This is a genomic window from Evansella clarkii (genome assembly GCF_002019695.1).
Classification (GTDB): Bacteria; Bacillota; Bacilli; order Bacillales; family Salisediminibacteriaceae; genus Evansella; species Evansella clarkii.
Map to the genome: position 1 here is coordinate 5,028,774 of NZ_KV917376.1, position 195,629 is coordinate 5,224,402.

The window sequence follows — 195,629 nt, forward strand, 5'->3', positions numbered from 1 at the left end:
TCCCATGAGACCGATCTAATTGAGATCCCATATTTCCTTATAACTTCATTTTGTGAAAATCTGCCGGAGAGATAGTCACGAACGGCTGCCTGCTTTAGTTCGGCTGAATAAGATGTATGACTCCTTATTGGTTCCAGGCTCTCAGCGCCGGACTCTTCATACAGAGCCCTCCAATTCCTAATGGTTCTTGCATTAAGACTATATTTTCTGGCTACCTCTTCACCAGGGAGGTCCCCTTCGTTATATTCAGCGATAATCCTAAGTTTTTCTGATGCCGTAAAGTCTTTTCTAGACACAAAAACTCCCCCAAAGGTAAACAGATTTTGTTTATTTCATCTGTCTACCTTTGGGGGAGCATATCAGCAGCCGGTGCTTTTCTTTTAATTTAATTTCCTTTATTACTTTGCTTAACTCCCCTTTTTTGTGTCCCGGTATAATTAAATTGCTTATAATTTAAAAAGCTCAGTATACAAAAACAGCACCCAAAATAACTAACAGTATGAAAATAATTATTACAAGCATAAACGCTGAACCGTGTTCAACTACTGAATCTTTACTATGAGACATGAAACAAGCCTCCTTTTGTAGGTTCAGTTATATACTATGCTAATGACTATTTTTCGTTTGGGCACTATACACATTCACCCTCTGAAAAGCGTGAGTATAACTATAAGGAACGCAAATAAAGAACATAGTGTCACCAGATAAGCATAAGGATAACGTTCTTTTCCCCTGGTCCATTCAAAAACAGCCCACGCGCCAAAACCTAACCCGAGAAGAAACACATGTCTGGGAAAATCCCATGTTCTTTCTGTATCAGTAAAAAAGGAGATAACAATTGCCGCCGACACTACAAGAAAAATGCCTGTCATCATTCCGTACCACATTTTTTCTGAAGACATATCCTGAACTGCCTCCTTTCCCACTCCATAAAGTATCTTATATATCCTTTCCCTTCAGGTACTGCATATAAAATCATTTAAGCAGAAAAATAAGTTTTACATAAATTATAGGGTGATTCTTCATGTAATTTTGTTTATAATGAGGAATTGGAGCATTTAACTTAACGAGGAAGGACCATGTATATGTCTAATGAAACACCACGCCGGACATTTGCGATTATATCCCACCCTGACGCAGGGAAAACAACTTTAACAGAGAAACTCCTGTTCCTCGGTGGAGGAATTCGCAGCGCCGGAACAGTAAAAGGTAAAAAATCAGGCAAATTCGCTACTTCAGACTGGATGGAGATTGAAAAGCAAAGAGGTATTTCTGTTACTTCCAGTGTAATGCAGCTTATCTATAATGACGTACAAATTAACATTCTTGATACACCTGGCCACCAGGATTTCAGTGAAGATACGTACCGTACTTTAACTGCCGTCGATACAGCGGTAATGGTAATTGACAGTGTAAAAGGAATCGAAGCTCAAACTCTGAAACTTTTTAAAGTTTGCCGCATGCGCGGTATCCCTATTCTCACCTTTATTAACAAACTGGACCGTGAAGGAAAAGAACCGCTTGATCTTCTGGCAGAGATTGAAGAAGTTCTTGAGATGGAAACCTATCCAATGAACTGGCCGATCGGAATGGGAAAAACATTAAAAGGAATCTACAGCATCCCGGATGAAAAAATTGAAGTTTTTAACGAGTCCCATGAACGTGAAATTGTCTCCTACTCCGAGCAGCATGTTCTTGCAGATTATGAAAAAGAAAAACTGGAAGAAGATATTATGCTTCTTGCAGAAGCAGGAAACGAATTCACAATGGAAAAGGTACAGAAAGGGCAGCTCACTCCTGTATTTTTCGGTAGTGCCCTCTCAAGTTTTGGTGTTCAGTCTTTCTTAGATCAGTTTGTGAAACTGGCAGCTGAGCCACAGCCAAGAAAGGCCTCCGGAGAGCTGCTTGAACCGGAAAGCAATAAATTCTCAGCGTTTGTTTTTAAAATTCAGGCGAATATGAACCCAAACCACCGGGATCGGATTGCCTTTCTCCGTGTCTGTTCAGGCAAATTTGAGCGTGGAATGGAAGTACTCCTTTCCCGTACAGGCAAAAAGATGAAACTCAACCAGTCACATTCTTTTTTCGCTTCTGATCGTGCATCCGTTGATATTGCTATGCCAGGCGATATTATTGGTATTTACGACTCAGGCAACTTCCAGGTTGGTGACACGATTGTTACTGGAAATGAACGTCTTGTTTATGAAGAAATGCCGCAGTTCCCTCCTGAGAAATTCGCAAAGGTCTATGCTAAGAATGCATTGAAACATAAGCAGTACCATAAAGGGATGGAACAGCTCGTTCAGGAAGGTACTATTCAGCTCTATAAAACTCCGTACTTTGAAGACTTTATCATCGGAGCTGTCGGTGAACTGCAGTTTCAGGTATTTGAGTACAGAATGAAAAATGAATATAACGTAGATATTGAATTCCATCATATGACCCACGAGCTTGCCCGCTGGGTAACCGGCGGCGAAGTTACTGACAAAATGACCGACAGCCGTAAAATGCTTGTTAATGACAGCCAGGGACGTCCGGTTATATTGTTCGAAAATGAGTTTGCCCTCAGATATTTCCAGGATAAACATCCGGACCTGAAGTTATCAACAGGCTGGGAGCTGCTGGAATAGAAAACTGGAGAGACCATGCTGGTCTCTCCAGTTTTTTGTATTTCTGTGTATTCAAACCTCAGGCAGCTTTACATTGTTTTCTCTTCCTTTTTGTAAACTTTTCGACCATGGCCATGACAAAAGCGGCAGGAAACTTTTTTCGAAACAAACCAAAGCCTTCTCTCAACCGAACCAGTACCATTACAATTCTTGCAAATGAAAACGATGGCCATGTTTATTCCCCGCTTTCCATAGTTTTGTTATTATTATTATAACCGTTTTAATGGAATTTGATACTAAAATGTTTAAAGATTCTGATAATTTAACAGTGATTTTAACTCTTGCTAATCATAGAACAGCAAAGAGAAAAGTTCCAGTCCAGAACAAAAAGCACAGGTGCTCCTGTGCTTTTTGTATTCTGTATTGTTTATTAACTATTTTCATTGTTATACTTCTCATTAACCATTCTGTTTAAGACATGGTTAATTCCAATGGTACGCTCAACGTCTAATACAAAAGCTATCCCTCTTCCTGGCTTATTTAATTCTGCATTTACCATAATGGATTCTAATACACCATCCGTCTTTTCCTTATCTATTAGAGTCAGAATCAGCTCTTTTTCTGGCTCTATAGCTATATTAAAGAGTTTTGCCTGTTCATGAATGCCTGTACCTCTTCCATACAGAATAGTACCACCTTCAGCTCCTGCTTCCTTTGAAGCTTCTACTACTGTTTCTGCATAACCTTTATTAACCACTGTGACAATTAAATCGTAAGATATAACTTTATCTTCCATTGTTACCTCCTGTTTCACTGCTTTGCAGGTTAAGTAAATGCGCTATCCCGGCAACTCGCTTTACATCAACTACAAAACCTATTCCATACCCAGGTTTATCTAAGTTGGCAGCCTTTTCTACTGCCCTAATTACGATATCCAGCTTCTCCATTGGAATTAAAGTCAGTACTGCTTCTTTTTCAGGCTCAATACTAATACCAAGGAACTTCCTGTTTTCATGGATGCCAGTTCCTTTACCATAAATAACTGTTCCGCCCTCCGCCCCAGCTTCTTTAGACGCTTTAAGAATTTTTTTGGCATTCCCTTTTTTTACAATTGTGACGAGCAATTTATGATGATTTCTCAAATGTTCGTTCATTTTCTTTCTCCTTCCGACCATAAAGTAACCCTAAAGTTAAAACAGATAAGATGGGGGCAAGTGCAACTAATGCAATCATTCCAAACCCATCAAGTAAAGGGTCACGCCCTTCCATAACTGTAGCAATCCCTACAGACATTGCAACAATAAAAGTTACTGTCATCGGTCCTGTAGCTACTCCCCCTGAATCAAAAGCAACAGAGGTAAATGTTCGTGTAGAAAACTTAATGAGAACGAGCGCTAAAATGTACCCTGGTATTATAAAGTACCATAATGGAATTCCGGCAATTATTCTCACCATTGATAATGCTATAGATATACCAACACCAATTGACAGGGTGTACAGCATCACTTTCCCAGGTATATATCCTCCCGAGACCTTTTCAACTTCATGATTTAATATGCGGACTGCAGGCTCAGCAAATGTTGCAACGAAACCTAAAATAAACCCTACGGGAATTAATACCCACAAGTATTCCATTTGTCCCAGTATTGTGCCCATCATTTCTCCTGCAGGTAAAAACCCAACATGAACTCCTTGCAGGAAAAAGGCAAGTCCCCAAAAAGTAAGAAACATCCCCTTTAGTATGTCAGCTAGTTTTTTAACTGGTAATTTTAAAATAAAGAACTGAAAAAACAAGAAGAATATTAACAGCGGGATAAGAGCAAATGCAACCTCATATAACACATGTCCAAACCCTTCAAAAATTTTAATGTTCATCCATAAATCACCCCTAACACTAAAACAGCCAGTATCGGTCCTATGGAAGCTAAAGCTACCAAACCAAAGCCATCTGTAGATGCTGATTTCCCTCTCAATACGGAAGCAACCCCTACCCCCAGAGCTAAAATGAATGGTACAGTCATCGGCCCGGTAGTTACACCACCAGCATCAAAGGAAATTGGAATAAAATGTTGAGGAGTGAAAGCTGCTAATAAAAACACTATCCCATAACCCCCAACTAACAGATATGTGATAGGAATATTCAACAGTATTCTTAGCATAGCCAGACCTACAAAGATAGCAACACCCAGAGCTACTGTGTATATTAGCAGGTTTCTTGAAACAACACCATCGGAAACCAGATCCACTTGCATGGCTAAAACCCGTACATCTGGTTCTGCTATTGTCGCAACAAACCCTAATAAAAAGCCAAAAAATATGACTAACCAGGCTTTACCCATTTTTGGCAATGCAGATCCTATCATTTCACCAACCGGCAACAGCCCGATATGAACTCCTAACAAAAATAAGATTAAACCAATCGAAACCAAAACAACACCAATAATAAATTGCAAAAACATTTCCATTGGCATTCCAATGAGCGTAAATTGCAAAAATACGACAACTAACGATATTGGCATGACTGCGTACACTACTTCTTTCACAGTATCCTTAATGTTTTGCATTACATCCCCCTCATACTGTTTGATTTATTTTATCTTAGATGCCTTAATCGCAGACTGTATGGAAAAACATTCGGAGTGAGACTTTGAAACCTTTTGTATTTTCAAATATCCTCATTTTCTGAAATCTCCCTATAATAAGTATACCTTAGCTTCTTTTTACTGAGTATAGCTGATTACCTTATTTTCTTTCGTCCTCCTGAATACCCGGAGTTATGTTATAGTTTTTCTGGGGGTGATATTTTTGAGTCTGCATCCTTATTTAATCCTGACAATGGCGATGTTATTTTTCTCTGGAAACTTTATCGTGGGAAAAGCCTTCGAAGGAGTGATTCCGCCTTTTACACTGGCTCTGTTCCGCGCTGCATCAGCTTCACTAGTTCTTTTGCCACTTTGTTATAAAACTATTAAGCTTAACCATCCATTATGGAAAAAAGAATGGAAACCTTTGCTGGGACTGTCTCTGTCAGGTATCGTTCTGTTTAATGGTTGTCTGTACCTGGCAGTTAATTATACAACAACAATAAATGCTGCTATCGTTGATGCCATGACACCTGCAGTTGCAGCAATAATGGGGTATATACTGTTAAAAGACCGGCTGACAAAACTGCAGACTTTCGGAATCTTCATTTCCTTTTTTGGAGTTTTGTGGATTATAACGGGAGGATCATTTAGTACATTAATGACTTTAACATTCAATACAGGGGATATTATTATGCTCGCAGGAATCATTTTCTGGGCTGTTTATTCTGTTATCATTAAAAAGCACAGTCATAAATTCCCCAGTGTGGCAGGTCTTGTAATGACGATGATTATCGGAAGTGTATTCCTGATTCCAATCGCGGCTGTTGAGTGGGTTGTCATTGGTTTCCCTTCTGTATTTAACTGGGAAATCCTGCTTGGAATTGCCTATATTGGTATCTTTCCATCAGCCCTTGCTCTCCTTGCCTGGTACAGAGGTGTAGCTGAGATAGGGCCGTCTAAAGCGTCTGTCTTTTTTAATCTTGTACCTGTTTTTACAACTATAATGGCAGTTCTGTTTCTCGGAGAAGTCTTTACTTATCATCAGCTCTTTGGCGGTATTGTAGTTTTAACAGGTGTTTATCTGTCCAGCAAGCAAGCAGCCAGAAGCAGAGTCTCCTATCCTTCCCGGACTGCAGCAAAAAAAGCACCTTAAAGGGTGCTTTTATCTGGATCTATTAATGACAAGTGTGCGTTTTATATAAAATAAATTGATTGTAGATAAAAGTGCGATACGCCTTCGGGAAAAGCAATCGGCGAAGATCCCGGAGGAAGTGCTTTTTTCCCTTCCGAGGAAGCTGAGGCAATGCCCGAGGCAAGCGAGTGTCTTTTAACGAAAATCAACAAATTTAACAAAGCCTTTAATTAGGTTATATTTAATTCACGTAGCCAAGAGTTCCTTCATAGTCAGCGCTGTTTTCACTGCAGCTTGCAGATATGCGTCGGTATATATTCAGCAGATGATCTAACTCCTGGCTGTATCGAACAGTTTCATCAGAAGTAAAACCATTTTTATATGCTGACTGGACCATTTGTTTTCTCTTTACTTCCATTTGCCTTTTCAGGTAATAATGGGACCCCATCGTCATGCCTCATTTCTATAGTGATACATGCCCTGCGTTTTGAATAAATGATGTAATCTCTTATATTTTACTCTAAAACACCAATACTTAAAAGCTTTTCCCTTAATTTATTTGAGTATTTTTATGTTTCTTTTGAGCAATGAAAAATGTTTAACTTGAGCCAGGAAGTTAAACTGCAGAACATAATTTAAAGTATTTGCAGGAGAAATTCAGGTAACGAGAAAGTTTAGCTTGTCTTTTTCGTCATATTGAATTATTTTTAATATAAGTAAGAGAAAGGGGCTGATCCATGAATGAAGCCTAATTTCATAAAACTCCGCACCGAACCGCTTGAAGTAACTCTTCTTAAACTTCTCCGTTCCCGCTTCGTACTCTCTGAAGAAACCAACAACTATTATTTAAGCAAAGTAAAAGGTTATGAAGGCGAGTGCTGCCTGGACTCCCAGCTGGCAACTTTAACAAGCAACTCTCTCATCCTCGGCGACCTCCTCTTTGAGCAAAGCAACACTACTTTTCAGATCGACACCTTGCTTCTCTCTCAAAAGACCATCTATCTTTTTGAAGTGAAAAACTTCGAAGGCGATTATTACATTAAGAATGGTGACTGGTTCAGAAAATCGACAGGCAAGGCAATAACTAACCCAGTCCACCAGTTAAAACGCTGCGAAACTCTTCTTCGCTCGCTCCTTCATTCACGGAATATCAGGATGGAAATCGAACCTTACCTTGTTTTCACAAACCCTCTTTTCACCCTATATCAAGCCCCGCTTGATCTGCCTGCCTTTTTCCCGGGACAGTTAGATTCAATGTTAAAAAAACTGAATCGATCCCCTTCTGAATTGAATGGCAGCCATCAACAACTGGCGCAATTCCTTTTAAGCAAACATGTAATTGACAATCCATACAGCCGTCTTCCGGAATACCGGTATGATGATCTCAAAAAAGGGGTTACGTGCAGGAAGTGCATGTCACTGAATGTGGCGGTGACCAGATATACTACAAAATGTAGCGCATGCGGCCATGCGGAGCAAAACACATCAAGCATCCTGCAGACGGCAAAAGACTTGAAACTACTGTTTCCAGATAGGTTGCTAACTCCAAACGCCATAGATCACTGGTCCAATCACATGTACAATAGAAGAGTAATTCAAAATGTCCTGAGAGCCAACTATCAATTAATTAATAAAGGGAAAAACTCGTATTATTTATGAAGAACGTGCATCATGCTCTCTGTTTTAATGCAGGTAAATCATCCAGTGTACAATACCATACCTTCATTTAAAGCAATTCCTGCGGTCAAGGGATGAATCGGACTCTTTCTGGAATTCAGAGGGGACTGTTACCGATCTCAACGTATGAATCGGTCTCTTTCTGGTATTCAGACGTGGCTGTTACCTTTCTCAACGCATGAATCAGCCTCTTTCTGGAATTCAGACGTGGCTGTTACCTTTCTCAACGCATGAATCGGACTCTTTCTGGAACTCAGAGGGGACTGTTATCATTCTCAACGTATGAATCGGTCTCTTTCTGGAATTCAGACGTGGCTGTTACCGATCTCAACGCATGAATCACACTCTTTCTGGAATTCAGAGAGGACTGTTACCGATCTCAACGTATGAATCAGTCTCTTTCTGGAATTCAGAGGGGATTGTTACCGATCTCAACGTATGAATCGGACTCTTTCTGGTATTCAGGTAGTACAGTTGCTAATAAAACCGGCAGTTAATTAACCTAAACTATTTTCGACCTCCGAAGCCAAACGTCCAATCCAAAACGGCTCTTCATTCATCGTTATTCCGCGACTCTTATGCTGAAGAGAAAGTGAACAAGTGTCACATTAAAACACTTCCTTCTTATGCTTCCCACTCCAGTAAAAACCTGCCTGGCTCTTTTTTAACTTTTCCCAGACCCAAAACAAGCAAAAATGCTACTCACTGGAGCAACCATACCTTTGCTCGCCCCGTCGCAAAAACAATACTAAGGACAGCTCCATTAAATAGAGCTGCCCTCTGTCTGCTTCATGAACTGTCCTGCTCTATTGACTGACATTTTCTTTTAGATTGAATAAACTGCTGTCTACATCTTCTTCTGGTTTTTCAGCATATGCTATTTCTCTGTTAAGCTCAAGAAGGTGTTTTTCCTTTTCTCCATCCGTCCAGTTAAATCTTCCCGCCATATAGTCTGTCACTTCGTCTTTCCATTGTTTTACCCAGTTAATGTTGAAGAAAAGAGCGCCTGTACGTCTGTTAAAGAAATCAAGAGGTGTTGCTGCCATTTCCTCTTCAATTCCATAAACTACTGAAGCAAATACTCCGGCAGGCAGTTTATAATTTTTCGCTTCCTCACCGGCTGTCTCAATTATTTCAAATATTCTCGAGACATTTGAACCATACAGGTTTGCCAGATGTTCTGCTTCGGATTTTTCTAGGCCAAGATCCTGTCCACGTTTTGCCTGTTCTTGAATAAACGCCTTCATGTTTTCAGAACCGCCTATATCGCCGCCAGAAAGTTTAATGTTTTCTGTGATGCATTTTGATTGTACTCCCAGGTCATTACACACAAGGTTGACAATTTTCTCAGCCATTTTCCTGTAGCCTGTCAATTTTCCTCCAGCGATGGAAATGAGTCCTGATGATGAAGTGAACACTTCATCTTTTCTGGAAATTTCAGATGCACTTTTTCCTTCTTCGTGGATAAGCGGACGAAGGCCAGCCCAGCTTGATTCCACATCTTCTTCTGTCAGGCGGGAAGAAGGGAACATATAATTTGCTGCCTCGATCAAATAAGTTAAATCTTCACGAGTCATTCTTGGTTTAGCTATATCGCCTTTATAAACTGTGTCGGTTGTCCCTATATAAGCTTTTCCGCCCCTTGGGATGGCAAAGATCATTCTTCCATCGTCCTTCGTGTCAAAATAGACAGCCTGTTTAAGAGGAAAACGAGACTGGTCCACAACAATATGAATACCTTTAGTAAGGTGAAGGTACTTCCCTTGTTTTGAACGGTCGGACTCACGAAGAGTATCCACCCATGGACCGGCTGCATTGACAACTTTCTTAGCCCTTACCTCATACTCTTTTCCTTTGAGAAGGTCTTTTGCTATAATCCCAACAACCTTCCCGTCTTCGTATAGGAATCTTTCTGCTTTCGTATAATTCACCCCATCTGCCCCTCTGGATATCGCTTCCTTAATTACTTCCAGTGTCAGGCGGGCATCGTCAGTTTTATATTCTACATAAACCCCGCTTCCCTTCAGCCCCTCTGTTTTTAACAGTGGTTCTTTTATGAGAGTCTCATTTTTGCTGAGCATTTTACGTGATTCATGGCGCTTAACTTTTGCTAAAAAATCATAAACTTTTAATCCGAGGGAGGTAGAAAACTTTCCAAAAGTCCCCCCCTTCATAATTGGCAACAGCATCCATTCAGGATTAGTCACATGAGGAGCATTTTCGTAAACGATAGCTCTTTCTTTTCCAACCTCGGCAACGATTTTAACCTCAAGCTGCTTAAGATACCGGAGGCCGCCGTGAACGAGTTTCGTAGAACGGCTGGAGGTGCCTGCAGCAAAATCCTGCATTTCCACAAGACCGGTAGATAACCCTCTTGAAACAGCATCAAGAGCTATTCCTGCTCCTGTTATCCCTCCGCCAATAATTAATATATCAAGCTCTTTGCTGCTCATTTTTTCAAGTGTAGTGTTTCTCTGAATAGCTGAAAATGGTTTTACCATTATTCTCATCCTTTCCGATCTCATATAGAAGGCCAAAAGAAAAGAGACCACAACATCCCCGGCAGTATGGTTATTAACCTGATACCCGCCAGAGTGTTGTGGTCTCTCCTTTTCTCCAGACCGTTCTTTATTAACTTGATTTAATTATAACATAGATCATACTTCTGTGTCAGCATTTTGACTGTATCGAAAGCTTTTCCCCTGGAAAAAGAAACACTTTATATACCGGATCAGCGTTTAAATTTTACAGCTGCCTCAACCGCCAGCTTCCAGCCATCGTACAGCTCATTTCGTTTTTCTTCATCCATATCAGGTTCGAAGGTGTTGTCTATCTTCCATTGAGCAGCGATTTCATCGCGGTCTTTCCAGAACCCAACAGCAAGCCCGGCAAGATATGCCGCTCCGAGTGCTGTCGTTTCCTGAATTACCGGCCTCTCGACAGGTACACCAAGAAGTCCGCTCTGGAACTGCATCAGCAAATTATTTGCCACAGCTCCCCCATCTACTCTCAATGTCTTTAACTTGATTCCTGAATCAGCTTCCATCGCTTTCAGGACATCCTTTGTCTGGTAAGCAAGTGATTCAAGAGTCGCCCTAATGAGATGTTCTTTTTCAGTTCCCCTTGTGAGTCCGAATATTGCTCCCCTTACATCACTGTCCCAATATGGAGTTCCCAGTCCTACGAAAGCCGGAACTACGTATACACCATCAGTTGATTCTACTTTTTCCGCATAGCTTTCACTGTCGGATGCAGATTTTATCATTCTCAGCCCGTCTCTCAGCCATTGTATAGCTGAACCGGCAACAAAAATACTTCCTTCCAGCGCATATTCTACTTTTCCGTCGACACCCCATGCAATGGTTGTAAGGAGACCGTGCTCAGATTTTACAGCTTCTTCGCCTGTGTTCATGAGCATAAAACATCCTGTACCGTATGTGTTTTTAGCCATGCCCTTATCGTAGCAGGCCTGGCCGAACAGGGCTGCCTGCTGGTCCCCCGCAGCTCCGGCAATCGGTACTTGTTCTCCAAAGAAATGGTAGTCTATCGTTTTCCCGTAAACTTCAGAAGAAGGGCGGACTTCCGGAAGCATGCTTTCAGGAACATTTAAAATTTCCAGCAGCTCTTTATCCCACTTTAATTCGTGAATGTTAAACATTAAAGTACGGGAAGCATTAGTGTAGTCTGTCACATGTGCTGTTCCTCCTGAGAGCTTCCAGATCAGCCAAGTATCTATTGTGCCGAAGAGAAGTTTACCTTGCTCCGCTTTTTCTCTTGCGCCATCTACGTGGTCCAGTATCCATTTTACTTTCGTTCCGGAAAAATAAGCATCAATCAGAAGACCGGTTTTATCTCTGAAAAGATCATTATATCCCTTTTCCTTTAACTCCTCACAAATTCCATCCGTCTGGCGGGACTGCCAGACAACCGCGTTGTATACCGGATGGCCGGTATCCTTTTCCCATACAACCGTTGTTTCCCGCTGGTTCGTTATACCGATGGATGCAATGTCTTTAGCTGATACTTCATTTTTATTCAGGACTTCCGCAATAACAGCCAGGATAGAAGACCATATCTCGTTTGCATTATGTTCCACCCAGCCTGGTTTAGGAAAAATCTGAGTGAATTCGTGTTGCGCTACATCTACTATTTCGCCTTGTTTATTAAAAAGTATTGCTCTTGAGCTAGTAGTGCCCTGGTCGAGAGCCAGAATATATTTCTTTTCCATATTAATTTTCCCCCTTAAGCTTTTTGTTCCGTTGGATTATGGTAGACGTCTTTGTTTGGTAATTTCTTCAGTTCCTTTTTATGAATCTGAAGTGAAACTAATAATAGTGTGAAAAAGATTGCAATAAATATCCAGAGAGAGTTATATATAATTCCTTCAAATACAGCAGCATAAAATAATGCTCCAAGCCCTCCGCCTGTTATTGGCCCTGCTATTGGAATCCAGGCATATTGCCAGTTAGATTTTCCCTTTCCATGAATTGGAAGGATCGCATGAGCAATCCGGGGACCTAAATCCCGTGCAGGGTTAATAGCGTACCCAGTAGTTCCCCCTAAAGATAAACCAATTGCCACAATTAGTAAACCAACTATAACTGGGTTTAAACCTTCGGTGAATTCATTTGCTCCAATAAACAGCAGACCAAGCACAAGAATAAAGGTACCGAGGACCTCGCTGAAAAAGTTAGACGGTGTATGTTTGATCGCCGGGTCAGTTGCAAACACACCTAATTTAGGTCCAGCTTCCTTTGTGTTTTTCCAATGGGGGTAGTAATGAAGCCATATTAACGTGGCTCCAATAAAAGCCCCTGTAACTTGTGCAATGATATAACCTGGTACACTTGACCACGGGAATTCGCCTATAAGAGCAAAACCTACGGTTACTGCTGGGTTAAGATGAGCATCGCTGATATTCCCCACTGCGTAAACCCCTAAGGCTACGGCAAGGCCCCATGCAACCGAAATGACCATCCATCCGCTGTTTTCTGATTTTGTTCCTTTTAATACAACTCCTGCAACAACACCGGCACCAAATATAATTAATATCATAGTACCGATTAATTCTCCTAAAAATGGCGACACATTATGACATCCCTTCCTTGATGAAGACTGACAACAAAAAAAGACCAGCAGAAAATCCTTACCTGGTTCTATTGCAAAAGCCAGATAAGTATCCCCGATGGTCTCCTGATCTCAATCGAAATTATTAACTTGTTTTCTATTAAATCATACGCTGTAAGCGGTGTCAATATTTTCCCATAAGAGTGATACCTTGGAACTTATTTTACTTTAAATCCCACAATTCCGATTTTGACGTGGTTACCGCAGCAGCCCCTGCATTAATAGCAGCTATCGCTTCTTCTTTCGTCCGGATAAGCCCTCCGGCAATAACCGGCTTGTTGGAGTTTTCATGAATCTCCTGAATAATATGAGGGATAACCCCAGGTAAGACTTCAATGCAATCAGGCTGAATTGCTTCCATCATATTATAACTTGATTCCAGAGCAATGGAATCAAGGAGAAAAACCCTCTGAACAGTGATCAGTTTATTTTTTTTAGCTGTAAGAAGGACGCTTTTCCTTGTGGACACCAGTCCGTCAGGTCTTATATATCTGCATAAAAACTGAGCTCCGTATTCATCACTTTTAAGTCCCTGGACTAAATCTGCATGAAGGAGGACTTTTTTATTATTTTCGTGAAGCATTTTTATAATGCTTTTTAGCTGGCCTATATGGGAATTAAGCAGTACGACAAACTCATGGTCATACTTTATTACCTTGTCTAAATCCTTTAAGTCTCTTACAGCTGGCAGTATATTTGAGTTATTAAACAACAACCTCAGTCCCCTCCTGACTTTCTGTTGACAGCTCTGCCGCCTTTAACTTCCTCTCTTCTCCTGCAGATCATGGCAGCTCAAAACAGCTGCTGATTTTTATTTACATCCTGTTTAGCTCTTTTGACTACAGAACGCTGATTTTCAGCGGAAAGGTTCGATGCTCCTTGTTCAGGTATATGAACGCCTCACCAGTCCAGTCCCCGTGAGAAGAAAAAATAGCCCTCGATTCATAAAGACCATCTTCCACATGATAAAAATCCAGGCTCAATTCTTTGTCCTGGTATCTGAGGCTGGCATTAACCTCTGCGTTATCTATCCAGTTACCCCGGCTGTCTAAAATGATAATATGAAGCACAGCTGGCACTTCATTTAAAACAGGGTATTGTTTCGGTGCAAAATGAAAAGAGATATCATCCGTGCCAGGAATTTCTGGCTGGGTGTCATGCCTCTCAGCAGTTAAATTAATTAGCAAATAGCCTGTAAATAATATTTTAAAGAACATTCCCAGCATTAGTAAATGGAAAACCTTTTCTTTACTGACTACCTTTTTCTCAGTCAATATTATCCACCCCTTCATTAACAGGGTAGACATTATGATTTTGCCATAAACAGAAATTAAAAAAAATTGTGCGGGGTCTGGCCCCGCACTTTTAGCAGTCGTAGTTGATTTTATAAAGATCTTTTCTCCTGTCCCTCCACTGGGTAACATTCCCGTTTTTACGATGCCTTCGGAGAATTTCCAGGTCTACATCCCCGATTACTACCGTCTCGATATTAGGAGCGCATTCTCCTTCGATTCCGTCCCTTGGAAAAGTGAAATCTGAAGGGGTAAAAATCCCCGACTGTGCATACTGGATGTCCATGTTTTCTACATGAGTAAGGTTCCCAACCGTCCCTGTAATCATTGTATAAACCTGATTTTCCACTGCGCGGGCCTGGGAACAGTATCTGACACGCAAATATCCCTGACGGTCATCCGTACAGAACGGGGTAAAAATAATGTTAGCCCCTTTTTCCGTTGCGATTCTCCCAAGCTCCGGGAACTCAATGTCGTAACATATCTGGATGGCGATCTTTCCGCAGTCAGTATCAAATACTTCTACTTTATCGCCCCCGTGGATCCCCCAGAACTTTCTTTCATTAGGGGTGATATGAATTTTATACTGTTTTTCTATCGTACCGTCTCTGCGGAATAAATAAGCGATATTAAATATCTTTCCTTCTTCTTCCACAAAGTGAGACCCGCCGATAATATTAACATTGTATTTAATTGCCAGCTCCGTGAAGAGATTAATATAATCCTCTGTAAATTCAGTCAGCTTTCTGATCGCCTGGCTCGGGCTCTTCTCCTCAATAAAGGATAATAGCTGGGTAGTGAAAATTTCCGGAAACACTACAAAATCAGACTGGTAGCTCGCCCCTACGTCTGCGTAATATTCACATTGCTGAGCAAATTCCTCAAAGGAATCAATCTTCTTCATCATATACTGTATGGCACAGATACGAACCGGAAAGGAAGTTTTAAAGACACGCTTCGACCTTGGCTGGAAATCAACATTATTCCATTCCATCAATGTGGCATACTTCATAGATGCTTTATCATCATCCAGATAATTTTTATTAACCCGCTTCAGGGTAAAGCCATTCATGATCTGAAAGGTAAGAACCGGGTCGAATATATTATGGAGAGTAACTTCCTCAACATATTCTCTCGGTGTGAGCTTATCGGCATGCTTATTATAATTAGGTATCCTTCCACCGATTATAATGCTTTTAAGGTTAAGTCTGCGGGCAAGATCTTTTCTTGCTTCATACAGGCGTCGCCCGATTTTCATTCTCCTGTATTCAGGGTGTACTGCTACCTCAATACCATACAGATTATATCCTTCAGGATCATGGTTTGTTATATATCCTTCATCTGTTATCTCATCCCACGTATGCTGGTCGTCATACTCTTCAAAGTTAATAATCAGGCTGGAGCACGAACCGATAATTTCACCCTCTACTTCTACACAAAACTGCCCCTCCGGAAAAACTTCAATATGGCTCATCAGCTGGCTTCTTTTCCAGGGATCCATCTTAGGAAAACTTAATTTAGACAATTCAATAATTTTATCTATATCATCTTCACGTATATTACGAATGATGACCTTTTTTTCAAACTTTGACATATCTAAAGGAGACAATACGGATCACCCTTTCACTCGTTCATATCTCGTTATTTTCGTACAAGTTTTAATTTAATATGCCGGAGACGGAAATGCAACATGAATTACTTATGGTCCAGGGAATTCCCCTTTATCTAGTTTAAATTCATAATGTTTCCTCTTTATCTGGACAAATCTTAGAGTTTTTACATTGATTTGTCCAGCAACTTCTTTTTTCTGGACAAATGTTATTCCGCCCAGACAAATTAGTCCAGCCAACCTTTGTGGCGGGGCAAATCATTCTCGATCGTCTGAGATTTGTCCAGATAGCAGCGGTAAAGAACAAGTTAATAATATAGTAAAGCACTCCCGCTGCTGCAGGAGTGCTCATGAAATTTTATTTACCGGCTGCCTTTTTCGTACGGTTTACCGATTGCTTTTGGTCCTTCCGCTTTTCCAACAAAGCCTGCAAGCGCCAGGATTGTAAGAACATAAGGAAGTATTAACATATATACCTGAGGTATTTGTGCTAATGCCGGAATCTGCTGGGCGGATATACTTAATGCCTGTGCCAGACCAAAGAACAACGCAGCTCCCATAACACCGAATGGATGCCATTTACCAAAGATCAACGCAGCGAGTGCCATGAACCCTTGTCCGACAATTGTGTTTCCGGCAAAGTTTCCGGCAGTAGTAATTGCGAAGACAGCTCCCCCAATACCACCGAAAGCTCCACTCAGCATTACAGCGATATACCGCATTCTGTTTACTTTAATTCCCATTGTATCAGCCGCCATAGGGTGTTCACCAACAGAACGGAGGCGAAGGCCGAACGGCGTTTTAAATACTACATACCAGACAATAACCGCAAGAATAAAAGCGATGTATGTTGTCACGTATATTCTGCTGAAAAACATAGGTCCCAGGACAGGTATGTCACTTAAGAAAGGAACGTTTATTCTGAATATACGGGCAGAGATGTAGTCTGTCTGGCCCCGCTCGAAAATCTCCCTTACGAGGAATACAGATAACCCGACTGCTAAAAAGTTCAAAGCAACACCACTTACAATCTGGTCAGCACGTAATGTTATTGATGCAACAGCATGGAATAAAGAGAACACAGCACCTACTACCATAGCAACAAGTAAAGCCAGCCATGGAGAGGCAGCCCCCATTCCAAGCGTCTCAAACCATAACGTAGCAAGGATCCCGCTGAACGCTCCTATTACCATTAAACCTTCCAGGCCAATGTTTACTATTCCGGCCCGTTCACTGAAAAGACCTCCTAAAGCAGTAAACAGAAGGGGAGTAGCTGCAATCAATGCGGCTGGAACAATGGTATATAAAATCGATAATATGTCCATTTATTTCCCCTCCTTATTGTTCTGCAGTCTCGTCATTATCCAGCGGATCAAATAACTTGAAGCTACAAAGAAGATAATTAAGGCGATAATAATCTCAACCAGTTCCGGAGCTACTCCGGCTGCCGCCTGCATGTTACTGGCACCCTCTTTTAACCCGCCAAACAGGAAGGCAGAGAGTATAATCCCGATAGAAGTGCTTGCACCGAGCAGTGCAACGGCTATTCCATCGAAACCAAGATTAGTAAAGGACGGAAGGATGTTTGCATACTGGTAAGTGCCAAGACCGACCATAGCCCCGCCGATTCCTGCGAAAGCTCCTGATATAACCATCGATAAAACAATATTAGTATTAACATTCATTCCGGCATAGGAAGATGCATGCTTATTATATCCTACTGCCCGAAGTTCAAATCCCTTAGAGGTTTTCCAGAGATAGAACCACATGAAAATTGCTGCTGCAATAGCGATAAAAAATCCCCAATGCAGCCTTGAAAAATCCGTTAATGAAGATAAAAAATCAGACTCAAGAGAAGCACTGCTGTTAATAAAATCAGTCCGCTGCCCTGAAGCAAGAAGATAGGTACGGATGATGCTGTTGCTTACATGCAGTGCAACATAGTTCATCATTATAGTTACAATTACTTCGTGCACCTGGAACCTTGCTTTCAAAATACCTGGAACAAAGCCCCAGAGTCCTCCGGCAATTGCACCTGCCAGGATTGCGAGAGGGAGGTGAACAATCATAGGAGCGTCCATGGCCACCCCCACATAAACTGCAGCAAGCCAGCCTACAATCAGCTGTCCCTCTACCCCTATATTTAATAGTCCGGTCCGAAAAGCGAAAGCTACTGCAAGACCGGAAAAGATGAGAGGAGTCATTCTCTGCAATGTCTCACCAAAATAATACCTGTCACCAATAACTCCCTGAATCAGAGCTGTGTAACCTGTAATTGGATTATTACCGCTTAGCAGCATGATGACAGCACCTGCCAGAAAGCCAAATGCAATAGCAATCAAAGGGATTGCCAGACCAGTGAGAACCTGTTTTGTCTTTTTCTGATTATCACTCATGCTTTTCACCTGCTTCCCTCGTACCGCCAGCCATTAATAAACCAAGCTCTTGCTCATTCGTTTCTTTGGCATTAACAATGGCCACAATTTCTCCTTCATAGATAACTGCGATACGGTCACTGACGTTTAAAACTTCATCTAATTCAAGGGAGACGAGTAGAACACCACGTCCTTTATCCCTCTCTTCTATAAGCTTTCTGTGAATAAACTCAATAGCTCCCACATCCAGCCCCCGCGTCGGCTGAGCAGCTACAAGAAAATCCGGAGAACGGTCTACTTCACGGGCTATAATAGCTTTTTGCTGGTTTCCTCCTGACAGCGCTCTTGCCGGAGTTCTTTCGTTTGGCGTACGGACATCATACTCTTCTATTAACTGCCGTGCTTTATCGTACATCTTCTGGTAGTTTAAAACACCGGACCGGGAATATGGATCCTGGTAATACGTCTGAAGCAGTATATTTTCACCGATCGTAAAATCAAGCACAAGCCCGTGTTTATGACGGTCCTGAGGAATATGCCCGATACCTGACTCAGTTACTTTTCTCGGTTTGAATTTCGTAATGTCTGTACCGCTCAGGGTAATTGTGCCTCCGGATGAATCACGAAGCCCCGTTATTGCTTCAATCAGTTCTGTCTGGCCATTTCCTTCAACCCCGGCTACACCAACCACTTCACCGGCTTTGACATCAAGGTTCAGCTTATTCAGAGCTTTAACCCCTCTGGTGTCCTGAACTTCAAGATCTTTAATTGAAAGGACAATTTCCCCTGGATCAGCTTCCGTTTTTTCTACTTCAAAGCTTACTTCCCGTCCGACCATCATAGCTGCAAGCTTGCTTTCATTTGTATCAGCAACATTTACAGTGCCGATACCTTTTCCTCTGCGGATTACTGTACAGCGGTCACATACAGCCATAATTTCTTTCAATTTATGTGTAATTAAAATAATCGACTTACCTTCTTTTATAAGACTTTTCATAATATTAATAAGTTCTTTGATTTCCTGAGGGGTAAGGGCTGCTGTGGGTTCATCAAAAATTAAAATTTCTGCTCCACGGTATAAAGTTTTCAGTATCTCTACACGCTGCTGCATCCCCACGGATATATCTTCAATTTTCGCTTTAGGATCTACCCGCAATCCGTACCGGTCAGAAATTTCCTGAACTTCTTTTTCTGCTTTACGTATGTCAATAGATGTTCCTTTTAATGGTTCACTGCCAAGTATAATATTTTCAGTTACTGTAAATTTCTCAATCAGCATAAAGTGCTGATGCACCATGCCGATACCAAGATCATTAGCTACATTAGGGTCTGTGATCTCAACCTTTTCTCCTTTAACCTTGATCTCACCTTTTTCGGGTTGGTACAAACCGAACAAGACGTTCATTAATGTTGATTTCCCAGCTCCATTTTCTCCTAGTAAGGCATGAATTTCGCCTTGTTTGACTTGTAACGTAATATTGTCATTGGCAACGATACCGGGAAACTCTTTACGAATATTATTCATCTCGATTACGTATTCCAATGTGAACACTCCTAACAAACTCACCAACAAAGGCTAGTGAATCACTAGCCTTTGCGGATGTCATATTTAAAGGAACCATCTTGTTTCAATTAAAGTGATGCTTCGAACTCCTCAAACTCTTCGTCTGTCTGTGGAACGTCGATATCACCATCTAAAATTTGCTGTTTATAATCTTCTACAGCGTCGAGGCTTTCCTGCTCTACATTGTCAGTAGTTTCCGCGATGCCGACACCTTGATCTTCAAGTCCGAATTCAAGGATCTCTCCGCCCGGGAAGTTGCCTTCTAATGTCATTTCAGACACCTGGTATACAGCCTGGTCCACACGCTTCACCATAGAAGTGAGTGTTACGTTGCCGTCATCCCACTGCCCTTGTGCATGCTGATCCTGGTCCACACCAATTACCCACACATTTTCGCCGTTACGTGCACGGTCAATTGCTTCTGTGAAAACTCCGTTACCAGTTCCTCCAGCTGCATGGTAGATTACATCCGCGCCGTTACCATACATTGTGTCAGCAATTTGCTGGCCGCGGGAAGCATCGTTGAAATCCTGAGCATACTGGATACTGATTTCAGCATCAGGGTTTACAGAAAGAACTCCTGCTTTAAAACCATTTTCGAACTTTTTAATAAGCGGGCTTTCTACTCCCCCGATAAATGCAACATGGTCGCTTTCAGTCTGAAGGCCTGCAACAACCCCTACAAGGAATGAACCTTCATGTTCAGCGAATGTAATGTTTGCCAGGTTAGAAAGTGTGTTTCCATCGTCGTCAGTTACTACTGTATCAACAATTGCAAAGTTCATATCTTCATGGCGCTGAGCTACATCACGAATATCATCTTCCATTAGGAAACCGATTGCAAAAGAGATTGAAGTGTTGTCACGTGCTAAACGATTTAAGTTAGGTGCATAGTCAGAGGCATCTGAAGACTGAATATAGTCAACTTCTACATCGAAGTCCGCTCCAAACTCCTGAAGCCCGTCCCACGCTGATTCGTTAAAAGATCTGTCATCCACGCCGCCAACGTCCGTAACCATTCTTGCAGAGAAGTCCCCGGTTTCTTCCTGAGTTACTTCTTCCCCGTTATTATTATTGTCGTTGTTATTGTTGCCGCCGACAGGTGTTGTGTCGCCTTCGTTGTTGTCACCCTCACCACACGCAGCCAGCAGCGTTCCTGCTGCCAATACACTGGTCAGAAGCGTCATAAATCTTTTCTTCATAATACAAATCCCCCTTGTTATATAGTATCTTTTTGCCTCTGCACATTCCGTCCTGAAATTTTAACCAGACGCAACAAACAGCTGGCAGTACTGCCATTATTATGACACATTAGGACATAATAATTCATCTAAAACGTTTACAAAATAACAGCTGAACTCGTACGATGTCTGACAACTAATTGAGCATGCTATTAATCTGACCACAATTCTAGAATCGAATATAATATATCATTAAATGTGTTAGGAAGAAACTATTTTTTAATCAAAATTATGATATTTTTAATAACATATTTACCTTTCTCAGTATTACAGTAATAAAAAGCTGAAATACAGTCATGGAACCTGGGATGCATCATACTATTTTCTTAAGGTGGACCCTTCCCATTAATGCCAGAATGTTACTGTCATCTTTGAAACAGTTTCGTAATGATTCAGAAAGGGTATGGAAATATTAAGTTAACCACAAGCCGTATGGAGGAGGTCAAAGATGGTCAAAAATCCTAAGCTGTGGCTCCGTTATCATAATTTTATGTATAACTGGCACCATATAAAATTATATTATTACGGAACCTCACGGCACGAAAAGAAAATGGAGAAACATAAGAGTAAAGCTGAAAAAATAAAGCTTGAAATTACTTCATCATCGGCCGCCCAGAATATTAATGAGCAGGATCCAGCTGCATCCGCCAGGGAAAATTCTTCATGGCTTAATAAAAATAACCGTCTCCAGAAACGGAAGCCTGTGGAAGAGTAATGATATATCCTTTTCTCTCACTGAGAATAAACCAGATAAACCGAGAAGATATTAAAAATTGACAAAAACTCCGATTTTACGGAGTTTTTTTCTATTCTGATTTCTCTTTTGTGGTACTATGGAAACATAGGTAAATTTCAGGAGGAAACATTATGGACGAACGTATACAGGCCGGGGAAATGATCAGGCTGCTTCGGAAGACTGACGGAATTTCACAGGCAGATTTGGCTGAGGGCATATGTACTCAGGCAGAAATAAGCCGGATTGAACGTAATATTACAGTGCCGAGCGCAGACACTCTGTTTCGTATATCCGAAAGGCTTGGGGTCGATTTAAACTTCTTTTATGAAGTCAGGAAAACATCCAGGCTTAATTATATCGAAGATACATTTTCTCTCCTCAGAAAATTTATTGAAGATAAAAATTACAACGAAGCGGCCATTATTCTCGATGCAGAAAGACAGAACCCTTTGATAAGAAAACCGCTCTACCGGCAATTTTTTCAGTGGCATGAGGGCTTAGTTGAGTTCTATGTAAACAACAACTTCCATAAAGCCGTAAGCATCCTCGAGAATGCGCTGAAAATATATGAGCCTGATATTCATCCTACGGAAACCCAGCTTCAAATATTCATATCACTCGGGAATATATACGGGGAAAGAGGCATGTTTGATGAGGCCTTCTCCTGTTATGAAAAGTGCCGCTCAGGCTACCAGAAACTTACCCGGATCAATAATTATCAAATACAGATCAGGCTTCTGTATAACATGGCACTTACCCTTAACAACGCAGATAAAATCCAGGAAGCCGCAGAGGTATGCCAGGAAGGAATCTCTCTGTGCAAAGAATCCAGGTCATTTTATTTACTTGGGGAGTTTTATTACCAGTACTCATACTCCTCCCGCCTCCTTGGAAGGTCTCATATGTCAATTGAATACTTAAGAAAATCGATTACTATTTTTGAGATAACAGGTAATGAAACGTCGAAAGCTCTTGCTGAAAAAGAAATGGAACAGTTAATAACAGAAACTGAAAATGTATAATATTTCCTTCAGAAAAAAGTTATGAGCCTCCCTCCGGGAGGCTCATAACTTTTTTACACTTTAAGAAAGCATAAAATTTTTGCGATGAAGTTGATTCGACGCAGTGAAAATTTTTAAGGCTAAAGTATAAGTGCAACTACGCATCTGGCATCGCCAATCAGCTAGTTTTCTTTAGCTTACTGCCTGCATAGAAAGCAGCTGCTCCGGCGGCTGCCACCCCTGCAATGATCTTTCCCGCAATCATTGGTATAAGCATTTCCGCTTCCACCGACGCTGTAAAACCAAGATGCCCCCCAAGAACAAAAGCTCCGCTCACTGCAAAAGCTATATTAACCAGCTTTCCCTTTTCATCCATCGTATGAAGCATTTTAAACATTGGTATACTGTGAGCAAGAGATGAGACGAGACCAATAAGAGCATTCTCATTCATATTTAATCTGTTTCCCAGTGGAGTCAACACACTTGACAGCACCTTCTTTAAGAAATGCACTAATGGAAAAGCCCCTGCGAGAGTAATAGCGATTATCCCTACTATATAGACACCTTCCGTTAAAGGAAGCATTCCAGGAATTACTGAGAATCCTGTCAATGTTTCAATAATACTGAATGCCAGAGAAATCGTAATTAACACTACAATTCCTTTTCCAAACAGAACAAACCCTTTAATCATTAATCCCGGGGTCGTTACTAGACCCCCGATTATAAACGCAGAAAATAAAACTACAGGAATCAGCTGAAACATCAGGAAGGAGGCTGGGAAACCTGCAATAAGACCACCTGCAAAAGCCCCGAGAGGCACCGTAGTTAAACCGATCAGAATACCTCTGGCAAAAATTGCTTCGTCCTTTTTTTGTATTAAACTAAGCGCTACCGGAATAGTAAAAACGAACACCGGGCCAATTAATGTGGAAATTATAATTCCTGCGAAAAGTCCTGCCATTTCTGTTTCGCCAAGCTCCATCGCAAGGGGATACCCTCCCATATCAATTGCAAGAAGTATACCTGCAAACATAGCCGGATCTGACCCAATAGCCGTAAAAAGAGGTGTCACTGCCGGTCTGAGAAATTCTGCAAGAACAGGCGAAATAGTAATGATCCCTATCATTGACAGAGCCAGAGGTCCCATTGCCATAAATCCATCTTCAAAAGCTTTTCCATACCCTCGTTTATTTCCTGTTATTTTATCAATCGCCCCAATAAACATAAAAATTACTAGAATCCATACAACTGCTTCATTCATCCACATTAGTATCACCTGGTACGTCTCAAGTTTTATTTTTTCTGAAAGTGCTGATTATTTCATTGTACGGATTACTTATTTAATTAACAAGAAGAATACAAGAACAAGAGAAATTATATTTTTGATGAAAGGATAAGTCGCATTGCGATTTCCCGGAAATTTTCATGGGATATTCCAGGGGCAAATGCTTCAGGTATTTCATCCAGATCCGGTACCGGCTCCCCTTCTGGTGTTCCCTGAATAACTTCCAGCTCGCTGCCGTCCCGCGGGTGCCCCCCTTTCCAGATCTTCGCCAGTTCCGTATAATTCTGTGAACTGTAAGTATAAAGCTTCCTGTGTTCATCCTCAGCTTCATATTTTACAGCTGCAGTAAACTTATTAGTATCAAGTTCCGGAACAGGCAATACTTTACTTAATTCCGCTCCCGTCATTATTTCAAGGGCTTTGCTGAATGCCAGTATATGGACTTCAGATCGAACGAGGAGATAGCCGATCATTTCCCGTGCAGTAGGATGATCGGTCATTTCATAGATTCGCATTTTGTGGATCCTCGCTCCCCATTCATGATAAAAGTTATGAAGGAAATCAAGAACAAGGTTACCGCTGCTGGAAACATTATCCCCATTCCAGGCTTTCCCCATGGAGTCAACTGGCATCGCTGTCTGTCCAGCTGCAATAAAGTGCCGGGTGTTCCGTTTATCCTTTCCCTCCTTCATCGGAGTCACATCAGGATCTCCCGGGAAGGTAGAACCTGCAAGCATAAGATTAATCGCATTAGATACCAGCTCTGCATGGCCAAGTTCCTCAGCTGCCATACTCGCGACTAAATCATAAAAAGGCCTGAACTTCTGTTTATTGCGAAAATTGAATGACTGGAATAGGTAGTTGTGTAAGAGGGACATCTCGCCATATTGACCGCCGAGCAGCTCCTGAATTACTGAGGCTCCGTCAGGATCAGGTATTTTTGGGGCAGGAAGACTAACAGGAAGTCTGTTTATTCGCATGAACAATACAATCACCCTCCAGCATTAAGCTTGTAAAATATATTGCTTATATATATGGAGGGAAAAGTCTGTCTTAATACAGCATGGGATTTTCTTATTCGGTACTTTCTGAAGTAACCTTATGAATGGAAACGATCATGGCAGTGCTCAAAATTAAAAATATCCCGATCCACTCCCGCAGCACAGGAACTTCGAAAAAAATGACGGAAGCCGCCGCAATACCATAAACTGGTTCCAGGGATGCAATAATGCTCGCGGTTCTTACATTTAATTTCGTCAGCCCCTGGATAAAAACAACATGGGCGATCCCTGTAAATAAAACGCCTAACAGCAGGAGCATAGAGAGATTATATAGAGAAATCTGCTGCATTAACAAGGGCAGGAATGGCACGAGACAAAAGAAGGCAAAAAAGTTCTGGTAAAAGCCGATCACAAGGCTGGAATGGTTTTTCACAAAAGCCCGGTTTAATATGGATAAAACAGCAAAGGTTACAGCTGAAACAAGCCCCCAGACTGCCCCTTGTGTATATTCGTTTGTAAGATCAAAATCAGGAACAATAAACAGAACACCTGTAAAAGTGATCGCAGCAAAAACTACACTTTTCCCAATAAATTTTTCTTTAAGAAAAATCGGTTCAAGAAAACTGGCGAAAACAGGAAAGGTAGCGAATGTTACAAGGCCTACAGCAACAGAGGAAAGCTGAATAGCATGAAAAAAACTGCCCCAGTGGACAGCAAGCACCGCCCCTAATAACAGAAAAGGAACATACCCCTTTAATGACGGCAGCAGAATTTTTTTCTTCAGAAGAAGGAGGATAAGATACAGAAAAAACGCAGCAAAAAAGACCCTCCCTAATACTATTGCAGGAGCTGGAAGTGGAATCCAGTTTGCAAACAAACCTGATAACCCGAATAACAGAACAGCTATATGTACATAAATTAATTCTCTTTGCATTGGAAGCCCAGCCTTTTATGTATCTATGCAGCCACCTTGCCCCTGATGGATCTGGCCATAGGAAAGTTATTAACTATTTCTGTTAAAACAAGGCCTTTTCCTTTATTAATATCAATTTCGGTTAAAATCACTGATCGGATTTTGAACTGACAGGTATTTCTTCAACAATTTCCATACCTCGAAGAGTAACTTCACTTCGCAGCCCCAAAAGATGTACACCCGCTTTGTCAGCTTCTGAAAGTGCTGCGGCAAACTCAGGATCTATATGCTCAGCTGGTGATACAGAAGCAATATCGCTTCTTTGTGTAACAAAAATGAGGGCACTCTCCCAGTTATCTTCCAAGGTTATTTCAGCAAGTTCCCGTACATGCTTTGCCCCCCGCTTGGTAACAGCATCAGGGAATAAGCCTTTCCCTTCTTCCGCCAGGCTGACCCCTTTTACCTCCACCGCCATTTGCCGCCCGTCGTTTGAAGAAAGGAGCATATCCCATCGTGACTTTCCTTTGGTGAATTCGGAGCGTATATAGTTCCAGTCTTTAAGACTGTCAAGTACACGATTCTTTACTGCCAGTTCCGCAAGTTTATTAGGCATGATTGTGTTTACCGAAACAAATCCAGCCCCATCCTCCCGTTCAATAATAACAGCCGAATATTTCGTTTTTCTTTTTGGGTCATCCGATTTGCTAAGATAAATAACCGTATCAGGAACCAGAAGCTCAAGTAACCTTCCAGGGTCTGGAAGATGTGCTTCAGCGAGTTCATTTGATTCCTCAATATGGCATTTGACTATGAAACGGTTCGGTCTCTCAATAAACTTTGCTCTAATCAGATTTTCTGGAAACGATGTGAACGTTCTCATTCCTTACCCCTTTCCAACCACTTATTCCACCTGTATCATAATACTAGTATAATAATGATGCCGCTGTCTTTCTTCGTCAGCAGTATAAAATTCAGTGTTAAGCTCTATTTCATATTCTCCGCTGGGGAATCCGTCATGAGAATAAAATTCTGTTAAAAATTCGTTTTCCTCAAAATTGTTTGCCATGCTTTTACTGTATGTTTCTCTATGCCATGTTTCCCGAATAAGAGTTGTTTCTCCGGAATCATTTTCTGCACCGGCAGGGATATCGATTCCCCTGGTAACTTCGCGAATTTCAAATATAAATGGGGAGTCAGCATGAGTTATATGTATTTCTTCCTCATCCCCGGTATACTTTATTTGTGCCCCAATTCTTATTTGTTCGTCCTGTTTATAGTAGCCACGCTCAGAAACGAGCCTTACCGTAAAATCCCCCGCCTCTGTTTCAGATATTACCGGAGACCGTTCAGCATTTGCTTCATTCAGGTCATTTTCAGGAGTGCATGCCGATAATAATACTAATAAGGCAAATATACTAAGATAAATGTTCAGCTGTTTCACATTTCATACCCCCTGTCCGGATGTTTACCTGTCTGGTAACTTCCGTCTTCCTTTCCTGCCATAGCGTTCCTCATGTATTATTTCCCTTAATTTTAATGTCAGAAACAAACTTGCAAAAGCCGCCACCGATCTAAAAACTAAAGCCTGACGTAAAAATATACTCAACATATATAACCATAAAGGAGAACTGTTAGTCAATCACTCTTAACAGAGTGTACATAAAAGGCCCAGAGGAACACTAAATTAGCCGTAAGTTAAAAACTCGCCGGACAGTGAGGCTTATTAACCAGGAACTTCTGCAAAGGTTCCTTGAAATCTCATATACTTGCAGATCTTTCTGGAGATCTGCAGGGGCTTGCTTAATGAGAATCTCGTTGTTTTTCTTTAGAACCATGTTCACTGATATAACACAAAAAACATGCGATTCCTGAGTTGAAATCGCATGTTTTTGCTTACGAGTGGTTTTGTTTGTCCTCTGAGTAATCCGTTACTCTGAAAATACTGCGTCATTTTACAGTACTTAGCTGCCCCTCTGTTTACTTTTCATAAACTGGAGCACATACGGATCCATCTTGTCATCCTCACGCCACCGCTCTTCAAAATTTTCCTGCATATAGTATGTCTTCACGCTTTCTTTCACTGTATTATTATAGCTGTCATGTTTTTTCTCAAGGAGCCCTTCATTTATAAGACAATCCTGTACATCCCGGAGAACTTCTCCTTCCATCTCAAGTAATTCACTTTCCTGAGCCCTGCTGAAATACAGCTGATGGAGGTGGTATAGTCTTTTCAGTTCTTTAATCGGCTCCAGGTGGTCATCTACCCGGAGATCGTACTTCCTGTCATTATACCCCCCGTATCCACCTTCTTCCTGCACGATAAACAGAGCAGCTGACTGTTTCCCTCTTGAATCTCCTCCTGCCTGCTGTCCCTGGTCAAGTGCCTCGAGGAGACGTTCAGCTAATGATCCTTCTGTATTCTCAAATGCTGAAACCATAGACTGAACGGTTTCTTCGCTAACAAGAATATTCCCCTGCGCGGAACAATATGTACCTTGAGTGTGACCTGCCCAGTCATAGCAAGCATCCCCAGTAAAGGCAGCAGTCATTCCATCGGCATCCATTACAGCAAACTGGCGGAGGTCCTTATCCTCATCATTTTCAACGAGAAGTTCAATAACTTCCTCAGGTGGCTTGCCTTCCTTAAGGTAAGTCAGACCTCTTGGCCCGAAGCTTGTATTCGCGAATGACTGGGTTGCCACTGCTCCAACTCCTGCTTCAGCCCAGGGCACAACCGCCCCAACACTTAAAAATTTTGACTGGACTGCTATTCCTGTTTCTTTTGTTACAGGGTCGTATCCTATAATTGAAAACGTGGCAACTAATGGCAGGTTTTCCTTCAAACGAATCACTCCTCTGTATTAATATTAAATCCCTGGCAGAGCTCATCAGCACACTTTATTTAAAGTAATATTGATAATTCTGAGCAATAGGGATACTCATATAATATAATAATAGTTCCTAAAAATATTAGTGGTCAATCAGGAACTCAGAATATATGAAATAACCAGAATGTTTCGTTCTGAACGATGTAATTGCAAGGGCATGTGCTACAGCTTATAATTAATAACAGGAACGTTTATTCAGGACAGGAGGAATTAATAAATGTTCAAATTGAAGAACCTTAGCAGAGAACAGAAAATTGAGTATGTAATTGTGTTTTCCATATTTGTTGTTTCTATTATTGTTGGTATCCTCGTAGGAAGAAATGAAGAATGGTTCAGACCCGCATTCTTTTCAGCAGGATATATGTCCGGATCCTTAATTACATGTTTATTATTATTCTCCGTTTACAGGTCTGTAAGCTACATTCTCGGACTTTTCAACAGAAAAACCGCGGAAAAATAGGATACAAAAACAGTTAAGAAAGTGCAATGCTCCGTTCAGTATCTTTTCTTTTGCACAAAAAAGGTTCCAATCAATTTATGATTGGAACCTTTTTTTAATGAGATTTTTTATCTCACGCCTCTTTTTTACTGCTTGTTACTGGTTTGCGTATTTTTTCTTCTTAAGAAGTCTTTCCCGTTCATTTTTATCAAGAATCTTCTTACGGAGACGGATAGACTCAGGAGTCACTTCGCAATACTCATCTTCATTCAGATATTCCAGAGCTTCTTCCAAAGTCATTATCCTCGGTTTTTTCATCGTTACTGTCTGTTCTTTCGTAGCAGAACGCATATTAGTCATCTGCTTAAGCTTAGTAATATTGACAGTAATATCATTTTCCCGGGTATGCTCCCCTACGATCATTCCGGAGTATATTTCTGTTCCTGGTTCTACAAAAATTGTTCCACGGTCTTCAACCTGCATGATACCGTATTGTGTTGCTTTTCCATTTTCCATAGATACCATTACACCTTGTCTTCTGCCGCCAACCTGGCCTTCTGCCATTGGCTGATAGCTGTCAAAGGAATGGTTAATGATGCCGTACCCTCTCGTTTGAGTCAGGAATTCAGTTGAATAACCAATCAGCCCGCGTGCAGGCACCATAAATTCAAGGCGAACCTGGCCTGTCCCATGGTTAGTCATATTGAGCATTTCACCTTTTCTCGCACCAAGAGATTCCATGACAGCACCAGTATATTCCTCCGGCACATCAATCTGAACACGTTCCACAGGTTCACATCTCACGCCGTCAATTTCACGAACGATAACTTCCGGTTTGGAAACCTGCAGCTCGTATCCTTCTCGTCTCATATTTTCAATAAGGATAGAAAGATGGAGCTCTCCTCTTCCTGATACAGTCCAAACATCAGGAGATGAAGTGTTTTCTACTTTTAAACTAACATCCGTTTCCAGTTCTGTGCGAAGACGTTCCTCGATTTTTCTGCTCGTAATATATTTCCCTTCTCTTCCGGCAAACGGGCTGTTGTTAACAAGGAAAGTCATTTGCAGAGTAGGCTCGTCAATTCTTAAAATCGGAAGAGGATCCTGATTGTCTGTTGGGCAGACTGTTTCCCCTACGTTAATTTCTTCCATACCGGAAACAGCAATAATGTCCCCTGCTTTTGCCTCATCGATTTCAATTCTTTTCAGGCCAAGGAATCCAAACAGCTTCGTAACTCTGAACTGCTTTACGGAACCGTCGAGCTTCATCAACGCTACTTGCTGGCCTACTTTGATAGTGCCGCGGAATACCCGGCCGACACCAATTCTTCCAAGGTAGTCATTATAGTCCAGAAGGGTGATCTGGAACTGAAGCGGCTCTTCACTGTTATCTGCAGGTGCCGGAATGTTCTCAATGATAGATTCGAAAAGTGCCGACATATCTTCGTCCTGCTTTTCAGGATCTACACTGGCAGTTCCGTTGATTGCAGATGCATATACTACAGGGAAATCCAGCTGATCTTCTTCTGCGCCAAGGTCGATGAATAAGTCGATGACTTCGTCGACTACTTCTTCCGGTCTTGCAAAATCCCGGTCAATTTTATTTACAACTACAATCGGCGTAAGCTTTTGCTCAAGTGCTTTTTTCAGTACGAATCTTGTCTGAGGCATTGTGCCTTCATAAGCGTCGACAACGAGAAGTACACCATCAACCATTTTCATGATACGCTCAACTTCTCCGCCAAAATCGGCGTGTCCAGGAGTATCCATGATGTTAATGCGCTTTTCTCCATAATTAATCGCAGTATTCTTCGCAAGGATTGTAATTCCACGCTCTTTTTCAAGGTCGTTGGAATCCATCGCCCGTTCTGCTACCTGCTCATTTGTGCGAAATGTTCCTGACTGATGCAGCAATTTATCTACTAAAGTAGTCTTACCATGGTCTACGTGTGCAATGATCGCAATATTTCTTATATCTTCACGAATTTTCATTCTGTAAATCTCTCCTTAAGAGTCGGATGAACAACTGTATTATTATACCACAATTTCAGGAATAATAAAGGATTATATTTGAAATAGTTGTGAAAAGAGAGATTATTCTGCTAAAAAGAGGGGGTTTGCCCGATGATGCGTGCAAGCATAGTAAGTGTTTTCGGGCCGGCAATTCCGTCGATATTAAGCCCATGTTTTCTCTGAAAGCTTCTCACTGCCGATTCTGTTTCCTGTCCGTAAATACCGTCAGCCCCGTATTCAGGAAGCCTCTCTCCTGCAAGGACGAGTAAGTTTTGGAGATCCCTTATTTTTGCCCCCTTCATCCCTCTTCGAAAAATACCATTCATTTCTTTCAGGAGAATGGAAGCTTGTTCATTTTTTCTGTTTGCAGTTAATTTGCTGTTCCGCTGATAAAGGCCCGTTCTCACAGCAGCCATATTCATGCCGGGGCAGCTTGTGTGCTGCCCTGGATGTTCGTTGTGGCCAAGTACATTTCTTACTGGTATTTTAAATTGGCCGGTTAACAGAATGAGGAGCCTGTCCAAGGATACAATCTGGCTAAGAGTAAAACTTCCCACTCCTGTGAGGCATACCCCTATGTTTCCGCTGTTTTGTCCGCCAGTATGATAACTGACTGTCTCCAGGCTGTTTGTCCATTGTAGAGTCCCGTTTCTTGTAATAACAAAGTGATAACCGATTCCCGGCCAGCCATGATGCCGGACATGATAATCCGCAAAAGAGAAAGCATCTCCGGAAGATGTACCGCTATGATGCAGTGTTATATACTGAATTCTGCTGAGGTCCTGTTTTCCGTACTTTTTGTGAGGGTGTTTTCTTACTTGTTGTCTTACATCCTTTAGTCCTTGCATCTTTTCGAAACTCATCCGTACTTCCTCCTCATGCGCAGCAACAGCTGCTCTTTCTGTATATGTACAAAAAAACAGGAGGAAAGTATGGCTGTGGTTCAAATTAAAAAAAGTACGGGGCCAGACCCCGCACAATTTATCTAAACCATTGTTTTTTAAAAAAATTATAGTAACAGGAGCTGCAGTAATACGATATAACCCGCCGCTCCGGAGACAAAGGCGCCAAGACTGCTTTCCCTTTCGTCAGGCAGCTCTTCTTTTAATACGTTGAGAATGATGGCCCCTGACAAGAACGCAAATACTAAAGCAAAAATTTCCTCCGGGATAATTGCAAAGCTTCCTGCAGCGGCTCCAATAATAATAGCTACAGCGAGAACCCAGCGTCCGTATTTGTCATAAGTCTCTTCATGATGAAATCTCAGGCCAAAGTCAGTCACGAGAAAATGCAGAGCCATCACAATGACAAATAACAACATACCTATCCATCCATCTTCAGACTGGTAAACAAGTAAGTAGCCAATCAAGGCGTTATAGAAGAAAAACAATGCAACATGGTTCCAGAAAGCCTCTATGTGCGGAGAACTTTCGCCGGAAGCCTTTTTATTTGCTTTATGGGATTTTTTCACATATTTTTCTATGCTATAAAAAATGATTAATCCTAGTAATGCTGTAACGTATACATGATGGGCTAGGTAGTTGAAGATCCCTGCAGTTAACTCTTGTGCCACAGTTTCCTGATGTTCTTCCAGCTCAGGAAGAATGTGCAGGAAAACATACGCTACTGAAATACCGCCTGCAATAGATAAAAATCGGCTTCTTGGAATATGTTCAATGAAATGAAGCCTTCCTACGGTGAGATGAACTACTGCCAGAAGCACTGAAGCACCAATTACAAGCCAGTTCACCAGGAATCACCTCCTTCACTGAGAGGTTACCCAAGTTGCCGGATTTTGTAACATTTCCTCATATTGCGCCGCTCACCACCAACCTTAAAAGCTTATTGAACATGCCCCTCCCTTCGAGAGTTTCTTTCCACCACACAAGAAAATTGTGCGGGGCCAGACCCCGCACAATTTCGTGAACATGTTAATGAATGAGAGTTTCTTCTTCTTTTCGAAAGAACCATTTTAAGGAACGGTATACATCAGCTTTTTCCCGAAGGATATAGTGTCTGAAGCGCTCATCTTTAATGTTTTTATACGCACTCATTAAGGTGGAAGGACGGTTATACTGATTTACTTCCCCGTAACCGAACATGCTGGATAAATCCATAAGCTCTCTAACCAGCGCAAGACACCGCTGATTATCCGAAGTTAAATTATCCCCATCAGAAAAATGGAATGGATATACATTATATCTCGAAGGCGGGTATTTACTGTCAATGAGTTCGAGGGCTTTCCTGTATGCGGAAGAGCAGATTGTACCTCCACTCTCTCCCTTCATAAAGAAATCTTCCTCTGAAACAACTTTAGCTTCTGTATGGTGAGCGATAAATTCAATTTCCACTGTTTCGTACTTTGTCCTCAGGAAACGTGTCATCCAGAAAAAATAGCTTCTCGCCATAAATTTTTCCCACCGGCCCATAGAGCCGGAAGTATCCATCATCGCGAGCACAACAGCCTTAGATTCAGGCTTTGTTTTTTCCTCCCATGTCTTAAATCTGAGATCATCGTTGTAAATCGGCGCCACTCCCGGTTTTCCGCTCAGTGCATTACGCTTAATTGCCTCTAAAATAGTCCGCCTTTTATCAATATTTCCCATCAGGCCTTTTTTACGGATATCATTAAATTCAATGCTTTCAATTACAATATTATCTTCTTCTTTTTCCTTAAGATTTGGCAGTTCCAGCTCCTGGAACAAGATGTTTTCCAGTTCTGCCAGTGACACCTCAGCTTCATAATAATCCTCGCCAGGCTGATTGCCTGCTCCTTCACCTTTACCGGCCCCTTTTTCAGGAGTCCCATCCCGCGCAACTACATCACCTATCTCACTGTCCCCAGAGCCCTGGCCAACATGTTTGTTTTTTTCATAGTTATAACGTATTTTGTATTCATCGAGAGAGCGAATTGGAATTTTTATAACGTCACGACCATTGGACATAATAATATTTTCTTCACTGACAAGGTCTGGGAGGTTCTTGTTAATAGCTTCCTGAACCTTTTCCTGGTGACGCTGCTGATCTTGGTATCCTTTTCGGTGGAGGGACCAGTTCTCCTGAGAGACAACGAAATTCTTACCTGCAATGCCTTTCATTTTTTCCCCTCCTTAAAATTTTGTTCACATTTCTACAAAAGAAGCATATACTATTTTCGATGAGACGCTGTACGTCTGGATAATAGTAAATTGTAAATAGAAGCTTACTCTATCCTATGCGAAAGATTCTTTAAGTTGACTAAAAAATCTGATAATTAAACAGGCATATTCTCTATAATAGACAGGACAAGCTTTCAGGATCTCGCTCATATGATAAAAAACTTTCCCCATCGGGCAGGCTGTATTATTAATTCCCTTCCCTTCACAGCAAAAAAAGCACCGCTATGCATAACGCGGTACTTTCTCAACTGGACTGCCTGTAAACCTATTGAAAAACACGGAAATTATCTGGCGGCCAATACGATAAATTAGCTTTTCCAACAAGGGTTTCCTTATCTATAAAACCAATTTGGCGGCTGTCCAGGCTGTTCCTTCTATTATCGCCCAGTACAAAGACTTGTCCTTCAGGAACGACCTCTTCCTTTGTCAGTTCCTCAAGTGTAAAATCTTCTGTAAACGGTACTTTTCCGTATTCCTCTTTATAACCGTCAAGGAAAGGTTCTTCATATGGCTCACCATTTACATACAATACATCATCTTCGTATGCAATATGGTCTCCTGGCAGCCCGATAATCCGTTTTATATAATCTGTCTCCTCATCTGCATGGAAGATTACGAGGTCGAACCGCTCAGGACCGCCGTTTATGTCGTATCCGATCTTGTTAACGATTATCCGTTCTCCGTCCTGGATCGTAGGCATCATTGACTGCCCGTAAACTATATAATTTGTAAATAAGTACGATCTTACAAATAGTACAATCAAAACGACAACAGCTATTGTTTTTACCCAGCTCCACAGCTCCCGCTTCCAGACTGATTTTTGTGCGTGCTCCTTATTTTCACTGGCTTCTATAATTTTCATGTTGTCTCCTCCATTATTAGCTTCCAATTAAGCTTACGAATGAAAAACTATTCATTAATTGTATTGCCACACACACACTATTTTAAACCATTATAATTTGATAATAAGGTTTGTAAAGCTGCTGTAATCTAAAACCATTAATATTACAATATTCTTCTATAAAAAAATAAAAAACAGGTTTAAAATATTATTAATTACACTTTCTAATTGAGAAAATAAAAAACACCCTGGCTGGCATCTCTCCCAGCAGGGTGTTTTACAAATAATCCATTAGGACATTCTGAACAGAATAACTACCGGTTCAGCAGACTTCCTACGTACCGAAGCAGATCATTTGCAGAAACAGAATTATACCCATGTTCATTAATTAGTCTTTCTATAACGTTATTAATCTTCTTCAGCTGATTCTCATCCGGTATTTTTGTAGATGTAGTAATCTTTACCACATCTTTTAAATCAGCAAACAGCTTTTTCTGGATTGCCTCCCTAAGGCGCTCATGTGAATTATAATCAAATTTCTTTCCTTTTCTGGCGTAAGCTGAGATACGTATCAGAATTTCTTCCCGGAAGGCTTTTTTCGCATTCTCGGAAATACCTATCTGTTCCTCAATGGAACGCATAAGTTTTTCATCCGGATTCATCTCTTCTCCAGTAAGAGGGTCTCTCAGTTTATTTTTATTGCAGTACGCTTCCACATTATCAAGATAGTTATCCATAAGTGTTTTTGCCGACTCTTCATAAGAATATACAAATGCCTTCTGCACTTCTTTTTTCGCGATTTCATCATACTCTTTCCTTGCGGTGGAAATGAAGTTAAGATAACGTTCTTTATCATCCTTGGAAATGGATGCATGCTGGCCAAGCCCGTCCTTAATTGACCTGAGAACATCAAGAGCATTTATTGCAGAAAGGTCTTTTCTTATGATCGCTGATGAGATTCTGTTAATTACATATCTCGGATCAATACCCTCCATCCCTTCATCTGAAAACTCTTTTTTCAGTTCTTCTACATCCTGGGCATTAAAGCCTTCCACACTCTGCCCATCGTAAAGCTTTAATTTTTTCAGTGCGTCCACACCATTTTTCTTCGATTCCTTCAGCCTCGTAAGGACGGTAAAAATAGCAGCAATTTTCAGGGCATGAGGGGCAATATGGACATCGCCAATATCACTTTCCTTAATCATTTTTTCATAGATACGTTCCTCTTCACTTACTTTTAAATTATAAGGAATTGGCATTACGATAATACGGGAATGGAGGGCTTCATTTTTCTTATTGGCAATAAATGATTTATATTCCGCTTCGTTAGTATGAGCCACGATCATTTCGTCAGCTGAAATTAAGGCGAACCTTCCAGCTTTAAAATTCCCTTCCTGAGTCAGGGAAAGGAGGTGCCATAGAAACTTCTCATCACATTTAAGCATTTCCTGGAATTCCATCAGACCTCTGTTTGCTTTGTTAAGCTCTCCGTCAAACCGGTACGCCCTCGGGTCTGATTCCGATCCGTACTCAGCTATAGTAGAAAAATCGATGCTTCCGGTAAGATCAGCAATATCCTGTGATTTCGGGTCAGACGGACTGAAAGTACCAACCCCTACACGTCTGTCTTCTGATAATACAATTCTTTCCACAAGCACATCTTCAATTCTGCCGCCGTATTCCTGTTCAAGCCGCATCATATTAAGAGGCGATAAATTCCCTTCCACCCTTACACCATATTCCTGATAAAAATCATGCCGTAAATGCTGGGGAATAAGATGAAGGGGATCTTCATGCATCGGGCAGCCTTTAATCGCATAGACCGCCCCCTGATCTGTCCGGGAGTACTTCTCCAGCCCACGCTTAAGCATAGTAACAATCGTGGACTTACCACCGCTCACCGGCCCCATTAACAGCAAGATCCTCTTCTTGACGTCCAGCCGTCTTGCAGCAGAATGAAAATATTCTTCTACAAGCCTTTCCAGTGCATCTTCCAGACCAAAAATCTGGTCTTCAAAAAAGCGATACCGTTTCTTCCCGTCCTTTTCTTCTACACCTGCATCTTTAATCATGTTATAAATCCTTGCATGCGCAGTCTGGGCAACTTCCGGCCGCTCACGCAAAATTTCCAGATAGTCAGCGAATGTCCCTTCCCATTTCAGGCCTTCCTCTTCTTCCCGGTGTCGTTGAATTTTATTTAATATATCCATAGTCTCCTCCTCTCAACACCAAGCAATGCCAATAGACATCCATGGTTCATCTTATGCATTCACCCAGAGGATGATTCTGGCTGTTTGTTCAAAGAAATTGAAAACTCTTTCCAATCTCTGCTGTTTTTAAGTAAAATAATAGATAATTCGACATACATATATTGAAAGTTGGGACATCCATGCGTGCAGTGACCGGAAACCTGGTAATACTTGCTTTTATCGTTATTTTTTCTATTTTAGTGTTTGGAGCAACAAAAGAGTTTTCTGAAGCGCGCCCTCTTGGCGATGTACTGGAGGAAAACATAGATTTAAAGACTGTACAGCTTGAGCAGAACAGTTATATCCTGGATAGACACGGTGAGATAGTTTCGGAAATTTACGGACCCGTCAACAGAATCAACCTTACGTATGACGAGATACCGGAAAATGTAAAAGGAGCGTTCCTTTCTGCTGAAGACCAGTCATTCTATGAACATAAAGGTTTCGACCTTGCCGGGATTGCCAGGGCGTTTATCGTCAATTATCAGAACGAAAGTACCTCACAGGGAGGTAGTACGATAACCCAGCAGCTAGTCCGAAATGTGTATTTATCCGGAGAAAAAACGTATGAAAGAAAATTAACCGAGCTGTTATACGCCTATCAGCTTGAACAGAAATTATCAAAGGAAAAAATTATTGAATTGTATGTAAACGCAGTTTATTTCCATAACGGTATTTATGGGATTGAGGCTGCAAGTAACTACTATTTCAGTAAATCGGCAGAAGAGCTTTCTTTAGCGGAAACTGCCTTTCTCAGCTCTGTACCTAACAGCCCTGAACGATACAACCCTTTAAAATACAGTGAAAGGACTCACGAGAGAAAAGAATGGATATTGCAAAAGATGCTTGAAACAGACTGGATCACCAGGGAGGAATTCGATAATGCCCTGGATGAAGAAATAGTTCTTTCACTTCAGGAAAAGACAGACAGTTATCCAGATTATGTAACATATATTCATCATGAACTGGAGCAGCTTATCAGTGAAAAGGAAGGCTATTCAGCACAACTGAGAAATGCCGGATCGAGTGAGGAAAGGCAGGAGACAGAGCAAAGGCTTAAAGAGCGAACAAAAACAATTTTAAATCAGGGAGTAATTATTGAAACAGCTCTCAATCCTGAGCTGCAGGAGCAAGCTGCAAAAATCGTGAGACTAAATACGGGCGGCTCTCTTCAGGCAGCAGCAGTTATCATTGATCATACAGAAAATGAAACAGCAGCTATAACCGGAGGGACAGATTATCAGAAATTTAATTTTCACAGGGGATTTCAGGCTTACAGACAGCCAGGGTCTTCACTAAAGCCACTTCTTGTGTTTGCACCTTTTATTGAAGAAACAGGACTGAAGTCGAAAGACATTATTGATGCCTCCCCGTTCAGTAAAAACGGGTACAATCCGAAAAATTCCGGGGGCGGTGTATACGGGAGAGTCGCTATGGAAACAGCGTTTATGAATTCATATAATACAGCGGCTGTACGAATGATGGATACAATTAGTCCTGAAACAGCCTTTTCATACATGAGAGGCTTTGACTTCACCCATCTGAACAATCATGAACCTGTCCTTCCTGCAGCGCTTGGCGGGCTGGGGAATGGCGTCTCAGTACTGGAAATGACACAGGCTTATACCGCATTTGCCAATGATGGAAAGTACAAGGCCCCGCGGGGTATCCGGAAAGTAACAGATCTTCATGGAAATACACTCTATGAATGGAGTTCTCGCAATAAAGAGGTCTGGAGCCCGGAGACAGCAGGGGAAATTAATAAAATGATGAATAAAACAATTACTTCAGGGACCGGGAGGCAGGCAGCATTTTCAGCACAGGGGTTTATTGGAGGAAAAACAGGGACAACGAATGATTATTATGACCTCTGGTTTATCGGTTCCTCGAATAAGTATACTTCAGGGGTCTGGGTTGGCTACGACACACCTGCGCCAGTTCCTGCCGGCAGCCGGCAGTCACATCTTCACATATGGAAACAAATTATGATGGAAGCACAGAAGATTAAACAATAAATAGAAGGGGGTGTCCTAAAAGATCGCATATTGCATGATTTAAAGGACAACCTCTTTTTTCGTATTTTGTTTTTGGTTTATTAAGAGCTGAATCCATTATCCTGCCTCCGACGTGAACGATTCGAGCGGACTTATTAAATCAACTCCAATTAATTATAGAGAATGGGGTGTCACCAAAACCACGGCTTTTGGTGACACCCCCTTTTTTATTCATATAGGAAGACTGGCGACAATACTGTTATATACTTTTAAGAGTGCATAAATCACAGCCAGCCCGAAGGAAAACCAGAAAAATATATGAAAAAACACCAGACCGACAAGCCCGGGGGTTGTCAGTGATTTACTTACTTTATAAACAAAAAACACAAAATAAGCAAAACAGGACAAAATAAATACCGCGACAAATAAGATAGGGTTAAATACAGCAAAAACGGACAGGATTCCCCCGGACAGAAAAATCCAGCTTCCCCCACGAAGACTTTTAAGGTCTGTCCCTTCTGCATCCTGGGAAAAGAATAAAAGGGATAGCTCATTAACTGTATCAGCAATTAATTTTAATGCGGAAAACACCATAAAAAAGAACAACCAGAGTAAAAAAAGCAATGTGAGATGGATTCCCTGCTCAGAAAAAAACTCGATCATGCCACTGTACAGACCAATGTCAGTCAAATATCCGACTAACAGCCTTTCCGTATATACAGCCAGTGAGAGGCTGAACAAAATAAGTGAAATGAGCGGAAAATGGCTCGTTAAATATGTATTTTTCATATTAAGCTCCTGTGTAAAATAATCTGTAACTGATACAGAAAGAAAATAAGCAGCGAACAGGTTTAGTTTCGCTGCCCCGGTATCTGCATAATTTTACAGATGATGAACGGCTTCATATGTATAAAGCTGGTTACCTGAAGCTGTATCCTCTTTACTCTCAGCACGGCGTTTTTTGTGAGCCGCTTTGAACTGGTCGCTGTTTACCCATGCCTCATAAGCTGCTTTTGACTCCCATTTCGTGTAAACGAGCTGGTAGTTACTTTCGTCTTCCGGATTCAAAAACATAAAATCAAGGCAGCCTGGAGTGTTTTTCATCTTTTCAGCGCTTTCTCCAAAACGTCCTGCTACGGCTTCCCTGTTTTCTTTCGGAACATGCAATTCATTAATTACTACGTACATTACAAATCACTCTCCTTATTTGCATTATACGACAAGAAAGGAATGTTTTAAATTAGAATGAGGAATATATGTATATATTTCTTACAGAAAGCTTCCACCTTAAAGGTGAGCCTTTTCTTCTAAAATAAAACATGGTATATTTGACTATAGAGAACATCAAAGGAGGAATTTTTGATGGCATTACTATTAATTCTCGGGGTTTGTGTTGCCTTTATGGCGGCTATCCTTACTGCAGGATACAACGATAACCCGCATAAAAATTAATTGGGAAAGCTGCTTTGCCGTAATACGGACGGGCAGCTTTTTTAATTTTCTTCCTATCCCTCCGCCTGCCTCCTTTCTGATTTCCCCTCCGCACAAACAGTACTTAAAAAAAAACAGTCCTATTTTTTGCCTGTCCGAATAAGTGTATAAGGACAATAGAACAAGGTGGGATATATATGAGATGCTTCCTTTACCCGGATATCGGCCTGATCGATGAGCAGCTGAGCCTTCATACTGAGGGTTTTTTCCCCGATGAACCAGTAAATATAAAGGTTACTATGAGTCATGCAAAAAATAGTGTATGGTCTGCATCTATGCGTACTTTTGCTGACAGCAGCGGAAAAGTTATTTTTGGAGAACAAAAAGGTGATGTAAACGAATTGACCAGACTGCTCTGGAAACTTAGACCTGAAGCTAATACAGTTAATTCTTCTGCACAGACTTTCCGTTCAAAAACAACGCAGCTTTATTTTACAATAATCGGTGAATCCAGTGGTACTTCATTTACCAGGGAAGTTATAAGGCTTGCGAAAGAGGATAATCTGTTACATGAAAAATATGAAGGTGTTGGAGCTAATGGAGAGTTTTTTTGCCCGGAAGGAGAAACAAACCTCCCTTGCCTGATCGTCCTTGGCCAGTCTGGTGAATCACTGCCTCCACAATTAATCGCTGCCATGCTGGCTTCTCACGGCTGGGGGACACTGGGGCTCACCTTGCAAGTGGAAAATGAGAATAGGCAAGGCTCAGCTATTGAGATCGAAACCCTGCACAGAGCTGTCGACTGGCTCGAAAAACACCGTTATTCCGACGCCAGCCGTATCTTTATTTATGGTGCTTCACATAGCGGAACTCTAGCTCTTTATACCGCTGCAAAAAATCCCAAGGTTAAAGGGGTCATTGCTGTAAACGCATCCAGTCATATTTTTCAGAAGCCGGAACAAGCATTGAGTAATAACTCTCCAGTTATGGAACAGGGAGAGGCAGTACCCTTTGCAGGATTCTCTTTTGCCGATAAATGCAAAAAATACTTCAGACTGATTACAGGCGGTGAATCAGATTATGAACAGTTTTATTTTCGTGCTCTTGAAAAAAACAAAAAATCCGGCAGAACAGACACAGCTGTTCCTGCAGAAAATATAAATGGTCCCCTGTTGCTGATCAGCAGCAAAAGTGACAAGTACTGGCCATCTTTTCGAATGAGCCAGGAAATAATCGGCCGTCTTACGCAGCATTCATTTAAATTTCCATCAAAAAATATAATCCTGGAAACCTCCGGCCATCAGCTTGTCCTGCCGTTTCTTCCTTATAAATATTTTATGGAATCTTCAGGAGATGCAAATGGGTCCGGAGAAATGGAAATCTGCTCTGAAGGTGAAAAAGCATGGAGGGCAATCCTGCACTTTCTGAATAAATATTGTCCACCCGCGCCACTCCAGCAAACAGCCCCGTTTTCCCGCGAAAAAGAACATGCCAGGTAATACAAAAAGCGAGCGCGTTGTGCGCTCGCTTTTTTCAACAGGATTAAGTTAAATCCCCGAACTGCTGCTGCCTTAATGCTTCATATACAATAATTGCAGCTGTATTCGATAAATTTAACGACCTGATTTTATCGGTCTGTGGTATACGAAAGCATCTGTCCTTGTTCGCCTCAGTCAGCTCAGCAGGAAGTCCCTTCGTTTCCTTCCCAAACACAAAAAAATAATCTTTATCAGGTATACTGTAATCAAATTCGTGGTAATATTTTTCCCCTATCGTCTCGATGAAAAAGAATTCACCATGGGGAAACTTATTAAATAGTTCATTAATATTGTCATAATGGCTGATATTAACATTAGGCCAGTAATCGCATCCGGCTCGTTTCAGCATACGATCATCAGTTGAAAAACCTAGAGGATGGATTAAATGGAGAGACGTATTAGTTCCTGCGCAAGTTCTTGCTATATTCCCTGTATTAGCAGGTATTTCAGGTTCATGTAGTACAATATGCAATCCCACTGTCAATTTCACCTCAAAATTTAATTAAACTGTATCATTACTCAACTATACTTTATTATGCCCGGAAAAAGAAAAAGAAGGCTTCCCGGCAATTATTGTGGAACAGCCTCCAGCCTTTCAGTAATTTTCCTGATATCCCCCAGTGTAGCTTCTTTTCCAATCACCTGATACACCGGTATATTTTCCAGAGAACCAAAAAGGTTTTTCTTATTTACAAAAGTATACTGTATCGTTGGCACTGGTTCATCAAAGGAAATGAGTTCACCAATAAAATCAGAAAATTCCTGAATGGTTATACCACTTTCAATCAGGTCCTGGCTTGTGTTCCCGGAAATAATATAATTCCTTAGTGTATACAGTTCCAGTCCCTGGATGTTCTGGTCCTGCACTAATTCAATTCTGCCCCCGTCCCCTGTATCATAGCTGACTACAAGAAGTTCTTCATCATATACTGTTTCTGAAATCTCCCAGCCTTCCGGAAGCTCATCAGGGAGCAAAACCGGAAATGGAAGTTCCCTGACTGCCTGATTAAAAGTCATATCGGAACTTGAGCATGCAGTTAATAAAAGAAAAATAACTGCAGCTGATATTTTTAACACAATATTACAGGGTATCATTTTCGGCATCCATTCTTTCTAATAATAAAGTTAGCATATTAAGGATACTATAGTTTTCGCTGCTAGTGAAGCCCTGGAGTAAAACAGAGTAAACTAAGTATTGCTGTTTCTAACCGGGGATTTTTTATCTGTTAAAAATCCCGGTCAATTATATGGAAGAATTTATACTTAATTTCAGGGGTCCATGCAGTGGAATCTTCATAGGCCCAGTACCTCATTCTGCTGTTAGTCGTCTGGGCATTTACAAGAGGCATATTTTCTTCATCTTTTGCAGTGACGATTGTCGTATGCTGCCAGCGGCCATCACCGTTGAAATCATAACAAATGATGTCTCCATTAAGCAGATCCTCCGGACGTTCAACCTCTACAGCCTGAAGGCCTTCTTTTGCTCCGCTCAGATACCACCTGAGTGCATGAGCAACAGACCAACTGAAACTCCAGCTATTATTACGATACCACCAGCCTTTTGTTCTTTGAGGAATTCCCCACATTGGAGCTCCCCCAGCCATCAAGCATTGCGACACATAATTCGTACAATTGTTTTCAAAAACTTTATAAGCAGGATTATAATCATTCCACCACCGCTCTGCATAGCGGACAACAGCCATCCGGTCATAACTGTAGGCAGGTGAAGATCTCCTGCTTCCTTCAAACGGTAAAAGTGAGCTGCCGTTTCGATCCCCCTCTTCACTTGCTCCTTCCCTGTATAAAACATAATCATCTATTATTTCTCCACCTTCAGTAACTGCACGCCTGACCTGAACTTGTTCTTCAATATACAGCCGCTTCCCCCTGCGGATAACATTTTGCATTTTAATCCCGTAATCAATAATCGTTTTTCCTTCTATCGACCTTTCTGTAATAATGCGTCCGTCTACAATGTTTTTCACTATTTCAGCCTTGCTGCTTTTTAATCTCTCCTGTTTTCTTCTTAACGCTTCTTTTTCGTCCTCTCTGATAAATACAGATTCGTTTACTGTACTCACATAGCATTTATGAAGATCTTCAACATGCCTTTTTAACTGGTTAATCACTTTATCATTCCCCCCGCCTGTTTATACACTTTATTCGTTCACAAGGAGAATTAATGAGTAAATTCTTTTAAGTTTCCGGCTGAATAAAAAAACTGCCTTCTGTCGTTAATAACTTAATTAACAACAGAAGACAGTTTAAATGTCATTTATATTTATGATATTTTTTCAATTGCCCCTTCCAGCGTAAGAAGCTGCACTTTCTTATCCAGCCCTCCACCGTAGCCTACCATAGAACCATTGCTTCCAATAACACGATGGCACGGAATAATCAGAGGGACAGGATTCTGATTATTAGCTCCTCCGATGGCACGGACGGCTTTCGGAGCCCCTATCTCCATGGCAATGTGCTTATAAGATCTGGTCTCCCCATATGGTATAGTTTTCACCTGGTTCCATACTAAATTCTGAAACTGCGTTCCTCTCAGGTCAAGGGGGAGATCAAAATCTCTTCGCTCACCCGAGAAATACTCGTTAATTTGCATTGCTGCCTCATGCAGCTGTTCAGTATCTTCAACGAGTTTTACATTCATCAGCTTTGACTGGAGCCATTTTTCAATCAGTGGCTTTGTCTCTTCACTGCTTCCAAATTCAACAAAGCAAATTCCTTTTTCTGATTTCCCTACAGTTAACTTTCCAATTGGACTGTCCATTTCAGCATAATAGATGAATGGTTTTTTTAACATTCCTAACCCCGCTTTCAGTCAAGCCTTTGCTACTATACTACTTTACCTCTCCCGCTGTTTCCATCCTCATATGAGGTTATTTTCAAGCATTTCCAGTCCTTTTTCTATTTCTATCTGGACATTTTTATCTTTTTCTCTTTCTTTCGCCTTCATCAGCATGCTGTATGACTCTTTAGTGCCAATTTTCCCGATAGCCCATGCGGCAGTTCCCCGGATGACCGGCCTCGGATCAGTCTCTAACAAATCATTAAGTTCAGGGACAGCATCTTCTTCTTTAAAGTGAGCAAGAGCGATTATCGCATTCCTTTGTATCGGCTTTTTCCCTCTCCATGATCCTGAAATCGGACCAAATTTTTCTTTGAATTCCCGGTTGCTGATTTTAAGGAGCGGAATCAGTTTAGGTTTTACCACCTCATGGTCCGGCTCCATTTCCGGATGGTGATGTGTGTCCTTCCCCTTATTCACAGGACATACTACCTGGCACGTATCACAACCATATAATCTGTTCCCCAGTTTCTGTCTGTATTGTTCTGGGAGAAAATCTTTTGTTTGTGTTAAAAATGCAATGCATTTATTTGAATCAAGCTGTCCACCTTGCACTAAAGCTCCGGTAGGACAGGCTTCAACACATTTATTACATGTTCCGCACTGATCTTCAAGTGGAATATCAGGCGGAATATCCAAGGTTGTAATCATCTCACCCAGATAAACATAAGAGCCGAATTCAGGAGTAATAATGGCACAGTTTTTCCCACTCCAGCCTATCCCTGCCCTTTCAGCCACTGCCCGGTCAGAAAGCTCCCCTGTATCAACCATAGAAACGCATTTTTCACCAGGAACTTTTTCTGCTATAAATTCTTCAAGCATCTTCAGTTTTCTCCTGAGAATATTATGATAGTCCTCTCCCCAGGAGGCACGGCAGAACAAGCCTCTTCGCTCCCCTTTTTTAGAACGGGGAGCGTTTTTTAATTTAGATGGGTAGGCAAGCGCGATGGAAATAATGGACTTTGCCTCAGGAAGAGTCTGCTGGGGCTCTGTACGCTCCTGGATCGTACCTTTTTCAAAACCCGACTGATAGCCTAATTCCTGCTGTGTCTCAAGCCTGGATTTCAATGATACGAAGGGATCCGCGGAGGCAAAGCCAATCTTATCAATCCCTATAAGCTTACTATATGCAATAATATCTTCTTTCAATTGGGCATTTGCCACTGGAATCACCTTCTTTCTTTTTTAACTGTTCTGCAATAAAATACATTTTTATAAGGTCTCGCATGAGGACCACGCAGCAGCCTGCTTGATCGCATGTTTAAACATTAAAAAAGCAGCGACTCCCTGCAGGACCACTACTTTTATTCTCTGTATCATATTTAAATTAAGATGATGGAGCGGGTGATGGGAATCGAACCCACGACATCAGCTTGGAAGGCTGAGGTTTTACCACTAAACTACACCCGCATGATTTTCTGGGGAGACTTCGGCTGCTTTCCACGGCCGGACATGTCTCTTCCTCTTCAAGCTTATGCTCCGTAGCGTATACGTCGAGACAACACGCTGCTGTTGCATAGATGCTTTGCTCGTGGCTGAGGTTTTACCACTAAACTACACCCGCATGATTTTCTGGGGAGACTTCGGCTGCTTTCCACGGCCGGACATGTCTCTTCCTCTTCAAGCTTATGCTCCGTAGCGTATACGTCGAGACAACTCGCTGCTGTTGCATAGATGCTTTGCTCGTGGCTGAGGTTTTACCACTAAACTACACCCGCATGATTTTCAGCTGATTTATGGTATTTATTTTACAAGGTGAAAGCTGGATTGTCAAATGAAGCTGGAAGGAAGACCTTTAGATTTCTTCCGGTACTTCAACAGAACACATTACCTTGTGCAGGGACTGCAAGATCCCGACGAAGTGTGGCAAGGCAAGAATATTATAAACTTATCTTTTAATTTACTAAAGGGTCTGGTTATTCCCATCTCCAGACCCTTCAGCCCTTAGCTGCTGCCCATTTACCTTCTGCCTCTCGTCACTCTTCTCATCAGCCCTCTGAACAGCCTGTACATAACATATTTCTTAAATAAACGAACCAACATCTTTTCACCGCCATTCTTTTGGTAGACAAATTCATACATTTCTTATTTTGTTTATTTCCCGGGAATTATATATAAAAAACAATTATTAATGCCTGGAAGAAAAAATGACCGTTCTGAACTGAACGGTCATCTTGTATTTAATTATTTATAAACATGCTCATCCACAATTTCGTGCAAGTGATTATAGATGACTAAGCGGCTTGGCTTATTTTCTTCCGCCAGCTTCTTTCCTTCCGCGATGGCATCGTCCAGATTATCAAATGAAGAAGTTGGTGCAGTATTTTCTATCTTAACATACCAATGCTCCACACTCTCGCCAGTTTTTTCTGCTCTCACTGTATATTCTCTCATGAATGCTCACCTCTTTTTTAACTGTTTAGTGAGGCTCTACCCGTTCAAAAAAATCTTTAAACGCAATCACGTTTCTGGTTTAAGTCCTCTTAAGATAGGTTATTCAAAACTAAATAAGGCAATATAAACTATGAGATTCATTAAGGAGGATGAGACAATATGGAATACGATAAAATTAAGAACAGACAGAAAGATGGACAGCCTGCTCAGGAACAGGACCGACAGCCTGGTTTTGAAAATGAAATGAATCCGGAACCTATATACGACGATCCTGATTATAAAGGAAGCGGGAAGCTGAAAGGAAAAGTAGTCCTTCTTACCGGCGGAGACAGTGGTATTGGGCGCGCAGCCGCTATAGCTTTTGCGAAGGAAGGGGCAAAGCTGGCCATAGTATATAAGGACGAGCATGAAGATGCTGAGAAAACAAAGTCCGAGGTTGAAAAGTATGACAGCGAATGCCTGCTCCTTTCAGGTGATGTTGGTGAGGAAGACTTTTGTCAGGATGCAGTTCAAAAAACGATCGATCAGTACGGGAAATTAGATACGTTAGTTAATAATGCTGCAGAACAGCATTATCAGGAAAAAATTGAGGATATTTCTACAGAGCAGATGGAAAGGACTTTTAAAACAAATATTTTCTCTGCATTCCATTTTATTAAAGCTGCCATGCCTCATCTAAAAGAAGGAAGCACTATTATAAATACTGTTTCGGTTGTTCATTACAAAGGGATGCCAGTTTTAATGGATTATGCTGCTACAAAAGGAGCACTCGTAGCACTAACTCGTTCCCTTTCCCAGAACATCGTCTCTAAAGGGATCAGGGTAAATGCGGTAGCGCCTGGGCCAATCTGGACTCCGTTAATACCTTCTTCCTTCCCTTCTGAAAACGTTGAAGAATTTGGACTAAACAGCCCAATGGGACGTCCAGGGCAACCGGCAGAACTTGCTCCTGCGTATGTATATCTCGCTTCAGGCGACTCTTCTTATGTATCAGGACAGGTGATTCATATCAATGGCGGCGATATAGTTAATGGTTAATAAATTATTAAAAAGGTTCCCTAATTGGGAGCCTTTTTTTGAGCAGTCTGTATGTAATGCCTATCCTTTAATTCACGTATGAAAAAAAGCCTTTTGGAGAAATTATCATTAGGGAGGTGAAAATCATGAGCAGACAAAATGAACGCAATAACCGTAATAACCGCAACAACAGAGCAGACAACAACAACGCAGCAGCTGGCAACAGCCAGGAACTAAACCTGGATAATGTAAGCACTGAATTTGCAAGTGAAAATGCTGCAAACAACAACAGTAACAACAGAAATAACAGAAACAACAGAAATAACAACAATTAATTTGTTTACTTAACCTAATTGAGGACCACCGATTACCGATGGTCCTCTTCCAAAGTCTTTATAATCCTCTTAATATATTGTATGGAGAACCCTGGTCTTGGGTTTTAATCAAAGTCATCAGGGTTTTTCTCAGAAGTATGTTCCCCAGGTGTAGAGCCCTTTTCCCCTCTTTGAGAAGAAATATCTTCGGAGTGCTCTTTCTTTTTCTTTTGTTCAATTGAGTCCTCTTGTTTTTTTTCTGTTTCTCTGGTATTTTCATTGCTCATATTAAGGCACCTCCTGTAGTCCTCTATCACACCGCTTAAGTTCTCCTGTTTTGTCGTCCGGAAAGACCATCCGGAAAACTGCCTTTTGTGCTTTTCCGCATTTTTTACAGTAGAGAAAGAATCAGACTAATTACTACAATTGCACCTACGATCATTAGAATAGTTCTTAACATAACTATACGTCCTCCCTATTGTTAATTTGGTTCTGTTGATTTAATTGCTGACTTGCTGGCAGCCGTTGATTGACCATTACATTACTTGGCTTTTAAGCGGCGCCAGGTTGTCAGCCTAATTACATAAAAATAAATTAATTTTATTCAAAACCAGTCTTTCATTGGTTTAATTATCGTTTCCCATATGTAGAGATAGCTAAACCCCTGCTTAATTATTTTAGGAATAGAGCCAGGGTCCTTAACAGCCAGTATGCTGTCACTCAGGTAAATCTGTGGTAAATGTCGGATTTATGCCATTTTTACCCTTCTCATTATATTGAATATTCCATCAATTATTATATAATGAACTTAAAGGTTCTTTCTAACGAACGGCCAATTATTGAATTCTCCTTATTTTTTCAGACAATAACATACAAACAAATCAATGACCCTTGTGCAACCCGGCTTCAATATTTTTCGTTATATAAACAAAAATAGAAATGGGGAGTTAAGTATGAAAAAATTGTGGGCATTGTCTTTCATTGGTTTGTTGCTGTTTCTCTGGTATGCTCCGGCAGTTGCTGCAGCTTCAGGTGATCAGCTTATTATTATTAACAAAGCTAATAATGAACTGGCATTCTATGAAAATAATAAGCTGGCAAAAACCTTCAGTGTTGCAACCGGGAAAACTTCCAAATTAACGCCGGAGGGGAAATTTAAAGTAGTTAATAAGGTAAAGAACAGACCATTTTATAAACAGAACATCCCTGGCGGTGATCCGCGTAATCCCCTTGGAGCACGCTGGATTGGTTTCAACGCGAAAGGCACTAACGGAAACACTTATGCTATACACGGAAACAACAATCCCTCGTCTATTGGAACCTATGCCAGTAATGGCTGTGTAAGGATGCATAATGAGGAAGTAATATGGCTGTATGACAAAGTAAAAATGAATACAGCAGTTGTTATTGTCTCTACAAAAGATTCTTTTGATACAGTTGCCAAAAAACATGGTTATAAAGTGACCGAGCCTTCTTCTAAAGAACAAACCAAATCTGCCACTTTAAAGGTCGGCAGCAAGGGCGAAGCTGTAAAAAAACTGCAGAAAGATTTGACCTCACTTGGTTACAGCACAAAAGGAACAGATGGAACTTTCGGTCCGAATACAAAGGCGGCAGTCCAGAAATTCCAGCGGGACAATAAATTGAAAGCCGACGGTGTTGCCGGATCAAAAACACTTAGTTTAATAGAAAGTAAGACTGCCAAAAAGCCAGCTTCTGAATCTGCCACAAAATACGGTACTTTAAAAGCAGGTAGTAACGGGCAGCAAGTTAAAGACTTGCAGCAAAAACTTACTTCCCTGGGTTATAACACTAAAGGGGTTGACGGTAAATTCGGGCCGGCTACCAAATCGGCAGTCCGGAAATTTCAAAAAGACAATAAATTAAAAGCTGATGGCATTGCAGGACCTGCCACACAGAAAAAACTGTACAGCAAATAAACCACCATAAAGGTGGCCTTTTTTTTTTTGCAATAAACCATTACTCTTCCACTTCCTGCCCTTTGTCTGCTGTTCATTGCCCTTCTTTTGATCACTGTAAAAAATGTGCGAACTCTTTTGTTTCAAATTAGAAATTAGCCAAGCTGTCTCACATATATATGGAGGGTGATTAAAAAAGGAAAGAAGGAATGGCATTGAAAAAAATTTTGTCCTGTTTTTTAGTTGTTTTCCTGGTCTTATCTTGGTCTCTTCCCTCCGTATCAGCAGCCAGTGATCAATTAATTATCATCAACAAATCAAACAACCAGCTCGCTTTTTATGAAAACGGAAAATTTGTCCGTTCATTCCAGGTAGCAACCGGCCGGAGCCAGAACTTGACTCCTGAAGGTAAGTTCAAGATTGTCAACAGAATTGTAAACCGGCCTTATTACAAAGAGAATATTCCCGGGGGCGACCCCAGGAACCCATTGGGAAACAGGTGGCTTGGAATTAATGCAAGGGGAACGAACGGAAATACTTATGCTATTCATGGGAACAACAATCCAGCTTCAATTGGTACCTATGCAAGCGCTGGATGTGTGAGGATGCATAACGAAGAAGTACGATGGCTTTTTGATAAAGTAAAGGTCAACACTCCAGTAGTTATTACATCATCTTCAAGCTCATTTGAATCTATCGCAAAATCTAATGGGTTTAAAGTGAGCGGCGGCCCCTCAGCCAGCCAGAGCGGAGGAACTCTGAAACAAGGAAGCAGAGGAGAAAGTGTAAAAGAGCTGCAAAAAAATCTCAATACACTTGGTTATAATCCTAACGGAATAGACGGTGTGTTTGGGCCTGGTACTGCGTCAGCAGTAAAGAAATTTCAGAAAGACAATAAATTAACGGTGGACGGCGTTGCAGGTACCAAGACAAAGAACTTAATAGAGGAAAAACTAAAAGGTAAAAAGAAGCCCGCAAGTACTACAACTGGGCAATTGAAAACTACGACTCTCAAATCAGGCAGCAGCGGTTCAGCTGTTAAAGATCTTCAGACCAAGCTCACAGGCTTAGGGTATAGTACGAAGGGAGTAGATGGTAAATATGGACCGAACACCACAGCTGCAGTTAAAAAGTTTCAGCGTGACAATAAATTGACTCCTGATGGAATTGCAGGTCCTAAGACCCTGGAAAAACTAAATAACAAGTAATTTACGAACAAAAAAACAACCACCTGTTCCTTTTTTAACAGGTGGTCGTTTTTTATACATTATTAAATCAAACACGCGAATTAATTAACTGTTATCATGAGTCACCAGACCTTATAGCTTAATCGGCCAGTCTTCTTTATTTTCCGCCATATCCCAGAACATATATTCAAATAAACTAGTTTTTACTACTATCTCTTCCAGTTCCGCTAATTCCCTTTCTGGTTTTCCCTTCGCTATTTCATTCATCAGGTTCTTACAGTCTTCCGCCAGCTCAGTAAACTCATCAGAAGAATACATTTTCACCCAGTGTCCGTAAAATTCATGATCCATTGCTCCGGGCCATTTAGCAAGCTCTTTACCTATAAAATTATAGCTCCATGCACACGTAAGGACAGATGCTATCACATTCTCAACCCCGCCGCGCTGCGATACGTTAAGCATATAGCTCGTATATGCTGTAGTAGTTGACCCAGCTTCTGTTGCCTCAAGCTCCTCATTAGAAATATCGAATTGAGCAGCATACTGGCGGTGAAGATCCATTTCTATATCCAGAGTGCCATGGAGAAGCTTTGCAAATACTGTCATTGTTTCAAGATCCTGCGCTTTTGCACTTCCTATGGCAAAGAGCCTGCAGTATTCAATTAAGTAAACATAATCCTGTTTCATCCAATGTCTGAATTTATCCTTTTCCAGCCACCCCTCGCCAAGGCCTTTTACAAAAGGATGTTCCAGAAAGGTATTCCAAATAGGTTCCACCCGATGCCATAATCGATCTGTAAATAAAGTACTCATTTTATTTCCCCTTTCTAAATTAACATGGTGAAATGTAAGCATTAAGAAGCTTCAGAACTACATCACCTCTTTGTCAGGGGAGAAAAAATACAAAACCCATTTACCTGCAAAAAGGAAATGGGTGCCGCACTGACCATAAAAAGCCATAAACATGCGATTCCACTTCCCTACGCTGGTGTTACCCAGATCAGGTTCAAAGGGTCGATATTCCATCTCTCAGCATTTCCATGCTCCCCTAGCCGAATTGTTATTAAATTAGTTTCCAGTTATAAGTATAATCCTCTGAAACCCCATAAATCAAATTATTTGAAAATTTCGCGAGAGGTTTTCGACATATCCTTTCTTACCATAAAAGAACCTCCTGTCTCCTGACAGGAGGTTTATGAATATTTACTATGCCACGTCAATTACCGTTTTTTCTTTATCCTTATTCTTCCGCTTAAAAAGCTTCCTTAAACCGTTCCCTATATCTTCAAACAGCATATAAACAGAAGGGATTAGCAAAAGCGTTATTAAAGTGGCAAATAACAACCCGCCAATTATAATTGTTGCGAGAGGCGCCTGATAGGCACTGCCGCTGCCAGAAGCTAAAGCAAGGGGGAGCATTCCACCAACAGTTGTTAATGTAGTCATAAATATTGGGCGGAGTCGGTTCTTACCCGCTTCTTTAACTGCTTCATCCGCAGTCAGTCCTTCCTTTCTAAGCTGTTTAGCCCTGTCAATTAACAGGATAGCATTATTCAGCACTATACCAATCAGCATCAGCACCCCTAGAGCAGATATCACACTTAGTTCCCGCTGAGTAATAAGCAAAGCGAGAATTGCCCCTATAAGAGTCATTGGAATTATTGACATTACAATAATTGGATGAGACAGGCTGTTAAACTGAACGGCCATAACTAAATACACGAGGAATATAGATATCCCCACAACAACAAGCAAATCCATAATCATCTCTTGCTGGGCTTCCAAATCTCCCGCCATCGCTATTGTATATCCGGAGGGAACATCAAAGTTTCTTAATACACTTTGCACATCCTTTGAAACAGAACCCAGGTCCCTGCCCTCTACTTCGCCTGAAACTGTTACATACCTTTCCCCATTATCACGGTCAATTTTAACCGGCATACTTATCCTTTCAAGACTCATATAATCGGATAATGGATTTAGGCCAGCACTGCTTAAAACTTCAAAGTCTGCAAGCGCGTCCTCACTGTCAATAACTTTGTTTGTTTTTGCCTTAATCGGAATTATTTCATCACTTACAGCGGCTTCCCCGATTGGTATTGGTGAAAAGGACCCCTGCAGCTGTCCAAAAATATCTATGGTTGTCAGGCCATTTTCATCAAGCGCTTTCTCGTTAAAAACAAATTGCAGCTCTTCAGTAGTATTTTCCACCGAAGTGCCAACATTAACCAGTCCTTCAATCTCTTCGAGTTCGGTAGTCAATTTTCCGCTTATTTCTTCAATTTCAGCCAGGCTGTCTCCTTTAATCATCAGCTGTACCGGTGCTCCCCCCATTGGGCCCATAATCATGCCTGCTCCTGCTACGGGATATTCATCTTCCAGTTCCCGGAGAGCTTCATTTATCGCCGTATTAACTTCTTCCTGCGGAGTAGTTATGTTATCTCCCTTTGTCATATTAACCAGGGTCAATAAATATTGGGGGTCATCAATAAAGATAGTTGTTTCTACATCCGGGACAGAAGCCAGCTTTTCATGTGCTGCTTTTACTATTTCCTCCCGCTCTGCTGGTGTCAGACCATCTTCAAAAGCAACACCGGTTTCAAAGTATCTGTCATACACATCGGGCATTAAAGTAATCGGTACTTTCGTCGTTAACGCAACCGATGCGCCAAAAACAAGGAAGAACATTAAAATCAGACTGTATCGTCGGCGTTTTTTTCCACATAGCCAGCTGATCAAACTTCCGTAAAGCTCGGTAATACTGCCAGTTTTTTTCAGCTTTCTGTCTTTCTTTCTCAGTCTGAGAAAGTTCTCGGAAAGCGCTGGAATGAGTGTAAACGATACTACAACTGAACTTACTAACGCGATAACTACTACGACGCTTAAAATCAGAATAAAGACTCCGAAATCGCCGCCAAACAGCCCCACAGGCACAAAGACCACCACTGTGGTAAGCATGGATGCAATTACAGCTCCAGCTACTTCTTTAACACCTTTAGTTACTGCTTCTGTACCTGTATAACCTTGTTCTTTTTTTCGGTAGATTGATTCGAGTATAACAATCGATGCATCAACCATCATTCCTATTCCTAGGCCCAGACCAATTAAAGTTAACATATTCAGGCTGTATCCAAACATCCACATGACAGCAAACGTCAGCAATATGGATACAGGAATAGCAAGCCCGATAATTGAGGTAGCCCGTAAATTCCTTAAAAATACTACTAATGTAAGCAGGGCAAGTACGCTTCCAATAAGAATGTTTTGTGAGACCCCATCAAGGGAAGAACTGACATAATCTGCCTGATTTACGATTTCATTAAATGAAAAATTAAGGCCGGATTCTTTAATATCCCCTACTTCCATACGGATCTCATCAGCCATTTCAAGCTGTGTATAACCATCTGCTCTTCCTATTTCTACAAATATAAAATCACGGCTTCCGTCCTTCCAGGCCGCTGAGGAATTCTGGTTAGTCTCTACACTTATTTTTGCAACGTCTTTCAGGTTAACCGGGCCTGCTCCTGAAGGGATTTTAGTCTCTTCGATTTGTTCTGTCGATGAAAATGCAGTATCCCATCTGACTGACGTATTATTTTCTTCTGCACTTAATTCACCCAGGGTTGTATCAAGATTTGATTGCTGGAGCAGTCCGGCTGTCTGAGTGATATCCAGCCCGTGGTCATTTAATTTTTCCAAATCGAATTCAATAATATATTCTTTTTCTTCGAGTCCGCTCAACTGTACATCCCGGACAGAAGAGAGGCTCTCAATTCTTGGTTCCACTACAGTTCGTGCAAACTCACTCATCTCTTCCATGGACCCGCCTGAAATTTCCATAAAAAACTCATAGCCCTGGTCAGTACTCATTGGGGTAACGTGAATAAAATTCACCCCATTAATCTGGCTTTCCAGGCTGCTTGAGCCAGCTTCAATTAAACCCCTTACATCATTCAGACGGCCTTCTTCAATCTCAACAAAAACCGAACTGCTCCCAACCATAGAGGATGATTGGAACGACTTTACTCCATCTGTCTGGTTCAGCATATTCTCCAGCGGCCCGGTTACTCTTTCCTCTACTTCAGATACAGGCATATTTCCAGCATTAACACTGATCATCACCATGTCAAAATCAATGGATGGAAGTAATTCCTTATCGAGTTTATTAATTGAAAATACTCCCACTATTAAAACTAGTACAACCATAAGACCTACAGCAATCTTCCGTTCTAGCAGCAATTTGAACAATTTAAATACAACTCCCTCCAAATACCTCTCATTTAACCACCATTGATACTTACGCTTTGAAAGCAAAATGGTTTCTTACTTTTTAGAATTTTTCTAATGCTTTTTAAGCATACTTAATCGAATAGGCAGCAGCTTCCGTCGGGAGACTATTATTTTCTAAGACTTTAGGCGTATTTCTGTAGAAATCTTTTAATAAGAGGAAAAACAGACCTATGACTGTAGCAGCGGAATTATTTCAAACGCAAAAAAACTCCTCATTTATTGAGGAGCTTTAATATATGTATGTTGGTACCGAAGGCCGGACTTGAACCGGCACGCCCGTGAAGGCAGTAGATTTTGAGTCTACCGTGTCTGCCATTCCACCACTTCGGCAAGCTTAATTTAAAGTTTAATTAAAATAAAAATGGTGCCGAGGGCCGGACTTGAACCGGCACGGTAGTCACCTACCGCAGGATTTTAAGTCCTGTGTGTCTGCCAATTCCACCACCCCGGCAGGACTTGTAAATATTAAATTGGAGGCGGCAACCGGATTCGAACCGGTGCATAAGGGTTTTGCAGACCCGTGCCTTACCACTTGGCTATGCCGCCGAACAAAAAAATGGAGCGGAAGACGGGATTCGAACCCGCGACCCCCACCTTGGCAAGGTGGTGTTCTACCACTGAACTACTCCCGCTCGGTAAATGGCTGGGCTAGCAGGATTCGAACCTGCGAGTCACGGAATCAAAATCCGGTGCCTTACCGCTTGGCTATAGCCCATCGTTATTTATCTGGGGCGGCTGATGGGAATCGAACCCACGAATGCCGGAACCACAATCCGGTGCGTTAACCACTTCGCCACAACCGCCATACTGAAAAGTATACTGGCAGGGGCAGTAGGAATCGAACCCACACTGGAGGTTTTGGAGACCTCTGTTCTACCGTTAAACTATGCCCCTGTATGAAAAAAACGGCAGATTCAAAGAAAATGGTGGAGGGGGACGGATTCGAACCGCCGAACCCTGAGGGAGCGGATTTACAGTCCGCCGCGTTTAGCCACTTCGCTACCCCTCCAAGAGAGACAATTATTATGTTACAAAATAAAATTAAATTAGTCAAGGAATTTATTAAGAATGGTGCTGGCCAGAGGACTTGAACCCCCAACCTACTGATTACAAGTCAGTTGCTCTACCAATTGAGCTAGGCCAGCAAGAGGTTAAAGTGGTGGCTCGGGACGGAATCGAACCGCCGACACACGGATTTTCAGTCCGTTGCTCTACCGACTGAGCTACCGAGCCTTAAATTGTTTGATGAATTTAAAATGGCGGTCCCGACGGGAATCGAACCCGCGATCTCCTGCGTGACAGGCAGGCATGTTAACCGCTACACCACGGGACCTTGGTTGCGGGGGACGGATTTGAACCATCGACCTTCGGGTTATGAGCCCGACGAGCTACCAGACTGCTCCACCCCGCGACGATATTATTAGTACTCTAATGGTGGAGGATGACGGGCTCGAACCGCCGACCCCCTGCTTGTAAGGCAGGTGCTCTCCCAACTGAGCTAATCCTCCATATATGTGGTGACCCGTACGGGATTCGAACCCGTGTTACCGCCGTGAAAGGGCGGTGTCTTAACCACTTGACCAACGGGCCAGATTAATAAGTAATATGGCGGAGAGCGAGGGATTTGAACCCTCGAGACGGCTTCATAACCGCCTACACGATTTCCAATCGTGCTCCTTCGGCCACTCGGACAGCTCTCCATATGGCTCCACAGGTAGGACTCGAACCTACGACCGATCGGTTAACAGCCGATTGCTCTACCACTGAGCTACTGTGGAATAAAAAGGCCCAGCGACGTCCTACTCTCACAGGGGGAGAGCCCCCAACTACCATCGGCGCTGAAGAGCTTAACTTCCGTGTTCGGCATGGGAACGGGTGTGGCCTCTTCGCTGTCGTCACTGGACTATAAAATTGAAAGGTTGCCCTCTCAAAACTGGATAACTTTTCTGATTGATAATCTTGCTTAGTAAGACTTATTGGTTAAGTCCTCGATCGATTAGTATCTCTCAGCTTCACATGTCGCCATGCGTCCACACGAGACCTATCTACCTCATCTTCTCTGAGGGATCTTACTCACATAAAGTGATGGGAAATCTCATCTTGAGGGGGGCTTCATGCTTAGATGCTTTCAGCACTTATCCCTTCCACACGTAGCTACCCAGCGATGCTCCTGGCGGAACAACTGGTACACCAGCGGTGTGTCCATCCCGGTCCTCTCGTACTAAGGACAGCTCCTCTCAAATTTCCTGCGCCCGCGACGGATAGGGACCGAACTGTCTCACGACGTTCTGAACCCAGCTCGCGTACCGCTTTAATGGGCGAACAGCCCAACCCTTGGGACCTACTTCAGCCCCAGGATGCGATGAGCCGACATCGAGGTGCCAAACCTCCCCGTCGATGTGGACTCTTGGGGGAGATTAGCCTGTTATCCCCAGGGTAGCTTTTATCCGTTGAGCGACGGCCCTTCCATACGGTGCCGCCGGATCACTAAGCCCGACTTTCGTCCCTGCTCGACCTGTATGTCTCGCAGTCAAGCTCCCTTATGCCTTTGCACTCTGCGAATGATTTCCAACCATTCTGAGGGAACCTTTGGGCGCCTCCGTTACCTTTTAGGAGGCGACCGCCCCAGTCAAACTGCCCGCCTGACACTGTCCCTGAACCGGATCACGGTCCGAGGTTAGAATTTCAGTACAGCCAGGGTAGTATCCCACCAATGCCTCCACCGAAGCTGGCGCTCCGGTTTCCAAGGCTCCTACCTATCCTGTACAAGCTGTACCAAAATCCAATATCAAGCTGCAGTAAAGCTCCATGGGGTCTTTCCGTCCTGTCGCGGGTAACCTGCATCTTCACAGGTAATATAATTTCACCGGGTCTCTCGTTGAGACAGTGCCCAAATCGTTGCACCTTTCGTGCGGGTCGGAACTTACCCGACAAGGAATTTCGCTACCTTAGGACCGTTATAGTTACGGCCGCCGTTTACTGGGGCTTCAATTCAGAGCTTCTCCCTTACGGGATAACCCCTCCTCTTAACCTTCCAGCACCGGGCAGGTGTCAGCCCCTATACGTCGCCTTGCGGCTTGGCAGAGACCTGTGTTTTTGATAAACAGTCGTTTGGGCCTATTCACTGCGGCTCTCTCGGGCTTGCACCCTATCAGAGCACCCCTTCTCCCGAAGTTACGGGGTCATTTTGCCGAGTTCCTTAACGAGAGTTCTCCCGCGCGTCTTAGAATTCTCTTCCCGCCTACCTGTGTCGGTTTGCGGTACGGGCACCAGTCACCTCGCTAGAGGCTTTTCTAGGCAGTGTAGGTACAGGAACTTCGGTACTTAAATTTCCCTCGCCATCACAGCTCAGCCTTATGGCAAACGGATTTGCCTGTTTGCCAGCCTAACTGCTTGGACGCGCATATCCATCAGCGCGATTCCCTGCCTTCCTGCGTCCCCCCATTGCTCAAATGGTGACGTGGTGGTACAGGAATTTCCACCTGTTTTCCATCGCCTACGCCTTTCGGCCTCGGCTTAGGTCCCGACTAACCCTGAGCGGACGAGCCTTCCTCAGGAAACCTTAGGCTTTCGACGGAGGGGATTCTCACCCCTCTTTTCGCTACTCATACCGGCATTCTCACTTCCAAACGCTCCACATGTCCTTCCGGTCATGCTTCACAGCCCTTGGAACGCTCCCCTACCACTGTCCGTAAGGACAATCCATAGCTTCGGTGATACGTTTAGCCCCGGTACATTTTCGGCGCAGAGTCACTCGACCAGTGAGCTATTACGCACTCTTTCAATGGTGGCTGCTTCTAAGCCAACATCCTGGTTGTCTAAGCAACTCCACATCCTTCTCCACTTAACGTATACTTGGGGACCTTAGCTGATGGTCTGGGCTGTTTCCCTCTTGACTACGGATCTTAGCACTCGCAGTCTGACTCCCGAGGATAAGTGATTGGCATTCGGAGTTTGACTGAATTCGGTAATCCTGTGGGGACCCCTAGTCCAATCAGTGCTCTACCTCCAACACTCTTCCCTCGAGGCTAGCCCTAAAGCTATTTCGGGGAGAACCAGCTATCTCCGTGTTCGATTGGCATTTCACCCCTACCCACACCTCATCCCCGCACTTTTCAACGTGCGTGGGTTCGGGCCTCCATCCAGTGTTACCTGGACTTCACCCTGGACATGGGTAGATCACACGGTTTCGGGTCTACAACAACGTACTATAGCGCCCTGTTCAGACTCGCTTTCGCTGCGGCTCCGTCTCTTCAACTTAACCTCGCACGTTATCGTAACTCGCCGGTTCATTCTACAAAAGGCACGCTGTCACCCATGAACGGGCTCCAACTACTTGTAGGCACACGGTTTCAGGATCTCTTTCACTCCCCTCCCGGGGTGCTTTTCACCTTTCCCTCACGGTACTGGTTCACTATCGGTCACTAGGGAGTATTTAGCCTTGGGAGATGGTCCTCCCGGATTCCGACGGGGTTTCACGTGTCCCGCCGTACTCAGGATACACTCCGGAGGAAACAACGTTTCGGCTACAGGGCTGTTACCTTGTCCCGCGGACCTTTCCAGGTCGCTTCACCTACGCTGTTTCTTTGTAACTCCGTATGGAGTGTCCTACAACCCCAGAAGGCAAGCCTTCTGGTTTGGGCTGATTCCGTTTCGCTCGCCGCTACTCAGGAAATCGCATTTGCTTTCTCTTCCTCTGGGTACTAAGATGTTTCAGTTCCCCAGGTCTGCCTTCTCATACCCTATGTATTCAGGTATGGATACTGCCTCATTACAGGCAGTGGGTTCCCCCATTCGGAAATCTCCGGATCAAAGCTTACTTACAGCTCCCCGAAGCATATCGGTGTTCGTCCCGTCCTTCGTCGGCTCCTAGTGCCAAGGCATTCACCGTGCGCCCTTTCTAACTTAACCGTTTTTGCGGCAGATAACCGTCGGATATCTTCGTCAACTGCGCCTTCTCGTTCCTGTCGCGTATTGGTATACGCTCAGTCACTCGAAAGCTTGTTTCCTCGATCTCCTTGGTTCTCCTTGCAAAAACCTTAATAAAAGGTTTTTTACGCAATTATGGCGTCTACATTCAGCCTTATCTAAGACACTCGGTTGCACTCATTAAAAGTTTGCACTTTTAATTATAACAACCGGTGATCATCAATCAGTTAATCGTTATCCAGTTTTCAAAGGGCAAAAGAATAACCTTCCTCTGGAAAGAGGAAAATCATTTTTGAGAGTATGACCTCTCAAAACTAAACAAAAAGTACCAAGCGAAGCTTTAAAAAGGTATGAGCCTTTTAAGCTCCTTAGAAAGGAGGTGATCCATCCCCACCTTCCGGTAGGGATACCTTGTTACGACTTCACCCCAATCACCTGTCCCACCTTCGGCGGCTGGCTCCAAAAGGTTACCTCACCGACTTCGGGTGTTACAAGCTCTCGTGGTGTGACGGGCGGTGTGTACAAGGCCCGGGAACGTATTCACCGCGGCATGCTGATCCGCGATTACTAGCAATTCCGGCTTCATGCAGGCGAGTTGCAGCCTGCAATCCGAACTGAGAGTGGCTTTATGGGATTCGCTCGGCCTCGCGGCTTTGCTGCCCTTTGTACCACCCATTGTAGCACGTGTGTAGCCCAGGTCATAAGGGGCATGATGATTTGACGTCATCCCCACCTTCCTCCGGTTTGTCACCGGCAGTCACCTTAGAGTGCCCAACTGAATGCTGGCAACTAAGGTCAAGGGTTGCGCTCGTTGCGGGACTTAACCCAACATCTCACGACACGAGCTGACGACAACCATGCACCACCTGTCACTCTGTCCCCCGAAGGGGAACGCTCTGTCTCCAGAGTTGTCAGAGGATGTCAAGACCTGGTAAGGTTCTTCGCGTTGCTTCGAATTAAACCACATGCTCCACTGCTTGTGCGGGCCCCCGTCAATTCCTTTGAGTTTCAGCCTTGCGGCCGTACTCCCCAGGCGGAGTGCTTAATGTGTTAACTGCGGCACTAAGGGTATCGAAACCCCTAACACCTAGCACTCATCGTTTACGGCGTGGACTACCAGGGTATCTAATCCTGTTTGCTCCCCACGCTTTCGCGCCTCAGCGTCAGTTATAGGCCAGAAAGTCGCCTTCGCCACTGGTGTTCCTCCACATATCTACGCATTTCACCGCTACACGTGGAATTCCACTTTCCTCTCCTACACTCAAGTCCCCCAGTTTCCAATGACCCTCCACGGTTGAGCCGTGGGCTTTCACATCAGACTTAAGAGACCGCCTGCGCGCGCTTTACGCCCAATAATTCCGGACAACGCTTGCCCCCTACGTATTACCGCGGCTGCTGGCACGTAGTTAGCCGGGGCTTTCTGGTCAGGTACCGTCAAGGTGCCGCCCTGTTCGAACGGCACGTGTTCTTCCCTGACAACAGAACTTTACAATCCGAAGACCTTCATCGTTCACGCGGCGTTGCACCGTCAGGCTTTCGCCCATTGCGGATGATTCCCTACTGCTGCCTCCCGTAGGAGTCTGGACCGTGTCTCAGTTCCAGTGTGGCCGATCACCCTCTCAGGTCGGCTACGCATCGTCGCCTTGGTGAGCCGTTACCTCACCAACTAGCTAATGCGCCGCGGGCCCATCTTACAGTGTTAGGAACAAGTCCCAACTTTTACAGCAGAACCATGCGGTTCTTCTGGTCATCCGGTATTAGCCCCGGTTTCCCGGAGTTATCCCAGTCTGTAAGGCAGGTTGCCCACGTGTTACTCACCCGTCCGCCGCTCATTCCACAGGCATCACCCCGAAGGGATCAGCCTGTTTCCTGCGCTCGACTTGCATGTATTAGGCACGCCGCCAGCGTTCGTCCTGAGCCAGGATCAAACTCTCCAATAAATTGAAACGAGTTTGATGTCTCTGACATCATTTAATTTGAAAGATTACTCTTTCGATTGACGGGATATTTAAAATATCCCACTTCGCTTGGCTTTTTGTTTAGTTTTCAAAGGTCAAAATGTTCAGCTGTCGTTTTTGGCGACTTTATTATCTTATCACTTACAAAAACAAAAGTCAACATCTTTATTCGATTTATTTTACGCTCGCTCTGTCGCTTTGTTACGGCGACATTTAATAATTTAACATTATTCATAACAAAAAGCAACCCCTGGTTTATAAAAAATAAATTAAACATGCAGGCATAGTACTATGCCTGCTAAAGCCGAAAAAACGTTACCTGCCTGAATCGCAGATTAAAATGTAAACAGGCAGTCATCTTCTTTTTCTATTTTTCTTCCTTATTATAATCATGCTGATTCAGCATATATTTCCGGTGAAAGATTTCCTTTCCTTTAGTTTCTTCTTTGATTACGTCCACATACCCTTTTTCCACAAGATATTCCAACATAATCGTTAGATCCAGGGAATAGTCATTAATGCTCAATTGCTGTTTAATTTCTTCTATAGACCACGGGGCTTCCTTTGTTTTCAATAAATCAAAAAGATGTGCGCTGCCGAGTTTAGTTTTTGTCATAAGCCCAAATTCATTAGCAATGAGTAACAGTTCCAGTTTTTTCTCAATAGACTCGTTCCCTTTTACCAATTCAGCATAAAGTTTATATATTTCGGGTTCAATATTCTTTACTTGCTCCCACACGGTTACTTCAGGATAAAAACCATGCTCAATAACTGAGAGCCTGGCAAGATGATGCAGCGCATGGACAATCTGATTATATGCATCAAGCATATGGCCTTGATGGAACAAAGCTTTACCGTCTGTAAAACGGCGTATTAATTTTGCAAACTCCACACCAGTTCTTATCCTTCGCTCTTCTGCCGGGAATTCAAGCAGCTGCTTTCTGAAATTAACTGTATACTCGTTTCTGTCAAAAATTACTCTGCCATTCATCAGCCAGTCAACAACTTTTCTGTTCGAGCTGGTTAACAGCCAGTTGTACAATTGATTTGTACTGACAATATGCATAGCTATTTTCTGCTCATTATATGTATAATGTTTTACCTCCCAAGGTGGTGTTGAATCTTCTACAATTATAAGAAGAACTACATCAAAATAATCAGTAGTTGAATCAAGTTTATTTCTGCTGTTTACAGCGATAATGCCAAGTGTATATTCTGCGCTGGTCCGATCCTGGTAGAGCTGACGCAACAAATCATCCATATAGTGACTCCTCCTGCAGTTATGTTATTGTTGGTGCCTGCTTTATTTTTACTGTCTATTTTACATGTTCGACGAAGCTAAAAAAAAACCTCCTAATTAGTTAAACAAAAGATGATGGTGATACGAAAAATTTATGCTATACTTTCAAGTTAGGAGGTTGTTTACTATGGGAATAAAATATTCAAACAAAATTAATAAAATCAGAACCTTTGCTCTGGTGCTGATTTTCGCCGGAATAGCAATTATGTATATTGGATTGTTCTTTCAGCAAAATCCGTTTCTTGTGACTGCTTTTATGCTTCTTGGTTTTCTGGCTATTATTGCAAGTACGGTTATTTACTTCTGGATTGGAATGCTTTCTTCAAAGACCGTTCAAGTTCAGTGTCCAAACTGTGGTAAACAGACAAAAATGCTTGGAAGAGTCGATGCATGTATGTACTGCGACGAACCATTAACTTTGGATAAGTCACTGGAAGGAAAAGAATTTGACGAAAATTATAACAAAAAAAGCAAATAAATAACCAAAAAATCTAACCAGCCGTTCTGGTTAGATTTTTTTAATTACTTAAGCAGAACAAAAGCGCAAGCGCCTTGGTCACGAGCGACACTCTTTACCTGCGACGAGTAACCGCAGACCCAAGCACTGGAAGGACTTTGACAGAAGCCGCTCTTTGGCTTCAGAAAAGGCCTGAAGTGACCTCGAGCTCGCAGGCGCTGGAGCTAGACAATACACATGGTAAGTTTCACTTATCCACATGGCGGAAATCTATAATTTTCTAAACAACAAAAAAAAGAAGCTGGTATGCCCCTGCTTCTCTTAATGTTGATGTTGTTTCTGGCATGACGGACACAGGCCGTATATTTCCATACGGTGATCACGGACTTTAAAATTAGTCACATGTTCCGCAAGTGTTTCCACTTCGTCTAATCCCGGATAATGGAAATCTACAATCTTTCCGCAGTCATCACAGATTACATGATAATGATCAGAAGTATTACTGTCGAATCTGCTGGAAGAGTCGCCATATGTCAATTCTCTAACCAGACCGACTTCTTTAAAGACACGAAGATTATTATATACAGTCGCCACACTCATATTAGGGAATTTCCCTTCAAGTGCTTTGTATATTTCATCAGCAGTAGGATGAACCTCCACACTGAATAAATATTCCAATATTGCATGGCGCTGAGGCGTCATTCGAACTTTGGTGCTTTTTAAAGAATGTAATGCTTCTTGAAGTCGATGGTTTTCCATTTGCTTCACCTCTTCCGAAAAACATTCTTACATTATAATATTTATAATTAGTATACAAAAAGCTTACGTTTTTTGTCAACATAAACACTATCTCTAAATAAGTATATTGTTTAATTGACAGCAAAATTCATCTTGTTTACTTGTAGTTTTTTCCATCCTTTATTTCCTTAATTATTCTTCATTATTAATAATCATTACAGAAGAATGGACCGTTGCTGCCAGTTTCCCGTTTTGTTTAACTTCTGCTATTAAATACGCTACTTTTCGCCCCTTCTTTTCAACCTTTGCTTCAACCACAGCTTCACCAACAGCTACTGGTTTATGGAAAGTTGTCTGCAGGTTAATCGAAAAAAAAGATTCGCTGCTTTCTAATAAAGAGGAGATGGCATAAGCCATAGTTATGTCAGCAGCTGAAGCAACATAGCCGCCCATTGCCACTCCTACCCCATTTATAAAGTTTTCATCAACCTGCCATACTGCTTCTGCTGAACCGTTCTCTGCCTTAACAGGCCGGATATTAAGCGTAATATCGCAGTTAGGGGGGGTTCTGTTTTCCGTCACTACTGTCACTAATTCGTTAGCTTTAAATGTTTGATTCATTATTTGACCTCCTTATATTAACGTATTCCTAACTTTGAGGACAGACCCTTTGCTGCCTCTTCGGCTTCAGCCATCATTCTCCTGATGAGCTCTGAAACAGGAGGAAGATCATCGACTATACCTGCTATCTGTCCGCTGTTTAAGTGGCCATCTGCTAAATTCCCCTGGATGGCACCGGAAATATGCCGGTCTTCATTCGTTAATTCGCCAAACTCTTCTGCTGTAACTCCACTTTCCTCTTTTTCAGCCAGTTTTTTCGCATACTCTGTATTGAGAAGTCTTCGAATCCTTCCGACGGTCCGGCCGACCACCACTGTGTCCGTATCGCTTGCTTCTACAATAAGTCGTTTATAGTCTTTATGTACAAGAGCCTCTTCCGTGGCAATAAAACGGGTACCCATCTGGACTCCATAAACTCCAAGAGAAAGCATCGCTGCCAATCCTCTACCGTCTCCTATCCCTCCCGCTGCAGCTACTGGAACAGAGACAGCCTTCACAAGCTGGGGTATTAGTGTCAGAGTTGTTGTTTCGAAATTCGAATTAATACCAGCAGCTTCATAGCCTTCCCCAACGATAACATCAGCTCCTGCCTGTTCCGCTTTTTGGGCCTGTCTCACTGAAGCAACGACACAAATTACTTTTACCCCCTGGTCTTTAAAATGCTTCGCCAGCTTCGCCGGGTTTCCTGCTGACAAAGATACAACAGGGATACAGTGCTTTTCCACAAGCTGCACAACTTCTTTTAAATAGGGCTGAACAGTGATAGGAATGTTAATGCAAAAAGGCCTGTCAGTTAATTTCTTTACGTCGAGTATTAGACTTTCTAATTCATCCGGGGCCATTGTGCCGGCTCCGATAGTGCCAAGGGCACCTGCCTGTGAGATAGCCCCGGTTAAAGGAGCATTGCTCACATTCCCCATTCCTCCCTGAATAATTGGATATGTAATGGATAATTTCTCACAAAGTATATTCAAAATATCACCTGCCGCAGAAAAAATGTTATACTTATTTTAACCTAATTAAATGAGGAGGTCCAGCAATGCTTTACCCTTACGGCGAAAAATATCCGAATGTTCCGAATAATGTTTTCACCGCTCCAGGCGTACATATAATCGGTGATGTGACAATTGGAGAAGAATCGAGTATATGGTTTAACACGGTGATCAGAGGAGATGAAGCACCTATCAGTATTGGTGACCGCTGCAACGTACAGGACAACTCTACCCTTCATAACTATGAAGAGTTTCCTCTGGTCCTGGAAGATGAAGTATCAATAGGACATAATGTTATCCTTCATGGCTGTACTGTGAGAAAGGGAGCTTTAATAGGCATGGGAGCGACCGTCCTCGACGGTGCGGAGATAGGTGAATATGCATTTATCGGGGCCAATACACTTATCCCTCCAGGCAAAAAAATTCCGCCCCGGACAATGGTTATGGGATCCCCAGGTAAAGTCATCCGGGAATTAAATGATGATGATATAAAACTTATCGAACTGACAATCAGCAGTTATCATGAAAAAGGGCAGAAATATTTGAAAGAGCTTGGCGGTAAATAAAAGCAAAATTGTTTTTCACCTCCTTCAGTACCTGGCTGAGAAAGGACCGATTCTTCAACTCATAAAGAAGACTCGCCGATTGGCGAGCCTTAAGGCGAAGACAGAGGCGTAGTTGCACTTACACTTTAGCCCTGAAAATTTTCTCTGCGCCGAATCAACTTCCCTGCTAAAATTTTATACTTTCTTAAAGTGAAATAAAAGCTGTCTTCGGCCGAAGACAGCTTTTTACTGGTTATTTGCGATAAAAGGGTGGTCCAGAATGTCATAATCTTTACTGATATTCGCCATTTCATTTCCTTCTTTAAAGATGCCTTCAAAAAAGCTGTTCGCAGGCTCAGCGAGTGTAACATAATAATCGGAAAATAAACTTGCCGCGGAGTCCCCCAGCCATTTTTCCGGGAGAAGTTCACCTGGAAGACCTGGATCGATGAACAAAAATTTGCGGTACTCGTGCACCAGGATAGTTCTTTCCACAAAACACTGTCCGTCCGTCATTTCTCCCTTATCAATTTTATTTTTCGCAATGACATATTTCTGGCTGTAATCCCTGATAAAGTGTTCGTACTTTTCATTAATCTCATCGATATTCCAGCAGTTCTGAACGAGGCCTTCAGGTTCACCAGGCCCTTTATAATCGGATACGAAGAAATTAACAAAGTCATGTATTTTATATTTGTCTATAAGCGTGTATACTTGCTTTTCCAGTTTGTTTGGCGAGATCCAGGTACTGTTGGAAAGGGAACCGAAACCGCTCCATATCAGCTCCTGCCTCAGTTCATCCCGGATGCTGCGTTTTGTTTCAGGAATTGTATACATTAAAATCCGCCATTTCCCATCCCAGGAATGTGGTTTGATTTTATAGATTCTTTCTGCTGCTTCTTCTATCCGTTCCTTGCCCATTTCAGTAAGAGAGTAATAGCTTTTGTTCCCTCTCTTTTCTGAGGCAATCCAGCCTTGCTTGTTCATCCTGGAGATTGCGGCTCTGACTGATTGTTCATTATGCCCGAACTCCTGCAAAACTCTTATTAAACTTCCTATCCATATTTCATTTCCATAATGGCGGATATAATCCCCAAAAAGTGTGAATATCATTGACCGGGTATTCAGCGTATTTTCCATCCTTCTGCACACAACCTTCTGTATCCGTGATTTTCTAAATTAAGGGTATATAATGAGAAAATTACAGGGCTGTCTTTCGCCCTGTATTCTCCGTATTTCTTATTCCTATGCCTTATTATACCAAATTAACACTGATTGACAAATCAGGGAAATGTCTATTCTCCTTTAAATTCCGGAGGCCTCTTTTCTGAAAAAGCCTTTAAAGCCTCAAGTCTGTCTTTTGTTGGAATGATTACTTCGTAGGCCTTCGCTTCCAGAGCCAGTCCTGTATGCAAATCTACATTGGTTCCCTGCAGCACGGCATATTTAGCCTGCTGTACTGCAAGAGGACCATTTCTTGTAATCCTGGCAGCAAGCTTTTCACACTCTGCCAGAAGTTCGTCTTTTTCTGTCAGAGAATTTAATATCCCAAGCTCCAGAGCCTTCTGGGCGGTTATTTTTTCTCCGGTCAGTATCAGCTCCATTGCTTTAGAAAGCCCTATCAGTCTTGGAAGACGCTGGGTGCCCCCGGCTCCGGGGATGATTGCCCAGCTAACCTCTGTCAGTCCCATTTTAGCTTCATCTGCTGCTATGCGGAAATCGCAGGCAAGTGCAAGTTCGAAACCACCGCCAAAAGCATACCCGTTTATTGCCGCGATCGTCGGCTGGGGCAGATTTTCAACAGCTGTGAAGACATCCCTGATCGCCTTTACATTTCTTCTTACTTCAGATTCATTTAATTTTTTTCTTTCTTTCAGGTCCGCCCCTGCACTGAAGGCTTTTTCTCCTGCCCCGGTAAATATAACTGCCCGGACTTCTTTATCTAAGTGGACTTTTTCCACAATGCTCCCAAGTGTTTCTAGAGTTTCATAATCAAAGCAGTTAAGCTGCTCTTCGCGGTTTAAAGTTATATAAGCAAGATGGCCCTCTTTACTGTATAAGACTTTTTTCATAAAAATCACTTCCAGTATATTATTCGGCGTTCTTTACGACAGCTGCAATTCCCTGGCCCACGCCTATACACATTGTAGCCAGGCCATATTCAACGTCTCTCTTCTTCATCTCGTATATAAGGGTTGTTAAGATCCTTGCTCCGCTTGCTCCCAGAGGGTGGCCGAACGCGATTGATCCTCCGTTAACATTCACTATGTCTTCACTAAGTTCCAGTTGTTTCATACATTCCAGGGACTGGGAAGCAAAAGCTTCATTCAATTCCACTAGCCCGATGTCTTTCGTTGTAAGATTCGCCCGCTGCAAAGCTTTTCTTGTGGCAAAAATCGGGCCAATGCCCATAATCCGCGGTTCAAGACCTGCCACAGCTGCAGTAACAAATTTGGCAAGAGGTCTAAGTCCAAGCTCCTTAGCCTTTTCGGCACTCATAAGTAATAATGCGGAAGCACCATCATTCACCCCTGAAGCGTTCCCTGCTGTCACTGTACCTCCTTCGAACAGCGGACGGAGTTTACCCAGTTTTTCCAGGCTTGTTTCAGGCCGTGGATGTTCATCCGCCTCCACAAATGTGACATTGCCTTTTCTGTCTTTTACCGGAACCGGAACAAGCTCTTCCTTAAAACGCCCTGCTTCCATTGCCTGTTTTGCCCGCTGCTGACTCTGATATGCGAAACGATCCTGTTCCTCTCTTGAAATACTGAACTGTTCAGCAACGTTTTCCGCTGTCTGAGGCATGGAATCAGTACCATACATTTCTTCTATTAAAGGATTTACAAATCTCCATCCGATAGTTGTATCGTATAAACGCATGTCTCCCCGGGGGTACTCAGATTCAGGTTTTCCCGTGACAAGTGGAGCTCTCGTCATGCTTTCTGTTCCTCCGGCAATATAAATATCTCCATGCCCGACAGCAATAGCACGTGCAGCATATGTAACTGCATCCAGCCCGGATCCGCATAAGCGGTTAATTGTTGTACCTCCCGCTTCTACAGGCAGGCCTGCCAGCAGTGCAGACATTCTTGCAACATTTCGGTTGTCTTCCCCTGCTCCATTGGCATTCCCAAGAACTACGTCTTCAATTTCAGATGGATCCAGTGCCGGATTTCTTTCAAGCAAGGCTTTAATAACAATACTTCCTAAATCATCCGGGCGGACCGTTTTTAATCCACCTTTATATCTCCCGATAGGGGTTCTTACTGCATCTACAATTACAGTTTCTTTAAGCATTTGCCTTCCCTCTCCTCCGGTTACACCGTTTCTTTCGTATAGTCGTATACACCTCTGCCGGTTTTACGTCCCAGCCGGCCGGCTTTTACATATTTCTCAAGAAGCGGGCAAGGGCGGAACTTTTCACCAAGCGTTTTATGAAGATACTTTAAGTTATTGAGCCTCGCGTCGAGTCCTACTAAATCGCCTAGTTCGAATGGTCCCATAGGATAATTAAGGCCTAGCCTTATCGCTTTATCTATTTCTTCAGGAGTCCCTACACCCTCCTGGAGCATATAAAAAGCTTCGTTTCCGACCATTGCACTAATTCGGCTCGTTACAAACCCAGGGAACTCATTAACAACTACCGTTTCTTTTCCCATTCTCTCAGATACCTCTTTTATCACCTGGACTGTTTCATCAGAAGTTTCAAGACCCCGGACTATTTCTATAAGAGGCATTTTATGCACTGGATTAAAGAAATGCATGGCGATTACCTTTTCCGGTTTGGTTGTGTAAGACCCAATTTCTGTTGGGCTCATTGTTGAAGTATTTGTGGCAAAATAGCAGTTTTCAGGAGCATATTTATCCATTGTTTCAAAGACACTTTGTTTAATTTTCTGTTTTTCAGGGACTGCTTCAATTACAAGATCTGCATTTACCACAGCTTCTTCAAGGCTGGTGGTAAAAGTTAAAGAAGCCTGAGCTGACTCGGCTTTCTCTTTGGAAATTTTGTTCCGTTCGATCCCTTTGACGAAAATCGAGTCAATTTCATTTTGCGCGCTCTCAAGAATATTTTCATTAATATCTGCAAGGACTGTACGATAGCCGCCTGCAGCTGCCACATATGCAATCCCCCGCCCCATTACGCCTGCGCCTATTACAGTAATCTGATTAATCATTCTTATCACCCCGGTCTGTTACTTGGTTTACTTTGGTAGAATTCTCACTGCTTAGTTCAAAGGCATGCAAAGCCCTGGCACGATGCCAGGGCTTGCCCTCGGTTTTGCCGGAGTTTAAACCCCGAACGGGTTGAGCGGCCGGCTGCCATGATAAGAAAGAACGCTCTTCTCTTCTGTATATAAATCAAGTGTTTCAATACTTAATTCACGGCCGAAACCGGACTGCTTATAGCCCCCAAAAGGCGTTCCCGGGAATGCGGAGAACGGGCAGTTAACCATTACAATACCTGCTCTTATTTGATCAGCTACACGCTTTGCTCTGCCGTGGTCAGTAGTCCATACAGCCGAGCCCAGGCCGTATTCTGTGTCGTTGGCCTGTTTAACAGCTTCTTTTTCATCGCTGAATTTCTGCACTACAACAACCGGACCAAAAATTTCTTCTCTTACAGCCTTCATATCAGGTGTAACATCGGTAATAATTGTTGGTGCATACCAGTGGCCGTTTTCAAATCCTTCAATATCAAGTCTTTTACCACCTTCCAGTATGGTGGCACCTTCTTCTTTAGCTGACTGGACGTAAGAATCAATTATCTCCAGCTGGTCATTGCTTATAATTGCTCCAAGATGTGTTTCCTTGTTTAATGGATCGCCAAGCTTCAAAGCTTTTGTTTTTTCAACGAATTTTTCCATAAACTCATCATAGATGCCTTCCTGCACATACAAACGGGAACGGGCTTCACATGACTGGCCTGTATTGTAAAAAATCCCGAATAAAGAACCTGCTACAGCAGCATCAATGTCTGCGTCGTCAAATACAAGGTTTGGCGATTTTCCTCCAAGCTCCAGGGTAATACGTTTCAAAGTTTTTGAAGCCTTCCCCATGATGTCTTTTCCGACAGGTGTAGAACCAGTAAATGCCACTTTGTCTACTTCCGGATGTTCCACAAGGTAATCGCCTACAACTGCTCCTGAGCCAGGAACGATATTCACTACTCCTTCAGGAACTCCGGCTTCATGGCAGATTTCTGTCAGTACAATTGCAGTAAGTGGAGTAAGGCTTGCAGGCTTAAGTACAACCGAACAGCCAGTTGCAATAGCAGGAGCAACTTTCCACGCTGCCATCATCATCGGGTAGTTCCATGGAATAATCTGTGCGCAGACACCAACCGGCTCGTTCTGTGAATAGTTAAAGAATCCGCCTGGGACGTTATTTACTTTCCCGCGATGTCCTACGATTGCACCAGCGTAAAATTCAAAATCCTCAATTGACTGCATAACCTGTCCCTGAGCCGCTGATAATGACTTTCCGCTGTTCAATACTTCGAGCTCCACAAGCTCATTGAATCTGGATCTCATAATTGAAGCAATTTTGTTAAGTACACGGGCCCTTTTCCCAACAGGATAGCGCTTCCATTTTCCGTTTTCAAAAGCATTTCTTGCTGCCTGCACAGCTCGTTCAGCATCGTCTCTCGTTGCTTTTGCTACCTCTGCTAAAGCTTCTCCCGTCGCTGGGTTATATGTTGTGAAAGTTTCACCGGAACTGCTGTCTGTACGCTCTCCGTTAATAATAAACTGGTAGAAATCACGCTTTACTTCCTTTGCTTCCATTACAGGCTTTTTTTGTCCAGTTGCTTGTGCCATTCTATCCCGCTCCTTTGTAGTAATCTAAGGTTTCTTCTTAACAGTTCATAGTTCCTATCGTCCGGTAAATTCCGGCTTTCTTTTTTCCCCGAAAGACTTTAATCCTTCCTGATGATCTTCCGTAAGGCCTGCTGTTCTCTGACCATATGCTTCCTTTTCCAGAACTTCCGGGAGGGTTCCTGTCCAGCTTTCATACATGTATCGCTTAATTAACCCCACTGCTTTCGTAGGCATTTTTGCAAGCCTTTCGGAAAAATCCCTTAATTCTGCTTCGAAATTATCCGCTGACACAGTCTTTGTGACTAAACCAAATTCTTTTGCATCAGCTGCACTAATTTTTTCCCCTAATACAGCCAGTTCCATCGCTTTTGCGTGCCCTACAAGCCTTGGAAGGTAGTAAAGACTTCCAGAATCCGGAATTAAACCGATATGAATGAAGGCTTCCACAAAGCTTGCTTTTTCAGATGCGATCCGGAAATCACATGCCAGAGTAAGGCTCATACCAGCTCCCGCAGCTACACCATTGACTCCCGCTATCACAGGTTTCTCAATAGAAGCAATTTTCTGAACCATGGGGTTGTACCTTTTCCTCAAAAATTCAGCGTGGTCCGTGTTTTCATCCACACCTGCCAAATCTTCCCCTGCACAGAAAGCTCTTCCTGATCCTGTTATAACAATACAGCGGACGCCGCTGTCCTTTTCAGCTGTATTAAGAGCCTTCGTTACTTCTTTATTCATTTCTTCCGTAAAAGCATTCAGTTTATCTGGACGGTTTAATGTCAGCCAGGCAACATTATTTTCAATATGATAAGTAATTGTATTGTACATAAGCACTCCTTTTAACCGTAAAGCCGTTTTTTAAAGGAATTCCCTGTCAGTTTACTCGAGCTTGTAACCAATCGTACAAGTGAACCTGGCAAAATGATGAGCAATTTTCCTGACTCACTCAGCTTCTACTTCCCTTTGAAATCAGGTTTTCGTTTCTCAATAAACGCCTTCATGCCCTCTTTTTGGTCCTCTGAGCCGAAGAGAAGGTAGAAATTTTTTCGTTCAAGCAACAATCCTTCTTCCAGGGTGGAGTCAGTTACTTTATTGACCGCTTCTTTGATCAGCCTCACTGAAAGAGGAGCCTGTCTGCTGAGCTTAGCAGTATATTTCAGCACTTCATCCATTAGTATTTCAGGGGCGACTACCTTGTTTATAACTCCGTATTGATAGACCTCTTTTGCACTCATATGTTCACCGGTCCAGAGCCATTCAAGCGCTTTTGCTTTGCCCATTGTTTTCGCCAGCCGCTGGGTACCTCCTGCCCCGGGCATTACCCCGAGATTAATTTCAGGAAAACCAAATTTAGCAGTTTCACCAGCAAAAATAAGGTCACAATTAAGGACGAGTTCAAAGGCTCCTCCAAGGGCATAACCATTAACTGCTGCAATAACAGGTTTTTTCACAAGAGAGATCCTGTCCCATACAGCGAACTGGTTACGGAGTTCCATTGATACAGGGGTGTCATCTGCCATTTCATCAATATCCGCTCCTGCGGCAAAAACCTTCTGGCTCCCTGTAATTACAATTACTCTTATATCTTCGCTCTGGTCATAACGTTCGAGTGCTTCCACAATCTCGTCAACCATCTTCCGATTAAGAGCGTTCAAAACATCAGGCCGATGAAGCTCGATGATTCCAGTCGCTTCTTCGACCCGTGTTTTAATAAATTCATAGTTACCCATTTACTTCTTCACCAATTAACAAAGTTACAAGACCTCCGGCAAACTTCATAAGGTCTTTTCCGGAAGCTTTAGCTTCATCTGTTTTCATAGCTTCCTTGTATGCGTCCATGCTGTCATAATACATGTCGCACTGAAGATAATAATCTGTTTCTCCCATTGGCGAACCGACGATTTTTGTTACTTCCATTTTACGGAGGCCAGGAATTTTTTCTGTAAGAGGAGCATGAACGTTGAAGTAATGTTCATCAAATGCTGCAGGGTTTTCCGGTTTTTTGTATAATGCAGTGAATTTTACCATTTAAATCTTCCTCTCTGTTTTTAAATATTTGATACTGGTTTCATAGCTTCAAAAGGATTCTTGCAGGAACGGCAGTAAAGAATGCTTCTGCAAGCTGCCGGGCCGAAAATATTCTCCATTGTCGTATAAGTGGACCCGCAATAAGGGCAGTCCACATGCCAGGGGTCTCCCTCCTTATGTTTGACAGGAGGCGGAGCGATTCCATACTCTTTCAGATTCTGCCTGCCTTCTTCACTAATTCTTTCTGTCGTCCAGTTTTCGTCGAATACAAATTCTACCTTGACCTCTTCGGCCCAGCTGATTTTACTCTGGACTGCTAATCTGATATCTCTGCTGATAATATCCAGGGCCGGACACCCAGTAAATGTAGGGAGCATCTTAATAACAATAACCTGACCATCTTCAATTTGTGCATCATAAAACATACCAAGCTCGACGACACTGACAGACGGTATTTCCGGGTCCTTCACCTCTTTAAGAGCTTCAAGAATCTCTTCTCTTACCTGCTGTACTTCATGCTGCATATCTTCCACCTCGCTTTACCCTGCGGCACTGGGTTTACCAGGCGGCAGCACGGTCAAGATTATAAACTTCTCCAAGAGTGTCAAGGGCCTGAGTAAGGTCCTCAGTATGAAATCCTTCTCTTCCGTTCCCGGATACTGCCCCGGGAGCTCCCTCCGGCATTACTGCCCCTGCTGCTTTAAAAGCAGACCCAACCTGTTTAAGCCATTGTTCGGTTAATGTTTTTTCGTCCCCGATCAGCTCGAATTCTGCCATTTTTTCTCCCGATGGTCCAAGTGATAAGACATCGCCAAAATCCTGCCATACCCGTTCAACCTGTATATTCATTCTTTCAGCAGCTTCCGGTGTACTGGACAGAAGCTGAGTAAACCATACTTCCCAGTGCTTGAGATGGAAATATTGCTCTCTTCCTATACTCTTAGCGACATTAGCAAGCGGGCTGTAAGATGACTGCTTTAAAGAATCAATCCTGACTTTTTTCGCAGCCTCATAAAAGTAATTCCTGACTACAGTGAAAGCCCAGTCATACCTCGGTTCATCCATATATCCGCCTTCGCCGTTTTTTTCTTCAAGAATAACTGCATTCTTCCTCTCCTCTTTTGGCCTGGCGTGGGCAAGTTCGTCCGCCGTGCCTTCGCCAAGTTCCTCAAGGAGTTTATAATACATAGTGGCGTGCCCCATTGTATTCTGAGTAATAGAGGAAAAGGCTACGTCTTCCTCAATATGCGGGCAGAGTCCCAGCCACTCGGAACCCCTGAAAGACAATACAAAATCATCGTCCCCCAGTTGATAAAGCAGTTCAGCAAGCACTTGTTTATATGCCTGATCGGTTATTTCCCCAGCTGATTTGATACTCATTTTCCAACCCCCTTAGCCCAGGAGAGTATCTCTTTCTCGTCAAACATTTCCTGTTCTTTTTCACGCCACTTTTTCTTAAGATAGCCGTATCCCTTTGTATTACGGTAATCTTTATTATCAAGACGGTACAGCATCTCCCTGTCCTCCGGCTTCACGGCTGTTATATCCGAACGCTTAACGACCCATAAGTCACTGACAGGTTCTCTTCTCATAAAGTTTTCCTGCGCCATCATCAGGGCCAGTTCCGCGTTTGGAGCCAGTAAGGTATACTGCTCGGTCATATGTCCGTTTGGATTTTTTTTACTAAAAACAACAAACTCCTCATAAAACAAATCGATATTTTCCCTGTTTGTATCCATGCTTCTCCCTCCTTCGCTATTTTTTTATCAGACAGCCGAAATGTTTCTTCTCGCGCCCAGGGCTTCTCTGACCCATGCGTTATTTTCGTGGGAAATCCTTCTGAGCTGCAGTCTTTCTTTGGATCTTGGCCCGTTGTTAGAAATTATTTGTTTAAACTCATTCCAGTCAGGCTGCTGATAAATCCATGTTTCATTTTCTTCGTCATAGCGAATTGTTTCGTCAGGGATAGTCAGCCCCAGAGACAATATCCTTGGCACATATTTAGTGAAAAAATGTTGTCTCAGTTCCTCATTTGTATTTTTACGAATCTTATATTTGATTGTGGTGTCCTGTTTTGAAGACCCTGTTGTATTGGCTGATGCAGGCCCGAAGAACATCAGCAGTGCCGGCCACCAGCGGTTAAGCGCTTCCTGGATCAGTTCTTTCTGCTGATCTGTTCCTTCAGCTAGCGCCATAATAATCGCTTCTCCGTGCTGAGCATGGAATACTTCCTCTGCACAAATTCTTTTCAGTGCTCTTGCGTAAGGACCATAAGATGAATCTAGCATATTTGTCTGAGTGATGATTGCCGCGCCATCTACAAGCCATCCTACGATTCCTGCGTCCGCCCACGTCTTTGTTTCCATATGGAAAACATTATGAAACTTTAATCTGCCGCTTAATAAATCTTCCATAATATCTTCACGATTCTTTCCTAATGGTGCCATCAAATCTTCTGCAACACGAAGGAGAAGCTGACCGTGCCCCATTTCGTCCTGCACTTTTGCCATAATTCCCAGCTTCCTGTGTAAGGACGGAGCCTTCGGGGTCCACTCCTTCTCTGGCAGCGCTCCCATTATTTCACTAATGCCGTGCATAGAAATAAGCTTAATCAATGCATTCCTGTAGTCATCAGGCATCCAGTCGTCTGCTTCGATTTTTCCTCCGGCCTCAATTTTCTCCATAAACTGTTGGTACTTCTGCTGGTCAACCTGATTATCGTACGTCGCATCAACCATTTTAAATCACGCCTCCTACGTATAACGTATTTATAACGTAATTATAGTATAAAGTCATACGATTGGCAATAAAAATTAAATATTCTGTCTTTAATGGTTGTTGCAGTCCGGGATACAGCCCTGTTTTTATGCGAGAACGGCCCTGTCACTCTCCATCTTTTTGCCTCGTAAACGCTGGAATTCCTGCAGAAGTTTCTCGATAGTAAGTTTTTGTTTTTCCTCTCCCTCTACATCGAGGATAATCTGGCCGCTGTCCATCATGACCAGGCGGTTACCTAAGTCCAGAGCCTGCTGCATATTATGGGTAACCATCAGAGTAGTGAGATTGAACTTACTGACAATTTCATCCGTCAGGTTTGTAATCAGTTCAGCACGGGCCGGGTCCAGGGCTGCCGTATGCTCATCCAGGAGAAGTATTTCCGGCTCTGTAAAAGTTGCCATTAGAAGAGATAAAGCCTGTCTTTCCCCTCCTGAAAGCAGCCCTACTTTAGCGTTAATACGGTTTTCAAGCCCGAGATTCAGTGTTTCAAGATATTCCTTGAACAACTGGCGTCTTTTCTTGTTAACACCAAGCTTTAACGTTCTTTTTTTATTTCTTGAAAAAGCCATTGCTAAATTTTCCTCAATAGTCATACTTGGCGCTGTTCCAGCCATTGGATCCTGAAAAACCCTTCCGATAAAGGCTGCGCGCTTATATTCAGGCATATGGGTGACATTCTTGCCATTTATCTCAATATCGCCTACATCTGTAATCAGTGACCCTGAAATAGAGTTCATCATCGTGGATTTCCCTGCTCCATTACTGCCTATTACTGTAAGAAAATCACCCTTTTTTAATTCCACATTAATGTTCTGAAGAGCTTTTTTCTCATCCGGGGTCCCTTCGTTAAAAGTAATACTGACATTTTTAAGGTGCAGCACTGCTCTTCACTCCTCCGCTTTCATTTTCAAAGGCGAGTCTCTTTGTAAGCTCTTCTCTCTTCCGAAGCCGCCTCTTTTTATCCCGTCTTGACTCCAGAATCTTTGGAGCTACCAGTGCTGCAATAACAATAACTGCTGTGATGACTTTCATATCTCCTGCTTCGAGAAAATCTACTCTTAATGCGAAGGTCACGGCAATACGATAAATGATAGCCCCGCCGATAACAGCTAATGTTGCCCTTGCTATCGTTTTTGCCCCGAATAAAGCTTCACCAATGATTACAGACGCAAGCCCGATGATAATCATTCCGATTCCCATCCCCACATCAGCGAAACCACCATGCTGTGCAATCAGAGAACCTGACAAAGCAACCATCGCGTTCGAAATTCCAATTCCAAGGATAATAAGCCAGTCTGTATTGGCAGAAAAACTTCTGATCATTCGTTTGTTATCACCTGTGGCCCTGATCGCAAGCCCGGTTTCAGTTTTCAGGAAATAATCTGTTAAGAACTTGATTGTGAAAGTAACGAAGATCATTACAATTAATACAGCCCATGTTCTCGGTAATTGTGTTGCTCCGAAAATACCAAGGATTGGATTGAAAACAGAATCAAGACCAAGATTCTGCCAGAAGGCTGTTAATTTAGAAAAAATAGTTTCTTCGTTAAGCAGGGGAATGTTCGGTCTTCCCATTATCCGCAAGTTAATGGAGTATAGGGCGATCATCATTAAGATACCTGATAATAGAGGATTGATTTTACCTTTCGTATGGAGTACTCCGGTAATACAACCAGCAAGAAACCCTGCGATCACTGCTGCAAGTGTAGCCGTCAGCGGAGAATAGCCATTAATAATCATCAGAGCGGCAACAGCTGCTCCAGTTACAAAACTCCCGTCCACTGTTAAGTCCGGAAAGTCCAGAACTCTGAACGATAAATAAACACCTAATGCCATGAGAGCGTATATAATCCCTGATTCAAATGAACCAAATAGGGAGATCATCATTTTAAAATCACCAGCCTTCCAAAAAAAGAGATAGTCATGCGCTTCTGTTACAAGAAGCGCATGAGCATCTTCTGATTACTCACTTTCTACAAACTCAGCAATGCTGTCCCATTCGCCATCCCATTCAACACCTTGCTGTTCTGCAGCTTCTTTGTTAATCATCAGCTGCATTTCAGGAGGATCTTCTACAGGGAAGTCAAGTGTTGTTTTTTCGCCTTTTAATATTTCTGCAGCCATTTCTCCTGCTCGGTATCCGATCGTGAAGTAATCAATACCATAGGATGCAAAACCGCCCCGTCCGAGGGAGTCTGGTTCTCCGACAACTAAAGGAATGTCGTGGTCGTTCGCAGTTGCTACTACAGTTTCAAGAGCGGAAACTACAGTGTTGTCCGTTACAATATAGAAAACGTCAATATCACCAGCAAGTGAATCAGCGGCCTGCTGAACTTCAGCAGAAGTAGATACGCTTCGTGTCACCAATGATAAGCTTGTTCCGTCGATTGCTTCTTCCAGAGTCTCAATCTGAGCAACACTGTTTTGCTCTCCTGAGTTATAGATCGTCCCAATTGTGGAATCCGGGAAATAAGTTTCAATGAAATCAACAGTCATTGGTATTGCTTCCGGATGCAGATCCTGAACCCCGGTAATATTCTCACCTGGCTCATCAAGAGCTGTAACAAGGCCCGCTCCGACTGCATCAGTTACAGATGTGAAAACAATCGGAATATCGCCTGTTGCATTAAGTGCCGCGAGGGAACTTGGAGTAGAGTTTGCAAAAATCATATCGACTCCATCGCCGACAAAGTTATTAGCGATTGTATTTGCGTTGTTCTGGTCACCCTGTGCGCTCTGGAAATTATAAGATACGTTTTCTCCTTCCACGTAGCCGTTATCAGCAAGAGCTGATTTAAACCCTTCAAAGGCTGCGTCAAGGGATGGGTGTTCCACAATCTGAGTTGCGCCAATCTTCACTTCTTCAAGTTCACCGGCTGCTTCTTCATTGCCATTATCATTGTTGTCTGCGGCATTATTTTCACCGTTATTAGCGGCATTTTCTTCATTGTTATTGTTGTTCTCCGCTGCTGCCGCTTCCCCGTTGCCGTCAGCGTCATTGTTTCCTTCTGCTCCATCCGTGTCGTCTGCACCGCATCCTGCAAGAACCATCACACTAAGTAATCCTGCCCCCATAAATTTCAACAGCTTCTGATACATTTTTTCTCCTCCTTGGTCAATCGTTTTATTGTATATTTGTTTCTCCCGTAGAGATAACAAAGTATAACCTTCTCTCCATGCTTATTAATGCCTGATATCCCATTTAGGCCGTCTGTTATGAAGGAAAAAGCTGTTTTGTCTTTTACGGCTTTCAATTCTTTCTTCACACATGCGATTTGCAGCTTCCACGGTTGTAAGCTTGTTTCGTTCAGCGCTGCTGAATACTTCCGTGAGAGAATAATAGATAGCTTTTGTCTTAGCTAAAACCCTTTCTTTATTAGAATCGTATAATTCATCGGAAACCTGAATGAGGCCGCCGCTGTTTGTTATATAATCCGGAGCATAAAGAATTCCTCTGTTCTGCAGTTTTTCACCCATCTTCTGGTGAAGGAGCTGATTATTTGCTGAACCAGCTACAGCTCTGACCTTTAATCTTTCTATCGTTTCCTCGTTAATAATGCCTCCGACAGCACAAGGTACAAATACATCTGCCTCTGCAGAATATATTTCATCCCCTTTGAGTATTTTTACTTGTGTGCCAGTTTCCTTACCTTTCAATGTTATTTTTTCCAGGAGCCGATCATCAAGATCGGAAACAAACAGATCTGCACCATCTTCCAGAAGCTGTTCAGCCACCTTATAACCAACTTTTCCAAGTCCCTGAATTGCATAACTTCTCCCGGCAAGACTGTCGTTTCCAAAAAGGGTTTTGTTCGTCGCTTTCAGGGCATACATAACACCCATTGCAGTTGGAACAGAAGAGTCCCCGCTTCCTCCATATATCTCAGGGGTTCCTACAATACAATTTGTTTCTTTAAGTGCATGCACAAAATCGTCCATAGTCGTGCCCATGTCGGTTCCTGTGTAAAAACGCCCGTTCAGTGAATCTACAAACTTGCCGAACGCCCTGAACATTTCCGGTGATTTATCAGTAGCCGGGTCTCCGATAATAACGGATTTTCCTCCTCCGAAATCCACATCTGCAGCAGCACATTTATAAGTCATCCCCTTTGCAAGCCTGAGGACATCTTCCAGTGCCTCCGCCATCGTAGGATACGGCTGCATCCGGCAGCCCCCGATCGCTGGTCCGGCTGCTGTATTATGAATTGCTATTATGGCTCTTAGTCCAGTGTCCTGATCATTGCAGAATACCACCTGTTCAAATTCGGAAAATTCAGTTAAAATTTCTGACTTTAAGCCCATGGGATACTCAAGTAAGCTCATTGCTATACCTCCATTTTTTGCTGATATATACTCCATGCCATTCTTAATTGTTTACAATGTGAATGGCATGTCCCAATGCTGCTTCGGCCGCCTCCATCCATCCTTCTGTTAAAGTAGGATGTGGGTGGACAGTCAGAGCAATATCTTCAACACGCGCCGCCAGTTCCATGGCGAGCACACCTTCTCCAATCAGATTTGAGGCATCTGCTCCCACAACATGCATTCCGAGAAGAACATGTGATTCTGCGTCAACAATGACTTCTGCAAAACCTTCTGCTTCGTTTGTGGCCAGTGCTCTTCCGTTAGCCTGGAAAGGGAACTTTCCGATTTTCACGTTCCTTCCCTCTCTTTCAGCTTCCTCCAGGGTCATTCCAACACCGGCAACCTGAGGGTCTGAAAATATAACATAAGGAATAAAAGGCGAATCTACTGCGCTCGGGAGCCCTCCGATTACTTCCGCGGCTACAATCCCCTGTTTGGATGCCTTATGGGCAAGAGCCGGGCCAGGAGTGACATCACCGATTGCAAATATATTAGGCACGTTTGTTCTGCACTGACTGTCTACTTCAATATAGCCTCTTTCATCTGGACGGACTCCTGCCTGCGACAGTCCGATTCCTTCCGTGTTTGGCATTCTTCCGATGGTAACGAGAACTTTGTCTGCCTCGATCACTTCTTCTCCTTCACCACTTGAAGTCCGGAGGGTAACCTGGCCGTTCTCCACCTTAGCTTCTTCTACCTTGACGGAGGTTTTCAGCTTGATGCCAGCCTTCTTTGCTTTTTTCTCCACCTCTTTTGCAAGCTCCGGAGAAACCTGGGCTAATATCCTGTCAGCCATTTCTATAACAGTGACTTCCGCTCCAAGTTTTGCAAACGCCATTCCCATTTCAATGCCGATATACCCTCCTCCTATTACCGCCAGTTTATCCGGGACTTCGCTAAGCTCAAGAGCTGCTGTTGAATCGATAATATATTCCCCATCCACCGGAAGAAAAGAGGGAAGAACAGGGCGTGACCCAGTCGCTATTATTGCCTCTTCAAATTTATAAGTTTCAAAGTCTCCGCCTGTTTCCACACCAATTCTGTTCTCAGACAGGAAACTCGCCTCCCCTGTTACAACAGTAACACCGTTTTTTTCACATAAGTGGGCGATTCCCTGATTTAAGCGTAAGACGATTCCCCTTTTCCATTGCTGCCAGTCTTCCATTATAAAGCTTGCTGGATCTCCACTGTCCGGAAGCTTAATTCCCATCTGTCCAAGCCCTGACAAGTTATGATATTGTTCTGCTGTATGGATTAATGCCTTTGATGGTATACACCCTCTGTTCAGACAGACACCGCCTAGTGTATCCTTTTCGATTAATGTGACTGATTTCCCAAGCTGCCCCAGGCGAATTGCTGCAGCATAACCGCCTGGGCCTCCTCCTATTACTACTACGTCTGTTTCAACTGCTACTTCGCCTACAACCATTTAATTCATCTCCATAAAAAGAAGTTTCGGATTCTCAAGCAGTTCGATTATTCTGTTTGTGAACTTTACCGAGGCCACCCCGTCAATAATCCTGTGGTCAAATGACAAGGAAATGTTCATCATCAGACGGATAACCCCTTCCCAGTCCCTGACTACCATTCTCGGCTCCATCTTATGCAAAGCAAGTATAGCAGCCTCCGGGTGATTAATTATCGGTGTAGCGTGCATACCGCCGATCGGCCCTACATTACTGATAGTAAACGTACTTCCGGTAATATCATTCACTTTCAGTTTTCCTTCTCTTGCCTGCTCTGCAAGTTCTCCTATTTCCCCGGCAATTTCAAGAATGCTCTTTCGGTCAGCATTTTTAATTACAGGGACGACCAGGCCTTGCTTTGTATCAGTTGCTATTCCGATATGATAGTAATTTTTTAACACTATTTCTTTATTCTCTTCATCAACAGAAGCATTAAAGACTTTAAACTCTTTCAATGCAATTACTACCGCTTTTATAAAAAATGGGAGATATGTGAGTTTTATATTTTTTTGTTCCGCATAAACTTTCAGCTCATCTCTGAGTTCTTTCAGTGGTCCCATCTCCATCTCATCCACATGAGTGACATGAGGGATAGTAGAAACAGACTTGACCATTCGCTCTGCGATTTTTTCTCTGATTCCTTTTAACGGGATTCTTTCTTCCTCTTGTCCAAGGCTGAATTCCAATACCTTATTCGTTTCAGATGTTTTCTGAGTTTCTTTCCCGGAAGATAGTTTCACAGGCTCTGCCTTTTCAGCTGGGTTCGCTGTTACTCCACTGGAATATTGGCGCAAATCTGATTCTGTCACTCGCCCTGCCGGCCCTGTACCAGTAACTTTTTCAATGTCTATCTTCATTTCCCTGGCCATTTGCCTTACAAATGGAGTTGCCAGAGCACGTGTCTTTGCAGAGGAGTTTCCTGCTCCTCCGGAAACAACTGCCGTTACTGCAGGTTTCTCTGCTTCGGTCTGTCGTGGTTTTGCTTCTGCCACAGCTTCAGCTGCAGCCGCCGATTCTTCAGCTGCACCTTCCTCCACAATAGTAAAAAGTATAGAGCCTACTTCTGCTACTTCTCCTTCATTAAAGAAAATCTTTTTAATGATGCCGGAAGCCGGTGCAGTGAGTTCGGCATTTACTTTGTCAGTCTGTACTTCCAGAACAGGCTGATCCTGCTCAACGAAGTCTCCTTCTTTTATAAACCAGCTGAGTATTTCACCTTCGTGCATACCCTCCCCTACGTCAGGGAGCTTGAATTCTACCATTATTTTTCCTCCTTTAAGCCTGCCCTGATTAGAAATTCACCGTTTCTTCAATGCCCCTTTTCACACGTTCCAGTGTCGGCATATAATCTTCCTCTACAGAAAACATTGGTACAGGCACATCAAAGCCTGTGATTCGCTTAACCGGCGCCTTCAAATAAATAAGTGCTTCATCATTAATAAGCGAGATTACTTCACCGCCAAGACCAGCTGTTTTATGTGCTTCATGCACTACAACAGCTCTTCCGGTTTTCTTGACCGATTCAATGATTGTATCTCTGTCGAGAGGATATAAAGTACGGAGATCGACAACTTCACAGCTCATGCCTTTCTCTTTTTCAAGCTTGGATGCCGCATTCACAGCCTCTCTCAGCATTGCCCCCCAGGAGAAGATCGTTAAATCTGTTCCTTCTTTAACAACTTTCGCTTTGCCGAGCGGGACCCGGTAAAGCTCTTCTGGAACCTCTTCTTTAAATGCCCTGTACAGTTTTGTTGGCTCCAGGAAAATGACAGGGTCTCTGTCTTCGATTGCAGAGACGAGAAGTCCTTTCGCATCGTACGGGCTTCCAGGCACTACTACTTTCAATCCTGGTGTATGAGCGAAAAAGCTTTCTACACTTTCTGAATGGAGTTCTGGTCCCCGGATACCTGCTCCATATGGTGTACGGATTACCATAGGTACTTCAAACTGCCCTCTTGAACGGTATCTCATCCGTGCTGCATGGGAGACGACCTGCTCAAACGCCGGATAAATAAAAGCTAAAAACTGAATTTCAACAATTGGAATTTTTCCGTTCATGGCAAGGCCAATTGAGGTGCCCACAATCCCTGATTCAGCAAGGGGCGTGTCAACTACTCTGTCTTCACCGTATTTTTCCACAAGTCCGTCTGTCGCCCGGAAAACACCGCCGTTCACTCCGATATCTTCTCCAAGCAGCATCACTCGCGGGTCTTCAGCAAGCTTCTGGTCCATTACTTCTGTTATCGCCTGTATCATCGTTAATTTCCGGCTCAACTCTCATCCCCATCCTTTGCAAGATATTTCTTCAGTTCTTCCCTTTGTTCTGCAATATGCCATGGAGTTTCCGCATACACATGATCGAACATCTGAAGCGCATGTGATTTAGGATAATTTTCAGCACGCTTTAGTTCTTCATCGATTTTTGCGTTTACTTTACTGAGAAGTTCCGCTTCCTTCGTTTCATCCCATAGCCCATTTTCAGTAAGGAATTTATTCAGGCGAGTCAGAGGATCCCTGTTGTCACGCCATTCCTTTGAAACTTCTTCCTGATTGCGGTATTTTTTCGGGTCGTCAGCTGTAGTATGGGCCCCGTAGCGGAAGGTCACCGCTTCAATCAAAGTAGGCCCCTCGCCCCTTCTGGCTCTTTCCACAGCTTCTTTCACAGTCAGGTAAACTGCGAAAATATCATTTCCATCGATCCTCACTCCGTTAATATCATAAGCAGCTGCCCTCTGCGCTATTGTTCTTGAAGCAGACTGTTTCTCGAACGGGACACTGATGGCATAGCCATTATTCTGGCAGAAAAAAATAGTAGGCGTCTTAAATACACCAGCAAAGTTTAAAGCCTCGTGGAAATCTCCTTCTGAACTTGCCCCGTCTCCAAAATAAGCAATACTGACATCCTTATCCCCGTCCAATTTACTTGCCCATCCAGTGCCAACCGCATGGAGCAGCTGTGTGGCGATAGGCACTGAAGGAGGAAGTATCTTCTTTCCTTCTGTACAGGTTGTTCCGTCCATATGGGCCATCCAGTACAGAAAAACACGGTACATTTCCTGGCCATGGATCATTGCCGCTGCATGATCCCGGTATGTGGGAAACATCCAGTCCATATCAGACAGAGCCATCGCGCTTCCTGCCTGGGACGCCTCCTGGCCTTCAAAAGGGGCGTACGTTCCGATCCTCCCCTGTCTTTGAAGAATGACGGACTTTCTGTCAAATGCCCTTACAAACTGCATATTTTCATACATCTTTATCATTAGCTCTTCATCAATTTCTCCGCCCAGTTCGCTCAGCAGTTTTCCCTCAGGATTGAGGACCTGAAAAACTTCTGACTCCCATGAACCAGCCTTTTGCAGTTCACTGCTTTTCATTGCCATAATGTTCACTCCCTTTTTATTTTGACAGCGCTTACAAACATTAACACTGTGCAGACCTTTTTTATTTTCTTAGTGTAAGTATAAAAGAATAATTACTTAATCTACATACCAAATCGAACTAATTTTCTAAAAATTTATTTTATTATGAATAAATTACATCTCCACTAGCTACAATTTGTAAAACACGAAAAATTGTATGACGTTTTCATCACGAAATGTTGTTAAAAATAGAATCCTTCATGAATTGTTGAAAAAAAAAGAAACCTGCATAAGGTTCTTTTATTATCTTTCACAGTATTAAACTTTTCTTTAGGAGGGGGATAATTATCTTTTTTCTTCACATATTGTTTAATTTTTTAAGTTCTCCCCTTGTCTTTCTGCTAAGATTCTTTTCCGGATTCTCAGCTGTTTTTGGTGATGGGAGAATTACCTTTTCTTCCACAGGCGAGCTCAGAACTATCGATGTATTAATTGCCGCGTAAGGGATAAGATGATCGATCAGTTTCCCTAAATGGTCCATGTCATCTACTGCTGCCTTCAGAAGATAATTAATCATGCCTGTAACACGGTGGCATTCTATAATATCAGGATGCCTGCTGATCATCTCCTCAAACTCATTATAAGGCACAGTAACATCGCTCACCTGAATAAACAGAAGCACTTTTCGGCCGACTGATTCTGGTGAAACTCTTGCTCCTATTCTGTTAATTATTCCTTGCTCTTTCAATCTTGTCAGACGCTCTGTCACACTTGGCCGGCTCAGCGCCAGTTCCTTTGAAAGGTCACTTAAAGTAATTCTCCCGTCTTCCTGGAGGATCTCCAGCAGCCTGATATCTGTGTTATCCATATAAATCTGCCTCCCGTAAATGAGTATTTAGCAGGTTAATAATCTCTGTTAAAATATTGGTCTCAGAGTCGATATGAAATAGATTTTGACTTTTTCTGGTTGACGAGTTTATATAACGATAGTAACACGAAACCTTAATTTATGTCACATTACCATTCTGATTTTTCAGAAACGGGAGCGCATCTTTCACATTAATAACGAAAGAAGTATACCTGCTCTGCCCATCTTTTAGCTTTCCTTTTTTCTTTTCTACATCCAGGCAGATTGTCTGCATTTCTTTCCTCAGAGCTTCTGCGTCATTATCTTTTATCCCAAACAGAAACGTAGTGTTGCCCTTTTTCAGAAACCCACCGCTGGAAGCAAGTTCAGTCATCCTGTAGCCTTTATCTTTAAGTCTTTCTTCAAGTTCATCCGCATACCTGTTATGAGCTACACAAATCATCAGTTTCATAATGTGGCTCCTCCTTGTTGGTTAATTAAATTACATTTATAAAATGAAACTTAAATTAGCGTTTTCCTGATCACCCCGATTATTGTTAGTTGCGCTGGCAGTGATATTAGCGCCGGTTCTCTCCCACCTTATCTTTGTTACAATTTATGTTTTGAAGTGAGGGGGATTGCGGACGGCTGCATTGGGATAATTATGGTTATATTCATAGTTTACTTCCACGCTTTAAATTTAAACTCCTTTAAATGTTGTCCTTTTTTCGTGAAAAAGTAAACAGAACTTCCGAACTACTCCGTGGTATGTTTTCGTGTTACATATCTGGTTGGGTTTTCGGGTGTTTGGGTATGTATGACGTTCTATGAGGTTCTATGAGGTTCTTGCGTTACCGCTTGGCTATTTTTTTCCCCCGAGCGGGTATGCGAGACGATCTCACGTTACCGCTTGGCCTCTTTTTTCTCCCGAGCGGGCATGCAAGACGATCTTGCGTTACCACTTGGCCTATTTTTTCCCCCGAGCGGGTACGCGAGACGATCTCACGTTACCGCTTGGCCTATTTTTTCCCCCGAGCGGGTACGCGAGACGATCTCACGTTACCGCTTGGCCTATTTTTTTCCGCAAGCGGGCATGCGAGACGATCTTGCGTTACCACTTGGCCTATTTTTTCCCCCGAGCGGGTATGCGAGACGATCTCACGTTACCGCTTGGCCTATTTTTTTCCGCAAGCGGGCATGCGAGACGATCTTGCGTTACCACTTGGCCTATTTTTTCCCCCGATCGGGTATGCGAGACAATCTCACGTTACCGCTCTCAACTGTTTTTTCCCCGAGCGGGCATGCAAGACGATCTCACATTACCGCTCTCAACTGTTTTTTCCCCGAGCGGGCATGCGAGAACCTCTGGCCTTACCTTCAAACAAGACCACCCTCGCATAACAAAGGCATATTATACTGCCCCCCGAAGCATAAGAAAAAAGCAGGATAGCTAAAACTATCCTGCCAAAAAAAACAGAGAGCAATATTCAGTTACTTTAAGAAGCAATCATGTCACCCGTTCCTTTACTATATGCCGCTAAACCGATCAAGATTGGACACTTGCCGCCATAAATCAAAATATTTTCAGTAAGACTCCTCCACGTAGAGGTTCATATCGAAATACTCCTGTCTTGTATACCCGGTCTGGCGCCAGTTTAATATAATCTCTGTATAACTGTAGCTCCCCTCTGCTTCGGAACAGAAATCACAAGGTACGGAATATATAATCTCCTTGTTAAATTCTTCAATATCCAGGTCCTGATAAAAGAAAGTACCATGTTCGGTTACTACGAATACTTCCAGCGCTTCAATATTTGGCTCTTCCGCCAGGCCTGCATACTCAAGTTTGAAACCGATTTCCTGGTCTTTTCCGGACCCATTATTTAAAAACAAAGTCATGTCCCAGCCAGCGATCGACCGTTCATCTGTCCAGTCAGGGTCAAACGCCGCCTCCTCGTAGTCATCATTCAGAAAAAACATGGCTCCGCCAACAAGCACCGCTATTAAAATAAAAGGGAGAATCTGTTTCACCTTCGCCACCACTTTCACCGAAATTACATTTATCCTAATTCTACCATCGAGTAGTAGATATTTGTAAAAAAATTATAAATTTTACAGCACCAGCACATAAAAGCATGTTAAAATTTTACATAGTAATGAAAAGTTCTGTCTGACAGGTAAAGGAGCCCAATCTATGAAAACCAAAATCTCTGTTATTTTATTGATGAGCATCCTTCTCCTCACAGGCTGCAATGATGGGGAAGGCAAAGAATATGACGTTAAAGGAATCAACCTAGGGGGAAGCCATTTCCCGGGGGGATTTACTCTTTTTGTAGAAGATAATATTAATGGCCAGGAAATAGACTATACTGGCTTCCAGTACGATAACTTTAATAAAGATTCATATGAATTAGAGGCGTACCATCTGCTGATCAACAAGGATACTAAGGTTATTGCCGACAGAACAGGAGAAGAAATTGCATTTGAGGATGAAGAATATAACGATTTTTCCTTCCACTCCTATCCCTGGCTCTGGGTTACTGTTCTGAATGACATGTCTGTTAATACCGTTGAGGAATTTGAACCTCAAGTTCTGACTGACAGAGAATATATTTTATGGGACTGGGCACTCCTTCCTGCTTATACAGCCGAGGAAATACGAATCTATCCTGTTACTTTTGATAATTATCTGAGCAAAGCTGTTTATAGAGGGGAGAATATGATCCATATCTTGCAGGTTGTAGACAGAATTACAGACGAGAATCAATTTTGGAATGAAAACGAAGAAATGTACAAAAAGTTAGATAGGTTTTCGAGGGAGAATTTTTATGTGAATTATAGTTATCTAATTCACGACGACTGGGAAATATTTAACGAACCGCTGGAAACCGATGAATTCCCCATATATTATATAACCGACGAAACAGGAATAATTGAGACTGCAACAGATAAAGAAAAAGTATTTGAGTTCTTGGATAACACCATCGATAACATGTAATAAAAAGGGCGCCCGTATAAAACGGCCGCCCCTTTTTTAAAGTTCTGTATTGTCCTTAAGGAATTGCAGTGCTTCCTCTACATGCCCCTTAACCCGGACGTTGCGCCATTCCTTCATTAATCTTCCGTTTTTATCAATAAGGAAGGTTGATCTTTCAATTCCATAATATTCTTTCCCGAAATTCTTCTTTAATTTCCATACACCAAATGCTTCTGCAGTTGTATGATCCTCGTCCGCCAGAAGCTCGAATGGAAGGTCATATTTCTCTGCGAATTTAGCATGGCGGTCTGCAGGATCAGGACTGACACCCAAAATAACCGCGTCCAGTTCCCCGAAGCTCTCATGCATATCACGGAAGTCGCATGCCTCGGTTGTACAGCCGGGAGTCATGTCTTTCGGGTAAAAATAAAGCACAACATATTTTCCCAGGTAATCTGACAAACTAACATCTTTTCCTGTGTTGGAAGGTAAAGTGAAATTTCTGATTTGCTCTCCTGTTTCGTAAGCCATAGCTTCTCCTCCTCGCTTAAAGCATTTCGTCACTACACTTTAAGCATAACCTAATCCATGGAAAAGCTACAAACGATCCGGTTTCTTCTGGTAAATTACTGTAGTAACCACAAAAGCAGCAGGGAGAATATAACCGATCAGCGCCTGTAACATAGCGACCCAGCGGCCAATCCCCTGAGGTGTAATGTCTCCGTAACCTACAGTAAGCATTGTTACAGCGCTAAAATATAAAACATCCTCAACAAGATGAAAAAACGTATTATAGTGAAGCCTCTCCCCTTCTATGAGCACAGGGAAACCAAGAAGTTCCAGACAAATATAAATTATACCGAAAGCCCCCATGACTGTAGCATAAACAAGAAGGAGCACAACAAAATTTATTACCGATATTCTCTGCCGTTCAGGAGGCTGGTTTTTCAGCAGTAAAATTAAACTCATAAATATTCCTGCGACCGCAAGTATCATAATGAAATAAATAAGGAGGTCCCTCATCTGTATCACCTCTGTTTAATCTATGATTAAACAGGGCGTTTTAGGACAAGGAACTCTCCTTTTCACGGAGCGCGCAGATAGATCAGCGCCGGGCAGCTGCCCAGATAAAGTGAACCTTCAATCAATGGGGTTTTTGTTCATCCCCCAATGATTGTTAGTTGAACCAATCAGGATGTTAGCGTCCGTTATCTCCCACCTAAACATCACCGGTTCAACTCATGTTTTGAGGCGGGAGTTTTACGGACGATTTCATCGGGATAAATCAATTACCGGCTCCCCGGTACCTTTTCACACCTGCATTCCACATAAAATAAGCAATGAGCAGAAAAATAATCCCCATTACCGGAGTGAGAAACGCGTAGCCATACCACTCTGTTCTGCCAAGGAAAAATGCAGAAGGATATACACCGACAAAAGCGAACGGCAGGATCCAGGTCAGAACAAAGCGGATAACATTATTATAAATATCGACAGGATAACGGCCATAGTTGCCGATATTATACATCATGGGCATAATATCCGTTTTGCTGTCTGACCAGAAGCTGATAGCAGCAAGGCAGATGAATATACCAGCGTAGATAAACGAACCGCCAATAACCATGAGCAGAAAAACAAACGGATCGTACCAGCTCAGTTCCAGTCCAAGCTGTGAGCCTGCGTAAAACATTATTGCCACGCCTGTAACAACGCCAAACAGCGATTCCAGCTCCATCCGTTCGATAATAATTTGAAATAAGCTGTGGACAGGCCGCGTCAGTATCCGGTCCATTTCTCCTTTTACAATATAACGATCATTAAAATCCCAAATATTAAAGAAAGCAGAAAAGATTGCATAAGGTACTAAAAAGAAACCGTAAATAAAGATGATTTCTTCCCTGCTCCAGCCGTTCAGCAGGTTCGTATGGCCGAAGACCACGAGGATAAAGATTAAGTTAACTGCCTGGAAAAGTATATCGGAGAAGAGTTCAACCACAAGATCAGAACGGTATGTCAGCCTTGTTTTTAAATACTGGGAAGCGTACTGAAAAAATATAGATATATAAAACATGCTGCCATCACCCCCCTTGTACGATCAGCTGGCGCCTGGCCAGCATCCACATTCCCTGTATAGGAAGTATTAAAAACAGCGCCCAGAAAAGCTGAAGCCCCAGCGCCGACCAGACTTCGCCGCCGGTAAAACCTTCTGTAAATATCATCGAAGGGATGTAGCTTATCGCCTGGAACGGCAGCCATCCCATAATTTCCTGAGCCCATAGCGGATAAAAAGATATAGGCAGCAGTAGACCTGAGAACAAATCAATAACCACTCTCTTAGCCCTGATCAGACCTGTATTATATAAGAGGAAGAAAGTGAGAATTCCAGTAATCAGATTCAATTGCGTGTTGATAATAAAAGCAAAGATTATGGATATAACAAAGAGTCCCCATACAGTTAAGCTGCCGGAAAAATCAATCGGAAACGCCAGCCAGATAATGAACATTCCAGGAACAGAGAAGAACAGCAGGCGAAACAGCCCTTCCCCTAATCCCTGCATTGTCTTGACACCGAGATAATGGTATGGGCGAATCATCTCGACAGCTACTTTCCCCTCCTGTATTTCCTGGGAGATTTCCCTGTCGATATTATTGAAATAAAATGCCCGGGCCATCCAGGCTACGGCAACGTAAGTGGTCATCTGGGTTACAGACATTCCTTCAATAGAATCCTGCGCCCCATATATTGCCTGCCATAGGAAATAATAAGCTCCTATATTAATAGAGTAAATTAAAATTCCGCTGTAATAATTAGTTCTGTACGCAAGCATCATCAGGAATCGGATCCGGATCATTTCAAGATACATGGAGAGGTTACCCATTTACGATCCCCTCTTCATAAATGTTCCGGATAATCTCTTCCGTTGACACCTGGTTTATTTTAACATCTGAAATTGTGTGCAGGCTCATAACCTCGCTCATCAACCTGGAAACTTCCTCATCTTCTCCTTCTACAGTCGCTGTCCAGAGATTCGGCCGTTCCCCCTGCCGCCAGTTTACTTCAAACTGGCTGGTCAGCTCTCTTAATGAGCTTTCCTGGACCGGATGCATAAACTCGAAATGCACTTGTTTTCCTTCCACCCAGTTTTTCTGAAGCTGCTCCAGACGCCCGTCATAAATGATCTTTCCTTTATCAAGTAATACAACCCTGTCGCACAATGCTTCAATATCAGCCAGGTCATGGGTTGTAAGAAGAATCGTTGTTTTGTATTTTCTGTTGATTTCCTTAAGAAAGGCTCTGATTTTCATTTTCACAAGAACATCAAGGCCGATCGTAGGTTCATCAAGAAACAATAACGGCGGGTTGTGAATGAGCGCAGCTGCCAGTTCACAGCGCATCCTTTGCCCAAGAGAAAGCTTACGTACCGGCTTATCGAGAAGAGGCTGGATTTCAAGCGTTTCAATAACCTCTTTCATATGGGAATTATAATCCTCGTCGGAAACTTTATAGACTTTTTTCAGCAGCCTGAATGATTCCTGCACTGCAATATCCCACCAGAGCTGGGAACGCTGGCCGAATACAACTCCAATCGTTCTCACAAATTTTTCTCTTTCTTTATGCGGATCCATCCCATTAATCCGAACTGTTCCGGCGGTAGGTGTTAATATCCCTGTCAGCATCTTAATTGTTGTGGACTTTCCCGCTCCGTTTTCACCGATGTAGCCTACCATCTCTCCCTGTTTCACATGGAGATCTATATCATCTACTGCACGGAGTATTTTATAGTTTCGTGTAAAAAGATCACGGAACGCTCCAGCAAGACCAGAACGGCTGGAAAACGATTTAAATTCTTTTCTCAGCTTGTGAACTTCAATTACATTCATGACTTCCGCCTCCTTCTGAACTTAAATAGTTTACCCGAACGCAAAGGAGGTTTCAAGCAGACAGCCCCTTCTCTTTCTGATGGCTGAAACATCTTATATAGAGATAGTTCATGTTACAATGTAACGGGCAATTAATATTAAAAGGAAAGCGAGTTTGTGGAAAGAGCTCATCAATACACACCTTATTTAATGTAAAAAGAAAATTCTGGCAAGCAATAGGGATACTCATATTAATATTTATAAAAATACATGAGTATATATATAGGAGGAAAAAAGGATGAATACGAGAAAATCAGAAGAATTATATAACGAAGCACAGGAAGTAATCGTCGGAGGCGTTAACAGTCCTTCAAGGTCTTTTAAAGCTGTAGGCGGCGGCTCCCCTGTTTTTATGGAGCGGGGAAAAGGAGCTTACTTCTGGGATGTGGACGGCAACAAGTACATAGATTACCTTGCCGCGTATGGCCCGATCATTACCGGCCACGCACATCCGCATATAACTGAAGCAATTAAGAAAGCAGCTGAAGACGGTGTGCTGTACGGGACTCCTACTGTTCACGAAAACAAATTTGCTAAAATGCTTCAGGAAGCAATCCCTTCTATGGAAAAAATAAGGTTTGTTAATTCAGGGACGGAAGCAGTGATGACAACAATCCGGGTTGCACGTGCATACACTGGCAGGGACAAAATTATCAAATTCGCAGGCTGCTATCACGGCCATTCAGATCTTGTCCTTGTAGCTGCAGGCTCCGGGCCGTCCACCCTTGGAAATCCGGACTCTGCAGGGGTGCCTGAGAGCATTGCGAAAGAGGTCATTACTGTCCCGTTTAATGATATCGAAAGTTTCCGGGAAGCTCTGGAACGCTGGGGCGATCAGGTGGCAGGCGTACTTGTAGAACCGATTGTTGGTAATTTCGGAATTGTGGAACCTGAAGAAGGCTTTTTGAAGAAGGTAAATGACTTAACTCATGAAGCTGGTGCTCTTGTTATTTATGACGAAGTAATTACAGCATTTCGTTTTATGTACGGCGGGGCCCAGAACCTGCTCGGTGTTGAACCTGATATCACTGCACTTGGAAAAATAATTGGCGGCGGTCTGCCAATAGGAGCATACGGCGGAAAGAAAGCTATTATGGAACAGGTTGCACCTCTTGGGCCAGCCTACCAGGCCGGTACGATGGCAGGAAATCCAGCCTCCATCCGTTCAGGGATTGCCTGTCTGGAATTACTCCAGAAAGACGGTGTGTACGAAAACTTAGACAAGCTCGGCGCTAAACTGGAAGATGGTTTAAACTCTCTGATCAGTGAATATAAAATCCCAGCTGTCATTAACCGGCTGAAGGGGGCACTCACCCTCTACTTTGACGTAAAGGAAGTAAGGAATTATAAGGATGCAGAGGATAGCAGCGGAGAGATGTTCGCCTACTTCTTCAGAGAAATGCTTAAAGAAGGAATTAATCTTGCACCATCCAAGTATGAAGCCTGGTTCCTGACAACCGAGCACAGCGAAGCGGATATCGAACAGACACTTAAGGCGGCAGAACGGGTGTTTTCAAACTGGCATAATGCATAAATATACAGTTTTATACTTAAGGGGGATTCTTTTTGAATCGCCTCTTTTTTTTGCACCTGTTGGTGTAACCGCTTACATAACCATTGTACTAGGAGATATGGCAGATTATTCCGTGTGTATTTTGTATATCCTATCCGTTTATTTGTATAATTAATTGATTTTTATTTCTGATAATGGTATCGTTATGTTAATTCTGACAATTCTGTATTTCAGGAGAAAAGTCTGCTAATGAGATTAACAATAATCTTTTCAACTACTTTACAGGAGGTGGCGGTCATTTGACCAACTATATGAAAAATTACAACAAGCTTATTCAGACATTTAGAGGAGCATCAAAGATTGAACATGACAGCTGCGGAATTGTCGCTTTTATTGAAAAAGAAAACAAGCCGACGCATGATAACATTCATAACACAATCAACTCTTTAGTCAAAATGAACCACCGGGCTGGATTTATTAATGACGAAGGCGACGGTGTAGGTATTCATATTGATCTGCCTGAAAGTTTATGGAAAAAGAAACTGGAGTCAGCGGGACTTTCCCCCGAACTGACAGAACAGGAAACATTTACAGTAGGCCACTTTTTTATCGAACAGAAAACTGATCATGAAGCCATTCGCAATGAGATTCAGGAAAAACTTGAATCAAAAGGATTTACATTTGTATTTGGAAGCACCGAACAAACAAACAGTGAAGCACTAGGGCCAATTGCTAAAAAACATGAGCCTCTTTTTTGGCAGGTGGCGGTAGTTGGAGACAACCTTAAAAAGGAAGACTCCTTAGCCTCTCTTTTGTTCGAAATGACAGTGGAAATCGAGAAGAATCCGGCAGTTCATGTAGCATCTCTAAGTAATCAGCATGCAGTTTATAAAGTTATGGGCGGCGGAGATATCCTTCCACGGTACTATAACGACCTTGCAGATCCGATTACAGCGTCAACTACTACGCTTGGCCATAACCGGTATTCCACAAACACTTTATCAAACTTTTTCCGCGTTCAGCCGTTCAGTGTAATCGGACACAATGGGGAAATCAACACTATTGCCAAGCTTCGTGATGAAGCAAATATGATAGGTGTTCCGCTAGTGGATGGAGGAAGTGACTCACAGGACTTAAACAGGGTGCTTGATACTTTTATCTCCCGGCATAATTTAAGTCTCTTTGAAGCTATGGAAGTTATCTTCCCGCCGATTGTAAATGAAATTAAAAATTATCCTGAGCACCTGCAGGATCTGTTCACTTATATCCGTGAAGCATGGGGCCATTTTGCACAGGGACCGGCGGGAATCATTTCCCGTTTTGGAAAAGAGAGTGTGTTCAGTGTCGATGCTCTTGGACTTCGTCCTCTCTGGATGCTGGAAACAGAAACAAGTTTCAGCTTCTCCTCTGAGCAGGGAATTTTCACGTCAGATAATTACTTATCTGAACCAAAGCCACTTGCTCCTGGAGAAAAGGTGGGACTCCTTCGTAATGATTCAGGATCTGTAGAAGTATTCTGGCATGATGAATTACAGGAAGAGGTATATGAGAGAATGTCAGACCGCCTTCCTGTCCAGGGAGCGCATAAGCGCCTGGACGCTAAAATCAAATCACCTGAAACAATGTTTTTCCAGCAGAATGTTACTCCGTCAGTGTATGCAGCTAACGGCTGGGACCGTGAGCATATTCAGCTCATTGAACAAATGGCTGAAAAAGGAGCAGAACCGATCCGCTCCCTCGGACATGATTCCCCGCTGGCGGCTCTACATCCTGCACGGAAGAACATCGCTGACTTTATTAAAGAAAGTGTAGCGGTAGTAACAAACCCTGCTATTGACAGGGACAGAGAGATGGAACATTTTTCAACAAGAGTAGTGATTGGTAAACGGCCAGGGCTGTTCTCAGAAGCAGATCTCAAAACAATCGTACAGCTTGATTCACCAGTTATCGCTGAAGGCATTTCAGGCCGTGCTGTTGAAAAGCAGTTCAGCCAGCCGTCTTTCGAAGCACTCCTTGAAGAGTATAAGAAAAATGAGGAAGCCGAGACTCTGGCAATGTGCCGTTTTGAAGAAGAAACTGTAGAAGAAGCATTACAGCGCCTCCTCAGGCAATCTGCCGAGGCAATCGAAAACGGTAAAACATATCTTGTTTTGGATGACCAGGGCACACATGAAGAAAACAAATACTGGATCGATCCCCTTCTAGCAGTTTCTGCAATAGATCAGGGATTAACAAGACAGGAGAAAAGAAGATCATGTTCTGTAGCTTTACGATCGGGAAGCATTCGATCCCTTCATGATATTGCGGTTGTATTTGGTTTAGGGGCAGACTTAATTAACCCGTATACTATGTTTGCAACAGTAGTAGACAAGGATGAGGAACCGGCAGCAAAACTTTACAGTGCTTTAAATAAAGGACTTGAAAAGATTATTTCCACTATTGGAATTCATGAACTCAGAGGATATGGGCGTTTATTCTCTGCTATTGGACTGAACGAGGAAATCGCTGACTATTTAAATATTGTTAATTTCCTAGGCAGTAAAGACCTTCAATTTAACTTTGAATATATGAAAAAAGACAGTATTGAAAGAAAAGAAGATTTCACTAATGAGAAAGCAAGGGCAGGTAAGTCATTCCATATCTTCCCGCGAATCTGGAAATCTCTTGGAGATCTTGCCTCCGGTAAAATTGGCTACGATGCTTTCAGAGAGAAATTAACTGAGCAGGAACAGAAGAATCCAATCACAATCCGCCACCTGACAGAGCTTAAAGTGAACGAGTCTTCCAAGGTTAACCCGGAAGAAGTGGATACCAGTGTTGGCCACCACAGCCTGCCATTTATGATAAGTTCCATGTCATTCGGCTCGCAGAACGAAATTGCTTTCCGGGCCTATGCGGAAGCCGCCGACCAGCTTAATATGATCAGTTTTAACGGCGAGGGCGGAGAAATAAAGGATATGCTTGGGAAATACCCAAAAACCCGGGGCCAGCAGATTGCATCCGGACGATTCGGGGTAAACGTGGAACTTCTCAACTCTTCCAACCTGCTTGAAATAAAGATCGGCCAGGGTGCCAAGCCCGGTGAAGGCGGACATTTACCAGGTTCAAAAGTAACAGATAAAGTTGCAGAGGCACGTAATGCAACTAAAGGATCTGACTTAATCTCCCCTTCCAATAATCATGATATTTATTCTATTGAAGACCTTGCTCAAATGATCGCTGAAATAAAAACGGCTAATGATCAGGCTAAAGTCGCCGTTAAGGTTCCTATCGTTCCAAACATTGGCACAATCGCTGTCGGTATTGCAAAAGCAGGTGCAGACTATATTACTTTAAGCGGTTTTGACGGCGGTACTGGTGCTGCAAGAGTCCACGCCCTTCAGCATGTTGGGCTGCCTGCAGAAATCGGTGTCAAAGCGGCCCACTTCGCCCTTCTTGAAGCCGGCCTTCGCCACAAGGTTGAGATCTGGGCTGACGGCGGTGTAAAAAGCGCTCTTGATGCAGTTAAACTAATGATGCTCGGTGCAAACCGGATTGGCTTTGGAACTTTATCAATGATCGCTGTCGGCTGTACTGCATGCCGCGGGTGCCACCTGGACACTTGCCATGTAGGTATCGCTACACAGATTGAATCAGAAGCTCAGGCAAAAGAGCACGGCCTCCGCCGTTTCGTCCCAAGACAATTTGACCTTGCTGTCGAAGGGCTTAAGAACATGTTCACAGCCTTTGGTGAAGAGATACAAAGGCTCACAGCATCTCTTGGCTTTGACAATACACAGGATATTGTGGGAAGAGCTGATTTACTCGAACAGGCTGCCGGCAAGGAACTGATGAATCTGAATGACTTGCTATCCACCCTGCCGGAACAGGAGCTCGCGCCATTTAAACCTGTTAAGGCAATTGAAGAAAAGCAGCCACAGCTTGCTGTAGCAGTTGGTGCTGAATATCTGGACGCAAATGTGGAAGAGCTCACATCTTCCAGAGAATTTGAAGCTGTGACCGCCGAACAACGAGTGCTGGGAAGCAGAGTCTCCTGCCACAGAGTCCGCGGTAAGCTTGACGGTTCGTACCGCCAGCTTCCTGAAATTGATCTTAAATTTACGAAGGGCTCTGTTCTTGGAAACGGTCTTGGAGCCTATAACAGCGACGGGGTAAATATTCATATCACTGGAGGAGCCCAGGATGGCGTCGGAAAGACCTCCTTTGGCGGATCATTTAAAATATTTAAAACAAAAGGAAAGAACGGGCAGTTCGTTAATGGCTCTGTCGGAAAAGGAGCAGGATACGGGGCTCAGAAAGGGCTCTTTATCATTCAGGGTAATGCTGACGCGCGTGCCGGAATCCGCCTATCTGGAGCAGATATGATTTTTGGAGGGCGTCTGCAAGAGCCACTCCCGGCAGGACGGCGCTACAATGCCGGAGTTCATGCTAATCTGAAAGGATTCGCTTTTGAGTATATGACAAACGGCCGTGGACTTGTACTTGGTGATCCTGGCCCGTGGATTTGCGCAGGTATGACCGGAGGGGTGGTATATTTAAGACACGACCCGGAAATGGGCCTTGATGAACAAACATTACAGTCCCGTATTGCTAAAGGCGCAAAAGTTACTCTTGAACCTCTTTCCGATAAAGGACAGGAAGATGTTTCAGAGCTGCTCACTTTATACATGGAAGAGCTGAGAGCTCATGAACAGTATGAAGAGGCAGAATTTATCAGCGGGCTTATGGAAAATCTTCAGGACAACTTCCGCCAGCTTAACCCTGTAAAACAACAGGCAGATCCAGCGGTATCAACTGAATAACCCTTTAATACCTTTTTTCAGTAAAACAGGCTGTTGAGAACGTGTTCTCAACAGCCTGTTTCTTTTCCATGATTACGTCATAGTGACAGTTGAGTTAAGGCAACTTTAGCTTATCGTTGATATACAAGGGCTTACATAATTTTATATGCCAAAAACCTTTAGTGTCACTATGACCTCTGTCATAGTGACACTTTCCTTTACGCAAAACTTTTTCCTGCTTAAGCTGCCTTACCGAAAGTATACTTCTCTTGTTTGAAGGGTCTTCTTACGTGTTAAAGGATACAGTACATCGTTTTTTCAAGAAGAAAACCCTTACATCTGTTGCGGCACTTGATTGTTTTGCAGAAGCGGTGTATAGTACGTCTGATATGACATTTATATTTTTAGAAACATAATTATTACAATAGCGAATACAGGCCCATATATACCATCCTGTACTGACCGGCCGAATAGTTCATCGGCAACGTTTTTTCAGCGGGGACGGGGAAGAGCCTGGTGTTATTATAATAATGTACTGAGAAAGGATTTTAGATCACTATGAAGCTGGGAGCCCGTATTTTTAAAACTGGTCTGGCTGTAACTCTCGCACTGTATGCGGCTATGTGGCTTGGATTTGAGACTCCTGCATTTGGAGCACTCGCTGCATTTTTTGCTGTACAGCCATCAGTGCATAAATCTTTTGTTTTAATAGGAAACCAGATACAGGCGAATCTGATGAGTGCTGTACTGGCTATCGTGTTCGTGCTGGCATTCGGTAATGAACCATTTGTTATTGGCGTAGTAGTCATGCTTGTAATTGCGATTCTCCTTAAATTTAATAAAGAATCGATCATTCCTCTTGCTGTAGTAACTGCTGTAATTATAATGGGCAGTCCGTCAGACAATTTTATTCATTTTGCTTCCAACAGGTTTCTGTTAATAATGCTTGGAGTATTTGCGGCTTTTATCGTTAATATGATTTTTCTGCCGCCGAAGCATGAAAATCTGCTTTATCACAGAGTTGTAGATACGAATGATGAAATTATCCAATGGATCAGACTGCTGACGAGGAACGAAGCAGATTACAGCACATTGAAAAAAGATTTGAACCGGCTGAGAGAAGCTATTATAAAGGTGGAAAACCTGTTCCTCCTCTATAAAGAGGAAAGAAACTACCTGAAGAAAAATGAATATTCGAGGCTCAGAAAAGTAGTTGTATTCCGGCAGATGATAGTCGCTTCGAAAAAAGCTATGGGCATCTTAAAAAGCCTTGATAAAAATGAGCACAATTTACACCATATGCCTGAAGAAATTCAGGAAATTATTCAGACTCAGCTCGATTATCTCACCAATTACCATGAACGGATTATGCTTAAATATATTGGGAAGGTAAAGGTTAACACTACAGACGACCTTCATGATGAAGTGGGGGTAGGAAAAAGGCAGCTCACAGATTTGTTCCTGAACTTATATGACAACAAAGAAATAGACCGGAATGAATGGATTCACTTCTTCCCTGTCATAGCCTTGATTATTGAATACAGTGAAGAACTTGAGCACCTTGACCTTCTGGTTGATGGATTCTTCAATTTCCATAAAACCGAAAATGAAGTGGATATAACAGAGCGGGATCTTTAATCATGTCATAGTGACTTTTGTGTAAGTGCAACTTTCTGTGAACGTTGATATATAAGAGGCTCATTAAATATTATTAGGTAAAAAAAGAAGTGTCACTATGACAGCTGTCATAGTGACACTTTCCTTTAACCAAAACTCTCTCCTTTACGAAACATCCATACCCCTGTCCGACAATTCCCCTAATCCAGCTGCTGTACCTGAAAAAGATTATAATAGGCGCCTTGCTTCTTAATTAACTCCTCATGATTCCCTATTTCAGCAAGCTTTCCATTTTCTATGACAAGTATCTTATCCGCATGGGTAATTGTGGAAAGGCGGTGAGCAACAATAAAGGTAGTCCTGTTTTCCGCCAGACGGAACAGAGACTGCTGAATGAGATGCTCACTTTCCAGATCAAGAGCACTTGTTGCTTCGTCAAATATTAAGATTTCGGGGCTTTTCAGAAAAACCCGGGCGATAGCAACACGCTGCTTCTGCCCTCCGGATAATTTCACCCCTTGTTCACCAATATACGTATCGTACCCATCAGGAAGCTCCATAATGAAGTCATGTGCATTCGCGGCTTTTGCTGCAGCGATAACTTCTTCCTCGCTTGCTTCCGGCCGCCCCATCAGGATGTTAAACCTTACTGAATCACTGAAAATTATATTATCCTGCAGAACCATTCCAATACGGTCCCTTAAAGAACGGACCTGGTATTCCCTTATATCTTTCCCGTCAACCAGAATCCTTCCTGAAGAGACGTCATAAAAGCGGGGAATCAGGCTCATAATCGTACTTTTTCCACCGCCGCTCATTCCAACTATTGCAGCAGTTTCACCGCTTTTTACCGTGAAGTTCAGCTCTTTCAGTACTTCCTGGTCATTCTCATAGCTGAAGCTGACATTGTCGAATATAACTTCTCCCCGTGGGTGGCGATACGGGCCGGCTCCAGGCTTATCCTGAATATCATACTTTTCATCGACAAGTTCAAATACACGGTCCATCGAAGCTATTGCCTGAATCAAAGTAGTTGATGAGTTAACAAGTCGCCGCAGTGGATTATAAAGGCGGTCCATATAGGCAGTAAAAGCAACCATGGTACCTAATGTCAAGACATCCTGAATGACAAGAGCCCCCGCTACTCCGATGACTATTACAGGCGCGATGTCAGTGAGCGTATTTACAACAGCAAATGTCTTGGCATTCCAGCGCGTATGGTCAAGAGCTTTATTGAGAAAATTCCCATTTTGTTTATGGAATTCCTTTTGCTCGTGTTCCTCCAGAGCAAAACTCCTGATTACGTTCATACCCTGCAGCCGCTCGTGAAGATGGCTTTGCACTTCAGCCAGCGCCTGTGATCTCTTTCTTGTAAGATCTCTGAGCCTGCTGTAAAAATATTTAATGGAAACTGCGTAAAATGGCAGGAGAGCAACAGCAATAAGCGTGAGCCACGGATCCATCGTAAGCATAATAATTATCACGGCGATAATTGTAAACATATCAAGCCAGATGTTCATCATGCCGGTAATAATAAAATTCTTTGTCTGCTCAACATCGTTAATAACTCTAGAAATGATTTCCCCGCTCTTCCTGCTGGAATAAAACTTCATACTTAGTTTTTGCAAATGGCTGAAAAGCTGATCACGAATATCATACAAAATTTTGTTGCCTGTCCATTGTGCATAGTACTGCCGGAAATATTCCACCGGCGGTCTGATTATAAGGAACACTGCCAGCACAATACCCATAAGCCATATCAATGTATTCAGCTGTTCAGCGGCAGTCATATCTCCTGCCCCGATAATATCATCGATGACATACTTTAAAATTAAAGGTATGAGCAAAGGTATGCCGAACTTCAGCATACCGATAATTACCGTAATGAATATCTGCTTCCAATAGGGCTTAACAAATTTCATGTACCGTCTTATACTGTCCAAGTCTTTCACCCCATCTTAAGAGCAACAATGTATGTTAAAGAGCCAAAAAGAAAGAGACGGTTCTCCGAATAACCGTTCTCCTCGTACAAATTCCGGTACTATGGCAGGTTACTGTTTAAGCCAGTTTAATAACCCTGAATTTTCTTATGTTTACCTGTACTGAAGAAAACGTTCATACCAGTCTTCAACAAACCCAGGCTCAAAAGGGCCCTTTTTCTGGCCTACCCACGACACAAGCTCGTCCACACTGCGGCGGAGGATAGCTTCCACTTCGTCAGGATAGTTCATTTGCTCTTTATGTAATAAAAATTCATCCTCATCAAGAAGTTTATATGTCATATCCGGAAATACCTTGATGTCCAGATCATAATCAATATATTTCACTGCTTCTTCATCGTATGTAAAAGGGGTCCCAAGATTACAGTAATAATAAATTCCGTCATTACGAATCATGCCGATTACGTTAAACCAGTGGCGCGAAGTAAAATAACAAATGGCCGGTTCTCTCGTCCTCCATTGCCGCCCGTCCGATTCCTGAACGAGTATTCGGTCATTTCCGCCGATTACCTCGTGGGAAGTGCCCTTTAATATTATTGTCTCTTCCCAAACACGATGAAGCTGCCCGTTATGTTTGTAGCTCTGTACTTGAATATTACTGCCTGTTTTGGGAAAGTTCACTTCTCTGCTCCTCTCTTTACTTATTCTGTTTAGGAGACCTGTGGGTTACCATTTGATCTTTAGGATGTAAATAAAGTTCAAAGTGAGGTTTTTCACTTAAGTAATTCCGCAGCTTAAAATAACTGACTTTCCGGTCCGGATCCCCTGGAACTACCGGTTCCTCACCTGTTTCAAGAAGATACTGGTCACAGGCTATCTGGCATAAGTCAATATGCCTCGGATAGTCAGGATCCTCGAATACCTCAAATGTCTCCTTAGATATATAAAAACTTTTGTCCGGTTTACCCCCAAGATGGGAATATAAAAGCTCATAGTTGATTTCATTGTTCTCGTTTGCAAGGCTGCGCAGGGATACTCCTTCCTGCAAAGATAAAGCATATGCATTAACAGCCTTTCTTACATCATCCAATGAACAGGTAATTATCTTAACTTCTTTCTCAGGCGTATTTTTGTTTTTACTTTCTTTCTTCTTTTTTCGAAACAGCATGGGTACCCCTCCAGAAACTTTTATCCCGATGCAACCGTCCGTAAAATTCCCGCCTCAAAATATGAGTGATAACGAAGATATTCAGGTGGGAGGTAAAGGACGCTAACATTCCGATTAGTTCAGCTGACAATAAGCGAACAAAGCCCTCACTTATTGAAGGTTAACTTTATAATATACCTTACCCGGCAATAAAAAGAATAAAGCACCCAATCCGCCCATCTTTTTCTGCTATTTCTTTAATTATACTATTGATTAATTAAATTTAAAACGATTCGTACCTTTCATTGCAATATATTTACAGAAAACCCCCTTTCCCGAATAGGGAAAAGGGGGTTTTTAATAAAGCTTCACTTAAAGGAAGGCTGCCTCACTACTGTTGCTGCTGGCGGCCTGCTGACGCTTGCTGCTTACGTTGTGCTGCTTGCTGGTTTTGCTGGCGTACCTGCTGAGCATCAGTTTCGCTTGCAAATTCAAACTGCTGGCTCTGCCCTTGAGCAGACTGAGCGTTTTGCTGTCTTACTTGCTGAGCATTAGTTTTTGAAGCTTGAGCTTGTCCTTGTTGTTGTTGTTGTTGTTGGTTTCTAGCCATTAGTATCACCTCCACAGGAATTATCTTCTCCCGAGAAGATGTTTTTATTCTAAAAAAACATGCTGTATTTAACCAGCAAAAATCCCATTTATTTCTGCAGGTCTCCATACAGCTTCAAACCTTAAGTTAACAAAGAAATGCCTCCGTCCACTACAATTGTCTGTCCCCGGATCATTCTTGCTTTCGGTGAGAGTAAAAACAGAACTGCGTCAGCAAGGTCATCTGGTTCAACTATTCTGCCAGCTGGAGTCCGGTTCTTTGCTCCCTCTAAAAGTTCTTCCCTGTTCGGAAAATGAGTCAGTGCGTCTGTATCAACTGCTCCCCCGGAAACCGCATTTACACTTATATTATACTGCGCAAGTTCCACTGCCAAATATCTTGTTAAAGCTTCTACAGCCGCTTTCGAAACTCCAACTGTAGTATAATTTTCCAGGTAACGCTGGGAACCAAGTGAGCTAAGACTTACAATCGCTCCTCCTTCTTCCCTGTTTTTCATTCTTTCAGCTGCAAGCTGAGAACAAAACAGCATCCCCTTATTATTTATGTTCATCGTCCAGTCCCAATGGCTTTCCTCAAGTTCCATTAATGGTTTCAAAACACCTGAAGCAGCATTGTTTACCAGGACATCGAGCCTGCCGAATTTTTCATCAATCTCTGCAAATAGTTCTTCCACTTTTTCCTTTTTGGCAATATTTGCTTTCACTGTCAGTACTTCCGCTCCTAAGGCTCTTATTTCCTCTGCGGTTTCCTCTGCCTTACTTCTGTTACGGGCAAAATTAATTACGATATTATATCCTTCTTCTGCCAGCTTAATTGCAATTTTCTTACCTATTCCTCTGCTGCTCCCGGTTATTAGTGCCACCTTTTTTGCTGATACTGCCATATTGTTCACCGCTTCCTTTCATACTTCTTAATGATTTTTAGATATGTACTCTTTGTAAAACTAACTTATGGTAATTACACAACGAATTATCCACTTTTGCAACTTAATATTTGAATACAGCTCTGACCCTATAGAAAGACTATAACATATAACATTAGTCCATGAATGCTTTGATAAAAGCAAATACTATACCTTGTATGACCACTAACTAACGCTTAATATAAGCGGGAGCAGGAAGGGGATTTTTTTATGTATGTTGGCAGAGATATGACTGAACTGTCCATGATGTCAAAAACAACCTGGTCTGACAAAGAGCTGGCTTTCTTTCACCATAATTTACAGCAGATAGCTCCTTATTTAAATGCGGAAGGAGTAATGATTCATAAAGAGATTATTAAGGAAATCATGAACAGAGGCGGCTTACACTCCCATGAAGCAACCTGGACGCAGGGAACGAGAGTGCATTACGATTAACTCAGTTATTCTCACTCCATTTAGCACTCTCCTATTAAAAGCGATCGGCTCTATAATGCCTATTTCGTGATTTATTATTGAATTTTCTTTACAATATAAACAGAAGGTTTTAAAAGGAGAGTGGGACTTAATGAAAGCAGTTGTATACGAAAAATATGGGGGCCCGGAAGTTCTTCAGATTAGAGAAATGAATAAGCCGGAAGTAAAGCACGGAGAGGTTCTTATCAAAACGGGAGGCAGCGGAATCAACCCGGTAGATACTTATTTCCGTAAAGGGATAAGGCAGGTCAAATCATTTCCTCATATCCCTCATTTTGATATTGCCGGGACTATCGCTGCTACAGGTGAGGATGTTCCTTTCGTACAGGAAGGAGACCGGGTATGGGCTACAAACGTCCCTGGCACAGGGGCGGAATATGTAATTGCACCTGCTGAAAGTGTGTTTCCTCTGCCTGAACATCTTTCTGATGCCGATGGAGCTGCCCTTGCAATGCCATTAATGACAGCTCATTTATCTCTTCATTATCGCGCAAGACTCCAGCCTGATGAGACAGTTCTTGTGTACGGAGGAGCTGGCGCAGTTGGCAATGCGGGAATTCAGCTGGCAAAAGCCTGCGGGGCTAATGTGATTGCCACTGCCGGAAATAAAGAAAAAGCTGACATTTGTAAAGAAGCTGGCGCTGACAGTGTCATTTTATATAAGGAAGAAAATGTAGTTGAGAAAGTAAAAGAAATCACTGGCGGAAAAGGGGTTCATATCATCCTCGATATGTCGCTGAGTGAAAACCTGGAAAGCAACCTGCATATGATTGAAACGGGAGGCAGGATCGTTACGATAGGCTCTCCGAAAAACAACACTCCTGAACTTCCGTGGAGACTTTTAAACCAGAAGCATGCATCTCTTCTCGGTGTTCTCCTCTTTACCGCTCCTAAAGAAGAACTAAGGCGCTCAGGTGAAGAAATTACAACATTGCTCGAGAAGAAAAAAATTCATTCTCATATTGGCAAAGTTTTCTCCTTTGAGGAAGCAGCTAAAGCACACCGTGCCCTCGAGAATCATGAATATAATGGGAGTATTGTTCTCACGCCGTAATATTACCGTGGCAAAGAAAGAGATGGGATAAACATAAGTTAGTTTCGTGAAAAGCGGATCCCGGACCATGCCAATTTAAGAAGCGGGTCCTTAGGAGCACATTCGCTATAAAACAAACAGAACGCCTGGACTAATCCAGGCGTTTTTGTTTGCTAATATTTTAGATCCTGCAAATTGTTATTTTTCAATTATTTGCCATTAAGAAGGTGCCAGGAATATTGCTCCGTAAATCAGCGCCCCCAGTATGACGAATGCCGGATGAACTTTTCGCCTTTCCAGAAGATAATAGCTCGCTCCAATAAGAATTCCAGTCTGCAGAATTCCGCTTTCCGCATAAGAAGTTTCTGCAAACCTTAATGTCATGGCTCCGAGCAGAACGGCAATCGTAGGCCTTACAATACTGGAGAGGAGCTTAACTTTCGGCGAATCCTTAAACTTGTATAATAAACTAAGCAGGACAATCATTAACATAAGTGAAGGGGCTATCGTGGCAAATAATCCTACCGAAGCACCCAGGATCCCTGCCTGTTCAAAACCGATATAACCTGCCATCTTCGTAGCGATAGGTCCTGGAAGAGCATTACCCAAGGCAAGGACTTCCGCAAATTCTTCCACACTCATCCATCCATACCTGTGAACTACCTCGTATTCAATAAGCGGTATTGTTGCTGGTCCGCCTCCGTAACCAAGTATTCCGGGTATAAAAAAGGCAAGGAAGATTTCCCAGTAAATCATTCAGTCTCACCCTCCTTTTTAAGCTGCTCTTTTTCAGGTTTTCTGAAGAATACGAAGAGCAGAAGGGCTAAAATAACAAGTGCCGGATGAATTCCAAAGATTTCTATCAAAAGAATGGACCCAATTAACAGGAAAATAACCTTCATCCATCCAAAATCCTGCTTAGAACGTTTTATGAAGCCCCATGTTAAAGCACCGAGCATGACAGCTACAACAGGGACAACTCCGTTGGTCATTCCCTGAACCCATGGGTAATCCCGGAAAGAGGCAAGAGATACAAGGAGAATAATCATAAGCACGACTGTTGGAAAAACAGAGGCGATTATTGCATTCAACATGCCAAGGATGCCGCCAACCCTGTACCCAATGTAACCTGCCATTTTTGTAGCTATCGGCCCTGGAAGGGTATTCCCGATTGCGAGTATATCGGAAAATTCATCATCGCCCATCCAGCCGTACCTTTTTACTTCAGCAAGTATTAAGGGTATGGAAGCTGGCCCGCCGCCATACCCAAGCATTCCTGCCCGGAAGAATGCCATAAAAATCTGTGCGTGTTTCATTACAATCAGCCACTCCTTCTCAGAACTATTTAATAAACGGAGATGGCCCCATCTGTTCTCGATTCAGTCCCACCGGCAAGAACTCCTGTTTCAGGATCCCGCCAGATAATCTGCCCTCTTCCAAAACTTCCGGACTGATGAGTAACCTGGATATCGTGTCCTTTTGCAGCAAGTTCATTGGCAAGGAAGTTCGGGACAGACTGTTCAAGAAGAACTTTCTTATCTTTCATCCACTGCCATCTCGGCGCATCCAGAGCAGCCTGTGGGTTAAGGTTAAAATCAATCGTATTCATGACAACCTGCATGTGGCCCTGTGGCTGCATGAATCCTCCCATAACTCCGAATGGACCCACCGGTTCGCTGCCTTTTGAAAGGAAACCAGGAATAATAGTATGGTATGTACGCTTCCCTGGCTCAAGACAGTTGTCGTGTTCAGGATCAAGGCTGAAATTATGCCCCCGGTTCTGAAGGGAGATACCTGTTCCTGGTACTACGAGCCCGGAACCAAATCCCATGTAATTACTCTGAATGAACGATACCATATTTCCTTCTCCGTCTGCTGTGGCGAGATATACGGTGCCGCCCTGTGAAGGATCTCCCGCTTCAGGTGTTAATGCTTCTTCACCGATTAAGGAACGGCGTTTTTTACCGTATTCTTCACTCAGAAGGTCTTCGGTTTTCCTGCTCATTTTACTTTCTTCTGTAATGTACTTCTCTCCATCGGCGAAAGCAAGTTTCATCGCCTCAATCTGTCTGTGGAAAGTATCGCTTGTATCTCTGCTCGTAAATTCATCATTTTTCAGCATGTTTAACGCCATTAATGCAACAAGCCCCTGACCGTTCGGAGGGATCTCCCAAACATCATATCCTTTGTAATTTACGCTGATTGGTTTTACCCACTCAGGCTTAAAAGCTTCCAGGTCCTCTTTTGATAGATACCCGCCATACTCTTTAGAAAACGCGTCAATTTTATCAGCAAGCTCCCCCTTATAGAAAGCTTCCCCATTTGTTTCACCAATTTTCTCAAGTGTCTGTGCGTGTCCTTCTGAGCGCCAAACCTCTCCGGTTTTTGGAGCTTTTCCTTCAGGAGCAAACGTGTCAAACCAGCTTTTAAACTCATCGCCTTTAAGCTCTTTTGCAAAGTTTTGTGCTGCTCTGTCCCAGTAATAAGCGAGGACCGGGCTCAGAGGGTACCCTTCTCTTGCATAGTCAATAGCAGGCTGCAGTACTTCTTTCAGGGGAAGTTTCCCAAATCGTTTTGACAGTTCTGCCCATGCAGCAGGAGCACCTGGTACTGTTACAGGCGTCCAGCCATATTTGGGGATTTCATCGATTCCCTGCTCTTTCAGCTTATCGATTGAAATCGATTGCGGCGACTGGCCGCTTGAATTAAGGCCATGCAGCTCTCCCTTTGTCCAGACAAGGGCGAACGCATCTCCCCCAATTCCGTTTGAAGTTGGTTCTACAACAGTAAGGCAAGCTGCAGTGGCGATTGCAGCATCGATAGCATTACCGCCTTTTTTCAAAATATCAAGCCCTGCCTGTGAAGCAAGAGGCTGGGATGTTGCAACCATTCCGTTGCGTCCGTATGTAACCATTCTTTGTGAAGCATATGGATAACTCTGACTGTTATAAGATACCATGAAATAACCTCCTTTTTTACTATGGTAACATACTTTCGGTTCCGAAATGTCAGAATTAGCTTTATTTTTTCTTTTTTTTGTTTCATTGAATAACTTTCCTGATTATCACGGATTAACAACCAGTCCTCCTCAGAAAAGCATTGCATAATCTCATCTGGCCCTGCTTTAGCTGATTACCCTGTGATCTACTGTGTACAAGAAACCGGCCAGGCGAACAACGCCTGACCGGTCTCTATCTGATTATATTATATTATTTTATTTTAAAGGCTTTTTCAAAATACCGAGCATAACCGCTGTCACCGCAGCACCAGCGAGTATAGCAAGAATATACAGCGGCCAGTTTTCTACTGCTACAAAAACTACGAACGCACCGCCATGAGGAGCCATCAAAGTGTTGTTGAACAGCATCGCGAGCCCACCTGCAACGGCTGAACCTGCAACAACTGATGGGATCACCCTGGCCGGGTCAGCTGCAGCGAAAGGAATAGCTCCCTCAGTAATAAAAGAAAGTCCCATAACATAGTTTGTTTTTCCTGCTTCAAGTTCCTGTTTATTGAACTTATTTTTAAATAAAGTTGTTGCGAGAGCAATTCCCAGCGGCGGAACCATACCTCCCGCCATTATAGCTGCATGAGGAGCGTAGTTGCCTGCATCGATCATAGCAATACCAAATGTAAAAGCAGCTTTGTTAATCGGCCCACCCATATCTATGGCCATCATAGCACCTAATATTATACCCATTAAAACAATATTTCCAGTTCCCATTCCGGCGAGCCATCCTTCAAGCATTGAATTAAAGGCCTGGACTGGCTCCACAATAAATGTAAGCATAATATAACCGGCAAAGAATATCCCGAACAGAGGGTAAACCAGTATTGTTTTAATACCAGCTAGAGAAGCTGGCATAAAAGTAAATCCTCTTTTAAGGAGTACTACAATATACCCCGCCAGGAACCCGGCAATGATTCCTCCTAAAAATCCAGCATCGCCAGTTGAAGCAATAAGACCCGCTACCATACCTGGAGCCAGACCGGGGCGGTCAGCAATACTCATGGCGATAAATCCTGCAAGCACGGGAATCATCAGTCCGAAGGCGCTTCCGCCTCCGATAATATCTAACGCCTCAGCAAACGGGTGATAATCCGGATGATTAGGGTCTGCAGCATTTATTCCAAAAAAGAACGATAGAGCGATTAGTATCCCGCCACCGACAACGAATGGCAGCATGTTGGAAACACCATTCATTAAATGCTTATAAAATCCTGATTTCTGTTTAGCAGGCGCTTCTTCTCCGCGGCTGCCACCTCCGCCTTCTCCCTGGAAAATTGGAGCGTCACCCTTTACAGCTCTTGTAATCAGCTCTTCGGGACGGCGTATACCATCTGTTACAGGAGCATCGATTAAAAGCTTGCCGGTAAACCGTTCTTTCTCTATCTTTGTATCAGCGGCAATTATAATTGCATCGGCCTTTTCTATGTCCTCAGGTGTAAGCCGGTTTTTAACCCCGTCAGATCCGTTCGTTTCCACTTTAATACTTACACCCATCGCTTTTGCTTTGTCCTTTAATGAATCTGCAGCCATGTAGGTGTGGGCAATACCAGTTGGACAGCCAGTAACAGCAAGGATATATTTCTCATCTGTATCCTGGGGCTTTTCTTCTTCATCCTGATCATCCAGCTTTGTTTTTTCTTTCTCGTCGATAGCAGTAAGAATTTCTTCCTCATTTTCCGCTTTCATTAACACTTCACGAAAATCAGCATCTATAAGAAGCGTAGACAGTCTTGACAGTGTCTGAAGATGCTCATTGTTCGCTCCTTCACTGGCGGCAATCATGAAGAACAAGTGGCTTGGCTGGCCATCAAGCGATTCATAATCCACTCCTGATTTGGATCGGCCAAAAACGATTGCTGGTTCTTTAACAGCACTTGTTTTTGCATGAGGGATAGCTACTCCGTCGCCAATACCGGTTGAGCTCTGCTCCTCCCGCTGTTTTATCGCTTCTATATATTTCTGTTTGTCAGCAAGCTTTCCGGCTCTGTCAAGCTTGTCTGCCAGCTCTTCTATAACCTGATCTTTGCCAGTTGATGCTAATTCCAGGATCATGGTGTTTTTCTGAAGCAAATCAGATATTCTCATATTAATCCCCTTCCCCTTAAAGAGTCGTTATGTTAATTTCATTAATTAGTCTATGGATGCTTTCCTGGTCACAAAAACCATCAGAAAAAGCTGTGGCACTGCCGGCTGCGATACTGTATCTGAAAGCTTCTTCATAATTACTATTGGCAGCATAGGAAGCAATGAACCCTGCAACCACTGAATCTCCTGCTCCAACTGAGTTTTTCACTTGCCCTTCCGGAACATTTCCGAACAATGCCAAATCCTTATTAATAAATAAGGCACCTTCCCCAGCCATAGAGACAATGACGTTCTGTACACCAGCTTCAACTATTTTTCTGCCGTAAGTCACAGCCTTTTCTAAAGTTATTTCGTTGTCCTCAAACAGCTCCCCCAGTTCATGATGGTTTGGTTTTATGAGAAAAGGGGCTGAATGAAGACTTTCTTTAAGAGCCTTCCCACTCGTATCAATAATGACTTTTACATCTTTAGAGCTGAGCTCCTCCAGTAATTCATTGTAAATATCCGGAGAAAGCCCTGCTGGGACACTGCCGGCAAGAACGAGGTAATCATCCTCCTTTAATGCGTGAAGCTTCTGTTTCAGCCGCTCTATATCCTCAGCGCTAATCTCGGGAGACTCGCCGTTTATTTCAGTCTCCTCATTGGATTTTAGCTTTACATTAATTCTCGAATCCCCGTTAACCTTAATAAAATCGGTAAAAACATTTTCTTTCTCGAGTGAATTCTGAATAAATTCTCCTGTAAAACCGCCAACAAAGCCGAGCACTGTACTTTCTTGCGCAAGATTGTTCAGCACCCTGGATATATTGATTCCTTTGCCTCCTGGATTTTTGAATTGTTTTGTTGTCCGGTTTATTTCTCCAAGCTTAAAGTCATTGACTGAAACAATAAAATCAACAGATGGATTTAATGTCACGGTGTAGATCAATTGATGTGCACCACCTTAAGTTCAGTGTATTTTCTGTATTTGTCCTGAAGCTCTTTATCGAGCTTCTCTGAGGTAATAATTTCAGCCTCATTTAAATTCTTAATCTTTGAAAAAGAGACATCCCCGAATTTCGAGTGATCTGCCAGCACATAGGCATTATTAGCTTTGTCAATCGCTGTACTTTTAATCAGAGCTTCTTCGGGATCAGGAGTTGTGAATCCGCTTTCGGTATCCGCGCCGTTTGCTCCAATGAATGCTTTGTCAAACTGATAGGAATTAAGGCTTTCAACAGCTCCCCTCCCGATTAAAGCATGAGTTCCTGCTTTAACGTACCCTCCGAGAAGGTAAGTTTTTATTCCGTTATCGAGCAAATCCGTAATAATATTCAGACCGTTTGTAACTACCACAATCTCTTTTCCATGAAGATATTCAGCCATTGTCTTGGTAGTAGTTCCAGCATCAATAAATACGGAATCACCCTCCTTAACTAAGGAAGCAGCATATTTACCAATAGTGGACTTTTCTGCGCTGTATTTAGATTGTTTCTCCAGCAGGGATGGTTCCTCAAGCTTTTTTGTTATTAGCGATGCCCCGCCATGCACACGCTTTAAGCGCTTTTGGCTCTCCAATTCAGTAAGATCCCTTCTGATAGTGGATTCGGAGGCTTGTGTTTCCTCAACAAGCTGCTGTATTTTTACAATCTGGTTTTCTTTGAGCAAGGATAAAATAAGTTCCTGCCTTTCAAAAGTAAGCATAACTATTACCCCTCATTTTGTTTATAGGCTCATTATAATTAAACCGCTTTCAAAAATCAATCACTTTCAATCAAAAACACTTAATATCGTTCAAAAGTAGTCACCTTTCCGTCATGATTCTAAGTCATAGTTTCGTAGATACTCATACTAGTTGTTTTTTCATATTAAAAAAGCTTGAGGTTCTTTGGAGGCCTCAAGCTTTTTGTATTAATGTGTAAATATTTTAGTCCTGTTGTTGCTGCATTTCCCGCAGTTACCAGACCTATCTGAAACATTCCAACAGTCCTATATACTGCTAAAAATTTGATTTAGACTGGCCGCCATCCACATTCAAAGTGGCGCCGACAACCCAGCTTGCCTTTTCTGATGCGAGGAAAACAGCTGCATTCGCAACTTCTTCCACTGTTCCAAACCGGCCTGCTGGAATTTGTTCTTCAACAAATTTATTAATTTTTTCCGGATTTTCATCCAGGCGTTTTTGCCAGTTTCCGCTCGGGTGGAGAATAGACCCTGGTGCTACTCCGTTAACACGGATCCCGTCTTTGATCACTTCGTCAGCAAGGGACTTCGTAAAACTGATCATCGCCGCTTTAGCACTGTTGTACGTTGGCTTACCTCCGGACTCCCTGCCAAAAACAGAAGAAATGTTAACGATAGAACCTGTTCCTTTATTTTTCATGACAGGAACAGCAAGCTGGCTGAAATGCACAGCAGAGAAATAGTTAAGAGACATGGCAGCTTCGAAATCTTCCAGCGGTGTTTCCATTGTGCTGCTCCCACTGCTTCCGCCAACATTGTTTATAAGTATATCGATGTCTCCCACTTTGTTCGAGAACTCTTTAAATGCTTTTTCCCTCTCCTGTTTATCGGTGAGATCCGCCTGGATAATTTCAGCTTCAGGCATCTCTTCCTTTGCTGACTTCAATCCTTCCAGTCCTCTGGCAACAATACCGACATTCGCTCCTTCGTCTAAAAATGCTTTTGCAATCCCTTTGCCGATACCTTTTGAGCCACCGGTTATAAGAACGTTTTTACCTGATAAGTTTAGGTCCATCTTATCCCTCCCCTTTCAACGCATAGTCAATTATTTTCTGATGGGAAACAGGAAAAGGATACTTCCTGATCTCTTCTTTTGTAACAAATTTCAGCCTGCTCTCATTAAATTTCTGTTCGTTGGTGAACCCCATCGATTTCCCGAAGTGAACATCAATCTCCCAGATAAGATGGGAAAAAACATGCCTTACTTCAAAACATGAAGCTTGTTCTGTTTCCGTCCGCAGCCCTGCTTTTTTCAGACTCTCAGCAACGGGGTCTTCTGAACTTCCTTCTTCGAGTTCCATGTTAGGAAACTGCCAGAGATTGGCCAGCAGCCCTTTTTCAGGCCTTTTCTCAATAAGCAGCCTGCCCTCTTCATCCTCAATAATTGCAGCTTTCATCTTTTTCATCTTAGGAGGAAGCTTCTTTGCTTTGACAGGAAGCTGTTCCTGCACCCCTTCCTCCCGGGCAAGGCAATGCTGTTGCACAGGGCATAAAAGACATGCCGGCGACCTTGGTGTGCAGATCATCGCACCGAGTTCCATTAACGCCTGGTTGAAATCTGATGGGTTATCTTTAGATATGACTGCAGCGGCAATAGCTTCGAACTTCTTTCGTGCTGAACTCTTAGTAATGTCATCGCCAATTAAAAACAGCCTTGATAATACACGCATGACATTTCCATCTACGGCTGGTTCCGGTTTATTATATGCGATGCTGAGAATAGCTCCGGCAGTATAAGGCCCGACACCTCGCAGTTTATGTACTTCTTCTTTTGTGTCAGGCACTTTGCCTCCGTACTGTTCTTTAACCTCTTTTATCGCCTGATGCAGATTCCGGGCCCTTGAGTAATACCCAAGCCCTTCCCAGGCTTTTAGCACCGTTTCTTCTTCCGCTTCTGCAAGTGCTTCCGCTGTAGGAAACAAAGCCATGAATTTTTCATAATAAGGAATTACTGTATCTACTTTCGTCTGCTGCAGCATTATTTCAGATACCCAGATTCTGTATGGGTCACGCTCCCGTCTCCACGGCAGGTCACGTTTGTTTTCCTGATACCACTGAAGCAGGTCATTCCCGAATCCGGAAACATCCCAGTCTTTCAGCTCTTCTGTTTCTGTTTTCATATTGTTTCTCCTCATTTTTAAGTATTGCTGATAATTCAGGTTTTCTGGATAAAAGCCCAGCAGTGAACCTTTTTACACCCGCCTTCGATAAAAGGGTCCAGTTTTCCAAACAGGGGATGGGCTTTATCCTGTCTGTATTTTTTTATCGTATCGTAATGAGACATTGTTGGCAGCTTAAACATTTCCACGTACAGATTGCCCTGGTCAGCTGCTTCATACCAATCCACCTGGGAAGCCCCGAATTTCTCCAAACCTGCCAAAACATCTTCCATCGTTTTTTCATATTCTTTTATTGAGTCTTCCTTCACCTTATATTCCAAAAAAATCTGTACGGCTCTTGTCATGATACATTCTCCTTTTGAAAAAAGCTGTTATCGGGTAATAATAGAATTACCTGGTTAAATCCTTTAACATAGAGCTTACGAAAATAATTTCATAAGGGCAGTATCCCGGCTTCAGCAGGAAGCTTTAGGTTACTGCAGTTATAGGGGCAGATTCGCCGGCAAAAATAAAAAATCCACTAAAAGTTAACAGAGTTGTTGTTTTAACTAATGAAATCTTTAAGCAAAAAATATATCATTAAAGAAAATCGTTACAGATTGTATTGTATCAGGAAATCACTATCCTATCATCAAGGAGGGGGAAGCAATGGATACGGGTACCCATGTAGTTATGGGGATTGCAATAGGCGGATTAGCCACATTAGATCCAGTCGTCACAAGCAGCCCTGCAATGGCCCAGGCAGTGATGGTAGGAGCAATAATCGGATCTCAGGCCCCGGATTTTGATACGGTGTTAAAGCTGAAGAATAATGCCGTCTATATCAGAAACCACAGAGGCGTTACACACTCTGTGCCTTTCTGGTTTATCTGGCCGACCCTTATAACACTTGGTCTGGGATTAATGATGCCTGAGATTAATTTGCTCCATCTCTGGCTATGGACATTTCTGGCTGTTTTCATACACGTGTTTGTAGACATATTTAATGCATATGGGACCAAAGCGCTGGCTCCCTTCCATAAAAAATGGATGGCACTTGGCGTGATCAACATTTTTGACCCGTTTATTTTTGTGACTCACATAGTCGGGATCATTATCTGGCGCTTTGGTGCAGATCCTGGCTGGACATTCCTGCTCATGTATATATTCCTTGCAGGCTACTATGTCTGGAGAGTACGAACCCAGCGAAAAGTCTATCATGAACTGAAAAGCAGGCATCCTGATTCCACCCACATATTTATTTCGCCAACATTCCGCTGGCACCAGTGGCATGTGGTGATCAGAACTGGGGAAAAAATGCATGTAGCACAAGTGAAAGACATGCAGATAAAGTATTTCGAAACTTATTCATTTGATCCAATTCCAGACCACAAAATCATTAATGCGGCAAGAAAGGATCCTAATTTAAGTGCTTTCTTATCCTTCTCTCCAGCTTACCGCTGGGAAGTTACTAAAGAGCCGCATGGTTACAGTGTGAAGTTTACAGATTTAAGATATCGCAGTAAAGGACATTATCCTTTTATCGCAATCGTCCGCCTGAATGAAGATCTTGAAACTCTTTCGTCCTATACTGGATGGATTTATAATAACGAGACACTGGAGCGAAAACTGGAAGTGGCTTTTGATTAAATGAAAAAAGTATGGTAAATAAGTTTTTTTGGGAGACCGGGCGATTGATTGCCTGGTCTTTTTTATGTTTGCTGGGGTTGGAGCATAGGCCAGGCGGGCGGGCGTCTTGCATGACCGCTTGGTGTGTTTTTTAGGATAAGCGGGCATGCGAGACCTTCTTGCATGACCGCTCGCACTGTTTTTTCGGTCAAGCGGGCATGCGAGACCTTCTTGCATGACCGCTCGCACTGTTTTTTCGGTCAAGCGGGCACGCGAGACACTCTTGCATGACCGCTCGCTTCACTTCTTCGGCCAAGCGGGCATGCGCGACCTTCTTGCATGACCGCTCGCGCTGTGGTTTCGGTCAAGCGGGGACGGGAGGCAGTCTTGCATGACCGCTCGCTCTGTTTTTTCGGTCAAGCGGGCATGCGAGACCTTCTTGCATGACCGCTCGCACTGTTTTTTCGGTCAAGCGGGCACGCGAGACACTCTTGCATGACCGCTCGCTTCACTTTTTCGGTCAAGCGGGCATGCGAGACCTTCTTGCATGACCGCTCACTGTATTTTTCTGGTCAAGCGGGCACGCGAGACCTTCTTGTATGACCGCTCACTGCATTTTTCTGGTCAAGCGGGCACGCGAGACCTTCTTACATGACCGCTCACTGCATTTTTCTGGTCAAGCGGGCATGCGAGACCTTCTTGCATGACCGCTCGCACTGTTTTTTCGGTCAAGCGGGCACGCGAGACACTCTTGCATGACCGCTCGCTTCACTTTTTCGGCCAAGCGGGCACGCGAGACACTCTTGCATGACCGCTCGCTTCACTTTTTCGGCCAAGCGGGCATGCGAGACCACCTTGCATGACCGCTCACTGTATTTTTCTGGTCAAGCGGGCATGCGAGACCTTCTTGCATGACCGCTCGCACTGTTTTTTCGGTCAAGCGGGCACGCGAGACACTCTTGCATGACCGCTCGCTTCACTTTTTCGGTCAAGCGGGCATGCGAGACCTTCTTGCATGACCGCTCGCACTGTTTTTTCGGTCAAGCGGGCACGCGAGACACTCTTGCATGACCGCTCGCTGTATTTTTCCGGTCAAGCGGGCATGCAAGACCTTCTTGCATGACCGCTCGCTTCACTTTTTCGGTCAAGCGGGCACGCGAGACTTTCTTGCATGACCGCTCACTGCATTTTTCTGGTCAAGCGGGCATGCGAGACCTTCTTGCATGACCGCTCGCACTGTTTTTTCGGTCAAGCGGGCATGCGAGACCTTCTTGCATGACCGCTCGCTTCACTTTTTCGGTCAAGCGGGCATGCGAGACCTTCTTGCATGACCGCTCGCTTCACTTCTTCGGCCAAGCGGGCACGCGAGATCCTCTACTATCACCCCTCACACAAGTTTTCCCGCCATTCCAGTACCCGAGATCCTATAGCTATACTCGTGTGAAAAACTATAAAAAAAGGCATGGGCCTCAACGGCTCACACCTTTGTTTAGTGATAAAAATTCTTTTTGTCAAACCATTCCCGGTATTTCGGATTTTCATTCACCAGCTCGTGAAGCCTTGGGCCGTAATGGTCAATCCACTGAGTCAGCACTTTCTCGGTCATTTCTTTTCCTTTATATTTTCTGCCGGCTTTGGCGTATGTGGTTTCAAAGTCTTCCCAGAGCAGTTCCACCCAGGTTCGCGCCTCCGAATAAGACATTTGGTTATTTTGTTCTAAAAGCCTTGTTGTAAGCCGTTCAAAATAATCATTCATCCCCTGCACCTCCCTTTTGTTAGTAATTACAATTTATTATTTGCACCATTATGCACACACTAATTCTGCCCCAGGAAAAGGAGGTATGTCACTTGCGGAATAAAGCTAAAGGATTTCCCAACCGTATGTCGCTTGATGGTGAGCCGCGGGCAAAGCCAGCTTATGCCTCAAAACGGGCCGACGGAACAATTAATACCCGGCCAGCCGAAAGAATGCAGGCTTCCACTGAACAAAGAGACAACCATGACGAACGGGCTGATCAGTAGTAAAATCCTTGTTGCCCCCGAACCTAAACAGGCTAAGGAGGTTTTCTGATAATGAGCAGACAGAACACCCCCCAATCAGGGAAAGAGGGATATATGAGTCCTTTTCAGTCTCCACGGGCTAATCCTAAGCACGCCTTTCACCAGGTAAACGGTGAGACGGAACAGTCGCTGCATAACAGAGTTCTTGAAGTGCAGACGCGCAAGCGGTCATAAACCTGACACAACAGCGGGCAAGGCAAGGAAACAGCTATTGTTGTTCAGCCGCCGGATTATTGTGTGCTTTTCTATGTGCCATACCTGCACAAAGGGAAGAGAAGCCCTCTCTGGCGGCATCATCCTTGCCGTTTTATAGTTTATGTCCCAGCAACGAAATAGGCAGCGCTTCTTCTTTGCCCGACCCATTTCGGCTGCCCCAGGCAAATACTCCTTTTTTGTAGGAGATCGTAAATTTGTCTCCCTCACCGTCAATAATCTCATATGTTTCCCCTGCTATAAATTCGGAAGGGTCCATCATATATGCTTTAGCCATAGCCATTTTTCGTTCGTGGACGGCATACTCGTTTACCATTCCCATCTGCTCGGCCTTCTGGGCTTTCACTTTTAAATCGGCTATTTCATTTCTTAGTTCTTCTTCTGTCATCTCACTGTATTTTTTGTCCATGTTGTTTAACTCCCTCTGGTCATAAAACCTAAAGCTTATAATCCTATTATAAATAATTAACAGGAAAGTTTAAAGAAACCAGACTGGCCGGGGAAACCATACATTCCCCTACTCTTCTTTTTGCTGCAGCCATTTGTCTATCAGCTCCATACTAAAGCCCCTGCCGTACAGAAATTGTTTTATCCTCTGATCTTTTTCCCAGCCGTCTTCATATTTGCTGTATTTTTTTTCAGCCTTCGCTCCCTGTTTCAGGAGAGATTCCCATTCCTCATTTGCGGTTGCGCCTGTATCGCTTTCAGCAAGCGCTTGTTTAGCTGTTTCACTGGTAAAACCACGCTGGATAAGAAATTGCATGAGTTTTTGCTGCTTTTTACGGGCTCCCTCCGAACTGTAACTGGACTGTTTCTTTTCCGCTGCTGCTATTGCATTATCAAGCTGTTCTTCAGGGGGATACTGAAGCATTGCTTTACCAATATGCTTTTGGGAAATACCTTTCTGGTAAAGTTCCTGTTCAATAAGAAGAGGCCCTTTTTTCTGGGAATTTTTTTTCGTTCTTACGAAAGCTTCCGCAAACGCTAAATCATCAAGAAAGTTTAAGTCCCGCAGCCGTTCCATGAGCTGCTCTGCGTCATCCCGCTCCACTTCCTGCTCCCGCAAATACTGTAAAATCTCTTTTTCAGATCTCATGCGATAGGATAGAAAATTTAAGGTTTTCTGGAATGCCTTATCAAGAACATCCTCTTCCTTAATTTTATTTATATCGGCTTCAGAAATATCCATTCCTTTGTTCAGGCTATGTTTTATGAAAAGATCCTCTGATACTGTAAAACCATATTCTTCTTTGCCATTCTCTTTTGATAAATAAATATGAAAACGGTCTTTTCTTTTCTTAGCTACTGTAATTCTCGATATTTTCGGCATGCTGTTTCACCTCTAGAATAATACTAGCAGAATTTCAAAATTAATTCGTGTCTGAGAAAAACCATGCTGAATGTTTGTTATATTATTTATAAAGGGAAAGGAATAAACAATATACAAAAACTGGAGGAATGTAAGATGAAAATAGCTGTTGCAGGAGGGGCTGGCTTCATCGGCCGGGCGCTGACGGAAAAGCTCACAGAACAAGGGCATGAATTATACATATTAACAAGAACCCTCGATAACAAGCCCTCAAAAGAGCATGTTACTTATGTTGAATGGTTAGGCCCGAACTCGTCCCCCGAAAAATCATTATCCGAGATTGATGCTTTTATAAATCTTGCCGGAGAAAGCCTGAACAGCCGCTGGACCGATAAAAAGAAAGGTGAAATATTAAACAGCAGAGTGGAGTCAACAAAGGAAATTGTTCGGATTATCGAGGCAATGGATACGAAGCCGCAAGTATACATCAACGCTTCAGCAACAGGCTATTACGGCACTTCTTACCATCATACTTTTACAGAAACATCTCCCCTCAGCGGTGATGACTTTCTCTCTGCTGTGGTGAAAAAATGGGAGCAGGAAGCTTCAGCGGCTATGCCGATGACCCGGGTTGTTTATTCCCGTTTTGGAATGGTGCTTGACAGTAATGATGGTGCCCTCCATAGGATGCTCCTTCCTTTTAAGCTTTTTGCCGGTGGCAGACTGGGTACAGGAGAGCAATGGATTTCCTGGATACATATTGAAGATGCAGCCAGAGCGCTGATTTATTGTCTGGAAACCCCGGCAATAAGCGGTCCGGTTAACTTTACTGCACCTCAGCCAGTTTTAATGGAGGAGTTCGGCCGGACAGCAGCCGATATTCTGAAGCGTCCATATTTTTTCCCGGTGCCTTCCAATTTACTGGAGCTTGCGCTCGGAGAAATGGCCGTTTTAGTTACCCAGGGACAAAAAGCAGTCCCTGCAAAATTGTTAGAGAATGATTTTAAGTTTTTATATCCTGAACTAAGGCCAGCCCTGGAAAATTTGCTAAATACTTCCCCAGTTTCCGTAAAAAAATAAGTGTATACATTTTTTGCCTGAAGGTCATGCTAAAACTGACTAAAGATAGATGAGGTGAAAAATGTGGACAGTAAAAAACGCAAAGGTAAAGATGAACGGAGAGTTTTAAACAAAACCCAGGAAGTACTATACCAGTCTGAGTTCAGAGCAGCTGACAGAGCATTTCGCCGTTCAAAAGACAGTATATAACAGCTGTTTTTCTGACGTTCTGAAGCAGTATCCGGGAAATATACAAATATCTGCAGATGGAAGGATGGACGAAGGTAATGGCAAAAGACAAAAAAGAGAATACAAATTCAAATTATATTCCTGATGTTCCTGTTGATGAGCAAGTTGAATTTTCTGATGAGCTGGCAGATGCAGAAGACCGCGAAGCAATGGCACGGGCAAAGGCTGCCAGCCAAAGAGTTAATACGGACAACATTTAGTCAGCTATATACATTTCCTGTCATGTTTTTTATCATGCCCGGTACGATAGTGCCGGGCATTTTTTACTGAAAGTGCAAATCACACCTGGAAATGGGGTCTCCCATTGGCTTATTGGCTGAAAGAAGGGTATGATAGAGACAGAAGTATAAGTTTCTTTCACACTCTGCACGAAACAGCCATAAGAAAATCTCATTTTTGCCGCAGTTGCTTGCATACTTATCCCCTTTTACATGTCAAGACTCATACTTACCATCATTGTCCCATGCACAGTTTACCTGAGGATTCGTCTACTATACTATCCCAGATTGTCCGCAAAATATTTTATTTTTGAAAGGATTGGTGAAGTAATTATGAGTTACCTTCCTCCCAGTTTCCTTGGGAAAAAAGTTTTTTTAGATGGCCCGGATCAGCGATTTTATGTTGTTAAATATGAAGAACGCCAGGGAAAGGATAAGTCGAACGTACTTCTTTTCGACCAGGAAGCTCCCGTGATTTTCGCTGTAATTGCTAACGACGGAAAATTTCTCGACTCGTTTTATTTATCTAATAAAACTACGAAAGATGCACTTGCAGCATTAGAGCGTTTCAAAAAAATAACAGAACGGAAGAAAAACCAGAAAGTCACACAGGAAGATTTAAGAGACGCTTTAAAGCCGGAAAAAGAAGCGAAGATGAAAAATAAAAACATTCTTAAACATCTGGTGGATGAGCATCTTGAAGATATTAAAAATTTGTGGCCCTCACGTCTCCTTACTCTTCAGAATACAGATGGCAAATCAGAGGATTCCTTAATTCTCACAGCATTGGAGAATGCCCTGGAAAAGGCAAACGGAGCTAAAGCACTTCAATTTCTGATTCAGCACAGGTATGATTCTTTTATCCCGAAGCTCGGCATGCACGTAGATACATGCCCGCAGCTCGTAAAAGAAGTATCAGACTATTACTTATCTGACAACCAGACAGACATCGTGGAAAAGTTCCTTTTTGAAGCTGCTAAAAACGTACCTGTCCATAACGATGAAATAATTGAAGACATCCTTAACACAGCCAGAAGAATAGACCATATTTATTACTCCAGCGTCCTTCGCCATGTACTGAGCAGGCTGTTTAAACGGGTGAAAGAACAAACAGGTGAATCCCCGAAGGACTGGCTTAAAGATACTATTCATGATGAAAAACTTAAGCGGTCCATAATAATGAGCCTGAAGAAAAAGACAGGCTGATAAATAAAAGCGTAAGCGCTTTGATCACGAGCGACACTCTTTACCTGCGACGAGTAACCGCAGGAGCACTCTTTACATGGACCGAGTAATCGCAGGTCCAAGCACCGGAAGGACATTGACATAAGCCGCTCTTTGGCTTCTGAAAAGGCCTGAAGTGACCTCGTTAGCTGTCTCTTCCTCTTCCAGTAATACTTCGAGGCTTATCCGTAGAGACAACTCGAAGCATACTCGTGATGTAAACGCTCGTCGCTGGAGCTGGATAATTTTCGTGGAAAGTTACACTTTCATCCTTGTTGAGTAAAAACGCAGGCCTTTCCTTTTTCGGAAAGCCTGCGTTTTCAGGTGATCCGCCAGGTTAATCGTTGTCTGGCTGTTATTTTATCCCGGTGCAACCGTCCGTAAAACTCTCACTGATTAAAGTTTCACTTTATCTTCTCGTTCTTCTGGCAAAATCAACGAATCTGAATTTATCGGGGCGGTGTCGCGACTCTGTATACTGAAACGCACTTGCATCCTCGAGATAAACATAGTTTCTGACCACCACGATATTTGAATGGCCTTCCAAATGAAGAAGCCTTCTGTCTTCCTCGTTTGGTTCCTCGACGACTATTTCTTTTTTTGCAAAACTGATCGTAAGACCCAGTTCAGATTCAATATATTCATATATTGAATTTGCACAGATTTCTATAGAAAGTTCCTCTACAACGTCAGTTCTTAGAAAATCTTTATCAAGGATGATCCGTTCTCCATCTATTTCCCTTACCCGATGGACTTCCCAGACCTCGCTGTTCGCTGTAACCTTCAGGGCATCTCTTACGTCATCTGCTGGGAACACCTTCTCAAGTTTTTCAACATGCGTCCTATGACTGTCGCCAAGCTGCTTTGCAAGCTCTTTAAAACTTACTAACCCGGAAATAGGAAAATCAAATTTTCTCGTATCAAGCACGATTGATCCTTTCCCCTGGATCTTCTGGATAAAACCATTCTGTGCAAGCAGATTAAGCGCTTTTCTGATAGTCTCTCGTGACGTTTCATATATTTCCATCAGTTCATGCTCTGACGGAAGCTTAGAATTCGCCCGGTATGCACCAGCTTCAATTTTATTTACGAGCTCATGATATATTTCAATATATTTATTTTTCAATTTCATCACCGAAACTAGTTTATCATGCTTTCCTGAAATGATAAACCAGCGATTCGTAAGGTCTTAAGCGAATATCAGCAGGATGATCCGGAGAGTTCTCATAATTTGATAAGATCAGCTCGCAGTCCAGTCCTTCCGTACTGAAGTTTTCCGGCATCGTGAACTCTGCTTCTCCATCATAAAAATGGTTAATGACCAGCAGTTTTTCCCCATTATATTCCCTCGTATACACAAAGAATTTTTCGTCGTTTTCATAATGGAGCGTGTAATCGCCGAAGGTTATTATATCCAGTTCTTTGCGAAGCTGAATGAGCTTTTGATAATGATAGAAAATGGAGTCATTGTCCTTCAGGGAACCTTCGGCATTTATTGTTGTGTAATTGTCCGCCGGGTTAATCCAGGGAGTGCCAGTAGTAAATCCGGCATTTTCCTCACTGTTCCACTGAACAGGTGTACGTGAGTTGTCACGGGATTTCTGCTTTATAATCTCCATAATTTCCCGCTCGGCCATCCCTTGTTCTTTCATTTCATTATAAATGTTCAGCGTTTCCACATCACGATATTCATGAATGGAGTCGAACTTCGGATCTGTCATTCCAAACTCCTCTCCTTGATAAATATAAGGAGTGCCCTGCATCATATGGACAGTCGTGGCGAGCATTTTGGCTGATTCCCGGTGAAATTCTCCGTCATTCCCATACCTGCTTACTACACGGGGCTGGTCATGATTGCACCAGAAAAGCGCATTCCATCCACCGCCTTTATGCATTTCAACCTGCCATTCAGATAGAATTCTTTTCAGCTTTATAAAATCAAAATCAGCTTTCGTCCACTTTTCCCCATTCGCATAGTCAACTTTCAGGTGGTGGAAATTAAAAGTCATGCTCAGTTCGTTACGGTCCGGATGTGTATATTTAATACAATGATCGATTGTAGTCGAGCTCATTTCGCCTACAGTCATTACGTCGTACTTTGAAAAAACGTTTTTGTTCATTTCATTCATAAACTCATGAACTCTTGGACCATCAGTATAAAATTTACGTCCGTCACCTGGTGGCACTGACCCGTCATCATCAGGAAAACTCTGATTTTTTGAAATCAGATTAATAACGTCGAGGCGGAAACCGTCCACCCCTTTGTTAAACCAGTAGTCCATCATTTCATAAACTTCATCACGGACCTTTTCATTCTCCCAGTTTAAATCAGCCTGGGTCACATCAAAAAGGTGCAGATAATACTGGCCGGTGATTTCATCATACTTCCAGGCAGACCCGCCAAATTTGGATTTCCAGTTTGTCGGCTCCTGTCCATCCACAGGGTCTTTCCAGATATAATAATCTCTGTATGGATTATCTTTCGAGGAAGCAGCTTCTTTAAACCATTTATGTTCAGTAGATGTGTGGTTCACCACTATATCCATAATTATCTTTAAATCCCGCTTATGCGCTTCGTCCAGCAGCCGGTCAAAGTCTTCCATAATTCCGTATTCTTCATGAATGCTGTAATAGTCGCTAATATCATACCCGTTGTCGTTTTGAGGTGAGCTGTATACTGGTGTGAGCCAGATTACATCTGTCCCAAGTTCCTTCAGATAATCAAGTTTTTCAATTATTCCCTGGAGATCTCCTACACCGTTACCCATCGTGTCGTTAAAACTCTTAGGATAAATTTGATATACAACAGATCGTCTCCACCATTCATTCATTTTCACTTTGTGACCACCGCCTGTAAAAAAATATTAGATGCTTATAGTAATCGTAGTATATCTTGTATATACAAGTTAGTCAAACATAAAGTTCAACTAACAATAAGTGGGGGTTTTGTTCATCCCCCACTTATTGTTAGTTGAACTAATCGGGATGTTAGCGTCCGTTTTCTCCCGCCTGAACATCTTCGCCTCCACTCCTGTTTTGAGGTAGGAGTCTTGCGGACGGTTACATCGGGATAAAGAAAAGTGTAAGCCAAGCCTTATATCTCCTGAGATCATAGACTGCTCTGAGTGAGGCAGTATTAGAGACGATGATTGCTTAGTTACACTTATCCTTTAATTTTGAAATAAACTGCAATGAAACAATTATAGTAAATACGCCAGGTATCTGACCCTCTTCTATTACCTCTTAACATAAAAAAACTGACCTGTAGGTTACTTTACCCAGATCAGTTTTCAAACATTCATTAATTAGTTTCCGTGTTAATTTTAATAACTTGTTCTATATGGTCGTGATGATCATCGTCTTCCATATGCACCATAATATGATAGTCTTCTGTTCCTTCAAAAGTGTAAAAAGCTGTATAAACACCAGAATCTGTTTCTTCTGCATCTACCCAGTCTCTCATTTCATCACCGTGCTGCCAGATTTCGAACCTTACATCACCATCTGTCCATGGTTCTTCATCATGCTCCACATATATTGTAATTTCAGTTTCCTCGCCTTCGGCAACCTCTTCTTCACTTTGCCATTCCATATGAAGCTGGTTATCATGGTGATGGGAATGCTCTTCTTCACTTCCATGATTATTTTCTCCGTCTTCTTCAGGCGCGTCCCCAACCTTAATTTCTCCTGTAGGCATCATATGCATACCTCTGGCAGTAACATGCGGCTGAACAAAGTAGATAGCTTCTTCTGTGAATTCATAAGTAATAGCGTATACTCCGTCTTCCTCTGTTAACTCCGCGTCGACAAATTCACTATCTTCTTTTTCACCACTCACCCAAATTTCAAAAATTACTTCACTTGCATCGTTTACTCTTTCTTCTCCCTGTGTTACAAGAGTTTCGATCGTTAGTTCTGTTCCAGGATCCGCCTCTTCAGGGAGAATTAATTCTACTTCAAGAGGTTCCAGATTAATTTCTCCACTTCCCTGACTGTTTTCCTCATTCTCCGTCTGGCCACATGCTGTAAGAATCATAATTAGTGCAGAGAACAACATTACTAATTTCCTGTAGCTATTCATATTTTCACCTTCATTTCATGATATTCAAAGCAATTATAGACGATCCTAACGCGATAGTCTAACTTCGATAAAAATGTTCACAAAATTGTGCGGGGTCTGACCCCGTAAATGGCATGGAAAATGCTCCCCCTGTGGCAGGAGGAGCATTTTATTCCGCAGAGTGAGGCTTGCGGCAGAATTAACGGTTTGTTTCTTTGTCCCTGCTGGTTTCTTCCCAGCATTCTGTACCTTTCAGGCCAGGAATGTTTTTAGCAAAAAATACAGGATTTTTGCCTGCCTTCCGCTGGTCTGTATAATCAACGAGCACACTGTACGCTACCTTTCCAATCAGGAAGATCGCAACTAAGTTAAGTACAGCCATCAGACCCATAAATAAATCTGCCAGGTTCCATACGAGTGTAACTTCAGCGACAGCGCCGAAGACAACCATTCCTATAACTGCCACCCTATAGATCTGCAGCCAGACAGAATTTTCCCTGATAAACTCTATGTTAGTTTCCCCATAGTAGTAGTTCCCGATAATTGAACTAAACGCGAAGAATAAGATGGCGATTGCCACAAAATAGACAGCCCACTCACCAACATGGACAGCCATAGCTGCCTGGGTCAGCTGAATACCGTTTTCCTCTCCAGTGCCGTATACATCTGTAAGAAGGATAAGGAACGCAGTAGCTGAACATATAATGATTGTGTCGAAGAATACGCCAAGGCTTTGCACAAGCCCCTGTTTGGCCGGGTGGCTGACATTAGCTGTCGCAGCAGCGTTAGGTACAGAACCCATACCTGCTTCGTTTGAAAACAACCCTCGGCGGACACCCTGCATGATCGCCGCACCGATTCCTCCGCCAATCATTTCGTTTACTCCGAATGCACTTGTTACAATCAGATTAAAGACAGCTGGTATTGCAGGCATATTTGTCAGCACTACAAATAATGCAAGAATTAAGTAAAGAACCGCCATTACAGGAACGACAATTTGTGTTACCGCAGCTATACGGCGGACACCTCCAAAAATAATAACCCCGGCAACTGCAGCAATAATGATGCCAAGCATCAATCTGTCTGTCCCGAATGCTCCGTCAAAAGCATCTGTTATTGTGTTTGCCTGTACAGAGTTAAATATGAGACCGAAACACAAAGTAAGTAAAATAGCAAAGGCGATTCCAAGTCCTCTGCTGCCAAGTGCTTTTTCCATATAGTAAGCAGGACCGCCGCGAAAGTCTTTTCCGTCCCTTACTTTATAAACCTGTGCAAGAGTACTTTCTATAAATGCTGTCGCCATACCTATGATGGCAACAACCCACATCCAGAATACAGCACCAGGTCCGCCAATTGCGATTGCAAGAGCAACCCCTGTCAGGTTCCCTGTACCCACCCGGGAAGCAGTACTGATCGTAAATGCCTGGAAAGGAGATATTCCCCTCTCAGAATCTTTCTTTTCTGTAATAACACGAAACATTTCGCCAAAAAGACGAAACTGCACAAACTTCGTTCTGATTGTAAAAAACAAGCCAAGCCCTAACAGCAGGCCAATTAATATGTAAGTCCATAGCAGGTCATTCCCGAAGTCAACTATATTATTCAGACCTTCCAGCATAAAATTTCCCCCTTCATTAGTTCACATTTTGATATTATAGCAGAAAAAAGACATCATTCCTTTATTCCTATTTTTTCAAAATATTAAACATATTTAAAAGTAATGGGGAATGTAAGAGCTTGTCTGCTTTAAGGTTTGTTTAAATTCTATTATGGTAGCATCACCCAAATAACTTACGGCAGCTGCAGTGCTGTCTGCACAACTCGTTTTTTGAAAAGAATTCTCCCTCCTGGCATCAGTTATATTTCCCGCTTTTTTATGCCTTCCAGAAATGGCCCCATATATTTCTTGTAATTTCTTTTAATGTTTTCAGGCATTTCATCCATTCTGAAAAACTTAACATCCAAAGATTCTTCCCCGTCTGCTTCCAGCTGGCCGCCCGTAATGTCTCTGCTGAGAAATACACCGGTTACTGCGTAGAATTCATCTCCATTATCTACTTTTATGTAAAATTCCGGGCCGGAAAAAACATGAAGCTGCTTCAGTTCTCCAATATCAAGCCCTGTCTCCTCTTTTACTTCTCTTCTTGCCGCTTCCTCAAGACTTTCTCCAAGATCAAGCAGACCTCCTGGCAGTCCCCATTCTTCATCAGGTCTTTGCTGAAGAAGGATTTCATTTTTATCGTTTAAGACAATAGCTACTGAACCAACTAATATCAGGGGACGGGTACCGACAATTTGCCTGAGACCTTGTACATAATCCATGTTAACACCTGCTTCACTAAGTACTTTCTTTCACTTTTCCTAATATAACATGATCTTAGATCAAAACGCTGTTTTCCGTTTTTTAAGCTCCACATTTCGTGCACAGCTTACTGCTTTTCGTTCATTGCCCTGTGCTTTTCGTTCATTGAACTGCTGTTTTCGTACTTTACACTCCTCATATCATGCATTGGCTTCATCATTCATACTTATGCCCTCAATGTTTGTATAACTCCCAGGATACTCCCCTTTAATCGTTATCAGGTTCATCCTCAGCCGTATCAGACTCATCATCAGCACCTTCCCCATACAGATACCTTCTCGTTGCGCCGATAGCCTGCAGAGCAGTTCCGATAGACTGCAGCCAGCCTCCCACTGCCTGCAATTGCTGGCCCTTAAGTTCTTCATTATTCAAAACATACAAGCTGCCAATTGCCCCTAACGCTGCACCTAGAGACTGAATTACATTTCCGATTACACGCTTTGGCTGATCGTCCAGTCTACCAAGGGCAGCGAGAAAAGCCCCGACGGACTGGGTAACATCACCATATATTTTATTATAAGAACCTGTTGTTTCGTCCAGCCTTCCTTTAAATACTTCATATTCTGTTGCAGAGATAGCAGCATTTCCACCAGCCTGAAGCCAGTTTCCGAGCCACGCGTTTACCTCCTCTTTTTCTATCAGCCCCTGAATAACGTTCCCAAGGGACTGATTACCATTACCAAGAATCACCAGGATATGGGCAAGGTCATCTTCTCCGGCAATCAGCCTAGTCTCGCCAATTGCCCCAAGAGTCGCTCCGAAATTTTCTATCCAGTTGCCGATTACATCAATTAATTCTTCAGGCACCCTGACTCCCTCCCCTCCTCATAACCCTCCTATTTACTTATATATTCATCCCGGCTCCCTTTGTTTAGATGAACTCTTTAAATTTACTTAAAGATCTCACATCTCCGCGTTTGATGAATATATTAAACGGTAAGGAGCTTTAGCTATTAAATATGCCTAAGTAACCGAAGACAGATTTTCAGGGAGGTTATTGATGGCGGTAGTAATTAATTTCCTGGCGATAAATGTTAATTCACAGTCGAACGGAGCAGGTGTTTTCGTAGGTATTAATAATACAGTAGGCTGGGACTCCCATGCCAAGTTCAGTATGGGCAACGGCCAGTATTTAGGGATAAACGGCACTGCTAACAATGTGAATATATTGCTTGATTCAGATATCATTGATGCTCCAGTATTCGATCAGGATATTAAACCAGGGCTGCAGAATCAGCAATTATAAGAAATGAGAGAAGGGTGGAACCTGTATGGCAGTAGCAGTTAATTTCGCAGCTGTGAACATTAATTCTCAAAGTAACACATCAGGTTTATTTGTAGGTGCGAATAATTCAGTTGGCTGGGATGGGCACGCTAAATTCACGTATGGGAACGGACAATTTTTGGGGATGAATGGCTCAGTAAATAACATAAATATCGCTGCTGATCCTGATGTGATTGATGCTCCTATTAACGACCAGGATATTAAGCCAGGATTGCAGAATCAGCAGGTTTAACAGGGGGAGTTTATGCTTTGCAGGTGGAAGTGAAATTTGAAAACTTCAATGTCACCAGCGTTACTGATGGCTCAGGGATATTTTCCGGAAACAATACGGCAAATGGCTGGAGTTCTTTCTCCAAAACGAATAATGGCTTCGGCTCAGCAAGCAGTGCTTTAATCGTTGGAAATACAAACAAAGTCACTGACAACGACTTTATCGATTGTCCTATTGATGACAGAGATATTTTCATAAGTGCAAAAGCACCAGGGGACGGAACTACAAGAGTGGATTTCGAAGCTTTAAATGTGACAGCAATAACGAACGGTTCTGCGATAAGTGTAGGAGAAAACAACCAGGATGCCTGGAGCGCTCACGGCAAAAGAAACAACGGAAACGGGGTTGTCACCGGCAGTAACGCTCTTGCAAACTCCTTTAATATTGTAGAAGACAATGATATTATCGACTCGCCTATAAACGACCAGGACTACAAGCCAGGGATCATGACGCAAACACTGTAAAGGAAAAAAATAAATCAGGTGCCTCCTTCAGTGGTTTCTTCTTTGTTCTCTTCCTCTTGCTCAGTATTGTTTGGAGAGGAAGAGGACCCCTGGTTTATTTCCATACCTCCATTTTCCATGGAATTGATTATCCTTTCCTTCAGCCACTCAGGAATTTCACCGTCTGACCCGTTGCTGAACATATCAAGGGTATCGGCATCATCGAGCAGTGTCCTCGCCTCATGAAACTGATTATTGTCCCCGCTTACTGATCCAAAACCCTGGTTATGTTTTTTTTCACTTTTAAATCCTGCATTTGTAGTGTGGCCGATGTTTACACTGGACGCACCTTCAACAGTGCCTATCCGGATACTGCCTATATAAAATACCGGCGAAAGAAATCCTCTCCCGCTCATATCATCGCCTCCTTTTTAACACAAAGGGCCAAGGCACATAGATTAGTAGGTCTTGTCTGTAGAATAATTGTTCACCGGTAAATGTATTTACTTTCTTTTATTTTGGTAAACATCAACATAATCATTATCGAAAATGACATTATGATTATTTACGCTTTGGTTCCCCTGTCCATTAATACTTCCGAATGCTTCATTCTTTTTTGAAGAACTTTTCCAGTTTATATGCAGGTTTTTTCCCGAAAACAGCCCTGAACTGCTTGTCACCTGGTTAATCTGCAATCCTTTTAGATTGATTTTCAAAACCATGTTCAGCCTCCCTTTATTTCCGTACTTATATTCTATTTTAATGATTTAGTTAATATGATAAGATCTGAAAGCAGTTTACAGACCGTGCAGAAAGGAGTAATCCTGTGACAACCAATAAACCTCCTGCGGGAAATGTCGACTGGGATAACTTTCAAAACATCTTTAAAAACAAAAATTTTATGAACAATCCTTTTTACGGAATGTCTGCCAAGGATCCAAAATGGATAGAAGATTACGTCCACAATATACTAAGCCAGGCAGTACCTAACATGAACAGGGAAGGGGCACAACCGCCGCCAGCAGCTCCCCCTTCTGCACATCAGGGAGAACCTCCTGCAAAACAGCCAGTCCATCAGTTACAAAAGGAGCTGTTTGAAGGCCATTATCATATTATTGTAAGAGTGCTGCTGCCGCCTCATGTTCATCCTAAGCAGCTCCGCCTTTTGCATGCAGCAAATCAGCTTAGAATCGAAGGCTTGCCTAACCAGGGACCTGAGATCATTGAACTTCCATGCCTTGGGATCACACAGGGAGCTGCAGCAGTTGTAAAGAACCAGATACTTGAAGTAAACATACCGAAGGAAACCCAGTATAACTTTGGCGATATACCACTTTCTTATGAATAAATAAGCTGCAGGGCTTTCCCTGCAGCTTATTTTCTTCTGATTGGCAGCTGAACCATATGTTCATCCTCATGCTTAATCAGCCTTATTTCTAAGATGTTTTGTTTAAATATAGCCTTACCGGCCTTTCTCCTTACCAGGTATGGCAGCCTTATCTCAAGAGGCTCATCATCCGGGTAAAGCCCAGTGATAACTACCTTTGTGGAATCGTATTCTGCATACAGATGATTAACATCAATATAAGTCGGGATTTCAAGCTGTATAATAATAAAACCATGAATATCAATTAATTTCGGCTTCGGTTCCCGGGCATAATCATCCTCTATTGCCGATTTGGGAGACACTTCTTCCTCTGGATGGGAAGGAGGCTCTCGGTTTTCCGGTTCACCAGTATTGTCGCCAGCTGGCTGGCCTATCCCTGCAGCCCCTAAATACTGAGACAAAACCTTTTGAATATATTCATCAATGCCAGGCACCATGTTGTTCTCGGCCGGATTGATTTTCGGAAGGAAACTTTTCAAGGGATCAAAGCTTTTCCAATCCATTCTCGTCCCTCCAGTTAATAAATTATCTGTCTGTGAATATATATATAATGAACTGCCAGGCTATCCAGAGAGATAATTGCTCCGGAACAGCTGCCGGGATATTTAAACACTGCTCAGAAGGGAAGTGGACCACTTGAGAACAGAAATCATTCTATTATATTCCTGTTTAAGCAGTGGGATTTATGTGAACCCTTCAGGCCTAAGCTGCTCCAAATATACTGCTGCCTGTAAACGGCCGGCCCCATAGCAGATTGGGACTTTTTTCTTTTTTAAGTTCTCTCGGAAGCAAAAAAGTTCAAAATATTCCAGGCAGTGAATTGAAAGAGCTTAATCAAAAGATTAACGAACTTGAAAAATTACTGAGAGAAGCCGGAGAAAAGAAAATAGAATACCATGTTACGATCGAGCAGGTCGATATTAAAGACCCTGTCCTTGAAAACCTCACCTTTCGTCTGGACAGCCTTGATATTAAGGAACTGAGCGGAGCCCTGAACCTTGGAAACAACCTTGGGGGCAACGTCAAACAAAGCGGGAATGAAAAAACAAATTTAAAAAGCTCAGCTTTAAAAGGCGAAACTACGAAGGCCGGTCCAGGAGAAAAAATTAACTCAGGAAAAACAAAAATGCAGCAGAATAAAACAGGATATTCTTTCAAGTTTAATACAAAGGAAAAGAAGGAGAGATAACCCTCTCCTTCTTTTATTTATATGCGTCCGCCTGCCATGTGTGAAGCGCCATCCATGGAAGAAACGGAAGTTAATTTCTGATTATGATATAAACAAGATAAACAGCGTACGCCCCAACAAGTGCGAGCCCTTCATACCGGCCCACGTTGCATTGTGTTCTGGAAAAAATGTAAAGAACCACTGTCAGAAGCGTCATCACTGCTGCATCAAGAAATATTTTACTGTCCACCGGGAGAGGTGTGATCACAGAAGCAATGCCCAGAACAAATAAAATATTAAAAATAGAACTCCCTACAATGTTGCCGATAGCTATTTCACTTTGTTTCTTAAGAGCTGCAGCCACAGAAGTAACAAGCTCAGGTAATGACGAACCGATTGCAACTATCGTAAGGCCGGCAAGGGTTTCACTCATGCCGAACCTGTAGGCGATGGACGTGCTTGTTTCCACTACTAAATAACCTCCAAGAACAATCCCTCCAAGTCCTCCAGCTGTTAAAAGAAGAAGCTTTCCCCAGGTACCATTTTTTTCAGTTTTCGGCACGGAATCCTCAACAACTTTATCTCTGCTTTTTCGGGCTGCTTCAAATATGTAGTACATAAAAATCGAGAAAAACAGTAAAAAAATGATTCCGTCACTTCTTGTTATTACATTAACGGCGGCGTCCTGCAAAACAACATCGCTTATAAGGACAATCAGGGCAACACTGGATAAAAAGGTAAAAGGAATCTCTTTTCTTACCGTGGAACTCGTAACCTTCAAAGGAAAGATGAAGGCGGTAACTCCGACCACAAGAGAAATGTTAAGAATATTGCTTCCTACCACGTTCCCGATCGTCAGGTCCGCACTTTCCTCCAGAGCAGCAATGATGCTCACTGTCGCTTCAGGGGCGCCTGTGCCAAAAGCCACAATCGTCAACCCTACAATGAGGGGAGAAACATTAAACCTGGAGGCGATCCCCGAAGAGCCGTCTATGAAATAATCAGCCCCTTTAATCAATAAAACAAATCCTGCTAACAAAAGAATGTATACCAGCATTTTGAACACCTTCTTCGAGTAAAGTGAAACTTCATCAGTGGAGGTGCTGCTCGTCCACCACTGATTAGTTGAATAAAATAACTGGTATTAGCTTTTGCTAAATTAATTAAATTAGCCGTAATAAAAAGAAGCCCCTTATAAGCTGCGACAGCTGCAGGTGTAATCCTGGCAACTGAAGGCAGCTATATTCAGGCTCCTCTCTCTTTTATAACCTATTATTTTCGGCCGCCCTTTCTTCTTTCTGCAGCAGCTTCTATTTCTTCAATAATTTGTTCCACTGTGTTTTTCCCGGCTGCTTCTTCCATCTTTTCTTTCATCCCATCAGCAGCACCTCGAAGATCCGTCAGCTTTTGAAGCAGACTCGCCTGTGATAAATCTTCTTCTTCAAGCATATAAGCGTAGCCTTTCTTTTCAAAAGACTTAGCGTTTAAAATCTGGTCGCCCCGGCTCTGCTGCCTTGTTAACGGGATAATCAGCATCGGAATACGGAGATTCAGAAATTCAAAGATGGCATTTGAACCGCCCCTGGTAATCATGTAATCCGTCGCAGCCAGGATATCAGACAACTCGTCATGGACATATTCAAACTGTCTATACCCTGGCGTGCCCTTCAGACTTTCATCCACGTTGCCTTTACCGCATATATGGACGATCTGAAACTGTTCCAGAAGGCCGGAAAGCCCTTCTCTTACTGTTTCATTTATCTTTCTGGCCCCCAGGCTACCTCCCATTATGGCAAGGACAGGCTTTTCTTTCGTAAACTTGAGGAAACTCCTCCCTTTTTCAGCATCTCCCTGAAATAATTCCTTTCTGATCGGTGTTCCTACAGCCTTTGTTTTTTCCTGTGGAAAATGGGCTGCCGCTTCATCAAATGAAGTGAAAATTCTTGTTGCGAACCTTTTTGCAATTTTATTTGCAAGCCCTGGCGTAATATCACTTTCATGAAGGAAAACCGGGATGTGCAGTGACCTCGCAGCTATAACGACTGGGACGGTTACAAACCCGCCTTTTGAAAAAACAACGTCTGGCTTTTGCTTTCTGAGGATACTGCTCGCCTGAAGAAAACCGAACTGAATCCTGTAAATATCAGTGAAATTCTTCATGCTGAAATATCTGCGGAGCTTCCCGCTGGAAATCCCATGGTAAGGGATATTTGTTTTGCCAATAAGTTCTTTCTCTATACCCTCATGAGATCCGATATATTGAATATCCCATTTTTCTTTATCCATTTGATTAATAATTGCTATATTCGGCGTAACATGCCCGGCAGACCCGCCGCCGGTAAACATAATTTTCTTTTTTTTCACCTAACTCACCTTCTGCCTTATTTATTAGGAATGGGGCCGCCTTTTATATGAGGCAGCCGCCCATTAAGCTTTTATATATTTATTGAGAAATTCCGCTGATGCCGTGTATGCAGTTATATTATTTTTTAACTTTACGAAAAAATGCCCTTCATCCTCAAAACGGATATAAGATACAGGATGATTTCTTTCCTCCAGTTCAGCGACAATCTGTTCCGTTTCTTCTACAGGGACGCGAGGATCATTTGCTCCGTGAAGGACGAGCAGAGGGCACTTAATGTCAGCTGTCCTGTGCAGAGGATCGATATCATCGAAGAAATCACCGTCACTTTCAATGCTTCCATACTCCGCTTCCCTTAGTTTCCGGCGCCATGGCCCTGTGTTTTCCAGGAAGGTTTTAAAGCTCGAGATGCCTACAATATCAATGGCCGCTGACCAGATTTCCGGATAATGTGTTATCGATGCAAGAACCATGAACCCGCCGTAGCTCCGCCCTATAATAGCCAGTTTTTGAGGATCAGCGTCTCCTTCTTGGACGAGCCAGTCTGCAAGGGCGTTTAAATCCTTTACAGAATCCATTCTTTTCCTTACATCGTCCAGGTGGGTATACGTCTTTCCATAACCGGTGCTTCCCCGCACATTCGGTGTGCAGACAGCATAGCCTTCACTGAGGAAATACTGAAGAAACGGATTGTACACAGAACGAATCTGGCTCTCCGGCCCGCCGTGGACGAACACGACAACAGGGAGTTTTCCTTTGTAGTGATTTTTCGGCCTGTAATAAAAAGCAGGTACTTCCAGGCCGTCGAAGGAAGTGTATTTAATTAGTTCAGGTTCAATGAGTTTTTCTTCAACCGCCGGTGTCTGGGAAACATATGTAAGCCTCACTGTTTTCATAGTGTCCAGGTTGAGTTCCCAGATATCAGATGGGGTGGATGCCCCGTTCAGGACATAAGCGATTTTCCTGCTGTCAGGGGAAAACGCGAGCTCTGTAATTACCCCCTGCGGAGTTTCCCATGTTTCTGTTTTTTCCTCTTCCAGGCTGAAGAGCGTCCCCTTTGATATTCCCCCTTCATTAACAGTATAAGCGAGAATTTTTTTATCAGGGCTCATTGCCAGGTCTTCCAGGTCCCAGTTTCTTTTGTCCAGCCATTTTAACGTCTTCTCAATTAGGTTTATTGCAGCGAGGCCGAGGAATTCTTCCCCTTTATTTGTCAGCACATAGAGGTTGTTTCCATCCTCGCTGAACTGCGGCGCTGTATATTTTGCCTCCCCTGACCGTTCCGTAATCCAGTCTGTTTTGCCTGTCTCCAGGTCCAGGATGCCAAGTATATTATCAAGCCCCGAGAATGACTTTTCAATAAGCAGCTTTTTTCCGTCCGGATGCCATTTTAAAACATTATAATTGCCTTCGCCAGTGAATATGTTCCTGATCTCAAGTGAATTAATGTTCTGAATGTAGAGGTCGAAATAGGCGGGATGCCTTCTGTTGCTCGCCCAGGCTATCCATTCGCCGTCCGGAGAGCTCCCTCCGTATGTATGAATATGGTCCGGTGAATCTGTGAGCGGCTTTAAAGTACCGTCCTCATTCAGGAGAAACAACTGGGTCCGTTCGTTAACACCTTCATCCATACCGATGATACGCTTTTTCGTACCTGTTATGTACTGGAGAAAAATAATTCTTTCGTCAGTAAAAGATATTTGTGACGGCCAGCTGTTTGAAGACTTTATTTCCCATGCCTGGGGCAGACCTGTGTAATCGGTGATAAAACTAAGGCTGCTGCCGTCCGGACTGTAAACGGGATTCTTCGCCGTACGTACGTGTAAATAGGCATTAATATTACTCATAAGTGAAGATCCTCTCCTTTAATATGTGGAAACTGCAAAATTTCTCTTTCATTAAGTCTACAATACTTTTACGTGGGAGGTCACGGTGTTTTGATTATGAGGCAGGAAAGTTTATCGGGTGATTTATTGCCGGATAGGGTTGGTGAATGTGGTTAATATACCAATTCGCAGGTTGACCGACTGATATCGCAAATAGAACCTTCATTTTCGCAGGTTGGCACTACGTTTTCGCCGGTAGGATTTTACTTCGAGAATTAGACCCCTGATTTCGAGAATGAAACCTGCCTCTTCGAGAATTAGACGCTCCATTTCGAGAATGAAACCCCACTTCGAGAATTGATCCCCTGATTTCGAGAATGAAACCTGCCTTTTCAATAATCAGATCCCTGATTTCGAGAATGAAACCTGCCTTTTAATAATCAGATCCCTCTTCGAAAATTAAATATTCATTTTTCTATAGAAAGTCCATACTTCCATACAAAAAACGGCACCGCATCCAAAGCAGCACCGTTTCCTTATCACAACAATCGGCAGTCACTATGAAGTTACCCGCCAATATAAGACATTTCAATCTTTCGTCGCTGTTTCCGCCCAGTTGATGCACCTGCACCGGTTCCAGTACCGTTCACTGCTTCTTCCTGGCGTTCATCAGAATAGCGGTCATCCCGTTTTTCCCAGACTGCCACGAGGTTCGCCAATATTTCCTGGTCATCCGCACCACTTCTGACCAGCTGCCGGATATCTGTTCCGCTGCTGGCGAAAAGACAGGTGTAAAGCTTACCGTCAGCTGACAGCCTTGCCCTGGTGCAGCTGGAACAGAAGGAGTCGGATACGGAGGAAATTACGCCTACCTCTCCAGTGCCATCCTTATATTCAAAGCGGTCCGCGACCTCGCCATAGTAGTTGGCATCGGCTGTCTCCAGCGGGAAAACCTCGCTGATCCGTTCGACAATATCTTTTTTAGTTACAACACTTTCGTAGTTCCAGCCGTTCGTGTTTCCAACATCCATAAACTCGATGAAACGGAGAACAACTCCCGTACCTTTAAAATGAGAAGCTAGAGGAATAATTTGCGATTCATTGGCTCCCTTTTTTACCACTGTGTTTACTTTCACGCCAAGCCCGGCTTTCTGGGCTGCCGCGATACCTTTTAATACTGGCCCGGTTCCTACATTACGGCCGTTCATCTTCTTGAATACTTCATCTTCAATAGCATCCAGACTTACATTTATCCGTTTCAAACCTGCCGCCCTCAGCTTGTCCGCCTGCTTTGGGAGAAAAACTCCGTTTGTTGTAAGCGCGATATCTTTTATTCCTTCAACTTTATTTAACTCTCTGATTAATAGATGAAGGTCTTTTCGCAATAGTGGTTCCCCGCCTGTGATGCGGAGCTTTTCCACTCCCATTTTTGCAAACTGGCGTACGAGACATACGATTTCATCGAAAGACAGCAGCTCTGTTTGTTTTAAAAACGGAAAATCCGGACCGAATATTTCTGCAGGCATACAGTAGGAGCATCTGAAATTGCACTGGTCAGTAACTGATATTCGCAAATCTTTCAATGGACGGGCTAACGAATCAAAAATTTTAAGTTTCTGCCCACTCATTTTACCCCTTCCTCTCTGCGTTTGGATGTTGTTCCAGCATAAGTCTCATCAGAGGAGCGGAATAAAAACACTGATCAGTTAACTTCGTTAATAATCCGATCAGGATGGCTGTAGATGTTTAACCTGTTGCCGCGCACGAAACCTACAGCAGTAATCCCCAGATCTTCCGCCAGCTCGATGGCAAGTGTTGTCGGCGCTGACTTGGAAAGGATTATTCCTACTCCGATTTTTGAGACTTTCAGAAGGACTTCAGAAGAAATCCTTCCGCTGAACACGATAATCTTTTCTTTTAAACTTACATTATTAAGCAGGCAGTGTCCATATATTTTATCAAGGGCATTATGGCGCCCAATATCAGACCTGGAAAGGATTACCCCGTCAGTTGAACAGAGGGCCGTATTGTGAAGGCCACCTGTTTCCTGAAAATCGGAGGACCCTTCCTGCATTTCACGCATCAGCTTAATACAGTTTTCCACTGTAATGGTTGTTCTGCTTGTAATAGTTTTAGCTGTCTTGGCGTCATGCTGAAAATAAAACTGCCTGCTCTTGCCGCAGCAGGAGCCAATAAAGCGCTTATTGGAAAACGACTCGCCTGAAATGGACTTGTTTTTTAAATCTACATATGCAAAGCCTTTTGATTCGTCTATTGAAAGAGATTCAATCTCATCAGGAAAACGAATCAGCCCGTCTGAAGCCAGGAAGCCCACTATAAGTTCTTCCATGTTTGTTGGTGTGCAAACCATTGTCGCAAACTCTTCCCCGTTAACGTATACGGTTAACGGGTACTCCGTTGCTATCGAATCTTCCATTTCATGCAGCATACCATCTTCATATTTCGTAACTGGCTGAATTTCCTTTACATTGTACATTTCGACGTCTCCTTTTCAGCAGTGCTTTATTTTTACACTCTGATGCCTGTCTGTTGATAGCTTTGATTCACTTAGCTGACTTCTGTTTCCAGATCGTCAATGCGCTTTTCAAGGTATTGTGTATCCTTACGCGCGTTAAACTTATCCGCTTTTTCAAGCTTAACTCCCACGTTGTAATCAGGAATCATGGCGAACTTCTCGTAGCGCCCTTTTGGAAGGAGGAAGTTTCCTTCAGGGAAGTGTACCCCCAGGTTGCCTTTAATAATGTCCGCGAACTTGGCACGGCCCTGGAATACTCCGTACTGGTTGTACAGAACAACGCCTTCGCCTTCCTGAATGCTGTGTTTTCTTGCGTCTTCTTCATTTATCAGTACATCGTATCTTTCTGCACCGTTTATTGGATCTGTTTCTTTATAGACCATGGAGTTAAACTGTTTTCCTCGTCTCGTTGTGAGATTGAAATCTCCAGGCTGTTTATTAAGATCCGGAATTTCTACAGGAATCAGATTTCCTTTACCGTCCGGAGTAGGGCAGACTCCATCTTCACATAACCATGCGCCTCCCCACTGGAAGACATCACCTTGTTTTTTAAGGTGCTGAACTCCATCATAATTCGGGTTCGCTTTAGCAATTTCTTCACGGATTTCATGACCGCTCTCAAAATCAACGAGGTGGGCCGTTTCCGGTTTTATTCTCTTTGCCAGATCTATATAGATCTTCCACTCTGCACGGGCCTCTTCGATTCTGTTTTTATTCCCCGGTATTTCCGGAGAGAAATACACCATACGCTCTGTTGAAGTAGAGGTTCCACCGTCTTCCTGCTCATAACGTGTTTTTGCCGGAAGAACGATAACCGCTTCTTTAGCGTCTACAAGAGTGGAAGTATTTAAGATAATATCCTGGTGGACGCGAATATCCAGTTCGGACAGTGCTTTTTCCACGAAGTGCGGATCTGGCATCGTTTCCAGGAAGTTACCTCCTGACAGATAGTAGAGCTTTATTTTCCGTTCATGGTCTTCAGGAAGAAGAATATTTTCCAGTGTTACCCCTACAACGTCACCCTGCCATTTTGGAAGGTCAAATCCCCAGAGCTTTTCCACACGGCCAATATTGTCACCCTGGAAATCTCCTCCTGGGAGGACAAACGGGTCAGCTCCCATTTCACCGCTCCCCTGAACACTGGAGTGTCCTCGGAAAGGCATGAGTCCGCTGTGCTTGCGGCCTAAGAAGCCGCGTAGAAGCGCCAGGTTTGCCACTTGTGATATGTTGTCTGTTGCGAAAGAATGCATCGTAAGGCCGAGCGCCCATGCAAAAACTGCATTTTTACTGTTCGCAAGAAGTTCTGCTAACTCTATGATTCTTTCCTTAGTGACACCGGAAGACTTAATAATTTCGTCCCATGACTGGGCATCAACGTTTGCTTTAATATCTTCATAGCCGTTCACATGCTCGTTCACGAATTCATGGTTGATTGCAGAACCGTGCTGCTTTTCTTCCATTTCGAACCAGTGCTTCATAATTCCGTGCATGAATGCGATGTCTCCGCCAATATTCACCTGATAGAAATCATCAGCGACTTTTGTACCGAATAGTGCTGATTCCGGATTAGAAGGAATCCAGTATTTTTCCATAGAAGGCTCTTTATATGGATTAATAACAATAATCTTTGTTCCCTTTTTCTTCGCTTCCAGCATATATTTTGTGGAAACAGGAGAACTGTTTGATGCCACGCTTCCCCAGAATACGAGTACGTCCGTCCCGATCCAGTCCTGGTAGTTGGAAGTGGAAGCTCCTACACCAATGGAGCGCTTCAGGGCCGTTTTACTCGGAGAGTGGCATATCCGTGAAGCGTTATCGATATTGTTCGTTCCAAGGAATCTCGAAACCTTCCCTGCTACATAATAGGATTCGTTCGTTATTCCCCGGGAAGTTAAATAAAATGCGTACTGCTTCGGATCAAGCTGCTTCATTTTATCCCCGATCATATCCAACGCATCGTCCCATGTAAGCCTGGAAAACTTCCGCTCCCCTTTTCTGCGGATCATTGGGTATGGTATCCGGCCAAGCTGCCTGAGCTCAGTGCTGGAATATTTGCGCAGTTCGTCAATGTCGGAGTGAAGAATTTCCGGCTTTACAGCAGGCATCGTATTCAACCTGAGTACGTTCAGCCTCGTTGTACAAATATGCGGTCCTGTCAGTGTCTGGTCATAAAGCCCGGACACACCGAGTGCACATCCGTCACATACACCTTTTGTAATGATGTTTGTTGCATATCCAAGATTGTCTTTATTTTCCCAGACCGTTTTCATCGTATCCCTGATGTGTTTCGGCTTAATTTTTCCAAGCCCAAATGGAATCGGGCTTACCCAGTGTTCCGGAGCAGGCATTTTCAATTTCTTCATTGGTCCCTGGTGTTTCGTTTTCCCCATTACTCTCACCTCTGCGGTTAATTATTTTCTCAGCTGTCTTCCTGTAAAGGCGTTATTTGGTAATCTATGAGTCTCTTCCAGACCCGAATTTCTTTTCAATATCTTCGTCAAAAACAAAGATGGACATCCCTTTATCTTTTTCAATATTAATATCAACGAACAGTTCAACAAATTTTGCACCCAGCAGTTCTTCCATCTCAACAGGCGGGTTGTTTCTGTAAATATCTTTTACCATTTCCGTTCTTGCTGCCCTTAGCATTTGTTTTCCATCGTCAGAAGTGGCAATGAATTTTTCCACAGGGGAAAGATTCCCTTCCATCTCGGAAATAGCCCAGTTTTTACAGAAGGTAGTTTTTATCTGGCTCGGGCCTTTACCCATATGCCTTTTACGGAACGACCTTACAAGATTGCTGAATTCTGCTTCGTGTTTGTTCATTGTCTTGACCTTCTTTTCGTTAAATTTAAAGCTATTCAAGGATTACAGAGAATCAGTTACCTTGCTTCCGTCCCATACTGATGATGTTCTGCCAGTTCTCTTTCCTTATTAGCTTTCTCGAGTTTGCGGATATCCAAACGTATTACTAGAGAAATAACCAGTGCCACTAAGAATAAACCTGAGAAAAACATGAGACTGTTTGAATAGCTTCCTGTAGTATCATACATCCAAGCGGCGAATAACGGGCCGGCAAGACCGGCTGCTGCCCATGCTGTTAGAATATAACCATGAATCGCGCCAAGCTGCTTCGTTCCAAACATATCTCCGATGTAAGCCGGGATGGCTGCAAATCCCCCGCCATAGCATGTATAGATTACTACGAGCATAATCTGGAACGGCACCGCCGCTGTTGTAAACGGCAGGATTGCAAAAAGTACTAACTGAATTGCAAAGAATGCTGTATACGTATTCGGACGTCCGATGTAATCAGAAACCGTTGCCCAGCCTAGTCTTCCCAGTCCGTTAAAGATACCTAAAATACCTACGAGCGCTGCTGCCTGTGTTGCAGTGAGACCAATGCTTTCCTGAGCCATCGGGCTTGTTGCGGAAAGAATCGCGATACCGCAAGTTACGTTAATGAACAGCATAATCCATAAATAGTAGAATCTTGACGTCTTCACTGCTTCGCTTGCAGTGAGCTGTGCAAGGTCTTTCTTTACTTTTACTGTTCCCGAATTAACTTTTTCCTGGTAACCATCAGGCATCCACCCTTCAGGCGGCCTTTCCAGATAAAGTGACGAGAGCGTCATTACTACAAAATAAGCTGCACCTAAAATAAAAAATGTATTTGCAATTCCAACTGAATTAATTAATGAGTCCATAATTGGGCTGCTCACTGCTGCTGCGAAACCAAAACCCATGATTGCAAGCCCTGTAGCAAGTCCCCTTCTGTCAGGAAACCATTTTACTAGTGTTGATACCGGGGCAATATATCCTACCCCTAAACCAATTCCACCAAGTACACCAAATGTTAAATAAAGTAACGGCAACGAACCTAAATTCACTGCTAATCCTGAGGTAAACACGCCAATACCAAAACAAAATGATGCCACAAGGCCGGCTTTACGCGGCCCGTACTTCTCTACAAAGTGACCCATAAAAGCTGCCGAAAGACCAAGAAATAATATAGCAATACTGAATGTAAGCTGTACCTGGCTGGAAGACCAGCCAAATTGCTGCATAAGCGGGTTCGTAAAGTTACTCCACGCATACACCGCACCAATTGAAATATGAATTCCTACTGCTGATAATGCGATTAACCATCTGTTTTTAATTTTCTGCTGCTGATTCATTCTTTCTCCTCCTGCTCCCTCTATCCCGGTGAACACAAAAAACCGTCACAAATCATCCGCAGAGCCAAATCTGGCTGCAGAAAAAAGTGACGGTGGCTGATCCACAGGGACGCTATCATCTGACCACAATCTTACTTAAGCGTTTTCACAAATAATCGTTTAACTGATAACAGGAACGCTGTCTCTGGTCAAACGAAATTAAGTATGTAATGTTCACAAAATGTTCAAATTTCACTTACAAGATTAATAGAATACGGGCAATAAGTCAAGGGTTTTCACTGTTTTCACAGTGTTAAATTAGTTTATTGAATTGGTTCAGGAGTCTGTGGATGAGTCATGGTGTTTTTGGGGGTGAATATCTGAAGAGCAGGGGCGGTTGGATAGAAGTTATGTATTGGGCAGGCGGGATGGAAGGTTACTTAATTTGTGATGTGGCAGGTGGGGGTGCCGCTACAGGGCTGGGGCAGTGTGATTGCAGGGGGAGGCGGCCATTACAGGGCTGGGGACTCTCTGTAGTCAGGTTGATGGTAGACAGGAAGAGTATATCGGGATAGGGAATTGTGGAAGGAATTCTGGACAAATCCTTATGTCTCCCCCGAAATTTGTCCAGCAAATCGGTTTTTCTGGACAAATTTAACCTTCTATGACGAGATTTGTCCCGAATAATCCCAGTATATAGATTAATTTCAAAATACAACCAGTTATACTGGACAAATCCTTGTGTCTCCCCCGAAATTTGTCCAGCAAATCGGTTTTTCTGGACAAATTTGACCTCTTACGCCGAGATTTGTCCCGCAAATTTACTTTGCTGGACAAATTTAACCTTCTATGACGAGATTTGCCCCAAACAATCCCAGTATATAGATTAATTTCAAAATACAACCAGTTATACTGGACAAATCCTTGTGTCTCCACCGAAATTTGTCCAGCAAATCGGTTTTTCTGGACAAATTTAACCTCTTACGCCGAGATTTGTCCCGCAAACCACTTTTACAAGACAAATTCAACTTCCCACAGCCAGATTTGTCACAACGTGGCTTCTCCTTCCACCAACTCAATCCTTATTATTACTTATTTCTTTTTTCCAGGAGCGGCTCAGTAATCTTTGCAACACCGGCCAGACCTAATACAGTCAGGAAAATCTGCTGGGGTCCGTAAAAAGCATCTGTAGGATCAAAATATTCGTTTAAAGTGTGAGCACCGCTGAACGAGCCCCCACCTCCTAATGTGACAGCTGGAATACCGAGGCTGATAGGCACATTTGAATCAGTACTCACAGGAGCTCCAAGCTCAGGCTTTAATCCTAATGTTTTTGTTGCTGTATACGCAGCCTGAACAATTGGTGAAACTTTCGGTTGTGACCCAGCTGGCCTGTCCCCTACCTTCTTTATATCAACTGTAATTCCATCTGAGTTCCAGCGTTTATTTTCTGAGGCGGCTGCTTCTTTAACTATATTAAGGACTCTTTCTTCCAGAAGATTTAACTCCTCCGGGTCAGTGGATCTCATATCTATAACCATATTAGCTTCTGCTGCGATCGTATTTACTGAAGTACCGCCTGCTGCTGTTCCTACATTAAATGTGGTTTTGGGATCTTCCGGGGTCTCCATCTCCGAAATTTTCCCTATCGCTCTTCCCATTGCATGGAGGGCGCTTGGAACTCCGAAATTTCCATAACTATGGCCGCCAGGACCTTTATATGTAATACTGTATCGCCGGCTTCCCGTGGCCAGATAAATCAGCCGGGAAGGAGAACCAGGTTCGACGGAGATAAAACCATCAATATCATTTCTGCTATTAAAAATTTGTTTTACACCATATAAATCTCCTAAACCTTCTTCACCAACAGTGGCTGTAAAAATAATGTCGCCTTCAAGTTGTATGTCATGCTCTTTAAAAACCTTGGCTAAACTAAGCACAACCGCTAATCCCCTGCCGTCATCAGCAATCCCTGGCGCGTATATTTTTCCGTCTTCTTTTTTCACCTTGATATCCGTATCCGCCGGGAAAACCGTATCAAGATGCGCTGATACTATTAATTTAGGTCCGTTCCCTGTTCCAGGCCGTGTCCCAAACACATTCCCCGCTTCATCCGTATGTACATTTTCCAGGCCGAGGTTTTGCAGCCTATGTTCAAAATACTTCCCACGTTCAGTTTCCTGGAATGTGGGAGCAGGAATCTCCGTCAGTTCAATCTGGTCTCTTAATGTATTTTCATCTTCATCCTTTAAGAAACTAAGCGCTTCCTGTACTGCTGAATGGGACATTAGAGTTTCATATATTCCTTTAATCGTTTCAGGGTTGATTGTTTCGTAGTTTGTTTTATTACTCATTTACAGCAAAATCCTCCTGTTTATAGTTTTCTGCTTCTTCCAAACTGAGCAGCAGTTGTTGTGTTTCAATAACCACTCTAATGGTTCATCCACCGCCATCTGTGAGATTTAATTGCTCACGTTTTTTGAACACATACAGGCATCTGTTATGCTGTTGCTCTTTAATCACACTTACTGCAGCATAGCCGGAAGAGATCAGTGAAGAAAACAATTTTCCAGTAATCATTCGCCATTCTGCAGCAAGAGATGAGTCTTCTTTTTTTATCACCTGGAAATTATCAGGTATAGCGACCAAATAACAGACAGCTGTTTTCCCCTCCTCAGCAGCCGATGTTTCCACCGGAACAGCAAAACCATCGCTGTTAATTCTTGTATCAAGAAGCAGCCTCCCATTATTCGTGTCCGCCTTAACCGAAGCATGACTTTCAGCATGTGGGCTGTCGATCTGCCATTCTGCCAGGAATCGGTCACTTGGCAGGCCTCTGTTTAAGGAGTCGTCCAGATTCCCGTAATAGTTTTCCAGATACCGTCCGCCTATAGCCCTCAGTTTCGTTAAATTAAGATAGGCATTAACACTCTCGAGGGGATCGAATGTCCATGTGATAAGCCTGTAGCCTTTCTTTAAGGCAAGCTCTCTCTGATACTGTTTTAATTTTTCCCCAAGGCCGCCCCGGCGGTGTTCCGGATGGATGCCAAGCATATGGGAATAAAGATAAGTGCCTTTCTCCTCGTGAAATCCCGGAAAGCTGTATAAAAATCCCGCCAGAGTAGTGCTTTTATAAGCGCCCAGCATTATTCCTCCATTTTTGACCGCTGTAAAAGTCTGATGGTAAGGAACCGGATTCATTCCCCAGACGAGTTCCTCAAGCTTCTGCACCTGAATCATATCCTCTACTTCCATCAGCTCCCGCATAATAATCCCTTTACTCATTTTTTAGTGACACACTCCCCTCCTCCAGAGTCTTGATAACAGTTGCCGTTAAAATATGTATTCCGTCAAAAAGGGCTTCTTTATTAAAAGTCATCGCAGGATGGTGCAAACCGGGAGTAAGTCCGCAGCCTAATCCCAGCATCGTCGCCTTCAGATGAGGACGTTTTATCGTATAGAAATGAAAATCATCTCCTCCGGTAGTCACGATCGGTGGCTGGAGATTATCTCCCCCGAGCACTGACGTAATACCTTTACTCATAAAGGTAATCGCTTCTTCGTTCGATTCTGCCGCAGCAATATTCGCTCCTGTTTCCAGAGTAATTTCTGTTCCGTAGTAGCTTGCCAGATTTTCTGTGGCAGCATGAATTTTTTCCTCGAGCAATTCCATTGTCTCATTTTTCTGGGCTCGCAGATCAATACTGAAAGAGGCGGAACCTGGGATGATATTGGCACTTTCTCCTCCTGCATGGAAGGAGGTCATTTTAGCGGAATAAGAGTCCATTGGATTAAGGTGAATTCCATTAATCATGTTTACGAGACTCACTCCTGTTTCGATGGCGTTACTGCCTAGATGAGGACGTGCACCGTGCGCATCATCCCCTTTTATTTTACCAAGCATAAATTTAGCGGCTCCGTGAAGTATCGCTGGTGCTGCAAGCCCTTCAGGCAGTTCGTTTTCGGGGCGAAGATGTATGCCGTAAAGATAATCCACATCATCAACGACTCCTTCTTCGACCATTTTCAGCGCTCCTGTGCCTTTCTCTTCCGCTGGCTGAAAAATAAAACGCACTGTTCCTTCAGGCCGGTCTTCAACCTTCAGTAAAGCTGACAGCACACCTGCCGCTATTGCCATATGAGCGTCGTGCCCGCAGGAATGATTCGCCTGGAATGTACCATCCACCTCCTGCCAGAGAGCATCAATATCTGCTCTTACCGCTACAACGGGCGACCCTTCGCCTATTTCTCCGATTACTCCCGTACTGTTTTTAAACAGCCGGACTTTCGCATTTTTTTCTTCCAGAAACCGTGCCAGAAACTTTGTTGTTTCTGTTTCCTTCCAGCTGACTTCAGGATTTTGATGGAGATGGTCGAAAATGTCCAGCACTTCTTTTTTTATTCCGTCTATTATATTTTCCATATAATTCCCTCCTCAATACTGAAAATATGTAATTGAAAAACGTTGTTAAAATCATATCATTCTCTGATATTATTCTCTATAATTATTGGAAAAATCAAACTTAACTAAATTATGATAAAATGAATACAATTACATTTACGGAGGAAATCATCGTGCAAAAAAAGGTTATTATTACTCATAATATAAGTGAAAATTTAATTGAAGAAACAAAAAAGGCAGCACCCGGGTGGGAAATAATCACTGGTAAAAACGAGGATATATGGCTCCCTCATATTAATGACGCCGCAGTAATTGCCGGCTGGAAAAAGGAAATGAACGAACACCTCAAAATTAAGGATGGCAAGCTCCGCTGGCTGCAGACGTGGAGTGCGGGGATTAACAGCCTGCCGTTAAAAGAGCTGGAAAACGAAAAAACTTTACTGACAAATGCTACTGGAGTACATGCCTATCCAATCTCAGAAACCATTTTCGCCTTGATGCTGGGGCTGACAAGGAAAGTTCATACATATGTGAGAAACCAGCAGGAGAAACTTTGGCATCATGCAAATATGGGAATGGAAATGCACGGTAAAACCCTGGGCGTTATAGGCGTCGGTGCAATTGGCAAGGAAACTGCTAAAATTGCAAAAGCTTTCAACATGACTGTAATTGGTATAAGGAACTCTGAAAAACAGGAAGAAAATGTTGATGAAATGTATACGATGGATAAGCTGAATGAGATTCTCCCCCGCTGTGATTATGTCGCTGTAACTCTGCCGTTAACTGAACAGACTAACCGGCTTTTCAAGGCAGAACAATTTAAATTGATGAAGGAATCGGCGTTCTTTGTAAATATAGGAAGAGGCCAGCTTGTAGTGGAAGAAGATTTAATTAAAGCTCTTAAAAACGGTGAAATTGCCGGGGCAGGCCTTGATGTATTTGAACAAGAACCATTGGAAGAAACAAGTCCTCTATGGGATATGGAAAATGTGATTGTTACTCCGCATACAGCCGGCTCGACCGAATACTATAATCAGCGGCTGATGGAGGATATCTTTATACCGAATTTAAAGAATTTTGCGGAAGGAAAACTGCCGGGTATTAATTTGATTGATTATAGGAGAGGATACTAATCAGGAGTCTGTTATTAGATCAGGAGGCGGCGTTGTGGCGTTATCCGGTGTCCTTGTTGCGATATTTACCTCCCTTGTTGCGATATTCACCTGCCTTGTTGCGAAAATGAACCCACTTCTTCGAAATTAAAGGGGCACGAAATTAAGCACCAGTCACTTTTTCTCCAAAATAAACAGAAACCCATCCCTGGCAATCGGGGATGGGTTTTGATCATCAATTATTTTACACGCTTCCTTTATCTGTTTCGTCCAGACCAGGATACATATGCGTGTTTGCTGTATTATTGTCACGGAACGTTGTATAAACGTCCTGATGCTTATCTTCCTCTGCCTCTACTAATACAACAGTGTAGCCATCTTTAATATATTTCTCGTATTCTTTAGCATCTTCTTCAGGGATACCTGCTCCAGTCAGTGCACCGACAATCGCACCACCGCCGGCACCTATTATACCGCCTTCAATCGCTGCAGCGATCGGGCCTGCTGCCATGATTGGGCCTGCACCTGGAATAGCAACTAAGCCAAGACCTGCTAAACCGCCTAATACAACACCGCTTCCTGCACCAATGCCGGCACCTTTACCTGATTTCTTTCCTTTATTATTATCTTTTGTATCTGTAACATCCGCATCTGTCTTATCTTCAATTGCATCAGCATCATCGCCTTTTGCAAAGACGGAAATATCATCACGTTTAAAACCGCTCTTCTCTAATTGCTCGATTACTCTGATTGCTTCCTCTTGTTCTTTAAATACGCCACCAATAATCTTCTTATCCATTAGTAAATCCTCCTTTGAAATTATGATGATGATACTGCCTTTACTAATGGTTGTACCCGCATATAATCTGTGCAAACATGAAATCCCCGGCCACAATGCAGCCGGGGATTATTGACTCTATACAATTATGTTACGTAAGGCTGATCTTCACTTGCTCTTTTCATCATTTCGCACTGCAGAAGCCTGACTTCAAATATTTTTAGCGGATCATAGAAATGTTCCGGGCTCTGTTTGATTTTTTCAAGCTTATCAATAACCTGCCCCTTCTCTGCTTCCGCTTCAGTTATCGTTTTGCTGAGCTCTAGGAAAGGACCCTCGAAGAACAATGAAACATCAGCCTTCAGTGCTTTCTCGAACAAGTCAAACTCAAGGAATGTTTTCTTAACCACCGATTCTGTTACATCCTCATAGCTGTCATTTTCCACAGCGCGCTTATACTGGTTATATAACATATTTTTGTTTTGCTGAATATTACCGAACAGTTTTCCGGCACTTTTCAGGAAAAACTGTGAGGGTTTGGAACGGTTCATAATATTTTCATCTTCAAAATCGATTCTGTGTGTGATCCGGTTGATATCTCTGCGCCAGTCAGAGAGAACCTGGAAGTCACACTGAAGGTTAAGCTTTTCTTCTTCATAAAGGCTATTCAGCGTTTCATTCATCCCATCGAGGTACTCCTGCACAGCGCGAAGCTCTTCTTCAGAGCCGTCAAGCCATTGCTGGAGTTCCAGGCGCAATCCAGGTACCACATTGTCATGAATGTGCTTCCTTATTGCCTCATTCATTCTCTCGTCAAGTTCTTCATGGAGGTTGCGGAAGTCGCTGTCTTCTTTAATATAGTCTGCACATTCCTTTAAAAGGCCAGGAACTTTCTTCCTCAGATCACGCTTTGCCTCTTCTTTTACTGCCCGGTATGATTCCGTAATTATCTGTGATTTATCCTGTTCTGTATCTTTGAGAGAATTAACAAGGCCTTTAAGCCTTTCCATAATGTCTTCATTGAATACAACATTGTCATTATAAGTATTCTCCATTGCAGTTCTTTTTTCCAGCAGGTCAGATAATACGTATCGGATAAGGCTTATAAGCTTAGCAATCTGCTGCTCAGAACTTTTTGCTGAATGAAGCGTGAAACTTCCATTAATAAATTCCACGAGATCATGCACTTCTCCATAACCTGCATTCTGAGAAGGAAAGGAAAAGACCCGTGCTTCCGGAAACACATCTTTTATTTTTTCCCTTACTTCTTCGGCAATGTATTGGTCGTATACAGATTTGTCACGATCATTCAATAAGAAATGCACCTGTAAACCTGGAGCATTTTCATATATATCCATGAGCAGCTGGAACTCCTCTTCGGAGAAAGGCCTTCTTCCGTCCAGTACATAAAGCATCCCATCTGAAACATTTAAGTATCTGGATGCTTCATTTTGGCTGATGCTTCTCCCGTTGAATACAGGAGTGCTGATTAATGAACAATTAAGCTCTTCGAGGAATGACGAAGGCCATGTAAGCTCTACTACCGTATAATCAGGCAGTGCTGCTATATCCTCTACAGGCTGGCTTCCTTCTTCTGTTACTTCATTCATACTTTGCAGTTCAGGATGATTATCAATAAACATCGTTATTTGTTCGTCACCTGAGAGCCTTTCGTTAAGAAGAGAATTAATCACCTCTTCTTTTCCACTGCCTGCTGATCCGGTCACAAGAAGATGTGTTTTGTTTTTCGTCAGCCTGGAAACCATCCATTTAACTTTCCCGCTCATTTTAAGCTGATTCGATTCAGCCCATGTTAATACAGTCTGAAGCAGGTCAAGAGTTTCTTCCAGGTTTCCGCTCACATGATCATAATTAAACAGGACATTTTCAGCTGCCTTCAATGTGTCACCATCAAGAGATGACGGGAAGTACTCTGTCCAGGCCATAACAGCTGCTGCCGGAAACAGTGCCCTTTTTTCACTCGTAAACTTAAACCAGTTCCTCAATAAGCCAGGAATTACTGTTTCCACCTGTTTTATCAGGTATTCTCCTGTCATCAGTTCCATATAACTTTCGTGATGTAGAGCAGCAATTTCTTCCAACGGAGCATAGTCCACTTCCACTTCAGAAAACAGCGTATTGGCCATATTCATCCAGGGAAGGAAAGTGTCCCTTTTTTTATAGCTCATCCAGAGTGAAGCTGTAAATTGTGAAAAGCTTTGCCGGTCCGTTTCGTTGAGTACTTTTGCTGTGTCGTAAAAGTATTCCGGAGAAAAGTCTTTTGTGTGGCCATTATCAATATAGGACCTCAGTATACCGAACCATTTTAACGACCCTGTCCGCTTCGCTTCAGCAGCTGCAAGTTCAACTGCATTATTCCAGTCCTCCTGTTCTTCATAGAAGGTTCTCGCAAGCTCCGTAACATTTGGATAGTCCGGGTCAATTGAGATTGCTTTTTTAATATACTTATAGACCTTTTCCGTATTTCCCTTTTCTCCATAAAGAGAGAACAGCTGCAGCGCTGTTTCTACAGAAAGAACCGTGCTGTCTGTTTTAATTGATGTATACGTATTTTCAGCCTCGCTGTACCATCCAAGCTCGTAATAAGCGTCTCCAATATTCTTCTTTGCCCATGGCTCCAGCTCCCCGCTGACATTTTCCCACTTATAAATGGCCGCTTCTATATCCTTATGGTGAAAATACAGTTCTCCCTGGGCAAATCTGATATGAGATAAATCAGTATTTTCCTTTGCGTGCTCCACAAAGAACATCTCTCCCAGGGCAGGAAGGGGATGCTGAGCCTCCACGTTTTCAAGCAACTGCCTGTAATATGTTTTATGGATAAAATGTTCATCTGCCATGTCTTTCTACCTCCAGCATAAAATAAGTACAAATTAATCTGACAAAACAAGTTCATTTTTGATAAAATTCTCCACATACATCGTTCGTTCAAGGGACATGTTTTCAGACCATAAAGTGAAACTTCAATCAGTGGAATTTGTGCCTCGCCCACTGATTGTTAGTTCAACCAATTGGGATGTTATTAACGTCCGTTATAGCCCACCTTAACATCTTCGCTCCTGCCCATATTTTTAGTTGGGCGTTTTACGGACGGCTACATCGGGATAAATATCTTATTCCCTTATTTAAACTCTTATAACGAATTGTTTCTTCCAATTAACCTAAATACGAGATTTATTGCTGGTACTGGACTTTATGCAGACTGGCGAAGACCCCGCCTTTTCTCACAAGCTCTTCATGAGTACCTTCTTCAGCAATTCCTTCCGGGGTGACAACTATTATACGGTCAGCATTCCGTATGGTTGCAAGCCTGTGGGCTATTACAAGCGTTGTCCGGTTTTCCGCCAGCTCGGACAAAGCCTGCTGAATAATAAGCTCTGTCCCTGTATCAAGAGCCGAAGTTGCCTCATCAAGTATTAAAATTGGCGGATTTTTGAGGAACATTCTTGCGATTGCAATTCTTTGCTTTTGCCCTCCCGAAAGCTTAAGGCCCCTTTCGCCAATTTGTGTTTCGTATCCATCTGGCAGGGAGTGTATAAACTCTTCTAAGTGAGCCCGCCGTGCGGCTTCTGCGATTTCTTCATCTGATGCATCCAGCATTCCGTATGCTATGTTTTCTTTTAATGTACCGGTGAACAGAAAGACATCCTGCTGCACGATGCCGATTTGGGAGCGAAGCGACTCTTTCGTCATTTGTCTGACATCAATCCCATCTATTGTAACAGCACCCCCATCCACATCGTAAAATCTTGGTACAAGTGAACAGATCGTTGTTTTGCCAGCACCGGATGGGCCAACGAAGGCTACTGTTTCACCAGCGTTAATTTCAAGATCTATTCCTTGTAAAACTCGTTTACTGTTCTCATAGCTGAAACTGACATTTTCAAGCTGGATATCCCCTCTCAGCGGAGGAGCTTTGATTGCATCCGGTGCATTTTTCACTTCCGGTTCTGTATCAATCATTTCTGTAAAGCGCCTGAAACCAGCCATTCCTTTCGGATACAGCTCCATTAATGCGCTTATTTTATCAATAGGTTTAAAAAGAACGTTCACATAAAGGATGAAAGCTACGAGCTCTCCGTAGGATAATCTTCCCGTAAAACTAAGCCATGCCCCATAAACGAGAACTACGAGGATTATAAACCTTGTCAGCATGTATATTCCTGACAGGCTGAAGGCCATGACCCGGTAAGAACGGATTTTTGCCTTTCTGAATTTCTTGTTTTCACGTGTGAAACGGGAAATTTCAAAACGTTCATTTGTAAAAGACTGTACAACACGGACACCTGACACACTGTCTTCCACTCTTGCATTTACGTCCGCAATATCCTTAAACATCTGCCTCCACGCCTTGTTCATCTGCAGGTTACAAAAAATAATCAGTCCTACAAGAATCGGCACAATAAGCAGGATAACTAAGGCGAGGTTAACATTAATTGTCAGCATAATCCAGAAAGCACCCACAAAAGTCATGATCGCAATAAACATATCTTCCGGGCCATGGTGCGCCAGTTCTCCTATATCAAAAAGGTCGTTCGTGAACCGGCTCATAATATGGCCGGTTTTTGTATTATCAAAATAACGAAAGCTTTGTTTCTGTACATGCTGGAACAGCTCTTCACGCATATCAGTTTCAATATTAATGCCTAATTTATGGCCCCAGTAGTTAACTATGTACTGCAGAAAGGTACTAAAACCGTATACAAGAAAAAGCCCAACACCTACCAGCACTATGGTGGACCAGTCGCCTGTTGGTAAGAGTGAATCCACGAACCACTGGACGGCAAGAGGAAAAGCCAGTTCAAGAATTGCTACAACTACAGCACTGCTGAAGTCTGCAGCAAACAGTTTTTTATGAGGTATATAATAAGATAAAAACCGACGAATCAACCAGGCCACCCCTTCTGCATATCTGTTGTTAATAATAGAATTATAGGTTTGCTGTCGGAATTTAGCAACCTTAAGATGCTAAAATTGTGAAAATATACATACTATTCAGCAGTTTAATTAGACGGCTTAGGTCTGACAAACAAACCAGGTAACAATCTGTTTTGATTTCCCCACATAAAGAAAATTCGCTGATTGGCGAGCCTTTGGCGATGACAGAGGCGTAGTTGCACTTATACTTTAGCCTTAAAAATTTTCACTGATCGAATCAACTTCACCGCAAAAATTTTATACTTTCTAAAAAGTGCAAAAAAAGGACAGGATTTCCCTGTCCTTTTTTTGCATTACCAGAATCTTCTCGCTGTACAATAGTCTTTATCGTACTTAGTAGTGCCGATCTCCACAACTTCAATCCCTTTTCCAGTACTTGGCGCGTGGATCATTTTATTATCACCGTAATACATGCCTACGTGATAAACCCTTCCTTGTCCTTCTTCTTTAGCAAAATAGAGGCAGTCCCCTTTTTTCAGGGAAGCTCTTTCCACCAATTCTCCCTGCCTCGCCTGATCAGAAGCATCCCGGGGAATGGTAATACCAAACGTTCTGTGAATAGTATAGGTGAATCCGGAGCAGTCAAAACCGAAGCCGCTCATTCCTCCCCATAAATATTGCAGGCCAAGAAAGGCAGCGCCTGTTTCCACCAGCTTTTCTCCATTCACATTTTCGGATTCTTCCTGGCTATCAATCACTTCAGCATCAGCAGCTTTTATTAGCCTATCACCATCAGGTGTTTTAACTGTTATCCAGTCCTCTGTCTCATTGACAAGAGGAAGCCTCGTCTGGAAGCTGACCTCCAGCACAGGTTCCGTACCTTCATACAACCATGCAGTCTGAGCTGTTACAGCAACGGAAGCAGTGGTGTCTGTGACATCTGTTTTTTCCCGGGAAATCACCTGATTTTTCGGAAGCCAGCCTGGGTAGCCTCCATCGTCCTTTGAAGATGGCTGCTCAGGGACCAGAACGTGAAACCACTCGCCTTTTTCCTCTTTTACTGTCACTTGCTGCCCATACAGTACTTGGCTCTGCACAAGATTATTATCGCACAGAAGCCTTCGCTCTTCTGTCGTCATCTCCTTAAGCCAGTCTTTCATTTCAAGTGGATAGCTGACTGCTTTTTCATCAATCTTCCTTGGCGCTTCAGGATTTGTCCATATGGTAGCAACAGGCACCCTGACAATATACTCTCTGCTCATCACAGAACCTCCTCATAATCAGCTATTCCTGTAATTCCAAGCCCTGGTTCGTTCTGAAGATAGATTTTATTTTTTTCATACCGCAGCCCGCCCTGAAAGATATCCTGTTTCAGCATAAGGGGAGCGTCGAAGTCGAATCTCGTAATATTTTTTTTACTGGCGGCAAAGTGGGCTGCAGCAGAAATTCCAAGCCTTGTCTCGATCATACTCCCTACCATGCACTCGATGCCCGCCATTTGAGCCATCCGGTTTATAAATTCGGCCTGGTATATTCCCCCTGCTTTCATTAATTTAATATTAATCAGGTCAGCACAGCGGTTCCTGATTACCTCAAAAGCATCTTCAGGTGAAAAAACACTTTCATCTGCCATAATCGGGGTGGCGACGTTATCTGTCACCATTTTTAAGCCATCCAGATCCTTTGCTTTAACTGGCTGTTCAATCAGTTCAATATTAAGTCCCATGTCCTCCATCTTGCGAATGGAATAAACCGCTTCTTTTGCTTCCCAGCCCTGGTTAGCGTCAAGGCGGATTTTAATATTGCTGCCAGCTCTGTTTCTTACCTCTATTATGCGTTCAATATCTTTAGCAATCTCGTCTTTACCTACTTTAATCTTCAAAACGTTAAATCCATTTTCCACATACTGAGCTGCGTCTTCTCCCATTTCATCCGGAGAATTTACACTCACTGTATAATCTGTTTCAAGCGCATTTTGATAACCGCCTAAATACTGATACAGAGGGAGACCAGCTTTTTTGGACAGCAAGTCATAAACAGCCATATCAACCGCAGCTTTCGCACTTGTATTCCCTGCGATCGCCTTGTGCAGTTTTTCAAACACACGTTCAAAATCCGCTGCATCCTCTCCCAGCAACGCTGGTTTAATAGATTGAATGACCGCTGATTCAATACTATCGAGACTTTCCCCAGTAATAACTACTGTAGGAGGTGCTTCTCCCCAGCCTGTTAATCCGTCATCACTATGTACCCTGACAATAACCGCTTCGGCTGTTTCTACTGTTCTTAATGCTGTTTTAAAAGGCTTCTTTAACGGAACGGCTATTCTGTTTGTCTCAATTCCCCTGATAATCATGCTTTACCCCCATTTTCAATCCCGTCATACAGATGGCACGCTACAAAGTGGCCTGGGCGCGCTTCCTGCCAGCCTGGCTTCACCTGTGAGCAAATATCCATAGCCTCAGGGCATCTTGTCCTGAAAACACACCCGCTCGGCGGGTTTACCGGGCTCGGAACATCTCCCTGGAGGATTACCCTTTCCCGTGTTTCTTCTATCTCTGGGTCAGGGACCGGAATAGAGGAAAGCAGTGCCTGTGTATACGGATGAAGGGGATGCTCATATAATTCTTCACTCTCCGCCAGTTCCATCATTCCGCCCAGGTACATCACTCCAATCCGGTCGCTTATATGCTTTACCATGGAAAGGTCGTGTGCGATAAATAAGTAAGTCAGCCCGTGCTCTTTTTGCAATTTCTGCATCAGATTAACTACTTGCGCCTGAATGGAAACATCGAGAGCCGATATAGGTTCATCGGCTATGATAAAATCAGGATCAACTGCCAGCGCTCGCGCGATGCCAATTCGCTGCCTCTGCCCTCCGCTGAATTCATGAGGAAACCTTACAGCATGCTCCTTGCTTAGCCCAACTGTTTCCAGCAGTTCGTGTACACGCTTTTGCCTCTCTTTTCCCCGGTACAGGCCATGAATGTCCATACCTTCCGCAATAATGTCTTCCACGGTCATTCTTGGGTTTAAAGAAGCATATGGATCCTGGAAAATCATTTGTATTTTTCTGTTGAACTTCTTAATATTCCGCCCGCTGATCTTATGGACATTCTCTCCCTCATACAGCACTTCTCCTTCTGTTGCGTGATACAGGCGGATGATCGTCCTGCCTGTAGTAGACTTGCCGCAGCCTGATTCGCCAACTAGACCAAGAGTTTCCCCTCTATATATTGCAAAAGAAACATCGTTGACGGCTTTCAGTACCTCTCCTTTTCCTACTGTAAAATGCTTTTTCAGATTTTTAACTTCCAGAAGCTTTTCCCGCATGTTCTCTCCAACTCCCCTCGTCCTTATACGGTTGTACGCTGTCTTTTATTCGTTTGTCTGCAGGCTTCAACAAATGCGCCAAACAGCAACAGGGAAGGTTGGTTTCCCGAAGCTGTCATACATTCCGGATGCCATTGAACGCCTATCACAAAGGGATGCTCCCTGCTTTCGAAGGCTTCTGTAATTCCGTCACTGGAGCAGGCGCTCACGTAAAATTCCGGAGCCAGGTTTCTGACTGCCTGATGGTGGTAGCTGTTAACTTTATATTTTTCCTGATTGGTAATTTGTTTTAAAAGGCTTCCCTCTGCCACATTAATATAGTGGGAGGCATGGGAACGGGGAGCTTTTTGGCTGTGCTGTAAAAGCTGCCTGCCAATTTGCGAGTAGATATCCTGATACATATCGCCCCCTGCAGCAATATTCAATATTTGGCAGCCCCTGCAAATAGCCAGTACCGGCTTGCCCTCTTTCATCATCTCTCTGATAAGGTTAATCTCAAAAACATCTCTGGCTGGAGTGATAACCCCTAACCCAGGATGTGGCTCTTCTCCAAACAAGGTTGGGTCTATATCGCCCCCGCCTGTAACTAACAGCCCGTCAAGCTGGGCTGCAATCTGCTCCGCCTGCCCCTTATCTGTAAGATTCGGCAAAACGAGAGGCACACCTCCTGCTGCTGTAATTGAGTCAATATTATCGTAAGAAACTGACATTGTGCGCTCATCTTTAAAGGATGATGTAACTCCAATGATGGGTTTCATTATTTTCTCCTCCATTTAATCTCTAGCTGATACTGAACGGCTCCTCTACTTCAACAGTAAGCCTGGTTGTATCAAGAATTGCTTCTGCACCAACAGGAAAAGCGATATTAGGACTGCAGTGCCCTGTTTTAAAACCGCTTATAACCGGTTTGCCGGAAGAAACAATATGATCGTTAAAAACCTCTTCCAAAGTTAAAGACTCTTTCCGTTTTTTTGGTCCGCAGTCGTTGAAATCACATAAAAGTATTCCTTCAGAATCTTTTATTTTACCTGCCTGTTTTAACTGGTTAAGCATCCGGTCTATTTGATATGGTTCTTCGTCTGTTTCCTCAATAAAAAGCAGCTTACCTTTTGTATCGATCTCATACGGTGTTCCAAGCCCGCTTACAATCAGCGAAAGGTTTCCTCCAATTAGTTTGCCTTCTCTTCTTCCGGGAGAGAGTACTTTTAATGGGCTGATTGCCTCTGTATAACTGAATGATGCTGGTTCTGCCAGCTTATCAAAGTTACGGTATGTCAGAGGGTGGACCTCCTCTTTTCCAATATCTGAACTAAGCATTGGACCATGAAATGTTACAAGCCCTGTCTTTTGAAAAATAGAAATATGAAGAAATGTAATATCGCTGTAACCCCAGAATACTTTTGGGTTATTTCTGATTACCTCATAATCAAGTAAAGGAGCTATTCTTGCAGATCCGTAACCGCCGCAGACAGAAAAAATTCCTTTGACTTCTTCATCCGCAAACATCTCCTGCATCTCTTCGGCCCTTTCCTGGTCTGTCCCTGCTAAATATCCTTTTTTCCTGGTAAGGCTGTTTCCGAATTTTACTTTGAAGCCTGATTTATTGAGAAATTCTTCTGCTTTTAATGCATTATTATGATCAGGCCAGCTTGCAGGTGCAACAACGGCTATCGTATCCCCTTGCTTTAATCTTTCCGGCTTAATAACAGCGGCCATAGTTAACTTCCTTTCATCGGCAGTTATTATGAAAAACCAAATTTCTTGTTTCATTTAACAGCGGGGCCGGTGTTTTGTTCAGCCCGTGAAACATTATCCGTGAAACAAGATTATTCGGGTGGTGACAGGCACTGAAAAAAGGGTGCTCATAAAGTATGAGCACCCTCATGAATCAGTTTACTGCAGGTCAGCCCATTTTAACTCAACAAACCCTACTGGATGACGTACAATATCCACTACTTCCGGCTTCTCCAGGAAAGTACTGTTATAGAAGTAAAGCGGCACAATTACAGCTTCTTCCATAAACACTTCCTCTGCCTGCTGCATCAGCTCAAAGCGTCTCTCCGGATCAACTTCCTGCAGGCTCTCAGCTACTAAAGAATCATATTCTTCGTTGCTCCAGCCTGTTCTGTTCATCGGATTTCCAGATGTAAAGTTATCCAGATAGTTCATCGGATCATTGTATCCTCCGAGGAAGCTGGAACGTGAATACTGAAGCTCGACATTTCGCTGTGCCTCAAGGAATACAGCCCATTCAGTATTTTCAAGCTTCACATCTACTCCCAGGTTCTGCTGAAGCATTTCCTGAACAGCCTGTGCTACTGTATGGTGCTGGTCATCTGTGTTATAGCTCAAGGTTACCTCAGGGAGTGTGTCGTATCCTTCTTCTTCCATTCCAAGCTCAAGTAGCTCACGTGCTTCGTCAACATTGAATTCATGCATGCTTCCTGCATTCTCTCTGTAAGTTCCTCCTGCCGGGTGGACAAATTCATTGTAAATATATCCATCCATTACCGGCTGGTTGCCCTGAATAATGTAGTCAACTATTTCCTGGCCATTGATCGCTTTTGCAAATGCTTTACGGATATTTTTGTTATGGAATGGCTCTTCTTCTACATTAAAACGCTGGAACTCAATTCCTGAACGAGGATAAATAGCAGCTTCATCACTCTCAATTAATTCTCCCATCATATCTGTCGGGATTCCCGAAACATGAAGTTCATTATTCTGGTATAGCTGGTAAGCTGTGTTTGTATCTTCGACCATCAAATATTCGACTGCATCAAGGTTTACAGTTTCAGCATCCCAGTAGTCTTCATTTTTTTCAACAAGAATGTATTCGTCCCGCTCCCATTCAGTTAAAGTGAACGGACCGTTAGTAACAAGCGTGTCAACACTGTTAGCCCAGTTTTCATCGTTTTCTGCTGTATCCTTATGTACTGGGAACAGCTGTGGCATAGCAACGATGGACGGGAAGAAATCAACTGGGTTTTCAAGTACTATTTCCAGAGTTTTCTCATCAACAGCAGTTACCTGAACGTCTTCTTCAGACCCTTCTCCTGTATTAAATGCTTCTGCCCCTGCAATCCAGTATGAATGATGAGCAGCTGGAGATGCGGTTTCCGGATCAGCAAGGCGCTTAAAGGAATATTCGAAATCCTCAGCAGTTACAGGGTCTCCATTGCTCCAGACAGCATCTTCACGAATATGGAAAGTGTACGTCAAACCGTCGTCAGATACATCCCAGTCTTCTGCCATCGCAGGAGCCGGAACAGGATCGTCCTTCTCCAGGCGGGTCAGCCCCTCCATGACATTGTTAAGAATACTGTAGGAATACTCGTCATTACCGATTGGCGGATCAAGTGAAGTAGGTTCCGATCCGTTATTAATAATGAGTCTCTTCTCTTCACCGTCATTACTGTTATTGCCGTTATTACCGTCGTTCTGCTCACCTGATGCATTATCATTTCCTGAACAGCCGGCAGCCAGGAGTGCAGCACCCAGCAAGCCTGTAAAAAACAACCCTTTCATCTTATGCTTTTTCATAAATGTTTCCCCCTTAGTTGTCCGTTTGGATTAGTGATTATCAGTCGAAGCCTGGCCTTCTGAAAAGCTATCACCTCCTAAAATTGCAGGTTTTGATGGTTGCGTATCAGGGTTCGTTGATTGAATGGTGGATTTCGTTGATTAGACATCCTATTTCGTTGATTGAATATATAATTTCGTTGATTGGACATCCTATTTCGTTGATTCAACCGCAGTTCGCCGATTGAACATCCAGTGTCGTTGATTGAACACCTGATTTCGTTGATTGGACCGCGGTTCGCATTGAACACCCAATTTTGTTGATAAAATACAGTTCCACGGATAAACCTGCCAACTTCAATTTCCCCGGAAAAAACCACATTACTTGATAGTTACCTTAGGACCCCGCATCCCGGCTGCTCTTTCATCTTGGAGCCAGCACATCGTTTGGTGCTGGCCGCTTAAATAAGTAACAGGCGGAGCATATTTACTGCATACTTCCATGGCATATTCACAGCGTTGAGCGAACGCGCAGCCAGCAGGAGGGGAGTATAAATCAGGTGGCGACCCGTATATTGGTATTAATGGTTTCGAACGGTCGCCGTCAAGCCGGGGAACAGATGCCAGCAGACCTTGTGTATATGGATGCTGAGTATCATAAAAAATTTCCTTAACTGTTCCGGACTCAATGATTTCTCCGGCGTACATCACGTTTATTCTGTCTGCTGCCTGGGCAACAACTCCAAGGTCATGAGTTATGAGAATAATAGCTACTCCTGTTTTTTCCTGTATTTCTTTAAATAGTTCCATAATCTGTGCCTGGATTGTTACATCAAGAGCTGTAGTTGGTTCATCGGCAATGATCAGAGAAGGTTTGCAGACAAGTGCCATAGCAATGACAATCCTTTGTCTCATCCCTCCGCTAAACTGATGGGGATAAAGCTTCAGCCTGGCCTCCGGATCTGCAAAACCAACAAGTCGCAGGAGATCCACCGCTTCCTTTTCCGCATCAGCTTTGCTAATATCCTGGTGGGTAAGCAGCCCCTCTGTAATCTGGTCCCCCACTGTCAGAGTCGGGTTCAGGCTTGTCATCGGATCCTGAAATATCATGCCGATTTCTTTCCCGCGTATTTTCTGCATCTCTTTTTCAGATAGTGCGGCGAGGTCCCGTCCGTTGAAATGAATGCTCCCACCTTTAATTTTTCCAGGCGGTTCAGGGATGAGCCTCATAATACTCTGGGCTGTGACACTCTTACCGCATCCTGATTCTCCGACTACAGCGATTGTTTCTCCTTTGCTAACATGGAAGCTGACTCCTCTGACTGCCTGCACCTCTCCCCCTTGCGCAGAAAATGAGACAGCGAGATTCTTTACTTCTAATAATTTCTCAGTCATGATTTACCTCCTAAGCTTCGGATCAAGGGCATCCCGCAGTCCGTCGCCGAATACATTAAATGCCAGCATGGTCAATGAGATGAAAAAGGCCGGGAAGAAAAGCCGCCACCAGTGGCCTGTATTAAGTACTCCAAGAGCGTCGTTTGCCATAGACCCCCAGCTTGCAACTGGCGCAGAAACGCCAAGTCCTAAAAAGCTTAAAAATGCTTCTGCAAAAATAGCTCCGGGAACGGTAAGTGTCATAGAAACAATTACCGGGCCCATTGTATTAGGTAGCAGGTGCTTTCTGATAATCCTTGATGTATTGGCTCCAAGAACCTTAGAAGCCAGCACATATTCATTATTTTTCAACTGAAGAACTTGTCCTCTTACAATCCTGGCCATGCCGATCCACCCTGTCAGGGTAAGAGCTATGATAATTGTAAAGAGGCCAGGACCCATAACGACCATAAGCAGAATAACAACAAGCAGGTATGGAAGCCCGTACAGAATATCAACAATACGCATCATGACGTTATCTGTACGCCCGCCTTTGTATCCTGAAATACCGCCGTAAATTACGCCAATTATAAATTCAATTAAAGCAGCGGCTAAACCGATAAATAGTGAGATTCTTGCTCCGTACCATGTCCGCGTGAACATATCCCGGCCCAGATTGTCTGTTCCGAACCAATGCTCTGCAGAAGGCGGCTGATTCTGGTTGCTTAAAGTCTGTTCTGAATAGGAATATGGAGTAAGCATCGGGCCAACAATTGCCATAATAGTCAGAAATATTATTGTGATGAGACCTGCGACTGCCAGTTTGTTTTTCAGCAGCCTCTGCCATGCGTCTTTCCAGAAGCCCACGCTTGGCCTGACGATGTTCTCAAGCTGGGCGGAATCTTTATTAAGCGGGACGAACAAATCGTCCGGGACAGAGGAATGCTCTGTCTTTTGCTTTGTTGGTATCCCCATGCTAGTCCTCCTTCGTATGCAGTTTAATTCTCGGGTCGATTATGCCGTATATGATATCTACAAGGAACATCATAAAAACAAGTATGGAACTGTAAATAACAGTCGTAGCCATAATCATGGGATAATCCCGGTTACTAATACTGTTAACGAAGTACTGCCCTATCCCTGGGATAGCAAAAATACGTTCAATAACAAAGCTTCCGGTAAGTACTGATGCAGTAAGCGCCCCCATAATCGTGACTACAGGAAGGAGTGCATTTCTTAATGCGTGCTTTACTACAATTTTCCTTGCTGACAGCCCTTTTGCTTTTGCTGTCCTGATATAATCCTGAGTGAGCACCTCAAGCATATTCGACCTTGTCAGCCTTGCAATAATCGCCATTGGCCCCGATGACAGAGCGAGGGCAGGGAGAATTACATGCCGCCATGTTCCCCATCTTGCCACAGGAAAGAAATCAAAATTTGCACCTATGTAGTTTATAAACAGCATTGACTGAATAAAGTTTGGAATAGATATACCAATTACAGCTACTATCATAGTTATGTAATCTATCATTTTGTTGTGCCTAAGAGCCGCCAGAACTCCCAGCGCAACCCCGCTTATTACAGAAAATACGAGAGAGGCTATCCCTAGCTGGAGAGAAGCTGGAAAACCGCTGCTTATCATGTCATTTACAGTACTCGACCTCGATGTCATTGAGGGCCCGAAATCAAGAGTGACGATATTTTTTATGTAGGAAAAATACTGAACTGGAAGTGGCTGGTCAAGATTATAGTAAGCCCTTAAATTTTCACTGGCTGCTGCTGATCCGCCAGAATCTCCTACGTCAAGAGGATCGCCGGGTATGGAGTGCATCAGAAAGAAGGTTAAAGTAATGATCACCCATATGGTTAAAATCATCCATGCGAACCGTTTTAAAATGTACTTCAGCAAATTGCTGTCCCCCTTTACTTCATGTTGTCTGCTACAAACTTGATTTACGTTCTGTTCCTATTGCTCGGAATTTTAATGATTTTAAGCAAGGAATCTGACAGACATACAGCCTTAACAAACAGAATATAATTATCATGCCAGCATTATATTCCAGCTACTAAGACAGTTATTTAATTATAGCAAAAACATTTTGACAATTGTATAATTATTTGAATTTTTAGTAAATAATAGGTCGAAATAAGCAGGTATCAATTGTAAAAGAGGGTTTTATATCGAATTTTAGAGAGTTAGACCCAATTTAATATAGTATTAATATTCTGTTGAATATAGGATAACCTATAGTGTGACATACGACGGGGAGAAGTCAGCCCGGGGATAGTAAAAATCGGGAACAGCAAATAAGCTGAACAAACTATTCATCTTCTATTATTTCAATATAGTAGGCTGATGTTTTACCTGGTAGTGATTCTCTGAGAATATCGCCATGAACACGTACTTTTTGGTTTACTCTGAGTTCCTTGAACATTGGATGGCCACCGGCTTCTTTATGTTTGGACACATAAATACTCTCAACACCATATCCGGTAAAATAGCCGGCCAATCTCTCACCTGTGCTCATCGGTTTATTGGCTATCCAGACGCCGCCAATTCTTTTAGAAACTACGTACCCCTCTATAGTTATGGAGTCCTCAGGTATATCTGCAACAGCAAGATTCGTTTCCTTATGAAGCAATGGGCTGTTCAGAGTGTAAAACATCACCCAGCCTGATAAAAAAATAAACAATATCCTTTTATTTGGCAGAGCCTCTCTCATGTTAAACACCCTCTTTCCTTCTGTTGGCCACGCCTTACTAGTACGGACTTTCTTAACACTTCAGGAAAAGCTTATCTATGTCCTTCTTTCCGTGCCTGAATATATCCATAATACGCACAGGTCCCATTCTGCGATAAATCCTTTACCTCAAAACCGCATCTTTTATAAAAATCAAAGTTGCTGGCTGAGGTATGAGCAAACCAGTCTCCATGTGGCAGCTTCTGAACACAAAGTTCCACAAGCTTTTTACCAATCCCTCTTCCACGGTATTCTGACAGAACGATCAAATCCATAATATTAGCAGCCATGATCCTGTCGGAAATAACCCGGACCATACCAACCATCTTGTTGCCATCCCATACTGTAAATGCCCAGGCAGAGTTTTCGAATATTAAAGTGAATTTTTCTTTTTGCCAGGCTGGTGTCTCTCTGGCCCACCCTGCATCCTCAAATAAAGCTTCAACAGAATCAGCGGGTACCCCTTCCGTACCCTCCCTTATTACTACTCCATTAAAATATTGATACAACCTTCCTCACTCCACTCCAGGGATTGCATATTGTTTAAATCAGCTCTTATTAAGTTTTGCAAGAAATGTCATTGCTGTGTTTAAAGGAACCTGCTCATGGAATTCCCAGTTGTCATAATCCATTTCGCCCCCTGGTTCACAATGAACCAAATACAAATTCCGGTCCCTGAGGAGCAATCTTAAATCCGCAGGAGAATAGCATCGTAATGATTGAGTTACTTGTCCAGCGGAGTCCATTTTATTCCGCCAAGTATCAAGCATTCTGCATTGCTCCGAGTTAAAGTCATACCTTCTGGTGACACTTTCTGAAATATTTAATTCTTTCCCGGCCACTTTAGCCCAGTACCAGGGCGTGTAAACATCAATAAAGGCTGTCCCATCCTGTTTCAGCCAGTTCTCTATTCTTGTTAACAGTCTTTCCTGATCCCTGTCTGTGCCGATCCCAAATCCATCCCAATAGCAAACCGCGTCAAATTCTTCTTCCAGCTCCAACGTATAAAAATCTCCATTAATAATACGCAAATGGTCCTGAACGTTTCTTTCCGCTGCAAGTTGACGGATGTACCGCGCAGCTTCCTCGACCAGCTCAATAACAGTAACCTTATAACCGCGCTCTGCGGCAGCAACTGCAAAATGACCTTTTCCTCCGCCTAATTCAAGGATGTTATGTACAGGTTTTTCAGATAAGCCTTCCATTTTTCTGATTGATCCTTCTTGATACTTAATAGCTTCATCATCGTCCATACTCATCCACTCGTATTGCTTATGGTAGAATTCCTTAACCCATTCCATTTAAAGCCACTCCTTCAGTGTTTATTTTTTACTAATGAGCGGCATTAAAATCTTGATTCCGTATTCCCAATTTAGTGCCCTCCTTCAGTTATATTTACTTAGTTGGCACTATAAACGTCTCTATAACCTCAGTAATTAAGTTCACTCTATTAAATAAGACGATTAAGATAGCATCCCAAGTTTAAATAGCCATGTTTACAATTTTATCTATCAGTTCTGAATCCTCCTCTATCCCCAGCTTGGTGCAAAGAGGAACTATGAACCGTTTTAAATTCATGGACTATACTTTTCATAACAGTCATGATTTCCATGGTGCTTCTCCCGCATTCCCAGCTTTCCAGAAGGGACTTCTGCCAAGGATCCAGCTTACTTCTCCCGCCTTCATATTTAGCCCAATCTCCAAACGCATTTGGCTGGACTCCCTTCTCCATATACCAGGCAGCCGATATAGCCAGCCTTAAATTATCAACAGACTGTAATGCATAGTAATACTCTTTTCTCATCGCTCTTCTATATGCTTCGTGGAGATGAGCGAAAAACTTCGTCCTCCACACCTCAATTTCTTCAGGCGATGGTTCATAAGTATATTTCATTGATTTTTCTAAGATGCTGGCCATCATCCCATTCGTATCTTTTATAATCTTGATATTTTGCAGCCAGACAGTTGGCTGAATTTTATCCGGAGTATAATAGAAGACGTCCACTTTCACAAAACAATCGTAGTGAGCAACAGTGTACACTGATAAAGAATCTGTATCTTCAAAATAAATCACTTCCCCCCAATTTCGGGGACGCGCATTTTTGGCTGCAATAAAGTTATGTAGTTTCTCCTGTCCTACAACTATTCTGAGATCGATATCCGAATATAAATCTGTATTTTCATTACCTATTGAACCACCATAAAAACATGCCAGAACATTGTCGTCATCCAGTAAATCTCTCTCAATCGAATTTAATAGTATTTCCCGGGAATCCGGCAGCTTCTGATCTCTCGCTTCGTGTTTACTTGTAAATCCCGCACATTTTACTCCACACTCCCTTTTAGCAGACTCATAATTTACCTTTTATTCAAAGCTAACGGTAAAGGATGCTACTCTTTAACATCTACCACTATACTGTCGTAATATTCCTCATTAAGATATATATCCATTTTCCAAATACCAGGTTCAGTTAATTTTAAAAGAGAAGGAAGGTGGTAGTCTGCCCCGTTATTTGGACCTGATAATCTATGTTCTTCCTCTCTGACAAAAGGGTTGATTTCGGTGTCTGTCTCCTGATGAAATGCTTTTACAGTTAAAAGTTTATTTTGAAGGTCATCACCCCAGAAATGCCACATTTGTTTAGAAGGCTCACCTGCTGCGAAATCACCAAAAAGCAGCCCGACACTTCCTTCTACTCCAACCATCTCTCTTTCATCAGTTTCAGAAACAGCAAATGAAGGACTTAATTCAAATTCATCAATTTGAGCATCTGATTCATCAGCACACCCGCTTAAAAATAAAATAGCTGTAATAAATAGAATGGGCCTGACTTTCATCTCTTCAACTCCGATTTTATTTTTAAATCACATTAATCTAACAGATGGGTTATCTTTCGAGTCTAATCAAATACTATTAAACTTGTTGCGATTGAACATAAAAGAGACCTTATATGACTTATTTTTACTAGATGAATCGATTTCATCATTAAAAAAATTTCATCGTAAATTCAAAGATCATCTTATAATGTTACTTTGTTGTTCGATTTGCGCTTCAGACGGACGCGTTCTGCGGGCACGGCTTCAACTAATTTTTGACGGCGTTCAGCCGTCAAAAATGGATTTTCAGCTCGCTCTGTTCCCGCCAGAGTCGCCGTCTTTCGCTGCAATCGAAAGTAATGTTCTTCTTTTTTATGCAAAGTCTATATGTGAAATTCATTCAGATAGTAAAAACAATCCATAATATCGCAAATACGACTGCTAATACGAGGAGGGACAAAATTGCCGGTTTTCTTTGGGAATTACTCTTGTTTTTATTAACAGCTAATTTATTTTCGGTTCGTTTACTCTGACGGTTGCCATCTGTTACCGTCCTGTGCATCTGCCCATCATCCAATAAGTTCCCCTCCATTTATTTTAATTTTCTGACTAGTTACACTTAGATTATACCACTGTTCCTTAGTAAGTGGATTATGGAGTTTGCGAATAATGAATTTACGAATGAGGCTTATTCATACGTTCAGATTGATGTTTACCCGTAATGAATTCACGAATGTAGCTTATTCTTGCGTTCAGATTGATGTTAACTTGTAATGAATACCTGAATGAGGCTTATTCATACGTTCAAAATAGAGTTTACCCATACTGAATGCATGAAAGAGCACGATATTTTCTTCATAGTCCCTGAAATAATCGCCCGATGAAATTACGCGAACTCTGCATGAAAAAACTGTGTTAAAGGGAGGGTTCTTCCTTGTTTATGCCATTGGTGATATTTTTCGAAAATCGTTATTATATCCCCGGAAGCTTTATCCTCCACCAGTTCTTTTACCGTTAAATAACTCCGCCAGTAATCGTACATGATACTGGTTAAAGTCCCCTTATACGAACTTCTGCCAAAATCGTCAAGTGAGTGATTACCATATTTTTCTTTAAAGACTTTTACTAATTCAGATTCCACAGCTGTTATTTCTGCAAATTCCCCCTTACTAAGAAGTATTTTTCTCGGAAGATAGAAGCACATTCCTTCTTCAAACCATATGCTGTCAGTTCGCTCGTCATCAAACTCGTCTAGAAACAAATCAGAATGATGAGTAAGTTCATGTGCCAATATAATGAGTAATTGATTTATAGAATAACTCTCATAAAATTTATGAATATCCGGGACACTCACCCCTTCCAACTGGCATATAAACAGCCTTCTCCATTTATTAATGTCTGGAGACATATAGATCAAATTTTTATCTGTAAAAGCTGGTATGGGAACGCCGGAAAAGACAGATGTAGCCAGCTCTTCTGAAGTCCAAAGTATCCCTTTTGGTTCTTCTGTAAGTGCATACTCGTCCTCTAATAGTTTCTTATATGCTTCCAATTTAGAGTACAATTCATCTGTTATCTTTTTGAAACTAGTTATTTCTTCTATCGTTTCAAACGCGTAAATCTGCTTCATATCGCAATCCTTCCTTAAGAAAGCTCTTAATGGCGCTGGCTAATTCCTGTTTTTTACTCAGCCATATATAATGTTCTGCTTCCCTTATATTAATGTAAGCCGAATCAGGAATTAGATTAGCCAGCTGCTCAATCGGCCATGACGGGCGAATATCTTTTTCAGCGTAAATAAAGAGCGAGGGTAGTTCCAGCTGTGATATCTCCTTAAGTAGCTCAGGCTGTTTGATAAAATCTCTCCAGGAGTTAATAAGTGAGCGGTGGACTACTTTATTATGTTCATATTCTAACTCCGGGAGAGGTTCTCCAAATTCCTCCTTGTTATACTTGTATTCTTTTTTCCAGTCCCTGTCATTCTGAACACCAGTACCGGAAATCGATACATAACCTAATAAAGAAGCAGGATATTTGAGAGAATATGCAAGCCCTAAATCTGCTCCCCAGGAATGGCCAATAACCAGCCATTTGCATATTCCATATTCCTTCCGGATTGCTTCTATATCCTGCAGAGAGGTATCTATATCACATCCATTGCCATCGTATGGAGAACGTCCACAACCTGCGGGATCAAACATAACGACTTTACACATATCCTCCAGTAAGTCTGAAAGAGGCTTTAAATAATTGTACATTCCTGGCCCGCCGCTTAATAAAACAACAGGGACCCCCTTTCCATTTTTCACAGTCCATAACGATTTATTTCCGATATTAATATATCTCTCACTCACACATTTTCCCCCTTCTCTAAAATTTCGTTACATTTTGTTTGGCGCCTTTATCCCAAGCAGCCTCAATCCTTCTTTTAATACGATCATCACGGCCTTTACTAACGCAAGTCTGCTTTCAAGGAGATGGTCATCGGTAAGAACTTTCACATGCGAATAATATTGGTTGAACTCCCGGGATAGATCGATTAAGTATTTTGCAATTTGGGAAGGTTCATGCTGAGCGAAGCTCTTTTCGATGACTGCTGGAAAATTCATTAGTAATTTTATGACAGACCAGCTGTAGCTGTCCGTCAGCCCGTCAACGCTCAGAGTGTTTTCGTCATACTGTGCCTTATCTAAAATCGAACAGGCTCTTGCATGGGTGTATTGGATGTATGGACCGGTAGTCCCTTCAAATTTCAGCATGTCTTCAAGTGAAAATTCAACATTATTTTGTCGTTCCTTTTTCAAATCATGAAAGATGATGGCTCCTACTCCAACTATTTTCGCTATTTCCTCTTTGTTTTGAAGAGAAGGATTTTTATCGGCGATACTTTGTTCTGCCAGTTCAATTGCTTCTTTAATCACTTCTTCCAGGAGGACAATTTTTCCTTTTCTGGTAGACATCTTTTTTCCATCCTTCAAAATAAACCCGAACGGTGTGTGCTTCATCCCTTCTGCCCAGGAATAACCCATCTTTTTTAACACAAGGAAGAGCTGCCTGAAGTGTAAGCTTTGTTCATCACCCACTACATAAATCGCCTGTTCAAACTGGTACTTCTCATATCTGTAAATGGCAGCAGTCAAATCCCGGGTAGCATATAAGGTGGCGCCGTCCGACTTCTTAATCAAACATGGAGGCATGTTATACTCCGATAAATCAACGACTTCCGCCCCTTCCGATTCTTTCAGGAGCTGTAAATTAGATAACTTCTCAATTGTCTTTCCCATCATGTCATTATAAAAAGCTTCCCCATGATCAAAATCAAAGGTAACATCAAGCAAATCATATATTTTAGAGAATTCTTTTAGGGATTCGTCCCTAAACCATTTCCACAGTGACTGAGCCTCTTCATTACCTTCTTCCAGTTTTAAAAACCATGCTCTTCCTTCATCCTCCAAGACGGGATTTAATTCAGCTTCTTTATGGAACTTCACATAAAGAGACAGTAATTCTTCAATTGGCTGCTTTCTTACAGCACTCTCATCTCCCCATTTTTTATAAGCTGTAATCAGCTTTCCAAATTGGGTGCCCCAATCTCCCAGATGGTTAATCTTCGTTACCTTGTAGCCACATTTCTCCGCTATTTTTGAAATGGAATTACCAATTACAGTGGATCGCAGGTGGCCCATGGAAAAAGGTTTGGCAATGTTTGGCGAGGAAAAGTCAATTACAATGTTTTTACCCTCCCCCTTTTTATTCGTGCCATAGTTTGACCCATCTTTAAGGATTAATTCTAAAACATTCTTGCTTACAGTTTGCTTATTCAAAAAAATATTTAGGTAAGGACCCTTCGCAGCAACTGTTTCGAAAAGTGAGTGCTTCAGTTTACTTTCCAGCTCCAGAGCGATCTCTTGCGGTGCCTTTTTTAACCTTTTAGATAAAAAGAAACATGGAAATGCCAAGTCACCTTGTTCTTCATGTTTCGGCTTTTCTATTAACTGCTCAACTTCCATTTTAGTTACTGTAGGTATATGTAAAGCGATTTCCTGGGCAAAGATTTCTTTAAATTCCAAACTAATCACCTTCCTCTGTTTTTTAATAATAAGCTCTGTTAAACTTTAATGTTGATTTTCACTACAGGACGCTCGCTTGCCTCGGGCATTGCTTCAGCTACCTCGGGAGCCTTTTTGGCTTTCGAGGGGATCTTCAGCTAATGCTTTTCCCGAAGGCGTCTCGCCTTCTTTCGCTACAATCAACACAATGTAAAAATCAACGTCGGCCTTTAACAAAGCCTAATAATAAAGAAAACTAGCCTACTGGCGAGCCTTAAAGGCGATGGCAAAGGCGTGCATCACAGAATTTTATACATTCTTATAAACACAAAAAAATCCCGCCTCATATAGAGACGAGATTACCCGCGGTACCACTCTGATTGTTCATAACGAACCTTCTTACTGACGATAACGGAGGTCACCGGCCAAACCCTACTGCTTTCAGGTATGCTTCTCAGAAGTGCGCTTCATAATGATAAGAATATCAGGCTCACACCGTCCCTGACTCGCTTACATTCCTCTCATAACTACTCTCTTCATCACCGAATTTGATATTTTTTCCATGATATATAATTTCCTGTAAAAAATCAATCTTTTTTATCAGAAAAACTTTCCTGTGACAGATTTTAATTTCCTGCATTTTATTGAAAGTGAATAAATAAGGTATAATTTCTTATATAAATTCTAATAAAAGGGAGTGTTTAATAAGAGATGAAAATTGTAGTCTTTACAGATATTCACGGTAATGCTTCTGCCCTGAAAGCTGTTCTTAGTGAGCTCGACAAGAGACAGGACATTGAACATATCTATTGTTTGGGCGATATGATAGGAATTGGACCAGATACAAATGAAGTCTTGAAAACCTTGTTTGGAAGAAATGATGTATCCATGATTACTGGAAATCACGATGAAGCAGTTTTGGCACTTCTAAAAGGAGAGGAACATCCATTAAGTCATTCCCACGCCAAAGAGCATCATCAATGGATAGCAGACAATATGGATAAAGACTTCGTACCAAAATTAGAACAATTGCCCCGGACAATTAATCTAACAATTGAAGAGAAATCTATCTTGTTTATCCATTATCACATTGATCGGATGAAATTAGATTATCATATTAGCCAGGACCCTTTTAGCAAAATTGTTGAGCCCAGTTTAGAAAATTTAACTTCTTTATTTCAAGGGAACAAAGAAGATTTAATATGTTTTGGACACCATCATCCACTTCATTATTTTGAGAGTGACAATATCATCTATTTAAACCCAGGTTCTTTAGGCTGCAATTCAAAACCAACTGCGCCATATTCAATAGTAGAAATAAAGAAGGACAAAATTTTCGTCAATTTAAAAGAGGCCCCTTATGATAACACCAGCTTTTTAGCTTCGTATGGATTATTACAAGTACCAGAACGAGATTTTCTTATTAAAGCTTTTCACGGCAATCAATTAAAACATTAAACTTATATTCAGGAATAGCTTTTTCTTTTCCTCGTAACGGTCTATATAAAGTCTTAATTGATGTCGCCTAGATAAACTGGTGATTTAACCCCATTCAATTTCTTTTTTATTTGTTTTACTAACTCTTTTGGGTACACCCTGTAGTTGGGCAAGTCTTTAATAGGGATCCACTCAATCCCGACTTGGTCATTGTCAGGATTTTGAGGAGCATGATATGGATTTTTGTCAGTGATGATGGTACAAGCAAAATAATACTCAACTTGGTGAACATCAAAATCAAAGGAAGAATGTTCATGATTTTTTCCTATATATTCACGAATGTGGAGCAGCTCTCCTATCTCGATCTGCTCTCCTGACTCCTCAATACACTCTCTAATCAATGCCTCATGAATGGTTTCTCCATGTTCCTGTCCACCACCTGGAAAAAGATAAAAGAAGCCTTCACTATCTTGATTTTTTGTAAGTAAGACTTTTTCTTCCCTAATGATAATAGCTTTCGCTGAATTTCTGATATGCATTAGAAGGTCTCCTTTCGCCTGAATTTTCAATTACCTTATATCTATTAACCAGGGTAATCTTTACTGCTTTATTTTCCTACTAAAACAAAAACATTTCCGTCAGGGGCTTGCATTACAGCTACGTAACCACCCAGAGAATTAGGAAATGGTTTTCGAATCCATACTACTTCAGGGTTAGACTTTAAAGATTCATAGGTCTCACGCACATCTTTAACTACGATCTCGGTTTCAGCAAATTTATAGTTCGGATTATTCTTTAATACTAACTCCGAATTGCCATCAGGATACTTGAGTCCGATCAGTTTCCACTGTTCATCTTTGTCCTGAAACGTTTCCCAGGCCTTTTCCAGTCCTAACGATTGGTAGAATACGACTGATTTTTCAATGTCTTCTGTATAAATCGCAACACATTCTATCCTGTTCCACATAACTAGTCACATCCTTAAGAAGAAAACCATACGTTTTAATTTACAAGAACCACACGTAACCAGAGGAAAGTAAGCTTCTCCTATAAGAACTTCTATATTTCGTTGCCTGTAATTGTTCTGATACGCTCTTCTTCTTCCTTTTTATTTACATATTCAAAGAAACCAAGGCGATTCCCCCAAGGATCTGTAAACGTACCCCATTTTACAGGAACCTCTACCCTTGAAAATATTTCAAACTGATCAATGCCTAACTCTCCAACAAGGCGCTCTCGTTCACCTTCTAAATCTGTTACCCCAAAGCGCATGGGGCCACTTGCTTCAGCTGGTGTCCCTTCGGCAAGCTGCAGCCAACAGCCAGACATTATCTCCCATTCAGCAAAGCCTTCGTGGGGAATGAAATCCGGTTCTCTGTTAAAAAATGTCTTATACCAACTTATCCCTTCTTTAATGTCACCCACCCGAACTTGATTGGTCATTTCAAATATCACTCAAATCCCTCCTCTATATAATATGTCTTACATAGTAAAGGTCAAATTGCTCGTCAATATAAGGAAAAAATTAAAGTAATACTGAATCTATTGCTTCGTTAAAAACTAATGGCAGAGGCATCCACATAGAGTACATCGAAGCCATCGCAGATGTAAGAGAGCAAACTCGTTGTTATTTACCATCTTTTTATATGTAAAAATAATAATATTAAAATATAAAAAAACCTGCCCAGCCTAATATTAATGCGGAACCAGCATGTCCTTCTCCCTTCAAAATTACATCCTAATCTTTCCGCCATCTTAAGATTTCATTGTATAAATGGTATGCAATTTCATGGATTTCTAATGTTCCATCAACTATTATGTCTGAATTAGGCTTAATTGTCTTAATCATTTCTAGGTAACCCCGCCGTCCTGCAGAAAGATATCTTTCCAGATCAATCAGGATATTTTCAGAAGGACTATTTTTAAAATCTCTGATTATGCGACGAGCTAATGCAACATCCAGGGGAGTATCAATAAACACAGTTACATCTATTAAATTACTAGTCTTGATATGCTTGTAAGCAAAGGGATAGTCCAGCAAAATATAATTTAAAGGTTCGGTAAATAAGCTTTCAATATCTTGAATCAATGGATCCATGTTCCATTCATTATAATTTGCTCCCTTATCAACCCAGTCAATAATGTCAGGTGGACCAGCAAAGTCATAGTCGTCAAAAGAAAGTATTTTCGAATTATGCAGTTTATCTCTTAGATATTTTGTAATAGTTGTTTTCCCGCTCCCAGAGACTCCGGAAATAGCAATTACAAGTGGAAGCTTTTCTTTTTCCAGACCGATCCCCCCTTATTAATTTCTGCTTTTCCCCATGCTACTAATTGAAATTTGGTTTAAATATTTTCATAAATTTCTATCAGTGAACCAGCTGGATCTCTGAAATGAGCCACCTTAATGCCCCAATCCTTTTGTTCAGTCGGCTCCGTAATAAATGCTACTTTGTCTTTTAATTCCTGATATTTATCATCCACATTTGGCACTTTAAAGATTAAGGCTGTTCTGTCAGCCTGATCTATATTCGGAGAATAATCTTCTCCAATAGCTTCAGTCATCTGTTTTCGTTCAAATATCCCTAGTTTCGAACCATTAAATTTAAAATCTGCATAGTTAGAATATTCGTCTCCCCAGGAAACTTCAAATCCTAAAACGTCCCGATAAAAGTAAAAACATTCTTTGTAGTTGTCTACAAGTAGCCGCGTATGTGTTAGTTCCATTTAAAAGCCCCCAATTTTCTTTATTATTCGGTTCTGTCAGCGTTTCATGATATAAATAAGGCCTTCAAATTAGATGGAAGCCATAATAAATTTTACTGCTTTTTAAGGAATTCAACAGACATATTCTTAGTTAAGTTATTGTATAGATTTCCAAGATGACTTATTTTATCAGAGTCGGCCATATTGAAATCTAAACTGCTAATTTGAGCTGAATACTCAATGAAATCTTTATCACTTTCTTCAAAGTCAGTGAACTCAATTTCTAAATGTTCATTTTCATTTTCAAATTTAATGACAAGTGCCTTATCATTAAACTCATATGTTCCCTCTCCGTCATTAATAGCACTTGTTGCTGCATTGCCATCTGAAAACTCTACTTTCATTATAGAATGATATTTATTGGGACTATCAGCATCTCCCTGAATTACTGGAGGATAAGCAATATTAAAAATTTGCCCCCATAATTCCTCGCTCCCGGATGCTGTATTACTAGTAGTACATGCCGAGACTAAAAGTACAGATAACAGTAATAGAAAAACAACCCTCTTATTCATAATGCCATCTCCTTCCAGAAATTATATTTACTTCTAAATATTTCTACGAAAGGATGCCTAATGAAGTTTCAAATATGTCAGACTTTTTAGTGAAATAAAGTCCACAAAACTACGTTGTTTCTTTCCGACTGGTTAACACTTGGGGGTTAGATATTATAATAGCGTGGTTTTAATCAATACCACCGGCCAACCTGGTACCTTTAAAAAAACAGTAATTACTTGTTATCCTCCAAAATTACTTTTAATCTGTCTATTATGTCATCGTCCGCTGAAGATAAGAAATAATCGCCTTCCCAGGTTGGGATTATTATTGCCCCATCTTCAAATACCCAGTAACTAAGCTGACTCTCATCGTTATCAAAGTCTTCAATAAAAGTGACAGAGTATATGTAGGTCAAATGCAGCCCTTCATTAATAACTTCATCTTTATCCATAGTATTATAATCTTCTCTGACCACAATGTCTCTTACTTCCGAAATGCTTTCACTGTCCGTTAGTAAATAGTTATTATCTTCAGAGGATACTTCTGTATCGCTTAAATCTAACACATTAACAGCTTCCGTTTTATCTGAATCTGGTATAGGCGCATCCCGATCTGAACTTTCATTTGCTGCTGAGTTACATCCAATTAGCAGTAAGACAGCCCCTAATGGAAGCACTAGTTTATTAATTATCATTTTTCCTCTCACTCCGGTTATCTTTTTTTAGTTCTCTATGAACAACTATAATATGTAGTTCGCTTATTCAGCAGATCTCCCACTGTTATTTGCTAATCTAATAAGGTTACTTTCCATGCGCCTGTAACTGGAGGGTCGGAAAACAAGACTACTGGACTGAAATCAACCATTATTCTGTCTCCTGTTTCCAGCTTGTAATAACTTAATTCACCGCCAGATTTACTAACTATAACAGCTCCTTCAATATTTAGGTTTGCTCGTTTATAACTTGGATTTAACCATTTATTACTTTCTATCAATATAAATGTATCCGTCTCCTTTTCAATAATTGTATACCACTCTTCCCTATTCAAATCTATAAACAGGAAAACGATGCCTATTATCAGAAAAACTAGTGCAAAGCTCCATAATTTTTTTCTCATAAAATCCTCCGGTTTCCATTAGCTATGAAGCATATATTACGACCCTAGTTTGCCTTTTTGAATACTTATGGCATTTCCCCTTCTATGATCAGAGACATTATAATTTATCTGCAAAAGCACTTTCTTCGTTATCTATAAAGTGTTTTTTATTATAAATTACATTATAGTAATCGATTTCAAAAAAGTAGGTTGCTTTACTTAAAGCATCATAAAAGAAAGGAATGAACTCAAGCTCATTAAATACAAAAACTTCAATTTGTTCATAGTTATTTCGGTATGCTTCAAATATTCGGTGGTTACCATTGATACAATAAGGCCTATTATCAGTTAGGTAATTACTTTGAAGCACCATCACAGGGTTCTTGTGGTTTGGTTTAATCCGGTCAGGGTCTTTGTTTATGTTGCCTTTATCAACAGAGTCAATAATCCGGGCTGGCGAGAACTTTACTGGTTTAATATCTTTTTCTTTTATTAATACAGCAGCACCATCTATATCTAAAGCATACTCAAATACTCCAGCTGGGTACTCAGCATATAAGGAAAATGTCTCCTGACCAATTGGGTGATTGACTGGATAATTTTCTTTTGTGAGGAATTTATATAGTATTTCAGACCATTTTGAGGCCACTTTTTCCCCATAGCTGGACTTTTTCTCCATCTCCTGAATCCGCGAACGATAATGTTCCATTAGTTTGAAATTTGGAGATAATTTTTCATAGTATACAATTTTGCTCTCCAATTATAATCCCTCCGCACGCATTTTAAAGTCTATTACTTTAACTCTCCCTATAGCGACTCAAGATTCAGGAGATTTGTATTTCAATAAATCAAGTGCTTGTTTTGTTGATTGAATCAATTCCAAATCCCCTTTTTCCTGTCTTAATTTTAACGCTGCTAAAAAACATTCTTCTGCTTCCTCCCACCTTGCTAATTCCAGAAGGCACTTTCCTTTATGCTGGTAAACAAAGTCTAAATACTCGACTAAATTATTGTCCACGCATTTTTCGAATGCCAAATTAAAGTTGTTTAAAGCATCGGAATGCTGGTCGCTGTATTTTAAAGCTTCCCCCAGCCGTATTAAAGAGACAATTTCTTTTGAGAATTTCTGACGTTCTTTAGCATAATTAAGACAAAAGGTTAGATGGTCTATAGCCTCTCGCGGCTTCCCATATATCCTGTTCAAATTACCTGCTACTCCCCGAAGAAAGTACTCATCCTCCTCATTTAAGCATCTTTCCAGCAGCCCATTTACCTCTTCGATGTATGCCTGTAACCTAACAGGATCACTGGTCTTCTCGCGCAGAAATTGATTTGTATCAAAATAAATAATCTTATATATGGATGAAAGCCTATCTTTAAATTTTGTCAACATCCCGGTCCCTCCACCTTGTTTCACTTCCTTTACCCTTGCCATAACAACTTTTTCTCCTAAACTAAGTGCCCTACTTACAGATGCAAAGGCTCTTTTTAAAAGCCGCCCCGTGAAGCACCTTTGAAATTAAATCTATCTATTTAAGTTCAAAGGATTCCTTGAACTCATCCCATTTAATAATTACAATGACAGACTCTTCACCTCTCATATCCCCACTTGCCAGACCGGTATAAGTGAAATTAACTGTTTGTGGGTAGGTGTCCTTTGAATATGTCTCAGTTACTCTGCTTCTAGTTGTCCCATCAATAGTTTCAAATGAGTATTCTAACGAACTTATCTCAGATAAATCTTCTAACTCCCCTTTGTATGATATTTGGAATTTTTCTGTACCATTAAAAGAATCATCCTCAAAACGTAACATTAGAAAAGCTTCCCAATACTCTCCCTCTCCACGGTAATTTATTTCTTCGGTTGTAGAGCACCCGGCCAGGAGAAAAATTATTAAAAACCCATTTAGAATAGGAAAAGTTTTGCACTGATTATAAAGGTTAGTTTTCAATTGTTTTCCTCCCTTGTAATCCAGAAGTTGCAAGGCTTCAGCTCCTAATTAAGTACAATCCTTAACATTAAGTTTCCTTACCATAGCTAAAACTTTTACCTGATCTTCGGACCATTAAATCAACAATAAAGAATACCGCAGAGCAGACAAGACCGTTAATAGTGACAAAATTAAGAGGACCTTGCTCTAATACTTCCGGCGCAAAGACACTAAAAGGCAGGACAAACCCATACCCGAAAGCCAAATGAATCATCAATGATAATGTACTTTGAAACTTAGCTGCTTTTTCACTAATTTTTTCTGCTAAGAAAGACGCAATGACTCCATAAGTAAAAAGGAATAGGAAGATATATAAGGCATAAATAAAAACTAATGAGGAGAAGTCCGCGTCATATACCGGTGATATAAAAGCGACTAATATTGTAGCTGGAATCCAGGTAATGGCAGCTGACAAAAATTTACGATTAATCATCAATAACACCTTATATATTTTAGGGTAGCTGTACTATTTCCAACTGGCAGGCGATAAAGAAGCCGCATAACGCGGCTTCGTGTATTTAAATATTGCTGCTCTCATGACCATCCCCCAAAAACAGCAATTTAATTATTGCGACTTCTAAATTTAGAACCTATTTTCTCAATGGATAACCAGCCAATAAATATAAAGAAAATTGTCAAAATGATGATTCTTAATGAACCGATAGCTACCTCAAAATTTTGTTCGGTTATATATACGGTTGTTTCTGGATATATTGCAGTGTATTGATGAAATAACGATTCTCCGCTATAGACAACTAAAGAAATGATTATTCCAATTACGATCCCGCTAAGTAACGATATCCAGACCTTTTTCAAATTATCACTCCTCGTCCCTTCAGAAGAATTCTCTTTTTGCTCAACTGGATAAATCAGATAATTCAATTTTACCATAATTTTCAAATAGAAAATGGTGATAAAACGTGAATTCTTTCATTCAACTTTACCTGAACTGATACAGTTCGACTTTCTCCTCACCTGAAAACATATCTTTGACCTTATACTGATTGTTTCTCACTTCATCTTCTCCAATAATAATCACATTGCGGATCTTTTCTTTGTTTGCTTTCTCCAGGGCTTTGCCTATTTTTTTGTTGTTCATTTCGTATTCAACTTTATAGCCTTTACTTCTCAAGTCATTCGCTACCAGGAAAGCTTCTTTTGGCGTGCCTAATGGAACGATATAATAATCTATATTCTGGTTTTCTTTAACCTTATTCCCAGAAGCGCTCATTGCCGTATAAATGACATCTAACCCAAATGATATTCCTACCGTCGAAAAGGTTTCGTTTGTTCCCTTCAGCCCGCCAATGGCATTATCGTACCTCCCGCCGCTCCCAATACTTGATTTGATCGACTTGTCAGATAAAAATATTTCGTAAATTGTGCCTGTATAAATCTCCAGACCTCTGGCAAGAAACGGATTGAACACCACTTTCTCTTTTACATTAAGATATTCCAGGTAGGCTTCTAACTCTTTCAATTCCTCTAAACCTTTTCTAACCTGTTTATTTTCTTTGGAAAACGATTCGAAATAGCTGTAATTCGTGTTGTTTTCATCAGTCAGGAACTGTCTAATCGAACTTACCGTTGAATTTGATAAACCTTGTTCGTTAAGCTCGGATACAACAGCTTCCAGACCAACCTTTTCAAGCTTATCCAGGATTAAAACGACTTTGTTGATCTTTGCCTCTTCTGTCCCGAATATTTCAAGCATACCAGCAAGTAATTTTCGATTGTTGTATTGAATCGTTACATTTAAATCAAGTTTCCTAAACGCATCTAAGGCCATTACCATCAATTCAGCTTCAGCTATTTGGGATTCCACTCCTGCTATATCCACATCACACTGTGTAAACTCCCGGAATCTTCCCGTCTTTATTGGCCCGTCTCTGAAAACTTTGCCGATTTCATATCTCTTAAAAGGCATCCTTAAAGTCGGATTCATCGCCACAACTTTCGCAAAGGGAATTGTGAGATCGTACCGTAAAGCTAATTCTCTTTCACCTCTGTCAGTTAATGTGTACATCTCTTCCAATATTTCAGCCCCGCCGCCGTACTTTGACGCAAGCAATTCTGTGTAATTTAATATCGGAGTTTCCAATGGTTTACAGCCGTATTGTATGAATACATCTTCCAGCTTTCTTCTTATGTCTCTTCGGATTGCTTCTGCATCTGGTAAATAATCCTGTGTACCTTTTACGTTTTGATAATCCATTTTTTTCATCTTCATAACCTCCAGTTTTTGACACAATTGGAATATAAAATTTTTGCGAAGAAGAGGAACCGACGCAGTTAAAATTTTCAGGTTCCTAGTATAAGTGCAACTACGTCTCTGTCTTCGCTTATAAGGCTCGCCAATCGACGAGTTTCTTTATAAAAATAAAAAACCACACCTGATTTAAGTGTTTTAACTTAATCAAATGCGGTTTAATGATAAATAGCCTTCCTATTTTCGATTTTTATAAATCGGATAGCAAGGCTACTTGATATGATGATGTAATTGTGAGAACAAGCTTATATTCGTAAATAAACACATAATCTTCACCTCTGATTGCCATTAAATGTAACATAATGTATGTTGGTTTTCAATAACATTTCGCCTAATTATTCTCAATGTTCAGGAATAATATTTTAGAATTGCTCGTTATAAAAATTGATTGTGTGCAAATTCTTTTTTGATAAATTCTCAAGTATTTGTTTTATTACGCCTGGCTCTCGTAATTCCTTATTTTCAAACTTTACAAGTTCATTTACTGTTATCCACTTACTTTCTGAAATGTTATCTTCTGTGAGATTAATAAACCCGCCAGATACCTCCCCAACGAAATGAAAAAGAATCACCTGGTTCTTAGTTTGACTGGTAAAATTATAGACACCGGTAGTCCAGGTTAGATTTACATCTAACCCTGTTTCTTCTTTCACTTCCCTCTGAGCCGTATAGAGAATGTCTTCACCAAATTCAATACGTCCACCTGGAAAATTCCACTTGTCTTCCGCACCAGGTTTATTTTCTTTAATTATTATGACTTTATCTTCTTTAAATATAGATACACTTGCTGCAAGAACAATTCCTTGTTGTGTCATCTGTTCCTTCAATCCTTATTGTATGGAATTTTAATATTTCTTAAATTTTATACGTCATTAATGATTAACATATTAGATTCGTCAAATTCCCAATCTTCTACATAGGCAACTTCCCAGTAGTAACCATCAAGGTCTGTAAAATATCCACCATAACCACCCCAGTCAGTTTTCTTTGGGGCTTTTTGAATTGTGGCTCCAGCTGACTCTGCCTTCTTTAAAACTTCGTCAACTTCTTCCATTGATTTTGCATTATAAGCTAATGTTATTCCCGGAAACCCACTTGATATAGCAGGAGGCTTGTTTTCATCTATATCTTTGGCGAGTTCTTCTAAAGGATACAAGGCTATTCTTGTTCCTTCATTTCTAAAGAAAATTATAGCGGGATTAGATTCTGTTCCTCTGATTGATGTATCAAATCCAAGCTCCTTAAAAAATTGGTGCGATTTAACAATATCCCTTGTGCCCAGTGTAATAAGATTTAATCTGTTCATTTTCAACCTCCAATTATTTGTTTTATATATTCAATTCACATTTGTGCGATTAGATTTCCACCTTCATCTAAGAACTCTATTTTAAAATCATCGATGTCTTCTGGATATGGGGCGTTCACCATTATCCAAATCCCAGTTTTATCATTGAGCATTACTATATCGGCTTCTGCTCCATTTACTGTTATTGTCCTTGTTTCAGCAACTATATCTTTTGGTATGGTTCCATGCAGAAGAGACTCTCCGTTCAAATAATCTACAGCTGCCGAATACGAATAACCTTCATTTCTATCACGTGAAAAAGAAGTCCATACCCATCCAAAGATGCCCTGCTCAAACTGCACTAAGGAAACCTCTGCTCCTATCTCAAACAAAATAAATGTATAGTCCCCATTTTGATAATACACTTTTTCTCCAATCTCACTCTGTGCTGCTTCCATTTTAAGTTCACTTTTTATAAACTTTTCAAATGCTTTATCGACAGTTTGGGAGTGGGGGCTCACTGTATCGATGCACGCAAACACAGCGAATATAGTTAGAACTGATACGATAAAAATAAAAGCTGCTTTTGAACGCTTTCTCATACAAGGCTCACTCTCCTTATCATCTCAGGTAAACTCACGTGCGAAAAACCTTAAAAAATTCATATAAACCTTCGTAAAAATAATAAAACTCTTCTTGTGATACCTTGTAACGTTATTTACTCCCAGAAACAAACTTGCAATCTATTTTTATCAAGGTCATAAAAATCAAAGAAAGTATTATCCCCGTCCTCTTGAATTTCGGTTACTTCCACCCCTTTTTCCTGTAGCTTTTTGTATGTGTTTTTAATATCCTTAGTGAAGAAAATAGGGTATGCCTGGTTTACTCTGGATGTGCTGGTTCCTTCCTCAATGGTTAATGGAACCTCACTATTTCCAACAGTTAAAACACGATAACCTTCCCCGTGAAAAGCTACTGTAAATCCTAACGCCTGATACCAGTTACTTGATTGTTCCACATTGCTGACTGTTAAACAAATAGTGTCTAATCTCTCAAACATATAATCAGCACTCCCTACTTTATAATGTTTAGTATTAAAAAAAGGCAGGATGTATTTACCTTAGTTGATGCCCTCCTCGAATTACAAAAGCTTTATAGAACTCAGCCTGGACTCTTGCATAGCTCTTCATTTATAACAAATCTAAAATATTTGATTTAATTTTCAGGTCTCAACTGCAATGATCTATTTATGACATTGGATAGATCTAATTGAGGGTGTTCTCTTTGTATGAGTTCATATACATCTTGAAGAATTTCTTCTAATTCTCCTATAGAAACTGAAGGGTCCTTCAGAAAAAGGGAACCTAGACGTTCCACTATCTTTTCTGGTTTAATAATCATTAATTCCAGTGTTTGTTTTTGCCACTTAAAGGCGGGGTGATGAACATACATATGATTTAAGCCAGACAACATTCCCATTATGTTCATTTGTACATCGGCCATAACTTTATAAAGCATTAACCAATCTTTTCGCTTGAGCAAAGCCTCACGATTATTCCATCTGTTACCGAGATGAAGATTTTCTTTTATCATTGCTATACTTAGTTCCTTGGGGTAGTTATTAACTTTTTCTTTCAGCGTTTTAATTAGCAAATCACCACAAAGTGGCTTTCCATAATGAACCGTGGCTGCTATACATTGTTTATCTAAATTTGTCTCAGAAAATAATATGACTTCATTTATGTGCTTAATGATCGTGTCTGTTAGAAAATTACTAATTTCTAGTTTTACACCGCCAGTTATATAAGTTTCTGACCACTCTTCATCTTCATAAGGGTAAAAATCGAGGATGTTCCCTTTTAATTTCGTAAGTGGATTGATCCTGTCCTCATCTGTTGGAGCCTCTTTCCAAAAAACAAATAGTTCTATATCTGAATAGTTATCGTACCACCCCCTTGAAACAGAACCCCCTAATAACACAGCTTCAACTTTTGGATTTTCCCCATATATTTTTGCAATATTTGATGCTAATATTGTTAAATCCACAAAACTCCCCCTTATTATAAATCCAGCCTGATTTCTCCTTTATTCAGCCAGAGCACTACATCCCTCCAAACTATGAAGGCAGTTTAACACCCTCCTTTATACTAAATATTCAGAATCTAAAGTTCGCGATAATATCTCAATGAGTGATAATTCTCCCCTTCTGAATTACCATAGTCCTGTTGTTCGTTCTTAAATATGAATCCTTTCGCCTCATAGAAAGGTATTCCTTTATGATTGCCTTTTGATACAGAAACCCATTGTTCGGTTGCGTTAAACTCCTCTTTTTGCTGCCGAGTATGAGCATTTAATAACATTGTTCCGATGCCTTCATTACGTCTCGAAGGATTTAGATACAAAACAAAAACTTCACCAGCGGAGTCACTTATCATACCGCCGCCAATCGCACCAATTACTTCGTTCTCTTCAACAGCAGCAAAATAGCCTCCCCATTCTCTTCCCGTCTCAGTTACTTCCCTCTGTATTCTCTCAGGATTATAGAACTCTTTAATAATCCTGTTAATATATTCTTCACTGCGTATTTCACTATATGTATTCCGATTGGCATCACTGCAAACTTTAACAATGCCCGCTACATGTCTTGTATCTGCTTTAAGGATTTCTATCATATTAGTCTCCTTCCGAAGGATATATTTTTCACTAGCCAAATCGCTCATAATGGAAAATACATACGACCAAGAGCAACAAAGAAATTATGCATTATAAAGGTGCCTTCAGTCTGAAGCACCTTATTTTACTTACTCAATTTCATTAAACGGATAGTAAAATTCATCCCCATTTTTCAATATAATACTGAATTGTTCATCTATAAAATCTAAGTCTGTCTCGTTTACCGGGATCACCCAGAAATCCTCATTTACTTTAAACCGGTATTCAATACTGTCTGTCTGAAAACAAATGGTTTTCACTGCATTCTCGTTTACATAACCGTAAAGAAATCCCTGGTCTTCTATTGAGATACTGCTAATATTGGATGTACGGAATACATGCTCTATGTGCTGATGGTCTGAATCGCTAACCGCCGGACTGGAGGAGCTGGTTAGTTTCCAGCCTAAAATACCTTTTTTATAGACTTCCCCATAAATATATTTGGAGTCCGAGCTGAACACAATCTTACTATCCCCGTAATTAATCTCTTCTCTAATTTCCTTGTCCACTATGACATTTGCTAAATTTGCATTTGGGAAATAGATAAGAGTCCATCCAATTACCATCATACTTAGTGTTAAAAAGACAGCCAGCCTCTTCTTCATTTGGTTTACTCCTCTTTAGTTCAGTAATCCTGATTAATTGGCTGATTCCAATGTGACCAGAACAACCTCCGGACGATTCAGGAATCTGACTGGAATCACACTGTTCCCAAGTCCTCTGTTTACAACCATTGTTGTGTTACTTGATGTGTATGTGCCTGATGTATACCGTGGAGGAAATCCCTGGTCAGGAGCAATTAAACCACCGACGAAGGGGAATCTGAATTGTCCGCCATGGGCGTGGCCTGAGAAAACAACATCAAACTCATGTTCCGTGTAAAGTGAAAACAATTCTGGCCTGTGGGACAGTAGAATCTGAAACTGATCATGTCCGTTGATGTCTTCACTTAAATTGCCGATTCTTTCTTCCATAATTGCTTTTTCATGTTCCCGTTCTGTTACATTCGCCGGGTCGTCAATCCCGGCGATAAAGATCTGGTCGTCCCCAACAGCGACCTCCTCTGCTTCATTTCTCAAAACCTTTACGCCAATATCTTTCAGGCTGCTCTCTAATGTGTCGAACTGATTTGACCACCATTCGTGATTTCCAGTTACAAAGTAGACTGGTGCAATCTGAACGAGCTTTTCCATTAAAATTAAGCTTGGTGTCTCATCATCTGTGTCTGCATCGATTAAGTCACCTGTAAAAACAATTAAATCCGGCTTTGACTCTATTACTTTTTCAACTAAGCGGCTTTGGTCCTTCCCAAAGGACTTATTGTGCAGATCAGATAATTGAACAATTCTGTATCCATCGAAACTTGGCGGAAGCTTCTTTGAAGTGATGGTGTACTCAGTTGTTACAAGTGAATTGTTTTGAAAATAAAAGAAAGAAATTATTAATACCATACCAGTTAAAAAGTAAATCCATAACTTTTTCGTTTTGTTCTTCATTAGTCATCTCCTGGGTTTTGCTGCAAACTTCTAAAACTTCATTTCTTTTCCGGCGGATCATGTGTCACATAAGTTCCCGCTATAAAATCGTGAATAGACCGGCTATCTTCTCTTAAGACAACCATAAATATACTAACGATTAAAGCTATACCAAATGTTAGAGCATAGATTAACGGCCCTATGAGTTCTCTGAGCAGCATTGTTCCAATGCCTGTTTTCTTCCCATCAACCCTTACGATTCGAATACCAGCTACCCACTTACCGATCGTATAACCAGACCAAATAACCGGTAAAATTATGAAATAGAGATTTGTAAAAAGATCGGGCGGGTTAAAATAATTTTCTGTTATATATTCACCGTATATCAGATTCGATAAAATAGCAGTGACTACAGCTATAATAAGACCGTCTACGAATCCCGCACCCAGCCTGATCCAAAAACCCGCAGAGTTTTTACACTCCATGCTACTCCTCCTTAAGTTGTTTGTTAATTACGAATTTGCCTTACCTGCAGCTGCTAAATTGCCAGTTATTGACCCGATGGTAAGGAGAGCTATTGTTAATAAGAAGATTACTCAATTTACTTCTATTACAATACTTTCGTAAAATTCTTCATTAAGATAGACATCCATCTTCCATACTCCAGGTTCAGGGAATTGTAAATGAGAAGGATGCGAGTAGTCTGCACCGTTAACTCCGAATCCCAAAGGGTACTCTTCTCCTCTAACCAAAGGATTAACTTCATCACTAACTCCTTCATGATAAGCCTCTACTGATACATATTTGTTTAACAGATCATCACCCCAAAAATGCCACATCTGCTTAGATGGCTCGCCTGCTATTATTCCTGCACCGAGCAGCCCAATCTTTCCTTCTATCCCAATCATATCTCGATCTTCAGAAATAAAAACAGGAGATGGCTCCCATTCTTTTGAAACGTCTTCTTTTTCTATTTTAGCATCGGCAGAACAAGCACTAACGAATAAAATTAGCGACATATTAAGCAATAACCGTTTCATGTTTCCTCACCCCAATTTTTAATAAATTATACCATTAACACCAATAGAATATAACAAAAATTTCCATGTATTAGAATATTCAGGAAACCTTATATTTATCGCCAACTATACTTCAAGATAGGTAGAAAGAAAAAAAGTAATTTTTGGAGCAAAGAGTTTTGCTTTTCTGTGCGACTATGAAGAAGAGGAATCTGAGATTGAAGAATTGTGCAGGCTTCAAACCTACGAAAGAATTGAGGCAGCCTTCGGAACTATGATCGATTACCTTGTGCTAAAAAAAGAAGGTCAGGATCAAAGGGCTAATCAACCTAAGAATAAAGAATTAAAAACTATAGTGGAGGAATGTGCGTTCTACTAGGTATAATACAAAGAAGGACAAAAGTTTGAAGACATTACGAAAAGGCATAGTGATATACTCTATGCCTTTTTTGCACGAACTAGAGCGAGTGTTCATGTGTTCAGTTATTAAGGGTTGAAATGCAGAAGCAAAAAATGACAACGGTTTTGACATAACAGATATTGTTAATTCAAACGAAAAACTCATCATATTTGGCAAGTTTTTAATATGTTTTTTTAACTAACGCTATTCGTTTGTTTACGTACATGTTCTGCACAAACATAGTCCTTCCTTCGTGGTATAAGGTGTAATTCCCTATCTTCAATAAAATATATGACTCTTTTAGGATAAGTCCTTTTTCATTTTGCGGATATATACTATTTGACCGATATGGTAAGCATTATGTGTAGTAGCATTTCCAATTAAAGCCCACCACTTAGCTTCTACTGGAAAACCATTTACACTTGATTGCAGCTTCTCTTCAGTTATCAAATCTTGCCAGCGTAACAGCACCTCCAGTAATTGTTCTTTAAGCTCTGTAAAACTTCTATCTTTTGTTGCAATAAAACTGTCTGCATTATCTTCTAAGGATTTTACAGCATTAACGTTTGATTTTTCATACCTTAACTGCCACACTTCATTCCAATAGATAAGATGCTGGACAATTTCTGCAATACTATGACTTGCCCCATCAGGCTTCCAATTAGCCTCTTTATCCGAGATCCTTTCAACCGATTCTTGAAAGGATGCATACCAGCTACGATCATTTGCATTGGCTAACAATTGGTCTAACAATACCGTTTTTGCATGAATCATTTTAACCCCATCTCCCTTATTATTTTGTACTTTTATTGTTTTTTGATAATATTTATGGAGAAATTTTTAAAAAACAATAATAATATTTTTACATCCACATTAATCAATTTCATATATTCTTTAATTATCCCTGCTCCGTTAGTTTTCCAAGTATCTTCTTTGTTCTATTACTAAATTCCTTTTATTTGGGGTAAAAAAAAGAAAAATACGTCTCTGCTTATTGCAGAAACGCTTCCGTTTGTTTCTGTAATGCTTTAAACAATTCCTTATAGAAATTAAAGGACTACATACTAAGAAGTCCAGGTGTATTAAATGTATTGTATCAGAAAATAT

At 42.2% G+C, this 195,629-nt stretch carries 193 protein-coding genes, 17 tRNA genes, 3 rRNA genes, 1 riboswitch and 1 other annotated feature; of the genes, 35 read left to right on the forward strand and 178 right to left on the reverse strand.

The genetic code is table 11. The annotated features are described in order from the left end of the window. From BK582_RS23885 to BK582_RS23895, 3 genes are all read right to left on the reverse strand, one after another. Window positions 1-296: helix-turn-helix domain-containing protein (locus BK582_RS23885; RefSeq protein WP_218190759.1), on the reverse strand; the 296-nt coding region annotated here is incomplete at its 3' end. A gap of 166 nt (window positions 297-462) precedes the next feature. Then, window positions 463-567 (reverse strand): YjcZ family sporulation protein, encoded by a 105-nt coding sequence (locus BK582_RS23890; RefSeq protein ID WP_078597432.1) that lies wholly within the window; start codon window positions 565-567, stop codon window positions 463-465. A gap of 74 nt (window positions 568-641) precedes the next feature. Further along, window positions 642-902, reverse strand: a complete 261-nt coding sequence (locus BK582_RS23895; RefSeq protein ID WP_078597433.1) for a hypothetical protein — start codon at window positions 900-902, stop codon at window positions 642-644. 183 nt (window positions 903-1,085) lie between these two features. On the opposite strand from BK582_RS23895, the gene BK582_RS23900 reads away from it, so the two are divergent. Beyond that, window positions 1,086-2,630, forward strand: a complete 1,545-nt coding sequence (locus BK582_RS23900) for a peptide chain release factor 3 (protein ID WP_078598273.1) — start codon at window positions 1,086-1,088, stop codon at window positions 2,628-2,630. Window positions 2,631-3,039: 409 nt separating this feature from the next. Here the strand turns inward: BK582_RS23900 and BK582_RS27950 are convergent, their stop codons facing one another. Genes BK582_RS27950 through BK582_RS23915 form a run of 4 tightly spaced genes read right to left on the reverse strand, consistent with a single transcriptional unit; the run spans window position 3,040 to window position 5,173 of the window. Further along, the gene (locus BK582_RS27950; protein ID WP_244895470.1) at window positions 3,040-3,405 is read right to left on the reverse strand and encodes a P-II family nitrogen regulator; all 366 of its coding nucleotides are present in this window, start codon (window positions 3,403-3,405) and stop codon (window positions 3,040-3,042) included. Then, window positions 3,395-3,763 (reverse strand): P-II family nitrogen regulator, encoded by a 369-nt coding sequence (locus BK582_RS27955; RefSeq protein WP_244895471.1) that lies wholly within the window; start codon window positions 3,761-3,763, stop codon window positions 3,395-3,397. Before BK582_RS27955 ends, BK582_RS27950 begins: the two co-directional genes overlap by 11 nt. Continuing rightward, window positions 3,735-4,484: a DUF1538 domain-containing protein gene (locus BK582_RS23910; RefSeq protein ID WP_078597434.1), complete on the reverse strand. Its 750-nt coding sequence runs from the start codon at window positions 4,482-4,484 to the stop codon at window positions 3,735-3,737. Before BK582_RS23910 ends, BK582_RS27955 begins: the two co-directional genes overlap by 29 nt. Further along, window positions 4,481-5,173, reverse strand: a complete 693-nt coding sequence (locus BK582_RS23915) for a DUF1538 domain-containing protein (RefSeq protein ID WP_078597435.1) — start codon at window positions 5,171-5,173, stop codon at window positions 4,481-4,483. Before BK582_RS23915 ends, BK582_RS23910 begins: the two co-directional genes overlap by 4 nt. Before the next feature lie 241 nt (window positions 5,174-5,414). Here BK582_RS23915 and BK582_RS23920 point away from each other — a divergent pair, with 241 nt between their 5' ends. Further along, window positions 5,415-6,347, forward strand: coding sequence for a DMT family transporter (locus BK582_RS23920; protein ID WP_078597436.1), 933 nt, complete (start codon window positions 5,415-5,417; stop codon window positions 6,345-6,347). 220 nt (window positions 6,348-6,567) lie between these two features. Here the strand turns inward: BK582_RS23920 and BK582_RS23925 are convergent, their stop codons facing one another. Continuing rightward, on the reverse strand, window positions 6,568-6,774 hold the full coding sequence (locus tag BK582_RS23925; RefSeq protein WP_078597437.1) for an aspartyl-phosphate phosphatase Spo0E family protein: 207 nt from the start codon (window positions 6,772-6,774) through the stop codon (window positions 6,568-6,570). Between the two features lie 293 nt (window positions 6,775-7,067). On the opposite strand from BK582_RS23925, the gene BK582_RS23930 reads away from it, so the two are divergent. Continuing rightward, complete coding sequence (locus BK582_RS23930; RefSeq protein WP_078597438.1) at window positions 7,068-7,985, forward strand: nuclease-related domain-containing protein; 918 nt, start codon at window positions 7,068-7,070, stop codon at window positions 7,983-7,985. Window positions 7,986-8,809: 824 nt separating this feature from the next. Here the strand turns inward: BK582_RS23930 and BK582_RS23935 are convergent. The 10 genes from BK582_RS23935 to BK582_RS23980 form a co-directional block, all read right to left on the reverse strand. After that, a complete protein-coding gene (locus tag BK582_RS23935; protein WP_078597439.1) occupies window positions 8,810-10,504 on the reverse strand; it encodes a glycerol-3-phosphate dehydrogenase/oxidase in 1,695 nt (564 codons plus the stop codon). Between the two features lie 230 nt (window positions 10,505-10,734). After that, entirely contained in the window at window positions 10,735-12,231 is a 1,497-nt protein-coding gene (gene glpK, locus BK582_RS23940; protein WP_078597440.1) for a glycerol kinase GlpK, read from the reverse strand. A 14-nt stretch (window positions 12,232-12,245) separates the two neighbouring features. Further along, window positions 12,246-13,091 (reverse strand): MIP/aquaporin family protein, encoded by an 846-nt coding sequence (locus tag BK582_RS23945; RefSeq protein ID WP_078597441.1) that lies wholly within the window; start codon window positions 13,089-13,091, stop codon window positions 12,246-12,248. A 202-nt stretch (window positions 13,092-13,293) separates the two neighbouring features. After that, window positions 13,294-13,845, reverse strand: a complete 552-nt coding sequence (locus BK582_RS23950) for a glycerol-3-phosphate responsive antiterminator (protein ID WP_078597442.1) — start codon at window positions 13,843-13,845, stop codon at window positions 13,294-13,296. Window positions 13,846-13,969: 124 nt separating this feature from the next. Then, window positions 13,970-14,404 carry a hypothetical protein gene (locus BK582_RS23955; protein WP_078597443.1) on the reverse strand — a complete coding sequence of 145 codons (435 nt, stop codon included), beginning with the start codon at window positions 14,402-14,404 and terminating at the stop codon, window positions 13,970-13,972. Window positions 14,405-14,495: 91 nt separating this feature from the next. Beyond that, a complete protein-coding gene (locus BK582_RS23960) occupies window positions 14,496-16,016 on the reverse strand; it encodes a GNAT family N-acetyltransferase (RefSeq protein ID WP_078598275.1) in 1,521 nt (506 codons plus the stop codon). Between the two features lie 377 nt (window positions 16,017-16,393). Further along, window positions 16,394-17,356, reverse strand: coding sequence for an ABC transporter permease (locus BK582_RS23965; RefSeq protein ID WP_078597444.1), 963 nt, complete (start codon window positions 17,354-17,356; stop codon window positions 16,394-16,396). After that, window positions 17,357-18,427, reverse strand: coding sequence for an ABC transporter permease (locus BK582_RS23970; RefSeq protein ID WP_078597445.1), 1,071 nt, complete (start codon window positions 18,425-18,427; stop codon window positions 17,357-17,359). Then, entirely contained in the window at window positions 18,420-19,949 is a 1,530-nt protein-coding gene (locus BK582_RS23975) for an ABC transporter ATP-binding protein (RefSeq protein WP_078597446.1), read from the reverse strand. Before BK582_RS23975 ends, BK582_RS23970 begins: the two co-directional genes overlap by 8 nt. 89 nt (window positions 19,950-20,038) lie before the next feature. Next, window positions 20,039-21,172 carry a BMP family lipoprotein gene (locus BK582_RS23980; RefSeq protein WP_078597447.1) on the reverse strand — a complete coding sequence of 378 codons (1,134 nt, stop codon included), beginning with the start codon at window positions 21,170-21,172 and terminating at the stop codon, window positions 20,039-20,041. A gap of 487 nt (window positions 21,173-21,659) precedes the next feature. On the opposite strand from BK582_RS23980, the gene BK582_RS23985 reads away from it, so the two are divergent. Next, complete coding sequence (locus BK582_RS23985; protein ID WP_078597448.1) at window positions 21,660-21,926, forward strand: hypothetical protein; 267 nt, start codon at window positions 21,660-21,662, stop codon at window positions 21,924-21,926. 152 nt (window positions 21,927-22,078) lie between these two features. Continuing rightward, window positions 22,079-22,969, forward strand: coding sequence for a helix-turn-helix domain-containing protein (locus tag BK582_RS23990; protein WP_078597449.1), 891 nt, complete (start codon window positions 22,079-22,081; stop codon window positions 22,967-22,969). 157 nt (window positions 22,970-23,126) lie between these two features. Here the strand turns inward: BK582_RS23990 and eutH are convergent, their stop codons facing one another. From eutH to BK582_RS24020, 6 genes are all read right to left on the reverse strand, one after another. Beyond that, window positions 23,127-24,215 (reverse strand): ethanolamine utilization protein EutH, encoded by a 1,089-nt coding sequence (eutH, locus tag BK582_RS23995; RefSeq protein ID WP_078597450.1) that lies wholly within the window; start codon window positions 24,213-24,215, stop codon window positions 23,127-23,129. Window positions 24,216-24,322: 107 nt separating this feature from the next. After that, entirely contained in the window at window positions 24,323-25,219 is an 897-nt protein-coding gene (locus tag BK582_RS24000) for a manganese catalase family protein (protein WP_078597451.1), read from the reverse strand. 88 nt (window positions 25,220-25,307) lie between these two features. Beyond that, complete coding sequence (locus tag BK582_RS24005; protein WP_078597452.1) at window positions 25,308-26,168, reverse strand: DMT family transporter; 861 nt, start codon at window positions 26,166-26,168, stop codon at window positions 25,308-25,310. A 127-nt stretch (window positions 26,169-26,295) separates the two neighbouring features. Further along, complete coding sequence (gene sfsA, locus BK582_RS24010; RefSeq protein ID WP_078597453.1) at window positions 26,296-27,027, reverse strand: DNA/RNA nuclease SfsA; 732 nt, start codon at window positions 27,025-27,027, stop codon at window positions 26,296-26,298. A gap of 21 nt (window positions 27,028-27,048) precedes the next feature. Further along, window positions 27,049-27,588, reverse strand: a complete 540-nt coding sequence (locus BK582_RS24015; RefSeq protein WP_078597454.1) for a hypothetical protein — start codon at window positions 27,586-27,588, stop codon at window positions 27,049-27,051. Window positions 27,589-28,108: 520 nt separating this feature from the next. Further along, window positions 28,109-28,990, reverse strand: coding sequence for a DUF1028 domain-containing protein (locus BK582_RS24020; protein ID WP_078597455.1), 882 nt, complete (start codon window positions 28,988-28,990; stop codon window positions 28,109-28,111). A 262-nt stretch (window positions 28,991-29,252) separates the two neighbouring features. On the opposite strand from BK582_RS24020, the gene BK582_RS24025 reads away from it, so the two are divergent. After that, window positions 29,253-29,495 (forward strand): hypothetical protein, encoded by a 243-nt coding sequence (locus tag BK582_RS24025; protein ID WP_078597456.1) that lies wholly within the window; start codon window positions 29,253-29,255, stop codon window positions 29,493-29,495. A gap of 135 nt (window positions 29,496-29,630) precedes the next feature. On the opposite strand, the gene typA is transcribed toward BK582_RS24025, so the two are convergent. The 6 genes from typA to BK582_RS24055 all read right to left on the reverse strand — a co-directional run bounded on the left by typA (window position 29,631) and on the right by BK582_RS24055 (window position 37,696). Further along, a complete protein-coding gene (gene typA, locus BK582_RS24030) occupies window positions 29,631-31,466 on the reverse strand; it encodes a translational GTPase TypA (RefSeq protein ID WP_078597457.1) in 1,836 nt (611 codons plus the stop codon). A gap of 110 nt (window positions 31,467-31,576) precedes the next feature. Beyond that, window positions 31,577-32,350 (reverse strand): peptidoglycan recognition protein family protein, encoded by a 774-nt coding sequence (locus tag BK582_RS24035; protein ID WP_078597458.1) that lies wholly within the window; start codon window positions 32,348-32,350, stop codon window positions 31,577-31,579. Window positions 32,351-32,496: 146 nt separating this feature from the next. Beyond that, window positions 32,497-33,237, reverse strand: coding sequence for a hypothetical protein (locus BK582_RS24040; RefSeq protein WP_078597459.1), 741 nt, complete (start codon window positions 33,235-33,237; stop codon window positions 32,497-32,499). 181 nt (window positions 33,238-33,418) lie between these two features. After that, a complete protein-coding gene (gene yhbH / locus BK582_RS24045; protein WP_078597460.1) occupies window positions 33,419-34,585 on the reverse strand; it encodes a sporulation protein YhbH in 1,167 nt (388 codons plus the stop codon). A 325-nt stretch (window positions 34,586-34,910) separates the two neighbouring features. Next, on the reverse strand, window positions 34,911-35,507 hold the full coding sequence (lepB, locus tag BK582_RS24050) for a signal peptidase I (protein WP_078597461.1): 597 nt from the start codon (window positions 35,505-35,507) through the stop codon (window positions 34,911-34,913). 293 nt (window positions 35,508-35,800) lie between these two features. Next, entirely contained in the window at window positions 35,801-37,696 is a 1,896-nt protein-coding gene (locus tag BK582_RS24055) for a PrkA family serine protein kinase (protein ID WP_078597462.1), read from the reverse strand. A 161-nt stretch (window positions 37,697-37,857) separates the two neighbouring features. Here BK582_RS24055 and BK582_RS24060 point away from each other — a divergent pair, with 161 nt between their 5' ends. Continuing rightward, window positions 37,858-39,750 carry a transglycosylase domain-containing protein gene (locus BK582_RS24060; RefSeq protein ID WP_218190760.1) on the forward strand — a complete coding sequence of 631 codons (1,893 nt, stop codon included), beginning with the start codon at window positions 37,858-37,860 and terminating at the stop codon, window positions 39,748-39,750. Between the two features lie 210 nt (window positions 39,751-39,960). Here the strand turns inward: BK582_RS24060 and BK582_RS24065 are convergent, their stop codons facing one another. After that, on the reverse strand, window positions 39,961-40,518 hold the full coding sequence (locus BK582_RS24065; protein ID WP_078597464.1) for a DUF5366 family protein: 558 nt from the start codon (window positions 40,516-40,518) through the stop codon (window positions 39,961-39,963). 93 nt (window positions 40,519-40,611) lie between these two features. Then, window positions 40,612-40,917: an antibiotic biosynthesis monooxygenase family protein gene (locus BK582_RS24070; protein ID WP_078597465.1), complete on the reverse strand. Its 306-nt coding sequence runs from the start codon at window positions 40,915-40,917 to the stop codon at window positions 40,612-40,614. 440 nt (window positions 40,918-41,357) lie between these two features. Between BK582_RS24070 and BK582_RS24075 the strand changes: the two genes are divergently transcribed. After that, entirely contained in the window at window positions 41,358-42,659 is a 1,302-nt protein-coding gene (locus BK582_RS24075) for an acyl-CoA thioester hydrolase/BAAT C-terminal domain-containing protein (protein ID WP_078597466.1), read from the forward strand. 43 nt (window positions 42,660-42,702) lie between these two features. Here BK582_RS24075 and trmL read toward each other — a convergent pair whose 3' ends face one another. The 7 genes from trmL to BK582_RS24110 form a co-directional block, all read right to left on the reverse strand. Beyond that, window positions 42,703-43,176, reverse strand: coding sequence for a tRNA (uridine(34)/cytosine(34)/5-carboxymethylaminomethyluridine(34)-2'-O)-methyltransferase TrmL (gene trmL, locus BK582_RS24080; RefSeq protein ID WP_078597467.1), 474 nt, complete (start codon window positions 43,174-43,176; stop codon window positions 42,703-42,705). 92 nt (window positions 43,177-43,268) lie between these two features. Then, entirely contained in the window at window positions 43,269-43,775 is a 507-nt protein-coding gene (locus BK582_RS24085) for a hypothetical protein (protein WP_167553267.1), read from the reverse strand. A 149-nt stretch (window positions 43,776-43,924) separates the two neighbouring features. Then, on the reverse strand, window positions 43,925-44,827 hold the full coding sequence (locus BK582_RS24090) for an amidase domain-containing protein (RefSeq protein ID WP_078597469.1): 903 nt from the start codon (window positions 44,825-44,827) through the stop codon (window positions 43,925-43,927). A gap of 152 nt (window positions 44,828-44,979) precedes the next feature. Next, entirely contained in the window at window positions 44,980-45,510 is a 531-nt protein-coding gene (locus tag BK582_RS24095; protein WP_078597470.1) for a methylated-DNA--[protein]-cysteine S-methyltransferase, read from the reverse strand. 66 nt (window positions 45,511-45,576) lie between these two features. After that, on the reverse strand, window positions 45,577-46,719 hold the full coding sequence (gene queG, locus BK582_RS24100) for a tRNA epoxyqueuosine(34) reductase QueG (protein ID WP_078597471.1): 1,143 nt from the start codon (window positions 46,717-46,719) through the stop codon (window positions 45,577-45,579). Window positions 46,720-46,891: 172 nt separating this feature from the next. Next, a tRNA-Gly gene (locus tag BK582_RS24105) sits at window positions 46,892-46,965 on the reverse strand. A 774-nt stretch (window positions 46,966-47,739) separates the two neighbouring features. Beyond that, window positions 47,740-47,949: a DUF2188 domain-containing protein gene (locus tag BK582_RS24110; protein ID WP_078597472.1), complete on the reverse strand. Its 210-nt coding sequence runs from the start codon at window positions 47,947-47,949 to the stop codon at window positions 47,740-47,742. 159 nt (window positions 47,950-48,108) lie between these two features. On the opposite strand from BK582_RS24110, the gene BK582_RS24115 reads away from it, so the two are divergent. After that, a complete protein-coding gene (locus tag BK582_RS24115; protein ID WP_078597473.1) occupies window positions 48,109-48,987 on the forward strand; it encodes an SDR family oxidoreductase in 879 nt (292 codons plus the stop codon). 125 nt (window positions 48,988-49,112) lie between these two features. Next, a complete protein-coding gene (locus BK582_RS24120; RefSeq protein WP_078597474.1) occupies window positions 49,113-49,301 on the forward strand; it encodes a hypothetical protein in 189 nt (62 codons plus the stop codon). Window positions 49,302-49,405: 104 nt separating this feature from the next. Here the strand turns inward: BK582_RS24120 and BK582_RS27415 are convergent, their stop codons facing one another. Beyond that, window positions 49,406-49,567 carry a hypothetical protein gene (locus tag BK582_RS27415; protein ID WP_169911248.1) on the reverse strand — a complete coding sequence of 54 codons (162 nt, stop codon included), beginning with the start codon at window positions 49,565-49,567 and terminating at the stop codon, window positions 49,406-49,408. A 666-nt stretch (window positions 49,568-50,233) separates the two neighbouring features. Between BK582_RS27415 and BK582_RS24125 the strand changes: the two genes are divergently transcribed. Together BK582_RS24125 and BK582_RS24130 are read left to right on the forward strand one after the other, a co-directional pair. Beyond that, a complete protein-coding gene (locus BK582_RS24125; protein WP_078597475.1) occupies window positions 50,234-51,220 on the forward strand; it encodes a L,D-transpeptidase family protein in 987 nt (328 codons plus the stop codon). Window positions 51,221-51,408: 188 nt separating this feature from the next. Next, window positions 51,409-52,407 carry a L,D-transpeptidase family protein gene (locus BK582_RS24130; protein WP_177344654.1) on the forward strand — a complete coding sequence of 333 codons (999 nt, stop codon included), beginning with the start codon at window positions 51,409-51,411 and terminating at the stop codon, window positions 52,405-52,407. Window positions 52,408-52,518: 111 nt separating this feature from the next. On the opposite strand, the gene tenA is transcribed toward BK582_RS24130, so the two are convergent. From tenA to BK582_RS24240, 22 genes are all read right to left on the reverse strand, one after another. Next, complete coding sequence (gene tenA, locus BK582_RS24135) at window positions 52,519-53,199, reverse strand: thiaminase II (RefSeq protein WP_078597476.1); 681 nt, start codon at window positions 53,197-53,199, stop codon at window positions 52,519-52,521. A 147-nt stretch (window positions 53,200-53,346) separates the two neighbouring features. After that, a riboswitch (TPP riboswitch) is annotated at window positions 53,347-53,446 on the reverse strand. Between the two features lie 146 nt (window positions 53,447-53,592). Continuing rightward, window positions 53,593-56,634: an efflux RND transporter permease subunit gene (locus BK582_RS24140; protein ID WP_244895473.1), complete on the reverse strand. Its 3,042-nt coding sequence runs from the start codon at window positions 56,632-56,634 to the stop codon at window positions 53,593-53,595. 286 nt (window positions 56,635-56,920) lie between these two features. After that, window positions 56,921-57,006 (reverse strand) — tRNA-Leu (locus BK582_RS24145). A 32-nt stretch (window positions 57,007-57,038) separates the two neighbouring features. Further along, window positions 57,039-57,127: transfer RNA gene (locus tag BK582_RS24150), tRNA-Leu, on the reverse strand. A gap of 20 nt (window positions 57,128-57,147) precedes the next feature. Beyond that, window positions 57,148-57,222, reverse strand: a tRNA-Cys gene (locus BK582_RS24155). An 11-nt stretch (window positions 57,223-57,233) separates the two neighbouring features. After that, window positions 57,234-57,308: transfer RNA gene (locus tag BK582_RS24160), tRNA-Gly, on the reverse strand. 8 nt (window positions 57,309-57,316) lie between these two features. Then, window positions 57,317-57,391: transfer RNA gene (locus BK582_RS24165), tRNA-Gln, on the reverse strand. 12 nt (window positions 57,392-57,403) lie between these two features. Then, window positions 57,404-57,479: transfer RNA gene (locus tag BK582_RS24170), tRNA-His, on the reverse strand. Window positions 57,480-57,496: 17 nt separating this feature from the next. After that, window positions 57,497-57,570: transfer RNA gene (locus BK582_RS24175), tRNA-Trp, on the reverse strand. A gap of 30 nt (window positions 57,571-57,600) precedes the next feature. Continuing rightward, window positions 57,601-57,685 (reverse strand) — tRNA-Tyr (locus BK582_RS24180). Window positions 57,686-57,745: 60 nt separating this feature from the next. After that, a tRNA-Thr gene (locus BK582_RS24185) sits at window positions 57,746-57,821 on the reverse strand. A gap of 12 nt (window positions 57,822-57,833) precedes the next feature. Continuing rightward, window positions 57,834-57,909 (reverse strand) — tRNA-Phe (locus BK582_RS24190). A gap of 24 nt (window positions 57,910-57,933) precedes the next feature. Further along, window positions 57,934-58,009 (reverse strand) — tRNA-Asp (locus tag BK582_RS24195). A gap of 1 nt (window position 58,010) precedes the next feature. Continuing rightward, window positions 58,011-58,087 (reverse strand) — tRNA-Met (locus tag BK582_RS24200). A 21-nt stretch (window positions 58,088-58,108) separates the two neighbouring features. Then, window positions 58,109-58,184: transfer RNA gene (locus BK582_RS24205), tRNA-Val, on the reverse strand. Window positions 58,185-58,191: 7 nt separating this feature from the next. Further along, window positions 58,192-58,266 (reverse strand) — tRNA-Glu (locus BK582_RS24210). A 16-nt stretch (window positions 58,267-58,282) separates the two neighbouring features. Further along, window positions 58,283-58,376, reverse strand: a tRNA-Ser gene (locus tag BK582_RS24215). A gap of 3 nt (window positions 58,377-58,379) precedes the next feature. Then, window positions 58,380-58,454, reverse strand: a tRNA-Asn gene (locus BK582_RS24220). 8 nt (window positions 58,455-58,462) lie between these two features. After that, a 5S ribosomal RNA gene (gene rrf / locus BK582_RS24225) occupies window positions 58,463-58,579 on the reverse strand. A gap of 73 nt (window positions 58,580-58,652) precedes the next feature. Next, window positions 58,653-61,587: ribosomal RNA gene (locus tag BK582_RS24230) — 23S ribosomal RNA — on the reverse strand. 390 nt (window positions 61,588-61,977) lie between these two features. Further along, window positions 61,978-63,545: ribosomal RNA gene (locus BK582_RS24235) — 16S ribosomal RNA — on the reverse strand. Together the 16S, 23S and 5S rRNA genes with 16 tRNA genes alongside form the textbook arrangement of a ribosomal RNA operon. A gap of 385 nt (window positions 63,546-63,930) precedes the next feature. Next, complete coding sequence (locus tag BK582_RS24240) at window positions 63,931-64,824, reverse strand: nucleotidyltransferase-like protein (RefSeq protein WP_078597477.1); 894 nt, start codon at window positions 64,822-64,824, stop codon at window positions 63,931-63,933. Window positions 64,825-64,990: 166 nt separating this feature from the next. Between BK582_RS24240 and BK582_RS24245 the strand changes: the two genes are divergently transcribed. After that, a complete protein-coding gene (locus BK582_RS24245) occupies window positions 64,991-65,341 on the forward strand; it encodes a YgzB family protein (protein WP_078597478.1) in 351 nt (116 codons plus the stop codon). A gap of 300 nt (window positions 65,342-65,641) precedes the next feature. Here BK582_RS24245 and perR read toward each other — a convergent pair whose 3' ends face one another. The 3 genes from perR to BK582_RS24260 all read right to left on the reverse strand — a co-directional run bounded on the left by perR (window position 65,642) and on the right by BK582_RS24260 (window position 67,653). Next, window positions 65,642-66,079, reverse strand: coding sequence for a peroxide-responsive transcriptional repressor PerR (perR, locus tag BK582_RS24250; RefSeq protein ID WP_078597479.1), 438 nt, complete (start codon window positions 66,077-66,079; stop codon window positions 65,642-65,644). A gap of 171 nt (window positions 66,080-66,250) precedes the next feature. Further along, a complete protein-coding gene (locus tag BK582_RS24255) occupies window positions 66,251-66,679 on the reverse strand; it encodes a PaaI family thioesterase (RefSeq protein ID WP_078597480.1) in 429 nt (142 codons plus the stop codon). Window positions 66,680-66,696: 17 nt separating this feature from the next. Continuing rightward, complete coding sequence (locus tag BK582_RS24260; protein WP_078597481.1) at window positions 66,697-67,653, reverse strand: NAD(P)H-dependent flavin oxidoreductase; 957 nt, start codon at window positions 67,651-67,653, stop codon at window positions 66,697-66,699. Between the two features lie 65 nt (window positions 67,654-67,718). Between BK582_RS24260 and BK582_RS24265 the strand changes: the two genes are divergently transcribed. Then, a complete protein-coding gene (locus BK582_RS24265; protein WP_078597482.1) occupies window positions 67,719-68,237 on the forward strand; it encodes a gamma carbonic anhydrase family protein in 519 nt (172 codons plus the stop codon). 225 nt (window positions 68,238-68,462) lie between these two features. Here BK582_RS24265 and paaX read toward each other — a convergent pair whose 3' ends face one another. From paaX to BK582_RS24380, 23 genes are all read right to left on the reverse strand, one after another. Further along, the gene (paaX, locus tag BK582_RS24270; protein ID WP_244895474.1) at window positions 68,463-69,329 is read right to left on the reverse strand and encodes a phenylacetic acid degradation operon negative regulatory protein PaaX; all 867 of its coding nucleotides are present in this window, start codon (window positions 69,327-69,329) and stop codon (window positions 68,463-68,465) included. A gap of 182 nt (window positions 69,330-69,511) precedes the next feature. Beyond that, entirely contained in the window at window positions 69,512-70,288 is a 777-nt protein-coding gene (locus BK582_RS24275; protein WP_177344655.1) for an enoyl-CoA hydratase-related protein, read from the reverse strand. Between the two features lie 19 nt (window positions 70,289-70,307). Then, window positions 70,308-71,513 (reverse strand): thiolase family protein, encoded by a 1,206-nt coding sequence (locus BK582_RS24280; protein ID WP_078597485.1) that lies wholly within the window; start codon window positions 71,511-71,513, stop codon window positions 70,308-70,310. A gap of 20 nt (window positions 71,514-71,533) precedes the next feature. Next, window positions 71,534-72,394, reverse strand: a complete 861-nt coding sequence (locus tag BK582_RS24285; protein ID WP_078597486.1) for a 3-hydroxyacyl-CoA dehydrogenase — start codon at window positions 72,392-72,394, stop codon at window positions 71,534-71,536. Between the two features lie 114 nt (window positions 72,395-72,508). Beyond that, the gene (locus BK582_RS24290; RefSeq protein ID WP_078597487.1) at window positions 72,509-74,035 is read right to left on the reverse strand and encodes an aldehyde dehydrogenase family protein; all 1,527 of its coding nucleotides are present in this window, start codon (window positions 74,033-74,035) and stop codon (window positions 72,509-72,511) included. A 54-nt stretch (window positions 74,036-74,089) separates the two neighbouring features. Then, window positions 74,090-74,863 (reverse strand): enoyl-CoA hydratase-related protein, encoded by a 774-nt coding sequence (locus BK582_RS24295; RefSeq protein ID WP_078597488.1) that lies wholly within the window; start codon window positions 74,861-74,863, stop codon window positions 74,090-74,092. Window positions 74,864-74,988: 125 nt separating this feature from the next. Continuing rightward, window positions 74,989-75,765 (reverse strand): enoyl-CoA hydratase-related protein, encoded by a 777-nt coding sequence (locus BK582_RS24300; RefSeq protein ID WP_078597489.1) that lies wholly within the window; start codon window positions 75,763-75,765, stop codon window positions 74,989-74,991. Continuing rightward, complete coding sequence (locus tag BK582_RS24305) at window positions 75,758-76,063, reverse strand: EthD family reductase (RefSeq protein ID WP_078597490.1); 306 nt, start codon at window positions 76,061-76,063, stop codon at window positions 75,758-75,760. The genes BK582_RS24300 and BK582_RS24305 overlap by 8 nt, the downstream gene beginning before the upstream one ends. 20 nt (window positions 76,064-76,083) lie before the next feature. Then, complete coding sequence (gene paaD / locus BK582_RS24310; RefSeq protein WP_078597491.1) at window positions 76,084-76,587, reverse strand: 1,2-phenylacetyl-CoA epoxidase subunit PaaD; 504 nt, start codon at window positions 76,585-76,587, stop codon at window positions 76,084-76,086. 34 nt (window positions 76,588-76,621) lie between these two features. Next, window positions 76,622-77,443, reverse strand: coding sequence for a 1,2-phenylacetyl-CoA epoxidase subunit PaaC (gene paaC / locus BK582_RS24315; protein ID WP_078597492.1), 822 nt, complete (start codon window positions 77,441-77,443; stop codon window positions 76,622-76,624). After that, window positions 77,440-77,802 carry a 1,2-phenylacetyl-CoA epoxidase subunit PaaB gene (gene paaB / locus BK582_RS24320; RefSeq protein WP_078597493.1) on the reverse strand — a complete coding sequence of 121 codons (363 nt, stop codon included), beginning with the start codon at window positions 77,800-77,802 and terminating at the stop codon, window positions 77,440-77,442. The genes paaC and paaB overlap by 4 nt, the downstream gene beginning before the upstream one ends. A gap of 27 nt (window positions 77,803-77,829) precedes the next feature. Continuing rightward, a complete protein-coding gene (gene paaA / locus BK582_RS24325; RefSeq protein ID WP_078597494.1) occupies window positions 77,830-78,801 on the reverse strand; it encodes a 1,2-phenylacetyl-CoA epoxidase subunit PaaA in 972 nt (323 codons plus the stop codon). A gap of 126 nt (window positions 78,802-78,927) precedes the next feature. Beyond that, window positions 78,928-79,722: an ABC transporter ATP-binding protein gene (locus BK582_RS24330; RefSeq protein WP_078597495.1), complete on the reverse strand. Its 795-nt coding sequence runs from the start codon at window positions 79,720-79,722 to the stop codon at window positions 78,928-78,930. Continuing rightward, a complete protein-coding gene (locus BK582_RS24335; protein WP_078597496.1) occupies window positions 79,709-80,728 on the reverse strand; it encodes an ABC transporter permease in 1,020 nt (339 codons plus the stop codon). The genes BK582_RS24330 and BK582_RS24335 overlap by 14 nt, the downstream gene beginning before the upstream one ends. A 75-nt stretch (window positions 80,729-80,803) precedes the next feature. Next, complete coding sequence (locus BK582_RS24340) at window positions 80,804-81,940, reverse strand: ABC transporter substrate-binding protein (RefSeq protein ID WP_078597497.1); 1,137 nt, start codon at window positions 81,938-81,940, stop codon at window positions 80,804-80,806. Between the two features lie 84 nt (window positions 81,941-82,024). Then, entirely contained in the window at window positions 82,025-83,164 is a 1,140-nt protein-coding gene (locus BK582_RS24345) for a Leu/Phe/Val dehydrogenase (protein WP_078597498.1), read from the reverse strand. 43 nt (window positions 83,165-83,207) lie between these two features. After that, the gene (gene lpdA / locus BK582_RS24350) at window positions 83,208-84,635 is read right to left on the reverse strand and encodes a dihydrolipoyl dehydrogenase (RefSeq protein ID WP_078597499.1); all 1,428 of its coding nucleotides are present in this window, start codon (window positions 84,633-84,635) and stop codon (window positions 83,208-83,210) included. Further along, window positions 84,636-85,934, reverse strand: coding sequence for a dihydrolipoamide acetyltransferase family protein (locus tag BK582_RS24355; protein WP_078597500.1), 1,299 nt, complete (start codon window positions 85,932-85,934; stop codon window positions 84,636-84,638). Between the two features lie 28 nt (window positions 85,935-85,962). Next, window positions 85,963-86,946, reverse strand: coding sequence for an alpha-ketoacid dehydrogenase subunit beta (locus BK582_RS24360; protein ID WP_078597501.1), 984 nt, complete (start codon window positions 86,944-86,946; stop codon window positions 85,963-85,965). Further along, entirely contained in the window at window positions 86,943-88,052 is a 1,110-nt protein-coding gene (gene pdhA / locus BK582_RS24365) for a pyruvate dehydrogenase (acetyl-transferring) E1 component subunit alpha (protein ID WP_078597502.1), read from the reverse strand. Before pdhA ends, BK582_RS24360 begins: the two co-directional genes overlap by 4 nt. Window positions 88,053-88,389: 337 nt before the next feature. Next, window positions 88,390-88,899, reverse strand: a complete 510-nt coding sequence (locus tag BK582_RS24370; protein ID WP_078597503.1) for an Lrp/AsnC family transcriptional regulator — start codon at window positions 88,897-88,899, stop codon at window positions 88,390-88,392. Window positions 88,900-89,038: 139 nt separating this feature from the next. Continuing rightward, window positions 89,039-89,350, reverse strand: coding sequence for a cyclic-di-AMP receptor (locus tag BK582_RS24375; protein ID WP_078597504.1), 312 nt, complete (start codon window positions 89,348-89,350; stop codon window positions 89,039-89,041). Window positions 89,351-90,462: 1,112 nt separating this feature from the next. Further along, window positions 90,463-90,909, reverse strand: a complete 447-nt coding sequence (locus tag BK582_RS24380; protein ID WP_078597505.1) for a hypothetical protein — start codon at window positions 90,907-90,909, stop codon at window positions 90,463-90,465. 163 nt (window positions 90,910-91,072) lie between these two features. On the opposite strand from BK582_RS24380, the gene BK582_RS24385 reads away from it, so the two are divergent. Beyond that, a complete protein-coding gene (locus BK582_RS24385) occupies window positions 91,073-91,876 on the forward strand; it encodes a hypothetical protein (RefSeq protein WP_078597506.1) in 804 nt (267 codons plus the stop codon). A 36-nt stretch (window positions 91,877-91,912) separates the two neighbouring features. Here the strand turns inward: BK582_RS24385 and bcp are convergent, their stop codons facing one another. The 5 genes from bcp to BK582_RS24410 all read right to left on the reverse strand — a co-directional run bounded on the left by bcp (window position 91,913) and on the right by BK582_RS24410 (window position 95,737). Then, complete coding sequence (gene bcp, locus BK582_RS24390) at window positions 91,913-92,386, reverse strand: thioredoxin-dependent thiol peroxidase (protein WP_078597507.1); 474 nt, start codon at window positions 92,384-92,386, stop codon at window positions 91,913-91,915. Between the two features lie 66 nt (window positions 92,387-92,452). Next, window positions 92,453-92,878, reverse strand: coding sequence for a potassium channel family protein (locus BK582_RS24395; RefSeq protein WP_078597509.1), 426 nt, complete (start codon window positions 92,876-92,878; stop codon window positions 92,453-92,455). Window positions 92,879-93,140: 262 nt separating this feature from the next. Then, on the reverse strand, window positions 93,141-93,926 hold the full coding sequence (locus BK582_RS24400; RefSeq protein ID WP_078597511.1) for an ABC transporter permease: 786 nt from the start codon (window positions 93,924-93,926) through the stop codon (window positions 93,141-93,143). A 7-nt stretch (window positions 93,927-93,933) separates the two neighbouring features. After that, window positions 93,934-94,734, reverse strand: a complete 801-nt coding sequence (locus BK582_RS24405; RefSeq protein WP_078597513.1) for an ABC transporter permease — start codon at window positions 94,732-94,734, stop codon at window positions 93,934-93,936. Beyond that, window positions 94,727-95,737, reverse strand: a complete 1,011-nt coding sequence (locus BK582_RS24410) for an ABC transporter ATP-binding protein (RefSeq protein WP_078597515.1) — start codon at window positions 95,735-95,737, stop codon at window positions 94,727-94,729. Before BK582_RS24410 ends, BK582_RS24405 begins: the two co-directional genes overlap by 8 nt. 277 nt (window positions 95,738-96,014) lie before the next feature. On the opposite strand from BK582_RS24410, the gene BK582_RS24415 reads away from it, so the two are divergent. From BK582_RS24415 to BK582_RS24425, 3 genes are all read left to right on the forward strand, one after another. Next, complete coding sequence (locus tag BK582_RS24415; protein WP_078597517.1) at window positions 96,015-97,310, forward strand: glutamate-1-semialdehyde 2,1-aminomutase; 1,296 nt, start codon at window positions 96,015-96,017, stop codon at window positions 97,308-97,310. 290 nt (window positions 97,311-97,600) lie between these two features. Continuing rightward, window positions 97,601-102,091 carry a glutamate synthase-related protein gene (locus tag BK582_RS24420; RefSeq protein ID WP_078598281.1) on the forward strand — a complete coding sequence of 1,497 codons (4,491 nt, stop codon included), beginning with the start codon at window positions 97,601-97,603 and terminating at the stop codon, window positions 102,089-102,091. Between the two features lie 537 nt (window positions 102,092-102,628). After that, window positions 102,629-103,708 carry an FUSC family protein gene (locus tag BK582_RS24425; RefSeq protein WP_078597519.1) on the forward strand — a complete coding sequence of 360 codons (1,080 nt, stop codon included), beginning with the start codon at window positions 102,629-102,631 and terminating at the stop codon, window positions 103,706-103,708. A 179-nt stretch (window positions 103,709-103,887) separates the two neighbouring features. On the opposite strand, the gene BK582_RS24430 is transcribed toward BK582_RS24425, so the two are convergent. The 5 genes from BK582_RS24430 to fabL form a co-directional block, all read right to left on the reverse strand. After that, on the reverse strand, window positions 103,888-105,609 hold the full coding sequence (locus tag BK582_RS24430) for an ABC transporter ATP-binding protein (RefSeq protein ID WP_139368347.1): 1,722 nt from the start codon (window positions 105,607-105,609) through the stop codon (window positions 103,888-103,890). Window positions 105,610-105,780: 171 nt separating this feature from the next. Further along, complete coding sequence (gene ntdP / locus BK582_RS24435; RefSeq protein ID WP_078597523.1) at window positions 105,781-106,308, reverse strand: nucleoside tri-diphosphate phosphatase; 528 nt, start codon at window positions 106,306-106,308, stop codon at window positions 105,781-105,783. Window positions 106,309-106,324: 16 nt separating this feature from the next. Continuing rightward, entirely contained in the window at window positions 106,325-106,795 is a 471-nt protein-coding gene (locus BK582_RS24440) for a DUF3939 domain-containing protein (RefSeq protein WP_236939255.1), read from the reverse strand. 370 nt (window positions 106,796-107,165) lie between these two features. Beyond that, window positions 107,166-107,384, reverse strand: a complete 219-nt coding sequence (locus tag BK582_RS24445; RefSeq protein WP_078597526.1) for a gamma-type small acid-soluble spore protein — start codon at window positions 107,382-107,384, stop codon at window positions 107,166-107,168. A 121-nt stretch (window positions 107,385-107,505) separates the two neighbouring features. Next, complete coding sequence (gene fabL / locus BK582_RS24450) at window positions 107,506-108,267, reverse strand: enoyl-[acyl-carrier-protein] reductase FabL (RefSeq protein ID WP_078597528.1); 762 nt, start codon at window positions 108,265-108,267, stop codon at window positions 107,506-107,508. A gap of 249 nt (window positions 108,268-108,516) precedes the next feature. Here fabL and BK582_RS24455 point away from each other — a divergent pair, with 249 nt between their 5' ends. Then, entirely contained in the window at window positions 108,517-108,741 is a 225-nt protein-coding gene (locus BK582_RS24455) for a cytosolic protein (RefSeq protein WP_078597530.1), read from the forward strand. Between the two features lie 130 nt (window positions 108,742-108,871). Continuing rightward, on the forward strand, window positions 108,872-109,834 hold the full coding sequence (locus BK582_RS24460) for an NADPH:quinone reductase (RefSeq protein WP_078597532.1): 963 nt from the start codon (window positions 108,872-108,874) through the stop codon (window positions 109,832-109,834). Window positions 109,835-110,032: 198 nt separating this feature from the next. Here the strand turns inward: BK582_RS24460 and BK582_RS24465 are convergent, their stop codons facing one another. The 9 genes from BK582_RS24465 to BK582_RS24505 all read right to left on the reverse strand — a co-directional run bounded on the left by BK582_RS24465 (window position 110,033) and on the right by BK582_RS24505 (window position 119,094). After that, window positions 110,033-110,569 (reverse strand): chromate transporter, encoded by a 537-nt coding sequence (locus BK582_RS24465; RefSeq protein ID WP_078597534.1) that lies wholly within the window; start codon window positions 110,567-110,569, stop codon window positions 110,033-110,035. Then, complete coding sequence (locus tag BK582_RS24470; RefSeq protein ID WP_078597536.1) at window positions 110,566-111,129, reverse strand: chromate transporter; 564 nt, start codon at window positions 111,127-111,129, stop codon at window positions 110,566-110,568. Before BK582_RS24470 ends, BK582_RS24465 begins: the two co-directional genes overlap by 4 nt. A gap of 29 nt (window positions 111,130-111,158) precedes the next feature. After that, a complete protein-coding gene (gene ggt / locus BK582_RS24475) occupies window positions 111,159-112,772 on the reverse strand; it encodes a gamma-glutamyltransferase (protein WP_078597538.1) in 1,614 nt (537 codons plus the stop codon). Between the two features lie 255 nt (window positions 112,773-113,027). After that, window positions 113,028-114,908, reverse strand: coding sequence for a PTS fructose transporter subunit IIABC (locus BK582_RS24480; RefSeq protein ID WP_078597540.1), 1,881 nt, complete (start codon window positions 114,906-114,908; stop codon window positions 113,028-113,030). A 16-nt stretch (window positions 114,909-114,924) separates the two neighbouring features. Next, window positions 114,925-115,836, reverse strand: coding sequence for a 1-phosphofructokinase (gene pfkB, locus BK582_RS24485; protein ID WP_078597542.1), 912 nt, complete (start codon window positions 115,834-115,836; stop codon window positions 114,925-114,927). Then, window positions 115,833-116,591 (reverse strand): DeoR/GlpR family DNA-binding transcription regulator, encoded by a 759-nt coding sequence (locus tag BK582_RS24490; RefSeq protein WP_078597543.1) that lies wholly within the window; start codon window positions 116,589-116,591, stop codon window positions 115,833-115,835. Before BK582_RS24490 ends, pfkB begins: the two co-directional genes overlap by 4 nt. A 295-nt stretch (window positions 116,592-116,886) precedes the next feature. Further along, the gene (locus BK582_RS24495; RefSeq protein ID WP_078597545.1) at window positions 116,887-117,645 is read right to left on the reverse strand and encodes an SDR family NAD(P)-dependent oxidoreductase; all 759 of its coding nucleotides are present in this window, start codon (window positions 117,643-117,645) and stop codon (window positions 116,887-116,889) included. Window position 117,646: 1 nt separating this feature from the next. Next, the gene (mutY, locus tag BK582_RS24500) at window positions 117,647-118,750 is read right to left on the reverse strand and encodes an A/G-specific adenine glycosylase (RefSeq protein WP_078597547.1); all 1,104 of its coding nucleotides are present in this window, start codon (window positions 118,748-118,750) and stop codon (window positions 117,647-117,649) included. Between the two features lie 35 nt (window positions 118,751-118,785). Next, complete coding sequence (locus BK582_RS24505) at window positions 118,786-119,094, reverse strand: hypothetical protein (protein ID WP_078597549.1); 309 nt, start codon at window positions 119,092-119,094, stop codon at window positions 118,786-118,788. Window positions 119,095-119,398: 304 nt separating this feature from the next. On the opposite strand from BK582_RS24505, the gene BK582_RS24510 reads away from it, so the two are divergent. Next, complete coding sequence (locus tag BK582_RS24510) at window positions 119,399-120,379, forward strand: metal-dependent hydrolase (RefSeq protein ID WP_078597551.1); 981 nt, start codon at window positions 119,399-119,401, stop codon at window positions 120,377-120,379. A 1,468-nt stretch (window positions 120,380-121,847) separates the two neighbouring features. On the opposite strand, the gene BK582_RS24515 is transcribed toward BK582_RS24510, so the two are convergent. Beyond that, window positions 121,848-122,114 carry a YfhJ family protein gene (locus tag BK582_RS24515; protein ID WP_078597553.1) on the reverse strand — a complete coding sequence of 89 codons (267 nt, stop codon included), beginning with the start codon at window positions 122,112-122,114 and terminating at the stop codon, window positions 121,848-121,850. A 92-nt stretch (window positions 122,115-122,206) separates the two neighbouring features. On the opposite strand from BK582_RS24515, the gene sspK reads away from it, so the two are divergent. Continuing rightward, window positions 122,207-122,380: a small, acid-soluble spore protein K gene (gene sspK / locus BK582_RS24520; RefSeq protein ID WP_078597555.1), complete on the forward strand. Its 174-nt coding sequence runs from the start codon at window positions 122,207-122,209 to the stop codon at window positions 122,378-122,380. Window positions 122,381-122,431: 51 nt separating this feature from the next. Next, entirely contained in the window at window positions 122,432-122,593 is a 162-nt protein-coding gene (locus BK582_RS24525) for a YpzG family protein (protein ID WP_078597557.1), read from the forward strand. A 133-nt stretch (window positions 122,594-122,726) separates the two neighbouring features. Here BK582_RS24525 and BK582_RS24530 read toward each other — a convergent pair whose 3' ends face one another. Both BK582_RS24530 and recX read right to left on the reverse strand, forming a co-directional pair. Beyond that, entirely contained in the window at window positions 122,727-123,041 is a 315-nt protein-coding gene (locus BK582_RS24530; RefSeq protein WP_078597559.1) for a YfhH family protein, read from the reverse strand. A 108-nt stretch (window positions 123,042-123,149) separates the two neighbouring features. Beyond that, on the reverse strand, window positions 123,150-123,962 hold the full coding sequence (gene recX, locus BK582_RS24535; RefSeq protein ID WP_078597561.1) for a recombination regulator RecX: 813 nt from the start codon (window positions 123,960-123,962) through the stop codon (window positions 123,150-123,152). A gap of 135 nt (window positions 123,963-124,097) precedes the next feature. Here recX and BK582_RS24540 point away from each other — a divergent pair, with 135 nt between their 5' ends. The 4 genes from BK582_RS24540 (at window position 124,098) to BK582_RS24555 (ending at window position 126,673) form a co-directional block, all read left to right on the forward strand. After that, a complete protein-coding gene (locus BK582_RS24540; RefSeq protein WP_078597563.1) occupies window positions 124,098-125,021 on the forward strand; it encodes a TIGR01777 family oxidoreductase in 924 nt (307 codons plus the stop codon). Window positions 125,022-125,084: 63 nt separating this feature from the next. Then, window positions 125,085-125,210 (forward strand): YfhE family protein, encoded by a 126-nt coding sequence (locus BK582_RS24545; protein WP_078597565.1) that lies wholly within the window; start codon window positions 125,085-125,087, stop codon window positions 125,208-125,210. Between the two features lie 77 nt (window positions 125,211-125,287). Then, window positions 125,288-125,449, forward strand: coding sequence for a YfhD family protein (locus BK582_RS24550; RefSeq protein WP_236939256.1), 162 nt, complete (start codon window positions 125,288-125,290; stop codon window positions 125,447-125,449). Window positions 125,450-125,800: 351 nt separating this feature from the next. After that, a complete protein-coding gene (locus tag BK582_RS24555; protein ID WP_078597569.1) occupies window positions 125,801-126,673 on the forward strand; it encodes a hypothetical protein in 873 nt (290 codons plus the stop codon). 72 nt (window positions 126,674-126,745) lie between these two features. Here the strand turns inward: BK582_RS24555 and BK582_RS27420 are convergent, their stop codons facing one another. From BK582_RS27420 to BK582_RS24585, 7 genes are all read right to left on the reverse strand, one after another. Next, window positions 126,746-126,889 carry a hypothetical protein gene (locus BK582_RS27420; protein ID WP_169911250.1) on the reverse strand — a complete coding sequence of 48 codons (144 nt, stop codon included), beginning with the start codon at window positions 126,887-126,889 and terminating at the stop codon, window positions 126,746-126,748. Between the two features lie 211 nt (window positions 126,890-127,100). Next, window positions 127,101-127,817 (reverse strand): trehalose operon repressor, encoded by a 717-nt coding sequence (treR, locus tag BK582_RS24560; protein WP_177344672.1) that lies wholly within the window; start codon window positions 127,815-127,817, stop codon window positions 127,101-127,103. Window positions 127,818-127,839: 22 nt separating this feature from the next. Next, window positions 127,840-129,522, reverse strand: a complete 1,683-nt coding sequence (gene treC / locus BK582_RS24565; RefSeq protein WP_078598286.1) for an alpha,alpha-phosphotrehalase — start codon at window positions 129,520-129,522, stop codon at window positions 127,840-127,842. A gap of 470 nt (window positions 129,523-129,992) precedes the next feature. Then, window positions 129,993-130,772, reverse strand: a complete 780-nt coding sequence (locus BK582_RS24570) for a FixH family protein (RefSeq protein WP_078597573.1) — start codon at window positions 130,770-130,772, stop codon at window positions 129,993-129,995. 178 nt (window positions 130,773-130,950) lie between these two features. Further along, window positions 130,951-132,369: an alanine/glycine:cation symporter family protein gene (locus tag BK582_RS24575; RefSeq protein WP_078597575.1), complete on the reverse strand. Its 1,419-nt coding sequence runs from the start codon at window positions 132,367-132,369 to the stop codon at window positions 130,951-130,953. A 239-nt stretch (window positions 132,370-132,608) separates the two neighbouring features. Then, a complete protein-coding gene (locus BK582_RS24580) occupies window positions 132,609-133,073 on the reverse strand; it encodes an NUDIX hydrolase (RefSeq protein WP_078597577.1) in 465 nt (154 codons plus the stop codon). 247 nt (window positions 133,074-133,320) lie between these two features. Beyond that, window positions 133,321-133,920: a DUF6944 family repetitive protein gene (locus tag BK582_RS24585; protein ID WP_078597579.1), complete on the reverse strand. Its 600-nt coding sequence runs from the start codon at window positions 133,918-133,920 to the stop codon at window positions 133,321-133,323. Window positions 133,921-134,113: 193 nt separating this feature from the next. Between BK582_RS24585 and BK582_RS24590 the strand changes: the two genes are divergently transcribed. From BK582_RS24590 to BK582_RS24600, 3 genes are read left to right on the forward strand one after another with little or no spacing between them, the layout of a single operon-like run. Beyond that, window positions 134,114-134,359 (forward strand): hypothetical protein, encoded by a 246-nt coding sequence (locus BK582_RS24590; protein ID WP_078597581.1) that lies wholly within the window; start codon window positions 134,114-134,116, stop codon window positions 134,357-134,359. A gap of 25 nt (window positions 134,360-134,384) precedes the next feature. After that, the gene (locus BK582_RS24595; RefSeq protein ID WP_078597583.1) at window positions 134,385-134,630 is read left to right on the forward strand and encodes a hypothetical protein; all 246 of its coding nucleotides are present in this window, start codon (window positions 134,385-134,387) and stop codon (window positions 134,628-134,630) included. 17 nt (window positions 134,631-134,647) lie between these two features. Next, window positions 134,648-135,133, forward strand: coding sequence for a hypothetical protein (locus BK582_RS24600; RefSeq protein ID WP_078597585.1), 486 nt, complete (start codon window positions 134,648-134,650; stop codon window positions 135,131-135,133). Between the two features lie 14 nt (window positions 135,134-135,147). Here BK582_RS24600 and BK582_RS24605 read toward each other — a convergent pair whose 3' ends face one another. Both BK582_RS24605 and BK582_RS24610 read right to left on the reverse strand, forming a co-directional pair. Beyond that, entirely contained in the window at window positions 135,148-135,528 is a 381-nt protein-coding gene (locus tag BK582_RS24605; RefSeq protein ID WP_177344656.1) for a hypothetical protein, read from the reverse strand. 87 nt (window positions 135,529-135,615) lie between these two features. Beyond that, a complete protein-coding gene (locus tag BK582_RS24610) occupies window positions 135,616-135,834 on the reverse strand; it encodes a hypothetical protein (RefSeq protein ID WP_078597587.1) in 219 nt (72 codons plus the stop codon). A 104-nt stretch (window positions 135,835-135,938) separates the two neighbouring features. Between BK582_RS24610 and BK582_RS24615 the strand changes: the two genes are divergently transcribed. Beyond that, window positions 135,939-136,460: a hypothetical protein gene (locus BK582_RS24615; protein ID WP_078597589.1), complete on the forward strand. Its 522-nt coding sequence runs from the start codon at window positions 135,939-135,941 to the stop codon at window positions 136,458-136,460. A 26-nt stretch (window positions 136,461-136,486) separates the two neighbouring features. Here BK582_RS24615 and BK582_RS24620 read toward each other — a convergent pair whose 3' ends face one another. Then, window positions 136,487-137,002, reverse strand: a complete 516-nt coding sequence (locus BK582_RS24620; protein ID WP_078597591.1) for a hypothetical protein — start codon at window positions 137,000-137,002, stop codon at window positions 136,487-136,489. 251 nt (window positions 137,003-137,253) lie between these two features. On the opposite strand from BK582_RS24620, the gene BK582_RS24625 reads away from it, so the two are divergent. Continuing rightward, on the forward strand, window positions 137,254-137,688 hold the full coding sequence (locus tag BK582_RS24625) for a hypothetical protein (protein ID WP_078597594.1): 435 nt from the start codon (window positions 137,254-137,256) through the stop codon (window positions 137,686-137,688). Window positions 137,689-137,758: 70 nt separating this feature from the next. On the opposite strand, the gene BK582_RS24630 is transcribed toward BK582_RS24625, so the two are convergent. The 8 genes from BK582_RS24630 to BK582_RS24665 form a co-directional block, all read right to left on the reverse strand. Then, entirely contained in the window at window positions 137,759-138,721 is a 963-nt protein-coding gene (locus tag BK582_RS24630; RefSeq protein WP_078598289.1) for a calcium/sodium antiporter, read from the reverse strand. Window positions 138,722-138,939: 218 nt separating this feature from the next. Then, entirely contained in the window at window positions 138,940-140,031 is a 1,092-nt protein-coding gene (locus BK582_RS24635; protein ID WP_078597596.1) for an undecaprenyldiphospho-muramoylpentapeptide beta-N-acetylglucosaminyltransferase, read from the reverse strand. Window positions 140,032-140,094: 63 nt separating this feature from the next. Further along, entirely contained in the window at window positions 140,095-141,876 is a 1,782-nt protein-coding gene (locus BK582_RS24640) for a S9 family peptidase (protein WP_078597598.1), read from the reverse strand. 545 nt (window positions 141,877-142,421) lie between these two features. Beyond that, a complete protein-coding gene (moaA, locus tag BK582_RS24645) occupies window positions 142,422-143,483 on the reverse strand; it encodes a GTP 3',8-cyclase MoaA (RefSeq protein WP_078597600.1) in 1,062 nt (353 codons plus the stop codon). Between the two features lie 74 nt (window positions 143,484-143,557). After that, complete coding sequence (gene fdhD / locus BK582_RS24650) at window positions 143,558-144,352, reverse strand: formate dehydrogenase accessory sulfurtransferase FdhD (RefSeq protein ID WP_078597602.1); 795 nt, start codon at window positions 144,350-144,352, stop codon at window positions 143,558-143,560. Between the two features lie 71 nt (window positions 144,353-144,423). Next, window positions 144,424-146,781 carry an FdhF/YdeP family oxidoreductase gene (locus tag BK582_RS24655; RefSeq protein WP_078597604.1) on the reverse strand — a complete coding sequence of 786 codons (2,358 nt, stop codon included), beginning with the start codon at window positions 146,779-146,781 and terminating at the stop codon, window positions 144,424-144,426. A gap of 64 nt (window positions 146,782-146,845) precedes the next feature. Beyond that, window positions 146,846-147,217, reverse strand: coding sequence for a Na-translocating system protein MpsC family protein (locus tag BK582_RS24660; protein WP_078597606.1), 372 nt, complete (start codon window positions 147,215-147,217; stop codon window positions 146,846-146,848). 56 nt (window positions 147,218-147,273) lie between these two features. Further along, window positions 147,274-148,551 (reverse strand): L-lactate MFS transporter, encoded by a 1,278-nt coding sequence (locus tag BK582_RS24665; protein WP_177344674.1) that lies wholly within the window; start codon window positions 148,549-148,551, stop codon window positions 147,274-147,276. A gap of 347 nt (window positions 148,552-148,898) precedes the next feature. Between BK582_RS24665 and BK582_RS24670 the strand changes: the two genes are divergently transcribed. Then, on the forward strand, window positions 148,899-149,123 hold the full coding sequence (locus BK582_RS24670; RefSeq protein ID WP_078597608.1) for a hypothetical protein: 225 nt from the start codon (window positions 148,899-148,901) through the stop codon (window positions 149,121-149,123). A 513-nt stretch (window positions 149,124-149,636) separates the two neighbouring features. Here the strand turns inward: BK582_RS24670 and BK582_RS24675 are convergent. The 3 genes from BK582_RS24675 to BK582_RS24685 form a co-directional block, all read right to left on the reverse strand. Beyond that, on the reverse strand, window positions 149,637-150,902 hold the full coding sequence (locus BK582_RS24675) for a M20/M25/M40 family metallo-hydrolase (protein WP_078597610.1): 1,266 nt from the start codon (window positions 150,900-150,902) through the stop codon (window positions 149,637-149,639). A gap of 85 nt (window positions 150,903-150,987) precedes the next feature. Continuing rightward, window positions 150,988-151,833 (reverse strand): GNAT family N-acetyltransferase, encoded by an 846-nt coding sequence (locus BK582_RS24680; protein WP_078597612.1) that lies wholly within the window; start codon window positions 151,831-151,833, stop codon window positions 150,988-150,990. After that, window positions 151,826-152,971: a M20 peptidase aminoacylase family protein gene (locus tag BK582_RS24685; RefSeq protein ID WP_078597614.1), complete on the reverse strand. Its 1,146-nt coding sequence runs from the start codon at window positions 152,969-152,971 to the stop codon at window positions 151,826-151,828. Before BK582_RS24685 ends, BK582_RS24680 begins: the two co-directional genes overlap by 8 nt. Window positions 152,972-153,120: 149 nt before the next feature. Here BK582_RS24685 and BK582_RS24690 point away from each other — a divergent pair, with 149 nt between their 5' ends. Next, window positions 153,121-154,083: a D-2-hydroxyacid dehydrogenase gene (locus tag BK582_RS24690; RefSeq protein ID WP_078598291.1), complete on the forward strand. Its 963-nt coding sequence runs from the start codon at window positions 153,121-153,123 to the stop codon at window positions 154,081-154,083. A 223-nt stretch (window positions 154,084-154,306) separates the two neighbouring features. Here BK582_RS24690 and BK582_RS24695 read toward each other — a convergent pair whose 3' ends face one another. From BK582_RS24695 to argS, 22 genes are all read right to left on the reverse strand, one after another. Continuing rightward, a complete protein-coding gene (locus BK582_RS24695; protein ID WP_078597616.1) occupies window positions 154,307-154,861 on the reverse strand; it encodes a general stress protein in 555 nt (184 codons plus the stop codon). 125 nt (window positions 154,862-154,986) lie between these two features. Then, on the reverse strand, window positions 154,987-157,701 hold the full coding sequence (locus BK582_RS24700) for a P-loop NTPase family protein (RefSeq protein WP_078597618.1): 2,715 nt from the start codon (window positions 157,699-157,701) through the stop codon (window positions 154,987-154,989). Between the two features lie 334 nt (window positions 157,702-158,035). Further along, window positions 158,036-159,751, reverse strand: coding sequence for an ABC transporter ATP-binding protein (locus tag BK582_RS24705; RefSeq protein WP_078597620.1), 1,716 nt, complete (start codon window positions 159,749-159,751; stop codon window positions 158,036-158,038). Window positions 159,752-160,092: 341 nt separating this feature from the next. Next, the gene (locus BK582_RS24710; protein WP_078597622.1) at window positions 160,093-161,001 is read right to left on the reverse strand and encodes a C40 family peptidase; all 909 of its coding nucleotides are present in this window, start codon (window positions 160,999-161,001) and stop codon (window positions 160,093-160,095) included. Next, on the reverse strand, window positions 161,001-162,095 hold the full coding sequence (locus BK582_RS24715) for a dipeptide epimerase (protein ID WP_078597624.1): 1,095 nt from the start codon (window positions 162,093-162,095) through the stop codon (window positions 161,001-161,003). Before BK582_RS24715 ends, BK582_RS24710 begins: the two co-directional genes overlap by 1 nt. Then, window positions 162,092-163,072: an ABC transporter ATP-binding protein gene (locus BK582_RS24720; protein ID WP_078597626.1), complete on the reverse strand. Its 981-nt coding sequence runs from the start codon at window positions 163,070-163,072 to the stop codon at window positions 162,092-162,094. Before BK582_RS24720 ends, BK582_RS24715 begins: the two co-directional genes overlap by 4 nt. Window positions 163,073-163,095: 23 nt before the next feature. Then, window positions 163,096-163,830 (reverse strand): gamma-glutamyl-gamma-aminobutyrate hydrolase family protein, encoded by a 735-nt coding sequence (locus tag BK582_RS24725; protein ID WP_078597628.1) that lies wholly within the window; start codon window positions 163,828-163,830, stop codon window positions 163,096-163,098. Between the two features lie 22 nt (window positions 163,831-163,852). Then, window positions 163,853-164,788, reverse strand: coding sequence for a S66 peptidase family protein (locus BK582_RS24730; protein WP_078597630.1), 936 nt, complete (start codon window positions 164,786-164,788; stop codon window positions 163,853-163,855). Window positions 164,789-164,965: 177 nt separating this feature from the next. Beyond that, window positions 164,966-166,615, reverse strand: coding sequence for a peptide ABC transporter substrate-binding protein (locus tag BK582_RS24735; protein ID WP_078597632.1), 1,650 nt, complete (start codon window positions 166,613-166,615; stop codon window positions 164,966-164,968). A 360-nt stretch (window positions 166,616-166,975) separates the two neighbouring features. Beyond that, entirely contained in the window at window positions 166,976-167,989 is a 1,014-nt protein-coding gene (locus BK582_RS24740; RefSeq protein ID WP_078597634.1) for an ABC transporter ATP-binding protein, read from the reverse strand. A 3-nt stretch (window positions 167,990-167,992) separates the two neighbouring features. Next, window positions 167,993-168,943, reverse strand: a complete 951-nt coding sequence (locus BK582_RS24745; protein ID WP_078597636.1) for an ABC transporter permease — start codon at window positions 168,941-168,943, stop codon at window positions 167,993-167,995. Window position 168,944: 1 nt separating this feature from the next. Further along, a complete protein-coding gene (locus BK582_RS24750; RefSeq protein WP_088035986.1) occupies window positions 168,945-169,877 on the reverse strand; it encodes an ABC transporter permease in 933 nt (310 codons plus the stop codon). A 412-nt stretch (window positions 169,878-170,289) separates the two neighbouring features. Beyond that, the gene (locus BK582_RS24755; protein ID WP_078597638.1) at window positions 170,290-170,691 is read right to left on the reverse strand and encodes a DUF3221 domain-containing protein; all 402 of its coding nucleotides are present in this window, start codon (window positions 170,689-170,691) and stop codon (window positions 170,290-170,292) included. Between the two features lie 71 nt (window positions 170,692-170,762). Next, the gene (locus BK582_RS24760) at window positions 170,763-171,218 is read right to left on the reverse strand and encodes a GNAT family N-acetyltransferase (RefSeq protein WP_078597640.1); all 456 of its coding nucleotides are present in this window, start codon (window positions 171,216-171,218) and stop codon (window positions 170,763-170,765) included. Window positions 171,219-171,257: 39 nt separating this feature from the next. Next, window positions 171,258-172,010, reverse strand: coding sequence for an SAM-dependent methyltransferase (locus BK582_RS24765; RefSeq protein ID WP_078597642.1), 753 nt, complete (start codon window positions 172,008-172,010; stop codon window positions 171,258-171,260). A gap of 203 nt (window positions 172,011-172,213) precedes the next feature. Further along, window positions 172,214-172,783: a hypothetical protein gene (locus BK582_RS24770; protein ID WP_338066843.1), complete on the reverse strand. Its 570-nt coding sequence runs from the start codon at window positions 172,781-172,783 to the stop codon at window positions 172,214-172,216. Between the two features lie 317 nt (window positions 172,784-173,100). Further along, window positions 173,101-173,547 (reverse strand): DUF4871 domain-containing protein, encoded by a 447-nt coding sequence (locus BK582_RS24775; RefSeq protein ID WP_078597644.1) that lies wholly within the window; start codon window positions 173,545-173,547, stop codon window positions 173,101-173,103. A 182-nt stretch (window positions 173,548-173,729) separates the two neighbouring features. After that, window positions 173,730-173,876, reverse strand: coding sequence for a hypothetical protein (locus tag BK582_RS27730; RefSeq protein WP_218190761.1), 147 nt, complete (start codon window positions 173,874-173,876; stop codon window positions 173,730-173,732). Window positions 173,877-173,926: 50 nt separating this feature from the next. Next, window positions 173,927-174,103 (reverse strand): hypothetical protein, encoded by a 177-nt coding sequence (locus tag BK582_RS27430; RefSeq protein ID WP_169911256.1) that lies wholly within the window; start codon window positions 174,101-174,103, stop codon window positions 173,927-173,929. A gap of 309 nt (window positions 174,104-174,412) precedes the next feature. After that, window positions 174,413-175,156: a hypothetical protein gene (locus BK582_RS24780; RefSeq protein WP_078597646.1), complete on the reverse strand. Its 744-nt coding sequence runs from the start codon at window positions 175,154-175,156 to the stop codon at window positions 174,413-174,415. Further along, complete coding sequence (locus BK582_RS24785) at window positions 175,134-175,880, reverse strand: alpha/beta fold hydrolase (RefSeq protein ID WP_244895476.1); 747 nt, start codon at window positions 175,878-175,880, stop codon at window positions 175,134-175,136. The genes BK582_RS24780 and BK582_RS24785 overlap by 23 nt, the downstream gene beginning before the upstream one ends. A gap of 27 nt (window positions 175,881-175,907) precedes the next feature. Next, on the reverse strand, window positions 175,908-177,596 hold the full coding sequence (gene argS, locus BK582_RS24790) for an arginine--tRNA ligase (protein WP_078597648.1): 1,689 nt from the start codon (window positions 177,594-177,596) through the stop codon (window positions 175,908-175,910). Between the two features lie 325 nt (window positions 177,597-177,921). Next, window positions 177,922-178,127, reverse strand: a binding site (T-box leader). Window positions 178,128-178,286: 159 nt separating this feature from the next. On the opposite strand from argS, the gene BK582_RS24795 reads away from it, so the two are divergent. Beyond that, window positions 178,287-179,033, forward strand: coding sequence for a metallophosphoesterase family protein (locus BK582_RS24795; RefSeq protein ID WP_078597650.1), 747 nt, complete (start codon window positions 178,287-178,289; stop codon window positions 179,031-179,033). Between the two features lie 53 nt (window positions 179,034-179,086). Here BK582_RS24795 and BK582_RS24800 read toward each other — a convergent pair whose 3' ends face one another. From BK582_RS24800 to BK582_RS24920, 25 genes are all read right to left on the reverse strand, one after another. Further along, complete coding sequence (locus BK582_RS24800; protein WP_078597652.1) at window positions 179,087-179,551, reverse strand: NUDIX domain-containing protein; 465 nt, start codon at window positions 179,549-179,551, stop codon at window positions 179,087-179,089. A 68-nt stretch (window positions 179,552-179,619) separates the two neighbouring features. Then, window positions 179,620-179,979, reverse strand: a complete 360-nt coding sequence (locus BK582_RS24805) for a VOC family protein (protein WP_078597654.1) — start codon at window positions 179,977-179,979, stop codon at window positions 179,620-179,622. A gap of 92 nt (window positions 179,980-180,071) precedes the next feature. Then, window positions 180,072-180,467, reverse strand: coding sequence for a VOC family protein (locus BK582_RS24810; RefSeq protein WP_078597656.1), 396 nt, complete (start codon window positions 180,465-180,467; stop codon window positions 180,072-180,074). 283 nt (window positions 180,468-180,750) lie between these two features. Next, window positions 180,751-181,308, reverse strand: a complete 558-nt coding sequence (locus BK582_RS24815; protein ID WP_078597658.1) for a nucleoside/nucleotide kinase family protein — start codon at window positions 181,306-181,308, stop codon at window positions 180,751-180,753. A gap of 50 nt (window positions 181,309-181,358) precedes the next feature. Continuing rightward, entirely contained in the window at window positions 181,359-181,739 is a 381-nt protein-coding gene (locus tag BK582_RS24820; RefSeq protein ID WP_078597660.1) for a VOC family protein, read from the reverse strand. A 92-nt stretch (window positions 181,740-181,831) separates the two neighbouring features. Then, window positions 181,832-182,293, reverse strand: coding sequence for a hypothetical protein (locus tag BK582_RS24825; RefSeq protein ID WP_078597662.1), 462 nt, complete (start codon window positions 182,291-182,293; stop codon window positions 181,832-181,834). 215 nt (window positions 182,294-182,508) lie between these two features. Further along, complete coding sequence (locus BK582_RS24830) at window positions 182,509-182,982, reverse strand: hypothetical protein (protein WP_139368297.1); 474 nt, start codon at window positions 182,980-182,982, stop codon at window positions 182,509-182,511. A gap of 80 nt (window positions 182,983-183,062) precedes the next feature. Then, window positions 183,063-183,392: a DUF3221 domain-containing protein gene (locus tag BK582_RS24835; protein ID WP_078597666.1), complete on the reverse strand. Its 330-nt coding sequence runs from the start codon at window positions 183,390-183,392 to the stop codon at window positions 183,063-183,065. Window positions 183,393-183,489: 97 nt separating this feature from the next. Continuing rightward, complete coding sequence (locus tag BK582_RS24840; RefSeq protein WP_078597668.1) at window positions 183,490-184,131, reverse strand: hypothetical protein; 642 nt, start codon at window positions 184,129-184,131, stop codon at window positions 183,490-183,492. Window positions 184,132-184,188: 57 nt separating this feature from the next. Further along, entirely contained in the window at window positions 184,189-184,806 is a 618-nt protein-coding gene (locus BK582_RS24845) for a hypothetical protein (RefSeq protein ID WP_078597670.1), read from the reverse strand. A 94-nt stretch (window positions 184,807-184,900) separates the two neighbouring features. After that, complete coding sequence (locus tag BK582_RS24850; protein ID WP_078597672.1) at window positions 184,901-185,323, reverse strand: hypothetical protein; 423 nt, start codon at window positions 185,321-185,323, stop codon at window positions 184,901-184,903. Between the two features lie 67 nt (window positions 185,324-185,390). After that, complete coding sequence (locus BK582_RS24855; RefSeq protein ID WP_078597674.1) at window positions 185,391-185,795, reverse strand: hypothetical protein; 405 nt, start codon at window positions 185,793-185,795, stop codon at window positions 185,391-185,393. A 128-nt stretch (window positions 185,796-185,923) separates the two neighbouring features. Further along, window positions 185,924-186,244: a hypothetical protein gene (locus BK582_RS24860; protein ID WP_218190762.1), complete on the reverse strand. Its 321-nt coding sequence runs from the start codon at window positions 186,242-186,244 to the stop codon at window positions 185,924-185,926. Between the two features lie 58 nt (window positions 186,245-186,302). After that, window positions 186,303-187,586, reverse strand: a complete 1,284-nt coding sequence (locus tag BK582_RS24865) for a histidine--tRNA ligase (RefSeq protein WP_078597678.1) — start codon at window positions 187,584-187,586, stop codon at window positions 186,303-186,305. A gap of 407 nt (window positions 187,587-187,993) precedes the next feature. After that, window positions 187,994-188,446, reverse strand: a complete 453-nt coding sequence (locus BK582_RS24870; protein ID WP_078597680.1) for an NUDIX hydrolase — start codon at window positions 188,444-188,446, stop codon at window positions 187,994-187,996. A 47-nt stretch (window positions 188,447-188,493) separates the two neighbouring features. Beyond that, a complete protein-coding gene (locus BK582_RS24875) occupies window positions 188,494-188,937 on the reverse strand; it encodes a VOC family protein (RefSeq protein ID WP_078597682.1) in 444 nt (147 codons plus the stop codon). 35 nt (window positions 188,938-188,972) lie between these two features. Further along, window positions 188,973-189,518 carry a hypothetical protein gene (locus tag BK582_RS24880; RefSeq protein ID WP_078597684.1) on the reverse strand — a complete coding sequence of 182 codons (546 nt, stop codon included), beginning with the start codon at window positions 189,516-189,518 and terminating at the stop codon, window positions 188,973-188,975. 116 nt (window positions 189,519-189,634) lie between these two features. Further along, window positions 189,635-189,976, reverse strand: coding sequence for a VOC family protein (locus BK582_RS24885; protein WP_078597686.1), 342 nt, complete (start codon window positions 189,974-189,976; stop codon window positions 189,635-189,637). Window positions 189,977-190,131: 155 nt separating this feature from the next. After that, window positions 190,132-190,962 carry a DUF4037 domain-containing protein gene (locus BK582_RS24890; RefSeq protein ID WP_078597688.1) on the reverse strand — a complete coding sequence of 277 codons (831 nt, stop codon included), beginning with the start codon at window positions 190,960-190,962 and terminating at the stop codon, window positions 190,132-190,134. Between the two features lie 116 nt (window positions 190,963-191,078). Further along, the gene (locus tag BK582_RS24895; protein ID WP_078597690.1) at window positions 191,079-191,588 is read right to left on the reverse strand and encodes a GNAT family N-acetyltransferase; all 510 of its coding nucleotides are present in this window, start codon (window positions 191,586-191,588) and stop codon (window positions 191,079-191,081) included. 129 nt (window positions 191,589-191,717) lie between these two features. Next, entirely contained in the window at window positions 191,718-192,233 is a 516-nt protein-coding gene (locus BK582_RS24900; protein ID WP_078597692.1) for a hypothetical protein, read from the reverse strand. A gap of 33 nt (window positions 192,234-192,266) precedes the next feature. After that, window positions 192,267-193,124, reverse strand: coding sequence for a metallophosphoesterase (locus BK582_RS24905; RefSeq protein ID WP_078597694.1), 858 nt, complete (start codon window positions 193,122-193,124; stop codon window positions 192,267-192,269). Between the two features lie 38 nt (window positions 193,125-193,162). Then, window positions 193,163-193,588: an RDD family protein gene (locus BK582_RS24910; RefSeq protein ID WP_078597696.1), complete on the reverse strand. Its 426-nt coding sequence runs from the start codon at window positions 193,586-193,588 to the stop codon at window positions 193,163-193,165. Window positions 193,589-193,699: 111 nt separating this feature from the next. Next, a complete protein-coding gene (locus BK582_RS24915) occupies window positions 193,700-194,143 on the reverse strand; it encodes a DUF4871 domain-containing protein (protein ID WP_078597698.1) in 444 nt (147 codons plus the stop codon). A gap of 679 nt (window positions 194,144-194,822) precedes the next feature. After that, the gene (locus BK582_RS24920; protein WP_078597700.1) at window positions 194,823-195,296 is read right to left on the reverse strand and encodes a DinB family protein; all 474 of its coding nucleotides are present in this window, start codon (window positions 195,294-195,296) and stop codon (window positions 194,823-194,825) included. Between the last annotated feature and the right edge of the window lie 333 nt (window positions 195,297-195,629).

Excerpts from the sequence above, each read along its gene's own strand:
- BK582_RS23890 (WP_078597432.1), bottom strand. The coding sequence starts at position 567 with ATGTCTCATAGTAAAGATTCAGTAGTTGAACACGGTTCAGCGTTTATG.
- BK582_RS23895 (WP_078597433.1), bottom strand. The coding sequence starts at position 902 with ATGTCTTCAGAAAAAATGTGGTACGGAATGATGACAGGCATTTTTCTT.
- BK582_RS23900 (WP_078598273.1), top strand. The coding sequence starts at position 1,086 with ATGTCTAATGAAACACCACGCCGGACATTTGCGATTATATCCCACCCT.
- BK582_RS27950 (WP_244895470.1), bottom strand. The coding sequence starts at position 3,405 with ATGGAAGATAAAGTTATATCTTACGATTTAATTGTCACAGTGGTTAAT.
- BK582_RS27955 (WP_244895471.1), bottom strand. The coding sequence starts at position 3,763 with ATGAACGAACATTTGAGAAATCATCATAAATTGCTCGTCACAATTGTA.
- BK582_RS23910 (WP_078597434.1), bottom strand. The coding sequence starts at position 4,484 with ATGAACATTAAAATTTTTGAAGGGTTTGGACATGTGTTATATGAGGTT.
- BK582_RS23915 (WP_078597435.1), bottom strand. The coding sequence starts at position 5,173 with ATGCAAAACATTAAGGATACTGTGAAAGAAGTAGTGTACGCAGTCATG.
- BK582_RS23925 (WP_078597437.1), bottom strand. The coding sequence starts at position 6,774 with ATGGGGTCCCATTATTACCTGAAAAGGCAAATGGAAGTAAAGAGAAAA.
- BK582_RS23930 (WP_078597438.1), top strand. The coding sequence starts at position 7,068 with ATGAAGCCTAATTTCATAAAACTCCGCACCGAACCGCTTGAAGTAACT.
- BK582_RS23935 (WP_078597439.1), bottom strand. The coding sequence starts at position 10,504 with ATGGTAAAACCATTTTCAGCTATTCAGAGAAACACTACACTTGAAAAA.
- glpK (WP_078597440.1), bottom strand. The coding sequence starts at position 12,231 with ATGGAAAAGAAATATATTCTGGCTCTCGACCAGGGCACTACTAGCTCA.
- BK582_RS23960 (WP_078598275.1), bottom strand. The coding sequence starts at position 16,016 with ATGTCAAAGTTTGAAAAAAAGGTCATCATTCGTAATATACGTGAAGAT.
- BK582_RS23965 (WP_078597444.1), bottom strand. The coding sequence starts at position 17,356 with ATGGACATATTATCGATTTTATATACCATTGTTCCAGCCGCATTGATT.
- BK582_RS23970 (WP_078597445.1), bottom strand. The coding sequence starts at position 18,427 with ATGAGTGATAATCAGAAAAAGACAAAACAGGTTCTCACTGGTCTGGCA.
- BK582_RS23980 (WP_078597447.1), bottom strand. The coding sequence starts at position 21,172 with ATGAAGAAAAGATTTATGACGCTTCTGACCAGTGTATTGGCAGCAGGA.
- BK582_RS23985 (WP_078597448.1), top strand. The coding sequence starts at position 21,660 with ATGGTCAAAAATCCTAAGCTGTGGCTCCGTTATCATAATTTTATGTAT.
- BK582_RS23990 (WP_078597449.1), top strand. The coding sequence starts at position 22,079 with ATGGACGAACGTATACAGGCCGGGGAAATGATCAGGCTGCTTCGGAAG.
- eutH (WP_078597450.1), bottom strand. The coding sequence starts at position 24,215 with ATGTGGATGAATGAAGCAGTTGTATGGATTCTAGTAATTTTTATGTTT.
- BK582_RS24005 (WP_078597452.1), bottom strand. The coding sequence starts at position 26,168 with ATGCAAAGAGAATTAATTTATGTACATATAGCTGTTCTGTTATTCGGG.
- sfsA (WP_078597453.1), bottom strand. The coding sequence starts at position 27,027 with ATGAGAACGTTCACATCGTTTCCAGAAAATCTGATTAGAGCAAAGTTT.
- BK582_RS24025 (WP_078597456.1), top strand. The coding sequence starts at position 29,253 with ATGTTCAAATTGAAGAACCTTAGCAGAGAACAGAAAATTGAGTATGTA.
- typA (WP_078597457.1), bottom strand. The coding sequence starts at position 31,466 with ATGAAAATTCGTGAAGATATAAGAAATATTGCGATCATTGCACACGTA.
- BK582_RS24035 (WP_078597458.1), bottom strand. The coding sequence starts at position 32,350 with ATGAGTTTCGAAAAGATGCAAGGACTAAAGGATGTAAGACAACAAGTA.
- yhbH (WP_078597460.1), bottom strand. The coding sequence starts at position 34,585 with ATGAAAGGCATTGCAGGTAAGAATTTCGTTGTCTCTCAGGAGAACTGG.
- lepB (WP_078597461.1), bottom strand. The coding sequence starts at position 35,507 with ATGAAAATTATAGAAGCCAGTGAAAATAAGGAGCACGCACAAAAATCA.
- BK582_RS24055 (WP_078597462.1), bottom strand. The coding sequence starts at position 37,696 with ATGGATATATTAAATAAAATTCAACGACACCGGGAAGAAGAGGAAGGC.
- BK582_RS24065 (WP_078597464.1), bottom strand. The coding sequence starts at position 40,518 with ATGAAAAATACATATTTAACGAGCCATTTTCCGCTCATTTCACTTATT.
- BK582_RS24070 (WP_078597465.1), bottom strand. The coding sequence starts at position 40,917 with ATGTACGTAGTAATTAATGAATTGCATGTTCCGAAAGAAAACAGGGAA.
- BK582_RS24075 (WP_078597466.1), top strand. The coding sequence starts at position 41,358 with ATGAGATGCTTCCTTTACCCGGATATCGGCCTGATCGATGAGCAGCTG.
- BK582_RS24095 (WP_078597470.1), bottom strand. The coding sequence starts at position 45,510 with ATGTTAAAAAAACCATTCATCTATTATGCTGAAATGGACAGTCCAATT.
- BK582_RS24110 (WP_078597472.1), bottom strand. The coding sequence starts at position 47,949 with ATGAGAGAATATACAGTGAGAGCAGAAAAAACTGGCGAGAGTGTGGAG.
- BK582_RS24115 (WP_078597473.1), top strand. The coding sequence starts at position 48,109 with ATGGAATACGATAAAATTAAGAACAGACAGAAAGATGGACAGCCTGCT.
- BK582_RS24120 (WP_078597474.1), top strand. The coding sequence starts at position 49,113 with ATGAGCAGACAAAATGAACGCAATAACCGTAATAACCGCAACAACAGA.
- BK582_RS27415 (WP_169911248.1), bottom strand. The coding sequence starts at position 49,567 with ATGAGCAATGAAAATACCAGAGAAACAGAAAAAAAACAAGAGGACTCA.
- BK582_RS24125 (WP_078597475.1), top strand. The coding sequence starts at position 50,234 with ATGAAAAAATTGTGGGCATTGTCTTTCATTGGTTTGTTGCTGTTTCTC.
- BK582_RS24130 (WP_177344654.1), top strand. The coding sequence starts at position 51,409 with ATGGCATTGAAAAAAATTTTGTCCTGTTTTTTAGTTGTTTTCCTGGTC.
- tenA (WP_078597476.1), bottom strand. The coding sequence starts at position 53,199 with ATGAGTACTTTATTTACAGATCGATTATGGCATCGGGTGGAACCTATT.
- BK582_RS24240 (WP_078597477.1), bottom strand. The coding sequence starts at position 64,824 with ATGGATGATTTGTTGCGTCAGCTCTACCAGGATCGGACCAGCGCAGAA.
- BK582_RS24245 (WP_078597478.1), top strand. The coding sequence starts at position 64,991 with ATGGGAATAAAATATTCAAACAAAATTAATAAAATCAGAACCTTTGCT.
- perR (WP_078597479.1), bottom strand. The coding sequence starts at position 66,079 with ATGGAAAACCATCGACTTCAAGAAGCATTACATTCTTTAAAAAGCACC.
- BK582_RS24255 (WP_078597480.1), bottom strand. The coding sequence starts at position 66,679 with ATGAATCAAACATTTAAAGCTAACGAATTAGTGACAGTAGTGACGGAA.
- BK582_RS24265 (WP_078597482.1), top strand. The coding sequence starts at position 67,719 with ATGCTTTACCCTTACGGCGAAAAATATCCGAATGTTCCGAATAATGTT.
- paaX (WP_244895474.1), bottom strand. The coding sequence starts at position 69,329 with ATGATATTCACACTTTTTGGGGATTATATCCGCCATTATGGAAATGAA.
- BK582_RS24275 (WP_177344655.1), bottom strand. The coding sequence starts at position 70,288 with ATGAAAAAAGTCTTATACAGTAAAGAGGGCCATCTTGCTTATATAACT.
- BK582_RS24280 (WP_078597485.1), bottom strand. The coding sequence starts at position 71,513 with ATGCTTAAAGAAACTGTAATTGTAGATGCAGTAAGAACCCCTATCGGG.
- BK582_RS24285 (WP_078597486.1), bottom strand. The coding sequence starts at position 72,394 with ATGATTAATCAGATTACTGTAATAGGCGCAGGCGTAATGGGGCGGGGG.
- BK582_RS24290 (WP_078597487.1), bottom strand. The coding sequence starts at position 74,035 with ATGGCACAAGCAACTGGACAAAAAAAGCCTGTAATGGAAGCAAAGGAA.
- BK582_RS24295 (WP_078597488.1), bottom strand. The coding sequence starts at position 74,863 with ATGTACAATACAATTACTTATCATATTGAAAATAATGTTGCCTGGCTG.
- BK582_RS24300 (WP_078597489.1), bottom strand. The coding sequence starts at position 75,765 with ATGGGTAACTATGAATTTATTAAAACACGGGTCGAAGAAGCGACTGGA.
- BK582_RS24305 (WP_078597490.1), bottom strand. The coding sequence starts at position 76,063 with ATGGTAAAATTCACTGCATTATACAAAAAACCGGAAAACCCTGCAGCA.
- paaD (WP_078597491.1), bottom strand. The coding sequence starts at position 76,587 with ATGCAGCATGAAGTACAGCAGGTAAGAGAAGAGATTCTTGAAGCTCTT.
- paaC (WP_078597492.1), bottom strand. The coding sequence starts at position 77,443 with ATGAGTATCAAATCAGCTGGGGAAATAACCGATCAGGCATATAAACAA.
- paaB (WP_078597493.1), bottom strand. The coding sequence starts at position 77,802 with ATGGATACAAACAGGGAAAATATCGATTTGTTTTATGAGGAGTTTGTT.
- paaA (WP_078597494.1), bottom strand. The coding sequence starts at position 78,801 with ATGGTTGATGCGACGTACGATAATCAGGTTGACCAGCAGAAGTACCAA.
- BK582_RS24335 (WP_078597496.1), bottom strand. The coding sequence starts at position 80,728 with ATGATGATCTCCCTATTTGGTTCATTTGAATCAGGGATTATATACGCT.
- BK582_RS24340 (WP_078597497.1), bottom strand. The coding sequence starts at position 81,940 with ATGTATCAGAAGCTGTTGAAATTTATGGGGGCAGGATTACTTAGTGTG.
- BK582_RS24345 (WP_078597498.1), bottom strand. The coding sequence starts at position 83,164 with ATGAGCTTACTTGAGTATCCCATGGGCTTAAAGTCAGAAATTTTAACT.
- lpdA (WP_078597499.1), bottom strand. The coding sequence starts at position 84,635 with ATGGTTGTAGGCGAAGTAGCAGTTGAAACAGACGTAGTAGTAATAGGA.
- BK582_RS24355 (WP_078597500.1), bottom strand. The coding sequence starts at position 85,934 with ATGGTAGAATTCAAGCTCCCTGACGTAGGGGAGGGTATGCACGAAGGT.
- pdhA (WP_078597502.1), bottom strand. The coding sequence starts at position 88,052 with ATGGCAATGAAAAGCAGTGAACTGCAAAAGGCTGGTTCATGGGAGTCA.
- BK582_RS24370 (WP_078597503.1), bottom strand. The coding sequence starts at position 88,899 with ATGGATAACACAGATATCAGGCTGCTGGAGATCCTCCAGGAAGACGGG.
- BK582_RS24375 (WP_078597504.1), bottom strand. The coding sequence starts at position 89,350 with ATGAAACTGATGATTTGTGTAGCTCATAACAGGTATGCGGATGAACTT.
- BK582_RS24385 (WP_078597506.1), top strand. The coding sequence starts at position 91,073 with ATGAAAACCAAAATCTCTGTTATTTTATTGATGAGCATCCTTCTCCTC.
- bcp (WP_078597507.1), bottom strand. The coding sequence starts at position 92,386 with ATGGCTTACGAAACAGGAGAGCAAATCAGAAATTTCACTTTACCTTCC.
- BK582_RS24395 (WP_078597509.1), bottom strand. The coding sequence starts at position 92,878 with ATGAGGGACCTCCTTATTTATTTCATTATGATACTTGCGGTCGCAGGA.
- BK582_RS24400 (WP_078597511.1), bottom strand. The coding sequence starts at position 93,926 with ATGTTTTATATATCTATATTTTTTCAGTACGCTTCCCAGTATTTAAAA.
- BK582_RS24405 (WP_078597513.1), bottom strand. The coding sequence starts at position 94,734 with ATGGGTAACCTCTCCATGTATCTTGAAATGATCCGGATCCGATTCCTG.
- BK582_RS24410 (WP_078597515.1), bottom strand. The coding sequence starts at position 95,737 with ATGAATGTAATTGAAGTTCACAAGCTGAGAAAAGAATTTAAATCGTTT.
- BK582_RS24415 (WP_078597517.1), top strand. The coding sequence starts at position 96,015 with ATGAATACGAGAAAATCAGAAGAATTATATAACGAAGCACAGGAAGTA.
- BK582_RS24420 (WP_078598281.1), top strand. The coding sequence starts at position 97,601 with ATGAAAAATTACAACAAGCTTATTCAGACATTTAGAGGAGCATCAAAG.
- BK582_RS24425 (WP_078597519.1), top strand. The coding sequence starts at position 102,629 with ATGAAGCTGGGAGCCCGTATTTTTAAAACTGGTCTGGCTGTAACTCTC.
- BK582_RS24430 (WP_139368347.1), bottom strand. The coding sequence starts at position 105,609 with ATGAAATTTGTTAAGCCCTATTGGAAGCAGATATTCATTACGGTAATT.
- BK582_RS24440 (WP_236939255.1), bottom strand. The coding sequence starts at position 106,795 with ATGCTGTTTCGAAAAAAGAAGAAAGAAAGTAAAAACAAAAATACGCCT.
- BK582_RS24445 (WP_078597526.1), bottom strand. The coding sequence starts at position 107,384 with ATGGCTAGAAACCAACAACAACAACAACAACAAGGACAAGCTCAAGCT.
- fabL (WP_078597528.1), bottom strand. The coding sequence starts at position 108,267 with ATGGCAGTATCAGCAAAAAAGGTGGCACTAATAACCGGGAGCAGCAGA.
- BK582_RS24455 (WP_078597530.1), top strand. The coding sequence starts at position 108,517 with ATGTATGTTGGCAGAGATATGACTGAACTGTCCATGATGTCAAAAACA.
- BK582_RS24460 (WP_078597532.1), top strand. The coding sequence starts at position 108,872 with ATGAAAGCAGTTGTATACGAAAAATATGGGGGCCCGGAAGTTCTTCAG.
- BK582_RS24465 (WP_078597534.1), bottom strand. The coding sequence starts at position 110,569 with ATGATTTACTGGGAAATCTTCCTTGCCTTTTTTATACCCGGAATACTT.
- BK582_RS24470 (WP_078597536.1), bottom strand. The coding sequence starts at position 111,129 with ATGAAACACGCACAGATTTTTATGGCATTCTTCCGGGCAGGAATGCTT.
- ggt (WP_078597538.1), bottom strand. The coding sequence starts at position 112,772 with ATGGTATCTTATAACAGTCAGAGTTATCCATATGCTTCACAAAGAATG.
- BK582_RS24480 (WP_078597540.1), bottom strand. The coding sequence starts at position 114,908 with ATGAGAATATCTGATTTGCTTCAGAAAAACACCATGATCCTGGAATTA.
- BK582_RS24490 (WP_078597543.1), bottom strand. The coding sequence starts at position 116,591 with ATGCTTACTTTTGAAAGGCAGGAACTTATTTTATCCTTGCTCAAAGAA.
- BK582_RS24495 (WP_078597545.1), bottom strand. The coding sequence starts at position 117,645 with ATGGACCTAAACTTATCAGGTAAAAACGTTCTTATAACCGGTGGCTCA.
- mutY (WP_078597547.1), bottom strand. The coding sequence starts at position 118,750 with ATGAAAACAGAAACAGAAGAGCTGAAAGACTGGGATGTTTCCGGATTC.
- BK582_RS24505 (WP_078597549.1), bottom strand. The coding sequence starts at position 119,094 with ATGACAAGAGCCGTACAGATTTTTTTGGAATATAAGGTGAAGGAAGAC.
- BK582_RS24510 (WP_078597551.1), top strand. The coding sequence starts at position 119,399 with ATGGATACGGGTACCCATGTAGTTATGGGGATTGCAATAGGCGGATTA.
- BK582_RS24515 (WP_078597553.1), bottom strand. The coding sequence starts at position 122,114 with ATGAATGATTATTTTGAACGGCTTACAACAAGGCTTTTAGAACAAAAT.
- BK582_RS24525 (WP_078597557.1), top strand. The coding sequence starts at position 122,432 with ATGAGCAGACAGAACACCCCCCAATCAGGGAAAGAGGGATATATGAGT.
- BK582_RS24530 (WP_078597559.1), bottom strand. The coding sequence starts at position 123,041 with ATGGACAAAAAATACAGTGAGATGACAGAAGAAGAACTAAGAAATGAA.
- recX (WP_078597561.1), bottom strand. The coding sequence starts at position 123,962 with ATGCCGAAAATATCGAGAATTACAGTAGCTAAGAAAAGAAAAGACCGT.
- BK582_RS24540 (WP_078597563.1), top strand. The coding sequence starts at position 124,098 with ATGAAAATAGCTGTTGCAGGAGGGGCTGGCTTCATCGGCCGGGCGCTG.
- BK582_RS24550 (WP_236939256.1), top strand. The coding sequence starts at position 125,288 with ATGGCAAAAGACAAAAAAGAGAATACAAATTCAAATTATATTCCTGAT.
- BK582_RS24555 (WP_078597569.1), top strand. The coding sequence starts at position 125,801 with ATGAGTTACCTTCCTCCCAGTTTCCTTGGGAAAAAAGTTTTTTTAGAT.
- treC (WP_078598286.1), bottom strand. The coding sequence starts at position 129,522 with ATGAATGAATGGTGGAGACGATCTGTTGTATATCAAATTTATCCTAAG.
- BK582_RS24570 (WP_078597573.1), bottom strand. The coding sequence starts at position 130,772 with ATGAATAGCTACAGGAAATTAGTAATGTTGTTCTCTGCACTAATTATG.
- BK582_RS24575 (WP_078597575.1), bottom strand. The coding sequence starts at position 132,369 with ATGCTGGAAGGTCTGAATAATATAGTTGACTTCGGGAATGACCTGCTA.
- BK582_RS24580 (WP_078597577.1), bottom strand. The coding sequence starts at position 133,073 with ATGGATTATGTACAAGGTCTCAGGCAAATTGTCGGTACCCGTCCCCTG.
- BK582_RS24590 (WP_078597581.1), top strand. The coding sequence starts at position 134,114 with ATGGCGGTAGTAATTAATTTCCTGGCGATAAATGTTAATTCACAGTCG.
- BK582_RS24595 (WP_078597583.1), top strand. The coding sequence starts at position 134,385 with ATGGCAGTAGCAGTTAATTTCGCAGCTGTGAACATTAATTCTCAAAGT.
- BK582_RS24605 (WP_177344656.1), bottom strand. The coding sequence starts at position 135,528 with ATGAGCGGGAGAGGATTTCTTTCGCCGGTATTTTATATAGGCAGTATC.
- BK582_RS24610 (WP_078597587.1), bottom strand. The coding sequence starts at position 135,834 with ATGGTTTTGAAAATCAATCTAAAAGGATTGCAGATTAACCAGGTGACA.
- BK582_RS24620 (WP_078597591.1), bottom strand. The coding sequence starts at position 137,002 with ATGGATTGGAAAAGCTTTGATCCCTTGAAAAGTTTCCTTCCGAAAATC.
- BK582_RS24640 (WP_078597598.1), bottom strand. The coding sequence starts at position 141,876 with ATGAGTAATATTAATGCCTATTTACACGTACGTACGGCGAAGAATCCC.
- moaA (WP_078597600.1), bottom strand. The coding sequence starts at position 143,483 with ATGAGTGGGCAGAAACTTAAAATTTTTGATTCGTTAGCCCGTCCATTG.
- fdhD (WP_078597602.1), bottom strand. The coding sequence starts at position 144,352 with ATGTACAATGTAAAGGAAATTCAGCCAGTTACGAAATATGAAGATGGT.
- BK582_RS24655 (WP_078597604.1), bottom strand. The coding sequence starts at position 146,781 with ATGGGGAAAACGAAACACCAGGGACCAATGAAGAAATTGAAAATGCCT.
- BK582_RS24660 (WP_078597606.1), bottom strand. The coding sequence starts at position 147,217 with ATGAACAAACACGAAGCAGAATTCAGCAATCTTGTAAGGTCGTTCCGT.
- BK582_RS24670 (WP_078597608.1), top strand. The coding sequence starts at position 148,899 with ATGAGTCATGGTGTTTTTGGGGGTGAATATCTGAAGAGCAGGGGCGGT.
- BK582_RS24675 (WP_078597610.1), bottom strand. The coding sequence starts at position 150,902 with ATGAGTAATAAAACAAACTACGAAACAATCAACCCTGAAACGATTAAA.
- BK582_RS24680 (WP_078597612.1), bottom strand. The coding sequence starts at position 151,833 with ATGAGTAAAGGGATTATTATGCGGGAGCTGATGGAAGTAGAGGATATG.
- BK582_RS24685 (WP_078597614.1), bottom strand. The coding sequence starts at position 152,971 with ATGGAAAATATAATAGACGGAATAAAAAAAGAAGTGCTGGACATTTTC.
- BK582_RS24695 (WP_078597616.1), bottom strand. The coding sequence starts at position 154,861 with ATGGATAAGAAGATTATTGGTGGCGTATTTAAAGAACAAGAGGAAGCA.
- BK582_RS24700 (WP_078597618.1), bottom strand. The coding sequence starts at position 157,701 with ATGGCAGATGAACATTTTATCCATAAAACATATTACAGGCAGTTGCTT.
- BK582_RS24710 (WP_078597622.1), bottom strand. The coding sequence starts at position 161,001 with ATGAGCAGAGAGTATATTGTCAGGGTGCCTGTTGCTACCATATGGACA.
- BK582_RS24715 (WP_078597624.1), bottom strand. The coding sequence starts at position 162,095 with ATGATTATCAGGGGAATTGAGACAAACAGAATAGCCGTTCCGTTAAAG.
- BK582_RS24720 (WP_078597626.1), bottom strand. The coding sequence starts at position 163,072 with ATGCGGGAAAAGCTTCTGGAAGTTAAAAATCTGAAAAAGCATTTTACA.
- BK582_RS24725 (WP_078597628.1), bottom strand. The coding sequence starts at position 163,830 with ATGAAACCCATCATTGGAGTTACATCATCCTTTAAAGATGAGCGCACA.
- BK582_RS24730 (WP_078597630.1), bottom strand. The coding sequence starts at position 164,788 with ATGGCCGCTGTTATTAAGCCGGAAAGATTAAAGCAAGGGGATACGATA.
- BK582_RS24735 (WP_078597632.1), bottom strand. The coding sequence starts at position 166,615 with ATGAAAAAGCATAAGATGAAAGGGTTGTTTTTTACAGGCTTGCTGGGT.
- BK582_RS24740 (WP_078597634.1), bottom strand. The coding sequence starts at position 167,989 with ATGACTGAGAAATTATTAGAAGTAAAGAATCTCGCTGTCTCATTTTCT.
- BK582_RS24745 (WP_078597636.1), bottom strand. The coding sequence starts at position 168,943 with ATGGGGATACCAACAAAGCAAAAGACAGAGCATTCCTCTGTCCCGGAC.
- BK582_RS24755 (WP_078597638.1), bottom strand. The coding sequence starts at position 170,691 with ATGAGAGAGGCTCTGCCAAATAAAAGGATATTGTTTATTTTTTTATCA.
- BK582_RS24765 (WP_078597642.1), bottom strand. The coding sequence starts at position 172,010 with ATGGAATGGGTTAAGGAATTCTACCATAAGCAATACGAGTGGATGAGT.
- BK582_RS24775 (WP_078597644.1), bottom strand. The coding sequence starts at position 173,547 with ATGAAAGTCAGGCCCATTCTATTTATTACAGCTATTTTATTTTTAAGC.
- BK582_RS24780 (WP_078597646.1), bottom strand. The coding sequence starts at position 175,156 with ATGAAGCAGATTTACGCGTTTGAAACGATAGAAGAAATAACTAGTTTC.
- BK582_RS24795 (WP_078597650.1), top strand. The coding sequence starts at position 178,287 with ATGAAAATTGTAGTCTTTACAGATATTCACGGTAATGCTTCTGCCCTG.
- BK582_RS24800 (WP_078597652.1), bottom strand. The coding sequence starts at position 179,551 with ATGCATATCAGAAATTCAGCGAAAGCTATTATCATTAGGGAAGAAAAA.
- BK582_RS24805 (WP_078597654.1), bottom strand. The coding sequence starts at position 179,979 with ATGTGGAACAGGATAGAATGTGTTGCGATTTATACAGAAGACATTGAA.
- BK582_RS24820 (WP_078597660.1), bottom strand. The coding sequence starts at position 181,739 with ATGGAACTAACACATACGCGGCTACTTGTAGACAACTACAAAGAATGT.
- BK582_RS24825 (WP_078597662.1), bottom strand. The coding sequence starts at position 182,293 with ATGAATAAGAGGGTTGTTTTTCTATTACTGTTATCTGTACTTTTAGTC.
- BK582_RS24835 (WP_078597666.1), bottom strand. The coding sequence starts at position 183,392 with ATGAGAAAAAAATTATGGAGCTTTGCACTAGTTTTTCTGATAATAGGC.
- BK582_RS24845 (WP_078597670.1), bottom strand. The coding sequence starts at position 184,806 with ATGGCAAGGGTAAAGGAAGTGAAACAAGGTGGAGGGACCGGGATGTTG.
- BK582_RS24855 (WP_078597674.1), bottom strand. The coding sequence starts at position 185,795 with ATGATTAATCGTAAATTTTTGTCAGCTGCCATTACCTGGATTCCAGCT.
- BK582_RS24865 (WP_078597678.1), bottom strand. The coding sequence starts at position 187,586 with ATGAAAAAAATGGATTATCAAAACGTAAAAGGTACACAGGATTATTTA.
- BK582_RS24870 (WP_078597680.1), bottom strand. The coding sequence starts at position 188,446 with ATGACACAACAAGGAATTGTTCTTGCAGCAAGTGTATCTATATTTAAA.
- BK582_RS24875 (WP_078597682.1), bottom strand. The coding sequence starts at position 188,937 with ATGAACAGATTAAATCTTATTACACTGGGCACAAGGGATATTGTTAAA.
- BK582_RS24880 (WP_078597684.1), bottom strand. The coding sequence starts at position 189,518 with ATGAGAAAGCGTTCAAAAGCAGCTTTTATTTTTATCGTATCAGTTCTA.
- BK582_RS24885 (WP_078597686.1), bottom strand. The coding sequence starts at position 189,976 with ATGTTTGAGAGATTAGACACTATTTGTTTAACAGTCAGCAATGTGGAA.
- BK582_RS24895 (WP_078597690.1), bottom strand. The coding sequence starts at position 191,588 with ATGATAGAAATCCTTAAAGCAGATACAAGACATGTAGCGGGCATTGTT.
- BK582_RS24900 (WP_078597692.1), bottom strand. The coding sequence starts at position 192,233 with ATGAAGAAGAGGCTGGCTGTCTTTTTAACACTAAGTATGATGGTAATT.
- BK582_RS24905 (WP_078597694.1), bottom strand. The coding sequence starts at position 193,124 with ATGAAGAACAAAACGAAAAAGTTATGGATTTACTTTTTAACTGGTATG.
- BK582_RS24910 (WP_078597696.1), bottom strand. The coding sequence starts at position 193,588 with ATGGAGTGTAAAAACTCTGCGGGTTTTTGGATCAGGCTGGGTGCGGGA.
- BK582_RS24915 (WP_078597698.1), bottom strand. The coding sequence starts at position 194,143 with ATGAAACGGTTATTGCTTAATATGTCGCTAATTTTATTCGTTAGTGCT.
- BK582_RS24920 (WP_078597700.1), bottom strand. The coding sequence starts at position 195,296 with ATGATTCATGCAAAAACGGTATTGTTAGACCAATTGTTAGCCAATGCA.